Raw genomic sequence first — 230686 nt, forward strand, 5'->3', positions numbered from 1 at the left:
GCCTCGTAGTACACGTGCACGGTTCCCTCGGGAAGCACCTGCGGCAGAAACGTCGCCACGACCGAGTAGCCGTACGCCGCCGAGGTCCCAATCATGACGAGCGTATTCATGTCCGGACTTCCGTTCTTGAGCGCGGGCCAGCCGTGCCGGTAGAAGTATCGGCCCGGCCCGAACATGACAACCGACGTCAGGGCAAACAGCACGTAGTACAGCGTCTGGGTGGACACCTGATCGGTGATCCAGGCCTCCATCGTCGGGATGTGCATGAAGCCCATCTCCAACACGAATACCGGAAGCGCGAAGGCCAGCGCCCGGAGGAACCGCTGCCTCATCGACCGCTGCTCGTCTTCTCGGGCCTGGTTCTCCACGTCGGCACGGTCGCCCCCGTCTTCCGTCCCGCCCCCCTCGTAGCCGGCGTCGCGAATGGCCTGCGTGAGGTCCGTGCGCTCGGTTGCCCCCGGCACGTAGCGCACCGTGGCACGGTCGGTGGCGAGATTCACGGTCGCCTCCAGCACCCCCTCCACCGCGTTGAGGGCGTCTTCGACGCGGGAGACGCACGAGGCGCAGGTCATCCCCTGCACCGTGAGGGCCGTTTCGGCGGTGCGCACCTCGTAGCCACTGTCGGCGACGGCCTGCGCCAAGTTCTCAACCGGCACCCGTCGCCCCTTCTGAAGCCCCACTTGAGCCCGCTCGGTGGCAAAGTTGACACGGGCCTCCGCCACCCCATCAACACCCGCGAGCCCCCCCTCCACGCTCTTCGCGCAGGAGGCGCACGACATGCCCTTTATGGGCAGGGTCAGGCGCTCTTCTCGCTCCCCGGAGGAATGGCCCTCCTGATGTTCGGAAGGGACCGGCTCGGCCGCACAGGCGTCCCCCTCGGCGGATGGGGCGTGGGGGGGAGCGTCTGGTGGCGACGTCTCGGTCTCGGGAGAAGGATGGCTCATGGATTAAACTGGGGCCCGTTTGTCAGCGTGTGAGGCGCTTCTTTATAGGGTACCCCCCTATACCACAAGCAGACCAGTCAGGTTTCAATTGCACCCGAGTTCCGCGGGCCGCGTCCTCGGGGCGTGCCAAGAACCCGTACAGTCCGGAACCCCGGCGCAGGAGCGCCAATAGAGCATCCCGTCGTCGCGCCTGGGCCCTCCGGCGCCCATGGTCGACGTCTCCCCCCGATCGGTTTCTTTTCGCCCATCTGTCCGTCGTCATGATTGAAGTCACAATTCTCAACGCCCAAGAGCTCGCTCGCCGCCAGATGGGGGCCCGTGCCGCTCAAGCCTCCGGGGCCGGGGTCGACATCGAATCGGCCGTCCGGAACCAGATGGCCGATCACCTGGAGGAGGGATTTCAGAGCCGCGGCATCGAGGCCTACGTCGACACGAAGGGGGCCCGGAAATTGGAGATCACCGTTGAGGACGCCACGGAAGCCGCGTGGCAGCAGGGATACCTTGCCTGGCTGGTCGCCAAGTTCGTCCCGAGCACCGTCGAGCAGAACCTTGCCCCGGAGGTTCGCGATCGCCTCAACGACCAGGGCATCGAGGCGGAGGTCGAGGTAGAATAGTCCGCCGCTTCCCAACTGTGCCGCGAGATCCCGTCGATAGACCAGGCGATCCCCTTTCGGTGGCCGTTCCGCTCCGTCCGGACCTCTCATCTCGCCTGGAGACCGAGGAGTGGATGGATGATTTTTCGATCGCGGACGCTCGTCTCACGCGGGCCCTCCGCGACCTCCGACGCATCAACCGGCTGCTCGGAGGGTACCGGGCCACGGATCACGTCCTCGACCCGGCGCTCAGGCACCACGAACGCCTCCGTCTGCTGGACGTGGGGTGCGGGAGCGGAGACCACTTGGTCCACCTGGCCCGGCGAGGCGAGCGCTTCGGGTGCACCCTGGACCTCATCGGCGTTGACGCCAACCCCGTCACGGTGGGCCATGCCCGGGCCCATCTGGACCAACACCTGCCCCCCCGTCTTCGGGACCGGGTCCGTGTCGAGATCGGGGACGCCCAGGCCCTTTCCCACGATGCCGGGGCCGTCGACATCGCCCACGCGGCCCTGTTTCTGCATCACTTTCACGGCCCCTCGGCGGTCCGGGTGCTCTCGGAGATGCAGCGGGTGGCCCGGTACGGCCTTCTCGTAAACGACCTCCACCGGCACCTCCTCGCCTATGTGGGAATCTGGGGCCTCAGCCGCGCCCTCGGGCTCGCCCCGATGGTGCAGCACGACGGGCCCGTGTCCGTCCGGCGTGGGTTTCGTCGGGCGGACCTCCACACCCTCGCCCGGGACGCCCGGCTGCCCGCCCCAACCGTCCGGTGGCATTGGGCCTTCCGGTGGACCCTGTCGACGCTCGACCTCGACGCATGACGGCCCCGCGCCGAAAGACGTTTCCATTCTGTGACGGACGGGTCCGCGGCCGTCGGGAGCCAACCGGCCGGTTGCCAGTTGCTTCAATCCATTGCCATTCGCAACCAACATCCTTTCATGCCCTACGATGCGCTCGTAATTGGCGGCGGCCTATCGGGGTGCAGCACCGCACTCCAACTGGCCCGCGAGGGCCACGACGTGCTTCTGGCCGAGCAGTCAACCTACCCGCGCCAGAAACTGTGTGGGGAGTTCTTGTCGCCGGAAGCGCAGTCCTCGTTCCGACGCCTCGGCGTGCTCGACGACGTTCGCGCCGCGGGGGCGAAACCCATCGGACGGACGTGCCTGACCACCTCCAGCGGCGCCTCAACGTCCCACTCTCTTCCCAATGCGGCCCTTGGCTTTAGCCGCTACCGGCTCGATCAACTGCTCTTCCAAAAGGCCTGCACGACGGGGGTCGAAGGCCGCCCCGGGACCCGGGTTACAAACATCCGTGGCAGTCTCCGGGACGGGTTCGTAGCAAGCGTCGGTGGAGACCCTGTAGAGGCCCGTCTCGTGCTGGGGGCGCACGGCCGCCGGAGTCGACTGGACCGGTCGTTGGAACGGCCCTTTCTGTCGGAAACCACGCCGTACGTGGCCTTCAAGGCCCACTACGCCGGCCCCGCCGCGGCGGACCTGGAGAACACGATTGAGCTTCATAGCTCCTCGGGCGCGTACTGCGGACTGTCTCCGGTTGAGGGGGACCGCATCAACGTCTGTTGGATCGGGCGCACCGACGCCCTCAAGGACGCCGGCGGATCGCCCGAGGGCATGCTCAACACCACCCTCCGCCAGAACCCGGCCTTCGACGAGCGGCTCAGCGGACTGACGCGTGTCAGCGACCGCTTCGAGGCGGTGAGCCAGGTCCCCCTCATGCCGAAATCCCGGTTCGCAGATGACGTGTGCATGATCGGAGACGCCGCGGGCATGATTGCCCCGCTCTGCGGCGACGGGATGGCGATGGCGCTCCGGACCGCGGATCTCGTGAGTCCGCTGGCATCCGACTTTCTCAACGGACGGCATCCGGCCCGCGCGTTCCGGTCGAGCTACAAGACCGCCTGGACCGACACGTTCGGCCAACGCATGCGGTTGGGGCGGTGGATCCACGCGGCGGCGTTTCGTCCAGGGGCCGCCTGGGCCCTGGTCCAGAGCTGTCGGCTGCTTCCGCCGCTCGCGCAGTGGATCATCCGTAGCACCCGGGGGCGGCAGGGGGCCCTCGCCGGTGCGGGGGCGCCGTGATGAACCCGGTGCTCCGAGCGAAATGAATGTCGCGCACAGGCCCGACCGTTCTACCGGGCCGCCGCACGACGAAGGCGGTCGTTGAGCGCCCGCCCCAGTCCGCTGGGCGGTACGGTCTGGGCGTAGATGACCTCAACCTCGTTCTCGTCACAGGTCCGAAAGATATGGAAGAGGTCGTGGGCGTAGGCCCTCACGCTCTCCTCGACATACACGGTCCCGAGGGCGTCCGGATGGGGAGGCCCATCGAGCCCGACGTACGCGTGGCGCTCCCCGGAGACGGCCTCCGAGGGATCCTCGACGAGCCGCACCTGGGCGGACGGCGCGTAGTGCCGGTGGCGCGTGCCCGGGCTCCGCGCGCTTCCCTCCGCGTCCGAGGAGGGCACCTGCACGGCCCCCAGGGCGCGACGGAGGGACTCGACCGTCACGGCCCCGGGGCGAAGCACCGTGGCGGGGGCTGTGGTGCAGTCCACGACCGTCGACTCAACCCCGGCGTCCGTGCGCCCGCCCTGCAGGATGCAGTCGATGCGCCCCGCCAGGTCGTGCTCTACGGCCTCCCAGCTCGTCGGGCTCGGCCGGCCCGACCGGTTGGCCGACGGCGCCGGCACCGGCGTGTCGCACGCCTCCAGAAAAGACTGCGTCAGCGGCAGCCGCGGGATGCGGACCCCCACTGTCTCGAGCCCCGCCGTGACGACCGAGGGGAGGTCCTCATGCTTGGGCAGAACGAGGGTCAGGGGGCCCGGGGCGAAGGCATCCAGGAGGTGCTGCGCGACAGAGGGGACGCGGGCCGCCACCTGCCCAATCTGGTCCCGGCGTCGGAGATGGACGATCAGCGGATTGTCGGCCGGACGGCCCTTGGCCTCAAAGATGCGCCGCACGGCGTCCGGCTGGAAGACGTCCGCCCCGAGCCCGTAGACCGTTTCGGTGGGAAAGGCGACCAGCTCGCCGCGGCGAAGGCGAGCGGCTGCCTCCGTGGGAGAAGTCGTGCGTGTGGTTGCCACAGGAAAAACCAACAGCGAGTTCGAGACGACTGCCCGGGCGGGCACTACCGATGCGGTTGACTTTCCTCCCCATCTTCTCTTAGCATCGAAGAGACGCATCTTTCCGACCCGGCCCTCGTTCCCATGCCCTCCGACCCGACCTCTCGTGGTGAGCAAACGTCTACGCCAGAGCTTGCCTTGGGCCCAGCGCCGAGCCGTTCGGAGGTGACAAGCACCCTCACCGAGGCCGCCCGTCGGGTTTTGCGGCGCCGGTTTCGGGTGGTGCTGCTCATCCGGGATGCCTATGCCCACCTAGAGGCCAACACCGACGCCCTCACGGCCGTGTGGACGGATCTGCAGGCGGCCCTCCGCCTTCTGGTGGCCTGGACGCGCCGGTCGTACCGAAAGGTTTCCACGACGTCTCTGGTGCTTCTGGTGGCCGCCCTCCTGTACTTCGTCGCCCCAATCGACGCCATTCCCGACCCCCTTGGGGCCCTCGGGTTCGTCGACGACCTTGCCGTCGTTCAGACGGCCGTGGAGACGGTGCGCGACGAGCTGGATCAGTTCCGCAACTGGGAGGCGAGACAGCGCCTTCCGGCATCGTCGTAGCCCCCGCGCCCTTCTCCATCCGAGCCCACGGCCGTTTATGTTTACCTACATCCTCCTCGCCCTGATCGCCGGGCTTCTCACCGGGGTGCTGATCGCCTGGTACCGTCGCAACAACTAGCCTCCCCGTGCTAGGGGACGATCCGCTCCCCATCCTCGTCCTCCACGATCAGTGCATCCACCGGACACAGGGCCGCTGCTTCCTCCAAGCGTCCCTGTTCAATGTCAGGCGTTTCGTCCTGAAAGTCGACGATGTTGTCTTCCCGGATCACGTAAATCTCGGGCGCGATGTTCGTGCAGTTGCCCGATCCAATGCAGAGGGTACGATCGATGCGAACCGTCTGGCCGCTGATTTCTCGTTCGCGGGTGTCAGCCATGCTTCTGAGGGTGGGTATCAAGATGCTAGAACAGAGTGGATTTCCCGTTCCAGTGCCACGGGCGGCGCCCCCGCACGTTCCCCTTTTGCCGCGTTTCGTCGCGCGTCGTTTCGTCGCGCGTCTCACGAGGAGCGAGGGGCTTTGCGGAGGAATCCGTCCGCCCCTCACGGGTTAGGAGCTCGCGTCAACGCCCCCCGAGTCCGACGAGGCGCCGCTGGCCTCTGCGTCCCCGTCCAGGCCGAGCGTCTCGTCGAGGATATTGCCCGCAATCTGAATGAAGTCATGCTCGGTAATGATGCCGACCAGTCGGTTCTCGCGCACCACGGGCAGGGCCCCGATTTCGTGCTCACGCATGAGCTCCACGGCCTCCAGGGTCGGGCGGTCCGGGGACACCGAGATGGGATCCTCGACCATAATCTCTCCCACCGGCACGCCGCCCTCCGGCTGCTCGGTCCGTTCGGCCATGTGGCGGAGAAGGGTGCGGTGGCTCACGAGTCCCACGAGCCGGTGCTCTTCGTCCTCCACGAGGACATGGCGGATCTTTTGCCAGTCCATCAGCCGTGCCACAAACTCGATCGATTCCTTCTCGTGCACGGTGAAGGGATCCGTGGTCATGTAGGCCTCTACGTTCGTTTCCTGCATGCCGGTCGGGGTGTACCCCTCCTCGAGGGTCGCCAGGGACCACTCGTGGACCGGGTGCCCCTCCTTCTGACGCTCCACCATCCCCCGCGTGAGCGCCCCGAGGCGCTCGGCCCGCGACCCGACCTCCTCCATGCGGGCCAGGGAGTCGAGCTGCCACTGCGCTCCGGTCTGCTGGGTTTCTACGCGTTTCTGGATGACCCCGAGGTACCGATCAATGTCCGACGACGCAATGTCGGAGGTTCGGAGGCCCTCCTCCGCCAGCGGGATGAGGGTGTCGAGAATCAGCTCGTGGGCCGGGCGGTTGCTGCCGTCCAGCCACGTAAACTGGGAGGCCAGGCCGCTCCGGGCGGCCGCGTTGAAGTTGTATCGGGCCTCATAGAAGTCGATGTGCTCGGACACGTCGCGGTACTCGTGGGCCAGCCCCGCCACGAGCCCGTACCAGAAGACCGCGTTTGCGATCTCGTCGATGACGGTTGGGCCGGACGGCAACACCCGATTCTCGATCCGCAGGTGGGGCTTCCCGTCGGTGATGCCGTAGCAGGCGCGGTTCCAGCGATACACGGTGCCGTTGTGGAGCTGCAGGGCCTTGAGATTGGGCACCCTCCCTGCCTCCAGCGCCTCCAGCGAGTCCTCACCCAGCTCCGTCGTCAGGAGCACCCGGAAGCGGGAGATGTCCTGCTTGAAGATTTCCATCACCGACTCGTCCACCCAGTCCGTGCCGAAGTGCACGCGGGGGCTCATCTCTCGCAGGTATAGGTTGGTCGACCGCGTATCGACGGCCTGCTGGAAGAGCGCAATCCGGGTCTCGCGCCAGAGCCGCTTGCCGAAGAGGAGCGGCGAGTTGGTGGCCGCGGCGAGGCATGGGGCCGCCACCACCTGGGCAATGTTGTAGTAGCGCGGAAACTCCTCCGGCGACACCTGGAAGTGCGTCTGGAAGCTCGTGTTGCACCCCTCCAGCATGATGGAGTCGTGCTTCACGAACAGCTCGTCGATGCCGCGGATCTGATACTGCCCCGCCCCGCCCCGCAACCGGGAGATGGCGTCGTTAAGGGCGTAGTAGCGCGGCCGAGGGGTCATGTAGTCCATTGCGAAGTCCGACAGGTGGGCCGTGGGCAGGATGCCCGTGAGGGCAATCTCACTGTCCACCTGTTGCGTGAGGCCCCGCACTGTCTCGACCAGCTCGGACGTCGACGCCTCCATCTGCTGGAAGCAGTCTCCCCCAAACCGAAGCGGGTCCATGTTGAACTCCACGTTGTACCGCGTCAGCTCCGTGACGATGCGCTCGTCGGTGTTTCGCTCGAGGACCTCTTCGATGACGGGCGCCGGGTCGCCCCGCTCGTCCACCATGAAGAGCTCCTGCTCGGCCCCGATGCGGCGCGTTCCGCTCTCAAACATGTCCTCGTGGAGCATGAGCTCCAGCGCCCGGACATCCCGCATCAGGTGATTTGTAAACTTGCGGAGCTTGGAGGGCTCAGCGTCCCGGCGTACGTTGTGTTCACCCATGAGTGAGTATGAGGTCTTGTTGGCTACAAAACGACGCACCCCACCGGACTCGTCGGCCGGAAGGAGTTCCCAAATTTGGCGCAGGGCGTTCGGACACTGGCTGCAAGGTAGAAACGGTTCCTTGTCATTATCAAATCAAAATGAACCACGTCCGTGCCGCGCCCGTCGAAATGCAGGGTCTCATGGCCCCCAGGTCTGTATCCCGTTCGCATTGTCCCTCCCTCCACGCGTGGACGTTCGTTTGCCCTCCCGGTTGGCCCCGCCCCTGGGCGCAGTGCTCCTGTGTACACTCTTGATGGGCGGGCCGCCGCCCACCGTTGCGTCTCCGGCTGTGCTCCCCCCGTCCGCCGACACCACGTCCCCCCGGGCTCGCCGGCTGCTCCTTCAGGGCACCACCGAGGCGCAGTTGGGGGACTATGAGGAGGCCATTTCGCACTTTGAGGCGGCGCTGGAGCAGGTGCCAAAAGCCCCGGTCCTTCTCCAGGCCCTCGCCGACGCGCATGAGGCCCAGGGCGCCCTCTCCACCGCCCTCTTCTATGCGCAGCGGGCCCAGACGCAAGGATCGCCTCGCCCGTCGCCCTACCGGCGCCTCGCCGAAATGCAGCGGGCTGCTGGGGACCCGGCCGCAGCCCTCCGCACCTACCAGCAGCTTCTCGACCATTTCCCCCACGCCAACGACGCGCACCGGGCCCGGGCGTCAATTCAGGCGGACCTGGGGCGGACGAAGGGCGCAATTCAATCCTACAAAATGTACCTCCAGCACACCGATTCGCCCCCGATCGACGTGTATCGTCGGCTGCTTTCCCTCTACCGCAAAACGGGCGACAAAGACGGAGTTAAGACCACCCTTCGAACCCTGGTAGACCGGCGGCCCAATGATCGTTCGTACCGGCGTCGCCTCGGGGAATACTACGCAGACGAGGGGCAGCCCCGAGAGGCGCTCGCCCTACTGGCTCCGCTGGGGCGGCAGTTCCCCAACGACGAAGCCCTTCGGCGGCAGGTCCGACGGCTCGCCCGCCAGACCGGGCAATCAATTGCCTCCCCCACTCAGCGGGGGCAGTCGGACTCGACCCGCTCTCAGAGCGCATCCCCGGATGCGCCCCTGCGCCGTGCCCGGTCGATGTACAACGCAGCGACCGCCTCGTCCCCGCCCGACACCGCACAGCTGCGCGCCGCGGCGGGGGTGTTGCGGGATGTCTTGCATCAATCCCCCGACCCTGAAGCGGCCCTCTCCCTCCAGGCCGAGCTCTACCAGGCATGGGGCCGCCCCGAGGAGGCAGGGCGGGCGATGGAGCGGCTTTTGGATCTTACCCCCCGGGCCGCAGGCCGATGGGTGCGGACCGCACAGACGTACCAGCGGGCGCACCTGTACGCTCGTGCCGCCGAGGTGGCCGAAGAAGGATTCCGGCTCTTCCCCGGACACATGCCCCTGGCCCGCACCGCCGCGTTCGCACGACTTCGCGCAGGCGACCCCGCCAAGGCCCGACGCCACTTCCAGGATGCCCTGTCTCTCCTCGGCGACTCCACCGGCGCCGCGGCAGAAGCCGTCTTGCACGCTGGCCTCGGGCTCGCCAAGAGCCGGCTCGGGCGGCCCCGGGAGGCCGACGACGCCCTGAAGAACGCTCGCGCCCTCGCCCCCCAGCATCCACGGGTGGTTCGCCTGTATGCCCGAAGCCTGGCCCGGCAGGACGACCGGCTGGACCAGGCCCTCGACCTCGCAGAGCGGGCCGTGGAGAATGCCCCGGATTCGCCGTCGGCCCACCGCGCGCTGGGACAGGTGCAGTTCCGGCGCGACGAGTTGGAGGCCGCGCGGCGTCACCTGCGCATCGCCCTGGACGCCGGCGGCCCCGCTGCCACGCTCTTGGAGCGGCTGGGCGACGTGGAGGCGGCGCTGGGCAACGACAGGGCGGCCCGAACGTACTGGCAACGGGCGCTCGACCGCACTCCCGATCGCTCCTCCCTGCGCGAGAAGCTTGCCGCACCCGCGAACTCATAGCCGTCTTCCTGTTCTCTCCTAAGCGGCACTCGCTGTCTCTTGATCTCAAGGTCCCTCCTCGATCTTGACGTCCTCCCCGGTCCCTTCCGCCTCCCGTGCGCTCCTGCTCACGCTGACCTGTGCTCTTTTTCTCATCGGCTGCGGCAGTTCGTCGCCGAACACCGCCCCGCGCCTCCCCGACGCCTTTCCCGACCATTCGGTCGATCAGATCCGGACCCAGATTACGAGGGGCACCGACACGATTCGGGGCTACACCGCGAAAGCGCGGGTCCGCGTCCAGACCCCCAACCAGACCCAATCGTTCAACGCCGTCATTCATCACCGGCGGGCCGACTCCCTGTTCATGCGCCTCAGCCTGTTCGGGATCGAAGGGGGACGCCTCCTCCTGACGCCCGACAGCGTGTTTTTCTACGACACGCGCAACACGGTCCTGCGCGTGGGGCCGGTGGAGGCCGTCCAGGAGCTCTTTCCCGCCCCGGTGTCGTCGGACCAGTTCTTCGACAACATGCTCGGGGTGCTCGCCCCGGCCGCCCGCCCCGCATGGTCGCTACAGTCCGACAGCACCCTGTACTACCTGTCGGACGCCACGGACCGGGAGCGCTACACGGTCGACCCGGCCCACTGGCGCGTCGTCCGGTACGAAGAGCGCTCGGCCACCGGAACCGTCCGTCAGAAACGGCTGTTTTCGCAATTCCGACGGGTCGAGGACGTGTTGCTGCCCGCCCGTCTGATCTTTCAACAGCCGTCCGACGACCTCCGGGCCGTGGTGACCTACGAGGAGATGACCCTCAACCCGTCAGGACTTTCCTTCTCCCTCGACGTGCCCGACCAGGTGCCCCGCCGGAGATTTCAGTAGCGGGACAACGACCCGGGTTCGCTCCCGCCATCAACCGCCGACCGATCGCCATCTACGGATGCGTTCTCCCTGGCCGCCACGACAAATCGCCCAGTGGGCAGTGCGGGCCGGCCTCGTCGTGCTTCTCGCCCTCGCGGGGCCCGTCGCGCCTCCGGCCGCGCACGGACAGGACGCCTCGTCTCGTCGCGAGACCACGGAGCAACGCCTCGACCAACTTCAGCAGCAGATCCAGCAGGAGCAGCAGCGCCTCCAGAAAACAGAAAGGGAGGCGGAGTCTACCCAGGAGCAGCTCGAATCGCTCCAACGCGAGATTGCCCTCCGCGAAAAGCTGGTGTCAACCTACCAGGCCCGTCTCGACGAGCTGGGCCGGGAGCGCTCGCGCCTCCGCGACACGCTGTCGACCCTGCAGACGCGCCTCGAAACGCTTCGGAAGGACTACCGGGACCAGCTCGTCCACGCCTACAAGTACGGGCGCCTGCACGACCTGGCCCTGCTGCTCGCCTCCCGGTCCATCAACCAGATGCTCATCCGTGCGCGGTACCTGCGGCGGTTCGCCACCGACCGTCGCCGGCAGCGGAGTGCCATCCAGACGGCCGCGGGGGAGGTTCGCTCCTCGCGCAAACAGCTGGCCGCAAAGCGGGCCGAGACCCGGGACCTCCTCGCCGAGGCACGCACCGAGCGCACAAACCTGCGGGCCCTCGAACGGGAGCGGCGACAGGTCATTGACGAGCTGCGGGCCCGGCGCTCCGAGCTGGAACAGCAGATCGAGCAGAAGCAGCGGCAGGCCCAGCAACTCGAACAGCGCATCCAGACGCTCGTGGCCCGGGCCAGGCGCGAGCAGGCCGACTCGGGCATGGAGGCCGAGGTTGCCGCCACCCTCTCCGCCTCGTTTCAGGCAAACCGCGGGGCCCTGCCCTGGCCCGTAGAGGGGGCCGTCACGACCGACTTTGGCAATCAGGTGGACCCCGTCCACGAAACGACCACGTACCACCCCGGCATCCTCATCGCGACCTCTCCCCGCAGTCCGGTCCGGGCCATCTTCGACGGCACGGTGACCGGAATCGACTTCGTGCCCGGGTACGGCACGTACGTCGTCATCCAGCACGGCGAGTACCTCTCGGTGTACAGCAACTTCTCCACCCTGTCGATCGCCGAGGGCAACCAGATCGAGGCGGGGCAGGTCATCGGGCAGTCCGGCACCGAGAGCGAACCGCGGGGCGCCAGCCTCTTCTTCGGCCTCGTAAACCGATCGTCAAGCGAGTTTGTGGATCCGTCCGGATGGCTCTCGGTCCGTTAATTCCGCGAGTGCCCGCCCCATCGGATTCACGAAAACCTTTTCCCCCACGGGAAGCGGCCATTTGGGATTGCTGAAGGGCGGGGCGTATCTTGGCAAGCACCTTATTCGCCTACACATCCGACCAACTTTTTCTCGCCCCTATGGCTACGGACTACGATTGCGTGATTGTCGGCAGCGGCCCCGGCGGCTACGAAACGGCCATCCGGGCCACCCAGCTCGGCATGGAGACGGCCATCGTTGAGAAGGACAAGCTCGGCGGCGTCTGCCTGAACGTCGGCTGCATTCCGACGAAGGCCCTCCTCAAAAGCGCCGAGGTGATGGCCGAGACCAGCCACCTCGACGACTTCGGGCTGGAGCTGGACGGGTCGGTCTCCCCCGACTTCCCGAGCGTCATCGAGCGCAGCCGCGGGGCGGCCCACCAGATGAACCAGGGCGTCCGGTTCCTGATGCAGAAAAACGACATCGACGTCCTGCGCGGCCACGGGCGCCTGACCGCGCCGGACACCGTCGAGATTGAGCCGTCGGTCAACATGGACGGGGAGGAGGTCGGGGAGGCCCGCACCGTCACGGGCGAGCACATCATCCTGGCCACCGGCGCCCGGCCGAACGAGCTTCCCTTCCTCCCGATCGACGGGGAGAAGGTAATGAGCTCCAAGGAGGCGATGCTCCAGACCGAACGGCCCGACTCCCTGGTGATCGTCGGCGCCGGGGCCATCGGGGTCGAGTTTGGGTACTTCTACCACCACATGGGCACGGACGTCACCATCATTGAGGTGCAGGACCGCATGGTGCCCGCCGAGGACAAGGACGTGTCCAAAGAGCTGGAGAAGGCCTACACGAAAATGGGCATCGAGGTCATGACCGGGGCCAACGTCAAGGGCGTAGACAAGGACGCCGAGCCCCTCCGCGTGGAGGTCGAGACCGGCGGCAGCACCGAGCACATCGAGTGCGACCAGGTGCTCTCCGCCGTCGGCGTCGTGGGCAACGTCGAAAACATCGGCCTGGAGACGGTCGGCGTCGAGACGGAGAGCGGCGACATCGTGGTCGACGACTACTACCGGACCAACGTCGACGGGGTCTACGCCATCGGCGACGTCACCGGGGCGCCCTGGCTTGCCCACAAGGCCAGCCACGAGGGCATTCTCTGCATCGAGAAGATCGCGGGCCACGACGTGCGGCCGATGGACCCGAACGACATTCCGGCCTGCACCTACTGCCAGCCGCAGATCGCCTCGGTGGGCCACACCGAAGAGGAGGCTAGGGAGGCCGGCTACGACGTGAAGGTCGGCACCTTCCCGTTCAAGGCCAACGGGAAGGCCGCCGCGCTGGGCCACCAGGAGGGCTTCGTCAAGACCATCTACGACGAGAAGTACGGCGAGCTGCTGGGCTGCCACATCATCGGGGAGGACGCCACGGAGCTGATCTCGGAGGTCGTCGCGGCGCGGAAGCTGGAGACGACGGGCCTGGAGATCATGGAGTCGATGCACCCGCACCCGACCCTCTCGGAGACGGTCATGGAGGCGACCCGCGAGGCCTACGGCCAGCCGATCAACATCTAACTTCGGTTCCTTCTGTCCGGACCGGCGGCCCCGTTCTCCTCGGAGGACGGGGCTTTTTTGTTTGGTGGGGGCGCCGCTCCGTCGTCGCCGAACGACGTCGCCCCCGTCCGTGAATGGCCCGGAGGGGGCCCGCGTCGACGGCTACTGTCGGCGGAGCACCCAGCCCGCCGGGTCCACCGCCACGCCCGCGTCCGCCGGGACCGAAAGGCGCCCCTCCCCGCCGGTCATGGACACCCGTCGCGTTGAATCGGCGACGCGCACCGGCACGGGCACCTCGAACGTCGCCTCCCCCGTGTGTGTCCACCGCAGTTGCAGGCGCCCGTCGGCCCGGCTCGTCTCCAGAACCGGCAGTGTGTCCCGGTACAGATACACCTCGAAGAACGCGTCGAGGGATCGGCCCGAGACCGACTCGGCCAGCCGGATAAATTCCGCCGTCGTGACGTTGCGAAAGGGCGTTCCTCCGTCCCGTACGGGGCCGTCCGGATACGCAAACCGGCGTAGAATGGTGCGCAGGGCCTCCTCCCCCACGACGTGCCGGAGGGTGTGGAGGGCGAGGGCCCCACGGTTGTACACATCGCCGTGATAGATGTCTTCGGCCGATGTCGGATCGCGGCGGGCAATCGGCGTGCCGCCGGTCATCGCCTGCCGAAAGTCGTCGATGCGCCCGTGGTAGGCGCTCTCCCCTCGCCGGGCCTCCGCGTACAGGGCTTCTAGGTACGTGGCCGTCCCCTCGTGGAGCCAGAAATCCTTCCAGTCCCGCACCGTGACGAGGTTGCCGTACCACTCGTGGGCCAGTTCGTGAAAGTGAAGGGCGTCGAAGGAGGCGCCGTAGCCGAGCCCCCCGGGCGTAAAGTCGTGGCCGTACGCAATCAGGGACTGGTGCTCCATGCCGAGGAAGGGCGACTGGGCAAGCCCGTACTTGTCCGCCCGTGGGGGGTAGGGCCCGAGCGTCTCCTCCAGGAAGCGCACCTGATCGAGAAAGTCCGGCAGGGCCCGGGCGGCGCGGGCCGAGTCCGACGGCAGCACGTAGGCGGCCACCGGCACGGCATCGCCGCTGGTGCTGGTGTAGGTGGTGTCGAGGGACACGTACGGCGCCGCGTTGAGGGTCACGTTGTAGGTGTTAATCGGTGTGGACACGTGCCACCGGTAGGTCTCCGTCGAGTCTGAGGCCCGCTCCACCGAACGGAGGCGCCCGTTGGAGGCGGCGACGAGCGAGGTGGGCACCGTGAACGCGAGGTCCATCGAGTCCGGCTCGTCGGAGGGATGGTCCTTCACCGGCCACCACAGGTCGGCCCCTTCCGTCTGGCACGACGTCGCGATCCAGGGCGCGCCCGCCGGGGTCTCGTCCCACGTCAGGCCGCCGTCCCAGGGCGGGTTCGGGGCGACACGGGGGCGCCCTTCGTACGCCACCCGCGCGTGCAGGGTGTCGCCGGCGGCATACGACCGGCCCAGGTCGATCCAGAGCTCGTTCCGGCCGTCCTTCCGCTCTACAGAACGACGTGTGTCTTGGGCTCCGATCTCCCAGGCCTGCCGCACGGACAAACGGCGGTCGAGATTGAGAACCAGGACCTCCAAGGGGGCCTCGACGACCGCCCGCACGTCGACCGTCCCTTCAACTCGCTCGCGGGCCGGGTCCACCGCGACGTCCAGGTCGTAGTGAAATACATCGTAGGCCGCCTGCTCGGGCGGGAGCGGCCCGCCCGAATCTTGCGCCGAGGTAGAAGAGCACCCCCCAAGCCCGGCAAAGAGCAGGAGCAGCACGAGGATTCGGACGGGACGGCGGCAGACCATTGAGGACGTGGATCGAAATGACAAAGCTCGCCCGCTGTCGGTCGTCAGGGCACCGCTCATCGACCGGTCAAGAAGATTTCCGCGTACGCCCACACGCTGCCCAGGGCGAACCCGCAGGCGCTCCCCACGAGCCCGACGAGGAGAACATCGAAGAGAAAGAGGCCAGTCCCGTGCATCGTGAGCGGGTCGTACAGAAACACGGACACAGTGAGCACCGCGCAGGCCGGGATCGTAATTTTATTTTTTTCGCGGATGAGCCGATATTCGCCGGACAGCCCCGACACGCGATCGACGACCTCTTTGCGCACGCGCACCTTCTCCGCACTGCGCCACCGCTCCGCGAACGACCGCCGTCGGCCCCGCCCGCTCGCCCCCTCCTCATCCGAGGAGTCTCCGTTGCGGGCGCCCCGCGACCAACGCTCGTCCTCCGACTCGCTCAGGGTCTCGAAGGCCTCCCGGACCCGCAAAAACTCGCGCTGGGCCTCTTCTTTGTCCCCCTCGTCGGCCTGATCGGGGTGGCACTCCAGCGCGCGACGGCGGAACGCGTGCTTGATTTCCTCCTGGGACGCCCCCGGATTGATGCCCAAAATGTCGTGGTACGTGCTCATGGCGCCACGCAACCGGCTGCAACGGACAGGACTCGTGCCCCTTTGTGGTTCGTTGAACCTGTCCGCGGACCGTCTGTTGCGGCGCGGTCAGTCCGCCAGCGTCTCCTTCATCTCCGCCAGCTTCATGAGCGCCTCCACCGGCGTGATTCGGTTCGGGTCGATCTCGCCGAGCATCTCCTTGATCTCTTCCGCGGCCGGGTCGGGCTGCCCAAAGAGGTGCATCTGGTTGGCCTGGCTGTCCTCCAGGTCCGTCACCGCGCCGGCCTCGCCCTTCCGGGCACGCACACCGTCTCCCGAGGGCGGGTCCTCCGAGGGGGCCCCATCCGCCTCGTCGGCCCCCACCTCCAGGTGTTGGCTCTCCAGGTTCTGGAGGACCTCCCGGGCCCGGGCGATCACCGCGTCCGGCAGGCCGGCCATCTTCGCCACCTCAATGCCGTAGGAGTGATCCGCGCCCCCCGGAATGAGCTTGCGGAGGAAGACGATCTCGCCCTCGTGCTCGCTCACCTGGATGCGGTAGTTGTGCACCCGCTCCAGGCGGTCGGCCATGGCGTTGAGCTCGTGGTAGTGGGTGGCGAAGAGGGTCCGCGCCGCCACCTCGGGCCGTTCGTGCAGGTACTCCACGATGGCCCACGCGATGGACAGGCCGTCGAACGTGGACGTGCCGCGCCCCACCTCGTCGAACAGGATGAGGGACCGGGCCGTGGCGTTGTTGAGGATGTTGGCCGCCTCGTTCATCTCGACGAGGAACGTGCTCTCCCCCGCCGCGAGGTTGTCCGACGCCCCGACGCGGGTAAAGATGCGGTCCACCACCCCGATCTGGGCCGCCTCGGCGGGCACGAACGAGCCGACCTGCGCGAGCAGCACGATGAGGCCCACCTGCCGCAGGGCGACGCTCTTGCCGGCCATGTTGGGCCCCGTGATGATGAGGACCTGCTCGTCGTCCGGGTCGAGGGCCATGTCGTTGGGGATGAAGGGGTCGCCCGGCGGGAGCGTCTGCTCCACCACCGGGTGGCGCCCCTCCTCAATGTCGATGGTGAGCCCGTCGTCCACCGACGGCCGCATGTAGTCGTGCTGCTCGGCCACCTCGGCCAGGCCCGCAAAACAGTCGAGATGCGCCAGGAGCTCGGCGTTTTCCTGCAGAATGCCCGTCTGCTGGGCAATTTGGGCTCGGAGCTCGTTGAAGAGCTCCTGCTCCAGCGTCTCGATTTTTTCCTCCGCCGTCAGGATCTTCTCCTCCATCTCCTTCAGCTCCGGCGTCACGTACCGCTCCGAATCCACGAGCGTCTGCTTGCGGATGTAGTCCTCGGGCACCTTGTCGGCGTGGGTGTTGGTCACCTCGATGTAGTACCCAAACACCTTGTTGAAGCCGACCTTGAGGGACGGAATGTCGGTGCGCTCGCTCTCCTCTTTCTCCAGGTTGGCCACCCAGTCCTTGCCCTCCTGCGCGATGGTCCGCAGCTCGTCGAGCTCCTCGGAGTAGCCGTCGCGGATGAGGCCGCCCTCACTGATCTTCGCGGGCGGGTCGTCCACGAGGGCGCCCTGGATCCGATCGACCATCTCGGGACAGGGCCGTAGGTCGTCCTCGATGGCGCCCAGGGCGTCCGAGTCGGCGTTCGCCAGGAGCCCGAGCACGTTCGGGAGGCGGCGGAGCGTGTGCTTGATCGCGATCAGGTCGCCGGGGGCGGCGCGGCCCGTGGCCACCTTGCCCGCCAGCCGCTCCAGGTCGCCCATCTGGTTCAGCTCTTCGCGGAGGTCGTCCCGCAGGGGGCGAGCGTCGACGCAGGCCTCCACAGCGTCCAGGCGGTGCCGAATGCGGCCCACGTCGCGGAGGGGGCGCACCAGCCAGGCGCGGAGGCGGCGCCCACCCATCGGCGTCTCCGTCTCGTCGAGGATGCTCACGAGCGTGCCCTCGTGCCCGTCGTCCTGGATGGACTGCACGAGCTCGAGGTTGCGCTTCGTCTCCGGGTCGAGCGCGATGTGCTCGTCCTTCGAGTAGCGCTTGATCTTGCGGACGTGGGGCAGCGCCCCCTTTTGCGTCTCGCCCAGGTAGTGGAGCGCCGCGCCCGACGCCACCACGCCCAGGTCCATGTCGTCCACCCCGAAGCCCTTCAGCGAGTGGGTCTCGAAGTGCTCCAGGAGCGTCTGGTACGCGAAGTCGTACTTGAAGACCCAGTCCTCCTGCTCGGTCACGGTAAACGGCACCTCCCGGAGGTGCTGCTGGAGGCGCTCTGTCTTGCGCTTGTCCACGATCACCTCCGACGGGGCCACCGTCTGGATGAGGTCCTGCAGCTGGTTGAGGCCGGCCTCGGTGACGCTGAACTCGCCCGTGGTGGCGTCGATGAAGGAAAAGCCGATGCGGTCCTTGTCGCGGCCGGTGCCGAAGTGGAGGGCCGCCAGGAAGTTCGACTGCTTCGGGCTCAGCAGTTGGTCGTGGAACGACACGCCCGGCGTCACGACCTCCACCACGTCGCGGTCCACGACCTTCCCGCTCGAGTCGTCGGCGTCCTCCACCTGCTCGCAGATGGCCACACGAAGGCCAGACCGGATGAGCTTGGGCAGGTGGCTGTCGAGAGCGTGGTGCGGAAAGCCCGCCATCGGGACGTCGTCGGCGTCGCCGTTGTTGCGCTCGGTGAGCGTAATCCCGAGGAGCCGACTGACCGTCTTCGCGTCGTCGTCGAACGACTCGTAGAAGTCGCCCATGCGGAACAGAAGGATCGCCTTCGGGTGGCGCTCCTTAATTTTGTAGTACTGCCGCATGAGGGGCGTACGGCCGCGTTGCTGGGTGCTGGACTGAGCCATGAAGGTCCGGGATCAACAAAAACTGATTCGAGAGGACGCCCTCGGCCACGCGACGAGGGGCGGGGCCTGCAGAACGACAGGGAAAGTCTGACAAAGAGGCTGCCGGTCGCTTCCCCACTCGTCGCGCCCCGATGATCTGCATCGACACAACGTAGCCGTCCACGTCCCAAATCACAACGGGCCGGCCCGGGGCGCGCCGATCCTTCGCCGGTCTTTAGAGGCGGGCCGTGCGCCAGCGCTTGAGCCGCCGCAGGCGCTCGCGCAGCCTGCGCTTGCGGGCCCTGAGGGCCGACTCCGGATCGACGTCGCCGGTCTCCGTCACGGCATCGTACGTCTCCGACGCGCGGAGGCGCTCAATCGAGGCCTCAAGCGCCGACACCGCCTGCTCCAGGGACGCCTCCGCGTCGGGCAGGGACGACTCGGGAGAGGCGGTGGGCGCCCGGGGGAAGCCCCAGGTTTCCAGAGAGTCAGCGATGGCGCGCACCGCCGCCGAATGCTCGGCGTCGAACGCCGACTCGAGCGCCCGGAACGTGGCGGCCGCCTCGTCGCGGTAGGCGTCGGCGACCGCGTCCGGGTGGCACAGCTTCGTGGCCCGGCGGTAGGCCGCTTTCAGGTCCGGGGCCGAACGGGCCGTCTCCGTCGGCGCCTGCCTCCGTCGCTCCCGGAAGGCATCGTAGGCCTCCTGGGCGTCGTGGTAGGCATTGCGGAGGCGGGCGCTCCGCCTGCGGGCCTGTGCTGCCTCTTTCAGGCGTTCCATCTGCAGGCGCAGGACCTCCTCCCGAAGCGGCGCCACTTCTTCTTCGAACTGCGACTGCGCCGCACGAACCGTCTGTTCCAGCTCCGCCTTCTCCTGCAGCCGGCGCGCGAGAGACCGTCGCAAGGCGTGGAGATCAGAACGTGCCATGTCCACCGTTGAAGGGTTGTGCCACGACTTTTCTCTTCGGTAATTTAATGATACACTGCGAGTGGGAGATCCGCCGCGCGCGTCGACGACAGACGCTTCGGAATTCCGATCCCGCCAACTCGACCTGCCTTTTTCGCTTCCCCCCTCTGCTTCATGTACGACGTCCTCCTCATTCCGGTTGACCTCTCCAGCACCAACGAATCCGTCCTCGATGCGGCCCGAGACCTTGCCGCCCCGGACCATACCCGCGTGGTGCTCCACCACGCCATCGAAACGCTTCAGGACGAGGCGCCCGGCGAAATGGACGACTTTTACGCGGACCTCCAGCAGGAGGCCGAAAAAAAGCTGGGGGCGTGGACGAGCGACCTGGCCGAGGACGGGTTTGACGTCGACTTCATGATCACGTACGGGGAGCGCGGCCCCGAAATCACACGGGTCGCCGAGGAGCAGGACGCGGATCTTCTCGTGATGCGCTCCCACCGGGTGGACCGGGACGACCCGGACAGCCCGGTCGGAACGGTGAGCCACCAGGTGGCCGTCTTCGCCCCGTGCTCCGTCCACCTGGTACGTCCCTAAGCCCCCATCCCCGACGGTGGGAAGCCGCCGCCTCGCCGCGCTCCCGTTCGACCGAAACGGCCGTCGTGTCGTTCGCCCACCAGCGGGTTGACAGGGAGACGAGGGCACCCCTGTCGCGTCTCTGCCCGGTCGGAACGTTCTACTGACCGGAAGCTTTGAGACGGATGTTGGCGCTGGGGCAAACCGCGTTGTTCGTCGCCTCTTCGAACCACCTTGGGCTACATGGTCTACGGCATCACTGGCAACCCGACCAAGGACGCGCTCTGGGCCCCATTGGCAAAACTCATCGACCGGTTGACGGACGACGACCTTCCGTTTCGGATTCACGCGCCCATCGCCACCGGCCTCGTGGAGCAGGGCCTCGTCGACGAGGAGAGGTGCCGCGCCCACGCCGTGGACGACGTGGCGGCGGCCGGCGACATCGTACTGTCTTTTGGGGGGGACGGGACCCTCCTGCGCACCGCCCACCGCACGGGGCCGAACGGCACGCCGCTCCTGGGCGTCAACATCGGCCGCCTCGGCTTTCTCGCCGACATTGAGATCGGCCAAATTCACGACGCGATCGATGCCCTGGAGGCCGGGGACTACCGGACCGAGGAACGGCTCGCCCTCCAGGCCGACCTGGAATCCGGCTCGGGGCTCGACACGGAGTGGGCCCTCAACGAATTCGTGCTGGACCGCAGTGGGGCCGCCGGCCTCATCGAAATCGAGGTGGCCGTTGACGGGACGCCGCTCAACACCTACTGGGCCGATGGCCTTATCATCAGCACCCCGACCGGCTCCACGGCGTACTCGCTCTCCACCGGCGGCCCCATCATCACCCCCGGGGTGGACGCCATCATCCTAACCCCCATCGCCCCCCACACCCTCACGGTCCGCCCGATTGTCCTCCCGGCCGACGCCACCATCACCTGCCAGGTTCGTGAGAACGACCAGCCGTACGTCTTTGCCGCGGACGGGCAGAGCACGATGTTCGACGAGCACAACCTGGAATTCAGTGTGGAACGGGCCGACCACGCGGTCAACCTCGTCAAGCTCCCCGGCCAACACTTTTTCCACACCCTGCGCTCGAAACTGATGTGGGGCGCACGCCGTTCGGAGGAGCCGACTGACCGCGGGCAATCCATCTCTGCCCCGCGCGACCCATCCCCGTTGAAGGGGGAATGAAACAACCGGAACGGTCGTTGACAAGCGCAGCCGGGACCGGTACATTCGTGTGTGTTTTGAGGTCAGGTAGCTCAGGTGGTAGAGCAACGGCCTGAAAAGCCGTGTGTCGGCGGTTCGAATCCGCCCCTGACCACCCCCGCCCCCGCTTTTCGCCGTCCAGCGGCGCAGAGCGGGGATTTTATTTGGGACAAACGCTTCAATGCCAAGACGCGGCCGCCGTCGGTCGCGTTCGGCAGGCCGAGAGCGGCGCGCTTTCGATTCCGGATTGCCCGCCCGCAGGCCGCCGTCGGCCCCGGACGGCCGGCCCCGGACCGGCCCGGGCCCACATCGCGAACAGCGTGCCGTCCTCAGAGCACCCGCCTGTCCTGGAAAACGTCCGGTCTGTTGATCCTCCCCCGCTCGACGCCGAGGTTAACCAGTGCCCTTTCGCTCCCCACCTCACCCGCTTCCTACTCCGCAATGAGCTCCGACTACCGAACCGAAAGCGACTCCCTCGGGGACGTGCGCGTCCCCGCCGAGGCCCTCTACGGCGCCCAGACCCAGCGGGCCAAGGAGAACTTTCCGGTCAGCGACCTTCGGTTCTCCCGCCGCTTCATCGAGGCGCTCGGCCACGTCAAGCGCGCCGCCGCCCGGGCCAACCAGGACCTCGACCGCCTGGGGGACGAGACCGCCGAGGCGATCGTCGACGCCGCCGAGGAGGTGATCGATGGCCGGCACGACGAGGACTTCGTGCTCGACATTTTTCAAACCGGCAGCGGCACCTCCACGAACATGAACGCCAACGAGGTGATCGCCAACCGGGCGTCGGTGCTCTTGGGGGCCGGCCGCGGCAGCAAGGCGGTCCACCCCAACGACGACGTCAACATGTCGCAGTCGTCGAACGACACCATCCCGACCACCCTGCACGTCGCCGCCCGGATGGGCATTGAGCACGACCTGCTGCCGGCCCTGGAGGCCCTGCAGGGCGCGCTCGAGGAGAAGGCCGAAGCCTTCGACGACGTGCTCAAGAGCGGCCGGACGCACCTGATGGACGCCACCCCGGTGCGGCTGGGCCAGGAATTCGGCGGGTACGCGGCCCAGATCGAGCACGCCATCCAGCGGATTGAGCTGGCGTCAAACCGCCTCTCGGAAGTCACCCTCGGCGGCACCGCCACGGGCACGGGCCTCAATTGCCCGGAGGGCTTCCCCGAAACGGCCCTCCAGCACCTCACCGACGCCACCGAGCTCTCGTTCTACAAGACGGGGAACCACTTTGCCCAGCAGGCCGGCAAGGAGCTCTACGTGGACGCCCACGGCGCCCTGAACACCCTCGCGACGGCCCTGCTCAAAATCGCAAACGACCTGCGCCTCCTCTCCAGCGGCCCCACGAGCGGCATCGGCGAGATCACCCTTCCGGTCATCCAGCCCGGCTCCTCCATCATGCCCGGGAAGGTGAACCCGGTACAGAGCGAGCAGGTGATGATGGTCGCCACGCAGGTCACGGGCAACCACCAGACCCTCACCGTCGCCAACACGCACGGCAACTTTGAGCTGAACGTGATGATGCCGGTGATGGCCCACGCCATGCTGCAAAGCATCGACCTGCTCGCAAACAGCGTGGACGCCTTTCGCGGCAAGTGCGTGGAGGGCATCGAGGCAGACCGGGAGCGCTGCCGGGAGCTTCTGGAATTGAACCCCTCCGTCGCGACGGCCCTCAACACGGCCATCGGCTACGACAAGGCCAGCGAGGTCGCGAAGACGGCCGCGAAGAACCGCGAAAGCGTCCGGACGGTTGTAAAACAAATGGGACTTCTCGACGAGGACCAGCTCGACGAGTACCTGGACATCCGGCGCATGACGCAGCCGGGCGTGCCCGGCGGGGATGCGTCGTAGCTTCCCTCCGGTAGCGTGGGTGCTGCGGCCGGCCGGGGCACTTCCCCCGGCGGCCCCGCGTTGTTACAATTCCCACACAGGGGGCGGTACGAAATTCCGGCAGCCGTCCGTTTAGAAGAGGTAGGAGGCCGGGTCGCGACGATCTGAGAGGCTCGACGCCGAATCCTCGTCCCTTCATCGCGTTCTTTCCCTACGACTTTCCGCACGTTTGATGAGCACGCAAGGCAAAGTCTCTCTCGCCGTCGTTGTTGGTGGCGCCTTCTTGGCCGGCATTCTGTTCGCCACCGCGGGGGCCAACCTGTTTGGGGTGGGCGACGCCGTGGGCACCTCCAGTCAGGCCGCAAACCTCGATGGGTCTACGCAAATTGAGCAGCCTCCCCCCAACACGCCCAACGGGTTTGAGACCGCATTTTCGGACGTTGCCCAGTCCGTCAACCCCGCCGTCGTCCAGATCCGGGCGGCCAAGGTGGTGGACCGCCGGATGCGCAACCCGTTCGAGGGCACCCCGTTCGAGCGGTTCTTTGGGCAGCGCGGGCCGTCGGAGCCGGAGGTCCGGCAGGGGCTCGGCTCCGGCGTCGTCGTGCGCTCCGACGGACACATCGTCACCAACAACCACGTGATTCAGGACGCTGAGCGGCTGAGCGTTCAGACCCTGGACGGCGAGCAGTATCAGGCCGAGGTCGTGGGAACCGACCCGTACAAGGACCTGGCCGTGCTCAAGGTGGATGCGTCCGACATGACGGCCATCAGTTTCGGCAACTCGGAGCAGGTTAGCGTTGGGCAGTGGGTCATGGCGTTTGGCTCCCCCCTCGACCCTCAACTCAACAACAGCGTCACGGCCGGCATCATCAGCGCCCTTGGCCGCCTTCAGGCCAGCCCACAGCGGGGCCGGAGCTCCAGTCAGGGCGGTGGGGTGCAGAACTTTATCCAGACCGACGCGGCCATCAACCCCGGCAACTCCGGTGGGCCCCTCGTAAACCTGCAGGGGGAGCTCGTGGGCATTAACACGGCCATCGTGTCCCGGTCCGGCGGCAACCAGGGCATCGGGTTCGCCATTCCGTCCAGCACCGTCGAGCGCATCGCCACTCAGATCATTGAAGAAGGCGACGTGCGACGGGCCTACCTCGGCATCCGCTACGGCGGGGCCCCCGAGACCCTCGTCGACAACGAGAATCTTCCGAAGGGGTCGGCGGTCGTTTCACAGGTGGAAGAGGGCGCCCCCGCGGACGAGGCGGGCCTTGAGGCCGGCGACATCATCACGGGCATCAACGGGACGCCGCTGGAAGACTACCTCCAGCTGGGCAATCAGATCGCCAGCATGCGCCCCGGAGAGGAGGCGGAGCTTCAGATCAATCGTGACGGGGAAACCCGCACCCTTACGGTCACGCTCGGCGCCCGCGGCGAGAGCATGACGGCGTCGTCCGACGACCGCAGTGAAAGCAATGGCCCGTCGTCCGCCGAGGCGCTTCAGGAGGAGTTGGGCCTTCAGCTGCAAGACGTCACGCCCGACATGGCGCGGCGCCTCGGGCTCGATGAGGCCCAGGGCGTCGTCATCACGGGCGTGGACCAGTCCAACCGGATGATCCGCGAATCGGGCCTCCAGCCCCGACAGATTATCTTCAAGATGGCCGGGGAGCAGATCTCGGACATGGGCACCTTCATGGAGGTCTACCGGAGCGTCGAGCCCGGCGATGCGTTCCGGATGGCGGTCCGGAATCCCGACGGGTTCGTCTTCGTCACGAGCCTCCGTCGCCCGGCCGATACCGAATAACCCAGGGCCAATCCCGCCCCACAGGCGCCCCATCCTCCCCCGAGGGTGGGGCGTTCGTGTGGATTCTCCGTTTTGCGTCTCCTCTCATTCTCATCACCACTTGACTTCTTCTGCGATGGCCGACTCTACCCCCGCGCTCGATGCCCCTCCCGACGCCGCTCGCATTGCGGACCTGCGCGAGCAGGCCGCCGAGGAGGACCGCTCGGTTGAAGTCACCTTTCCGGACGCCGACGGCGACTCCAAACGGTTCGTCGTCTCCCCCCGCGGCACGTGTGTCGTGCTGACAAACCTGCGTGAGGACTCGTTCAACCCGTCGGAGGCGGCGGAAGACATCGCCTCTGCCCTTCGGAATTAGCCTCACGACGAGCAGGGCTGGGAGCCCCCTGGCTCTTACGATAAAAGAATATTTTCTTATCTTAAATTATAGAACCTGTCCGGGCCGTGGCCGGAAAAACACGGTGGTCTTCGGGGGCCGCCGACCGGCCGTCCCGCCGGCGAATGTGCGGTCAGCCCCCGGGCCGTCTGGCCCGGGGAGCAAACGTCCTCCGGGAGAGCAGGACGCATCGTCACTTCAACGAACAGTCACAGATGAGCTATGGCAGACGTTTTTCAGTCCCCCGCAGCATACGTGCAAGGACGGGGCGTTGTCGACGCGATTGGGACCCACGCGGCGCCCCTGGGCGAAAAGGCCCTGCTTCTGGCCGACGATACCGTTCTCGAGATCGTCGGGGATCGCGTGCGGGCTGGCTTGGCGGAGGCGGGGCTGGACGCGACGGCCGCTAAATTTGAAGGGGAAGCCTCCGAAGCAGAAACCGAGCGTCTGACGCGGATCGCCCGCAATCACGACATCGACGTTGTCGTCGGCGCGGGGGGCGGCAAGGCGTTGGACACGGCCAAGGCCGTTCGCGAAGGCCTGGACGGCGGCGCCATGGTCTCGATGCCCACCGTTGCCTCCACGGATGCCCCAACGAGTGCACTGTCGGTCATCTACTCGGACCGCGGCGAGTTTGAGGAATACTGGTTTTACGACGCGCACCCTGACCTCGTGCTGGTCGATACCGAAATCATTGCGGCCGCCCCGACGCGTCTCTTCCGATCGGGGATTGCCGACGGCCTCGCGACGTGGTTCGAGGCCGACGCCACCGTCCGCTCGGAGGGAGAAACCATCGTCGGGGGCACCCCCACTCGGGCGGGCCATCAACTCGCCCGGCTCTGTTACGAGACGCTGCGGGACCACGGGCTGTCGGCCATAGACGCGGTCGAGCGCGATGCCGTTACGGAGGCGGTGGAGGCCGTCACTGAGGCCAACACCCTCCTCAGCGGCCTCGGGTTCGAGAGCGGCGGGCTCGCCGCTGCGCACTCCATCCACAACGGGCTGACTCAGCTCGACGCCACCCACGACGCCACCCACGGAGAGAAGGTCAACATTGGGATCATCACCCAGCTCATTCTGGAAGGGCGAGAGGACAGCTTCGTCGGGGACTACATCACGTTTTCCCGGCGGCTTGGCCTGCCGGTCACGCTTGCCGACATCGGGATCGAAGATCCAACGGGCCGTCCCCTCGACACCGTCGCCGAAGCAGCCTGCGACGATGCAGAGACGATCCACAACCAGCCGTTCCGGGTGACCGTCCCCATGGTGCGGGACGCCCTGAAGACAGTCGACGGGATTGCCGATCGGGTCCGGTAGGCCGCCGACCACCGGCCACGGGCGTCCTGGTGGACTGCCGCTCCGGAACGGCCCCCTCCCTTTCTCATTCCTCGGCAGCGATCTGTCTCGCCTCCGGCAGGCCCGCTACGTTGTCACCACGCAGTTGGTCGTGCCGTAGCCGTTGGGCTCAAAGTCGTCGGCCTCCTCCTCATTGATCCACCCGTCCTCCTCACTGTAGTAGCGAAAGGCATAGCGTGCATCTTCGGGCAGCAGCACGTTCGTGCTGTAGGTCTGGTTGCTGCGGCGGACGAACTGGTGCGCGCCGGGCGTCCAGTCGTTGAAGTCGCCCACGACCGAGACCTCCCCCCCGTACGGATGGTCCTCCGGGAGGACGAACGTAACCTTGACGCGATCGCTGGACTGCTTATTTACTTTCTTGATCATCGAACTGGATGGGCTCGTGTCGTGATTGGATGAGCTGAAATTTCCGACCGGTCCCGCCAGCAGGGAGCAAGCCCTCCGCCGAACCAGCGGAAGATCAACCACCCGTACGCCCGGAGGCCCCCGTTGTGGCATTTCACAGGACCAAAAAGCGCTTCCTTCGCCCGTTCTTCGTCGGCCGATGCCACGAGCGGAGAGGCCTCCGGCGTCTCCTGGATCGCTGTTAATCCGCAATTCGGACCGCACCCGCCGTCCCCGCCGAACATCCATTGCGGCCCCGGCGTGCATTCTTGTCCCGTACCGGATCCGGTTGCACGGTCCGGCAGGGAGGTCTCGTCTTTTCGCCACGCCCCACCTCTGGCATGATCGAACGCCTTACCATCATCGGAACGGGTCTCATCGGCGGCTCTCTCGGGCTCGCCTGGGCCCAGCGCCAGCCCGAGACCACGATCGTCGGGCACGACCGGCCGGAGGTGTTGGAGCGGGCTGAGGAACGGGGCGCCATCGACGAGAAAGCGGCCGATCCCCTGTCGGCCGTCGCGGACACCGACCTCGTCGTCTTGGCCACCCCCCTCGCCACGACCGTCCGGCTGCTCGACACCATTGCCGACGCCCTTCCGGAGGGGTGCTTCGTAACCGACGTGGCCTCGGTGAAAGAGCCCGTGCTGGATCAGGCCGCGGACGTGCTCCCCGATCACGCCATATTTCTGGGGGGCCACCCGATGGCCGGCGCCGAGCACAGCGGCATCGACCACGCCGACCCGTTGCTCTTCGAGAACGCGGTCTACAGCCTCTGCCTGCCGGAGGAAACCGACGAGGCGGCCCTCGACGAGGGGCTGGCCCCCCTCGTCGAGCTGATCGAGGCCACCGGCAGCCGGCCGCTCGTGCTGGATTCCGCCCGCCACGACCGCCTCGTCGCCGCCACCAGCCACGTGCCGCAGCTCTTGTCCGTGGCCCTCGTCAACCTCGTGGCCACGACCGAGGACGACGCGGACCGCGATCTTGCCCTCCAGCTCGCCGGGGGCGGGTTCCGCGACATGACGCGCATCGCGTCTTCTCCCTTCGACGTGTGGCGGGACGTGTTGGTGGGCAACGAGCGGGCGATCCACGACGCCCTGAGCCGCCTGCGCCGGGGCCTGCGCACCCTCCGCAACCGCCTCATCGAGGAGGACCTGGACGCCCTCGAGGACGCCTTCGACGAGGCCCGCACGGCCCGTGACGCCATGCCCCGGGACAGCAAGGGCTTCCTTCACCCGCTGTTCGACGTCTACGTCCGGGCCCCGGACGAGGAGGGCGTCATCCACGAACTGTCGGGGCACCTCCTCGACGCGGACCTCAACATTAAGGACATCGAGCTTCAGACCATTCGGGACGGGACTGGGGGCACCTTTCGATTGGCGTTTGAGACGGGGGAAGACGCCGAACAGGCCGTCGCGGTGCTATCGGCGGCCGGCTACGAAGCGCGCCGCCCGTAGCAATCACCCGCAAAATCATTTCTCCTTCGTTGACTAAACTGACGCCGTCGGGTATCATAAGAGCCTGCAGGTTTTTTGCTCTGCCTGCGCCAATTCCTGCTCTCTCGTAGCTTCTCGTCTTTTCCGATGGCCGACTCCGCCCCATCCCTCCACACCACTCCCCTCCACGACGCCCACGAGGAGCGTGGCGCCCGCATGATGGCGTTTGGGGGATTCGAGATGCCCGTGCAGTACGACAGCATCATCGACGAGCACCTGGCCGTCCGTAACGACGCCGGGCTGTTCGACGTAAGTCACATGGGCGAGGTGCTGATTCAGGGGGACCAGGCCCTCGCCCTCGTCCAGCACCTCGTGACCAACGACGCCGAGACGCTCTACGACGGGCGGGCGATGTACACGGTCATGTGCACCCCCGACGGCGGCATCATCGACGACGGCATCGTGTATCGCCGCGCCGAGGACGAGTACCTGATGGTGCTCAACGCCGCCAATAGAGAGCGGGATCTGACGTGGATGCACGACCACAACCCCATGGGGGCCACGCTTCGGGACATTTCCGCCGACACCGCCCTTCTCGCCCTTCAGGGCCCGAAGGCCCTCGACATCGCCCAGCCGTTTCTCGACGACGACCTGGACGACCTGTCGTTCTACCACTTCTGGGAACGGACCGGCGGGGCCTTCCTCGACTGCGAGACCGCCCTCATCTCCCGTACCGGCTACACCGGCGAGCCGGGCCTTGAGCTCTACGTGCCCGCCGACCGGGCCCGAGACGTGTGGACCACCCTGTTGGAGGCGGGCGCGGACCGTGGCCTGACACCGGCGGGCCTCGGCGCCCGCGACACGCTCCGCCTCGAAGCGGGGCTCTGCCTGCACGGCAACGACATCACGGAGGACATCACCCCCTACGAGGCGCGCCTGGGGTGGCTGGTGAAGCTCGACAAGGGCGACTTCATCGGGCGGGAGGCCCTGCGGAAGATTCACGAGCACGGGCCGGCGCGAAAACTCGTGGGCTTCGTGGCCACCGAGCGGGGCATCCCGCGCCACGACGATGTTCTCCAGTCGGCGGGGGGCGACGCCATCGGCGTTGTTACCAGCGGCACGCAGTCGCCCCTCCTCGACGCGGGCATTGGCCTCGGCTACGTCCCCAACGAGCCGGCCTACACCGAACCGGGCCGGGCGCTACAGGTCGCAAGCCGGCGCCGCACGTTCGACGTGGAAGTGACGGAGCCTCCGTTCCACGAGGACGCATGAGTGCGCCTCCGTCCCTGTCCCCCCGTTTCCCTTCCACCTGACTCGCTGTTCCGATGGACGCTGAAGTTTTCTTGACGCACTCGAACGTTTCGGAAGGGGACGTCCAGGACCGGACGGTCATCGTCATCGATGTGCTTCGGGCCTGCTCCACCATCGTGACCGCCCTTGAGCGGGGCGCCCGCGCCGTGATGCCCGTAACCGACATGGCCCAGGCCGGCAAGATCGCCAGCAACCTCGACCCCGACATGTACCGACTCGGGGGCGAGCGCAACGGAGAAAAGATCGAAGGGTACCACCTCGGCAACTCGCCGGGCGAATACACGCACAATGTCGTTCAGGGACGGGACATCATCCTGAATACCTCCAACGGGACCCAGGCCCTGGAGCAGACAAAGGAAGCCGACACCCTCGTGGCGGCCTGCTTCCTGAACGCGGAGCGCGTCGTCGACTTCGTCCGTCGAACGGCCGACGCCGTGACCATCGTCTGCGCGGGCCGACAGAACCGCCTCGCCCTCGAGGACACCCTCTGTGCGGGCCTCCTTCTCGATCGCCTCTGGGACGGGGACGAGCCGTACCCGGTCACGGACTCCGCCCACACGGCCTACACGCTCTACCACACCGATCGGGACGACCTCGGCAATGCCCTCCGCGGGGCCAACCACGCCGAGTGGCTTGCCAATCAGGACCGCGGGGCCGACCTGGACTATTGCTTCCGGATTGATTCGGTACCGGTTCTGCCCTACTACACGGAAAACCGACTTCGTCTGTACGAGGACGTCGTGTCGGCGTAGTCCGTCCCCTCAACTGCGCACATGCGGGGGGGCTGCCTGCGCCGATCCGTTGCATTTGTGCCGCGTTGGGCTCACCTTACCACCATGTGTGTCCCGGCTAGACAATGGATACACATGTACACCCGCTCCCTGTCGCTGCGTCCCTTTTTCTCCGCCTCGCCAGCTCGGCTGTATGGCTGCCTCGGGTTCCGATACGAATACGGAGGAGGCCTTCCTGATCTCTCCGCGTCGGAAGGTGGAGATCTTCGGGCTCGTGCTGATGGTGTGCGCCCTGCTGGTGTCGCTCGCCTTTGCCAGCTACCACCCCGACGATGCCGTCGTCCTCCGGTCGGCGGACTGGTCCGCGGTCGTCCTCAACCCGCAGAGCGCCCAGGCCGACGGGCCCGTCCAGAACGTGCTCGGGCTGCTCGGCGCCCAGCTCGCAGAGGCCTTCGTGCCCGGCTTCATCGGCTACGGGGTGCTGCTGATAAGCGGCCTGCTGATGGTGTGGGGCTACGCCGTCTTTCGCCACGCCTCGCTGCGCCGCCTCCTCTACCCGTCGCTCCTGACGGCCTTCTCCGCCTTCATCCTGTCCTGCGTCGTCGGCTGGGTCCACCACACGGTGGACGCCTCCCTTCGGGCCTGGGCCGGCCTCGTGGGCATCGGGACCGCCGGCTGGATGCAGAATGTATTCGGGGAGGTCGGCTCTTTCATCCTACTCCTCCTGGCTGGGGCGGTCCTGCTCCTGCTGGTGGTCGACCATGACATTCAGCGCACGGTGGACCGCGTCATCAGGGCGGCCCGCAGGATCGGGGCGGGCGTCTCGGCCGCCGGGGCGTACATCCGCGACCAGTGGAGCCGGGCCCGGGCCCACGCCCCCGAACCGAAAGCACCCTCCCCTACATCCGGCCCGTCTTCGTCCGCGTCCGCCTCGGGGTCTCCGTCTGCATCTTCTCCGGAGCCGCCGTCTTCATCCCCCGCAGGGGAGCGCACGCCCCCTCCGGCCCGGACTCGCCCCAAGGACTCCGGAGCGCAAGCCCCGTCCGTTCGCCGAAACGACCTCTTTCGGCCCGGCCGTGACCCTGCCCCGTCCGCCACCGACGACGGCACGGCCTCCTCGGAGCCGGCCCCCGGTTCCTCTGCCCGCACGCCTGATGATATCTCCTCCGAGGAGGTCTCCGACGAGACGAGCGCGCCAACGCCTGCGGAAGAGGTTGAGTCAACGGATTCTCCTCCGGCCCCGGACCCGCCGCCCTCGTCCGCCGACGAGGCCCCCAACGCCGATGAACCAGCGGCACCAAGCCCCGGCGAAGCCCCTCCAGCCCCGGACGCCCCCGACGATCCGGACGACGATGTCTCGATGACGATCCAGGAGCAGGTTGAGGAGGAGACGACCGACGAAATCGAACGGACCGCGGAACTGCCCGACGACTTCGAATACGAGCCCCCCTCCCTCGACCTTCTCGACGAGTCGGTCGATACCGATCCGACCATCAACCGGGACGAGCTCGAGGAGAACAAACGGGTGCTCCTCGATAAGCTCGATATGTACAACATCGAGATCGAGGAGATCAACGCCGTGGTGGGCCCGACCGTCACGCGCTACGAGCTCACGCCCGCGCCCGGTGTGAAGGTCAGTCGCATCAAGTCGCTCGAAGACGACCTGGCCATGGCGATGGCGGCGCCCGGCATCCGCATGATCGCCCCCATTCCGGGCAAGTCGGCCGTAGGGGTCGAAATCCCCAATCGGAACCGGGAGCTCGTCCGCCTCCGCGACGTGATCGGGACTCGAAAATTCCAGGACACCGACCTCAAACTTCCCCTTCCCCTCGGCAAAAACATTGAGGGCGAGGTCCACGTGGGCGACCTGGCAACGATGCCCCACCTTCTCATCGCCGGCGCCACCGGGTCCGGCAAGTCCGTGGGCCTGAACGCCATCATCACGGGCCTCATCTACGCCTGTCATCCGGCCAACCTGCGGTTTGTCATTATCGACCCGAAGAAAATTGAGCTGCAGCAGTACACAGCGCTCGAAACGCAGTTCGTGGCGGTGCCAGAGGACATCGACCAGACGGTCATCACCGACATCGACGAGGCGTCCGGCGTTCTGAAGAGCGTGGAGCGGGAGATGGAGGCACGCTACGACCTCCTCTCGGACGCCGGTGCGCGCAACATCACCGGCTACAACGAGCGGTTTCAGGCCGGGGAGCTCGACCCCACGGAGGGGCACCGCCACATGCCCTACCTCGTGGTGGTGGTCGACGAGCTGGCCGACCTGATGATGGCGGCCGGCGACGACGTGGAGGGGCCGATCTCGCGCCTTGCCCAGATGGCCCGGGCCGTCGGCATTCACCTCATCCTCGCGACGCAACGCCCGTCGGTCGACGTGGTAACCGGCGTCATCAAGGCCAACTTTCCGTCCCGCATCGCCTTTGAGGTCGCCTCCCGGGTCGACTCGCGCACCATCCTGGACCAGGGCGGCGCCGAGGACCTCGTCGGAAACGGCGACATGCTCTTCCTAAGCGGCAGCGACCTGATGCGCCTGCAGGGCCCGTTCGTGAGCGTGGAGGAGGTGGAGGAGGTTGTGGACTACGTCGCCGACCAGCCCGGCGTCACCCCTTACACGCTGCCCTCCCTGCAGGACGCCGGCCACGGCCCGGACGAAACGCTCGGCGTGGAGGACACCGACGAGAAGTTTGAGGAGGCCGCCCGTGTCATCGTGCGTCGCCAGCAGGGCTCCGTGTCGCTCCTCCAGCGCAAGCTGGCGGTCGGCTACACCCGCGCCGCCCGCATCGTCGATCAGCTGGAGGAGGCCGGCATCGTGGGCCCGTTCAATGGCACCAAGGCCCGCGACGTGCTCGTCGACGACGAGCAGGCGCTCGACGACCTGCTGCACGGCGAGGACGCCGACAAGGCCGACCCGGACGAGGCATAGCGGCGCACGCCCCGCGCCTCGAGGTCTGATTCCCCAATCCATACGTAATTTCGCCCCGACCGAATTCTCACGCATGAGTTCAACGTTTCCGACGATCGGCATTCTTGGCGGTGGCCAGCTCGGCAAGATGATGGCGGCCGAGGCCGTTCGCATGGGCGTGGATGCCCGGCTGTTGTCCCCGAAGGAGGCCGGGCCGATGCGGCCTTACACCGGCGCCCGGGTCGGCGACTGGACCGACCCGGACGTGCTTCGCCCGTTCACGGCCGACTGTGACGTGGTAACGGTCGAGAGCGAGTGGGCCCCCGCCGACGCCGCCGCCGAGGTGTTGCCGGACGGCGCCGCCCTCTGGCCCTCCACCCAAACCCTTTCCCTCATTAAGGACAAGGGCGTCCAGAAGCAGCACCTCGCCGACGCCGGGTGCCCGGTGCCGGCGTTTGCCTGCTGCGAGACCCTCGACGACGCCCTCGACGCCGCGGAGGCGTTCGGCTATCCGGTGGTCCTGAAGCAGTATCGGGGGGCCTACGACGGCTACGGCAACGCCACGGCGGCCGCCGAGGACGAGCTCCGCGACGCCTGGCCCGACTTGGCCACCGAGGATGGGGCGATGGTCGAAACGTTCGCGGACTTTGCCCGCGAACTCGCCGTGCAGGTGGCCCGGCGGCCGGGCGGAAACCAGGTCGTGTATCCGGTCGCCTACACCGAGCAGCGCGACCACCGGTGCCACGCCGTGGAGGTGCCCGCGGACATCGACGATGCGATTGCCGACAAGGCCCGCCACATCGCACAAAAGTCCGTCGACGCGGTGGAGGGGGTGGGCCTGATCGCCGTCGAGCTTTTTGAAATGCCCGACGGGCGTGTGCTCGTCAACGAGCTCGCCCCTCGCCCCCACAACACCGGCCACTACTCGATTGAGGGCGCCGCCACGTCCCAGTTCGAAAACCACGTGCGGGCCGTTCTGGACTGGCCCCTGGGGGATCCCTCCCTGCGCACCCCGGTGGCCGTAATGGTAAATGTGCTGGGCCGCCGCGAGGGCACCCCCCCGCAGACGACCGGCCTCCCGCGTGCCCTCGACACCGAGGGCGTAACCCCTCACATCTACGGCAAGCCCGACGTGCGTCCCGGCCGCAAAATGGGGCACGTGACCGCCCTCGGCACCGACCGCGCCGACACGCGCAAGCGAGCCGAAATGGCCGCCAGCGCGATTGAACTGTAGTCGCTCGGGCATGCCTCCCCCAACGGCACGGTGGGCCGCATGCCCGACACAATCCGGGCCAACGTTTGGGCCCCGCCACGCCCCGACCAGTCCTCACGGATCTACGTCGTCTCTTTCCCAACCCACTTCCGACCAACCATGTCTACGTCCCCCGCACCGCCCATTGGCATCGCCATGGGCAGCGACTCCGATCTTCCCGTCATGGAGGAGGCCGCCGAGGTGCTCGACGAGTTCGGCGTGTCCTACGAGATGCGGGTTCTCTCCGCCCATCGCACCCCCGGCGTCATGCAAGAGTACGCCGAGACCGCCCAGGAGCGCGGCGTGGAGGTCATAATCGCCGGCGCCGGCGGGGCGGCCCACCTGCCCGGCATGCTCGCCGCCAGCACGCCCCTCCCCGTCATTGGCGTGCCGGTGAAAACCAGCACGATGAACGGCGTCGACTCCCTCCTCTCCATCGTGCAGATGCCGGGCGGCGTGCCCGTCGGGTCCGTTGCCATCAACGCCGCCGACAACGCCGCCCTGCTCGCCGTCCAAATTCTCGGCGTCGGGGCCCCCGATCTCCGTGCCAAGATGACCGCGTACAAGGACGACCTGACGGAGACGGTCGAGGAGATGGACGAGCGTGTGTCCGACCGTTCGAGCAGCAGCTAGCATCATTCTCCCCTGAGCAATGCCTCTCTGGAGATACACGCTTATTGTCATTTGCGCACTGGTAGCGTGGGGGGGCGGCCCGGCTTCCGCCCAGGAGCAGTCTATACCACCTTCCCAGCAGTACACCTCGACCGAGTCAATTGAGTCTGTCGCCACAGAGCAGCTTCCTTCAGTAGATGGTGCTGCTCTCCGCGCCGAGGCTGAAGCTCGAGCAAATGAGAGTGGCCCTTATCGTTTTGGCAAAGCCATTGAAACTGAGTACTCGCTGGATCGCCACGGTAGCTGGGAAAGACTTCCGTCGGGATCCTGGCTTTGGCGGCTTCGCATCCACTCCAAGGACGCCATGTCCCTGAATTTTAGATTCGAGCGCTTTCGGCTCCCCAGAGGGGCCAAGCTCTTTGTCCATGACCCAGGAGGAGAGGTTGTGCACGGTCCTTACCTTGGAGATGATGCCACGGAGGGGCAACTCTGGACGCCCATCATTCCAGGTGGCAAGGCAGTAATCCAGCTTGAGGTACCGGAGAAAAAACGATCAGGGGCCTATTTTCTAATCTCAAGAGTCAATCACGGCTTCCGCCCCATGGACCCCACTTCTTCGAAGAGCAAAAGTACGGGGGCACAGGCTTGTAATATTGATGTTGCATGTCCGGAGGCCGATCCATGGCGCAATCAGGTCCGCTCTGTCGGACTTTACTCTGTCAATGGGGTGGACCTCTGTTCGGGATCTCTCATCAACAATACCCGCAAGGATGGAACACCTTATTTCCTCACCGCCGAACATTGTCTGGAAGGGAGCGAGGAAGCAGCTGCGTCGATGGTCTTCTACTGGAATTACCAAAATCAGAGGTGCCGCTCACAAGGTGGTGAAGAGAGAATCTCACCCACTTCTGATGACAAAACCGACCAAACCTCTTCGGGAGCCATTCTTCGCATGAGTTACGGCAATTGCGAGAACACAAACGCTTATTGCCTTCCTTCCGATATAGCCGGCAAGTCGGATATCACTCTTGTAGAAATCGATGACCAAATCCCATCTAGCTATAATCTTTTTCTGAATGGCTGGGACAGAAGGGGAGAGCTTGCGCCGTCAGAAGCTGTAAGCATCCACCACCCGAGCACTGTCGGGAAGCGAATCACGTTCGAATACGACCAAACCAAGATTACAGGCCTCTCAAAATCGTCCAATGAGACCCACATTAAAGTGGACTGGGATGATGGGACTACCGAGCAAGGCTCATCGGGAGGGCCCCTTTTCGATTCTTCCCAACGAACCGTCGGTGTGCTCTCGACCGGGAAACAAGGATGTGAGATTCAAGACTGGTACGGACGGATACACGACGCTTGGGACACTGGAGGCCCTCCCGACACGCAACTCCGAGAGTGGTTAGATCCCGAGAACACGGGGAAGCAAGTCCTCAACGGGCGCCCTCTGAGCGAGGGAACAGACACCACGCCCCCCGCCCCGATCCGGGACCTCCGCGTCGACGGGGTGAATACGCGCGACCGGTCCGTGACGCTGCGGTGGACCGCCACCGGCGACGACGGCCGGGCCGGGACGGCCCAGCGGTATCTGCTCCGCTACGACACAACCCGCATCGAAACCGCGGCGGACTTCGAGCAGGCCCGTTCCGTGAGCGCGCCGCCACCTCCCGATACTGCGGGTGCGACGGAGACCGCCGTTGTCACGGCGTCGGACGGACTCGAGGCGGGTCGCACCTACTACTTTGCGCTCGTCGCCGAGGACGATGCCGGGAACCGGTCCCGCCGGACCTCTCCCGACCGCGAGGCCGTGCTGGTGCGGGAGATCCAAGTCGACAAGGGGAGTGTGGCCTCCGGGGCCGGTTCCTCCTCCAGAACCCAGTTCGTCCTCAACGAGACCCAAGAGGTGCGCGTCACGCTTTATGATTTGCTCGGGCGACGCGTCCGGGTCCTGCTCGACGAGGAGATTCCGGAGGGCTTTCGGCAGACCGTGCGCATTCCCACACGTTCTCTTTCCAGCGGGCCGTACTTTCTGCGTTTCGTCGGGGAGCGGTTCGCCATCACCCGCAAGGTCGTCGTCGTGAACTGAATCCGCTCGGGCGGGGTGCCGAGGGACGCACCTCACGCGTCCGCGCCATTTTTGGGCGGACGAATGCGGGCGAACCGGCGCTTGCCCACCTGGAGCACGAACGGCGCCGCCTCGGCCACGTCGATGTAGCGCCCGGTGTCGGTCACCTTCTCCTCGTCGATCGTGACGGCCCCCTGCTCAATCATGCGGCGGCCCTCGCTGTTGGAGTCCGTCAGGCCGGCGTGGCGCATCAGGTTCAGAAGGCCAACCTCTGCCCCCTCCTCCGGCGTCGGCGTGTACTCCGGCAGGTCGTCCGGCACGCCCCCCTCCACCACGGTCTGTTCGAAGTGCTCCTCGGCCCGATCCGCGGCCTCTTCACCGTGGTACATCTCCACGATGCGGCGGGCCAGTTGGGCCTTCGCCGCCCGCGGGTTGCTCTCGGCAAACTGCTTGACCTTCGGGAGCTGCTCGGTCGGGACGTCGGTAACGAGCTCCACGTAGCGGTAGATGAGGGCGTCGGGCACCGACATGGTCTTGCCGTACATGTCTTCGGGCGCCTCGGCGATGCCGATGGCGTTGTCGAGGGACTTCGACATCTTGTCGGAGCCGTCCGTGCCCTCCAGGAGCGGGAGCATCATGCAGACCTGCGCCGCCTGGTCGTTGGCCTCCTGCAGGCGCCGCGCCAGGAGCAGGTTGAAGCGCTGATCGGTGCCGCCCAGCTCCACGTCCGCCTCGATGTGGACGGAGTCGCGCGCCTGCGCCAGCGGGTACAGGAATTCGTGCAGGCTGATGGGCTGGCCCGCCTCGTAGCGCTCGTTGAAGTCATCGCGCTTCAGCATCTGCGCGACCGTCTGCCGGGCCGCCAGCTCGATGACGTCACTGAAGCGCATCTCGTCGAGCCACTCGGAGTTGTACCGGATCTCCGTCTTGTCCGGGTCGAGCACACGAGTCGCCTGCTCGTAGTAGCTCCGGCCGTGCTCGCGCGTCTCCTCGAGGGTGAGCTGGGGACGCGTCTTGGAGCGGCCGGACGGATCGCCGATCATGCCCGTGAAGTCGCCCACAATAAGGACGGCCCGGTGGCCGAAGTCCTGGAACTGTCGCAGCTTGCGGAGGACCACCGTGTGGCCGAGGTGAAGGTCCGGACGACTCGGGTCGCACCCGAGCTTCACGGTCAGGGGCGTGTCCGTCTCCCGCGACGTGCGAAGCTTCTCGGCAAGCTCGTCTTCCGGGACAATCTCTTCCGCCCCGCGGCGGAGAACCGTCATCTGCTCGTCGACCGGCGGAAATGCCATGCGTACGTCCTCGTCGTCAATGATACAGCTCGTGTCGATCTCCCCGTCCTGGCCCCCGACCTAAAAATTGTAGTCGCTCTGCTCCTGCTCCAGTCGGCGCTCCATCTCCCGCTCCTTAATGGCCTGGCGCTTGTCGTGCTTCTGGCGGCCCTTCGCGATTCCAATCTTTAGCTTCGCCCACCCGTCCCGGAAGTAGAGCGACAGCGGGACAATCGTGTAGCCCTCCTGCTCGGCCATCTGCCCCCACTTGCCAATCTGCTGGTCGTGGAGCAGGAGCTTCCGGCTGCGCCGCGGTTCGTGCCCGAACGGGCCGGCCTCCTCGTACGGCTTGATGTACATCCCGTGGATCTTCATCTCCCCCTCCCGATCGACCTGGCAGTACGCCCCGTCCAGGCTCGCCTTGCCCTGGCGCACCGATTTGACCTCGGACCCCTCCAGGACGAGCCCCGCCTCCAGGGTTTCCTCAATGTCGTACTCGAACTGCGCCTTCTTATTGCGCGCAACGACCTCGGTGCCTTCAGCCATAGCGGGTCATCGATGCAGTGAGGAATCCGGTGATTTATGCATTGGGGCCACGGCGCACACGGTCAGACAGGTGGAGCAGCGTGGGAGTCGGGGCTGCAGCGACCTGTACCTGACTGAAGTCGCCCAAACCCCGCACGCCGCTGACCGCAGTGCCCCGGGCCAATGAATCAGTGCTCTTCTTCCTCTTCCTCCTCGTCCTCTTCGTCGAGGTACACGAGCGGGAGGTCGGGGACGTCCTCCGTCACGTCGTAGTAGAAGAGGTACTTCCGAAACTCCGTCAGGCTCGCGATGGCGAGTTTGTCGAGCCCGGTGCGGAGGTCCTCGCGGTAGAACTCGTTCAGCGAGGCGGTGGTCTCCTGCGCCTGCACCCATACGTCGCGGTTGTCGTCGGCCGCCTCGCCCGAGGCGATCAACGCCTCGATCATCTCGTCCGTCGACTGGTCCCGCTTGGTGACGTACAGCCCCCACACCATCGGGTAGTTGGAGAGCTCGTACCACTCGCGCCCGATGTCCATCGTGAAGGGCTCGGGCTGAAGGGCGGGGACGTTGGGACCGACCAGCAGGGCCGCATCCTCCTCGGTGTCGAGCAGCGCCTGCGGGGAGCGGGCGTCGTACGGGACGAACGTGGGGTCGACCTGGTAGTGCTCGTGCAGAACAATCCGGGTGGCGATGCGCTCCTGCGCGACGCGCCGGTCGTAGGCAATCGTCTCCGGAAAGTCGTGCAGTCCCCCCTGCCACACGAGGCGGGCGTACGGGTACCGCCACGAAACCAGCCCCACACTCGGAAGCACGTCGATGGCGTTGCTCGCCTGCAGGGCCAGCATCGTGGGCATCAGCGCCACGTCCACCTCGTCCTCCACCAGCATCGCCGCACACTGCTCGGGGCGATGCCGCGTGATCCGAAACGGATTCTCGACGGCACCGGACGTAAAGCCCGAGGCCAGAAACTCAGCGGGCGGATAGTCCCAGATTGCAAGGTCCATGGGGACGCAAGACGAGTCCGAAGTCTACGAGCAGGGGCGTGCGTGCAGGCCCTCTCCGCTGCGCCCCTAGTTCCCCCGAATCTGCTCCTGAATCCGGGCGTCTTTGCCCGACAGGCCACGGAGGTACGAAAGCTTCGACCGGTTCACGGCCCCACGACGAACGACGTCGATCTGGGCCACACGGGGGGAGTGGACCGGGAAGATGCGCTCGACGCCCACGCCTTCGGACACCTTGCGAACCGTAAACGTCTCGTTCGGCCCGGAGCCACGACGCGAAAGGCACACCCCTTCGAACTGCTGGATGCGCTCCTTCTCGCCCTCAACCACCCGGAGGTGAACGTTTACCGTGTCCCCGGAGTCAAAGTCCGGTACGTCGTCGCGAAGCTGCGTCGCCTCGACGACGCTCATAAGATCAGTAGCCATGTCGCTGTTCTATTGTTGGGTGAAACAAACAATGGTCGGTCAACGCCGGAGGCGCGTGTGTCTACTGCGAAGACGCCTCGGTCGAATCGTTGTTGGTGTCGGGTAGGAGATCGGGCCGGCGGTCCCGGGTCTTTTCGAGTCGCTTTTCGTCCCGCCAGCGGGCAATGGCCTGATGGTCGCCCGAGCGGAGGACCGACGGCACCTCCTGCCCCCGAAACTCGGCCGGGCGTGTGTAGACCGGCGCGCCCAGAAGCCCGTCCTGAAACGCGTCCGTGAGGGCCGACGAGCTGTCGCCCAGCGCGCCCGGCACGAGGCGGACGACCGCGTCAACCAGCATCAGTGCCGGCAGCTCCCCGCCACTGAGAACCACGTCGCCAATCGACACTTCACGCGTGACGAGAAGGTCCCGCACCCGCTGGTCGATGCCCTTGTAGTGCCCCGCAATCAGAATGAGATGGCTCTCCATCGAGAGGCGGTTGGCCATCGACTGATCGAGCCGCTCACCGTCGGGCGTGAGGTAAATGATGTCGTCCGCCTCTCCGGCCGTCTCCTCGATCGCCTCCACGGCCCGAAACAGCGGCTCCGGCTTCAGCACCATCCCGGCGCCCCCGCCGAACGGGCGGTCGTCCACCTGTCGGTGCTTGTCGGTCGCGTACTCCCGAAGGTTGTGCACCTGGAGGGTGGCCACGTCCGATTCCTGTGCCCGCTGCAGGATGCTGTGCTGAAGGGGCCCCTCCACGAGGGCCGGGAGGGCCGTCACAATGTCGATGCGTATGCTCCCAGGCATGCCGGTGAACAGCGGTCTTCTGAGTGTGCCACGGGCTGCACTGCCCTACGCGTCCATCAACCCGTCGATGGGACGCACGACGATCCGTTCCGCGTCCTCGTCGATCTCGGTGATGAAGTCGTCGATGGCCGGGATCATCGCCTCCGTGTCCTCAGGGGTCCGGACCACGAAGAGGTCCTGTGCGGGCATCTCCATGAAGTTCGCGACGGTGCCCTGCACCGCCCCCTCCTCGGTGACGACGGTCCAGCCCACCAGGTCGTCGGCGAACAGCTCGTCGTCTTCCAGGCCCAGGGCCGCCTCGGTGGCAAACACGTCCATTTTGGCGACCGCCTCGGCGTCGTCCCGGTCCACGATGCCGTCGAGCCCCAGAATGACCGTGATGCCGCGCTTCGTCTTTTGGTAGCGGACCGATGCGACGTCGTGGCGAACGACACGACGCGGATGCGGCCCCACGAATACCGTGGGCAGCACCTCAAAGCGCGCCGGATCGTCGGTCGCGGACGGGTCGATTTTGAGCTCTCCGTCCAGCCCGTGGGGGCGGAAGATAAACCCCACCTTCACGAGGTCGGTCGGCGGGACGTCCGCGAAGTCCGGACCCGGATCCGCCGAATCGTCGGGCGTGGAGGCCGTCGGGGGAGGCATAGCACAGGGGCCGAAGGCCCCGCTCGGGACTACTCGTCTTTGGGCGCTTCGGTGTCGTCGGCCTCGTCGGCCTCGTCCGCGGCGGCCTCCGGCTCGTCCATATCGGACGCGGCGTCGGCGTCTTCGGCCTCCGTCTCTTCCTGAACGGCCGACAGCGGGGTGGCCTGGGCGCGCAGCTGGGCCTCCTCGTCGATCTCCTCGGCCCGCTCGCGCTCCCGCTCCAGCGGGTCCTGGCCGCGTGTGCCGACGGCGATCTTCACCTCCTCGCCCTGCTCGGCCATGCGCTCCCGAAACTCTTCGACGGCCGACTCGATCTCGCCCGGCGACTCGCCCTTCTTCTTCAGGTGGTGATGGAGCAGGAGGCCCCGGCGGCGCAGAATGGACCGCACCGTGTCGCTCGGCTGCGCCCCGTTTTCGAGCCAGTAGAGGGCCCGGTCTTCCTCCAGGCGCACCTCGGCGGGTTCGCGGAGCGGAAAGTAGCGGCCGATGTCCTCGATGTAACGGCCGTCCCGCGCGTTGCGCTGGTCGGCAGCGACGATCGAATAGACCGGAATCTTTTTGCGCCCAATGCGGCGCAGTCGAAGCTTAACAGACACGTGTTCGTTCGGGTGTGTTCAGTTCAACAATCGTGAAAGGTGCGCAAGCAGTTCTACCGGCGGCCCTCGTCCTAGCGTGGACTCCGACTCTGGCCCCCACCGCCCCCCGTAATCTTGTCCATGAGACTCGAGATGTCTACGTCCTGCCCCTTGCTCGTCATCTTCTGCATCGTCTTCATCATGTCTTTCATCTCCTCGAACTGGCTGACCAGCTGGTTCACGTCACGGACCTCATTCCCACTCCCCCGGGCGATGCGGCGCCGACGAGTGCCGTTTAGAATGTCCGGGTGGGCCCGCTCCTCCGGGGTCATCGACTGAATAATCGCCTCGATGTGTGTGAAGGCCTCCTCGTCGATGTCGAGGTCGCTAATCTTGTTGCCGACCCCCGGAATCATGCCCATGAGCTCCTTGATCGACCCCATCTTTTGGATGCGCTGGAGCTGGTCGTAGAAGTCCTGAAGGTCAAACTCCTCGGAGCGAATCTTCTCTTGAAGGCGCTCGGCCTCCTGCTCGTCGTACTGCTCCTGGGCGCGCTCCACAAACGAGACCACGTCGCCCATGCCCAGGATGCGCTGGGCCATGCGGTCCGGGTAGAACGGCGTGAGCGCGTCGAGCTTCTCACCGGTGGAGGCAAACTTGATCGGCTTGTTGACCACCGTCCGGATCGAGAGCGCCGCGCCACCGCGGGTGTCCCCATCCAGCTTGGACAGAACCACCCCGTCGTAATCGATGCGCTCGTTGAACTCTTTGGCGGTGTTCACCGCGTCCTGTCCCGTCATGCTGTCGACGACAAACAAGGTTTCGTTCGGCGCCACCGTCGTCTTGATGTCCTCCACCTCCTGCATCATCGCCTCGTCGATGTGCATGCGCCCCGCCGTGTCGATGATGACAATGTCGCGGGCCGTGTTCTGGGCCTCCGCAACGGCCTCGTTGGCCACACGGACCGCATCCTCGACGATCTCGCCGTCGTCCTCAATCGAATAGACGGGCGCATTGACCTGGTCGGCCAGCGTCTTGAGCTGGTCCACGGCGGCGGGCCGGTACACGTCCGAGGCCGCCAGCAGCGGCGCGTGTCCTTCCTTTCGGAAGTGGCGGGCGAGCTTGGCACAGAAGGTCGTCTTGCCGGACCCCTGCAGGCCAGCGACGAGAATCACTGTGGGCGGCGTCTCCGCCATCTCGATGCCCTCGTGTTCGCCGCCCAGCACCCGGGTCAGCTCGTCGTGCATGATCTTCGTCAACTGCTCGCCCGGCGTGACCGAGGTGAGGACATCCTCCCCCGTGGCCGCCTCCTTGACGTTCGCGGTAAACTCCTTCGCAACCTGGTAGTTGACGTCCGCGTTCAGCAACGCACGGCGGATCTCCCGCATCGTCTCGGCGACGTTCACCTCGTCGATGCGACCCTGGCCCGTGACGGACTGCAGGGCGCCCTCGAGCTTTTGGGACAATCCTTCAAACATGATGGTGTGCCTCGGCTCGTCTCGTCGATATTGGGACCTGCCTCCGCCGCAGGCAGCAGAACAGAGAGGCGGGCTGTCGCCACCTCTGGCGGCCAATTTGCATCAGAGACTACTTTCCTGAATTGCTGGCTCAACCGGTCCCTATACGCATTGGCCGCCACGATTCGATCCATTCCCGGAGGGGTGTTCATCCATAATTCGCCACCCCGCCTAATTCGCCACCCCGCCCTCGGGACGCGGAGGCCTCTGTAACAATCCCCCCACGGCGTTCGCTGTGACACCTCCCCGGCAGGGATCGTTTTTGGGCGACGGCGCGTATTTTCGTTGAACTTACCGCCCCAACCAGGCACCCGCCTTTTTCACTGTGAATGGGCCCAATGGGCTCTCAAGCCAAAACCTCGTGGCGCCGCCAGTTTCGGTCCTATCGTCGTTCGTTGTCGGCCCGATCCCATCGCGCCCGCAGCAGCCTGATCGTGCACCGGGCCCTGGCCGCCGCGCCCGTGGCCCCGGCCCAGGTCGTGCACGTGTACTGGCCGATCACGGCCCAGCGCGAGGTCGACACGCGTCCGCTCATCGCGCTGCTTCGGGCCCGGGACGTGGAGGTCGTCCTGCCGGTCGTTACGAGTTTTGAGGCGGAGACGCCCACGCTGGAGCATCGCCGGTACGACGGGCCGGGGTCGCTGACGGCCAATCGTTGGGACATTCGAGAGCCCAAGCACACAGAGCGGGTCCCGGCCGGCGCGATTGACGTGGTGTTCGTGCCGGCCCTGGGCGTCGGCCAAGACGGACACCGGATCGGCCACGGGTCGGGATACTACGACGCGTTCCTCCAGTCGGTCGCCTGTCCGCGCGTTGCGCTGACGTACGAGGCCTGCCTGGTTCCCTCCCTGCCGAATGCCTCCCACGACGTGCCGATGACCACGATCGTTACCGAACAACAGGTTCTTGCCCCGTAGACTCGCTCCCCCCGCGGTCTCTCCCTCACAACCGCCCCTCTGCGACATGTCTTCTCCGCGCTCCCGGTCTCAACGGTCCTCAGAGACAACCGACGAGTCCTTCGAGCAGCCCTCGGCCTTCGAGGTGGGCGAAACCACGCTCGACCTGGACGACATCTCCGAGGACGAGCTGGACACCTTGTACTTCAGCGACGACACGGACGCGTCCGGCCTCTTCAACCTGCCCACCGTGACCGGACTGACGCTAATCCTGGCCGGCACCATTTACCTCCTGAGCGAACTCGGGGCGTGGACCGGCCTGGCCTTTTCCGGTCTCATCCTTCCCTGGCTGGTGGGCGTCGGGGTCATCCTGCTCGGGTTCGGCCTTCTCACGTGGCGCTCGTCGGGCACAGACGACCCCGGGTCCACGACGACCAAGAAGGCCGTGGAGGCGGACACCGGCCGGACGAAGGTGGTGGAGGAGCCCCAAAAGTCAGACCAGAAGCAGCTAACCCGCTCCCGCACCGACAAAAAGCTGTTTGGCGTATGCGGTGGGATCGCAGAATACCTGAGCCTCGACCCCACCCTCGTCCGCATCGCGTTCGTCGTCGGGGTTATCGGGTCCGGGGGGCCGTTCGTGCTCGGCTACTTCGCCCTGGCCTTCATCATGCCGAAGGAGCCCCCCCTCACCCCCGAGGAACGGCTCTCGATCATCCGGGACGAGGCGGACGAGTCGTAGGCCCGGTCCGCTCACGCCCCCGCCGTTGCCTCGGCAGGGCGGGGCCGGGTTCCCGCAAGGGCCTCCTGCATCGAGGCCGGCTCGAGGTAGTCCTGAACCGCGGCGTTCACCTCGTCCAGCGTAAGCGCCCGAATTTCTTCGGGAAAATCGTCGAGGTAGGCGACGTCGAAGCCCCGCTCGGCGTTGGTCAAGATGGACTGGGCCAGGCGGTCGGTGGTGGCCAGGCCGACGGCGTACGAGCCGGTGATCGTCGTCTTCTTCGCGTCGAGCTCCTCCGCCGTGGCCCCCTCCGCCACGAACTCGCGGATGACGTCCGTTGTCGCCGCGATGCCCTCGTCCACGGCGTCGTGGCTGAGGGTGACGCTCGTCTGCCACGACCCGACGTACCGGGTGCTCACCCCGGATAGGCTCGACCGGATGCTGTAGGTGAGCCCCATCTCGTCGCGGACGGTGGACATGAGGCGCGCCGCAAAGTTGCCGCCGAGGATGTAGTTGCCAACGTAGAACGCAGGGTAGTCGTCGTGGTCCCGTCGGATGGGGACCGTGTGGCCCAGTCGCACATCCACGTTCGACTTGTCCGGCATCGGGACGGTGGTGCGGCCGGCCTCCGTAGAGACCGCGTCGGTGTCGTGGGTGGCCGGGGCGTCGTGCGGTGCCCACCCGGCGAACGTCTCGTCCACGACCGAGGCCACCGCGTCGTGCTGAAGGTCCCCGACCACGGCGAGGGTCCACTCGTTGGCCCCGAAGTGAGCCTCGTGGTAGTCCCGCACGTCCTGCACCGTGAGGCCCTGTAGCCACTCCAGCACCGTTTCCGGGGCGGGCGAATAGTTTGGGTGCCCCTCGGGAAAAAGGCGCTGCGACAGGGCCGTGGAGGCCTGCGCCGACGTCTTCTCCATACGGCGCTGCAGATCGGCGGCCACCTGCGCCCGGGCCTTCCGGAATTCTTCGGGGTCGAACGCCGGGGCCCGCAGCATCTCGGCCGCAACCTCCAGAACCCGCGGCAGGTCGTCTACCAGCGCCCGGCCGGACATCTCCACGAACAGGCCGTCGCTCGACAGGTCCAGCTTCGCGCCACACGCTTCCAGCACGCGGGCCAGCGCAAAGCGGTCGCGGTGCTCCGTGCCCTTGTCGAGCAGGGACACCGTGAGCTGCTGGCGGAGCGCATCCCCCGCGGCGAGGTCCGGATTCGTCACGAACGACCCCCGGAAGGAGACCACGTCGTCCACCGCCGTGCGGAGCGTCAGAAGGCGCCCGGGACCGGCCGTGCGGTCCTGAATGCGGGGGGCGAGAGCTGGATCGGAGTGGGGGCGCGTGGAGGCGGAATCGGACATGAACGGAGCGGTCGGTGGAAGGCAGTGGGCACGGAGACAGGACGGCGGCCCGGATGGAGGGCCGGAATGGGGAGAGCGGCCGTCAGGAGGTGGGGACGTACCGGCCGGTGGTGACGCCATCCCTGGTCAGGTACGTCCGGGCGACACGCTGGACATCCTCCGCGGTGACGTCGTCCAGGCGGTCGAGGTACTGGGTGTACAGCTTCCAGTCGCCCGCCGCGAGCGATTCGTTGAGCTGCGAGGCCACGCGCATCGGCCCGTCGCGGTCGAACGCAATTTGGGCACGGAGCTGGCTGCGTGCCCGGTCGAGCTCCTCCTGCGTGACGCCGTTCTCCTGCACGTCCGTGATCGTCTCGTGGATGGCGTCCTCGACCGTCTGGTGGTCCTGATCGGGGGCGAGGTACGCAAACACCGAGAAGAGCCCAGGGTCGCGGAGCCGGAAGTTGATGCCGAAGACGTCACTGGTGAGGCCCTGATCGGTGCACCGCCGAAACAGGCGACTGCCCTTCCCCGACGCCAGAATGCGCGCCAGCACGTCGAGCACGTCGGAGTCGGCCTCCAGCGCCGGGGGCGACTTGAACCCCATCAGGACCGCCCCGAGCTGGCCGTCCTGTCGGACCGTCACGCGGCGGGGGCCGGACTGCTTCGGCTCCTCGGTGGTGACCTGCGGAATGTCGCGCGGGGCCGGCCCAATGTCCCCGAAGTGCTCGGCCACCTCGGCCAGCGTCTCCCCCCGATCGAACTGCCCGACGATCGAGAGCGTCGCGTTGTTGGGCCAGTAGAACGTGTCGTAGTACTCGCGCAGCCCGTCCGGCGTGATGCGCTCGATGTCGCTCTTCCACCCGATTGTGGGGTGGTGGTAGGGGTGCGCCACGAACGCCGCCCCCCACACCTCGTCGAACAGGCGCGACACCGGGTCATTCTGGTTCCGGTCCCGCTCGTTTAGAATGACGGTGCGCTCGTCCTCCACGTCCTCGGCGTCGATCAGCGCCCCCCGCATCCGGTCGGCCTCAATGTCGAGGGCGAGCGGCAGGTGCTCGGTGGGGAGCATCTCGTAGTAGTTGGTGCGGTCGAGCCAGGTGGACGCGTTCACCTTCGCCCCCACGGACTGGAGCGTCTCGAAGATGGAGGTGCCCTTGCGCTTGTGGTACCGCTCGGTCCCCTTAAACATGAGGTGCTCCAGCATGTGGGTCGCGCCGGTGTGGCCCGTGCGCTCGTTGCGGCTCCCCACGTGGTAGGTCACCATCGAGGTCGCCACCGGCGCCCCGTCCTGGGGCAGCAGCAGAATGCGGAGGTCGTTGTCGACGAGGCGGTAGCACTCGATCCCGTCCGACGCCTCCTGAAAGTCGACGGCGGCGGGGAGGTCGCGGGGCGGAGCGGGGACGGTCTCGGTCATACGGGAATACTGAGATCGAAAAAGGAATGCCGTTGATTGGGGAGAAGAGTGATGCGTGAGGTCGTGATGCGTGAATTGCATACCTTGGCCTGTACTCACGTATCACCCTTCACGCATCACGCTCAGTGCGCTTCCAGCCAGTTGCCGCCGGTGTCCATGTCGACGGTTACGGGCACGTCGTCGAGCGGCAGGGCGTCGCGCATCTCGTCGTCGACCATGGTCTGTGCGGCGTCCAGCTCGTCCGGGGGCACCTCAAAGACGAGTTCATCGTGCACCTGCAGCAGCATCTGCGTCGCCCAGTCGTCGCCGGCGAGCCGGTCGTGGATGCGGTTCATCGCAATCTTGATCATGTCCGCCTGCGTGCCCTGGATGGGCATGTTGACGGCCACCCGCTCGGCGGCGCTGCGCGCGTTGCTGTTCGAGCTGTCGATGTTGGGGAGGTAGCGCCGGCGCCCCAGGAGCGTCTCCGCGTAGCCCTTGTCCTGGGCCTTCTCTACCAGCTCGTTCAGGAGCTGCGAGACCCCGGGGTACGACTTCCGGTACTGCTTGATGATGTCCTGCGCCTCGTCGACCGGCATCCGCATCCGCTGGGCGAGCCCCCACGGCGAGATGCCGTACGGAATGCCGTAGTTGACCTCCTTCGCCTTGCTGCGCTGCTCCGGCGTCACGTCCTCGGGATCGATGCCGTAGACCCGCGCGGCGGCGTCGGTGTGGATGTCGCCCCCCTCTCGAAAGGTCGACCGCATGGCGTCGTCCCCGCTCATGGCGGCGAGGATGCGCAGCTCGATCTGCGCGTAGTCGGCCGAGAGCAGGGCCCATCCGTCCTTCGGGACGAAGGCGCGCCGGATTTGCCGGCCCATCTCGGTGCGGATGGGGATGTTTTGGAGGTTCGGGTCGCTCGACGAGAGCCGCCCGGTGGCCGTGCGGGTCTGATTGAAGCTGGTGTGCAGGCGCCCCGTCTCGGGGTGGACGAGCTCGCCGAGGCTGTCGAGGTAGGTGCTCTTGAGCTTGTACGTCGACCGCCAGTCCAGGACGAGCCCCGGAATTTCGTGCTCGGTGGAGAGCTCCTGGAGCACACTCTCCTTGGTGGACGGCTTCCCGGTCGGCGTCTTGGAGACGACCGGAAGGTCGAGCTTCTCGAACAAAATTTCGCCGAGCTGCTGGGTCGAGTTGATGTTGAATTCTTCCCCGGCCAGTTCGAACACCTCCTTTTCGATGCCGCTGAGGCGCTCCTCCAGGCCGGCCAGGATTTCGTCGAGCACGTCCGTGTCGAGCCGAATCCCAGTGTGCTCCATCGTGGCCAGCACGTGCACGAGCGGAAACTCGATGTCGTGGGCCACGTCGAGCACGTTTCCGTTCTCCAGTTGCGCCTCCAGCTCGTCCGCCAGGCGGTACGAAATGTCGGCGTCCTCGCAGGCGTAGGGGGCGGCCGTCTCCACGTCCACCTCCCGCATCGAGTCCCGGTCGGTCTCGTCCCCAATCAGGTCCGCAATGGGGACCATCTTGTAGTTGAGCACCGACCGCGCCACGTCGTCCAGGTTGTGATTTTCCTCCGGGGCCACGAGGTAGTGGGCCACCATCGTATCGAACAGCGTCCCGCCCACTTCGACGCCGTGCTGCTTCAACAGGAGCAGGTCGTACTTCAAATTGTGCCCCAGCTTCTCAGTGTCCCGCGCCAGCACCGGCCGCAACACGTCGAGGACCGCGTCGGTCGGGGTGTCGTCGGGAAGCGGGGTCGGGACGTAGGTGGCCCTCTCCGCCTCTGAGCTGAACGACAGGCCCACGAGGTCTGCCGTCATCGGGTCTCGGGAGGTCGCCTCCGCGTCGAACGCGTAGCGGGCCGCCTCGCCGAGCCGGTCGGCAAAGGCGTGGAGCTCCTCCTCCGTCCGGACGACCTCGTAGTCGACGGCCTCCGGGTCGAGCTCCTGCACCTTCTCGTAGGGGCCGAAGTCGAACTGCAGGTCCGGATCGTCCTCGTCCGTCTCCGCTTCGGATCCGTCGTCCCCCTCGATGCCGAGGCGGTCGCCGAAGGAGTCGAATTCCAGCTCCCGGAAGACGGCCGTAAGCTTTTCCTCATCCAGCTCGCGGCGCTGGAGCTCGTGCCAGTCGAGGCCCACGTCCAGTTCGGTGCGGATGCGAACGAGCCGTTTGCTGAGACGCGCCTCCTCGGCGTGCTCCTGCATGCCCTCCCGCGCCCGCTTCCCGCTCAGGTCGTCGGCGTGGTCGATCAGGTTTTCCACGGAGTGGTACTCCCGCAGGAGCTTCTGGGCGGTCTTCTCCCCGATGCCGTAGACGCCGGGCACGTTGTCGCTGCTGTCGCCCATCAGGGCCAGCATGTCGACGAATTGGGCCGGGTCCAGGCCATATTCGTCCCGGAAGGTGTCCCCCGTCTTGATCTCAAAGTCCTGGTCCCCCTTGGCGGGCTTGTAAATCGAGACCTTGTCGCTGAGCAGCTGCTTGAAGTCCTTGTCGGGCGACACGATCACCACGTCGGCGTCGTCCGCCTCGGCCTGCTTCGCGAGCGCCCCAATGACGTCGTCGGCCTCCACGCCCGGCACCTCCAGCACCGGAATGTCGAGCCCCTCTACGATGTCTTTGATGTAGGGAATGTTTTCCAGCAGCTCCTCCGGCGGCGGGTCCCGGTTGGCCTTGTAGTCGTCGTACATCTCCTTCCGAAAGGTGTCCTCTTCGCCCTCGTCGAACACCACCGCGGCGTGGTCGATGTCGTGGTCCTCGATCAACTTGAGCAGGGAGTTGGTGAACCCGTACGCCGCGGAGGTATTCTGGCCCTTGGAGTTGATCAGGGGCCGACTGATGAAAATGTAGTGCGCCCGATAGGCCAACGACATCGCGTCGATGAGGTACAGGGCACTGTCATCGGGGGCGGCGTCGGGGGGGGACATGCGAGGCGGAGCGGGCTGGCGGGAGAAACGATGCAACAGGGCCGGGCCGTCACGCTGCGATGCGGCTAACGGCAACAACCGCTCCCTCTAATGCCCGACGAGAGGACGAGGTTCAAGTCTGTCCCCGTCACGACTGCGCGTTCCGCGTTGTTGCTGAATTCTTCCAAGCCAGTGCCCGGTGGGATCTCCCGACGGCCGAGGGTGGTACACTCGGTGATGCGCCCCGCGTCCTCTCCTCCCCCGGATTTCCCTGTATACGATGAGGCTTCTTCTCTTCGACATTGACGGCACCCTCGTTCGGGTGAACGGCCGCGGCCGCGAGGCCGTGAACGCCGCCTTGTCCTCGCTTATGGACCAGCCGATTTCTGCGGACGGCGTGACGTTTTCCGGCCGCACGGACCCGGCCATCGTGGAGGCGGTGCTGGCGCACAACAACCTGCCCGCGACCGACGCCCTGATTGAGGACGTGATTACGACGTATGTGGAGACCATGCGGGACGTGCTGACGCCGGCGGACGTAGAGGTCCTACCGGGGGTCTCGGACCTGCTGGCCCGGTTGGACGCCCACCCGGAGATCCACCTGGGCCTGGTGACGGGAAACGTTGAGCCCATCGCCTACGAGAAGCTCTCCACGCACGGCCTGGACGAGTACTTTCCCGTTGGGGCCTTCGGCAGCGACCACGCGGAGCGGAACCGATTGCCGGAGCTGGCCACCCGGCGGGCGGCCGACCACACGGGCCGTGCCTTCCGTCCCCACGAGCACGCCGTCATCGTCGGCGACACGGCCCACGACATCGAGTGTGCCCGCGCCGCCGGGGCGCAGGCCGTGGCCGTCTGCACCGGCCGCTACGGGCGGAACGACTTGTCACAGCACGATCCCGACCTGCTGTTTGATTCCCTCGAGGACCCCTCCGCGTTCGTGCAGCGCGCCCTGTAGACTCGGCGCAAAGGCCCCCCGCCTCCGACGCGTTCTTCGGTTCGACTCGTGCCCCCTCGCCGGCCGGCTGTTTCACTCATCGTCGTGGGCCCTGGGGAGCCAGACCGTGATCCGTGTTCCCTCTCCCTTCTCAGTCTCCACGTCAATGCTCCCCTCCATCTGCTTCGTGGTCTCCTTCGTTACCGCGAGCCCGATGCCCGTGCCCTGATACTCGCGCGAAAACCCCTCGGAGGCCTGCCGGAACGGCTCAAAAAGGCCCTCGGCGGTTTCGGGGTCCATGCCAATTCCCGTGTCTTCGACCTCGAAGCCAACGGTCTCCTCCTCGCGGTACGTTCGGATCCACACACGCCCGCCCGTCTCCGTATATTTGACGGCGTTGGAAAGTAGGTTCCGTGCAAGGATTTGAACGCCGCCCTCGTCGGCCTCGGCCCATGCCGCCTCCGTCTCCAGCTGGAGAGACACCCCCTTCTCCTCGGCCCGCGGCCGAAGCTCTTTGGCGACGGCCTCCGCCTCCCCTACCAAATCGACCGGACGGGCCTCCAGCTCCATCTCGCCGGCTTCCAGCTTCGACAGGTTCAGCACCCCCTCCAGCGTCTCGAGCAGGCGCCGCCCACTCTGCTCGATCAGTTCGGCGTACTTCGGCAGCGGACTGTCGTCCGGCAGGTCGAGCTCCTTCGCTTCGGCATTGGTCGCTTCCGCAAACCCGATGATCGAGGTGAGCGGCGTGCGGATCTCGTGGCTCATGTTCGCGAGCAGAGAAGATTTGAGCTGACTGGCCTCCTCCGCCTCCTGCTTCGCCTCACGGAGGGCGCGCTCACGCTCCTTCCGTTCCGTGATGTCTTGGATCGTCCCCCGAATCCGCACCACCTCGCCGCCCTCCCACTGGGGCTCGCCCCGGATGCGTGCCCACCGAACCTCGTCGCCGGCCGCGACGCGCACCTCCAGGTCGGAGGGCCTTCCCTCCTGAAGGGCGTCCCGCAGCGCCGTCCGCACCCGGCGCTGGTCCTCCGGGTGGTAGTACCCCACCGCCCTTCTCGGATTCGGGTCGGCGTCAGGCGGGTAGCCGAGAATCTCGTATGCCTTCTTTGTCCAGTTGCTGGCGTCGGTCCTGGCGTCGTACTCCCAGGCCCCAACGCTGGCAATCTCCTGCGCACGGTCGAAGAGGTCGTTCTGTCGCTCCAGGGCCTCCTGGCGCCGATGTTGTGCGGTCACGTCCCGGGTGATGCCTACGATCTGGCGCACACGCCCCTCCACGACGACGGGGGCGATGCGGGTTTTCCAGTACGTGTCCCTCCCCTCCAACGAGATGGTCTCCTCGTACAGACGGGCCTCTCGGTGTTGCACGCACCGCCGGCACTTCTCCATCATCAGCCGCCGTGCGTCGCCCCCAAACACCTCTCGTGGGGAGCGTCCCCGGACCTCCGCCTCGGCATACCCGAACTGCTCCTCGTAGACGGGATTGACACGCCGGTACCGGAACGTCCGCCCGTCCGCCTCGCCCTCCACATCAAGGAGGAAAAGGGCATCCTGGGCGTTTTGGAAGAGCGTCTCGGACTGTCGAAGGCGCCGTTCTCGCTCCTTCCGCTCGGTGATGTCTTGAGACACCGCGAGCCCGGAGATGACGTCGCCTGTCTTCCCCCGGATTGGAAGCGTCTGCACACGGTAGTGCTGCCCCCGGTATTCCTGTTCGTAGACGTGCTTTTCCCCGTCCAGGGCACGGCGAAAATACGTAACGTGTTCTCGCGCAATCTCGTCCGGAAACAAATCGTGCGGGGTCTTGCCCTCCACGTTCGACGGGGGGAGTCCGGCGCTCTCCAGCCGCTGCCCCCCCGCAAGCCGGAACCGCAGGGCCTCGTCGAACAGAAAGACCCCTCCGTCCGGGAAGTTATCAACCAGCGTCTGGTAGCGGCCCTTTACCCTCCGGAGCGTCTGCTCCCGCCGCACCCGGTCCGTGATGTCGCGCAGGTGAAACACAGCCCCTGGGCCTTTTCCCTCCGCCTGGAGGGGCGCCCCGCTCACCGAAAGCACCCGTTGGGTCCCGTCCGGCCACCGGACCGAGAGTTCCGCGTCACGCACCGACGCGCCCGTTTCCAACACGCGGTCGAAAGGAACCGCCTCCTCCGGCATGGTGTCCGTCCCGAATGGCGTCAGGGTCCATTCCAGTTCCGCGTACGTTCGACCGCAGATGTCGTCTTCACTGCTCCTGAGCACCTCCGCCACCCGCCCGTTCGCCTGGACAAAGGTGCCCTCCTGATCGAGGCGAACGATCGCCCCGGGGCTGGTTTCGACAAGGCGGTCGAGCAAATCGCGCTGCCGTCGAATCGTCATCCGGCCGCGGAGGGAAATACTGACCGTGAGTACCACGACGGCCATGATCGCGAGCACGACGGGGGGCTGCAGTTTCGGGGCAGGGGTCAAGAACAGCCCCCCAGCCGTCACCAGGCCCCCGAACCCAAAGAACCAAAGGACGGGCCGCAATGACTGGGCGCCGAGTTCGATGACCACCCCGATGGACGCGTATACGAGCAATAGAGCGAGCCCGTACTCACTTCTGAACTCATTTGCCGTAGCGACGGCCACAACCCAGATCATCTGGAGATACATAATCCCCCACATCAGCGGCACGTAGTGACGCCGGATCCACCTGGAGACGTAGGACAGCAGGAAGAGGCCCCCGAATAGGCCCGACAGGCCCAGGTACGCCCACCTGGGGCTCGCCAACTCAAGGCCGGACAGCCGATAGAGGATGCTGAGGGACGTAATCAAGAACGCCCCGAGGAGGCTCATCAGGCGATAGAGCTGGATGCGGTCCCCCTCATCGGACGAGAGCGCTTCGTCGTCGGGACGGAGCAGCGAGAAAACGGTCAGGACCATGCGAACCATGTCATTCTCGGCTGAGAGGATGACACTTCCAAAGGCGTGTGCCACACCTTTTGCCAATGGAATACAAAAAACACTACTCGTACGATTTACCTCCTCTTTTGGATGACACTTAAACGTAAGAGGAACTTGTTCACGAAATTGGGGGCTGCGTCGGATGCACTTCTCCGTTTGCTTGTTGCACCTCTCGTCCGATGAACGGAACCCATCTCCCTTTTTCTCGCCGAAAAGGACCGAACCAAACCAGTCGGCTGATGGCTGTTTTTTCTTTCGGGTCGCCTATGTGACACGGTAGTTGACCACGGCCGGGTGCCCCTCACTACCATTCTAACAATGAGTTCGGATATAACAATGAGTTCGGGGCTCATCCCCTTCCCATCGGGAATACGTTCGAGGCCCCTCGGATGCGTACAGTACGCTGTGTCTTTCGCAGTACGCTGTGTCTTTCGATTATCAGCACGTCAGGCCCCCAATGTGCTCGGGGTCAAAGCATTTTTCCCTGGCGGAGTGCATCGCCGAGGCGTTCCGGAACGATCCCCCCGTGAACGTCGAGGGGCCGTGTGTTGCCCCGCACTGCGCAGGAGAAGGGGGCGCCCGCACGTGTACGATCTCACAGCAAATTTGCCGGCGAGGTGCTAGCATTTACTGTTCCCCACCCGCATCTTGGGGAACGAGTAGCATACGTCCCGTCCTACTGCCCAACCGCCGGCCGGTCAATGCGTCTCGCCGTCTTTGCTTCCGGGGAAGGCACCAACTTCCAGGCCATTCTCGACGCGGTCGGCGGTGACCGCCTCCCGGCCGAGGTGGCGTGTTGCATTAGCAACACCACGGACGCCGGAGCGCTCAAGCGGGCGGATCAGCACGACGTGCCGACGGAGGTGATCCCGCCCGCGTCGTTCGAGAGCCCCGAGGCCTTCGGGCAAGCGCTCCTGGATGGCCTAGCCGCACACGACGTGACCTTCGTCGCGCTCGCAGGCTACATGCAGAAAATTCCGCCGAACGTGGTTGATGCCTACCGGGGCTCCATGACGAACATCCACCCCGCGCTCCTCCCGGCCTTCGGCGGGCAGGGCATGTACGGGATGCACGTCCACCGCGCCGTGATCGACTACGGCGTCCACTGGACCGGGGCCACCGTGCACCTGGTGGACGAGACGTACGACCACGGCCCCATCGTGCTGCAGGAACCAGTCCCCGTCTACGCCGACGACACCCCCGCGGCCCTCGCCGGCCGCGTCCGCGAGGTGGAACACCGCCTCTACCCGGAGGCCCTCCGCCTCTTCGCTGCGGGTCGGGTGCACCAGAACGGCCGCTGCATCCGGATCGACGCCCCCGCCCCCTCCCGTCGCTCCCCCACTGATTCAGAATAACTCCCTCTCCCCCTCCGCATGCCCTCCGACGCCCCCTCGCCCGTTCGCCGCGCCCTTCTCTCCGTCTACGACAAGACCGGGATCGCCGACTTCGCACGGCGGCTCCGATCGCTCGACGTAGAACTCATCTCCACCGGCGGAACCGCCGACACGCTCCGCGACGCCGGCATCGACGTCACCGACGTGGCCGACGTGACGGGCGTGCCCGAGGTGCTGTCGGGACGCGTCAAGACCCTCCACCCGGCCCTCCACGCCGGCATCCTCGCCCGCCGCTCGCGCAAGGACGACATGGCGGCACTGGACGAGCACGACTACGCCCCCATCGACCTCGTCGTCGGCAACCTCTACCCCTTCTCCGAAGCGGTCCAGGATCCGGACGCCGCCCCGGAGACGGTCATGGAGTACGTCGACATCGGCGGCCCGACGATGCTGCGCGCCGCCGCCAAGAACCACTTTGACGTCGGCGTGGTCTCGGCCCCCGCCCAGTACGCCGCCGTCGCCGATGAGCTGGAGCAGAACGACGGACACCTCTCCGCCCCCACCCGCCGGCGCCTCGCCGAGGCGGCCTTCGCCCACACGGCCGCCTACGACCGGGACATCGACGCGCACCTGTCCCGCTCCTCCGGGGCCGATGCGGACGGGGACGGCGACCTCCAGCCCACCTACGACGTCGCAGTGCCGCAGGCCCAGTCCCTTCGCTACGGCGAGAACCCGCACCAGGAGGGCGCCCTCTACGGCGATCCCTCCCCGTTCTACGACAAGCTGCACGGCAGGGCCCTCTCCTACAACAACCTGCTCGACACGAGCAGCGCCCTCGCGCTCATCGACGAGTTTCGCGACGCGGGGCCGACCTGTGCGATCCTCAAACACACCAACCCCAGCGGCGTCGCCACCGCCGACACCCTGGAGGAGGCGTGGCACCAGGCCTTTGCCACCGACACCCAGTCCCCCTACGGCGGCATCGTCGTCGTAAACCAGGCCCTCGACCGGGCCACCGCGGAGGCCATCGACGAGATCTTTACCGAGATCGTCATCGCGCCCGAGTTTGAACCCGGCGTGCTCGAGTTCCTCACGGAGCAGGACCGGCGCCGGGTCGTCCGTGCCAAACAACCGGCCCGGGGCACCGACCGGCTGGACGTCCGCTCCGTGCTGGGGGGGCTGCTGGTGCAGACGCGCGACCCGGCGCTGCCCCCCGCCGCCACCGCCCGGGACGGCTGGCAGGTCCCAACCGCCCGCGCCCCCTCCGACGACGAGCGCGCCGACCTCAACTTTGCCTGGCGCGTGGCCAAGCACGTGAAGAGCAACGCGATCGTCTACGCCCGCGATCAGGCCACCCTCGGCGTCGGGGCCGGGCAGATGAGCCGCATCGACGCCTCCGAGCTGGCGGTGTTCAAGGCCGAAAAGTCGGAACTTGACCTCACCGGCTCCGTGGTAGCGTCCGACGCGTTTTTCCCGTTTGCCGACGGTCTAGAAGCCGCCGCCAACGAGGGGGCTCGCGCGGCCATTCAGCCCGGCGGGTCCATCCGCGACGACGACGTCATCGAGGCCGCCGACGCCCACGACGTGGCCATGATCCTCACCGGTCAGCGGCATTTCCGGCACTGAGCGCACGCCGGAGAGCGCCCTCCACGCTCGGAAGGGCCGCCGTGCTCGCGTCCCCTTCCAGGCGCAGGCCATTTCTGAACCGCCGCCCCCCCGTCTCCGCCCCACCGGCCGGCTCAGCCCTCCCCCCGTTCTCCTCCTCCGGCCCTCATCCGTATAGAACAATCGATGTTTTTCAACCTCTCTCAGGACGTCGCCATTGACCTCGGGACGGCGAACACCCTCGTGTACATCCGCGGCGAGGGCATCGTCCTCAACGAGCCGAGCATCGTCGTGGTCGATTCCGACACGAACGAAGTGCGGGAGATTGGCCACGAGGCCCTCCAGATGCACGAGCGCACCCACCAGGACATCGAGACGATCTGGCCGCTGCGGGACGGCGTCATCGCCGATTTCAAGGTCGCCGAGGAGATGATCCAGGGCCTGCTCCGGAAGGTCAAGAACAACTGGCTCACCTCCATCCGGAGCATGGTCGTGTGCGTCCCGAGCGGCATCACGGAGGTGGAAAAGCGCGCCGTGCGGGACTCCGCCGAGCACGCCGGGGCCCGGAAGGTCAACCTCGTGTCCGAACCGATGGCGGCGGCCATCGGCATTGGGCTCGACATCCAGGAGGCCGTGGGCAACATGGTCGTGGACATTGGCGGCGGGACGACCGAAATTGCCGTGATTGCCCTCTCCGGCATCGTGCTGGACGAGTCGCTCCGGGTCGGGGGGGCTGAGCTCGACAAGGCAATCGTGCAGTATTTCAAGCGCAATCACAATCTGCTCATCGGCTCCCGGACTGCCGAGCGCATCAAGTGTGAGGTGGGCAGCGCAATCGAGCTCGACACGGAGCTGGACCTGTCCGTAAAGGGACGCGACCTTGTGAGCGGGATTCCCAAGGTGCGTACGATCTCGTCGGTCAATGTGCGCGAGGCCCTCCACGACAACCTCGAACAGATCAGCGCCGCCGTCCTGCGCACGCTCGAGCGCACCCCCCCGGAGCTGGGGGCGGACGTGCTGGAGCGGGGCATCATGATGACCGGGGGCGGGGCCCTCCTCGAGGGCATCGACCAAATGCTCCGCGACCGCGTGGAGCTCCCGGTGTACGTGGCCGAGGACCCCCTGAAGGCCGTCGTGCGCGGTACCGGCGAGGTCCTGGAGAACCTGGAAAACTACGAGCGCGTCCTTACCTGAAACGGCACGACGCGCCCCGTCGGTGCCCCTTCGGACCGGATGCCCCCCTCCACCCATGGCGTCTCAGACCCGCCCCACCGATTGGCTTCTTCTGGGCGCCACTCTCTTGGTGGCGGCGACCCTGATGCTGACCCAAAACCAGCCACTGGTGCGCTCCCTGCGGGCCCAGGCCCTGGGGTGGACCGCCCAGGTCGAAAGCACCTTCGCGTGGATGGGCCGCTACCTCCGCGTCCTCGAACGCAACGACGAGCTGCGGCGCGAAAACATTCAGCTCTCCAGCCAGGTCGCCCGCACCCGCGACATGCGCCAGCGCAACGACGAGCTGCGGCGCCTGCTCGGCCTCACGGACACGACCGACGCCCGCCTCCGTCCGGCCCGCATCGTCACAAAAGACATTTTCCAGAAGGACAACTTCCTCATCCTCGATGTCGGCACCGCCGACAGCGTGGCGGAGGGGATGCCGGTCGTGCATGAACGGGGCATTGTCGGCACCGTCGTCCTGACCAACGAGCACTACGCCCGGGTCATGCCCTTCCTCAACACGGACTTCCGGGTGCCGGGCACGGTCCTCCCGCTCCGGGCCGAAGGCATTGTCCGCTGGGACGGCGAGCGCCTCGACCGGCTCCAGCTCGACCACGTCGTGGAAACCGAACCCGTGGAGGCGGGCCAGCGCGTGGTGACCAGTGGCCACAGCAATGTCTTCCCCCCGGGGCGCCGCATTGGGACCATCGACTCCGTGGCCGCCCCCGCCGGACGAAGCGAGCTCGACATTTTCCTCCGGCCCGCCGTTCCGCTCTACGAGATTAGCCACGCGGTCGTTATTGTGCGGGAGCCCGCCCCGGCGCAACAGGCCCTCGAAGAACCGCCCTCCCGGTAGCCCGCCCCTGTGCGGCATCGCCATTCGTCGACGTGGGAGGGTCGACGCACGATCCGCCAGGCGCCCCGGCTAAAGTTTGGCAAAAAACGCGGCGTGTGACGGTCTGGCCGGTCAGTCTCGAACCGCCCCTCGCGTGAGTCGTACATACAAGGTGTAAGATTCCTGCTTGTGAAACGCCCCTGCAGGACGCGCGCGCTCTCCCACTGCGATGGTTCCTTCTTTCGTACATGACCGCCGACACCGACTCCCCCCACGCCACGACCGTCCTCGGCGTCCGCCACAACGGGCAGATTGCCCTTGGGTCGGACGGCCAGGCCACCATGAACGAGACGGTCGTCAAGCACAAGGCCGAGAAGGTTCGGTCGCTGTACGACGGGGACATTCTGGCCGGATTTGCCGGCTCCACCGCCGACGCCTTTACCCTGTTCGAACGCTTCGAAGAGAAGCTCCAGGAGTACGGCGGCAACGTGGCCCGGGCGGCCGTGGAACTGGCGAAGGAGTGGCGCACCGACAAGTACCTCCGCCGCCTGGAGGCCCTTTTGGCGGTGGCCTCCCCCGGGGAGCTGCTTCTGATTAGCGGGGCGGGCGACGTCATCGAGCCCGACGACGACATCATCGCGATTGGGTCCGGGGGCTCGTTCGCCCTCGCCGCAAGCCGCGCCCTCCTTCAAAACGCGCAGGGGCTTACCGCTCGTGACATCGTCGAAAACGGCCTCTCAATCGCCGCGGACATTTGCATCTACACGAATCATAACCGAACCATCCGCGACATTGAGGCCGAGTCGGACTAGCGGCGAACGTCAACTGCTGTGCGGCCTTCGGGGGCTCCATTCATAAGCGACCGGCCCCCAGGGCCTCGACATTATATTTTCTGAAACCAAGGACACACCTGTTTATGTCCTACGATGCTCCAACCGACGGCGGCCCGCCACGACAGGCCGCCATGTTTATCGACTACGACAATCTTTATTCCATCCTCGAGTCCCAAAGCGGGCGGGACCGATCGACCAGCGCGTACGCGGAAGAGATTTTTGAGGAGGTTCGCCGCTACCTTGAGGAGGGGGACGACACCCCCACCATTTACGGCCGCGCCTACGGGACCTTCGACACGCTGCTCGACGAGAACGACGCGCCGGTCCCCTCCGCCCTGCACCGGGAGGGCATCAACCCGATTCACGTGCCCGCGGGAATGCAGGACAATCCCTCCGAGGTCCGGCTCACGCTCGACGTGACCCAGGCCCTGACGCGCCGCTCGGACCTGCAGACGGTTGTCATTGTCACGGGGAATCGTCCCTATCTTCCGCTCGTCCGCTGGATTCGGGAGCAGGGCTGCCGCCCCCTGGTGGCCGCCGTCAATCCCCCACAGACGGCAGATACGCCCTCGTTCGCCGAGGACAGTCGGTACCTCGACGCCCGCAACCTCCTCAGCGAAGAGTCGCGGGAGGACCTGTTGGCGAACGCCCCCACCCGTGGGTCCGCGTACACCCGCGCCCAGTCGCCCGACGCCCCGCCCCCTCAGCAGTTTCAGTCGCTCGACAACCCCGCGGCACGACGGGCCATCAAAATTACGGAGGAGCACTTCGGGCAGTACGACGAGGTGTACCTGACGCCCCTGCTCCGCAAGCTCTCCGACCTCATGGGCCCGGACGAGGACCCCAAATCGCTCGTGAGCGAACTGGAGGCCGCCGGGGCCGCCCGCCTGGAAAAACGGAACGGCTACCCGTACAACTACACGGTCCTCATCGTTAACGACGAGCACCCCGACGTCCAGGACCTCCACGAGACGCTCGGCCACTCGTCGTCGACCACGGACGCGTCCTCGGGCGGCGACGCCGGCAGCACCCCCCCCGACTCCAGCCCCGATTCGGGCCGCCACGACGACGGAGAGGGGTCCGCCGACGCACACGACATGGACGGAGCCGTCCCGTCGCCGACCGCCCCGGCCTCTACCGTCACGAGCGAAACCGGGGGCGAAACGTCCCCCCGTACGGACGCCGAGGAGTAAAACGACCGGCGTCCCGTCCTTCCTCGCATCCTTCCGATCACCGCTGAGTCCGCCCCTGTATGCCTGACGTCACCCAGCACGTTGAAGACCTTACCCCCCGCCAGATCGTCGACGAGCTCGACAAGTACATCATCGGGCAGGAGGACGCCAAGAAGAACGTGGCGATTGCCCTCCGCAACCGATGGCGCCGCCAGAACGCGCCGAAGGACATGCGGGACGAGATCGTGCCGAACAACATCATCATGATCGGCCCCACCGGCGTGGGCAAGACCGAGATCGCCCGCCGCCTGGCCCGCCTCGCCCGGGCCCCCTTCATCAAGGTGGAGGCCTCCAAGTTTACGGAGGTCGGCTACGTGGGGCGCGACGTGGACAGCATGATCCGCGACCTCACGGACATCGCGGTCAACATGGTGGAGAAGGAGCACAGAGAGGAGGTGCAGGACCGGGCGCGGAAGCTGGCCGAGGAGCGCATCCTGGACATTCTCATTCCCCCCGACGACGACACGCAGTCCCGGGCCGGCGACGGGGCCTCCGACGAGCCGGGGGTGACGGTGAGCGACACGGACGAGGCCGAGTCGGAGGGCGAGCAGACGAGCCTCCGGGCCCGCACCCGCGAGAAGTTTCGGGACAAGCTGGAGCGGGGCGACCTCGACGACCGGGAGATTGAGATTGAGGTCACGTCCGACTCGCAGTCGATGATGCAGATGTTCGGCCCCATGGGCATGGAGGAGATGGGCGTCAACCTGGAGGAGCTCTTCGGCAACCTCGGGGGCGGTCAGAAGCGCAAGACGCGGCGCGTGACCGTGGAAGAGGCCCGCGAGATCCTTACGCAGGAGGAGGCGCAGAAGCTGATCGACATGGATCAGGTGAAGGAGGACGCGCTGGAGCGGGTTCAGCAGGCCGGCATCGTGTTCGTCGATGAGATCGACAAGGTTGCCTCCGGCACCCGCACCCGCGACGAGGGCGGGCAGGGCGCCGGCGTCTCCCGACAGGGCGTGCAGCGGGACCTCCTCCCCATCGTGGAGGGCTCCACCGTCACCACCAAGCACGGCATGGTGGAGACCGACCACATTCTCTTCGTCGCCAGCGGGGCCTTCCACGCCTCCAAGCCCAGCGACCTCATTCCCGAGCTGCAGGGCCGCTTTCCCATCCGGGTGGAGCTCAACAACCTCGACGAGGACGACTTCTACGAGATCCTCACGAAGCCCAAGAATGCGCTCGTCAAGCAGTACCGCGCCCTCTTCCGCTCCGAGGACGTCACGATTGAGTTCGAGAAGGAAGGGGTTAGCGAGCTCGCACGGATCGCCGCCGAGGTGAACGCCGACGTGGAGAACATCGGCGCGCGACGCCTCCACACGGTGCTGACGACGCTCCTGGAGGACCTTCTGTTCGACGTCCCCGAGGAAATCCCGCCCGGCTCCAAGATCACCATCGACGCCGACAGGGTGCGGGATCGCCTGAGCTCGATCGCGTCGAGCCGCGACCTCAGTCAGTACATCCTGTAACGTGCGGCCGGCGCCCCCACCATGTCGGACCCCGATCACTCTGCACTCCGTCTCCACCCCGCCAGCGGGGCGCTCATCCTGGGGCTCGACTGGCTCCTGTTTTCGGAGAACGCGGTTACGCTCGGGCTCTCGACGCCTTTCGTTGCGATCATTGGGCTCGTCGTGGCGGGCCTCGGCACCGGCATTGTTCAGCGCCGCTACGGGGGGGACGGGATGGGCATCGCTGTTGTGAAGGGCCTCCTGGCCGGACTCACGGTGGGCATTCCCCTTCCGGTGGCCGGCACGGCCGTAGGCGGCGGCATACTCGCCCTCAGCGGGCTCAACACGAGCTGGCGCTCCCCATCGGAGGGGCCGCCCCCGTCCTCGTCCCGCGACGGCGACTCCTAACGGGGCCGCACGGCCCTCGGCCGCGGCACGGTGGCCTACCGGGACGACTGGGCCGGGGCCTCCGTGGTGATCTCGTCGATCAGGGCGCGATACGCCGCCCGCACCTCCGGGTCTTCGTAGAGGTCATTGTGGCCCCCTCCGTCCACGATGATGAGCCGGCGGTTCTCGCTCGCCGCCTCCGCGTGCAGGCGCCGGGCCATGGCCGGGTTCGTGACCTGGTCCTCACTGCCCCCCACCACGAGTAGGGGGACCTTTAGGGACCGAACCCGCTCCAGGTTGTCGTCCTGCTGCAGGGCCGGATCCACCTCAACGCCGAGGAAGAGCCGGACGTACCACGGGAAGAGGTAGCTCTTCCAGGCGTCGACGTTCGTGGCCGGGTTTTCGAGCACGACCCCACCCACCGTGCGTTCGGACGCGACGTGCGTGGCCAGGAAGCTGCCCAGCGAGTGCCCCCAGACCAGAAGTTCGTCCGGCGAGACCCCCGGACGCGCGACCAGGGAGTCGTACACCGCGAGCGCGTCGTCGCGGACGTTCGCGGCGCTGGGCGCGCCGTCGCTCCGTCCGTACCCGCGGTAGTCCCAGAGAAACGCGTTCACCGGGGGGCGCGTCAGGGCGCGCAAGTACCCCTTCGACTGGACGAGATAAAACCCATTGCCCCCGAAGAAGAGGACGGTCGTCTCGGCGTCCGCCTGCGTGAGGTGCCAGCCGTTGACCGAGGCACTGTCCGCAACCGGAATGCTACGGACCGAAAGGTCGACGTCGTCAACGGAGAACGTCTCGGGCGTCACCGACGGCTTCGGCTGAAAGACTGTTTCCTCGTCGATCGTGATTGTGGAGCATCCGGCGAGTACGACCGACAGGGCCAGCAGGAGAACGGTGGTGCGCATAAACTGGAGGACGTGATGCGGAAGAACGGGCAGCGGTGCGGCGAATGGCAAGCCACCGACGTGGGTCCCCCACGATGCAACCCCGCCGTAACGCTTTCGCGGCTACACCGGATCGTACCACGGATTCTCGGCCGGCCTCTCCGTTCCGGCGTGCACGTCGCCGTAGCGCAGGTAGTTGTCCGCGCCCGCCTGAATTCCCGCCACCTCTTCGTCCGTCACCGTCCGCACCACGTCGGCGGGCTGGCCGAGGACGAGCGACCGGGGCGGCACCCGGGTGCCCTTCGTCACCAGCGCCTGCGCCCCCACGATGCTGTGGCGGCCAATCACGGCGTGGTCCAAGATCGTCGCCCCCATGCCCACCAGCACCTCATCCTCGACGGTGCACCCGTGCACAATGGCCCCGTGTCCAATTGTGACCCGCGCGCCGATGTCGGCCGGCGCCGTGCCGTGCGTGACGTGGACGACCGTGTGGTCCTGTACGTTGGTCTCGGGCCCCACCCGGATCCAGTTCACGTCCCCTCGGAGGGTGCAGTGGTGCCAGATGCTCGCGTCGCGCCCCAGAATGACGTCTCCGACGAGGGCGGCCGTCTCCGCGATGTAGTTCGTGTCGTCGTGCGTGGGCTCGACGCCCAGAAAAGGCTTGATCATGGTGCGGCTGAGGGGGATATTTGGCGATACGATTTGGCGACCCATCTCGATGTATTCTGCGCCCTTCCACGGTCTTTCGTCTATGGCTGCGTCGTCCCCCGACTCGTACATCTCACGCCGCCCCTACGTGACGATGGGGCTGGCCGTAGCGGGGGTACTCGTCCTCGTCGTCGCAACGCAGTTGGTCGAGGTACTGTTTACCGTTTTCGCCGGCATTCTGCTGGCCGTGTTTCTCGCGGGGGTGACCCAGGAGTTGACCGAGGACACCCGCCTGCCCCGCCCCCTCGCTGTCGCCCTCACGCTGATTGGACTGGGGGGCGTGCTCGTGGGCCTCTGGGCGTTGGCCGGGCCCGACATTTCCGAGCAGGCGAGTGCCCTGGCCACCTTGCTGCCGGACGCGGCCGAGCGCCTCGCCTCCCGCATCCGCACAACCGTTCAGCGGTACGGTTGGATGCAACGATACGTGACCCCCAGTCAGCTCTTGCCGCCGGTCTCCAGCGTCCTGGGCCGCGTGACCAACGTATTTCGGGACACCCTCAACCTCCTCGTCAACGGGTTCATCATCCTTTTCATTGGCATCTACGGCGGGGCGGCCCCGCAGTCGTACCTCGATGGTGTGGTTCAGCTGGTCCCGCCCCCCTCGCGCCCCCGGGCCCGGGACGTTCTCTCCGCGCTTGGGCGGGCCCTGCGCTGGTGGCTCACCGGCCGGCTGATTCTCATGCTGATCGTCGGGGTGCTGACGGCCGTCGGGTTGCGGGTGGTCGGCATTCCGTCCCCCATCGCCCTCGGGCTCCTCGCCGCTCTCTTTTCCTTCGTGCCGTACCTGGGGCCCGTCCTGTCCGTACTGCCGGCCCTGCTCGTGGCCTCCCTGATTGGGCCCACGGAGGTGCTCTACGTCATTCTGGTCTACGGGGCGGTGCAGTTGCTGGAAAGCTACCTCATTTCCCCGCTCGTGCAGCAGCAGGCCGTCCACATCCCGCCCGCCACCGTCATTACGGCCCAGTTCATCGGGGGCGTGAGCGCCGGGGCCGGGGGCGTGCTCCTGGCCACCCCCTTCGCCATCGTCGTGATCGTGCTCGTGCAGACGCTTTACGTGGAGGACGTGCTGGGCGATGAGGTCTCGCTTCTGGGCGAGCACTGAACGCGATCCGCCCCTGGCGCTACCGCCCGGCCGAGGCCCACGCCGGGACCGTCCCGAGTTCGACCCCGAAGGCCACCCCGAGCAGCCCGTACGCCATCAGGGTGACCAGGACGACAAATGCAAGGTTGAGCCAGACGCCGGCCCGGCTCATCTCGGGAATGGAGAGCAGTCCGCTCCCGTAGACGATGGCGTTCGGCGGGGTGGCCACCGGGAGCATAAACGCACTGCTCGCCCCCAGGGCGGCCGGCACCGCAAACAGGAACGGATTTTCCCCGAACCCCACGGCCACGGCCCCGAGGATGGGCAAAAACGCCGCCGTGGTGGCCGTGTTGCTCGTAATTTCGGTGAGCCCCACGATCAGGGCGACCGCCCCCAGCACCACGAGGAGCGTGGCCCCCCCACGGAGGGCGTTCACCCCCTCCCCAATCCAGGCGGCCAGGCCGGTGTCGCTAATGGCGGACGCCAGACTGAGCCCCCCACCGAACAGCAGGAGCACGCCCCACGGCAGCTCCTCGGCGTCCTCCCAGACGAGGAGCGCACGCGCTTCGGTCCCGGCCGGCAGGGCAAAGAGCAGGAGCCCGGCCCCGACCGCAATGCCCGCGTCGGAGAGTCCGGGAAGCAGGTCGGCGAACAGGGGGCGCGTCCCCCACAGGGTCGCGGTCAACACGAAGACGGCGGCCACCCGCCCCTCCGCCGTCGTCATGCGCCCCAGCCGCTCCCACTCGGCGTCGATCACCCGGGTGCCCCCCGGCAGCCGATCCAACTCGATGGGATAGACCCAGGTGAGCACGAGGTATACGAGGGGCAGTGCCACCGCCACGAGCGGCAGTCCAACGACCATCCACTGGGCGAAGCCCACCTCCACGCCGTAGGTCTCGGAGAAAAAGCCCGCGAGCAACGCGTTCGGGGGCGTGCCGATGAGGGTGCCCATGCCGCCCACATTGCAGGCGTACGCGATCCCGAGCAGAAGCACGAGGGGAAAGTGCGGCGGCATCGTCTCGCCCCGGGCCTCCAGTTGGTCCCGAACGAAGTCGATGATCGAGAGCCCGATCGGCAGCATCATGAGCGCCGTGGCCGTGTTGCTCACCCACATGCTCAACAGGGCCGACGCGAGGAGGAACCCGATGATAATCGACCGGGGCTCGGTCCCAATCCCCTGCACGATGCCGAGCGCCACGCGGCGGTGCAGCCGCCACCGCTGCATCGCTTGTGCCAGCAAGAAGCCCCCCAGAAAGAGAACGATCAGGGGATTGGCGTATGGGGCGGCGGCGCCCTCAATGTCGGTGATGCCCAGCAGGGGACACAGGACGAGGGGCACCAGGGCAGTCGCGGAAATCGGAAGGGCCTCCGTAACCCACCAGACGGCCATCAGCACCCCCACCGCGGCGGTGCGCCATCCCGCCGGGTCGAGTCCTTCCGGGCCCGGCACCAGCAACAACACCCCGCATAGGAGCGCGCCGCCTGCAAGACCCATCTGCTGACGGAGCGGGGTAGAGTCGGGGGCCATGGCCGAACGAAGCGCCAGCGCCGAGGGGCAGGAGGTGACGGCCGGGCCTCTCGACACGGGCACGGCTCGGGAGGGGAACACAAGAGCCCGCGGACGCACCTGGCGTCCGGCAGGCAATGGGCTATAGAGCTGACGGGCGGACTCGAACCGCCAGCCTGCGCATTACAAGTGCGCTGCTCTACCAGTTGAGCTACGTCAGCAAACGGGGCCGAGGCGACCAGCCATCCGGATCAACTATTCGCATCGTGCCGAGTTTCGACCGGTCAGCGGGGTTCAGAGGGGCCGCCGTCGCCGTCCCCCGTCGCCGTCCTCCGCCGACGCCGCCAGTACCACCGTGCCCCCAGCCCGACCGCACCCAGAACCAGTATCGTCAACACGATGCGGCCGTAGGCGCGGAGGTACGTCACGACGAGGTCCCAGTTTTCCCCCACGGCGTACCCCGCGTAGCTGATAAGCCCCGTCCAGACCAGCGCGCTCACCGTGCACCACCAGGCCGTACGGGCCGTCGCCATCCGAAACATGCCCGCCGTCAACGAAATCACCGACCGGGCCCCACTTAGAAAGCGATTGGCCGCGATGACGCCGTAGCCGTACTGGTGAATCCAGCGCTGCGCGCGGTCGAAGCCCTCACGGGGCAGCCACTGCAGGCGATCCGGGTTCAGGACCGAACGCCCCAGCGTGTACCCAACGGCATACATCGTCATGAAGCCAAGTGCGCCCCCGGCCGTGGAGAGCAAAATCACGACGCCGAGGTGCAATTGCCCGAGGCCCGCCATGTATCCCCCAAAGACCACGACCATGTCGCCCGGAATCGGGGGCAACACGTTCTCGCCGTACGCGATGACGAGCAGGGTGACGTACGCCCAGATCGGGGAAAGCGCCTCCATCCAGGCAAAGAAGTTGGAGAATCCGTCGAGCATACTCAAACGCTACGGCCAAGTCGGTGTCGGAGCCTTTCTCGCTACGCAGGCTGGATCGTACAGACCGCCTGTGCCGCCACCCCCTCCTCCCGTCCCACGAAGCCAATTCCCTCCGTCGTGGTCGCCTGTACGGACACTGCGTCGCGCGGAAACGAAAGCACACGTGCAATGTTGGTCCGCATCTCGTCGACGTGGGGGCGCAGCTTGGGGCGCTCCAGAAGCACGGTCGCGTCGACATTGTGGGGGGCATAACCGGCGTGCTGAACCCGCTCCACGACCCGTTGGAGCAGGGCCTGACTGTCGGCGTCCTTCCATTCGGCGTCGGTATCGGGAAAGTGGGCCCCGAGGTCTCCGAGCGCAGCGGCCCCGAGTAGGGCGTCGGCCACCGCGTGCAGGAGGACGTCCGCGTCCGAGTGGCCCGCGAGGCCCCGGTCGTGCGGCACCTGTACGCCGCCCAGGATCAGAGGCCGCTCCTCGACCAGGCGGTGCACGTCGTACCCAAAACCAATGCGCATGGGATGTTCTCAGCTACGGAAAGCAACACTACGACGACGCCGACGGTTACAGGTCAAACCGTTCGGGGGCGTCTCTCCATGTCGGCCACAGCGCCTGGGCGAGCGCCCAGTCGTCCGGCGTCGTGATTTTGAAGTTGCGCCGGCTCCCCGGCACCGGAACCACGTCGTGGTCCAGTTGCTGCACGAGGGCCACGTCGTCGGTCGCCGCCAGGTCTTCGGCCGATGCGCGACGATGCGCGTGCTCGAGCCATTCGCGGCGGAAGCCCTGGGGCGTCTGCATCCGGTAGAGGCCGTCCCGCGAGACCGTCTCCCCCAGCCCGTCGGCGTTGCCCCGGCGGAGCGTGTCGGCCACGGGGACGACCAGCGACGCCGCCCCGCCGGTGCGGACGGCCTGGACGACGGCCTGCACCTGCGCCGCCGCGACGAAGGGGCGGGCCGCATCGTGCACCAGCACCGTGTTCACGGGGTGGGGCACCGCCCGGAGGGCGTGTCGCACGGAGGACTGCCGATCGGCGCCGCCCCCCACGACGGCCGTCAGCACGCTGAGGCCTTCCGCCTGCAAACGGTCGGTGACCTCGGTCACGCGGGACTCGGGGGCCGCCACCACGGCGTGGCCCACGGCCGGGTGTCGTTCAAACGAGAGAAGGACCTGCACCAGCACCGCGTGCTCGCCGAGGGCCCGGAACTGCTTGGGCCGTCCCCCCAGCCGGCGCCCACGCCCGGCGGCCGGGATGAGGACGGCCACTTCGTCCGAACGGGCACGAGCATCAGCATCATCCATGCGAATCCGGGGCCGCGTGCAACGGGCAGTCGGCACTTCGGGCTTCCGGGCCGTTACTTGATGAAGATCGCGTCCCCGAACGCGAAGAGCCGGTACTCCTCCTCGAAGGCCTCCTCGTAGGCCTCAAACAGGAAGTCGTACCCCGCAAACGCCGCCCCCATCATCATGAGCATGCTCTCGGGGCGGTGGAAGTTCGTAATCATCCGCTCCACGATCTTAAACTCGTACTCCGGGTACACGAAGAGGTCCGTCCAGCTGTGGTCCGGCTTCACCGTCTCGTCGGCCGAGAGGCTCGACTCGAGGGCCCGCGCGACGGTCGTGCCGCAGGCCGTGACGGTATTCTCGTCGGACGCCAGGGCGCGGTTGACGGCCTCGGCGGTCTCCTCCGGGATGTCGTACTCCTCCGAGTCCGTCCGGTGCTTGGAGAGGTCCTCCACGTCCACCGGCTTGGACTTGCCCCGCCCGATGTGGAGGGTAATGGGGACCACGTGGACGCCCTTCTCCTTCAGGCGCTTCAGCACGTCTTCGGTAAAGTGAAGGGTCGACTTCGGAGCGGCCACGGCCCCGCGATTCTCGGCGAAGATGGTCTGGTACCGGTCTCGGTCCTCCTCTTCCACCTCGCGGTCGATGTAGGGCGGCAACGGGGTCTCCCCGATGTCCCGGATTTTCTGGTACAGCGCCTCGTTCACGTCGTCGAACGAAAAGCGGATGGTTCGGCCGCGGGAGGTGGTGTTGTCGATGACCTCCGCGATCAGGTCGTCGTCGAAGTAGAGCTTGTTGCCGATGCGAATTTTCCGGGCCGGGTCGACCACCACGTCCCAGAGCCGGCTTTCCGGGTTCAGCTCGCGAAGGAGGAAAACCTGGATGTCGGCGCCGGTCTTTTTCTTCTGGCCGTAGAGGCGCGCCGGATAGACTTTCGTGTCGTTCACAACGAGCACGTCCCCCTCCGAGAAGTACTCCGGAAGGTCGTGGAAGTGCTTGTCGTGGTTGATGTCGTGGGACTCCCGATCCAACACCATCATCCGGGAGGAGTCGGGGGGATCGGCCGGATATTCTGCGACGAGTTCTTCGGGGACGTCGTAGCTGAATTCCGAGCGTTTCATATACGGTCGTCGGTCGGGCAACGGGTGAGTTGAACAGGCGCGGGGCCCACGGGCGATGGTCGCAGGCGAGCCACGGCGGGTGTGATTTGAATGCCGATCCTACTACACTCTCCTTCGGGCCGAGTTGATCCCGCTCCACGCGGGCTTTCCATCTTTCTATGCGGGTGTGGGGTCGGACGCGTGCAGCCACTGACGCTCCCAGGCCGCAATGGGCGGCTCCGGGCGGAGGGCCTCGGGATGGAGCACCGAGGCGAGCACCTCAATGGCGCGGTAGAGGCGCGGGCCCGGGCGGTTGAAATACGCATTGCCGTCGAGCAGGGCAACACGCTGGTCCTCGACCGCAGACAGGGCGTCCCAGCCGGGCCGGTTGGTCAGGTAGTGCAGGTCGCGCCGCGTCTCGTCGATGGTGAAGCCGCAGGGCATCAGGGCCAGGGCGTCCGGGTCCGCCGCTCGGAGCTCGTCCCACTCGATCGGCGCGGTGGGTGTCCCGGCGGTGCCGATGAGGGGACGCCCCCCCGCCATCTCCACCACGTCGGGCATCCAGTGCCCCGCCACCATGAGCGGCTCCAGCCACTCGACACAGGCCACGGAGGGAAGCGATTGCGGGTTCGTGGAGCGGTCCACCCCAATCTGGTCGCGGAGGACCCGAAGGCCCGTTTCGAGGTTGGCGATCACCTCCATCGCCGCCTCCAGGGCCCCCATCGCCCGGGCGAGGCGGAGCGCCTCGTCGAGCACCTCCTTTAGCGTCTGCGGCTGCATCGAGACCACCTCGGGGCGTTTGCCGGCCCACTCCCCGAGCTGCACCTCCAGCTCCGGCAGGCTCACCGCACACACGTCGCACTGGTCCTGCGTCACGATCAGGTCGGGCTCCAGCGCCCGCAATCGCTCCAGGTCCACGTCGTAAAGGCTGAGCCCGTCCTGCAGTTGCCCCTGCACCGCGTCGTCGATGGCGGCGGAGTCGCCGTCCGACGCGTAGGTCGGGGCCGTCACGGCGGGCACGTCCTGCACCTGCTCCGGGTACTCGCATTCGTGGGAGCGCCCGACGAGCTGGTCCTCTCCCCCGAAGACACAGATCCACTCGGTTGCGGCCGGCAGTAGCGAGACGATGCGCATGGCGGGGCGGGGGACTGTGTGAGAAAGTGCGCGGCAACTGGGGCCTCGGAGCGCCCCCTGGTCGTCTACTGGATCGGCGGGCGGCGCCGGTGGATGTCGGTCGCCTGCTGCACGGCGTGGGCCAGCGTGAGCGCGTGCTGGTCCCTGTACAGGGGCGCCACGAAACTGATGCTGCCCGGCTGGCGGCGCGCATCCGGCCCTTCCTCCACGGGGCGCAGGGCGTTGGGAAGACACACGCACGGATGCCCCGTCAGGTTCGTGATGCCGAGGGTGCCCCCGCCAAAGCTGGGGCTCACCAGCACGTCGAGGTCTCGCATGACCGCATGGGCCTGCTCCATCAGGTCGACCCGCAGCCGGTCCATCTGGACGTGCTCCACCGCCGGGACGAAGCGGGCGGTGCGGAAGACATTCGGCCACGTGTTCTCGCCCTGCCGAACCAGCTCGTCGACGCCGTCCGTGCGGGTCAGCTCGTCGAACGCCGCGGCGGCCTCCACGTCGAGCGTGTTCAAGAGCGCCCCCACCGGGACGTCGACGTCCCACGACACCGGCTCCAGCTCCACGCCGAGCCCACGCAGGACGTCGAGCGTCTTCTGGTCGGCGGACTGGTTGTCGTAGTCCCCCTCGAATGCCTCTTGCAGGTATCCCACGCGCAACGAGGCGGCGGAGCGTTCCGCGTCGAACGGAAACGGCACGTCCACGGAGGCGGGATCTGTTGGGTCGGCCCCGCGGATCGCGTCGTAGACGTGTGCGCAGTCGAGCGCCGAACGGGCGATGGGGCCGAGCTTGTCCATGGTCCACGAGAGCGCCATGGCCCCGCCCCGCCCCACCGCTCCGAAGGTCGGGCGGTGGCCCGTTACGCCGCATCGGGTGGACGGCGAGACGATGGAGCCAAGCGTCTCGGACCCAATGGCGAAGGGCACGCAGCCCGCCGACACCGCCGCGGCCGGCCCCGCCGACGAGCCGCTGGAGCCCTGGTCGAGGTTCCAGGGGTTCTTGGTGGTGGCGTCGTACCAGACATCCCCCCAGGCCAGGGCGCCCAGCGACAGCTTGGCCACGAGGACGGCCCCGGCGTCGTCGAGCCGTTCGATGACAGTTGCGGTCTCGTCGATTGTCTGGGTCTTGTGCGGCTCTGCCCCCCATGTTGTCTTGGTCCCCTGCACGGCCAGCAGGTCCTTGGCCCCGTACGGCACGCCGTGTAGGGGACCGCGCCACGTGCCCGCGTCCAGCTCGTCGTCGGCCCGGCGGGCCGCCGCCAGGGCCCGCTCTTCGGTGTACGAAATGACGGCGTGCAGCCGGTCGTCGTACCGACGCAGGCGCTGCAGGGCCAGCTCGGTCAGCTCCACACTGGTCACCGTGCGGGCGCGAAGCAGGTGGGCCAGTTCTGAGATGGAGGCGAAGGCCAGCTCCTCGTCAGAAGAAGGTCGGCCGACCGGGGGAAGGGGGACCTCCGCCCCGTCGGCCGACGGCGGGACCTCCGGAAGTTCCGCCCCGCCGCGGCGCGGGTCGAAGGTAGTCGCCGGGGCTCGTGCGTTGGGCAGATCCTGCGCCCGCATCGCCTCGTACTGCTCAAGGTTCTCGTTCAGGTTCTCAACCAACAGCTCCCGCTCCTCGGCGGTGAGGGAGAGCCCGGCAATCGATTCCGCGGCCGCCACGTGTTCGGTCGTGATGGGGGCATCGTCCTCCTGCTCGGCCACCTGCGCGTACAGGGCACCGGGAAAAAGGCCGCTCAGCCCGACCGCCGAGCAGGCGTCCAAAAACTGGCGTCGATCGATAGACATGGCATGTCCGAAGCAGATGACAGATCGTGAACGGGATTCACCCAACCAGCCCCTTCCCTCAGCGGGCAGGCCACCCATACGGTAACCACCCGCAGGTCGAATCTCCATCCGCAGCGGGAACAAGATACAAGCCTTTCATCACTTTTCTCTCATCCACCCGTCCTATAAACAAACGGGAAAGCAGACAGACGACAGCACGAGCACCGGTGACGGGCCCCCTGATCCGGATCGAGGTGTACCGCGACGGTGCCCACGGCGAGATCGCCCTGGGCGTCCCGTCCCTACGCCCCGGACGAGGCGCCGTCGCCCCGCTCAGGCGCCGACGAAGTCTCCCCTGTGGCCGCGCCGTCCTTCTCGGACTCGGACGTTCGGTCGCCCCGGTTTTGCTTGACGTGCTCGGGCACGCGCTCCCCCACTTGCTGGAGGTGCTCCTCCATCTCCTCCCCCACTCGCTGCTTGATCTCATCGGTCATCTCTTCGGCCACCTGCTTCTCAACCTCCGCGGTAACCTCTTCGGGGACCGCGTCCTCGGCCTCCTCAGCCACGGCGCCCTCAACGGTCTCAGCCACCGCTTCTTCCACCTCGCCCGGCATGGTGTCCTTGATCTCTTCGGCCACGGCCTCCTCCACTTCGCCCGGCATCGTGTCTTCGATCTCGTCGGCCACCACCGCTTCGGCCTCGGCCGCCACCTCCTCGTGCAGGATGCGCTCGTAGACGCTCATGTTCTCCCACACGCGCAGGAAATAGCCCAGCACGAGGCCGCTCTGGAAGGCCGCCACCAGTGGATTCATCCCGACGAACAGCAGGTAGCCGAACCCCACGGCAAACCCGAGGCCGTAGATCAGGTCAATATAAAACTGCGTTTGGCGCCCACGTAGCTGCATGTGATGCTCGCGCGCTTGGTTGCAATTTTGCGGATGGGTGTCGAGGGCTCATCCCCCTACAGGGAGCAGCCAGAAGGTGAGGTACGACCCGCCCGTCGCCAGCAGGGGCACCACGTTCTGCATCAGCACGACCCGCACGCTCGTCCCGGGGTCGAAGAGGTCCGACCGGACCGGGGCGGGGCGCCGCGACGCCCCCTGCGGCGCGGACTGCGAGCGCACGGCCCCGACCGTCGCGTCGTCCCCGCGCGCCAAGGCCCCCACCGACACCTGGGGGGATACGTCTCCGCGCACGGCCTCGGCCACCGATACGGCCTGGGTGGAGCGCCCCCACCCGAGGCCGATGATGCAGAGGGTGGCGACCACGACGAAACTCGCCGGGATGCCGAGGGCCGACAGCGCGATGATGATGAGCGAGCTGAGGAGCGCCACCACGATCGCGGCCGTCAGCGGCAGGTCGGTGATGTCGTTGCCGAGCGTCTCCATGGTCCGGCGGGCAATCGTGAGGGCCCCCACCGCCACCGCCCCACACCCGATGAGGATGCCGGGGGTCATGGCCAGGGCGCCGCTTCCCACCAGCGGCGCGATGGCGTTGGCAATGTTGCTGGTGCCCGAGCTAAACGCCATCAAGAACCCGATGCTCACCAGCACGGCCGTGCCCACCGCCTCGCGCCACGACGTGTTGGGCCCGAGGGCCGGCCATAGCTGCGGGCTGATGCGCTCCATCCGCACGACGGGGGACTCGCGGAGACGGACCACAGGCCACCTTCCCAGCTCTACACGCTCGAACGCCAGCAGCGGGCCGTCACTCTGCTCGATGGCGACGCGCCGGTCGAGGGCCTCGTACCCGTAGCGCCCCACCATGACGGCGAGCCAAAAGCCAATGATGGGGGACAGAATCCACCAGGCGAGAATTTCTCCCACGACGGCAAAGTTGAGCTCCCCGCTCGCAAGGCCGAGGCCAATGATGGCCCCCACCGCCGTCATCGACGTGGATGCCGGGGCCCCCGAAAGGTTGCCCACGAGCAGCGCGCCGCCGATGAAGAACAGCACGATGATGCTCGCTTCGAGCGTGAAGACGGATGGGTCGTGGACCAGCTCCGTGCCCAGCGTGTCCACGACGCGACGCCCAATCGTGTAGGCCCCGCCGAAGAAGGCCACCGCCATGAGCACTCCCGCGGTGGGCTTCGATAGGACGTTCGCCCCCACCGCCGGCCCAAAGGCCGGCCCGGTCGTCGCGCCGCCGATGTTGAACGCGACGAAGCACGCAATGATGACGCCGCCGATGAGAAACGGATCGCCCACCGTCACGAGTCAGAACGTGGTGCTGCAGGGTTTCAGAGGCGTACTAAAACAAACTGGTTTTCCGGAAAGATCCCCCTTCCGAAGCCCCTCCGCGGGCGTAAAATGCCGTCTGTGCTGGATCTGGGGCAGTGGGCCGTCGCCACCAGATGAAGCTCGTTCCGGAGGAAGCCGTCTCCGGGGCACGCGCACCGGGCCACAACGCAAGGCGCTCGCGAGGACAATCCACCGGGGCCGGCATGTCCCCAATGGGACTAGCTGTGCTCCTCTTCCGCCGTATGCTGCTTCGTGGAGTTGAAACTGATGCGGGGCCAATTTTCCATCGTGCGCTCCAGCCGAAAGTCACTGAGCGCGAGGTACGCCAGGTCCCCGCCGGCGTCGCGGAAGAGACTGTCCATGTTTTCGGCCTCGAAGTCCTCCAGGTCCTCCGCCGGACCGTCGATCCAGCGGCAGCAGGCGTAGCGCACGCCCGTGAGGTGGGCGTCCACATTGTATTCGTCCTCCAGCCGGTCCAGGGTCACGTCGAACTGCAGCTCGCCGACGGCCCCGAGGATGTAGTCGTTGCCGCGGAGCGGACGGAACGCCTGGATGGTGCCCTCCTCGCTCAACTGCTGCAGGCCCTTGCTTAGGTGCTTCGACCGGAACGGGTCGTCGAGGCGCACCTTGCGGAAATGCTCCGGCGCAAAGCTGGGCACCCCGGTAAAGTGAAGGGGCTCGGCCGTCGAAAAGCTGTCCCCAATCTTGACGCGCCCGTGGCTCATGATGCCGATGATATCGCCCGGATAGGCCGTGTCCACCCCCTCCCGGTCCTGCGCCATGAACGTGGTGGCGTTATTGAGGCGCATCGTCTGCCCGGTGCGGTGGTGGATCACCTCCATGCCCTTCTCGAATTTTCCGGAGCAGACCCGCACGAAGGCCATGCGGTCGTGGTGCTTCGGGTCCATGTTCGCCTGAATCTTGAAGGCGACGCCCGTAAAGTCGTCTTCGTACGGCGAGACGTCCCGGGTCACCGTGGGACGGGGTTGGGGCGGCGGGGCGATCTCGACGAAGGTGTCGAACATGTCCCCCACCCCAAAGTTGCTGAGCGCACTGCCGAAGAAGACCGGCGTCTGTGTGCCGCCGAGGTAGGCCTGCAGGTCCAGCTCGTCGCCCGCCTCGCGGACCAGCTCCACGTCGAACCGAAGGTCGTCGGCCTGATCGCCGAGCACCTCGTCGAGCTGGGGGTCCTCCAGGTCGTCAATCGGCAGGCGCTCGTGCTCCCCGTCCATGTCGGCGTGGGAGAAGAGGTGCAGTTCGTCCCGGTACAGGTTGTAGGTGCCACGGAAGCGGTTGCCCATCCCGATGGGCCAGGAGAGCGGCACGGTCTCCAGATCGAGCGTGTCCTCGATGTCCTCCAGGATGTCGAGCGGCGGCAGGCCGTGCCGGTCCATCTTGTTGACGAAGGTGATGATGGGGGTGTCCTGCATCCGACACACCTCCATCAGCTTCTCCGTCTGCTGCTCCACGCCGCTCGCGTTGTCGAGCACCATGATCACGCTGTCGGCCGCAGTGAGGACGCGGTACGTATCCTCCGAAAAGTCGCGGTGGCCTGGGGTGTCGAGCAGATTCAGCTCGTAGCCCCGGTAGGGAAATTGCATCACCGAGGAGGTGACGCTGATGCCCCGCTCCTTCTCCATCGTCATCCAGTCGCTCATCGCAAAGCGGTCGGCCTTGCGGGCCTTGATCTCACCCGCCTCGTGGATGGCCCCCCCCTTCAGGAGGAGCTTCTCGGTAAGGGTCGTCTTGCCCGCGTCCGGGTGGCTGATAATGGCGAACGTCCGGCGCTTTTCGATCTCGTCCTTGAGGACTGGATCTACGTCATTCGTCGGGGCGGTGGCCTCCTCCGGCGACAGGGCATCGGTGGTGCTCACGGCAGGGGAACGGTGGGTTTTCAGAACGACAACGTATAAATCGCGGATGGAAAAGCATCCACTGTACCGTTACGAGGCGGACATCAGACGGTTTTGGACGCCTTCGGCCCCGAGACAGTCTCCAAGAAGCATTCACCCTGCCGGCCTCGCAGATGTAGATGATCAGTCCGGGGGGGACGGCCGGAGCGGAGCCACGGACAGGCCCCGGAGCCCAATCTCCCCCAGGCTCCGATCGTCCTCCCGGAACGGCACCCAGAAGAGGCCGGCGGCGTCCCCGGTCTTCATCGCGCCGGGATTCAGGCGGCCCCGGACCGCAGTCGTGGTGTCCGCCGCAGGCGCCCGAAAGACGAGCGTAAATCCGTACTGCACGGGCACCTCGTTTTCGTTGATGAGACGCAGCACGATCCCGTCGTGCTCGTTGTTGGCGTCCGGATAGTAGATGTAGGAAACCCGAAGCCCCTTTTTCTCGATGATTGGCGTCCAGGCGTCTGCGTGCCAGGCCGCGCTCGTGTCGCCGGCCACGCCCCCCTTCTGCGCCCACCCCACCGACACGGGCAGGAACCCCAGAACCAACACCCCGATGATGTAGCGCTGAGAGACCTGCATGGCCATTGACCCTCGGGTGTACCGCCATCGCACTGCGCACAGCCCCCGACCGTCGCGTCGCGTCTTCTCGGCTTCAAATGAAGAGCAGGGCCACGCCGGACGCCCCGACGATGAGGAGGAGGCCCGGCACCACCGCCCGCCGCAGGCCCGCCGTGCCAGTGAGCGCCACGATGCCGCCCTTGAGCACCGTATTGGCGGCCGCCGCAATCACAATGGCCCGGGTGGCGGGCACCGCCCCTACGTCCCCACTTTCGTGGAGACGAGCCATCGAGAGGGTGATGGCGTCCACGTCCGCCAGCCCCGCCACGACGCTCGACAGGTACACGCCGGCGTCGCCAAAGTAGGTTTGGGCCCCGTTCGACACAACGAGAATGACGGCGTACAGCACCCCAAATGTGACGGCCGGGCCAAGGCGAAACGGATTTTTGACGGTCTGGGGTTCGTCGTGCTTCTCGACCGGCTGCACGCCGTACAGGTACCCGCAATAGGCGAGGATTACGACGAAAACCCCCAAGATGGGCGCCCAGACGGTCAGGAGCAGAGGCGGGTTGATGACCGCCACCTCCACGATGACCCGCACAAACATGATGGCCCAGGCCAGCAGCACGGCCAGCGCGAAGGGCCGGTCCAGCCCTTCCGAGTCTCGGCTCCGTTCCGCGACGCTCAACGTGACGGCCGTGCTCGACGCGAGCCCCCCAAGAATGCCCGTCAGTCCCACGCCGCGACGCGGGCCCACGACCTTAATGAGCACGTACCCCAGGAAGCTGATCCCAGAAATCAGCACGACCATGAGCCAGACGTTGTACGGGACCAGCACGTCGAACGGCGACGGGCCGTAGCCCTGCCGCGGCAGCAGGGGCAGCACAATGACCGTGATGACCGCAAACTTGAGGGTCGCGATTACATCTTCCTGATCGAGCGTGCGGGCGAGGGCGTGGGTTTGCACCTTCAGCGACAGGAGCACCGCCGTCCCAACCCCGAGGGCCGCGCCCAAGCGGAGATTCCCCCAGTAGCAAAGCCCCCCGGTGAAGAAGGCCACGAGTGCCGCCATCTCGGTGGTGAGGCCGGTGTCTCGCGCTCGGGCCTGGAGGAAATGCCCGACGGCAAGCAAGATTCCTATTGCAATAACAGTCATTGCGAACGGCCACGCGCTCTCAAGTTCAGTGGCGCCCAGGGCCGACGCCGCCCCCAGGAGCGCAATGATGGGAAAGGTCCGTGCGCCGGCGATCAGCTCCCCCTCCCCGTCGGCCCGGTCGCGGTACGCATACTCGCGCTGTAGCCCCATGAAGAGCCCAAGGACGAGGGCCACCCCAAAGCGGTAGAACAGCGTCAGCGTGTCAGACGGCATGGTGCGGTGCCCAGTCGGAAGGAGGTGTCGTCGAGGAGGCCGCCCGCACGCCATCAACGGACGGGGGCCGAGGCAGAGGGTGAACAGCGGGCCGTCGCATCTCTCGCGCCCCGGGATCCGTCGGTGACAGGGGGCCGTCGATCCAGCCGCGCCCGTCGTACACGAGTTGCCCTACATATTCGCGGATGGCAGCGGTGGGTCCGGCCAGGGCCCCGGCGTCGGGGAGCACGTCGGGCACGGTGTGACGTCGGTCGCCCACCTGAACGTCCGTCGGCGCCGGCACGGCCTTGATGCCCGCACTCCGAAAGACCGCAAGGGCCCGGGGCATGTGCAGGGCGGAGGTCATCAGGAGCACACGGTGAAGTCCCCGCCGATCCCTGCGCCCACGAGCACCAGGCCGAGGAACAGGGGATGACCGAAGAGGCTCAGAAGGTTGGTGACGAGAAGCGACCCGGAGAGATGTCGTCTACGGGAGGGGCCGGTGTTCCTCTGCGCCCACCGGACGCGAACCGGTCGTGGGGGGCGGGCAGACCGCGAAGAAGTGTCCCCATGACTCGGCGCCCCACCGGTCGGGCAGCGGGCCATCCGCCGCGTCGATTCCGTTGCGTCCGGCCCCGCACGACCGGCGCCGGGAGGGGTTCGCTGTTGGAAAACGTGCCGTCGTCGGCAAACCAGTGGGCCTGCACAGTGGGGCCCGGAGTGCGGCGGCGAGAGCATCGGGAATGCTCACGCCCGAGGCGGCCCGTGTGGGCGTGGCAGCCGCCACCCGAGTGAGGCCCCTCATCCGGACGCCGTGCCGCCGAGGGTTCCGGATTTCGCCTGCTCGATGAAGGTGTTCAGGCACTTCTGGGTGCGAGACTCTACAAAGTGCCCATTGATCAGTACCGTCGGGGTGCTGTCGACCCCAACCTTCACGGCCCGCTTCCGCTGCTGAAGGACCTGATTCCGATACTCGTTCTGCTCCACCCGTTCGCTCAGCACACTGGGGTCGAGGTCAATCTCGTTCGCGATGGCCCGGAGGTCCTGCATTCCGATGCCGCCCGGTCCCTGGCGCGCGTACTGCGCCTCCAGCATCTCGTTAAACTTGTCGGACTGGGCCGCCACGTACAGGGCCTGGATCTCCGGCAGCGACGAGCGACGGAGCGGGAACGGCTTGTAGACAAACCGCACCTCGTCGCGGTGGGCCTCCACCACCTGCTTCATGACCTGGTGAAAGTCTTTGCAGTGGGGACAGTTTGGATCAAAGTACTCGATGACCGTCACCCCCGCTTCGTTGCTGCCCGCGGTGATGTCCTGAAAGCCGACGAGGGAGGCCCCCTGGTCCTGCAACGGCGTCTTCGAGTCGTCGAGGTCGCACTGGGCCGGGGCGGCCGACTCGGACGCGGAGCGGGGCTGCGGGGCCGCTGCACTCGTCTCGTCGAAGTAGACAAGATCCATCCCGACGAGGACGGCCGCGGCGGCGGCGCAGTAGACGAAAAGGGCGACCTGCCGTTTTACGAGTCGAGACGACATGGAATTAGGAGGGGCTGTTGGTGAGGAAGCAAGCAGGGCAACCTGTCCTGCAAACAGGAGGGTCGTGATCAGGGCCGATCCCAAACACAGAAGGCACAGGGCCTTCAGGGGCCCAAACTGGAGGTACGTGAGGTACGCCGAGTACGCAATCCCGCCCGTGAGCAGACCGATTCGGGCCCCGTGGATCCATGCTCGCACCCTCGGCACGACCCAGAAGACGGCGACGGTGAGCACGCCGACCATCCCATAAAACCCGAGCCCCCAGGTTGTGTTGGGCACCCCCAGGAGTTCGCTTCCCGCCCCGGCGGTTACCGCCGCGCAGTCGAAGATGGACGAACCGCCCCCGAGCGCGGAGCCCCCGAGGCATCCATTCTCGAAGGTCCTGGCCTGCTGGATCAAGAGGTGCACGACGTCGAGAACCCCCAACAGGGAAAGCCCAAACACCACAGCCTCCAGGCGCGGACGGTATCCCCGCAGCCGTTCGCGAAGAGTCTGCACCAGAGGCATGGCCGCTTGGATTGGGGTCGGGATTGGGGGTCCGTAGAACCAAAACTTGAGCCCACTGCAGGTTCCTCCCTCCCCGCGCAACGGATCCTGGCCGGGCAGGGCCCCTGCCGCCCGCCCGCCGATCCTCCAATTGAATTTCAAACCGTTCCCGTTGCGAATGGTGATTCTGGGTGGTACTCTGTGGCTGTATGATTGACAAAAGCGGCACCACATCCTTCGGCTGGTGGCTCTGGCGGCCTTCCCTACGGGTCGAGAGCCCCCTGCGTGCCTGACTGCTGTGCACTGCCCCTCGTACTGAATGGCTCTGGACCCGCTGCCAATTGGTGGCGGGTTTTTGTTTTGCCCCTTGTCTTCTCCACACATGACCTACGACGACTTTCGCACACGTGTCGACACTGCCCGGGCCAGCGGCCTGTCGCGTCTCGTGGTGCCCGTACACGCCCGTCGGAGTGCCGATCTCCTCACCCCGGTCTCGGCGTACCTCGCCCTCCGAGAGGACTCTCCATTCAGCTTTCTCTTCGAGAGCGTGGAAGGGGGGGAGAAGTTGGCCCGCTACTCCTTTCTGGGACGGGACCCGTACCGCATTCTAACGGGCCAGGCGTTTGGGGCCACGGTCGAGGTGGACGAGCGCCGCACGCCCTCGCCGGAGGCCGGCCTGCCCCCCCCTACCGGCTCCATCTTTGAGGTGCTGGATGCGTACCTGGACCGGTACGAGGAGGTCGAACTGCCGGACCTGCCCCGGCTGAGGGGCGGGGCCGTGGGCTACCTCGGATACGACGCCGTGCGTCTCGTGGAGGACCTCCCGGACGCGCCCCCGGACGACCTCGGCCTCCCCGACGCGGTGTGGTGCTTCTACGACACCGTCGCCGCCTTCGACCACGTCCGCCACCAGCTCGTGCTGATGGCGAACGTGTTCGTCGACGAGGAGACGGACCTGCGCGCCGCGTTCGAACACGCCCAGGCCCGCCTCGCCGACCTGGAGGCGGACCTTAAGCGCCCCTCCGATCCCCCAGCCCCCGTCGAGTGGACGCAGGCGGAGCTCACGTCTAACATCGAGCAGCCTGCCTTCGAGGACGCCGTCCGGACGGCCAAGGATCACATCCAGAAGGGCGACATCTTTCAGGTCGTCCTGTCGCAGCGCTTTGCGACCGCCTTCGAGGGGGACCGCTTCAACCTGTACCGCGCCCTGCGACAGGTCAATCCCTCGCCCTACCTCTTTTACCTCGACCTCGACGACCTCGCGCTCGTGGGCTCGTCGCCGGAGGTGCTGGTGCGGGCCGAGGACGGCACGGCCGAGGTGCTGCCGATCGCCGGCACGCGGCCGCGGGGCGAGGACGAGGAGGAAGACGAGGCCCTCGCCGAGGAGCTGCTCGACGACACCAAGGAGCGCGCCGAGCACCTGATGCTCGTCGACCTGGGCCGCAACGACCTGGGCCGCGTCTGCCAGTACGCCACCGTGGAGGTGGACCGGTACGCCTACGTCGAACGGTACTCCCACGTCATGCACATCGTGTCGTCGGTCAAGGGCGCGCTCGCCCCCGATCAGAGCTCCATGGACGCCCTGGCGGCCTGCTTCCCGGCCGGGACGGTCAGTGGCGCGCCCAAGGTGCGGGCGATGGAGATCATCGACGACCTGGAGCCCTCCCGGCGCGGGGTCTACGCCGGGGCCGTCGGCTATGTCGACTTCTCCGGAACCCTCGATACCTGCATCACCATCCGCACCATGGTCGTGGCCGACGAGACGGCGTACGTGCAGGCCGGGGCGGGCATCGTCGCGGACAGCGACCCTGCCCGCGAGTACGAGGAAACCCGGGACAAGGCCGCCGCCCTCCGGCAGGCCCTTCGGGTGGCCTCGGAGGGGCTGCTGTAACCGCTTGGCCACGCCCCGCCGGTCGCCCCTCGCACCGCCCCGCCCGCAAACTTCCCCCCCGGACGACGGTACCAACCACGCTCTGTCTTCCAATCCCTCTTCCCGGTTATGCCGAACCCAATCAAAGAGGCCCTTCTCAACCGCGGCTGGGCCGGCCAGACGCTCAGCCGGTCCGAGACGGTCGACCGCATCGACCCACTCATCCGGCAGCACATTGAGCTGAACCACCACTACGGCGCCGCCATCCGCCACTGCGACGACGAGCGTGTCGTGGACGTGCTGGAGCGCCTCCAGAAGACCGCCCGCACCGACGTGGGCAAACTGTCCGAGACCGTCCTGAGCTGCGGCGGCACGCCGTACAACGGCACGGACCTCTCCCCCGAGGACTTTACGCTGAAGGGGTCGCTGAGCAAGCTCTTCGAGGAGCTCCACGACCTCGAGACGGCGTTCAACGACGCCCTCGGGGCGGAGCTCGACCTCGAACACCAGATGCGGACCCGCGGGGTGCTCCAGGCAATCCGGAGCAACAGCCAGGACCGCCTCGACGCCCTCGACGCCCTCCAACGACGCATCGGCAACGCGGCGTAGCACGCCCCCGACGCCTTGTCCCTCCACGCCCTCACGCCCCCTGCCCCGATGGAAGCCCCCGACTCTGCCTCGCCCCCGGACACCGAACGCCCCGCCGACCCGGTCGTGGTCTCCGGCATCCAGCCGTCCGGCCGCCTGCACCTGGGCAACTACTTTGGGGCCCTTCGCCAACACATTGCTCTGCACCGGCAGCACGACGCCTACTACTTCATCGTGAACTACCACGCGATGACGACGGTGCAGGACGCGGAGCGGCTCCGCGAGCACACCTTCAACGTGGCGCTGGACTACCTCGCCCTCGGCTTCGACCCCAACGAGGCGGCCCTCTTCGTGCAGAGCGACGTGCCGGAGGTCACCGAGCTCATGTGGATCTTCTTCAACCTCCTCCCCACGAGCGCCCTCGAGAAAGGAGTGGCCTATAAGGACAAGGTGGAGGCCGGCCTTACGCCGAACGCGGGCCTCTTCAACTACCCGGTGCTGCAGGCCGCCGACATCCTCGCGTACGGCGGCTCGCTGGTGCCCGTCGGGGCGGACCAGAAGCAGAACCTGGAGATCGCCCGCGACCTGGCCCGTCGCTTTAACAACCGGTTCTGCCCGGAGGACGAGCCGCTCCTCCCCGTCCCTGAGCCCCAGATTCTCGACGACGTGGCCGTGGTCCCCGGCACAGACGGGCGCAAGATGTCGAAGAGCTACGACAACACCATCGGCATTTTCGACGAGGGCGATGCGCTGGAGGAGAAGGTGATGAACATCGTGACCGACTCCACCCCCCTCGACGCCCCGAAGGACCCCGCGTCCTGCAACGTCTTCGCCCTGATCACCCTGTTTGCCGACGCGGAGACCCAGCAGGAGATCGCGGATAAGTACCGGGCCGGCGGGTACGGCTACGGGCACGCCAAGCAGGCGCTCAAAGAACTGATCGAGGAGCACTTCGCCGACGCACGGGCCCGCCGCAACGACCTCGAACAGCGCCCGGACTACGTGCGCGACGTGCTCCGGCAGGGCGCGACGGAGGCCCGGGCCCAGGCCGAGCCCCTCCTGGAAAAGGTGCGCGACCGGGTCGGCCTGGTCCGTACCCACTGACGGGCGGTGACGGCCCGGCCGTCGTGACGGCTCCCGATGCGCGTCCCGCACGACGACGCGATGATCCCGGCCGTCCCCGCTCCAAAGACCCATCTGACTTCCCGCTCCCCATTCCGCCCCACCCATGATTCTGGTCATAGACAACTACGACTCGTTCACCTACAACCTCGTCCACCTTGCGGGCCGCGAGACGGATGATGTGGAGGTGGTCCGCAACGACGACCTTACGGTCGCGGACGTGGCGGCCCGGGACCCGGACGGCATTTTGATTTCGCCAGGCCCGGGCCATCCGTCGGAGGCCGGCATCACGGAGCCGGTCATCCGGAAGCTCGGCGCGACGACCCCGATCCTGGGCGTCTGCCTCGGGCACCAGGCCATCGGGGAGGTCTACGGCGGGTCCGTCACCCAGGCCGACGAGCTGATGCACGGCAAGACGAGCCCCGTCCTCCACGAGGGCACGCCGCTCTTCGAGGACGTCGACCCGTCGTTTGACGCGACCCGGTACCACTCCCTCGTCATCGACCCGGACACCTTCCCCCACGAGGACCTGGAGGTGACGGCCACGACGGAGGAGCACGACACGATCATGGCCCTCCGCCACCGCACCCATCCGCTGTACGGCATCCAGTTCCACCCGGAAAGCGTGATGACGCGGGCCGGGCCGACGATCATTGCCAACTGGCTCTCGATCGCGCTGGACGAGCGGTCCCCCGCCCCCACATCCTAATCCATCTCAGTCCTTCCACGTCTTTCTCGAAACCCCTTTCTGCCTGTGAACACCCTGCTTCAAACCATCGCCGACGGCGATCCGCTCTCCCGCCCGGAGGCCGAAGAGGCCATGGCCACGATGATGAGCGGTTCTGCGCGGGACGAGCACACCGCCGCCCTGTTGATGGGCCTGCGCACCCGGGGCGAGACGCTGGACGAGCTGGTCGGGTTCACGAAAACCATGCGGGAGTTTGCCGTCTCGGTGGAGACCGACGACCCCCAGACCATCGACCTTTGCGGCACCGGGGGCGACGGGGCCAGCACCTTCAACATCTCCACCACCGCCTCCTTCATTGCGGCGGGCGCCGGGGCGACCGTGGCCAAGCACGGCAACCGCTCGGTCTCGTCCCAGTCCGGCTCCGCCGACGTCCTGGAGGCCCTCGGCGTACAGATCGACCTCGAAAAGGAGGGCGTGGAGCACTGCCTCCACGAGGCCGGAATCGCGTTCCTGTTCGCCCCCTTCTTCCACCCCGCCATGCGGCACGTCATGCCGGTGCGCAAGGCGCTCGGGGTCCGGACCTTCTTCAACATCCTCGGCCCCCTCTGCAACCCGGCCGGCGTCACCCGACAGATCGTGGGCGCCTTCGACACGAGCACGGCCCAGACGATGGTGCGCATCCTCGCCGAGCTCGACGCCGACCACGTCGTCACGCTGCACGCCGATGATGGGCTGGACGAGGTCAGCATCTCCGCCTCCACCACGCTCTTCGAGTACGACGCCTCCGACCAGAACCCGGTCCCGCGGAGTCACGAGGTGGGGCCGGAGAGCCACGACCTGGATCGGGCCTCCATATCCACCCTCGAAGGCGGTACCGCTCAGCACAACGCCTCCATCCTCCGCAACATCCTGTCCGGGGAGGACCAAGGGCCCCGCCGCGACGTCGCGCTGTTGAACGCCGCCTATGCGCTCCACGTCAGCGGCCAGTACGCCGACCTCGACGCCTGCCTGGAGGCCGCCGCGGAGAGCATCGACTCGGGCGCCGCGCTCGACGCCCTCAACACCCTCGCAAGCGTGTCGAAGAAGGCCAAGTCCGAGTAAGGCGCCGGACGGCCCGCGACGGCACGCACCGCGTCCTTCCCCACACCGCCCCCACTCACCGTGAGCATCCTGGACGACATTATCGACGACACCCGCGAGCTCGTGGAGCAGCGGAAACAAGAAACCCCAGCCTCGGAGCTCAAGGAGCGTCCGTTCTACGACGAGCGGGAGCCCCTCTCCCTCGCGGAGGCCCTGAAAGAGCGGGGCCTCTCGTTCATCGCGGAGGTCAAAAAGGCCTCTCCCTCCAAGGGCGTCATCCGGGAGCCGTTCGATCCCGCCGCCATCGCTCAGCAGTACGCCGAGCACGACGCCGCCGCGATCAGTGTGCTTACGGAGCCGCTCCACTTTGAGGGGGGCCTGGAGCACATGGCCTGGATCCGTGCCCACGTGCCCGAGACGCCGCTGCTGCGAAAAGACTTTATCATCGACCCGTACCAGCTGGTGGAGGCGCGGGCCGTGGGGGCCGACGCGGTTTTGCTCATCGCGACGGCCCTCGACCCCGGCCTGCTCGCCGAGCTGCACGCCGCCGCCACCGAGCTCGGGCTCTCCTGCCTCGTGGAGGTGTACGAGGAGGAGGACCTCGACAAGATCGATTGGGAGCAGGTGAGCGTCCTGGGGGTGAACAACCGAGACCTCCACACCTTCGAGGTCGACCTCGACAACTCGCTCCGCATCTTCGACCAAACCCCGAAGGGGATCGGGCGCGTGGCCGAAAGCGGGCTGAGCGACCCCGAGACGCTCGTGCGCCTCCGCAAGGCCGGCGTCAACGGCGTCCTGATCGGCGAGCACCTGATGCGTGCGGAGCATCCCGGCGAGGCGCTCGCTCGGCTCCGCGCCGAGGGCAAGAAGATCGCCGCTCAGCAGGCCGGCTAACGACCACTGGGCGCCGGCCCCGAGACGGCCATCACTCCATCCGCTTTCCCCAGTCACAGAGCAATGCCCCATGGGAGTTGAGCTAAAAGTTTGCGGCATCACAGAACTCGAAGACGCACGCTACCTGGCAGGCGCCGGGGCCGACTACCTCGGCTTCGTCCAACACGAGGAGAGCGCCCGCTACGCCCCTCCGGCCCTCGCCAGCGATATTATCGAATGGGTGCACGGCCCGGCCCCGGTTGGGGTGTTCGTGAACGACGGCGCCGACACGATCAACGAGGCCGTGGACACCGCCGGCTTCGAGATTGCCCAGCTCCACGGGCAGGAGCCCGCCCACGTCGTGGAGCGCGTCGACTGCCCCGTGATCAAGGCGATTCACGTGCGGCACGACGCGGCCCCGAACCAGCTCCGGGCCCTCTTCGAACGCTACGAAGACGGGGTCGAGTATTTTCTGCTGGACACCCACGATTCGAGCGTGTGGGGCGGCACCGGCGAGTCGTTCAACTGGCGCCTTGCCCGCGAGCTGGCGGAGGACTATCCGGTCTTCCTGGCCGGTGGGCTCACCGCCGACAACGTGGCCCGGGCGCTCGAAACGATGCGCCCGTTCGCCGTCGACTTGTCCAGCAGCCTGGAGTCCGCCCCCGGACAGAAGAGCTTCGAGAAGATCGACACGTTCATGGATGCGTTCCAGGCCGCGGCGGCCGAGTTGGAAGAAGCCGAAACGCATGACCCCTGACCCGGACCGCAACGCGAGTGTCGCGTAAGAGAGTATTGGTATTCCCGACCGCTATTCACTCTGCAAGAGCTGCCCGCCATGTCCTCTCCCGCTACCACGTCTCGCGCGGACACCCTCCCTGATACCGACGGCCACTTCGGCTCGTACGGGGGAGCGTTCGTGCCGGAGACCCTAACCCCTGTACTGGAGGAGCTGAAGGCCGCCTACGAGACGTATAAGGACGACCCGGACTTCCAGGCCGACCTCCGTGCCCTCCTCCGTGAATACGCCGGGCGGCCCACCCCCCTCTCCTACTGCGACCGCCTGACCGAACGGATCGGCGGGGCCCGCATCTATGCGAAGCGGGAGGACCTCTGCCACACCGGGGCCCACAAAATTAACAACACGCTCGGCCAGATCCTGCTGGCGACGCGCATGGGTAAGGAGCGCATCATCGCCGAAACCGGGGCCGGGCAGCACGGGGTGGCCACCGCCACGGTCTGCGCCAAGTTCGGCGTCGACTGCGTGATTTATATGGGGGCGGAGGACATGGAACGCCAGCGCCTCAACGTGGAGCGCATGGAGCTGCTGGGCGCGGAGGTTCGGGCGGCGACCTCGGGCAGCCAAACCCTGAAGGAGGCCACCAACGAGGCCATCCGGGACTGGGTGTCCAACCCGGACGACACGTTCTACATCATCGGCTCCGTCGTGGGCCCGCACCCGTACCCCATGATGGTGCGCAACTTTCACCGGGTGATCGGCACCGAGACGCGCCGCCAGCTCCGTGAGGAGACCGGCCGGGAGACGCCGGACGCCATCGCGGCCTGCGTGGGGGGCGGCTCCAACGCCATCGGCATCTTCCATCCGTTCCTCGACGACCCCGAGGTGCAACTGCACGGGACAGAGGCGGCGGGCGGCGGCCTCGACGGCGACCACGCGGCCACCCTTGCCGAGGGGTCGCCGGGCGTCCTGCATGGGGCGATGAGCTACCTCCTGCAGGACGACACCGGTCAGGTGAGCCTCGCCCACTCGCTTTCCGCCGGCCTCGACTACCCCGGCGTGGGGCCCGAGCACGCCCACCTGCGCGACGAGGGGCGCGTCTCCTACCACCCGGTGACCGACGACGAGGCCCTGGACGGGGTGGAGCTTCTCTCCCAAACGGAAGGCATCATTCCGGCGCTCGAGACGGCGCACGCCGTCGCCCTCCTGCCCGAGCTGGCGCGCACCCTGGCCGAGGAGCGCGGGGAGGACGCCGTGCTCGTCTTTAACTGCTCCGGCCGGGGCGACAAGGACATGCAGACCATCGCCGCACACCGGTAGAAACGAGCATCTCGCCCCCTCGTCTCTCATCCCCCGATCCTCATGTCGCGACTCGACGAGACGTTCGATGCCCTCGGCCCCGACGAAAAGGCCATGGGGCTCTTCCTCACGGACGGGTTTCCGAATCCCGACGCGACCGTCCCCCTACTCCACGCGATTGATCGCGGGGGGGCCGACTTCATTGAGCTGGGCATGCCCTTCAGCGATCCGCTGGCCGAGGGGCGTCCCATTCAGCGAGCCAGCGCCCAGGCCCTCTCCCACGGAGTCACGCTGGCCGACACCCTCCAGACCGTCGAGGCATTCCGGGCGGACAGCGAGACGCCCCTCCTGCTGATGGGCTACGTCAACCCGGTCTTCAAGTACGGGATCGACGCTTTTTGTCGGGACGCGGCGGCGGCCGGCGTCGACGGCCTCATCCTGCCGGACCTGCCCCCGCAGGAGAGCGACGCGCTCTGCGACGCGGCCGCCGCCCACGGCCTGGAGCTGGTCTTCCTGATTGCCCCCAACACCTCCGACGAGCGGATTCGAGTCGTCGACGAGCGGGCCACGGGCTTCGTCTACGCCGTGAGCGTGACCGGCCTCACAGGCAGCGACCTGGCCGAGACGCCGAGCGTGGACGAGTATCTGATGCACGCCCGAGACGTTGTGGCTCGGAACCCCCTCCTCGTCGGCTTTGGCATCAAGACCCACGACGACGCAATGGAGCTGAGCCGGCACACCGACGGCTTCATTGTCGGCTCCGCCCTCATCAACCGCGTTGAGGCCCTTTGGGACGCCCCGGAGCGGCCGACGGCGGACCGCCTCGACAAGGTGGAGGGGTTTGCCCGCCACCTCAAGTCGGGGACGCCGGTCCCCATCCCTCAACCCAACCCGGCATGAGGCCGGGCGGCGCGCCCGGTCGTCGTCTCAAAACGCGCGTCGGGAATGGAACGGCCCCGGAGCAATCGTTGTGCTTGGTCGTGTGAGGGGGTGCGTTCCAGTTCACTTCTCCATCTTCCCTCCCATGCGCCGCACTCTTGTCGTTCCCGATGCCCTCCTGCTCGGGACGCTGCTCGCCGGTCTGCTCCTCTTGTCCGGATGTGAGGGCGACTACCGCCCCCGTGCCGTGGGGCCCATCGGCGAAATCACCGTCGTCATGGACAGCTCGCACTGGACGGGCCCCAGCGGCGAGGCGCTGCGCGCACACGTCACGCCCTGGGTCGAAACCCTCCCGGTGTCGGAGCGCTCTTTTCAGCTGCGCCACCTGGAGTTGACGGACGAACGCACGTACGAGCGCGTTCAGGACCTGAAAAACGTCATCATCGCGGCGCCCCTCAGCGACTCGACGAACGAGACGTCATTTCTGCGGCGGCGTCTTTCGGACGAGGCGGAGCAGGCCATCCTGGACGGCCAGACCGCCGTCGTCCCCAAGCCGAACTTGTGGCGCCGCAGCCAGCGCATCTACTACGTCGCAGCGGCCAGCCCGGACGCGCTCGCCGAGACGTTCCAGAGCCAGGGGACGCAGATCCGAGACACGTTCACGGAGGCGACGCTCCAACGCATGGACCGGAATATGTACGAGGACGATCGCCGGTCGGCGCTCGAGGACACCCTCATGCAGCGCCACGGCTTTGCCGTGAACATGCAGTCGGACTTTCAGATTGCCGTCGACACCACGACCGGATCGGAAGGGTTCGTCTGGCTGCGGCGTCTTCTCGCCCAGACGCGACGCGAGTTCTTCGTCTACTACGTTGAGGACGTCAGTCCCGACCAGATCACCCCCGAGTGGATCTACAACACCCGCGACTCGCTCACGCGTCGCCATCTACGGGGCAACGTCCGGGGGTTTGCAAAGATCGACTACCGGCGCCCCCTGGAGACCGAACAGCGCTCGTTTCTGGACCGGTACGCGTACGACTCGCGGGGCCTCTGGTACATGGTCGCCCCGTTCGGTGGGGGCAACGAGCTTCGCCCCGTCGGGGGTGGGGGGCCGTTCGTAAACTACACGTTCTACGACCAGGCCACGGATCGGGTGTACATGCTGGACGGGTCGATCTTTGCCCCCGACAACGACAAGATCGACCTCCTCCGGCAGATGGAGGTCATGGCCCGTACCTTCCGCACCGCGGAAGGAAGCCGCTCGCCGGATGCGTCGCCGACCGCCGCAAAGTAATGCCCACGGTCTCCTCTCTTCTCCGCTCGGTCCCTCCTCGTCGGTGGGGCATGGTCGGGGCCGCCATCGGTCTCGGATTAATGGTGGGATGCTCGGGGTTCTCGGCCGGCGACACGCCGCTTCCGGACACCACGTTCACGCGCGTGCTGACGGAGCTACACATGGCCTCCTCGCGCCAATCCCGGGACGTGGCGACGCCTCCGGGCCTTCGAGACTCGATTCTCGCGCGGTACGACGTGGAGCCGTCCGAATTCGAGGCCACCCTGCGGCACTACACCCGTCGCCCGGATCGCTTCGAGGCGATGTACCAGACCGTGATCGATACCCTCCAGGCCCTGCGGCGCCCGGACCGACGCAGGCCTGATTCGCGAAGCATCCCGGACTCTCTTAAGGACCGTTCCCGAAAGGCCTCCGACGCTCCGTAGCCCCGCGCCCCGCCTCAGAGCCAGTTTTCTGCCCGCTCCGTGAGGCGCACCGATCCGTCAAGGGGATCCCCCACGGCCAGGTAGTCCTCCTCGACGAGCCACTCCACGAGCTCGTCGATGCGCCGGGGCGGCACCGGCGGGTCGTCGAACCACTCCTCGCGCGGGGTCGACGCGGCCACCTGCTCCAGGATGCGGCGAAGGACCGGCTCGTCATCGGGGGTAATGGCCGCGGGCTGATGCCGGCCGAGACACACGTCGCACGCGTCACACTGCTCGTCGGCCTCCTCCCCGAAGTAGGTGAGCAGGGCCCACCGCCGACACGCTACCGACCGCGTGTACCGGAGCATGTATTGGAGCCGCGTTTCGGCCCGCCGCCGGGCACTCTGGACGGCCTGGTCGTCCACGGGCAATTTCGAGGCGCGGGGGTGGGCGAGCTCCACCTGAAGGGCCGCCCCCGGCGGTTTCCAACGGAGCACCCCCTGCTCCTCCAGGTAGCGCAGCCCGGCACGGAGGCGGTCTCGGGACAGGTCTGCCCGGCGCCCGACGGCCCGCAGGTCGAGGGGCCACCACCCCCGAAACGCGTCGGCGTGGACGGCCCGCAATAGGGTCCGCACAAACGCGGCCAGCGCCCGGTTGCCTGCCGTGTCGGCGTATTCGCGAACCTCTCGGGCCGACGCCGAGAACCGCAGGAGGCCGAAATGCTTGCGGCGCGGCAGAACCGTCCACGCCCCCTGCCGGTCGATCAGGTCGACGGCGGTTCGCACCTTCGTCCGCGAAAAGCCGGTCGTTTTCAGGACAGCGTCGAGACGGACGGCGAGCGGCCCGTCCGGCTCGCTCCCCACCGGGATCTGTCCCACGCTGCAGACCGCGTCGTAGACCGCCCGCACCTCTTCGGCCGTAGGGTGTGAGGATTCGATCAGGGCCGCCTGCGTGTCGGCGTCGGTGGGCTGGTACAAGAGCACCGCGTGGGCCCGCTTTCCGTCACGCCCGGCCCGGCCCGCCTCCTGGTAGTAGCTCTCCAGCGACGATGGGGGGGCCATGTGCACCACGAAGCGCACGTCGGGCTTGTCGATGCCCATCCCAAAGGCGTTGGTCGCCACCATGACCCGCAGGTCGTCGTCGACCCAGGCCTGCTGGCGGTGCTCGCGGGCCTCAGCATCCAGGCCGCCGTGGTACGCCGCCACGGAAACGCCGTGCGCGTCGAGCCGCTTTCGCCACCGGGCCGCGTCCCGGCGCGTGGGGACGTAGACGATGCCCGTCCCCGGCACCGCGTCGACGACCGCACGGAGGCGCTCCCACTTCTTGTCGGTGCGGAAGACGGACCACGTGATGTTGGGGCGGTCAAACCCCCGCACCACCTCGACGGCGTCCGGCAGCTCCAACAGATCGAGAATGTCTTGACGCACCGCCGGGGTGGCCGTGGCGGTGAGGGCCACGGTGGGGGGCGTTCCCAGTTGCGCCCGGGCGTCGGGGATCTGGAGATAGTCGGGCCGGAAGTGATGGCCCCATTCGCTCGCGCAGTGGGCCTCGTCAACCGCCATCAGCGACACGTCCAGGCGCTCCGCCCGGGCCTGAAAAACCTCCGTCGCGAAGCGCTCGGGGGCCATGTAGACAAGATCGTACTGCCCGTGCTCCGCATTCGTCCAGCGCTGCTCCACCTCGTAGCCGGGCAGGGTGCTGTTGATGAACGTGGCGGCGATGCCCTGGGCCTGAAGCGCCCCCACCTGGTCCTGCATCAGCGCGATGAGCGGCGAGACGACCAGTACGAACCCATCGCCAAGCACGGCGGGGAGCTGGTAGCACAGCGACTTCCCGCCCCCCGTCGGCATCACGCCCAGTACGTTGCGGCCTTCCAGGAGCGGCTCCAGCACCGCCCTCTGGCCGGGCCGGAACGACTCGTGCCCCCACCCGCGCTGCATCGCACGGCGCGCCTCCTCAACCGAATGCGACGTCAGGTCGGCCATCAACAAGGGGGGCTCAAGTCGAATTCCATTTTCCGCGATCAGCTATTATGTTTGCCCGCGCACAGCGTTCGTTCTCTTCCCCACGCGGTTCGGCCGCAGGCCGGTTCTCTCATGTCCGCCCCGCCGGTGTCCATCATCATCGTCACCTGGAACGCGAAGGAGCTGGTGCAGACGTGTCTCCCCTCCGTGGTGGCCACCGACTACCCGAACTTCGAGATTATCCTGGCCGACAATGCCTCCACGGACGGCACCGCGGCCTGGGTCGCCCGCGAACATCCGGAGGTGAAAATCGTCCGCCACCCCGGCAACTGGCTCTTCTGCCGCGGCAACAACGCCGCCCTGCCCCACGCCTCCGGCCGGTTTGTGGTGCTGCTGAACAATGACGTCGAGGTCCCCCCCGGCTGGCTGCACCCGCTCGTGGAAGCGGCCGCCGGGCGGCCCGATGTCGCCGCCGTGCAGCCCAAGCTGCTTCAGTACGACGACCGCGGCCGGTTCGAGTACGCCGGCGGCGCCGGCGGCTTCCTGGACCGCGCGGGCTACCCCTTCACCCGGGGGCGCCTCTTCGAGACCATGGAACGCGACCGGGGGCAGTACGACGATCCGCGCGACGTCTTCTGGGCCACCGGGGCGGCCCTCCTCCTCCGGCGCTCGGCCCTGGACGAGGTTGGCCCCCTCGACGAGCGGTTCGAGATGCACATGGAGGAGATCGACCTCTGCTGGCGGCTCTGGCGCCACGGCTACCGGGTCCGCGTGGCCCCGGAGAGCACGGTGTACCACATCGGGGGCGCGTCGCTTCCGCAGTCGTCCCCCCGGAAGACCTACTACAACTACCGAAACAGCCTGCTCATGCTCTACAAGAACCTCCCGCCGTCGTCCTGGCGCCAGACCCTGCCGCTCCGGCTGGCCTGTGACGTAGCGGCCCTCGGGCGCGTGCTCGCACAGGGACGAGGGCGGGAGGCCACGGCCATCCTCCGGGCCTACCGGGACGCCTTCCGCATGCGCCGGCACTGCCACGACACGCGGCCCGCCCCCGCCGACCCGGTGGTGGTGCCGTTCTACCGCGGCCTCGTGCCCGTCGACTATTTTCTCCGCGGCCGCCGCACCTTCGCTGACCTCCCGCGGTCACGCTTCGTCCTCCCGGACGACCGCCCCTGAGGGGGCCGGGTCGGCGGCCCCCTCGGGCCGCGCCTCGCGCCGCCAGACGACGGCCGCCACCGCGGCCAGGACCACCACCATCCCCACGATGGAGGCGGGCGGCGGCACCTCTCCGAACAGGCCGTACGCGAGGAGCGACGCCCCCACCGGCTCCAGGAGCGCCAGCATGCCCACGAGGGCGGCCGGCACGCGCTGAAGGGCGTAATTGAAGGACCCGTGCCCCAGCACCTGCGGCCCCAGGGCAAGCCCGACACAAACCGCGTAGAAGGACCAGGAGTAGCCCGTTAGCGGAACGCCCCGCAGGACGGCGGCCGCCAGGGCCGTCAGCGCCGCCACCGCGTAGAGGGGCGTCACGTACGCCAGCCAGGACACCTTCTGCCGGACGACCCGCCCAATGAGCAGGTACACGCTCACCAGAAGCGCCCCGCTCAACGCCAGCGCGTTCCCCAGGAGCGCCCCCTGGCCCAGGGCCACCGTCCCCGCGTCGGCCCACCCGATCAGCCCCGCCCCTCCGACCGCAACCCCAATGGCAAGGACGGTTCCGCGGCGCAGTCGCTCCCCCAGAACCAGGTAGCCCAGGGCGGCCAGGATGACCGGGCTCGTCGTCACCAGCACCGACGCGCTGGCCACCGTCGTGTGGTACAGCGACTCAATCCACGCAATGAAGTGCAGCCCCAGAAAGACGCCGGCCGCGCCCGTCAGCATGACGTCTCGACGCGTCAACCGCCGGAGCTCCGGTGCGGTGCGGGCCGCCGCGACCGGAATCAGCACGGCCGCCGCCGTCACGGTCCGCCACACCGCAATCGCGAGGCCCGGCACGTCCCCCGCCCAGCGCACCAGAATGGGCGCAAAGGCGAAGCTGAGGACGCCGAGGCTCAGGACGACGTAGATCCGGCGGGGCCAATCGGACATGGGAGAAGCGGGCCAGTGCCGTGGCTACCGGATCCGGTCCATCGACTCCACGAGCTCAATGTCGCTTTCGATGCCCCGGCGCGCCAGCCGAAACAGGACGTATGCAACGATGGGGAGCAGCAGCGCGATCGTGCGGCCCCACAAAATGCCCGTCGGATCGGTGAAGGTGAGGGTGCCGGTCGCATACAGCCCGCCATACATCACCCCCGCGAGCACGAGGGTGAGCACCTGAAGCCCGTACACGACCGTTCGCTGCGTCTTGCGCCGCTCGTAGAGAAAAATGGCGCCGAGTGCGGTGGCGGCGGTCCCCACGACGAGCCCGGCGACCGACGGGACGAACCAGGCGTACCGCTGCGCGGCGGGGTCGCTCCAGGGGACCTCGAAGAGACCCGTGGCCGCCAGTGCCAGGGCACCGAGGAGCAGGTAGACGGTTTGGATGCGTTGGATCATGGCGGTCAGGTCGGGCAATCAGTTACGCGTCAACGTTGCTCGCCACTCGGTCCGAGAGGGCGTCGGCGAACTCGGACGTCGAGGCGTCCCCGCCCACGTCCTGCGTCAGCGTGTCGCCGTCCCGGTACATGGCAAAGAGGGACTGTTCGATCGCCGCGGCCGCCTGGTCCTCGCCAATGTGTTGGAGCATCATCGCGGCCGTCCGGGTCATCGCCGTGGGGTTCGCCACGTTCTGGCCCGCAATGTCCGGCGCGCTGCCGTGGACCGCCTCAAAGACCGCCAGCTCGTCCCCGATGTTGGCCCCGGGCGTCACCCCCAGCCCCCCGACGAGCCCGGCCGTCAAGTCACTTAGGATGTCGCCGAAGAGGTTCGTCGACACGATGCAGTCGTAGTTCTCCGGGTTGGTGACGAGCTGCATGCACAGATTGTCGATGATGCTGTCCTCAAACTCGATGTCCGGATACTCCGCCGCCAAATCGCGACCGATGTCCAGGAAGAGCCCCGACGTTTTCTTGAGAATATTGGCCTTGTGGGCGAGCGTGACGTGCTCGCGGCCGTGGGCCTGCGCGTACTCGAAGCAGAAGCGGATGATGCGCTCGGCCCCCTGCTTGGTCACCCGGGCAATCGAGTCCGCAATGTCGAGCCGTTCATCGTAGTACTCGATGCCGGAGTAGAGCCCCTCCGTATTTTCGCGGAAGATGATCAGGTCGACGTCGTCGAAGGGCGTGTCCAGCCCCTCCAGGCTCGTGGCGGGCCGGACGTTTGAGTACAGGTCCAGGCGCTGACGGAGCTGCACGTTGACACTCGTAAACCCTTGTCCCACCGGTGTCGTCACGGGGCCCTTGAGGGCCGTCCCGCGTTCTTGGATGGAGTCGACAATGTCGGGCGGCAACGCGGGGCGCCCTCGTTCGACCGCATTCGCTCCAATCACGCGGTGCCGGTCCCAGTCGATGTCTACGCCGGCGGCCTCAATGACTTGGAGGGTCGCCTCGGTAACTTCGGGGCCGATGCCGTCGCCGGGAAGCAGGGTGAGTTGATGGGCCATAGATGGGGATGTGGTTCGGAATCAGTGAGAAAAGCGGAACTGCAATGTGCCGGCCCGCCGGTCCTCAACGCAGGGCCGCGAAAGACACGCCGGGCCAAACAAAAAAGCCCTGCCGGGAAGCAGAGCTTTTTGGGGCGAGGGCGCGACTCATCAGGACGGAGGAGGGCCCTCGCGGTTGGACGAGTAGTTGATGCGGAGCGCGTTCGCCTCTCGGAGCTCCTGCTGCACCTCGTTGACGATCTGCATCTCGGACTCCTGGTCCACCTTGAGGGACACAATCAGCTGCGGCTGTTCCTGCAACTTGTTGTACATGATCTGGCGGATGGTGCGTCGGTTTTCGATCAAGGCGTCATCGATCTGGATTGCGGTGTCGCCCTGGTTCTCGCCCCGCTTGAGAGGGCCAATGTGCACCTTCGAGATGAGCCGCTTCTGGTCGATTTTCGTCAAGGCCTCCGCCTGTGGAAGCTGGGTTCGGACCTTGATGTCCGTCTCTCGGAGCACCGTCGCCACCATGAAGAAGATCAGCAGCATGAAGACGATGTCCGGGAGCGAAGCGGTCGTAAACTCCGGCTCCGTGCTCGAGCTTCCCCGTTGAAACTTCTGCGACGCCATGAGAAGGAGGTATCAGTAAACAAAAACGGATTGGTCGGACGCTCCTGTGCGGCAGGCGAGTCCCCTACTCGCCGGTGTCGGGCTCGGCAATTGAGATCTGAGCGCCGAAGGTGTCCCGAATCTGGTTGTCCTCGTCCGGGCCGAGCTGGTTGTAGTACTCCCGGTAGCTCGAATAGGTCTGGTCGAGCCCCGCCGACCCGCCATCGGGGCCCGGAAGCCGGTTGGTCCGGGCAATCTGGTCCCAGATCTCGCGGTACGACATCCACACCTCGTCCAGGACCTCAATGTAGGTGTTGTAGGGCGTCGCGGCGTCGGTCTTGATGGAGATCACCGCGTCGTCCGGGCTGGCGGACAGGCTCGGGTCCTCTCCGTAGTTCAGCACGTGCTTCTTGACGCGGTCGCGGATCTCGGCCACGCGAGCCCGCTCCTCGTCGACCAGCACGTCTCCGGAGGCATTCACCAGAACGTTCATGAGGTTTCGCTCCTTCACCGGGGGGGGCTCCTGCTCCGGCTTTAGCTTCGGCGGCAGGGTCATGCCGATTCCGGTGTCGACGTTAATGGTCGTGGTCACCAGGAAGAAAATGAGGAGCAGAAAGGCAATGTCCGCCATTCCCGCGGTCGGGATGGACGCTTCTTCTCGGTCGCTGCGCCGCTTCTCCAGCAGTCCAGGCATAATTTTGAGATCACTACCGGTGGACAGTTCAGTGCGTTGTCGGGGGCCGGGCGGCTACATCATGAAAAGCTTGCGCAGGCCCGTTAACAAGAGGCTCAAGGCGGCCAGGCCAAACATGACGACGAGGGTGTATATGCCCGCCTGGACCCACGTTGCCATCGTGGCCCCGAGGACGGCAAGTAGCACCCCGGGGATGGCGATGATGGCGATGCTAAGGGGCTGCACCTTGCCGTACACGAGGCTGCGGAGGCCGAAGATGCCCATGCCCAACAGGCTGAGCCCGGCGAGGGCGATGGCGGCCCAGATGGCAATGGGGAGAATTGCATTTTGACTCATAAAAGGACTGTCGGTCTGTCGTTGGAAAAAGAGAGAAGGGGGCCGGGGAACCAGGCCCCTGCGCCCGCCGGCTCGGGGGCACGCAGGGGGCCGTCCGCGCCGCTACTCTTCTCGTTCGCCAACGCTCTCCGGAATCGACTTCTCGGCCGTGGCGGATTCGCCCCGCTCCAGGGCCACGAGCGCGTCGACCAGCTCGATGGACGCATCCTCCATCTCGGCCACCAACCGGTCAATCTTCGACACGGCGTAGTTGTAAAAGAATTGAAGGATGACCGCCACGATAAGCCCAAAGGCGGTCGTCAGCAGGGCAATCTTAATGCCGCCGGCCACGAGCCGCGGGGAAATGTCTCCGGCCTGCTCGATCGAGTCAAAGGCTTCGATCATGCCGATAACGGTTCCGAGGAAGCCGAGCATCGGGGCGACGCTAATGAAGAGCGAAAGCCAGACGAGTCCCCGCTCGAGGAAGCTCATCTCGATGGAGCCGTAGGAGACGACCGCCTCTTCTACGGCGTCGATGCCTTCGTCGGCCCGGAGCAGCCCGGCCTGAAAGACGGACGCAACGGGGCCACGCGTGCTGGCGCACTCCTCCTCGGCTGCCGGGATCCCCCCCTCGTCGAGGGCCTCCTTCACACGCTGCAGAAACGCCTGCGTGTTGATGTCGGCCCGGTTCAGCGAAATGATGCGCTCAAACGAGATTGCAAGCCCAATGATGAGGCAAATGAGAACGGGCCACATCCACTCGCCCCCCTCGTTGAAGCGTTCTACGAGGGCATTGATGGCACCGCTTCCGCCGGACTGTTGGGGCAGCAGAAGCAGAAGGTGAACCGACAATTTATCCAGGATGACCATAAGTGGCTAGTGCTCAGTCGAGTCTATTGGAGGATGAAAGTCAGGGGTGAGGGGTACGAGACTGGGACAAGCCCGGTTGATGGGACCGGCCGGAGCGGCCCTGAACGCTACACGCCAGCAGGGGGAAGGCCCGTAGAATCAGTCTCTCACAAGCGAATACAACAGCATACGTGCAAGCAGATCCGTAGGCTCTGCTTCACAATTACCTAGTATACACAGCCCGGCAGAGGTTGTCAAAGGACGAAATTGACGAATTTACGCGCACCCCGGGTTTTTGCGGCTGCTTTTCGTGAACGAAGTGGGAAGAACACGTTCAGGCAACGTTTACCGACCGTGCCCGACACGCCGAGGCGCGAGTATCGAGATTATCGAAACGCCCCCGTTCTCAAGGGACCCGCCCGTCCAGGGTTCCTCTCCGTTCCGCCCCTGACGGCCGTGAACACTCCTTCAACAATACCTCGGGGCCCCACGACTTTTGCCCAAATTCACCGGTTCGTGTAGCGTGACGCGTTCCGTCCCTCATTGGAATCAATTCGGCGGCCCGGTATGTTGCGGACGTGTCCCACTCGCCCCCATGATTCCCTGGACTCCCGTACGTTTATGCGCAACGACGAGGTTGCCCAGATTTTACAGGAAACGGCCGACCTGCTCGAACTCACGGGCGGAAACCCGCACCGGGCCCGGGCCTTCGCCCGGGCGGCCCGGTCCCTGCAGGACCTCGACGCCCCCGCCGCCGACCAGCTCCGTGAGGACACCCTCGTCGAGGTGTCGGGCATTGGGGACGGCATGGCGGATCACATCGGCGACATTGTTCACGGGGGCTCGTTCGCCCTTCGGGACGAGTTGCTCAGTGCCGTCCCGCCCGGCCTCCTGGATGTCTTGCAGGTGAACGGGCTCGGGACGAAACGAACCCGCCGCCTCTGGACGGAGCTCGACATTGCCTCGCTCGACGAGCTGGAGCACGCCGCGGAGGCCGACCGGATCACCGCCCTCGACGGCTTCGGCGCCAAGACGCAGCAGAACATTCTGGAGAACGTGCGCCAGCTCCGGCGCTACGAAGCACAGTGGCGCCTCGCCGACGCCTGGGCGGCAGCCTATTCCTTTCTCCAGTCGCTCCGGGGCCTCGACGCGGTCGACCGCGCCGTGCCCGCCGGGGCCCTCCGGCGCCACACCGAAACGATGGAGCGGGCCGACGTTCTCGTGTCTACGGCCACCGTCCCCTCAGTCGTGGACTGGCTCGACACGCACCTCGACGCCCCGACCCGAGAGGACTCGGTGGTGACGGGCCGCCTCGACGAGGGACTGCCGGTCGCGGTCCACCTCACGTCGCCGGACCGGTTCGGAACGGCCTGGTGGCGCACCACCGGCACCGCCGCCCACTGCACTGCGGTGACCGAACACGCCGACTCCCCCGCCGATCACGCTGACGAAGAGGCCCTCTACCGGGCCGCCGGATTGGCGGTCGTGCCGCCGGCCCTCCGCGAAGGGCAAGGGGAGGTGCAGGCGGCGGCCGACGATGCGCTGCCGGAGCTGCTCACGACGGAGGACCTCGACGGCTGCCTCCACAACCACTCCACCTACAGCGACGGGGCGCACACCCTGCGCGAGATGGCCCTAGCGGCGCGGGACCGCGGCTATTCGTACTTCGGCATCTGCGACCACAGCCAGTCGCTCCGCATTGCCGACGGCCTCTCGCCCGAGGAGGTCCGCGATCAACGCGACGCGGTGGACCGGCTCAACGACGAGCATGCGGACGACGAGCCCCCCTTCCGGATTTTCCACGGCATTGAGAGCGACATTCTCCGCGACGGATCCCTCGACTACGAGCAGGAGGTCCTCGAGACCTTCGATTTCGTGGTGGGGAGTGTCCACACCGGCTTTAGCATGACGGAGGAGGAAGCCACCGAGCGCCTCGTCCGCGCCGTCGAAACCCCGCACACCCGCATCCTCGGCCACCCGACGGGCCGCCTCCTCCTGGGCCGGGAGGGGTACCCGATCGACCACGAACGTGTGATTGCGGCGTGCGCCGAGCACGACGTGGCGTTGGAGTTGAACGCCAACCCGCACCGGCTCGACCTCGACTGGCGATGGGTTCGTCACGCCACCGACCAGGGGGTCCTGATCTCGATCAACCCGGACGCCCACGCAACCGCGGAACTCGACTACGTGAAGTGGGGCGTGGCCGTGGGCCGGAAGGGCTGGCTCACGCCCGACCAGTGCCTCAACGCGAAGTCCCTGGATGCCTTCGTGCAGTGGCTCGATGACACCCGGCCGTAGGGCCCGCTGCTCGTTTCCACGTCCCATTCCCCAAGCTCGTGTCTCGACGCCTCTACCTTGGGCTCGCGGGGGGGCTCATCGCTGTCGGCGGCGCCGTCCTGTGGTGGGCCCTCAGCGGCCCGGTCTCGCCCCCACCGGCCGCGCATCCGATCGCGGACCTCCGGGATACCACGACGATCGGCTGGACGGATCGCCATACCGTGACGATCGAAGCCCCCCACGCGACCGACGCGCTCACGGCATTGGGCTACGTGCACGGCATGAAGCGGGCCTGGACGCTGACGGTGTGGCATCACACGGCCCTTGGCACGCTCTCCACCGCGTTCGGCGACGGCCTCGTGCCCGTCGATCGACATGCGCGTCGGCTCGGCTTCGCGCACCACGCGCGCCGGGCCTACGAGCGGCTCGGCACCGCAACCCGGGAGCGCCTTCAGGCCTACGCCCGCGGCCTGAACGCGGCCCTCCGGTCTACCCGCGTGCAGCAGCGGGAGCCCTTTCTGCACTTCGACCGCGTCCCGAAGCGCTGGGCCCCCTGGCACTCGTTGGCCCTCGCACGGCTGGTGGCCTGGACGGGCACCGCCCCGACGGCCGCCCCCACGGCTGCCCCCGATTCCGGCCTGGCCGACTTTCGGGCCGCCGACCGTCGGCTCCGACGCTGGCTCCGCCTGCATGGGCGGTCGCGCAGCGTGGCGTGGGCCGCCGGTGCACCGGGCGACACGACCCGGACCGTTCTCTTCGCCAAGCACGTGCTGGGGGCCACGGCCGATCCGGTGGTGCAGGAGGTCGTCATTCGGCGCCCCGATGCCGCCCCCATGGTCGCGGCCTCCCTCCCGGGCGCTCCGCTCTTCCCGACCGGCCGCACGAACGGGCGTCGATGGACCTATCTGCTCCACAGCGACGCCACACTCGTCCCGATCGAGGTTGACTCCGCAGCGGCCCGCTCCCGCCACGAGCGCATCGCGCCGGCCCGGGGCGGCGAGCAGCTGGTTGAGATTCAGCGGCACGGGGCGCGGGTCCGCGTGGGCCCCATTTCCCCCGACTCGGCCTGGGTGTTGGAGTGGCCCGGCCTCCGCGCCCGCACGGATCTGCCGCGGTGGCTCGCCACGGCCAACCTGGACGCGCGGCACGACGCCGCCGCGCCGGACTTCCATCTCGTGGAGGGCGAGGGGCTCCAGGTGGACTCGACGGGAGCGTGGTCGGTCCAGGGCCAACCGCCCGTGGTCGACCGCGGGCCCGCCTCCATCCTCGTCGGTCGGTCCGGCTGGGCCGCCCACCAGGCCGACGTGCTCCGGGCGCAGGCCCGGTCCGGTCCCGCTGCTCCGGCCCAGTGGAGCGCGAGCGACTCGAGCACCTGGGCGGCCGCCCTCCTTCCGACCCTCGTGCCCGACCTGGCGTCGCTCAACGCCCCCGACTCCACGACCATCGACGCCCGCTCCTACCTGCGCAACTGGGACGCCGTCTACGATCCGGCCAGCATCGGGGCGGTCGTCTTTGCGGAGTGGATGCGCGCCTACCGACGCGAGATTGGCCGTCGCCCAACCCCAACCGATTCGGTCTTCTTTGCGGGGCCGCGCCGGCGCCGAACATTTCGCGCGGCCGTCGACTCGCTCACGCGTCGCTACGGCACCGACGTGCGACAGTGGCGGTGGGAGCGCGCTGCCTCCGAGCGCCGCTTCTTTCCCGTATGGGCGGTCGACAGTCTCGTCGCGGAGGACGTGTCCGCACTGAGCAGCACCCGATTCGCGCCGCTGGACCGTCCCGGCCGGGGCCACGCCTCCACCCTTTCCGGGGGGCCGTCTCGGATCAACCCGCTTCCCCTCGGGCCCGCCCCAACGCACTGGGACGGGTGGATGCAGGGCCCCCGCGGCGGCCTCACGGTGCGGCGCCTGCGGTTCGAGCCCTCACGGTTCTTTGCCCGCTCCCTCCTGTCCCGTGACCGTCCCCCGCCCGTCTCGGTCCAGCGGGCCCCGGTCAAGAACACGACCCGTCTCGTGCCCCCATCCCCGTAGCCCTCGTGGACCATCGGGGCCGCGAGGGACGGGGCTACGCCTCCTGAACCTGCCGCCGTATTTCTTCGGGGACGCTCGGGTCGCGGAGGGTGGTGGTGTCGCCGAGGTCCTTCCCGTTGGAGATGTTTTCGAGGAGGCGACGCATAATCTTGCCGGAGCGCGTCTTGGGGAGATCCCCGACGAAGATGACGTTTCCCGGGCGGGCAAAGGCCCCGATCTCTTTCTCAACGGCGGCGACGATGTCCTGCCGGAGCTCGTCGGACGCCGCCACCCCGTCGCGGGGCGTGACGTACACGTCGGGCACGTTTCCCTTCTGGTCGTCCTGCCGCGCGGCCACTGCGGCCTCGGCCACCTCGGACACCTGGGCCACGGCCGACTCCAGCTCCATGGTGCCGAGCCGGTGCCCGGCCACGTTCATCACGTCGTCGAGGCGTCCCAGGACGCGGAAGTAGCCGTCCTGGGCGTGCACGGCCCCGTCCCCGGCCTCGTAGACCCAGTCGCGCCAGTCGTCGGAGTCAACGTCCGAGAAGCGGCGCCAGTACTCGTTGATGAAGCGCTGGTCGTCGCCGTACACGGTCTGCAGCATGCCCGGCCAGGGGCGCTCGATCACCAAGTTGCCGGCCTGCCCGCTCGCGGCCTCCACAGGGGTGCCGTTGTTGTCGTAGATGGCCGGCTGGATGCCGGGGCACGGACGCCCGGCCGAGCCGGGCTTCATGTCCTGTAGGGCCGGCAGATTGGTGATGAGATGGCCCCCCGTCTCCGTCTGCCACCACGTGTCGACGATGACGGCGTCCTCGTTTCCGATGTGCGTGTAGTACCAGAGCCACGCCTCCGGCTGAATCGGCTCTCCGACCGTCGTCATGTGGCGGAAGTTGAAGTCGTAGGACGCCGGGTGCTCCTTCCCCCACTTCATGTACATCCGCACCGCCGTGGGGGAGGTGTGGAAGATGTCGACGTCGTGCCGCTCGGCAATTTCCCAGGTGACGCCCTTGTGCGGATGGTCGGGCGCGCCCTCCCGCATCACGCTCGTCGTGCCCAGGGCGAGCGGGCCGTAGACAATGTAGGAGTGGCCGGTAATCCATCCGATGTCGGCGGCACACCAGTAGGTGTCATTGGGCTTGATGTCGAGAACGTACTTCGACGTGCCCGCCACATAGCTGAGGTAGCCGCCGGTCCGGTGCTGGGCCCCCTTCGGCTTGCCGGTGGTGCCGGACGTGTACATCAGGAAGAGGATGTCTTCGGCGTCGCGCGACACCGGCTCCACCCGTGCCCGCTCGTTGTTGGCGAGGAGCTCGGACATGAGGATGTCGCGTCCCTCCTCCAGGTCGGCCTCGGGGTGAAGGGTTCCCTCGTGGCGCTCCCACACCAGCACCGTGTCGATGTCGGTGTCCGCCTCCTCCACGGCGGTGTCGGCCTTCTCCTTGTGGTGCAAGAACTCGCCCCGCCGGTAGTAGCCGTCGATCGTGACGATGACGTCGGAGTCGGCATCGGTGGCGCGCTGGGCGAGGGCGCTGGCCGAGAAGCCGCCAAAGACGACCGAGTGCGGCGCGCCGATGCGGGCACAGGCGAGCATGGTGATGGGCAGCGCGGGCACCATCGGAAGGTGGAGCGTGACCACATCGTCCTCCTGGACGCCCACGTCGCGGAGTGAGGCCGCCATCTTGTTGACTTCCCGGTAGAGATCCCGGTACGTCAGCGTGCGTCGGGTGCCGTCCTCGCCTTCCCAGATGAAGGCCGCCTGGTTGGGCCGTTCGTGGAGGTGACGGTCCACGCAGTTGTAGCAGGCGTTGAGCTCGCCGCCCGCAAACCACTCGAAGAAGGGCGGGTCGGACCCGTCGAAGGCCTCGTCCCACCGGGTGTCCCAGTCCAGAAGGTCGGCGTACTCCTCAAACCCTTCGGGAAAGTCGTCGAACCGATCGTAGATCGCCGGGTCCGACACGTTGGCCTGCCCCACGAACGCGGAGGAGGGCCGGAGATACTCTTGGTCGGAGAGTCGGGCTTCGAGGGCGGCGTCGGCCATGACAGGCAAATGGATGGTGTGCAGAGCGGCGAAGTGCGGGGGCGCCCCATCCGGAAGGGCTTTGATTTTTCGGAGGGTTGCCCACTTCCACTGGGGCTACCTTAGGAATTTGGGGGCCCAATTTCAACTCGGAGCGGGGACCTCGGCGGCCACCGCAAGCTCCGCCTCGCACCAGCCCCGCACTGCGTTGCAGCAGTACAGGGCGTCCGCCTCTCGAAGGTCCTGAAGGCGCAAGGGGCGCTCCGCAGCCTCCAGACGCGTCTCCAATACGTAGTCCCGATACACGCCCGCCAGGAGGCCGGCCTCCACCGGCGGGGTCCACAGTGCATCGCCCCGCTGAACGAACACGTTGCTGTAGGCGCCCTCGGTCACCTGCCCGTCCTGATTCAGGAGAATCGCCTCGTCGAACCCCTCGTCGCGGGCCCTGCGGAGGGCGCGCTCGTACAGGCCGCGCCGCGTGGTCTTGTGGAAGAACAGCGGGTCGGAGCGGTCCACCCGCTCCTCCGCAATGGTCAGCCGCCACGGCACGCCCGACGCCCCCTGGATCGGGGTGGTCTGAACCGCGATGCGGCCCCAGCGGTCGAGCGTCGCTCGAACCTTGGCGTGCGGTTCGTTCTCGTTTCCAGCCACCGCCCGCCGCACGCGGCGCCGAAGCCGCGCCTCGTCGAAAGGGAACGAGAAGTAGTCGGCCGAACGGGCGAGACGTGCCACGTGGCGGTCGAGAAATTCAATCTGCCCGTCGTCGGCACGCATCGTTTCGATGAGCTTCAGGTCCTCGTCGGGGGCCGTCGTCGATGTCGTCTGCACGGACCGGTCCTGCGTCAGAAAATCGCCCTTCAGCTTACACTCGTCGTATTCGGCCGCCGGGTCGGAGTCCCATACGATGCCGCTGCCAATGCCCATGGTGCCGTCGCCCCCGTCGAGGACGGCGGTGCGGATGGCCACGCTGAAGACGGCCTCGTCCGGGCCCGCCATGCCGACAGCCCCACAGTAGACGCCGCGGGGATCCGATTCCAGGGTTCGGATGGTCCGCATGGCGCGGCGCTTGGGGGCCCCGGTGATGGAGCCGCACGGAAACAGCGCGCGGAGCACCTCGGCGAGGCCCGTCTTGTCTCGGAGGCGCCCCTCGACGGTGGACGTCATCTGCGTGACCGTCCGGTACGGCTCCGTGTCGTAGAGGGACGGCACCGTGACCGTGCCCGGGCGGCAGCACACCGACAGGTCGTTGCGGAGCAGGTCGACAATCATCAGGTTCTCCGCCCGGTTTTTCGGGTCGGCGGCAAGCTCGTCCCGCAGGGCTTGGTCCTCTTCCAGGGTGCGGCCGCGCCGGATGGTGCCCTTCATGGGCCGGGTCACCAGCCGGTCGCACTCGCGCCGAAAAAACAGTTCGGGCGACAGGGACAGGATCTGTCGGTCGCCGCAGTGCAGGTACGCGGCGTACGGGACGGGCTGACGGGCCCGCAGGCGACGGTAGAGGCCCCGCGGGTCGCCCTCCAGGCGAAAGCGGAGCGGCGCCGTGTAGTTGATCTGATACACGTTCCCCTTTCCGATCTGGCGCCGGACCGCCCGAATGTCCTCGATGTAGTCCGACTCCGCGACGCCGAGCCGAAGGTCCTCCACGGCAGGACGCCCGTCGAGGGTTCGCAGGCCCGCCTCCACGTCCGCCGGCGCGAGGCGGCACGGCGCATCGTAGACGCCAAACCACGCCAGGGGGGAGTCGGCCCGGTCCGGTACGTCAAGGTCGACGAACGGATAGCCGGCCTCGTACGAGAGATACCCCGCAACGTAGTGGCCGCGGGCGGTTTCCCGCTGGAGCGTTTCGACCAGCCCCTTCACGGCCGCCGCGGTCGACGCGGTGTGGACGCGTTTCGGGGCCGTGAAGCCGTAGCTCCACTGGTTTTCGGCGTCGGGCCGGGCCGAGTCGAGCAGGACGGTTCCCGGGCGGGCGAGGGACTGAGGGTCAAACACGAGGTGCTGGAGGGATCCGTGGGGCAACGCCTGTCAACCTAAGGTACGTTCCCCCCAGTGCTTCGTTGCCCCACCGACGCCTTCGTCCGCAACGATCCTCAAACACCAGCTCGCCTCCGTTCTGTCCGCCATCGGGTCCTAAATCGAAATGACGACCTTTCCAAAGTGAGCCTGATCGGCCTGATACTGATACGCCTCCTGCGCCGCCTCCATCGCGAAGGTCCGGTCCACGACCGGCCGGATGTCGTTGGCCGCAATCGCGGCGTTCATGGCCGCAAACGAATCCCGCGGGTGGTCGATCGACCCAACGTAGATGCCGTGGAGGTGCCCCCGGCGCTGCATGAGCATTTGCGGGTTCGGGTTCTCGTCCGCATCGGTGAGCACCCCGATCAGTCCAATCTTGCCCTCCGGCGCAACGGCCTGGAAGGAGCGGCCCAGCGTGCCGGTGCCCCCCACCTCCACCACGCAGTCCGCCCCCTCCCCGTTGGTCCGCTCCAGAACGGGCTCGTGCCAGTCGGGCGTGCGCTCGTAGTTGATGGTCTCGTCGGCCCCGAGGGCGCGGGCACGCCCCAACTTGTCGTCGCTCGACGAGGTGATGAACGTACGGGCGCCGGCCGCCTTGGCAAACTGGAGGGCAAAGATGGACACCCCGCCCGTCCCCAGCATCAGAACCGTCTGACCGGGCTGAACGGGCGTGCCCGCCCCAAAGAGGGCGTGCCAGGCCGTGTGGGCCGCGCACGGCAACGTGGCGGCCTCCTCGAAGGAAAGGGAGGCGGGCACGGGCAAGAGGCCGCTTTCGTGGAAGACCTGGAACTCCGACAAGGTGCCGTCGAGCGGAGCGCCGAGGGCCTGCCGGGGGGCCGAGGACGGAGCCTCGGGCGGCACCTGCGAGAAGGTATTCACCACCCGGTCGCCCTCGTCGAAGCGCGTCACGCCCTCCCCTACGGCCTCCACGATTCCGGCCCCGTCTGAGAGCGGGATGACGGGCGCGTCCCGCTGGGCCGGATACGTCCCCCAGGCAATTGACAGGTCCCGGTAGTTGATGGACGCGGCCCGGAGTCGCACGCGCACCTGCCCCGGGCCGGGCGTCGGGCGCGGACGCTCCGTGGGCTCCAGGGCGTCGAAGGCGTCGCCGGTGGGATCGAGTTCAACGGCATTCATACGGGAAACTGTACCTAGAAGGAGAAAGCCGAGTGCGGGCGAAGCGGAAACCCATCGCGACACCGTCCGGCCCACACTGCTCGGCGCGGACACTGAACGGGGCACGATTGGAGTTTTGCTCAGCAATGACACACGCAATGAAGGGCTTCTGGAATGATCGTTCCAGATTGACTACATCTTTGTCCATGCGGAGACCCTGCGAAATCGCCCGCACGAACTGGAACGTGCGTTTCAAAATTGGAGTACAGGTCCTCGATATTACACTCACATGCACCAATCCTCTTTTCCTCGTGGCTTCTTCCCTCTTCGACGACGTGGACCTCGGCCCCCTTCCCCTCCCGCACCGCGTGGCGATGGCGCCGCTCACCCGCAACCGGGCGGCGGCGGGCAACGTGCCCACCGAGATGAACGCCACGTACTACCGGCAGCGCGCCGATGCCGCCTTCATCGTAAGTGAGGCCACCCAGGTGGCGCCGAAGGGCCAGGGCTACCCGCGCACGCCCGGCATCCATTCCGACGAACAGGTCGAGGGCTGGAAAAAAGTGACCGACGCGGTCCACGAGGCCGGCGGGCGCATCTTCCTGCAGCTCTGGCACGTGGGGCGCATCTCGCACTCCCTGTACCACGACGGCGAGAAGCCGGTGGCCCCGTCCCCCATTCCGGCCGAGGGGGAGGTCATCACGCCGGAGTTGGAGATGACATCATTCGAGACGCCGCGTGCCCTGGAGACGGAGGAGGTGACCGAAGTGGTGGAGCAGTACCGCCGGGGTGCCGAGAATGCTCAGCGGGCCGGGTTCGACGGCGTAGAAATTCACGGTGCGAATGGGTACCTCATCGATCAATTCCTTCGCTCCGGCACCAACGACCGCACTGATCGCTACGGCGGCTCGCTCGACAACCGCCTGCGCTTTCTGCGTGAGGTGATGGCCGCCGTGACGGACGTGTGGACGTCGGACCGGGTGGGCGTCCGCCTCTCGCCCCTCGCCCCCATTCACGGCATCTACGACGACACGCCGGAGGCCACCTTCCGCGGGGCGGCGGCGACCGCCAACGACCACGACCTCGCCTATGTCCACCTGGTGGAGCCGGACGCCCCCAAGCCGCCCGTGGCCGGCGACGGAGACGCGGCCGATGTCTTCGGCGCAATCCGGGAGGCCTTCGACGGGGCCCTCGTCGCCAACGGCAACTACGACACCGACACGGCCACCGACGCCATCGAGCGGGGGTACGCGGACCTCGTCGCATTCGGGCGCGCGTTCCTCGCCAACCCCGACCTGCCCCGGCGCCTGAAAGAAGGCCTGCCCATCAATGTCCCCGACGAGGACACCTTCTACAACGGCGACGAGCACGGGTACACGGACTACCCGACCTGGGAGGAGCTCCAGAACGGCGTCTCGTTCGACACCCTCGACGCCCTCGCCGAGCTCAAGCCGCGTGGATAAAGGGCATTTCCCCCGGCCCTTCGAACCCGCCCCCACTACGACCATGCCTACACGCTCTGGTCCCGACACGCCCACGATCCGCCTGCGCCGAAGCGACGAGCGCGGCTTCGAGGACATGGGCTGGACCGACAACTGGATGACCTTCTCGTTTGCAGACTACTACGATCCGGACTGGATGCACTTCGGGCCGCTCCGCGTGATGGTGGAGAATCACATCCAGCCCCACGAGGGGTTCTCCGCCCACCCGCACCGCGACGCGGAAATCGTGACGTACGTCGCGTCCGGCACGCTCACGCACGGCGACGATCAGGGCCACGAGGCCGGCATCTCGGCCGGCGAGATGCAACTCATCAGTGCGGGGAGCGAGGGCATGGTCCACTCCGAGGAGAACCACCACGACGTGGTGGAGCACAACTACCAGATGTGGCTCATCCCCGACCGGGCCGGGACCGACTTCGCCTACCACGAGCGCGGATTCTCGCCCGAGGAGCGCGAGGGCCAGTTCCGGTGCTACGTGGCCCCCTACACCGCCGAGGAGGCCGGCCCCGACGGCCCGATGCCCGTCAACACCGACGCTTACATCTACGCCGGGCTGTTCGGCGCGGGCGACCAGACGGAGCACGCGCTGGCCGACGGGCGGGGGGCGTGGGTCCAGGTCGTCGAGGGCGAGGTGGAGGTCGCCGGCGTCACTCTCCAGAGCGGCGACGGCGCCGGCATCGCCGAACCCGATGCGCTCCACTTTGCGTTCGGTGCGGAAACCGAGGCGCTCCTCTTCGACCTGGGCATGGACGTGCCCCTCCTCTGGACGTGAGCCGGGGGCCCTGGGCCGGCCTCTCGCCCGGCAATGAAGCCCTACATATTCCGCCGGTACTCGCCGCCGACCTCGAAGAGCGCCTCGGTGATCTGCCCGAGGGAGCAGTACTTGACCGCCTCCATCAGCACCTCGAACGTGTTTTCGTCTTCGCGGGCCGCCGCCTTGAGTGCCGCGAGGGCCGCCTCGTTCTTGTCGGCGTAGCGCTCCTGAAACGCCTTCAGGTTATGGAGCTGGTGCTGCTTCTCGTCGTCGGACGAGCGCATGAGGTCGACCTCTTCGGTCCCCGACGCGTCGTCGTCCTCGTCGCGCAGGAAGGTGTTGACGCCCACCACCGGGCGGTCGCCGGAGTGCTTCGACTCCTCCAGCTTCATCGACTCCTGCTGGATCTTGCCGCGCTGGTACATCGACTCCATTGCCCCGAGCACGCCGCCGCGGTTGTTCAGGCGCTCGAACTCGTGCAGCACCGCCTCCTCCACCAGGTCCGTCAGCTCCTCGATGATGTACGACCCCTGGAGCGGGTTTTCGTTTTTCGTCATGCCCAGCTCCTTGTTGATGATGAGCTGGATCGCGATGGCGCGCCGCACGCTCTCCTCCGTCGGCGTCGTGATGGCCTCGTCGTAGGCGTTGGTGTGGAGCGAGTTGCAGTTGTCGTAGACGGCCATGAGCGCCTGCAGCGTGGTGCGGATGTCGTTGAACTGAATCTCCTCCGCGTGCAGGCTGCGGCCGGAGGTCTGGATGTGGTACTTGAGCTTCTGGCTGCGCTCGTTGGCGCCGTAGAGCTCCTTCATCGCCACCGCCCAGATGCGCCGCGCCACCCGCCCGATGACGCTGTACTCCGGGTCCATCCCGTTCGAGAAGAAGAACGAGAGGTTTTGGGCAAAATCGTCGATGTCCATCCCGCGGCTCAGGTAGTACTCCACGTACGTGAAGCCGTTGGCCAGGGTAAAGGCCAGCTGCGTGATCGGGTTGGCGCCGGCCTCGGCGATGTGGTAGCCGGAGATGGAGACGGAGTAGTAGTTGCGGACGTCCCAGTCGATGAAGTACTGCTGGATGTCGCCCATCAGCCGGAGGGCGAAGTCCGTGGAGAAGATGCAGGTGTTCTGGGCCTGGTCCTCCTTCAGGATGTCGGCCTGCACCGTGCCCCGGACCGTGTGGAGGGTGTCGGCCTTGATCTCCTCGTACGTCTCGCGGTCGAGCACGCCCCACTCCACGAGCTCTTCGCCGCTGGTGCCGAGCAGGCCCAGCCCACTGCCGTCGTGGGTTTCCGGCAGCTCGTCCTCCCGGCCGTCCGGCCCGTACGGCACGTACTCGGGGCGGTCGTCGCCCAGGTGGTCGTCGATCGCCGCCTCTACTTCCTCCCACCGGCCCTCCTCGCGCAGGTGCTTCTCCACCTGCTGGTCGATGGCCGCGTTGAAGAACATGGCCATCAGCATCGGCGCCGGGCCGTTGATGGTCATCGACACGCTCGTCTTGCGGTCGCACAGGTCGAAGCCCGAGAAGAGCTTCTTCATGTCGTCGAGCGTGCAGATGGACACCCCGGCGTTGCCGACCTTGCCGTAGATGTCGGGGCGCTCGGCGGGGTCGCGGCCGTAGAGGGTCACGCTGTCGAAGGCCGTGGAGAGGCGGTTCGCCTCGTCCCCCTGCGAGACGAGGTGGAAGCGGCGGTTCGTGCGCTCGGGCGACCCTTCGCCCGCAAACTGACGGGTCGGCATCTCCCCCTCCCGCTTGAACGGAAAGACGCCCGCCGTGAAGGGGAAGTAGCCGGGCAGGTTCTCGGTGAGGGCAAACTCCAGCCGCTCCCCCGGGGCGTCGGTCTGCGGCAGGGCGACGCGCGGGATTTGGGTGCCGCTCAGGCTCTCGCGGTAGAGCGGCACCGTAAAGTCGCGGCCCCGCACCGTGTAGGTGAACTCGTCCTGCCGGTACTCGTCGGCCAGGTCGTCCCAGTTCTTCAGGATCTCCTTGCACCGCTTGTCGAGCTTGTCCCACCAGTGGGCCTCCATCTCGTCGAGCCGGCCGGCAATCTGGTCCTGGTCCTCCGGCGCCCAGTCGTCCACCTGCTGGCGCGCGCCCTTCGCCTCCCCCCACTTCCGGGCGTACGCCACCTGCCGCTCCACCCAGTCGTGGTACGCGTCGCAGGTTTCCGCAATCTCGCCGAGGTAGCGCTGCCGGTCCGGCGGGATGATGGCCACCTCGGACGGGTCCGGCTCGGGCACCTCGTCCGCGTCGTACGTGCCCGACTCGCGCTCGAAGTCGAAGCTTGCGTTCAGGCGGTCGAGCAGGCCGAGGTAGAGGCGCGTAACCCCGGGGTCCCCGAAGCGCGAGGCCATCGTCGGGTAGACCGGCATCGCCTCGGGGTCCTCATCGAACCGCATCCGGTTGCGCTGCACCTGCTTCCGCACGTCGCGCAGGGCGTCCTCCGACCCCCGCTTCTCAAACTTGTTGATCGCCACGAAGTCGGCGAGGTCCAGCATGCCGATCTTCTCCAGCTGCGTCGGCGCGCCGAAGTCGTGGGTCATCACGTAGAGCGTCAGGTTCGTGAGGTCCACGATCTCCGTGTCGCTCTGCCCAATTCCCGCCGTCTCCACGAGAATCAGGTCGAAGTCTGCCGCCTGGCACACCCCGATCGCCTCCTTCAGGGCCTCCGTGGTGGTGCGGTTCGCCGCCCGCGTCGCGAAGGACCGCATGTAGACCCGGTCCGCGTTCGTCCCGTAGATTGCGTTCATGCGGATGCGGTCGCCCAGCAGCGCCCCGCCGGTGCGTCGCCGCGTCGGGTCCACCGACAGGACGGCCAGCTCCAGGTCCTCGTGGTCGTTCAGAAACCGCCGCACGAGCTCGTCGGTCAGCGTCGACTTCCCAGCGCCCCCAGTCCCGGTAATGCCCAGCGTCGGCGCCTGCGCGCCCCCCACGCTCAGATCGTCCGCGCTCAGCGATTCCGTGTGGCCGTCTCCCCGAGGCTCCCCCTCCGCCGGGGACGCCTCCCTGTCGTCCTCCTCCCCCGACGCCCCTACGACCACCGCCGCCCGCTCCGGCTCCGGCGCCTCCACGCGGGTCAGGTTGCGGGCCACGGTTCGCGGGTCCCGCATCGGGACGTCGTCCGGCACGTGAAACTCGGCGTCCACGACCGGGAAGTCGCACGCCTCCACCATGTCGTTGATCATCCCCTGAAGCCCCATGTCCATCCCCTCGTCCGGCGAGTAGATGTGGGCGATGCCGTAGTCCTCCAGCTCTTCTTTCTCCTCGGCCACGATGACCCCTCCGCCGCCGCCGTACACGCGCACGTGCCCCGCGCCCCGCTCCTCAAGCAGGTCGTGCATGTACTTGAAGTACTCCATGTGCCCCCCCTGGTAGCTCGACACGGCAATGCCCTGCGCGTCTTCCTCGATGGCCGTGTCCACGATCTCCTGCACCGAGCGGTTGTGGCCGAGGTGGATCACCTCCGCGCCCGTCTGCTGCAGGATGCGGCGCATGATGTTGATCGCCGCGTCGTGCCCGTCGAACAGACTCGTGGCGGTGACGAACCGAACCGGATGGGTGGGCTGATAGCGGTCGACGTCCATGGGGACAAAGGCGTTGTGAGCGAAATCCGAGGAAGGGGATGAGGGGGCCAGGAAGCGCTTCCGTAAGGGACTACGGGCAAGGCAAAGACACGTTGCACACATCTTCCCCGTTCCGCGAAGCACCCGCATCCGTGCGCCGTCTCCCAATCACGAGTCGAATGCACAGGCGAGATCCGTGCCCCCTCGTTCTCAGCCGTGGATCCCCGTCTCCGGGAACCCCTTCGCCCCTGCGTCGTCCGTGCAACGAGACGTCGTCCGACGCGTCTCGCATCGCATCTCCTATCTCGACCAAGTCTCTCGTCGTCCCGTGGCCAAACTCGTCGTTCCCGGCGGCAATGGGTTCATCGGCACCGCAATCTGCCGCGTCGCCGTGCAAAACGGGCACGAGGTGGCCGCCTTCGGGCGCACCGGCCGGCCCGCCCTCACTCCCGCCCGGCACCCTTGGGTTCAGGACGTGGAGTGGCGCGCGGCCGACGTGTTCGCCCCGGACACCTGGCAGGACCTGCTCGACGGCGCCGACGCGGTGGTCCACACCATCGCCACCCTCCGCGAGCACCCCGATCGCAGCGTCACGTTCGACCGCGTGAACGCGGAGTCGGCGCTCCGTGCGGCCGAGGCGGCGGTCGCGGCCGACGTCGACGCCATTGTCTTTCTGTCGGTGCGCGACAAGCCGCCCCTCGTTCCCTACGCGTTCCTGTCGGCCAAGCGCCGGGCCGAGCGGGCCCTTCGCGAAGACCACCCTTCGCTCCGGACCGTGACGCTCCGCCCCAATCTCGTCTACGGAGCCCGCAAGACGGGCACGCCGACGCTCGCCGCCGTCCTCCATCAGGCCCAGGGCATGCGGCCCCACCCGTACGCCACGGCCGAGGGCCGGCCGCTGCCCGTTGAGTTCGTGGCGGCGGCCGCCGTCCAGGCCGCCGTGACCCCCACGGTGGAGGGCACCCTCACGGTGCCCCAGATCGACGACATCGGGCGCACGAGCGGGCTCGTCGACCCAAACGCCGCATCCACGCCCTCCCTCACGCCCCTGGTGGTGGGCCTGGGCGGCACCGCTCTGGGGGCCTGGCTCCTCCGCCGGTGGCGGGCCTCGTAGCGTCTTTAGTCGCCCCCCGGAATGGCGCCCCAGCACACAGTCCGATCCCCGCAGCCGCTACGGGGCGGGCGCTGCGTCGGAGATCGGCGGCGGCGTCTCCGTCGACTCCGCACCGAGCGCGAGAATGATGCGCCGCTCCAGCGTGCGCTTCAGGTGGAGGATGTCTTCCTCCTCCCCCTGGTCGATGTACATGGTGTGGATGTAGAGGTACTCCCGGTCCTCCGACACGTCGAGGCTCAGCGTGCCCGGCGTCAGCGAGATGAGGTTTGCGAAGAGCGTGATCCCCAGGTCCGACCGCACGGACAGCGGCACGGCGAGGATGCCCGCCCGCATGTGATAGCCCGGTGTGATCGTCTCCCAGGCCACCCGGACGCTCGAGTTGATGAGCTCCTTCACGAAGAAGCCCGCCAGGGACGCCTTGTGCCAGATGCGCTGGTCGTAGCTGGCCTCCCCGAGCAGGGGCCGCAACAGCCGAAGCACCCCGTAGGCGAGGACGAAGCCGAGCGCAAAGTTAGCGAGCGTGAACGCGCCCTGTACGGCCGTCCACACCAGGGCGAGGACCAGCGTCAGCAGCAGATTTTTCATGGTTGAGCACCGCTTCGACGTATTCAGAGGAATTGTAGAGCTCGTCCGCCGAGCGCTCGGCGAGGTCGTACACCGGCCCGGCAAAGACACTAATCATGATTGTGAGGGCCGCAAGCCCGGCAATCGGCACGTACATGACGCGCGTGCCCAAGCCCATCGACGACACCGCGTCCGCCAGGTCGCCCCCGCCCCCCGGAAGAAAGGCCTTCACCCAGATCTTCGTCATCGAGAACATCGTAAAGAGCCCCACGGCGACGGCCACCGCCACAATCCAGTAGGCCCCCGTCTCAATGCCCGCGATCGTCAGGATCAGTTTTGCCCAAAAGCCGGAGAGCGGCGGGAAGCCGGCCAGCGAGAACGCCGGGATGATGAAGAGGGCCGCCAGCCAGGGATGATACGCGTAGAGGCCGTCGAGCGACTTGAGGCTAAAGGAGCCCCGCAGGCGCTTCGCCACCCCACTGACGAGGAACAGGTTCGCCTTCACGATGATGTGGTGGACGATGTAGAACACCCCGCCGAGGATGGCCAGCGGCGTGTACAGCGCGAGCCCCATGATCATGTAGCCGATCTGGCTGACGATGTGGAAGGAGAGCACGCGCCGGAAGTCGTTTTGCACGGCGGCCCCGAGCACGCCCGTCACCATCGTGAGCCCCGCCCCCCACAGCAGAAGCGTATGGGTGTAGCCCACGTCCTGGGTGAAGAGCAGCGTGAAGACCCGAAAGAGCGCGTACACGCCCACCTTGGTCAGCAGGCCCGCGAAGAAGGCCGAGACCGACGCGGGCGGCGTGTGGTAGGAGGCCGGCAGCCAGAAGAAGAGCGGAAAGAGCGCCGCCTTGATGCCGAAGGAGATCAGGAACAGCATCGCCACCACCGTCACCAGCCCCGGCTGGCCGACCTCGGACAGGGCCAGCGAAAGCTCGGCCATGTTGAGCGTGCCCGTCATCCCGTACACCAGCCCCACGCCGGACAGGAAGAGGAGCGACGACACCAGGTTGATCACGACGTACTTGACCGCCCCGGCGAGCTGCTCGTCCGTGTTGCCCAGCACGATCAGCACGAACGAGGAGATCAGCATGACCTCGAACCACACGTAGAGGTTGAAGAGGTCCCCCGTTAGAAAGGCCCCGTTGATGCCGATCATGAGCAGGTTGAAGAACGGGTAGAACCCAAATCGCACCCGCGTCTCGTCGACGTCCGGCACCGCGTAGACGGCCACGGCCAGGCCAATGATGGCGGACACGATGAGCATGACCACGCTCAGGTGGTCCACCACAAACACGATCCCGAACGGCACGGGCCAGTCCCCAATCGTCGTGACCTGAATGCCCTGCTCCGTGATCCGGGACAGGAGCCCCAGCGACGCCGCCAGGATGCCCCCCATGCTGACGATGTTGATGCCCTTCTGCACCGTGGGCCATCGGGCAAACAAGAGCGCCGCCACCGCCGCCACGAACGGGATGATCAGCGGCAGGATGATCAGAAGATGGGCGGACATGAACCAGAGCGGTCAGTTCAACAGGCAGAAGGGGTCGCAGGCGCTATCGGTCGCCGAGGGTCGCCTCAATGATGGAGTCGGCGTCGGCCGACCCGCTGGACTCGTGCAGCCGGTAGACGAGCACGAGCGAAAAGGCCAGCAGCCCAAACCCGATCACGATGGCCGTCAGGATGAGGGCCTGGGAGAGCGGATTCGCAATGACCTCGGGCGGGTACTTCTCGCCGGCCGGAATGAGCGGCGACGCGGCCCGCGTCACCCGCCCCATCGCGAAGATCAGCAGGTGAATGCCGTTCGAGAGGACGACCACGCCGATAATCTTTCGCACCAGGTCGCGCTGCAGCAGCAGGTAGACGCTGATGGCGACCATCGCGCCGGTGACGAGGGCAAGGAGGGTTTCCATCGAAAGCCGCGTGTGGCTTGTGAGAGAACCAGTCGCTCGGCGCGCCTACTCGGAGGCGGCCGACTGCGGAAAGAGCCCCGGATTGTGCTCCTCCAGCTCGTAGACGATCATGAGGGTCAAGCCGATCACCAGTAGATAGACCCCCACGTCGAAGAGCACGGGGGTGCCGACCTTCAACGGCCACTTCACCCACAGCCCTTCGAGCAGGGCCCCGCCCATGAACAGCGGGAGCACCCCGCTCAGCACCGCAATGCCCAGCCCCACGGCCATCAGCCGCGGGGGCGTGGCCCGCAGGGACTTGCGGGAGGCCGCCGTCCCGTAGGCAATCGCATAGAGGGAAAACGAAATGCCAGCCACGAGCCCCCCGATGAAGCCCCCGCCGGTCTCGTTGTGCCCGCGAAGGAGCAGAAAGATCGAAAACAGAAGGATCAGCGGCACGAGGAGGCGCGCCGCGGTGCGCAAAATGACGGAAAACCTCACGGTACCTGTTGGGTCTGTTCAGCCTGTTCGATCGGCGCGGATGCGTCCTCGGGAGGGGGATTCTCCTCGGCGTTGGGGTCCGGCGCCGTTCCCATGCGCAGAAGGGCGTAGATGCCGAAGCCCGCGACCAGCAGCACCGTGATCTCCCCGAGCGTGTCCAGGGCCCGGAAGTCGACCAGGATGGTGTTGACGATGTTATGCCCCTCCCCCTCGACGTACGTGTTCTGCGCGTAGTAGTCCCCCATCGGGTTCTCGAAGGGCAGCTTGAGGACGGCCAGGATCAGCCCCGACACGACGACCCCCATCCCGGCCGCCACGGCGCCGTTCGTGACCTTCTGCCCCATCGTGAGCGTCTCCTTCACGTCCGAAACGGCGGTCAGGATGAGCACGACGAGGATGACCGTCAGCGTCTCGATGAGGAACTGGGTCTTGGCCAGGTCCGGCGCGCCGAAGGCCAGAAAGAGCAGGGCAATGCTGAAGCCGGAGACGCCGAGCGACGTGATGAGGCCGATGCGCGACCGGAAGAAGAGGGTCCCGAACGCCCCGACCACCGACAGGATCGCCAGCACCCACTCGTGGCCCGCCACCCCGGCCACCGAAATCGGCCCGCCGAAGAACCCGTAGTGGTAGAAAGCGCCCCCCACGAGCGCGATGGTCGTCCCCAAGACAATCGTGAGGTAGCGGCGCAGAACCCCGCTCTGCAGCACATTTGTCTGCCACCGCCCCACGCTCAGGAGCCCGTCGACGACATTGTCGTACCCGTGGTCGAGGCCCGTCCCGAGCCAGCGCTCAAACTGCTGGAACGCCACGTTGGTGCGGAGGCCGGTCCAGGCCAGGTACGTTCCCACGCCCGCCGCGACGGTCACGGCGCTAAGCCCCAGTTCGAGCGTGACGCCGTGCCAGAGGGCGAGGTGCGGCGCAATGGAGGCGCCCAGCACCGCCCCGGCCGACGGGCCGAGGACCGCAGCGTCGAGCAGCCACGGCGCCAGGCCGAGCCCCACACTGAAGACCGCCAGGACGACCGGCCCGAACCAGAGCCCGGCGGCGGGCCGGTGGGCATGCTCCGTCACGTCGTTCACCTCGCCGGAGAACGGCCGAATCACCAGCAGGCCGGCGGACGCAACCAGCGCCACGTTCGCCAGCACCGAGGCCACCGTAACCGCCACCGCGGCCGGGTCAAAGTGGGTCGCCGCTTTGTAGATCAACTCCTTCCCCACGAACCCGAAGAACGGCGGAATGCCGGCCATCGACAGGGCGGCCAGGGCGGCCGCCGCCCCGGTCACGGGCATCCGGGTCCACAGGCCGCGCAGTTTCGTAATGTCGCGGACGTGCACCTCGTGGTCGATTGCCCCCGCCACCATGAAGAGGGCCGCCTTGTAGAAGGCATGCACCAGAACAAAGACCATGCAGGCCTCCACGGCGACCTCGGTCCCCAGCCCCAGCAGCATCGTCAGGAGCCCGAGGGCCATGATGGTGGTGTAGGCCAGGATCGCCTTCATGTCGGTGTACTGCAGGGCGAGCCAGGCGCTGAGGACCATCGTCAGGGCCCCGATCCCGCCCACGACCCACATCCAGAGGTCGGTCCCCGACAGCACGGGGTGGAAGCGGGCCATCACGTAGATGCCGGCCTTCACCATCGTCGCGGAGTGGAGGTAGGCGCTTACCGGCGTGGGCGCCTCCATCGCGTTGGGGAGCCAGAAGTAGAAGGGAAACTGGGCCGACTTCGTGAACGCCCCGGCCAGCACCAGCAGGACAATGGGCAGGTAGAAGCTGTGCTGGCGAATCACGTCGCCGGACTCTAGGATGGCGGAGATCTGAAAGGTGCCCGTCGCCTGCTGCATGAGGATGAACCCGACGAGCAGCGCGAGCCCGCCGGCCTTGGTGACCAGCAGCGCCTGCCAGGCCGCCCGCCGCGAGGGCGCCTCGTCGTGGTTGAAGCCGATCAGGACGAACGAGGCGAAGCTCGTCAGCTCGAAGAAAATGTAGAACGTGATCAGGTTGTCCGCCAACACCAGCCCCACCATGGCGGCCATAAACATCGACAGGTAGCTAAAGAAGCGGCCCAGATGGTGGTGCCCCTTCAGGTAGCCCCCGGCATAGACAAAGATCAGGGTCCCGATGCCGGTGATGAGGAGCGCGAAAAAGAGGCTCAGCCCATCGACGTAAAACGACAGGTTGACGTTCAGTCCCGGCACCCAGGCGTAGGACACCCGGAGCGTCTCCCCCGCCGCCACGCGCCCCACGAGGGTCGCCAGCGTCCCCGTGATGGCGGCCGGCAGCAGCCCGTAGACCCACCCCGTGGCCCGCCCTGTAAGCGGTGTCAGCCAGGGAGAGGCGAGGGCGAGCACAAAGCCCGAGAAGACGGCAAACAGAATTGCCATGATGCGTGGCGGTCGACCGAAAAAACGAGGCGATCAGAGCCCCTCTGAGGCGCGGTTCCCAGCGCTCAAGACGGGGAGCCCGAGGCGTCAGCCCCGTCCTCCGGGGCACCGGTTGAGAACAGCGCCTCCCCCCGGTGGTCCAGCATGCGGTCCACGACTGTTCCGTCCCAGATGGAAACCCCCAGTTCCTCCCGGGCAAAATAGGAGGCCCGCCCGATCATGTGGGCGGCCACCGGGGCCGTGAGGAGCAAGAACAGCACCAGGGCGAAAGCGCGCGTGAAGATGCCGAGGTCCGGATGAAAGACCACGAGGCCGGCCGCGTTCAGCGCTACGCCCAAGGTCCCGGCCTTGGTGGAGGCATGGAGCCGCATGTAGACGTCCGGCAGCCGCAGCACCCCGAGCCCGGCGACAAACACGAACAGGGTGCCCGTGGTCATCAGAAAAATGCCAACAATCTGCTGGGCGAGCATGGCAGAATTTGAATATTGGGGGGCGGGACCGGCCCGACGTGTTATTCTGACTTCTGAGCCGGCGTGTCCTCCGCAACCGAGAAGTACTCAATATACCGGGCAAACGCGACCGTCCCGAGGAAGGCCACCAGGGCCAGTACCAGCGACACGTCCAGAAAGGCAGGTTGCCCCTCGAGAACAGCGTACACGAGCATGAACGCGACGGCCTGGTAGGCGATGAGGTCCAACGAGACCACCCGGTCTGGCAGGGCCGGGCCTCGCAGCAGACGAACCACCGTCATCACGAGCGAGAGGGCAATCGCGATTAGACAGGCGGACGCAAACCAGGCCGGAGCGCCGCTAAGCTCTACCATAACACCGGGCCCAACTCTTGCAGATGACGACGACGCCGCGCCCCATTGCGCTCATGCGCGGTGGCGATAGGAGCGCCCCTGTAATTTTACAGTTTTCAGAGTAAGTGCTGGCTCGTGAAGTCTCATCTCATTCACCGAGACCTCATGGTTCCGCGGGCCCGGCGCCACCGCGAGCCCCCACTCGACCGCCCCAATTTTTCATCCATGAAGGATGAACGGACGCCCCGGGCTCGTGTACGTACGGTGGCATCCGCATCACAGTCTTTCCCGAACACCTCGCCCAACAATGCCCGACGATACGCTTTACGAATTCGAGCGAAACCTGTCGCGTGCGGACGTGGCCACCTACCTCCGCACCATTGCCGACGAGCTGGACGACTCCGGAGAGCTCGACTTTTCGTCCGACGAGCAGTCCACGACCGTCCGGGTTCCCGACCACGTGGAATTCGAAGTGGAACTCGAACGCGAATCGAACGACCGGGATTCCTCCGAGATCAGCCTCGAGCTGGAGATTGAATGGTACGAGACCCGGGACGGAAGCATCGCGGGCCCCGGGTCCCTGGACACGGAGTAGCCGTCTAATTGCGAGTAGGGCCGGCGAGGCCGCTCCGGTCCCTCAACGTCCGACATTCTCTTAACGACGCCCCACGCACCCCGTGTCCCTCCCGTTCTCTCGCCTGCTCCCCCTTCTCTTCTCTGTCGGCCTTCTCGGCCTCACGGCAACCGCCCCGGCGACCGCCCAGGAACGGGGCAACGAGGAGCCCCGCACCAGCCCCAACGCGGCAGTCTCTCAGACCATCGGCACCACCGAAGTCCGCCTCACATACGGCCGGCCACAGGCAAACGACCGGACCATTTTCGGCGAACTGGTGCCGTACGGTGAGGTCTGGCGCACCGGCGCGAACGAGGCCACGACGATCGCTGTCTCGTCGGATGTCACCGTCGAGGGCAAACCGCTGCCCGCCGGGACCTACTCGCTCTACACCATTCCGGGCCCCGACTCTTGGACAATCATCTTCAACAACGTGGCGAACCAGTGGGGCACGCAGTACAACCAGAACGAGGATGCCCTACGGGTGGACGTAACGTCCGGATCCGCCCCTCAGCACGAGATGATGACGTTCGTGTTCGAGGAGGTTACCAACACCTCCGGCACGTGTGTCCTCTACTGGGCCGAGGCACGCGTACCGTTCGAGATTCAGGTCGCCGAGAACTGACGCGCCCCGCCCCCTCATTCCGACCCCGCACGACTTGCTCCACCCGACCTGCTCCACCCGACCTGCTCCACCCGACCTGCTCCACCCGACCGGTTCGCCCCATGCCCGACGACGCTCACGACGAAATCACGTTCGTCTACGAAGACGCCGACACGGTCCCCACCATCGCCGCGACGGGGGCACACGGCGGCCCGGCCCCGGACGGCGCCTCCGTGGTGGCCAACCTGTACGTGGAGCGCAGCAGCATTCCCCACCACGTGAGTCACCAGATCGACGAGACCGGCCAGGTCGACCTCAGCGAGCGCAGCGAGCAGGTCACACGCGGGGAACTGACGCGCGAGGTGCAGGCGTCCCTCGTCATGACGCCCGAGCACGCCATGCAGCTCGGGCGGTGGCTCCAGAGAAATGCCCGCCAGGCCATGGAGCAGCGGGAGCAGACCTTCAGCTAACCGTGCAGTCCTGCCGGCAGGGCCGCCCTCCGTCAGGTCGCGTTTTACGAGTTGCCCCCATTGCCTCATGGAGCGCTGCCCTTCCTGTGGTGCCCGCCGTGAGCCGTCGGACGACTACTGCCCCGTCTGTGGCGAGACGCTCACGCAGGTTCACCTCTCCGAGGCCACGGGCCCGCCGTGGCACGAAAAGACCGGGTGGCTCGGCCTCCTCGTCCTCGTATGCTGGCCCGCGGCCCTCTACGGGGTGTACAAACGGGAGACGTGGACGCGCCCCGGAGACCTCCTGCTCCTTGGGGGCTGCGTGGGAATGGCCGTCGCGTGGGGGCTACTGCTCTGAGGCCGACGGCCCGTCGACCGCGTGGGGACGGATCATGTCCGTGCGTCATTTCGGGCCGGGCCCCGGCTTCGTCGCAATCGGGGCGCCCAGCAGGGCGTCCGGGATGCCGAACGCATTGACGAGGGCCTCCGCCTGGGGACGCACCTCATCGCAGAGGTCGTTCACGGCGCCCCGGATGGCCTTTGCCTTGGACCCGCTCACGTAACCGGCCTCCAGAAACCAGTCCAGATCAGCCTCGATGCGGGACAGTGCAAACAGGCGACGGAGCGTCGTGAGCGTACCGCGGAGGGCCGCGTCCTCGACGTCCTCGACCGCATCCGCGAAGCGCTCCAGGATCATCCGTTCGGCGTCCGCCCGGGCGCACTGCACGAGGTGATCCTGCACGTCCACGAACGCATCGAACGGCTCCATCCCATCGTCGATGCGGCGCTGGAGGCGCCGGCCGACGTTCTGAAGCTGTTTCTCGGCCCGGTACGTGAGCGCGCTCTGCTGAAAGGTGAGGGCCCGCAGGTGCTCATCGTCGGTCTTGCGCGTGACGACCGGGTTGAGCTCCTGCACCTGCGTGGCCACCTCGTCGGCCACGAAGCGCGCCATCCCCCACACGTTCATGTCCCGAAATTCCCGCTGGAAGTCCGAGAGCAGCCCCTTGGCCACCTGCAGCATGAGCACGGTATTATCGCCCTCGAATGTCGTGAAGACGTCCGTATCGGCCCGGAGGCGCCCGATGCGGGTGTCGGCCCGGTAGCCCTGGCCGCCGCACGCCTCGCGCGCTTCCTGGAGGGTGGCGCTGGTGTGCCACGTGGCGTACGCCTTCAGCGCGTTGGCCTCCGCCTCAATGGCCTCCAGCGACTCGCCGCGCCCGGTCCGCGCAAACCGCGCCGTAAGGTCGTCGAGCGCAACGTGGAGGGCGTAGGTCGTGGCCAGGCGCGGGAGAAGCCGCCGCTTGTGGGTGCGATAGTCGAGCAGAGGCACCTCCGGTTCGTCCTTCGGCCCAAACTGGCGGCGCCGGTTGCCGTAGCGGACGGCAATCGTAAGGCCCGACTTCGCCGCGCTCAGCCCCGCCCGCGCCACGCTGATGCGCCCCCCGATCAGGGTGCTCAGCATGGTGAAGAAGCGCTTCCCGGAACTGGGAATTGGACTGTCGTAGGTGCCGTCCGGGGCGACCTGGGCGTACCGGTCGAGCAGGTTCGCCCGCGGGATGCGCACCTGGTCGAACCAGAGGCGCCCGTTGTCGACGCCGTTGAGGCCGACCTTTTCGCCACAGTCCTCGATCCGGACGCGCGGCTTCGGGGTCCCGTCGTCGGCCCGTATGGGGACGAGGAAGGCGTGGACCCCGTGCTCTTCCCCGTCGGTCCGGAGCTGCGCGAAGACGGTCGCCACCTGCCCGTGCGCCGCGGCGTTGCCGATCCACTCCTTCCGGGCGCCGTCGTGCGGCGTGTTGATCACAAACTCTTCGGTCGTGGGGTCGTAGCGGGCCGTCGTCTCCAGCTCCCGTACGTTCGAGCCGTGCCCCCACTCCGACATGGCGAAGCAGCCGGGCAGGTCGAGGGTGCCCACCCGGTCCAGGTACTCCTCGTGATGCCGCTCCGTACCGAGGTGATGAATGCTGCCCCCGAACAGGCCAAACTGCACGCCAAACTTGACGACCAGGCTCAGGTCGTGGTAGGCGAGCGTCTCGAAGGCGACGATGAACTTTTCCATGTCGCCCCCCCCGCCGTACGCGTCGGGATAGGCCAGCGCCCCGAGCCCCTGGTCGGCCAGGTGCTCGCACCAGTGAAGGACCTGCTCCCGGTAGCCCTCCGTGCCCAGGCCGTCTTGGTACTCGAACACCGGATCCTGAAGCAGGGTGCGGATGTCCTCGCGCAGCTCCGCGTGGGGGCCGTCGAGGAGGCGCCGCATGGCGTCCGTGTCGAAGGGCGCCTCCGGCTCCACGGGCGACGGCTCGGGCCGCTCCCCGAGAAGGTCGCGCACGACCTCCTCCCCGTCAATGTCAAGGGCCGCCTCGATGTCTTCCAGGGCCCGTCGGGAGGCCTCCGGCAGCGCCGTGCCGTCCCCGCCCACGTTCGCGAGGGCCATTCCGAGCTCCGCGAGGGAGGACCGGGTCGTCACTGCCGCATCCCCGGCCCCGTCCCGCAGCGTGCGAATCCACCGGAAGTACTGTGTGGGCGTGGGGGGCGACTGGGGGTCGAGGTGGTCGCAAATCGCCTCACGGGTGGAGGCATCGAGCCACGCCTGCGTGCGAAGGTGGCTCCGGATCGTCTCCGCCTCCGACGGCGTGAGCACCCCGTCGGCCCAGGCCACGTACAGCAGTGGCAGGACGGCGCGGACCCGTGGTGAGTCGGTATCGAGCATGGCAGCAGAGTGGGTACGTGAAACGGAACGTGAGCGGCGCGATCCCGACCTCACCCCGCCCGTCGTCAAACGGTCCGCATGCGCCGGGAGTGTTCGTGGACGGCGTCGACGAAGGCGCGGGCGTGCTCGGGATCGTGGTCCGGCAGCATGCCGTGCCCCAGATTGCCAATGTGATGGTGCGGCCCGAAGCCCGCCAGCATGTGCTGCACCTCGCGCCGCAGAACGTCGGGCGGGGCATACAGCGCGCAGGGGTCGAGGTTGCCCTGCAGGACGGCCCGGTCCCCGACCGTATCGCGGGCGGCGTCTGGGTCCATCGTGGAGTCCAGGCTGATCACGTCGTAGTCCGTGTCCGCCAGCGCGTCGAGGGCGTAGTGGGCCCCCTTCGCAAAGATGACTAGCGGCACGTCGGGATGCGCCGCCTTCACCCGCGTGGCGATCTCGGCGAGGTACGGCAGGCAGAACGTGCGGAAATTCTCGGGGGTGTGGAGGCCCGCCCACGAGTCAAACACCTGAAGCACCTGCGCCCCGGCGTCCACCTGCCGAATCAGGTACTCGACGATCACATCCGTCGTGCGTTGGAGCAGGGCCTTGCTGGCGTCGGGGTGGCGGTAGAGCCAGCGCCGGGCGGCCCGGTAGGACTTGCTGCCGCCCCCCTCCACCATGTACGCCATGAGGGTCCACGGCGCCCCCGAGAAGCCAATCAGCGGCACCCGTCCGGCCAATTTGTGCCGCGTCACCGTCAGGGCCTCGAACACGTGACCGAGGGCCGACTCCACGTCCGGCTCCACGAGGCGCTCCATCTCGTCGGGCGTCGTGAGGGGCTTGGGGAAGGTCGGCCCTTGTCCCGACACCATCTTGACCGTGAGCCCCATCGCTTCCGGCACCACCATGATGTCGCAGAAGAGAATCGCCGCGTCGAGGGCAAAGCGCTCCACCGGCTGGATGGTCACCTCCGCCGCGAGTTCGGGCGTCTCCACCACCTCAAAAAAACTGTGCTCCTTCCGGACCGCCTGGTACTCGGGCAGGTACCGGCCGGCCTGCCGCATCATCCACACGGGCGTGCAGTCGGTGGGCTCCCCGCGGGCGGTGCGGAGAAGGCGGTCGTTGTCGAGGGGCGGAAAGGAGGCCATATACGCGACTGTGGGTCCAACGGAATGAACAGGTATTGAGCAGATCGGCCCGGTGCCGCTCCCGACGTGCCCGGCGGGCCCCGAGAACGCCTACCGGGTGAGGTGCGTCTGGAGAAAGTCGGTCGTGCGCGTCCAGGCCCGCTCGGCGGCCGCCCGCTCGTAGCTCTCCCCCGACGGGTTCGCGAAGGCGTGGCCGGCGTCGTACTCGTGGTACGCGAGCGATGTCCCGGCGCCTTCCATCCGGTCCCGAAATTTCCGGGCCGCGTCGATCGGGACGGCCTGGTCCTGCGTGCCGAAGTGGGCGAGGATCGGCGTCTCCAGCGCCTGCAGGGCCTCCCCGGAGAGGGGCTCCGGGGTGCCGTAGTAGGCCACGGCCGCGTCGAAGGCGGACGCCTCGTCCGCCAGGGTTCGGTATGTCATGCCCCCGCCGAAGCACCACCCCAGCAGGGCGGTCCGGGGCGCGTCGGCCTCCGAGGACAGGTGGGCCCGCCCGTCCCGTACGTTCTCGACAAGCCGCGACGGCTCCTTCATCGCTCGCCCCATCAATGCCTGTGCGGAGTCTGGCGTTTCGGCCACGGCGTCGCCGTACAGGTCCACCGCCAGGGCGCGGTACCCCTCGCCGGCCAGTCGTCGCGTCGCGGCCCGCACGTTGTCGTTCAGGCCCCACCACTCGTGAATCACCACGATGCCGGGGAGGGCGTCGCCCCCGCGCGCCGACCGCACCGAGTCCACGTCGGCGGGCGCGGCCAGATACCCGGTCCGGGCCGTCCCGTTCTGTTGCCCGTAGGTGACCGTACGCCCTTCCACCGGAATCTTGGGGGCCTGGGCGGCCTCGGTGGCCGTGGGCGTGTCGCCCTCGTGCTCCTCCGCCATGCGCTCGGCCTCGGAGCCGCTGTCGGAGCCACAGCCGGCGAGCAGGGGGAGCGTACACAGGATAAGGACGAAACCAGCGACGCGCATGGACAGAGGGGCGTTTTGGGGAAGGGGAGGAGGGCGGGCGGAGGCCCGCGGGCAGTCCAGGAGGTGCGTCGGCTTCGGGCCGGCCCCCCACCGCCACCGCGGGTCGTCTGCAGGGGCTCAAAACCAGGTGATGTCTGAACCATTGCCGACCCGGAAGGTTCGGGGGACGAACGGATTCCTACGCCTTACCTTCGCGGTCTCGTGTCCGCCTCCTCCCTCTCGTACACCGGCGAAGTTGGCCGGAAGGCCCTCCACCTTCTCGCCCTCTCCATTCCGTTTGGGGCGTGGGCGGTCGGAATGCCCACGGCACTATATCTCCTGGCTCCGGCCGCGCTCGTGGCCGGGGCCGCCGACGTGGCCCGGGCCTATTCGACGTCCCTCAACGCAATCATCCGGGGGATCTTCGGGGCCCTGATGCGGGCGGAGGAGCTGCCCGCACCGAGGACGGGGGTCCAGTTCAACGGGGCCACGTGCGTGCTGGTGGGCGCCGCCGCAATGGTGGCGCTGTTCCCCCTCCGGATCGCGGTGCCGGTGCTGGCGATGGCCATGCTGGCGGACGCCGCCGCCGCATTGGTGGGCCGCCGGTGGGGCCGCCACACGTGGGGGGCCCTCTCGGCGACCGTGGAGGGCACCACCGCGTTCGTCGTCACGGGCCTGGGCGTGATGGCCTTCTTCTCCTCCGTCGCCCTCGGCCCGGCCGCCGGCGGCGTGCTGGTGGGGGCCGGCATTGAGGCCCTCCCGCTGCCCGTCAACGACAACATCCGCGTGCCCGTGGCGGCGGCGGCGACGGTGGTCGTTGGCGAGGCGCTCGTCCTGGGCCGTTCCGTTTCGCTCCTCCCCGTGCTCTCGCTGTAGGCCCGTCGGGCCCATGAACCCGCCCGGTTCGGTTCGGGTACCATCCAGGCAGCGGCTTTTCCGAGCATCGCCCTCCCCCATGCCCGACGACCCGGACCCCACGATTCCGGCCTCCGCCCTGCGGCGCCTTACCGGCCTGGAGCCCTTTCCCCAGCCCGAGCTGATTCCGCTCCAGACCCCGGTCGTGCTCATGCACGGCTTCGGCGTGGGGGCCTCCTTCCGGCGGGGCGGGCACCTGCACAAGGAGGCCCTCCACCTGCGGTCGCGGGGCGTGCGGGCGGTGGCGCCCAACGTCTCCCCCTACAACACCGTCCGCGCCCGGACCGCCACCTGGAACGACCGCCTGCGGCGCGTCCTCGACGAGACCGACGCCGACCGCCTGCTGCTCATCGCCCACTCGATGGGCGGCCTCGATGCCCGCTACCTGATCTCGGCCCTGGGCTGGCACGAGGTGGTCGACGTCCTCGTGACGGTCGCCACCCCCCACCGCGGCTCCTCCGTGGCCTCCCTCGTGCTCGACCAGCCCGAGCTGGTGCGCGACTGGCTCGCGGACATGGCCGACTGGGTGGGGACCCACATTCTGGAGGACGGGTCGGCGAACCTCCGACAGGCCCTCACGGAGCTGACGCCCGAACACATGGAAAACACGTTCAATCCCGAGGTCCCCAATCACCCGGACGTCGACTACTGGTCCTACGGCTGCCGGGCCGGCAAAGGAACCGCCATTCCCATTGCCCCCATCTTCCGCTACCTCAACCGCTACCTGTACGAGGAAGAAGGGGAAAACGACGGCATCGTGAGCGTCGAGAGCGCCCGCTGGGGCGACTACCAGGGCACCGTCGACGCCGATCACGCCCGGCAGGTGGGCCTCTCGTCAGGCCTCGCCGCCGACTTCGACTCGAACGCCTTCTACACCGCCATCGTCCAGAATTTAGCCGACGACGGGTGGTAGAGGAGGGGCGCCCCCCCTCCCAGTGACGCTCTTCTGCACCTTTCTGCCCTCCCCTCGTGTCCTCCAACCAGCGCTTTAAGCTCTTCTCGGACCCGGTCCACGGGTTCATCTCTGTGCCAAAGAACGTGATCATGGACCTCGTCCAGACGCCGGAGGTCCAGCGGCTGCGCCGGATCCGTCAGCTCGGCGTCGGGCACCTCGTCTTTCCGGGCGCCGAGCACACCCGCTTCAACCATGCGCTGGGGGCGATGGCCCTCATGCAGGACGCCCTCGCCAACCTGACCGAGAAGGGCACGCCCGTGCGCCCGGAGGAGCAGACCGCCGCCCTGGCCGTAGCCCTGCTGCACGACGTGGGGCACGGCGCCTTCTCCCACACCCTCGAACACGAGCTCATCGAAGACTTTTCGCACGAAGACATGAGCCGGGTTCTCCTGACGGACCTCAACGAGCGCATGGACGGCGCGCTCGACCTGGCCCTCGCCATGTTCGACGACACCTACGACCGCCCCTTCTTCCACCAGCTGGTCTCGAGCCAGCTCGACATGGACCGGCTCGACTACCTCCGGCGCGACTCCTTCTACACCGGCGTGGCGGAGGGGGAGGTGGGGGTCCAGCGCCTGCTCAAGACCATGCGCGTGCATCCCCTCTCGGGCGGGGCCGACGCGGAGGTCATGATCGAGGCGAAGGGCATCTACGCCGTCGAAAACTTTCTCATCTCCCGCCGGCTCATGTACTGGCAGGCCTATCTCCACAAGACCGTGCTGGCCGGCGACGAGCTGCTCCGGGGCATCCTGCGCCGCGCACAGACCCACCTCGACGCCGGGCCCGCGCCCGACTGGCTGCAGCGGGGATCGCGCGCGCTGCTTTTCTTTCTCGACCACGACGTCCACGCCGACGCGATCGAGACCCCCGAGGTCCGCGACCACTACCTGCAGCTCGACGACACGGACGTCCTCTTCAGCCTCAAGCAGTGGATGCGAGGCCCCGACCCGGTGTTGGCCGACCTGTGCCACCGCTTCGTCAACCGGGTCTTCCTGCGCGTCCGCTTCCTTTCTGAACGTCCGGACGAGGCGCAGGTCGACGCCTGGCGCGCCGACGTGGCGGACTGGCTCGTGGACGAGGACCTCGTGCCCCGCTCCGAGGCCCGGGCGGCCGCCCGGCACTACCTCACCCTCAACGTGTCGCGCCACACCGCCTACGACAGCGACGAGGAGCTGATCGGCATCCTGGGGCGGGACGGCACCGCCCGCGAGCTCTCCGAGATGGCCGACACCACCACCATCTCGGACCTCACGGGCTTCGTGGAGAAGCCCTACGTGTGCTTCCCGAAGCCGGTCGACCTGGACCTGGACACAGCCTCTGAGGGGTGACCGTGGCTTCCGCGCCGGCGGACGGGCGGATCGCCTCTCCCGCACGGGCCTGAAGACCGGCCTGGGGGTTCTCAGGAGGGACCCGTGGTTTGTGAATGGCCCAGAGAAGCACGTCCGGGCGATTGATCGCACGAATCCGCCCACTCATCGCGCGCCCGGCATCTCGGACCCGAACTGCGCCGTAAAGCCCCCCGCAACCGAGGATGGACACGGCCTGTCCACCGCGGTTGTGCGACGGCCCATCGCCGCACTCGCTTGGTTCGTTTCATTCAGGGTTCCATCCATCGCGATGAATACCTTTCCCGCCTTCGAACGTCAGGTGTCCGCCCACGAGGATCAGGTCTACCGGTTCGCCCGCTCGATGCTCAACGACGACGCCACCGCCCAGGACGTGACGCAGGAGGTGCTGGTGACGCTCTGGGAGCACCAGGACGAGCTCGACGCGGACGGGGTCATCGCCTGGCTCATGCGCGTGACCCGGAACGCCTGCATCGACCGGCTTCGGGCCCGGCAGCGGCGGCGCAAGACCGTCCGGCACGACCCCGACGGCGTGGAGCGGGCCCCGAGCCCGGACCGGACGCCCGACCGCCACGCCGAGGCGGCCGACCTCCACGGCCACGTGCTCGACGCCCTGGACCGGGTCGATGATCCGTACCGGCGGGTGGTGGCCCTCCGTGAACTGCAGGGCCTCAAGTACAAGGAGATTGCCGAGGCCCTCGACATGCCGCTCAATACGGTCAAGGTCTACCTGCACCGGGGCCGCAAAAAGCTACGTGCTGAGCTCGACCGCGCCCTCGATCCGGTTCCCGCCTAGCGTTCGCCTCCTTGGTGTGCGTCCCGCATTGTCCTTGGGCGGCGGAGTTGATAATTTACGAGTCCGTTTCAACTCTAGAATCTCTCAGCCCGCCATGGAGATGGACACGATCATCGAGCCGTTCCGCATCAAGTCGGTCGAACCCATTCAGCTCACCTCTCGGGCCGAGCGGGAGCGAATGATCCGGGACGCGCACTACAACCTCTTCAACCTGCACGCCGACGACGTCATCATCGACCTGCTGACCGACTCGGGCACCTCTGCGATGAGTGCGGCGCAGTGGGCCGGCCTGATGCAGGGCGACGAGAGCTACGCGGGGTCGCCCTCCTACTTCCGGTTCGAGGAGGCGGTGAAGGACCTGATGCCGTTCGAGCACGTGATCCCGACCCACCAAGGCCGGGCCGCCGAGCGCATTCTGATGGGCATCGTGGCGGGCCCCGACGCCAAAATTCCCAGCAATACGCACTTCGACACCACCCGCGCCAACATCGAGGCCACGGGCGCCGAGGCGGTCGACCTCGTCGTCGACGCGGGGCACGTCCCGGACGCGGAGCATCCGTTCAAGGGCAACATTGATCTCGATCGGCTGGAGGCGCTGCTGGACGCGGACGCAGACCGGGTGCCCATCGTCATGCTCACGGTCACCAACAACACCGGCGGCGGCCAGCCGGTCTCGATCGCCAACATCCGCGGCGCGAAGGCCCTGTGTGACGCGCACGGCGTGCCGCTCGTCCTCGACGCCTGTCGCTTCGCGGAAAACGCCTACTTCATCAAGCAGCGCGAGGACGGGTACGGCGACCGTTCGGTCAAGGCGATCGTCCGGGAGATGTTTTCGCACGCGGACGGCATGACGATGAGCGCCAAGAAGGACGCGCTGGTCAACATTGGCGGCTGGCTGGCCCTCGACGACGACGCGTGGGCCCGGAAGGCCCGCAATCAACTAATCCTCACGGAGGGCTTTCCGACCTACGGGGGATTGGCGGGACGCGACCTGGAGGCCATTGCCGTGGGGCTGCAGGAGATCGTCGACGAGGACTACCTGGAGTACCGCATGGCCTCGACCCGCTACCTCGGCGAGGCCCTCACCGAGCTGGGCGTGCCAATCGTGAAGCCGGTCGGCGGGCACGCCGTCTACATCGACGCGAAGTCGCTTCTCCCCCACATCCCGCCGCTGGACTACCCGGCCCAGTCCCTCGCCGTGGCGCTGTACGTGACGGGCGGGATCCGCGGGGTCGAGATCGGCTCGGTCATGTTCGGCCGGCAGCCCGACGGCAGCGAGGAGCCGGCGGACCAGGAGCTCTTGCGCCTCGCCATCCCCCGCCGCGTCTACACCCAAAGCCACGTCGATTACGTAATCGAGTGCTTCGAGGCACTGGTGGGCCGCAAGGACGCCCTCTGCGGCTACGAGATCACCGAAGAGCCCCCTCAGCTCCGGCACTTCACGGCCCATCTCCGCCCGAAGGCGCCCGAAGCGGTCCACCACGAGACCGACGGTCCCGTGGAGGCCTCATAGCCCGCCGCTACCGGTACCCGGCCAGCCGCCGCCGCGTGCGGCCGAGGGCGGGCGGCACCTCCTCCGGCGGCGTCAACTCCCCTCGGAGGTTGTTCTGCACGAGGCGGCGCACCTCGTCGGGCGCGTGGTCCTGCTCGAAGAGGTAATACAGCTTGGCCAGCGCCGCCTCCGTCGTCATGTCGTAGCCGCTCACCACGCCCGCGTCCGCCAGGGCCTGGCCGGTGGCGTAGAGGTCGAGGTCCGCCGTGCCCCGGAGCGGCTGCGTCACCGCCACGATGACGACGCCCCGCGCCGTCGCCTCGCGCAGGGCTTCCAGAAACGCGTCGTTCTGGGCCGGCGCATTGCCCGCCCCGAAGCACTCCAGCACCACGCCCTGCACCGGCGGGGCCAGCACGTTTTCCAGGGACGCCACCCCGAGGCCCGGAAAGAGCCGGAACGCCGAGACGGTCGCCGCCCCGAGTTCCGTCACGGCGGGGGGACGGGGCGGCCGGTGCGGGGCCGGCACCCGCTCCCACTCCACGTCCAGGTCGATGCCCGCCGTGCCCACGGCCGGGAAGTTCGGGGAGTCGAAGGCCGCAAACGAGTCCGCGTTCACCTTCGTCACGCGGGTGCCCCGGTAGAGGCGGTTGTGGAAGAACACGTGCACCCCGCCCAGCCGGTCGGGGTAGGTGCCCAGGAGCAACAGGGACGTGAGCAGGTTGCCCTGCGCGTCGCTGCGTGTCTCGTCGAGGGGCAGCTGCGCGCCCGTGAGGAGCACCGGTTTGTCGAGCGGGTGCAGCATGAACGACAGCGCCGAGGCGGTAAACGCCATCGTGTCCGTGCCGTGGACGACCAGAAAGCCGTCGTACGCCTCGAAGCGATCCCGAATGGCCTCCGCGATGCGGAGCCAGTCGGCCGGCTCCATGTTTGCGCTGTCGAGCAGCGGATCGAACGCGTGCACGTCGTAGGCCGGGAGGTCTTCCGACTGAAACGAGAGGCGCTCCTCCATGAGGGCTTCGAGGGTGCCGGACCCCGGCACGTATCCCTCCTCGCTTTCCACCATGCCCAGGGTGCCCCCGGTGTACACCACCAGAATGCGGGGCGAAGACGCGGCCATCAAACCAATGTCGCAATTCAAGTAAAAACGCTCGGGCGAAAGGCCTCCGCCAAGACAGCCCGACGGATCAGCCTCCTCCCTCCCAGGCACGGTCGCGCCGCCCCCACATGCAGGCCTGTCGATCCGTGAACCGGAGCCGTGCCCCCATCATCCATCACCCTTCGTCGAGAATGTAAATGTCGGACAGGTTGCGCGCGAGCTGGCCGTAGTCGAGCCCGTAGCCGATGACGAAGAGGTCCGGAATGCGGAAGCCGACGTAGTCGAGCGTGAGGTCCGGCTCCGTCGCCGTGGGCTTGTGGAGCAGGGTCGACACGCGAAGGGAGGCCGGGTTGTACTCCGCAAGGCGGCGCTTCATGAACTCCATCGACAGCCCCGTGTCCACGATGTCCTCCACCACGAGCACGTCGCGGCCCTCCAGCTCCGCGTCGACGCTTTTGAGCTCCCGCACCTCCCCGCTCGACACCTTCTCGTCCCCGTACGAGGAGAGCTTGATGAAATCGATCTCGCAGTCGGTGTCGATGGCCCGCATCAGGTCCGCGGTGTACATGAACGCTCCGTTCAGGACGCTCACGAGGATGGGCGTGGTGGTGGCGTAGTCGCGGGCGATGGTTTGTCCCATCTCCGCAACCCGCTTCTTAATCCGCTCGGCCGACAGGTATCGGCGGAAGCGTTCTCCCTGTACGGTCACGGCGGCGTCGGTGGGCTGGACGGGGGTCTCCAAGAGGTCGCGCGTAGCGGGCATGTTTGAGGCCATCGGTGGAAAGAAAGTGAGGCGCGAGAACGACGATTGAAGCTAGGCGGCGGCTCCGAAGAGTGTCAATGGTCCGAGGGTTTTTCACGTGGTCGTAGGACGAGTCGGGCCACGCGGTCGGTGTCGGGCCGCACGCGGACCCGATGAGCGAGCCGGTGCCCCACCACCCAGGCAATGCGGTCGCCCCGGCACAGCACGGAGACGTGCGTTCGTCGGTGGGGCGGCACGCGGGCCTCGGTAAGCACGTCACTCACAAGTTTCGTGCCGTCCAGCCCCAGCGGCCGGAGGCGGTCGCCCTCCGCCCAGGGACGCACCGTGAGCGCCGTCCCCAGCCGGTCCGCATCCGCGTAGGCGACGTGCGGCGGGCCGGAGGCCAGCGACGCGGGCCGCCCGTCACACAGCTCCACCCGGAGGCGGCCCTGCGGAATCGCTACGGGCGTCCCCCAGTCGATGGGCGTAGGCGAGAGCGGATCGGGCATGGCGGCGTCGGGGACGAAGCGCAGCCGCCCGCGCTCCCGCCAGACAGTGCCTGCCCCCAGCTCCATGCGCCGGCCCACCTGCGCCTCGACGAGGGCCTCCAGTTCCTCGGCCACCGCCCGGGAGTAAGGGGCTGTGGGCAGCGCGCGACGCAGCGCCTCCAAGAGGAGGCGACGGCGCCAGACGGGCGGGGCCTCGCGCAGGGCCTCCACGGACAGGGCCCCGCCCGCCTCGTGATCGGTGTACGCCCGGCCCATCCGCCGCGTTAGGGCGGGCCGGAGGGCCTGGTCGACGTACTCCTGCATGAGGGCCGCCGACCGGGCCAGGGCGTCGGTCGCGCCCTCAAAGTGCGCTTCCAGCCGGGGAAGGATCTCGGTCCGGATCACCCCCCGGTCGTAGTCGTGGCGCTGGTTGGTCGGATCGGTCCGCCACGGGAGCCCCATCGACTCGGCGTAGGATTCGATCGCGTCCCGTCGGGCGTCCAGCAGGGGCCGAACGAGAGAGACGGACGGGTCGGCCTCCAGGGGACGGGCCGGCCGCATCCCGGCCCCCCCCTCCGGCCCGCTGCCCCGGACGAGATTGAGGAGGAGCGTTTCGGCCTGGTCGTCGCGGTGGTGGCCGGTCGCCACGACGGGCGCCCCGATCTCCGCGGCCTCCGCCGCCAGGGCGTCGTAGCGCAGTCGGCGCGCGGCCGCCTGGAGCGACTCGTCCTCGGATGCGGCGCGGGCCTTCGCGTCGAGGGCCACCACGGAGAGCGGCACCGGCGGCGACTGTTCGTGGCACCACCGGCGCACCAGGTCCTCGTCCCCGTCGGCCCCCGCCCGCAGCCCGTAGTTGACGTGCAGCGCGTGCACGTCGATGCCCAGGCGGCGCAGGACAGAGAGGCACGTCATCGAGTCCACACCGCCGCTTGCCGCCACCAGCACCGGGCCTTCGTCCAGCAGGGCGTGCCGATCACTGAACGCTGCGACCGTGTCGACGAGCGGGTGGGGCATCGGGGAAGCAGACGCGTGGGGGAGAAGCCGCCTAGCGCCCGAAGCGGTCGGCCAGCTCCTCCATCGAGAGCTTGACGATCGTGGGCGTGCCGGTGGGGTCGGCGTAGGGCATTTCGCAGTCGAACAAGTCGTCAAGGAGGGCCCGGCGCTCTTCTTCCGACAGCGGCTGTCCCCGGTCCACGGCACTCCGTTGGGCCATCGTCTTCGCGAGGTGCTCGCGGCGCTCGTCCTCGACCGCGTCCTGGGCGGACCGGTATTGCTCCAGGAGCTCTTCCAGGATCGTGTCCTCGTTGCCGTCCGGCACGTCGGCCGGCACCCCCCGCACCGAGACGGTACGCCCGCTGAGGCGCTCCAGCTCAAACCCGAGGGCGTCGAGGTCGTCCCGCAGTTCGTCCAGCAGCTCGATCTCGGCGGGGGACAGGTCGACGGTGTGCGGAAAGAGCAGGCGCTGCGACGCGCCCTGCTGGTCGCGGAGGTGGGCCCGGGCCCGCTCGTAGAGCACGCGGAGGTGGGCCGCCCGCTGGTCGACGAGCATCATACCGGTCTCGGTCGGCGTCACGACGTAGGTGTCGTGCAGCCCCCATACCGGACGCCGGCCCGACCGCTCCGCTCCGTCGGCGGCAGACGTTGAAGACGACTCCCCCTCCCGATGGGGGGGCGATGCCGGAGCGTCCCCCGATGAGGACTCGTCGCCCCCATCCGGCCGGCGGTAGAGAGCGTCGGACTGGTCCCCGGGCGACACCGACGGATTTTCGGGCCTGGGCGTCGGAGACTGGGGAGGCGGCCCGGACGACGAGCGCCCCGACGAGTCGGTCGCGTCCCCGGACGACCGTTGCGGCTGAAAGGAAGTCGGCGTGGGCCGGGGGGACGAGGTCCCGTCCCCCGACACCGACGACGCGGCGTGCTCTTCACCCTCCGGTCTGCCGGGCTCAGGGCCGGGGCTGTCTTCTCCATTGTCGGTCTCGTCGTCCCCGTCGTCCATCTGCGGCGACACGTGCACCCGGCCCAGCGCCCGCCGCACTGCGCTCCGCAGGAATCCGTAGATGCCGCTCTGGTCGTCGAACTTGACCTCTTCCTTCTGCGGGTGCACGTTGACGTCCACCCGCTCCGGGTTCATCGCCAGGAAGAGCGCAAAGAACGGGAACGCCCCGTCCGGGACCAGCTCGCCGTACGCCTTCTTGACCGCGTGGCTCAGGTACCGGTCCGTCACGGCCCGGCCGTTCACGAACAGAAACTGCTCGCCCCGCGTCTTGCGGCGGAACGACGGCGCCCCGACGAACCCGCGCAGCCGGAGGTCGCTCGATTCGTCCACGACCGCCACCAGCTCGTCCTCGTGGTCGCCGCCGAAGAGGCCGAGAATGCGGGCGCGGGTGGCGGCGTGCCAGTCGCTGTCCGGCGCCGCGGGCAGGTCGTAGTGCTCGTGGCCGTCGTGCTCCAGCCGGACCGCCGTGTCGGGGTTGGCGAGGGCCAGCGACTGGACGGTTTGCGTGAGGTGCTTCAGCTCGGTGGCCGGGGTCTTCAGAAAATTGCGCCGGGCCGGCACGTTGAAGAAGAGGTTGCGGACCGCCACCGAGGTTCCGTTCGGGATCGCGCAGGGGCGCTTCTCCACCTGCTCTCCCCCCTCCACCCGAACCAAGGTCCCCGCGTCGTCCTCCACCCGCTTCGTCTTGAGCGTCACCTGCGCGACGGCGGCGATCGACGCAAGGGCCTCCCCCCGAAAGCCGAGCGTTCGGATGCGCTCCAGGTCGTCCACCGAGCGGAGCTTACTGGTGGCGTGTCGCTCGAAGCAGCGCGCCGCGTCCCCCGGCCCCATGCCACACCCGTCGTCGAGGACCTGCACGAGGGTGCTGCCCGCGTCTTTCAGGAGCACCTCGATCGACGACGCCCCCGCGTCGAGGGCGTTTTCGATCAGCTCCTTCGCCACCGAGGCGGGCCGCTGCACCACCTCGCCCGCCGCAATCTGGTTGGCGAGGCGGTCGGACATCACCTCAATGAGGCCCCCGGACGGGGAGGACTCGTCGGACACGGCACGGACGGGCTGCGAAAATTTACAGCGAGTAGTAGAGGAGCAGCGTGAGAAACAGGAGGGCCAGGAAGAACAGCAGGCTGAGCGGGCTGCGCTGTGCCTCCTGGGCACGGCGGGACTGCATCCGCCGTCGGATGTCGCGGTCGTCGTCCTCCTCGGGATTGTGGTGGCGAGGTTGGTAGTCGAACGACCGGGGCCCGCGCCCGGCACTGAACAGACCCATGGTCGCGTCGGCTGGGTGTCGAAAGCCTGTGCACCGGACCGAACAGGGCGGTCGGAGCCGTCGTTCCCAACATGCGGCGTGCGGCGGCCCTCAGCAGCGGCCCTCAGAGGCCCTCAGCCCTTCTCGTCCCTCGACGCATCGTCCCTGTCTCCGGTGCCCCCCGCACGCTACACCAGGCCCGCAACCAGATGAAGGTAGAGCACGCTGAGCGGGGCCGCCACGGCCATCGCGTCGAACCGATCCAGCATGCCGCCGTGGCCCGGCAGGAGCCGGCTCGAATCGTCGACCGCCACCGAGCGCTTGAGCTTGCTCTCCAGCAGGTCGCCGAGCTGGCTCACCCCGCCCCCAATCCCGATCAGCGCGGCCACGTGGCCCCACGCAAGGAGGTCCACGGCGGTCAGCTTGAGCACGACGCCCACGACCAGGGCCGCCCCCAGGCCCCCAAGCGTGCCCTCCCACGTCTTGTTCGGGGAGATGGCGGGGGCGAGGGGGCGCCGGCCGACGCTCTTGCCGACGTAGTAGGCCGCCACGTCCGTCGCCCACACCACCACAAGGACAAACAGGACCAGCCAGAACGCCTCCCCGTCGCCGACGGCCGCACTCTGGGTCTCGCGGAGCCAGATTAAACTTCCGAGCAGGCCCGTCGGGTACACAGCGCCCGCAAGCGTCACCGCAAAGCTCACCAGGAACTGTTCCTGCGGCACCAGCAGCGGCGCGGCCACGACGAAGAGGAGCAGCACCGCCGTCCCGACGGGCCAGAGGGACGGGCGCAGGAACGTAGCCACGAGGAGGATGCCGACGAGAGCCCCCCAGGTCTGTTGCGGCCATGCGCCGCCCTGCTGGGCCATCCGGTACAGCTCCCGCTGGCCCAGCACCCCGATGCCTGCGACGAGGCCCGCAAACCACCAGCCCCCCAGATATGCCAGTCCCAGCACGACCGGTGCCGCCAGCAGGGCCGTGACGATCCGGCGGAGGTTATTGCTCACGAAGACGCGGTCTGGTCAATCCACTCCATGGCGTCGGTGCCCCTCTCTTACGCAGACGGATCGTCGGCAGCGTCCTCCGCGTCGTCTTCGGGCGGCCCCAGGTCCATGTGCTCGTGGCCGGAGTCGAGCTTCGAGTCCTGGTCGGGGGTGTTGGCCGGCGGGGCGTCGGGGTCGGCCCCGAGCGCTGCCGCCTCCAACTCCTCGTCCGTGAGTTGCTCCTCCAGCAGCGACACCGCCTTGTCGGCCTGCTCCGGCGGCACCATCACGTGCACCGACGCGAGGTCGCCCACGGTGAGGTTGAAGGCGTGGTCGCGCTGGGTCAGTACGACGGCGGGGATGCCGCTGTCGTCGAGCCGATCCCGAACGAGATCGGCCTCGTAGTCGGTGCTGGTCCGAAAAACACTCGCCCAGTCCTCGTGCGAACTCATGGGGGGTGGAACCGGTCAGTGAGAAGAGCGCTCCGTCCCGCCCTGGGCATCTCGAATGCGTGCAGCAAAGGGATGCATAACATAGAGAACACTCCCCACAATCACGAACCCAAGCCCCACCAGGGACCACGGCATGGAGGTCTGTTCGAGCGCGCGGACCGAGTAGTCGGGATGCGTCTCTGCGTACCGGGCCCCGACGACGGCCATGCCGTTGTGGGCGATGTGCACCAGCACGGCCGGCACGAGGCTGCCCGTGCGCCACACGAGGTAGGCCATGTACAGCCCGAGCACCGTGAGCGGAAGGGCCTGGGATGGGCGAAGGTGGTACAGCCCAAAAAGCCCCCCCGCCAGAAGAATCCCCCCGGCCGGCCCGGCGGCCCGCTCGAACTGCCGCTGGGCGTAGCCCCGAAACAGCAGCTCCTCGCACACCCCGGGGACGAGCGCCAGCATCGTGATGTTGAACACGAGCCCCAGGTCGCTCTGCAGCACACTCCGGATCATCTCCAGCTGCGACTGCTCCATCACCCGAACGGACTCCGGCAGCGGCAGCGCCCGGTTCACCTCGGCGAGCCACTGCGTCACAGGCTGCAACCCTACGATCCCGACCAGGGCCAGCGCCAGAAGCCGCCCGTCCACGCCCCGCAGGCGCAGGTACGCCGCCCACTCGGAGGAGTGCAGGCGCGCCGCCAGCAGCGCCGGCACCGCCAGCCCCAGCGCCTGCCCGATGCTGTTGCTGACCAGCAGCTCCTGCGTGTAGGACGCCATCAGGCGATCCGGATTCTGGAACGCCCCCATCGACACCCCGCCCTCCGCCATCGCGATCTGGGCGAGGAGCGCGATTGGGGTGAGGAGAAACTGAAACAGCAGAAACGCGGCCCCCAGCCCCAGCAGGCCCGTTACGAAGCTCAGGGTGGGTCGCCCCACCGATGCCCGCTCCAGCGGGCCATTCAGCGGAAGGCGCCCCCGTCGGGTCCACAGATCGATCAGGATACCGCCGGGAGCAGAGGAGGAAGACGCCACAGCGCGGAAGACCCAAGACGAGAAACAAGTGAGGCAGTTTGAAAGTGCGGCCTCCCCTCCTGTTTGCCCCTTTGCCGTTTCTTCGCAGGAACACTTTGGGGCGTCTCGCGAACACTGTAGTGGTGCTTTTGAACTTGCGCTCGTAGCTCAGTCGGACAGAGCATCGGTTTCCGGTACCGAAGGCCGGGGGTTCGAATCCTCCCGAGCGCACATCGTCATAGGCAGCTCCCCTCGCCGATTTTGGGCCCTGGCGCCCAAGATCGGCTTTCTGTTGTAGATGCATTTCTGGCCTGCGAAGCCCCAGAGGCGAAGACCTGAGCCCCGAGAAAAGACTCGCGTTGTCCGCTCCCCCATCGCTCGCGACCGGGGCCTACGATCGACCTTCGCCGTCCGCCCCGATTGACTCCAGGGCCCGGAGCGCCTCGGTGGGCACGGCAAAGATAACGGTGTTCGAATCGTCGCTGCTAAGGCTGTTGAGGGTTTGCAGGGTGCGGAGGTGGAGCGCCCCCTCTTCGTCGTTGAGCGTGTTCGCCGCGTCGGCCATGTTTTGGGCCGCCTCCAGCTCCCCCTCTGCCTGGATCGTCACGGCGCGGCGCTCGCGCTCGGCCTCGGCCTGCCGGGCAATCACCCGTTTCATGTTCTCCGCCAGGATGATGTCCTTCAGCTCAACGGACTGCACCTCGATGCCCCACGGGTCGGTGGCCTCGTCAATGATCTCGCGGATCTGCTGGGAGATGCGCTCCCGCTCGGCCAAGAGGGCATCGAGGTCCACCTCCCCGACGATATTGCGCATGGTGGTCTGCGCCAGCTGCTGCGTGGCGTACATGTACTCTTCGACCTCTAGGATCGCCTTCTCCGCGTCGCGCACCTGGTAGTAGATGACGGCGTCGATCTCGACAGTCACGTTGTCGCGGGTGATGCTCTCCTGCCGCGGCACGTCGACCGCCTTCACGCGCATGTCGACCCGTTCCCACGACTGGATCAGCGGGATGACCGTCCCGAGGCCCGGCTCCATCACCTTCACAAACTGGCCGAGCATGAACTTGACGCCCCGCTCGTACTCCTTCACGACCTTGAAGGTGCGCACGACGAGGACGACCGCCACCAGAGCGACGGCGGCCAGCAGATAAAACGAGAGCATGAAATTCGGGGCATTGGGGAAAGGCAAGTTGGCATGCAAGACACTAACGCCTCCCTCGCCCGATTGATGACGGGAATTTCATTCCCCTCACATTCTCAATCGGCGCTCCGGAGCGGACTGGGGCACGCGCCTGCCCGCAGGTCAAGAGCAGGTGAGGGGAATGGCAGAAATCAGTTATTCCTGGGAATGCATTCCTGCTCCGGCGGGCTCGCCCGAACAAGCCCTCGGCTCGGTGAGTGCCTACGTTCACGACACTCCAGGCAAATGGGTGTCGGTCCCGTCCACGCTGTTGTTCTGCTCCACTTCGCCTCTGTGCCAAATCCCATCCGCGCCACCGTCGAGGGCATCGGGCGCCTCCTCGTGCATCTGCACCTCATCACGGCGTCGCGGGCGCAGCGCATTGCGGACCTGGCCTGGCCCCGCATCCTGACGGGCCTGGCGCGCATGTCGAAGGCGACCGCCGACGTGGCGATGGTGGGCGTGGCCGTGGGGCCGGCCGCCATTGCGGGCGTCGGCTACGGGGTGCCGTACTGGACCATGACGTACATGCTCGGCGGGGGCATCGCGGGCGGCACGATTAGCCTCGTCTCGCAGCGGTACGGGGCGGGGCGCGAAGGCGAGATCGATCGGGCGGTGAAGACGAGCATCGGGGCCGCGCTCCTGGTCACCCTCCCGCTGGTCGTCGTCTTCTGGACCCTGCCGGGGCCGCTCATCCGCCTCATCGGGACGGGCGAGGCGGCCATCCAGTACGGCACGCGGTACCTGCGCGTCGCGAGCCTGGCGATGCCGTTCGCGGCCCTCAACCTGATCGGCAGCCGCACCCTCATCGGGACCGACGACGCGTGGACGCCCATGATCGTGCGGGCCGGGGGCGCGGTGATCAACGTGGCCGTAAACGCGGTGCTCATCTTCATCTTCGACCTCGGCGTCGTGGGGGCGGCGCTCGGGACCGTGATCGGGAGCATCGGCAGTGTGGGCATCCTTGGGTGGGGGCTCACCGCCGGCCGCCTGCCCTTCGTGGGGGCCCTGCCGGTGCAGGTCGACTGGTCGGCGCCCTACTGGGATGCCGCCGACGCCCGTCACCTGGCCCGCATCTCGACGCCCCTGGCCCTGCGGAAGGTGGCGCAGAACGGCGGGCAGTTTCCCCTGCTCGCCATCGTGGGCCTCTACGGGCCCAACATGGTGGCCGCCTTTGTGGTTGCGCTTCGCGTGCGGGCCCTCATGAACACACCCGGCTGGGGCTTCGGGCTGGCCTCCAGCAGCCTCGTCGGCCAGTCGCTCGGCGCAGGCAACGAACAGGACGCCGACGGCTACGCCCGCGACACCCTCCGCTTCACCGTCGCGACCTACGCCCTGGTGGGGGCCGCCGTGTTCGTGGTGGCCGACCCGGTCAGTGCCCTCTTCGTGGACGACGGCGCCGTGCGGGCCACCACGACGGCCCTCATCCGGGCGGCCTGCGTGAGTGTGCTGCTCTGGGGGGTCATGAACGGCGCCCTGGGGCCGCTCCGCGCCAGCGGCGATACCACATGGCCCTTCTACGGCCAGCTGCTGGGGCTCTTCGTCTTCGCCCTCCCCCTCGCCTACCTCGGGGCCGTCACGTCGCTCGGCATCTGGGGGCTCTACGGCACCCTGTTCGCCGAGACGGCCGTGCCCGCCGCCGTCATTTACTACCGCTTCCGGACGCAGAAGTGGAAACGCATCAGCCGGCAAAACCGGGAGGCCGCGATGGGACAGGCGTCGTAACGCGCCACAAGCCAACCTCCGCCCTTCCTCAGAAACGGAGCGTGAAGACGGGCCCGTCACCCGCCGCGGAAGGACCGCCGGTCGCAACCTCCCCGATGGGATGTCGTCTACTCAGGCCCGTGCCCCCAAGCATTATCCACTACCTGATCATTTCCGACCGCCAGATCTGGCTTATCGCCGCCAGCCTCATCGCCGTCGACCTGCTCGTGTTCATGATCCCCATCGTTCCCGTACTGGCGGCGTACGTCCTCGTCGCACGCCCGTCCTGGTTTAAAGACTTTATCGACGAGGTGTACGACCAGCCGGGGCCTTAGCAAGGCCCATAGCTCGCCATTGGAAATTGCACTGCTGGATTTTTTATTGCAATAACAGAACCTCTTCGCCAGACCACGTTCCAATCTCTATACTCTCATGTCTCTGAACAACCACCGCGTCGCCGTTCTCCTCGATCGTTCATTTGAGGACCTCGAATTCTGGGTCCCCACGATGCGGCTCCGCGAAGAAGGCGCCGAGGTCGTGGTCGCCGGCCGGGAGGCCGACGCCTCGTTCACCGGCAAACACGGACTCACGGCCACGACGGACGTGGCCGCCGGCACGCTGGACCCCGACCGTCTGGACGGGGTCGTCGTCCCGGGCGGCTGGGCCCCCGACAAGCTCCGCCGCGACGACGGGGTGCAACACCTCATTCGCGAAATGGACGCCCGAGAAAAGATTGTGGCCCAAATCTGTCACGCCGGCCTCGTGGGCATCTCCGCCGGCATCGTGGACGGCCGCCGGGCCACCGGAAGCACGGGCATCAAGGACGACCTTGTAAACGCCGGGGCCGAGTGGGTGGACGAGGCGGCCTTCCAGGAGGACCACCTCGTCTGGGGACGCGTCGTGAAGGACATTCCGGCCTTCTGCCGGACCCTCGTGCAGGCCCTCCAAGACGCGTAGGCGGGCCGCTTCGGCGGCCTGCCGCCCCAATGCCTTCCCCCTGCCCCAACGACGAAAAGGGATGGCCGGGCCACCGGCCATCCCTTCAGAACCCCTTTAGGCAATTCGGATCGGCCTTCTTAGGCCCACCGAAAGCCAGGACTACGCCGCCACAATCTCGTCGTAGTTCTGGCCGACGGCGTCCCAGTCGACGACGTTCCACCACTCGTCGACGTAGGTGCCACGCTCGTTCTGGTAGTTGAGGTAGTAGGAGTGCTCCCACACGTCAATCCCGAGGATGGGCGTGTGTCCCTCCAACAGGGGGTTGTCCTGGTTGGGCGTGCTGGTCACGGTCACGTCGCCGTTGGGCTGCGCGACGAGCCATCCCCAGCCGCTGCCAAACTGCCCGGTCGCCGCGTCGGCAAAGGCGTCCTTGAAGTCCTCATAGGAGCCAAAGGCGTCGTGGATGGCGTCCGCCAGGTCTCCATCGGGCGTGCCGCCGCCGTCCGGGGACATGACGTTCCAGAAGAGGCGGTGGTTGTAAAAGCCGCCCCCGTTCTGGCGCACCGGCGTCTGAACGTCCGCCGGGAGCGTGTCGAGGCCAGCAAGGAGCTCTTCAATCGAGTGCTCCTGGAGGTCGTCGTGCCCCTCCAGCGCGTTGTTCAGCTTTCGCGTATAGCCGGCGTGGTGCTTGTCGTGGTGGATCCGCATCGTCTGCTCGTCGATGTGCGGCTCCAGGGCGTCGTAGTCGTACGGCAGGTCAGGAAGGTCAAAAGCCATAAGCCGTTGTCTAATTTGTTGGTGAATACGCCGAAGCTTTTCACTGTGCTATCGTTTGAACAAACGCCCTCATCTGGATCTTTGTTTTGGCTTCCCAGAGAGTTCGCCCGCCTCAACAATCTGGTCGTTTTCCGGAAAATCTCCTGTTGTCCGGGGCGTTCTCTTAGCCAAGAAGGGCCCGCAGGAGAACCGTTCCGGCCCACAGGAAAAAGACGGCGTAGAGGACCCCACTGGCCCGGTTCCACCACTTCGCAGCCCGTGCGCGGCCCCGCTGGGTCAGCACGCGGCCGTACGCCGTGCAGCCGCCGGCCCCCCCGAGCAGTCCCAGCCAGGCGGCGTTTCGGTACTGCCCGGCCAGAAGCATGACGCCAATCCCAAAGACGAGCCCGGCGTATAGCGCCGCGATGGCCGTCCAGTTGAGATTCGATTCCGAAGCGGGGGGCGAAGCAGACACAACGAGCAGCGTGCTACGGGAAAGAACGTGGGGCGGGGCCCCCGGAGGAGAGGCGTCCTACGCCCTCGATGGTTCCTCAACGATTTGTCGCGACGTTCCGTCCACGGCGAGTGCAAAGTCCGCCCCGAGGGCAGTGGCCGGCGTCTGGTACCCGGCGGGGGCGGTTCCGTCGAGGACCCGCTGGAGGGCCTCCACCGCGGACCGCGCCGTGAAGGTGTAGGCCTCCGGCCCGTGGAGCCGGGCGGTCGTGACGCCTCCCTCCCGCCCCCGTGCCGAGGCCCAGACCACGGTGCGGCCTTGCTGGCGCTCCTCGGCGGACGGGCCGGCACGGCCCTGCTCCACGAGCCGTTTTAGGAGTCGCTTCAGGGGGGGCCACGTCAAAATCCCCTGCACGTGCCGGCTGGCCCGGAGCAGCGACTGCACGAGGAGCGGCACGGCGATGTAGGCGGTGACGTTGGGCACGTCGGTCGAGACCCCGCTCGTCACGACGCTGCCCTCGGGGATGGACGTGACCCCGCGGCGCCGGTCCCCAAAGTCGACGTTCCGGCTCGTCCACCCCGGCGGCACGTCGTGCAGCCGCCCCTCCCGGCGCACCACTCCACCCCGCCCCATCTGCTCGATGAGCGTCTTGAGGGTGCCCTGCGACACCGTCCCTTCGGCGTACAGTGCCACCTCAAGGATGTCGGCGTCCGGGGTACGCTCCGCCACGAAGCGTGACAGACAGTCGCTCGGCACCACGTCGAACCCAATGCCGGGAAGCACCATGCAGCCCGCAGCCTCGGCGTCCGCGTCGCGGTCGGCCAGTTTTCGGAATACGTCCACCTCCCCAGTCAGGTCCAGGTAGTGCGTTCCGGTCTCCAGGCACGCAGCAACCATCGGCGGGGCCGTGCGGACGAAGGGCCCCGCACAGTGGAGGGCGACGGAGACATCGTCGAGGGCCGTCCGGAGCCGCTCCGGGTCCGACAGGGACACGGTTCGGGTCGGGAGATCCAGGGCCGTGCCCAGCTCCGTCAGACGGTCGGCGTTCCGGCCCGCCAGCACGGGCTGGAGCCCGCGTTCGACCGCCGCCCGGGCGATCAGCTGCCCCGTGTAGCCGTAGGCGCCGTAGATGAGTGCAGACATTTGTGGTCCTGGTCCGTGTTGAGAAGACAGTTCACGACATCGCGTCCGGTGCAACGGCCCGAAGCCCCAATTCCAAGGTCCGAAACTGCAGGTGCATCGCCGTCTTCAGCGGGACGGGACGGATGTCAAACGGCGCGAGCAGCTCGTCCACGTCTTCGCCCCGATCGAGCCGCGCCTTGATGTCCGGAAGGCGCTCCCGAAGGTTGAGGTACCGTGTGGGTTGGTGTCCGTCCCCCTCCTCACCGCGAACAAGAAACAGAGGGAGTTCCGTCACGAGCGAGAGCGGGTCGCCCCCCAGCGACGCGACAAACTCCATCGAGCTGTCGTGGAACCGCTCGGCCATCGCGGCATTGCTCTGGGCCTGGAAGTACGTCCGCATGGCGTCGCCGCGCGGGGTGGTCTGGAAGCCCGGCTCGACCCAGAAGAATCCCTTCTCCCCCTTCCGGTTGTGGTCGTGTAGGGGCAGACCTTTCGCCGCGGCGGCGCTCGCAAAGTCGTCCCGAAGCGACTGCGTGCGGAAGGTCCAGGGCCGGTTGATGAGCAGCATCGCCCCCTCCCCCGCCGACATGCCGTGCAGGCTGGCGTGAAGGTCGAACGGCCCGTGCTCCCGCAAAAAGGCCGAGACGTGCGCGTTCTCGGGGCGCATGTTCGGGAATCCGTACTCCAGGTCGCGCCCCGGGCTTTCCCGAACGGCCTCCGTCAGGTACGCCTCCAAATCCGGCCACGCCTCCATCCAGGCCCGGTTGCGCGCCTCCCCGTCCGGGTTCGTGTGCGGCACGACCACGAACTGGAAGCGCCGGAGCATCGATTCCATGTCGTCCCGCCGCGCCAGCCCGTTGATGAGAAAGGACCGAAGGGTTTCCGGCCCCACGGGCTCGTCCGCGTGGTTTCCGGCAATGAGGCTTACCGTGATCGGCCCGGTGCCCACCACCGCCCCGTATAGCATGGTGCCGCCCTCGCTTGGGCCCAGCTCAAGAACGGTCGCGACATCGGGGTGCTGTGCACAGGCTGACTCAATCGGAGAGCGGACCGTGCCGTGCGCCCGGAAGGTGGGGGCTTCGTCGACGAGGCTCGTTAACGCAAACGACATGCTGACGCGAACAAATCTATGAACGGCGGGACGATTTTGAGGCCGGGATGGGTTCTTGAACCAGCCGCCCTCACGTTCTTTTGCTGGAAAAATTGACTTCGAGTTTTGAAAATTATATAATGGATCTCAGATGGCAGACCATTCACATCTGGCGCCACGCCATCGTGGTGTGTGCATCGGACTGCGGATGCTCTGCCGCGCAGCATACGTTCTTTCGACTGACCTTTCAGCAGCACCATGGCAGAGCGCGAAACGGGAACCGTCAAGTGGTTCAGCAACGAGAAGGGCTACGGGTTCATCGTCGCTGAGGACCGAGACGAGGATCTGTTTGTCCACTACAGCGAGATTGATACGGAGGGCTTCAAGAGTCTCGACGAGGACGATCGGGTCGAATTTACGGTCGGGCACACCGACAAGGGGCCCAATGCCCAAGACGTGGTGGTCATCGGATAAGGGCTGTCTCCGCTCGTCCCATCCCGGAACGTGCGCCCCATTCCACGCGGGATGGGGCGTCTCTCTTGTGGGGTTAGGGCCGAAACCCGCCCACACGGAGTAGGCGATCGGTGTTGTACTTGGCATCTCGGTAGTAGACGAGCGCCGTGTAGGTACTGGCCCGTCGGGGTTGCGTTCGGCGCATCTCCTCCGCAAGGCTCGGGTCCGACGTTGAGTAGAAATACTGGTGGCGGCCCTGCTTGAGGAGGACGCGCCCCTCGTACCGCCTCTGCCGCGCGTTCCAGTCCATGGAGGTGCCCCGGGCCGGGTCCATCCCGCTAAAGCTTCCAGCCACTACCAGGGGGGCGCCGTAGGGCACCTCGCCGGCGGGCACGAAGGCGAAGGTGGTCTCCACGTACTCGGCAGTAATGCCCGGGTCCGCCTGGGCCGAGAAGGCGCCCCGGACGACCGTCTGTCCGTTAAGGGCCGGCCCCCTCGATGCCTCCGTGAAGCGGGCGTAGTCGGGATCCAAGAACACCCGGATGGGCGACGGGGTGCGTTCCACCCGGGCAATCTGGGCGGTCGACCGGAGTGTGCTGAGGTCGAGTCTGTACTCCGCCGTTGCGGGGGCGTAGGCCCGATCCCGCTCCAGTTCAAATTCCAGTTTGGGCTGGCGCACCAGTAGCGGACGGTCCTCGCACCGGGTGTCCGCGAGGCGGCCGTTCCGGACAAAGCAAACGGCGTGCCCGAACGGGTCGCCTCGGATCGCGGACGGCGGGGCGAAACGAGCACGCGGACGGACGGACGGCTGTTGCTGCCCCGGTACCGGAAGCCCCTCGGCGTCCAACTGAAGCCCCCCCTCCCCCTCCGTCACAAAGAACGGCTGTTCGAAGAGAACCGAGTCCCGGCGCCCCCGCTCGGTCACCCGCAGAACGTAATTGCCACTGATCCGGAACCGAATGTCGTCGTTGGGGAAGCGGTACCGGTAGTGCACGTACGGCACTTTCGTCCCCCGAGACGGGCGGTAGTCGACGAGGCGATCGTTCTGGAACGATTCCAGGGTCTGTCCCGGCGAGAGGTCTCGGCGCCACGTCCGGTCGGCATGCTGAAAATAGACGGAAAGCGGGCGCCCCTCCGCCGCCAGGAGATCGAACTCTAGGGTCAGGCCGTCCCCTCCCGTCATCGACGTGACCGGCAGGCTCTGCTCGTCGTCCCCCTGATACAACTGAACGGTACGGACCGAGGCGGACGGCGGGGCCAGTTCGGGCTGAACTGTTGCCGGGGCCGGAGCGGACGAGTCGGCCTGTTCCACCTCCTCCGTTGACTTGCACCCCATCGTTAAAGCGACCGCTAGGGCACAAACGAGGAGCCCGAACGCCCAACGGGAGACGACGCGCATGTTACCGATTGCGTGGCTCATTGTGGTTGGCGAAAGGGGCACTGTTACACCGAGACGTCTCCGTTGGGGATTTGCTTGACCCAACCAGCAGTCGAGAGGCATGGTTCGGAACCGGACGGCGAGGCCGACCGGCCCGGTTCGGGGTCCCCGAATCGACTGCCCGCCTCTCCCACCACGCAAAGACGGAGGCTCGTTCCTCATCTCCGAGCGCCCGGGCCCGGCGTGCCCCCCTGGCGGCCCATCGCCGCGCCGCCGCCATCGAGTCCGCCCGCAGGGCCGCCTTGGCCCCCCACGCCGCACGCTGCAGTTCCCATGCCCGGTGCCAGGCCCGCGGCCGGCCGGCGCGTACCGGCACACCCAGCCCCTCCCACAGGGGCAGTGCCCGGCGGTACCGCCGTGCGTCCATCCACCGGACCGCCCGCCAAGCCTGTACCTCGGCGTCCTGGGCCCTCGCCCCCGCCAGGCGGCGGGCCTGCGCGGCTGCGGAGCCTGCACTCGTGAGCCCCCGAACGGCGGCGGGACGGTCGGCGATCGCGTCCCGGAGGGCGAGGCGGGCCCGAAGGCCATGGGCGTAGTCCGGCGCCTGTGCCCGGGCTTGGGCGTACAGCGCCCGGGCCGTGTCCGGGGCCCGTCGCAGCACAGCCGCGTCGGCCCCTGCAACCTGGAGCGGGACCGTCCGGGCCGCCACCGAGAGCGTGTCGATCTGGCGCCACACGGCGTCCGGCCGTCCCTGGGCGAGCCGGTGGCGGGCCAACGCCGCGTGGGCCGCCGCGTACTGCGGCTGTGCGTCGAGGGCCTTTTTCAGGTGACGTACCATCTCGGTGGTGTCGCGGCGCCGCGCGGCCCGCTGCGCCGTCTGGTAGTCCCGCCGCGCCGGGGGCACATGGTGGGGACAGTCGGTCTCGAAGAGGGACGGGCGCGTAAACTGCCGGGCGACCACATCGTGGGCCGCCCGCGACACGGTGGACGCCCGACGAAGATGGGCCGCCCACTCGTTTGCAAGCGTGCCCAGCGACCGTCCGTACACGGTTTCAAAATTCCCCCAGGCGTAGACGCGCCTGAGCCGCGCCGCGCCGTACTGGTCGAGCAGGTACCGGACGAACGATCCCATCGTGGCGTACGAGACGGGTCCCCGGCTCGTCCAGAAGCCCCAGGGCGACAGCCGCTGTGCCACCGCCCCCGCCTCGGCGGCGAGCGTGGTGGTCGTGTCGGAATGGGCCGCGGTGCGGACGAGGTCATCGGGGGGCGGCCCCGGCGACGGCGGCTCCAGGGCCACCGCCCATCCTTCGATGAGTCCCGGTGCCCAGGAGGCCTGAAGCCCGGGCAAGCCGTAGGGACGACTGACGACGTGTGCCAGCTCGTGGCCCAGGCTCTGCGACACCCGATCGCGGAGCAGGTGCACCTGCGGGGTGTCGAGCCACACCGGCGTCACGCTCGTCGTGCGGGCGCCGGTGAGACGCCCTTTCGTGTCTGGGTTCGGGTAGATGTAGCTCTGGATTCGAGGGCGTTCCGCGTCGGCTTCCAGGCCCAGCCGGCGCCGCACCCAGTCGTACTCCGCCTCGTGGGCGGCGGCGAGGTCTGCGGCGGCGGCCGCGTCGACCTGCGTCGAATCGTAGTAGAGGTCAAAGTGGGGCGTCCGCGTGTGCCCGGCAAGGCGCTCTTGCAGGGAGGCCGCCGTCGTGTTGATCCCGAGGGCAGCGGAGAACGCATACCCTATCCCGAGGACAAGGACACACGCAAGAACGCCCCCCCAGGACCCGTGCCCCCGCACCCGATGCCCGAGGAGCACAGCCAGCAGGGCCCAGAGCAGCGTCAGGCCCCGAAAGGCAAAGAGCCCCGGGCGAACGGCCAGTTGCTCGTCGTAAATGGGGCCCAGCACGCCTCCGAAGACATGATTGTAGGTGTAGAACTGCGGATGCAGGCCCAGGTCGTAGAGCGGCCCGGCCACGACGAGAAGCGCTCCGAGGCCGCTCAGCACCCACCCCGGTCGCGACACCGGCAGTCCCCGAAGCAGATACGCCACCGCCACCGCGAACACGACCGTGATCCCCGGAAACAGGACGTAGAAAAGAAGTCCCTGTCCCAGGGTGCAATTCGGCGCCCAGGCCTGCGCAAGCAGGAGTACCGCGAGCGGGACGAGAAGGGCCGCCGCCTGGCGCCCCATCACCGGCCACACCGACATCGACGTGGCGTCGAACGCCCGAACGGCCGCCCCCCCGCTGATGAAATAGGCCGCCAGGGCCACCACCGCGGCGGACTCGGCCTGCAACACGTTGAGGAGAGGGATCGGGGCCAACAACAGGCCCAGCACAAGATACGCAGCGGCGGCGCGGCGCATTGACGCATCAACGACAGACAAAACGACAACGCTGGGAGCCTACAGGAGCGCAAACGACACCCCGACCGATATGGCCTCCCTGATCTGGATTGCGCTGGAGGTGTCCTCGTCGAAGAGCGCAACGAACTCCAGGTCCGTGGTAATCCAGTCGTTCACTTGGAGGTTGATGACATTGTCCCAGACGGCATCGGGGGGATTGTCGAGCTGGTTCACAGCAAAGAAAACGTCGAGTTGCGACCGGTACCGGATGCTTTCGGAAAGCTGCTGGTCCAGGTTTGCAGAAAACTGTCCTCCGGCCTCCGACCGCACCAGATTGTCCGGATCCACCCCGTAGAGGACCCGAAAGTCCGGTTCGGCCACGACCGTCTGCTTCGCGGCAACGCCCAACCGGAGCGAGAGCGGATCGAGTGGATCGTAGGTAAGACCGATCGACTCCGTGACGGTCCCCGGGGCAAAAAACGAGGAGGTCCGGACGGGAAGGTCCTCATCGCTCCGCGCCGCTTCATCGGGATACGGATTATCGGAGTACGCAAACCCAGGCGCAAATTGCGTCCGAAGGTCCCCGGCCAGGGTGGGACTGAACGTGTTGAAAAAGCCGTCCCCCTGATACTGCAAGTTGGCCTGCAGGCGGATCCGGTCCTCCGCCTTTCGGACCTCTTGGTCTTCCTGATTGATGTAGCCGAGGGCGAACCGTGCGCTGTACGCCTGTGCCCAGCGGTCCCCCTTCTGCTCGGTGGCCCCGTCCAGCGAGGTCGTAAACGACAGCGAGTTGACCCCTCCCTCCTGCCAGTTGCGATACGCGGCCTGCGAGACGGAAATCTTGCCGGTCAGTTCTGACTCCCACTCCGCATCGGCCGTATCGGAGGTCGGACTCTCTTGGGGATTGGGGAGCGAGGGCAGTCCCGGCTGGGCCGAAGCGGGGACTCCCACCAGGACGAGACAAAGGACTGCGAGGGCGCTAGAAATGAGATGATAGGGCATCGCGTCGGAAAGCTAGAAAAAAAATAAAACGAGACCAACCGGCAACACTACGACCAGCCGCCAGCAGTCAAGGCCACTCCGCAACGCAAAAAGCCCTTGCCGACAAAAAGCAAGGGCTTCTTCCGCGACGTGAAACGTCGGATCGGTGACCAATTCGCCCCACCTGTGCGCTCCAGAAGTGTGGCGGTCGGGGGGATCGGATTGGCCCCTGAGAAGCTAAAGCTCTTCGTTCTTAATGTCCTGGATTTCTTGCCGGATTTCGTGGGACAACTTCTTCAGCTTCATGAGGCTCTTCCGGGCGCGTGTGCCGGCGGCCTTGTTGCCCTTTTCGTAAAACTTCATCAGGTCCTCCTCGGCACCCTCAAGGGTTTCGGACAGCTCGCTGTAGCGTTCCTCAAATGTACTCATGCGATAACCTCAACAAATGTGAGCGTGAATGACTCGATTGTGCAGCAAGAACATAATGGCCCCCTCAGCCGCTGTCAAGCCGGATCTCGGCCGGAGTACGGTCCCGATTGCGTCCGCGTCTGATTTGTCAGAAGGTTCAATCGGTGGGCTCCTTCGGGGGGCGGCTACGGCCGGACCCGCGTCCCCGTGGGCGCACTGCCGCCAAACAACCCTTGCAGGTTCGTGACCCGGACCGGCACCTCCGTCTCCACCAGGCGGCGCACGGCGGCCGGCTCCGGAACCGGGTGGTCGCCCAGGGCCGTGCTCTCAATCTCCGACTGCACCCCGCCCGTCTCGTCGGGCACCCCCGCAACGTCGGCGGTCGTCAGCACGCAAATCTCCGGCTCAAACGCCTCCCCCAGCGCCCGCGCCAACGCCCGCACGGCCGCCTCCGTCCCCACTTCGTGCACGGTTCCGGTGTCCGAGGCCTCGACAAGGGCGGACACGACCGGAACGACGTGTTGCTTGAGAAGGGCCGATAGCCACCCCACATTGGCCGCCTGCAGGGAGGCATCGTCGCCCAGCCGAAACAGACCGCGATCCACGCCCTGAATTCCTACGGTGGAGACGACCTCGTCGGTGAGTGCCGCCACAATGTCCTGGTTGACCTCCCGCACGGCCCGCTCCACCAGCCGCCGCTGGTCTTCGGTCTCCACGTCAATTACTCCGCCGCTGCGCTCCGGGAAATAGCCCTGCGCCTCCAGGGTGCGTTCCACCTTCTCGCCGCTTCCGTGCACCAGAACGCAGGTCGGCGCGTCCGTCCCCGCATTGGACAAGTGCTGGGCCAACGATTTGAGGAAGAGCTCGTCCCCAAGGTGATGCCGATCAAGGTACACGAGATAGAGGGATTGCATGGGGCGAAGACCTGCAGTGGAGCGTCGAGAGAAGATGCGCGTCGGTACACTACCAATGCACGCGGCACCGGCACGATTCGTCCCCGCGGCGTCTGCCGGTCCGCGATGGGCGGGGGACTGGTGGGGGGAAGGCGCAGTCATTCCCCGTCGGGCCCTGCCACGCCCACAACAAAAAAGCACAGTGCCGGGCCGTCCCCGACACTGCGCAGTGTTGCTTCGTCCGTATGGCGACGCGCCGGTGCCTGGCGGTTAGTTGTCCTCCGGGTTGGGTGCCGCGGTGGACTCTTCGGGCGCCCCGTCGCCCCGGTCCACCGGCTCGGTCATGTCGTCGACCATCTCGTCGAGGTCGAGGTCATCGGTGTCGCCCGGTTCGCGGTCCACCGCGCGGGGGTCCTCGCCCTCTCCCTCAAACTGCGGGATGTGCTCCTGCGGGTGCGCTTTGCCCGCGTCGCGCCCCAGGGGGCTGCCCTCGTGGATGTAGAAGTCGTCGTTGGGCAGGGTGTCGCTGTGCGCACGGGCGGCCTCCGCGGCGTCTCGCATGCTCTCGTCCGCATTGTCGCGCATCCTGCCGAAGTTGCGGTGGATCTTGCGCCTGAACCACTCGAAGAGGTACTCGAACGCGGCACGGTCCCGCTCGAATTCCGGCCCGAACTCGCCGGAGCGAAGCTGGTCGTCCATCTTTGAGAGCGACGACGCGAGCGCGAAGAGGTAGATGGCATTGTCCGCCACACGGGCCTGCTGGGCCTGGTGCTTTACCACGTCCTCCCGTTCCCACTTGCTTACGAGCTTGAAGTAGTGGGAGTGCTTCTGGACCAGCGACGCAAGCGTGTCGGCCTGTTCCTGAAGGGCCGGGTGGACGCCGTTGATTTCGGGCGCACGCGGCTTCAGCCCGAGGAACAGTTGGGCCCCCATCGGCAGGGCCTTCTGGATCACCGCCGGCGTGGTTGCGGCCGTCAGGATGCGCGAGAGGTTGTCGCCGATCGACTCGTCCGAGTCCCACAGCAGCGCCTCTTGGATCGACACCATCTTCTCGGCGAGCTGCTTCCCGCCGTACGCGAAGATGAAGGACTGCATGACCTCATTGGAGCCCTCCACGATGCCGTGGATGCGGTTGTCGCGCCACGCCCGCTCCAGCTCGTGTTCGGTCATGTAGCCCTCCCCGCCCATGACCTGCAGCGCCTCGTCGATGACGTTCCACCCGAAGTCGGAGCAAAACACCTTGGTGATGGCCGTCTCTACCATAATGTCGTCCTCCCCCTGGTCGAGAAGCCCCGTCATCATGTAGAGCATGGCGTCCATCGCGTAGGTCACCGCCGACATGCGGGCGATCTTCTGCTTCACGAGCTCAAAATCCGCCAGGGGCCGCTCGAACTGGTAGCGCGTCTGGGCCCACTTGATGCCCTGATCCCGCGCCGCCTTGGCGGCGCCGGTGACGCCCGCACTGAGCGTGCACCGTCCGTAGTTGAGGCACGAGAGCGCGACCTTCAGGCCCGAGCCCTCCTCGTGGAGGACATTCTCCGCCGGCACGCGGACGTCGTTGAAGCGGAAACGGGCCTGCCACGTCCCGCGGATGCCGGTCTTCGCGCGGTTGTTCTCAAACACCTCCACCCCGTCCATGTCCGGCGTCACGATGAGCGCGTTCACGCCCTGCTGCTCCAGCTCGCCCGTCTCGGGGTTGGGCACCATGTTCTTGCACATAACGGTGCACAGCCCGCTCATGGCGCCCGAGGTGGACCACTTCTTCTCGCCATTCAGGATGTAGTCGCCGTCGTCCGTCTTCACGGAAAAGGACTCCTGCGCCGCCGCGTCGGACCCCACGTTCGGCTCCGACAAGCAGAAGGCACTCAGCTCCTCCCGGGCGACGAGGGGCAGGTATTTTTCCTTCTGCTCCTCCGTTCCGAACATCACGATCGCCTTGCAGCCGATCGACTGGTGCGCCGACACCATCACGGCCGTGGACGCGCAGTAGCGACCGATCATTTCCAGCACCCGGTTGTAGCTCGTGACCCCGAGCCCGAGCCCCCCGTATTCCTCCGGGATGATCATCCCCATTACACCCATGTCGAACAGCCGGTCGATCACCCACTCCGGAATGTACTGCTCCTGGTCGATCTCGACCCGCGGGTGTTCGTTCTCCAGGTACGCTTCGAGCTCCTCCAGCAGGGCATCACACCGCTCTCGCTCCTCGTCTCCTTCCTGGGGGTAGGGAAACAAGAGGTCGTCGCGGAGGCGCCCCCAGAAGGCGTTCTTGATAAACCCCATGTCCTCCGGCTCGGGGCCCATCATCGTCTCGATGTTCTCAATCATTTTCTGGTCCTCTTCGGAGACCCCTTTGATGTCACTGAGTCCTTGATCTGCCATGGTTGGTCGGAGTGGTTTGTGTGCGAGACGTGAAGGGCGTCGGCGGACGTCGGCCAACGATACCCAACGGGAGTCCGAAGCGACATTTCCCGGGCCCCATTGTGTCCGAGGGGCACTTTGAAAGGGCTTCCACTAAGGCTCAAAGCTAATAATTGTCTGTTTGCATTCGGTTCCTTCCACAGGCCCTCCCCAAATCGGAATTCTCAGGGCCTTTTTGGACCGGACGGGGGGGTTGCGTGCGCCCGACCAAACCGCTACGTTTGGACGGCACGTCCTCCCGATCAGTCTGGCAGATGCATGTCGACTTCCTTCTCCCGCCGCCTCCGCCGCCTTCAGTCCCAGAAAGAGACGGCCGTCTGCGTGGGGCTCGACCCCGTCCCCGCGCGGTTTCCGCCCTCTCTCCAAGACGGCCGGCTCCGCACGGACGCCGTACGCGCCTTCTGCACGACCATCGTGGAGGCGACCGCCCCCTACGCCTGCGCGTTCAAGCCCAACTTCGCGTTCTTCGAGGCCTTGGGCCCGGCGGGCCTGACCGTCCTGGACCAGGTGGTGACGACAATCCCCGACGACTGCTTGGTGCTGGGCGACGCCAAGCGCGGCGACATCGGCCACTCGGCCCGCCACTACGCCGCGTCGATCTACGAGGAGCTGGGGCTGGACGCCTGCACCGTCTCGCCGTACCTAGGCCGGGACAGTGCGATGCCCTTTCTGGAGCACGAGGGCACCTGCACGTTCGTCCTCGCCCGCACTTCCAACGACGGGGCCGCCGACCTGCAGGAGGCCTGCACCTGCGACGGCACCCCCCTCTACCGGCACGTGGCGCGGCGGGTGCAGGCGTGGAATGCGGACGCCCCCGGGGATGCCGGCCTCGTGGTCGGTGCGACGGCCCCAGCGGCGCTGCAGGACCTCCGGTCTCTGTGCCCGTCCCTTCCGTTCTTGGTCCCGGGCGTCGGGGCGCAGGGGGGCGATGCGGCGGCCGTCATGGACGCGGCGGCGACCGACGACGGACCTGTACTCGTCAATTCGAGCCGCAGCATCCTCTACGCCTCCGAGGGGCCCAACTATGCCGACGCCGCCGCCGATGCCGCGCGCGCGCTCCGCGACGCCCTCAACGGCGGAGCGTCCTCTAGTCGAGGTGCTGCGTCGCCGCCTGCGTGACCAGCATGCCCTTTGCCCCCGTCAGATCGAGGGGAAACGGCTGGTCCGCCCCCTCCACGTCCGTTCCCGGAATGCCGCAGCGCGCGTTGGAGGCATCGACCCCGTGGTTCGTCTTAAGGAGCAGCGCCGTAGTGGCGGGGTCGGAGGCGTCGGCGGCCTCCACCGCGGCCATGAACCGTGCCTGCGCGTCCCGCCAGTCGGCAAGCGCCTGGCCCACGGGCTTCAGGGCCGCCGGGTCGGCCGGGGCGTCGTCCGTCGCGTCGGCGTCGTCCAGGGCGCCCACGAGGGCCGCCCGGGCGTCGTCGCACGCCTGGACGGCCGCTTTGATTTCGTCGATAGACTCGTCGGGGAGCATGGGCAAAGGGTGTTGGGAGCAGTGACGATTAGGCGTTGGGGGCCCCGTCCACGGAGGCGGGGACGGCCAAAACCGGGCACGGGGCGGTGCGCAGAACACGTTCCGTATTGCCGCCCAGAACGAACCGGTCGATGCCGGTCAGCCCGCGCGTGGCCATCACGATCAGGTCTGCCTCGCGGGCGTCCGCAACGTCAACAATGGTTTGTGCAACCCCGCCCGCCTCCACGTGACAGGCGGTGGGCACCCCCGGTCCGCCCACGGACGCGTTCAATTCATCGAGGGCCTCCTCCGCGTTGGCCACAATCTCCGGATCCATCTCCACAACGCTTACCCCCGGAATGCCCGTGTCACTGAAGGTGGGCTGCACGCGCGTCTCGGCGACGAACAGAAGGTGCTGTGTCGCCCCGCACCGCGAGGCCACCTCTTTGGACCGGCGCAGCGCCGTCTTCGAGTGATCCGAAAAGTCAATGGGCGCCAGGACGTTGTCGTACGCTACCGGCGGCGTCGCTCCGTTTTCCCCCCGCCGGACCGTGAGGACCGGGACCACCTCGCGCCGCACGAGCCGGTTGGCGACACTGCCCAGCACGAGGCGCCCAAGCCCCCGGCGGCCGTGCGTGCCCATCACCACGAGGTCGATTTCGGAATCGAGCACGTATTCCTCGATCGCACCGGCCACGCTTCCGTCCGGGTCCTGGGCGACGGCCGTATGCACCTCCTGCGACGCCCTCTCGGGGGCGAGCTCCGCGAGTTGGGCTCGGGCACTCGCCTCCGCCTCTTCGCGCAGCCGATCGGTGTGCGCCTCCGCAGTGCCCAGCCCGTACAGGTCGGTGTTGGTCTGGTGCACGACGTGAAGCAGGTGAAGGGGGGCCCCGAACCGATCGGCCAGCGACACGGCGTGGGCCAGCGCGGCCTCGGCACTGGGCGAAAAGTCTGTCGGAACCAGGATGCGGTGGGCCATCACAACGCAAGGGGGATTAGGAGTCGTCGGACGCCGGGAGCAGTGATTTCCCGAAGGACGGGACGGTGAACACAGGAACAGGGGCGCGGCGCAACACCCGCTCCGCCACACTTCCCAGTAGCATCCGCTCGAGGCCCGTTCGGCCGTGGGTGGCAATTACCACGAGGTCTACCTCGTTCGTCTCGGCGTAATCCAGAATGGTGGACGGGGCGTATCCGACTTTGGCCTCGACGGTGGCGTGCTCGTACCCGACCTCGGCCTGGACGAGCTCGGCGAGGCTTCCTTCTACCCGTTCGATGACCTGCGGCCCCGGCAGATTGGCGGGCTCCACCCCGTAGGCGGACGGGTAGACCACTTCCTCCACCGCGTGAAGCAGCGTGATCTGTGCCCCGTAGGTCAGGGCCAGCTCCTTCGCGTGCCGGAGCGCCTCCAGCGAGGCGTCCGAGAAGTCCACGGGCACGAGGATGTTGCGCACGGCCCAGGCCGGGGCCCTGTCCGCCGCCCCCCGCACCGTGAGAACCGGACAGGGGGCCGTGCGGAGCACCTCCTCGGCCACGCTGCCAATAAGCAGGCGTTGGAGGCCGCGTCGCCCGCGCGTGCCCGCCACGACAAGGTCAATCTCCTGCTCCTCGACGTACCCTACGATCGCCTCGGGCGGCGACCGATGCTCCCGCTGCTCCTGCACGAGTGTGAGGGCGTCCAGGTCAACGTGCGGCGGAGGGTCCCCGTCCCCCGACAGAAGCGCGGACAGGGTGGACGTGGGAATCGGGATGTCGGCCTCCGACGCGTTTCCCGATCGGCCCTCCGTCACGTGGAGCACGTGTAGCTCCGCTTCGTGCCAGGACGCGAGGGCCGCGGCATGTGGGAACGCCCGGTCGGCCCCTTTCGAAAAGTCGGTTGGCCAGAGAATTCGGCGGATGGAGAGCATCACGGCCCGCTGTGTTTGGGAGGGTTGACTCTTTAGAATGTAAAGAAGCTCTTTCAGAATGTGAAGGCCACGTCTGGTAGCGGGCCGCCATTGACGGGGCACTCCGTGCAGCCGGCCGATGCCCTGCCGAGAAGAGAAACTTTTTATCGGACAATCAATTGATCTCCAAAACAAACGGTTCACCATGACGACCACCAACCCAGACCGCCTTCATGCGTGGAGTTAGCTTCAAGCCGCAGGACGCCGAAGACTTTTCGACGGGCGAGATCAAGTCGTACGGTGGCATTTACGCCGCCACGGCCGAGGACTTTGCCGGGGCCTTCGAGATGAAATCCGAGGACTTCATTGAGGTGGTCCAGTCCTCGGACGTGGAGCCGCTTACCGAAGTGGGGGAGGACAAGGAGCCCGGAAAGTACAGCCTCTCGTTTGAACGAGACGAGTTTGAAAAGCTGACGGATCTTCTTCTGGAGCGGACGGAGGAGTAACGCCTCCCCCGCTTGCGTCTGGATGGCCCCGCTCGGAGCCGCCCCCGGCTCAGGGCGGGCTTCTTTATTGGACTGGGTGCCCCTTGGCGCACCCAGAGCGGGCTGGTTACGCCGCAGACGGGGCCGGCTCGGCCTCGTCGACCTGCGTGCCCACCAACACCGCGGCCCCCACCGCGAGCAGGCTGCCAATCCCAAACGGCACGATGAACCCGAACGATACGAAGAAGCCCGCCATCAGCTGGCCGGATGAGATGCCCAGCCCAAACGCCACGGTCAGGACGGCCAGCTGTGCCCCGGACTGTCCCTGCTCGGTGTGGTCGCCCGCCAGGGCCAGCGCCGGGGCAAACACCAGTGCGCCCGCCCCGCCCTGTAGCATCCGCACCACGATCATCTGCCAGGGCGCTTCGACGACGCCCTGTAGCAGCGTGGTGGGGACGAGTCCCATCAGCCCGAGCACGATGAACCACTTGCGCCCCATCCGGTCGCTGGCCCGTCCCACCACGGGCTGCAGGGCCGCGAGGGCCGCGATGAGGGCCACGAACTCGACCGCAAACAGGAACGGCCCCTGCCCCAGCCGGGCATTCACCTCCGGCTCGATGGCGGACAGCAGCGCCATGCAGCTTGCCATGATGAGGGTCGCGACCCCCAACGCGAAGATGGTGTCGAGCCGCCATCCCGATCCCGACCGGTCCCAGACCCGGAGGGCCAGGCGCCGCTCCGTGGGGGCCGTGCCCTCGGGATCCTGCACGAGCACCCCCACGAGGCCGGTTCCCAGAAAGGCCGTGGCCGCGGCCACGGCGAACGTCGCCTCGAACCCCGTCACCTCCGCCCCGCCCGGCATCGCGAACGGCCCCATCTCAAGGAGCACGCTCGCCAAGAGGGGACCGGCCCCGAAGCCGATGAGGCGGAAGGAGTTGTACACGCCCATGTTGCCGCCCCGGCTGCCCGCGTCGCTCAGCTCGTTGACGATGGCCAGGCTCGCCGTGATCGTGAAGGCCGCCGCGAGGCCCTGGACCACCCGCAGCACGAAGAGGTGCCAGTAGGCCGTGGCCGCGGCGAACGCCAGGTTGATGGCCCCGAGGACCACGAGCCCACCGATCACGAAGACCTTTCGGCGGCCGGCCCGATCGGACAGGCGCCCGGCCAGCGGCTGTGCGATGCTGCTCGCGATGCCAAACAGTGCCAGCACGACGCCCGCGACCATCGAGGCGGGAACGCCAAAGATGCGCCCCCCGACCGCCTCGCTCGCCACGTAGAGCGGCAGCACGATGATGAGAAACGAGTTGCCCACGGCGTCCGCCATGCGGGCCAGGGCAAGCGCAAGCACGCGCCGATCAACCCCGAAAAGCTGCCCCCCAGAAGACGTACGGTCGTCCATGTTCGGCTCGAAGACGCGAGAGGAAGTGGCGGGGGCGGCCTGCTACGAGTGGACCCGCTTGAGGGCACGGCGCTGGGTTTCCAGGGTCGTCTCCAGCTCGTCCTCGCCGTGGCACGTGCCGTAGAACATCGCCTCGAACTGGGACGGGGGAAGATAAATCCCCTCCTCCAGCATGGCGTGGAAGTAGGCGGCATAGGCCTCCGTGTCCGCGGTCTGGGCCGTGTCCTGGTCTACCACCTCCGCGTCCGTGAAGAAGAGGCTCCCCATCGCCCCCACCTGATGCGTCGTGTAGTCCAGCCCCAGCGCGTCGAGGTTGTGCTTCGTGCCCGTCTGCAGGGCCTCCGCGTAGTCCTCTAGCTGGTCGTAGATGCGATCCTTCTCCGCGGCAATTTTTGAGAGGATGGCGTGCCCGGCCCGCATGGCCAGGGGGTTGCCGCTCAGGGTCCCGGCCTGGTAGACCGGCCCCGTCGGGGCCACGTAGTCCATGATCTCCTGCCTGCCGCCGTACGCCCCGACCGGCAGCCCGCCGCCGATGATCTTGCCCAGGCAGGTCAGGTCCGGAATCACGCCGTAGCGCTCCTGGGCGCCGCCCGGCGCCACCCGAAAGCCCGTCATGACCTCGTCGAAGACGAGCACGATGTCGTGGGCATCGCACAGCTCCCGCAGCCCCTCCAGGAATCCGGGCTCCGGCGGGATGCAGCCCATGTTGCCGGCGATCGGTTCCACGATGATGCAGGCCACTTCCCCCTGATTGGCCTCCACGAGCCGCTGGACGTGACGCAGGTCGTTGTACTGGGCCAGCAGCGTGTCTTTTGCGTTGCCGTCGGTCACGCCGGGCGAGTCGGGCTTGCCGAGGGTCATCGCCCCACTGCCGGCGGAAATCAGGAAGAAGTCGCCGTGGCCGTGGTAGTTGCCCTCAAACTTGATGATCTTATCGCGGCCCGTGTACCCTCGCGCCAGTCGGGCGGCACTCATGGTCGCCTCCGTGCCCGAGTTCACCATCCGCACCTTCTCGACGGACGGGACGAGGTCGCAGACCAGGTCGGCCACCTCGATCTCAATCTCGGTGGGGGCTCCGAAGGAGGTGGACGCCTCGGCCTGATCCTTGACCGCCTCCACCACGTCTGGGTGGGAGTGCCCAAAAATCATCGGGCCCCAGGAGCCGACGTAGTCGAGGTACTCATTCGCGTCGGCGTCCTCCAGGTACGCCCCCTCGGCGCGTTCGATGAAAAGCGGGGTGCCCCCCACGCTGTCGAAGGCACGGGCGGGGGAGTTCACGCCGCCCGGGATGGAGTGCTGAGCACGCTCGTAGAACCGGCGGCTGGTCCGCAGGTCAACGTCGGAGGGAGCAACTTCCATGGCATCGGTGGCGTGGTCGGTCAAACAGTGACGAGCAGGGGGGAGTCGTCGTGGGCCTGTGGCGCAGCGTCTCGGCCGCGCTCATTCGGGGGTCGGCCGCTTTACGTGTCGGTAGAGGGCGTGAACCCGAACCTCTCCGTTTTCTTCGACGCGAGATGGGGCTCGGGACTCCACCAGTGCTATATCCAAAGCCCCGGCGTCGAGGTCCGCCGGTGCAAAACGAGTTACAGTGTCGTCGTGGGACGCCCCGTCGGGGCCATCCGTCGTCGCCGGAACGGTGAGATACACCCATCCGCCGGGCGCCAGCAAATTCTGGCTCTTGTTCAGGAGCGTTGCGAGGTCGGCCGGCGAGTCGACCAGGGCCTCCGTCCGGTCGGCAATGACCCAGTCGAAGGTCGCCTCCAGCTCGTCGAGCCCCTGTAGGGAGAGCTGCTGGACGCACGTCTCTGCGGTCTCCGCATCGACCAGATCGCGAACGACGGCCTGCGTGTCCTGCACCGCGTCCGGCCGGGGGTCGCAGGCGTGGACGGGAAACCCGAGGCGCAGAAGGGCCTCGGTGTGGTCCCCCGCCCCACATCCCAGGTCCAGAATGGGACTGGAGACGGGAACGGGTGCCAGGGTGCGCAACAATTCGTCGGACGGCGAAAGGCTCATCGTCGGCGAGCAGGTGAGTGCGGAAAATATACTGGGCCGCCCCCAGACAAACCGCTACGGGTCTTCCTTCGACCGCGACTCTGCGAGGGGACTTGATCGTTCGTCGGGGGGCGAGGCGGGGCGGTCGGTGGCGGTTGCCGACTGGGTCGGGCGGTCGGGATGCGTCCATCGTCGCGCCCCCCACTGCCGTCCACAGGTCGGGCAGGCGCCGTCGCGGGTCACTTTGTGGCGCGGAAGCTGTTGAAGGGGCCGGAGTGGGTAGGTCTGGGCGTGGCCGTCCTCTCTGTGGTGGCGTTGGTTCGTGTCGATGGGCACGTCGAGCTGAGCCATGGTGGCCTCCCCGAGTGCCTCAATGAACAGCGGATGGGTGTTGAGGCCGGCCGTCACTTCGAAGTGGTCAACCCCGTGTGCCGACGCCGTCTCGCGCACGTCCACGTCGAGGTCGTAGCGGACGTTGACGTGGTCGGTCACGAAGGCAATGGGAACGACCAGCACTGCGCGGTGGCCCTGCTCGGCGAGGGCGGCAATTGTGTCCGGGGTCGAGGGCGTGACCCAGTGGTTCGGCCCAATTAGGCTTTGGAAGGCCGTGCGGAAGGGCCGGTCTCGCCCTCGGTGTTGCATCACCCGATCCACGGTCGAGTGCACGTGGCAGCAGTACGGGGGCTTGCGCGGCCCCTGCGCGTTGAACACCGAGCCGTGCGCACTGAAGACGAGTGCGACCTCCTCGCGCACATGTCGCGGGAACCGCTGCAGGGCCTCGTCGATCCGTTCCGAAACGGCCTGCACGTACTTCGGATGAGCGGCGTATTCGGGCACGACGGTCGTGGGCCAGGACGGACGCTCCCCCCTCGCCCCCAGCGCCTTCCAGTACGCAAGCGCCGAGCCCGTCGTGCCGGCGGCGTACTGTGGGTACGAGGGCACCAGCACAACCTTGTCCACCCCGTCGGCCGCCATGTCGGCCGCCACCTTTTCCGGGAACGGACGCCCGTACCGCATCGCCGAGTACACGCGAACCCCCACACCGGCCGGGTCTCCGTAGCGGGCGTGGAGGTGGTCCTGGAGCACCGTGGCCTGCTCCCGGGCCAGCCGCGGGACGGGCGAGCCCCCTCCGATGAGCTCGTAGTGCTCACGGAGCGTTCCGGCCCGAAGGTAGGCGACCGACCTGGCCAGCCATCGACGCATCCGCCCCCCCACCGGAACATCAAGGAGAAGCGGGTCCATCAGCAGGCGGTACAGAAACGGCTCGACCTCCCCCAGGGTCGACGGCCCGCCTAGGTTGAACAGCACGACGCCCACGCGGTCGCCCGCGTCAATCGGGAGGGGGGTTCGGGAGGCACAATCCTCGGGACGCGTCCACTGACCGGGCTCATGGGCACGAAGAATGTCGAGTGGAGTCATACGGGCCGAGCGTACACTCAAGGGCCGACGTTGGGGACATGATGACAGCGGTAAATTGAGCGCTGGGCCCTCCGTCCCGTTCCCGCGACGCGTTGAAATTCACCCTAAAACACCCTCTCAGCAGGGTCTTCACGTGGTACTATCCGGCGCCTCGGCCTCCGTCACCGAAAGCCAATCCCGAGCCGTGAAGTACCACTGCGCATCGGCCTCGGGCGTGCCCGGCTCTGGCGTATAGTCGTACGGCCACTGCACCTGCGGCGGCATGCTCATGAGAATGCTCTCCGTGCGGCCGTCGGACTCCAGCCCGAACTTGGTCCCTCGATCGTACACCAGGTTGAACTCCACGTACCGCCCCCGACGGATGCGTTGGTACGCCTTTTCCTGTTGCCCATAGGCCGTGTCCTTGCGTCGCTTCACGATGGGAAGATACGACTCCAGAAAGGCGCGGCCGGCCTCCCGCGTGAAGAAAAACAGCCCTTCCGGATCTTCGCGGAGGTAATCGTAAAAGATGCCGCCCACGCCCCGCGCCTCGTCTCGATGGTCCAGATAGAAGTAGTCGTCACACTTGGCCTTGAAGGCGGCGTAGTCGGCCCCCTCGTGGCGATCACACACCTCCTTCCACACCCCGTGAAAGTGTTTCGTATCGTCGAGGCGGGGGTAGTACGGCGTAAGGTCGGCCCCGCCGCCGAACCACTGGTCCAGCGGATTCATGAGGTCGTCGCCCAGCGCAAAATACCGGAAGTTGGCGTGGACGGTGGGGACGTACGGCGAGCGGGGGTGCATCACCAGGGAGAGGCCCGTGGCGTAGAAGGGGGCCTCCTCGACGTCAAACTCGCGCGCCATCCGCTCCGGCAGCGGGCCGTGGACCGCGGAGGTATTCACGCCCCCTTTCTCAAATACGTCGCCCCCCTCGATCACCGCCGTGATGCCGCCGCCGCCCTCGTCCCGGGACCAGCGATCCACCTCGAACGACGCCCCCGGGTCGAGGTCGTCGAAGGCCCGGGTCATTCGGAGCTGCAAGGCCTCCACGAACCGCTTCATGCGGTGTGCCATCGGAAGGTCGTCCCGCGGGTCCTCGCGGAGGGTCTCGAGACGGTCGAAATCATCGCCCATGATCGTAGACTGCAATTCGTTCGGAGAGATCGGAAGACGCGTGACGGACCGGGCCCCGGGACAGCCGACGCTTCTTGCCCCTCTTGCCCCTGGCTGTCAGGACGGCTGCTCGCGGTCGAGCATCCGGTGGAGCACCGTGTTCATGCCGTCGGTGAGCACCCCCGACCAGTGCGTCGGGGGCGGCGCCACGAAGGTCTCGCGGCGCGGGCGGGCAGGATGGTCGGCCCGCAGGAGAACATGGTGCAGTGCAACGGCACGGTCCGGCAGCGAATCCGACGCGCCGTACCGGTCGTCCCCCACCACCGGGTGGCCCCGGCTTGCGGCCTGAAGGCGGATCTGATGCGGGCGCCCGGTCTGAAGCGTCACCTGGAGGAGCGTACGGGCACGGCTCGATTCGAGCACCTGCCAGTCGAGGGCGGCCCGCTTGCCCTCGGGATGATCGGGATCGACGAGCCGGGGCTGCCGGTCGGGCTTCGCGATGTAGTCCGTCCACGCCCCGATGCCCTGAAGTGTGCCCTCCACGGCCACCACGTACCGCTTCTCGACCAGCCGCTCCCGAAACTGCCGGGACAGCTCTCGGGCGGCCTCCGGCGACCGTGCCAGAACCATCACCCCCGAGGCGGGCCGGTCGAGCCGGTGCACCAGCCCAAGAAACGGCGCCCCTTCCGTCTCGCCGGACAGCATCTCTTTGCCGCGCGAGACGACGTCCGGATCGCCGGTCTGGTCGGGCTGGGCAAGCAGTCCGGGCGGCTTGCTGACGACCAAAAGGTGCTCATCGCGGTGCAGAATGGTCACGAGACCAACCGGGGATTTGAACGTAGCGGCTCATGCGGGCGCCTCGTGGTTCTCAAGCATCCGCCGCAGGACCCGTCGCGAAGGCGCGGGGGACGGGCAGGTCGGCCATGGTGTGCAACCCGGGCGGGGCATCAGCGACCCGCGGGGCCATATTCACCAGCATGCCCACCGTGGCGGTGTCCCCAAAGATTCCCCCCTGGAACCGGAGGTCGATGGGCGGGTCCCCGTCCACCGTCACCGCGTCGTAGGACGCGTCCGCCCCGACGAACATCTTAAGGTCAAGAGTAAGCCGGGACTCGCCGTCGACCCGCCCCTCGGCGGTGTGGTGAATGCCCGCCACGGCCCCGGGCTCGACCCGCCGGTACCCCGTGTCCACCGGGGCGTCGGCCCGGACCGGCCGAAGTTCCTCCTCGACGCCCCCCAGCGACCACCCAAGCCCGTCCGCCATCATGTGTAAAGACTCCCGGAGGCCGATATGCCCAAAGCCTCCCCCGGCCTTCTTGTCCGCGAATGCCTGCGGGGAGAGCCCGGCCCCCACCTTGGCCTGGAGCGGGTCGCGGCGCTCCCCCGCGTCGACAACCCGTTCGACGTGTACGGCCCGCACGTCGGTGCAGCCCGCCGTCGCCATGAGGGGCACCACGTCCATGGCGTAGCCGGGGTTTACCCCCGTCCCCACGACAGTGACGCCCTCCTCTCGCGCCACCCGGTCGAGCCGCTCGGCCCGGTCGGGCGATCGGCGAAACGGAAACGAAAGCTCCTCGGTGGAGGACACGACGTGGGCCCCGGCCCGGGCGCACTGGACCAGCTGGTCCGTCACCCCCTCCAGGAACGAGGTGGTGGTGTGGAGCACGACGTCGGGCGCCCCGTCGGCCAGGGCTGATTCGGCCTCGTCGGATACGTGAACGCCGGTGGACGCGGCCTCACCGTCGATCAGATCAACAACGTCGCGCCCCGCCTTGGCCGGATCGATGTCCACCGCCCCGACGAGGGTCAGGGGCTCCTTTTCGAGCACCGTCCGGGCGGCCGCCTGCCCGATGGGGCCGAGGCCGTACTGGAGAACACGAAGGGAATCGGTCGGCACGAGACGAATGGCTGTTTGGAGAGGGGACTGTACAGGGGGCACGCTCGATGCCCCATGGAGCAGGGGCCCAGCGTGTTACGGCGCCGGCCAGAGCGCGTCGGCGGTGCCGTCGGCCGGCACAATCGGGGTGCCCGGCCGGTCCGGCGCGACGATGGACCGCACCTGCATGGGAATGCCTGCGTCAGCAAGCGGGCGTAGCGTTTTGGGGTGCATCCCGAGCCCGCCCGACGCACTGCGTGCGAGGGCCGCCTCCATCGACAGGTGGTCAACCCGCTCGGCCGCCTCGTTCGCGTCCGGATCGTCGGTGTAAATCCCATCGACGTCGGTGTACCGGGTAAGCCCCTGCGCCCCGAGCAGCGCTGCGACGAGGGCCGCCGAGTAGTCGCTCCCCTCAAATCCGAGGGTCGTGGGCCTGCCGTCCTCCGTGGCCCCGATGAACCCGGCCACCACCGGCACGGCCGCCGGGTCCAGCGACCGGTACCAGGCGCGCACCCGTTCGGACGTGGCGTCGTGCTGTACCTGGGCCGCCCCGAAGGTATCATCCGTCACGACCAGGTCGGTCGCGTCGCACCGCGGGGCGTGGAGGCCCGCGTCACGGAGCGCAAGGGTAACCATCGGCACCGAGAGCTGCTCCCCCACGGCGAGCACCGCGTCCCGGGCCGCGGGGACATCTGCGTCCTGCTCGACCCGATCGAACGCACGTCGGAGGGCGTCCAGCCGCTCGTCGAGGATCGCTTCGTAGGTGCGCTTCCGGCCTGCACACAACACCGCCTCCGCCTGCTCGGCGTGACGGGTCCGGAGCGTGTCGGTCAGGGCCTCCACTGCCGTCGCGCCGTCGGCCCGGGTCGACACCGCCTCAAGTGCACTCGCCAGCTGTCGCGACACCCCCGAGAGCGCCGACACGACGGCGACGACACGCCCCTCGGCGGCCGCCTCCCGGATCAGTTGCACGACCGTCCGGAATCGGTCCGGCCGGCCCACCGACGTTCCCCCAAACTTGAACACCACGAGGGGCGATTCCGGGACGTCTGGCGGCGGGGGTGACGAATCGGGCACAGATTCACAACGGGCTCCAGGCAACAAGACACCGCGCCCTGCAACCACCGATTTTCGGGCAGTGTTCCTGTGTTCTCGGCCGCACCCTGCCCCCCACCCCGCCGCCCCGTTCATTTCTCTTCCGGCCGGCAGTCCGTATGATGAGAAGCGATTCGTGCCTGCCCCACGACGCCACGTGCCCATGCTCAACTACATCTGGAGTGGGCTCATTATTGGGAGCCTGCTCTTCGCCCTGACCGTCGACACCCAGGAGCTGGTCGAGAACCGGTTCCGGAACGAGACCGCCCTTCCGGTCGCGCTCCACTTCCCCGACGGCTACGCGCCGGACGCGCGTCGTCAGCCGGTCGAGATTCGGATCGACTCGGCCACGTACCGGGACGTGTACGGCGTGAATGCGGCGCCGGACCCGGTCTATGCCGGCACGCTCGTGCAGACCCAGGAGGGCCGAAAGGTGGAGTTCGACCCGGACGCCGATCTTCCCGAGCCGCTCGCCACCATTCAGTCGTTCCACGCGACGGACGACAATCCAGCCCTCCGCGGCGCCCTCCAGGGGACGTCCCGGACGACCGCCGGGGTGGGCCGGACCGAGACCGCCCTTCAGTTCGAGCCGGTTCGCTTTCGCAAACTAAACGACATCGCGCAGGCGGCCCTCAACTTTGCGGAGACGGCCGCCTCGCTCGCCCTCAGCCTCATCGGCGTCCTCGGGCTCATGCTGGGCCTCGTAAAGATCGGTGAGGAGGCGGGGCTCATCGAATCCCTCACCGGCATTGTCCAGCCCATCCTGAGCCCCCTCTTTCCCAACGTGCCGGACGATCACCCGGCCCTCGCCAACATCAGCCTCAACCTACTGGCGAACGTGTTCGGGCTGGGCAACGCGGCGACCCCGCTGGGGATTAAGGCCATGGAGGACCTGCAGGAGCTGAACCCGTCGGACGAGAAGGCGAGCGACGACATGGTGATGCTGCTGGCGCTCAACACCTCGAGCGTACAACTCGTCCCGCCCTCGCTCCTGGTGGCCATCATGGGCCTGCAGATCAACCAACTCTTCTTCTCCATCACACTGGCGACCCTCTGCTCGACCGTCGCCGGCATTCTCGGCACCCTGGCCCTTCACCGGCTTCCGTACTTTCGGGCGACGGCCCCGCACCGCACCGCCGACGCCGAAGACCCGGACGAGTAATTCTCGACTCGCCCTTCTGCCCCTATACACGCCCCCCCCTCTGCCGCCATGCTTGAAACCATCCGCTCTGCCGTTGGCGTGCTGTCGGCCTTCGTGCTGCCGGCCCTGCTCGTCGGCTTTCCCCTCTACGGCCTCCTCAAAGGCGTCCGGGTCTACGAGGTGTTTGTCGAGGGCGCCAAGGAGGGCTTCGACGTCGCCGTGACCATCATTCCGTACCTGATCGCCATCCTCTTCGCCATCGGGATGTTTCGGGCCTCGGGCGCCATGGACTACCTGGTGAACGTGCTCGACCCCGTGCTGGGCGTCATCGGCGTGCCCGCCGAGGTCCTGCCGATGGGCATCGTGCGGCCCCTCACGGGCTCCGGCTCCGCGGGCCTCGTGGCCGACATGATCAACCAGTACGGCGAGGACTCCCTCGTGGTGAAGATGGCCGCGACCATGTTCGGCTCCACCGAGACCACCTTCTACGTCATCGCGGTCTACTTCGGCGCCGTCAACATCCGTGATACGCGCCACGCCGTCCCCGCCGGCCTCTTTGCCGATTTCGTCGGCTTCCTCGCGTCGGTGTACATGGTGCAGTTGCTATTCGGATAGCGCAGGAATCCGGTCTGCGTCCCGCCCCAGGACGAATGGGGGGAGTGTCAGAGGGGCCGTTCGGCCAGCGCGTTCACGATGGCATCCTGGGCGGCCCGCACGTCCTCGGCGTCGGCCAGGTGGTGATTGCAGAAGATCACGAAGGCGAGCGGCGTGCCGCGGGGGGTGCGTACGTATCCACTGAGCGCACTGGCCCCGGTCAACGTGCCGGTTTTGGCGCGCACCTCGTTCCGGGCCGCGGCGCCTCGGGGGAACCGGTATTCAAGGGTGCCCTCTCGCCCCCCCGTCGGCAGCGAGTCGTAGAACGCCGCGCGGCGGTCGGACGGCGCCTCGCTCCACATGTGCACGAGGAGCCGGGTCATGGCACGGGGCCGCACGTAGTTCTTGCGCGAGAGGCCCGAGCCGTCCACGACCCGCACCCGACTGGTGTCGATGCCCACCTCCGACAGCTCCGTGCGCACGGCCAGGGCACCAAGTGCCGCCGATCCCGCCGTGAGGTCGTCGGCGGTGGTGTCCGGCGGCCCCACCACTGCGAGCGTGCGGAGGAGCTGCTCGGCGTACAGGTTCTGGCTCTCGTGGTTCATCGTCTGCACGACCTCCCGCAGCGGGGGCGACCGGTACGTTCCAACCCGCCGCACCGAGTCGGCCTCGTAGCGCGGCGTGAGGGGCGAATCGTCCACGTCCCGCCCCTGCCCCCCTACCGAAATGCCTTCCCGGAGCAGCACGGACCGCAGCGTGTGGGTGAAGTATTTCGTCGGCTCCGTGATCGTGAGGGTCTCCTCCTGAAGTTCGTTCGGGTGGATTCGCGAGCGGACCGTGAAGGTGTTCTCCGAAAAGGGACGGTCGTAGTCCTCGTCGGACGTCGAGTCCCGCGGCACCGTTCGGCTCTGATTGCGGACCCGAACGTAATCGGTCTCGAAGGGCGACCAGGCAACGCGGCCGGGCGCCCCCACCTGGCGGCCCCGCACCTCCAGGTCAATCGTGTTGCCGTTGAAGACGAGCCCGTTGATCTCCGCGGCGTACGCGTAGGGCACGTCGTTCCAGCTCCACCCGTCCCCGAGCGGCACGTCGCTGAACGGATTGTCGTCCCCCAAAATGTCGCCTTCGATGCGCGTGATGCCGGCCGCCCGCAGCGAGTCCGCCCAGTCCCGAAAGACCGCCGTGGGGTCGTCCCGCTGCGCGTAGCCGCCCAGCGTCGGGTCCCCACTCCCCCGCACGATCAGGTTCCCGCGCAGGACGCCGTTCCGCACCGACCCGTCCACGTACAGCCCCGTCTCGTACCGGTACGAGGGGCCCAGCCGGCGGAGGGCGGCGGCCGCGGTCAAGAGCTTGGTGTTGGATGCGGGCGTGAACAGGTGCTCCGGATTGTGCTGAAACAGGCGCTCGCCCGTCTCCAGGTTGGTCACCTCAATGCCCCAGAGTGCGCCCGTGTACGGGGCGGCCTCGATCGTGTCGGTGACGACGGACCGGATGTACGCCCGGGTCGACTGCGGCTCGGTGGCCGGTTGGGCGACGGCCGCTTTCGCCGCCCCCACGACGAGCATCAAAAGCCCAAAAAGGAGCCCCGCACTTCTTCCGAACGGCAAACCGGATCGCGACATGGACGTGGTGTTGATGGGTCAGAGGAGATGGACGGGAGGCCGTCAGCCGTCCGGCTCGGCGCCGGACGTGCGCGTTACCGGGAGGCGATCGGCGTTGCGGATAAGCTGCGTGTAGAACTGGACGACCGTCCGGTAGTCGTCGACCGCAATGCGCTCATTGGCCCCGTGGATGCGGCTCCGGTCGTCCGGCCCGAGCTGGTACGGCACGAATCGGTACACGGCGTCACTGTCGTCGGCGTAGTAGCCGCTGTCCGTGCGCCCGGGCAGGAGGTAGGGGGCCACGACGACCGAATCCGCCGTGACCTGCCCGATGGTTCGCTGCATCATCCGGAACGCCGGCGTGTCGATCGCCGACACCGACGGGGGGGAGGTCGACCGGATCGGCTCCACCTGGACGGACAGCCCGTCCAGGACGCGCCGGACGTGGGCCACGACCTCGCCAACCGACTGGCTCGGCAGAATCCGGAAGTTGACCACGGCCCGGGCCTCCGTCGGAATGACGTTGTCCTTCACCCCGGCGTCAAGGCGCGTCGGCACGGTCGTCGTCCGGATTGCGGCCCGGGTCGCCGGGCGGCGGTTCAGTACGGCTCGCAGGATTGGGGTGGTGAGCCACCGATTTGCCAGCATCGTCCGCATCGGAAGCGTCACCTCCGGCGCGAGGTAGTCGAACATGGTGCCCGCCACGCCCGTGAGGCGGGACGGCAGCGGGTTGGCCCGCAACCGGGTCAGCGCCTCGTTGAGCCCCTCGATGCTGGTCCGAGACGGCGGCACGGACGAGTGTCCCCCCGGCCCGTCGGCCGTAAGCGCCACGCTCAAAAACCCTTTGCCCGCCACCCCTACGACCGCAAGGGGGTCCGTCAGGCCGGGGAGCGCGCCCCGCGCAATGGCCCCTCCTTCATCCACCACCAGTGCCGGGGAGGCGTTTCCGGCCGTAATTCGCTCGGACAGGGCGCGCCCGCCCCGCGCCCCGCCCACCTCTTCGTCGTGCCCCAGCGCCACGTGCACCGTCCGCCGCGGCGTTACGCCCCGATTCAGCAGGGCCTCGATGGCCTCCAGGATGCCGAGGGCGCTCGCCTTGTCGTCCAGGGCCCCGCGCCCCCACACGTATCCGTCGGCGATCCGCCCCCCGAACGGCGGGTGCGTCCAGGCCGAGGCGTCTTCGATCGGCACCACGTCGACGTGCGCCATGAGCACAATCGGCGCGAGGGATGGGTCGCTTCCCCTCCAGGTGTAGAGGCGACTCAGCCCGTTGACGTGCATCGTGTCGAGGGCGGTGTGGACGGTCGGGAAGGCCTGGGCCACATGCCGATAGAAGTCGCGGAACGCCGCCGAGTCGAGCTTCGCAGGATCCCGCTGGGTGATGGTTCGGATCTTGAGGGCCTCGGCAAGCCGCCGGGGGGCATCGGCGGCGACCGCCGGGTCCACCGGCTCCGTCTCTGTCTGGCGCGACTCGACTTGGCTGGTCCGGACCGCGACGACGGCGAGCACAGCCCCGAGCGCCAGTCCGGTGCCGATCAGGAGATACGGTCCGGGGAGCCAGTCGGGGAGCATGCGGGGCATGTCGGAACGACGGAGTCACAGTGCCGGCGTTCGCCACGACCCGCCTGGGCACAAGTTCCGAACGAGGCGATCCTCCTGTGCTCGGATCTCTGCACTGCGGGTGTCTCTCCTCCGCATCCCGTTGCGCCGTCGGACACGCGGCCGTACACGGCCAAGCCCCGTTCCCATCGTGTTCGGTCTGTTTGGAGAGTCGCCTTTCCTCCCCCCCGACGCTAGTTCAGACACAGCGACCCATACCGGGTCACGTGGACGGGCATGAACGGGGCGGGAGGCGGCGCGGGCCCGTCGGCTTCGGCGTCGGCCTCCGGGGCGGGATCGGGGGGCAGCGCCTCCCCACTCGGCTCAAAGAACGCCAGCGCCTCCGCAATCTCGTTCCCCTCTTCGCCAAACAGGGTGGCCCGGACGTGGTAGCGGGGCGGCTCCGCAAGCACCACCTCTGCGTTGGCCTGGACCGATCCCTGATAATCGGGCTGGCTGACACTCATGTTGAAGCGCTCCAACGAAAGTCGCCCCTCTTTCTCGACTGAGCCCGCTGCCAGGGACGCGACGTCAGCCAAGAGTTGCTGGTGGGGGACATGGGGGACCACGGCGCGGTCCGTCTCTCCGTCAATCGCACCCACCACCTCGGCGTATCCGTAGGAGATGTCCACGGGGCCGGTGGCCTGCTCCGAAGAGGCGGCCGAGTAGAGATGCTTCAGACGCTGGTAGTGCTGCTGGGCAACCATACCGGACTGTAGGTTGTGAGAGCAAACGGGGCGAAAATGTTCAAACATCTTCGGCGGCCGAGCAACGACCCGACGCACGCAGTGGTATTGCCTTCCAAAAGCAATGCCAGGCAGAGAACCCTGCCCGAATGGCAGGAGCCCGGCAAAGGACCTGTGAACCGACTCACGTTTCTTCGCCCACAGGCGCGTTCCTGAAAGCCTGTCACCTTTTCTCCCCCCTCCTCCTTCCCTCGATATGCCTCTGACCCTAGAACAGCAACGTGCAGTAGCCAGTCACCTCAAGTCCCGGGCCCAGCCGCCACAGTGCCCCATCTGCGGCGCCGCCAACATGACGGTGCAGGAAGAGGTGACCCTCCTCTCGACAGATGGGGACAGTTCTTCGACGGTCCCCCGCATCAATGTGGTGTGTGAGTACTGCGGGTACGTGCTACACTTTTCCCCCTCCGCGGTCGGCCTGTCTCTTCAGTAGATCGGACCAGGGGGGCAGGCGCGTAACGGTGCGGTGCAGTCTCCACCAAAGGCGGTAGCGACGCCCGCTAAACGCTCGTCCTCGTACTCACAGCCTGTCGCCCTTCCGTGAAGTGGCTCAAGTCGATTCTCGTCGGCGTCCTCGGAAGCCTCGTGATGTTTCTGCTCATGATGCTCGGCATTCACGGAACGGGCATCGCCCCCTTCAACCTTCCCCCGTCCGCTGCCTTCTTGGAGCAACTCGGGCTGAATACAGGCCCCCTCCCGCTTCTCGTTCACCTCGGCTACGGGGCCACCTGGTCCCTGGTGCTGGTGGGCCTGTACGGATCTGACGCAAACGTTCGACGAGGCATTTATCTCGCCACGGGCCTCTGGGCCTTCATGATGCTCATCTATTCCCCGCTCATCGGGTGGGGCGTCTTCGGAATTGGGGGCTCGGGCCACACGCTCGCCGCGAGCGATCCCCTCCATCTCGGCTCGGCGGCCAAGTACATCGTCGCGACGCTCCTGCTTCACCTCGTTTACGGCTCCATTATCGGCGGCCTCAATCCGGCCTGGATCCAGTCCGAGAAGTCGTCGACACGGTCCACGGCGTAGACACGGCCGAGCGGGGCCTGCCCTAGCTTGCCGAGTCTCCGTCCTGGAGCTCCAGGTGAAGCGCAAGGGCCATCACGGTGCTCGTCACCCCGAGAAACGCAGGAATGACCCCAAGAACGAGGTACCAGTCGCCGGTCAGGCCCCGATCAGGCCCCACCCAGAGGGAAATGATTGCCCACGCGTAGAAGAAGACCGCACTGGCGTAGGTGATCGGAAAGAGGGTTTCCTTCGTGTCGTTGGTCATGACGGTTGCAGCGGTGGCTACGCAGATTGCGCGACCGTCGCAAGACGGTCTACCTTCTCAACATAGGCGTCCGGATCGGCCTTCCGATCCAGGCCGCCCTGGCTCATGTACCGCACCTTTCCGTACACGGGCCGTTCCTTCCACCCGCGGTCGTGGAGCCCAAACACCCACGCCACGTTCGCGAAGGAATTGGGATCGCGTCCGTCGAGGAAGTACCGGTTGTTGAGCCGAAGCGTGCGGTCGTAGGCCGTCTTCGGATCGGGGGACCATTCCAAAATCTTCTTGCCCCAGTACATGCGCATGTAGTTGTGCATGTAGCCGGTCTCCCGCATTTCTTTCATTGCCGCGTTCCAGTACGGGTCGTGGGTGGTCCCGTCCTCCAGCTCGTCCAGGCTGTAGACGTACTCACGCTCGTCGTCGGCGTGTTCGGCCAGGCTTTCACGGGCCCACTCCGGCAGGCACGTGTACGAGTCGTAGGTGTCGGGCCGGAAGTGGACGTGGTTCATCGTCAGCTCGCGCCGAACCACGAGCTCTTCGATGTAGGAGTCGATGTCCGACTCCGGGCCCTCGGCCCGGCGCACCTGCTGGGCCAGCCACACGGGCGAGATTTGCCCGTAGTGGAGGTACTTGCTCATGTGCGAGACCGCGTGGGAGTGGATTTGGTTGCGGTTCTCGTCGTACCCGTCCAGATGCTCCGCGAGAAAATCGTCCAGGATGGCCTCGGCCTCGGAAACGCCGCCCGGATACAGGTCGGAAACCGCCCCCACGCGCCGGTCGAGATCCATCTGGTTCGTGACGGCCTCGATGTCGTCGAGCGAGCGTCCTGAATCGATGTCCAGGTCGAGGGAGGGGGTCTCCACGGGCACCGGTTCCGGCAGCTTCAGACACCGCTCTAGGTGCTCGTGGATCTTCGGCCGGATGGTCCGGGCGGCGTACTCCGCCTTGTCGGTGACCGTCTCGACGGGCACCACCACATCGCCTTCCACCTGCTCCACCCGACAGGGGGCCTCCTCCGCCACGCGGGCCCGCCACTGCTTTTGGTGACGGAGATACCCGCGGTCGGTGACCAGGACCGCGGCCGCCCCGGCGTACTCGAGGGCCACGTCGTCCGGTGCCCCTTCACGCACGACCAGCTTGAGCCCGCGGTCGGCGAGGCGTTGTTTGGTTTCCTGGAGGCCCTCCAGAAGGAAGGTGTGGTGCCGAAGGGTGGCCTCCGGAAAATCGTCCGTGACGCCGCACACAACCAGCAGCGGCAGGCCCGTCTCGCTGGCATGGTGGAGGGCCCGTTCCAGGGCTGGGTTGTGCTGGGCCCGCTGCGACTGCTCCATCCAGTACAGGACGTACCGGGCGCCCTCCTGAACGCCCGTGTCGTTTAGCGGCTGGATGCGGTCAGGAAGAAGGCTCATGTACGGGAGGGGTAGTGATCAACTTGTGCACGGGCATGCAACGGGACGGGCGACGGCCGTTTCCCGGACGCGCGCCCCGCCCCCCGAACGTGACCCGATTGTTTCGTCCCTACCTCGCCGTTTCCTCGCGGACGCCGCCCTGCACGTCGGTCGTCGCGACGCTCACGCCGTTGGTGGGGAAGTTGAGCTGGTTTTCCGTGGCCGCCACGACGGACGCGACCATGGTATCGCCCGTGACGTTGTTGGTGGTTCGAAGCATGTCGAGCGGACGGTCGACGCCGAGAATGAGGGCGAGGCCGGCACTCGGCACCCCGATCGACTCCAGAATCACGACGAGCATCACGATGCCCGCACTCGGCACCGCCGCGGTTCCGATGGAGGCCAGCACCGCGATCAGGACGATGTTGAGCTGCTGGGTGAACGCCAGGCTGATGCCGAGCACCTGTGCGATGAAGACCGCCGAGACGGCCTGGTAGAGGGCCGTCCCGTCCATGTTGACCGTGGCCCCCAGGGGCAGCACGAACGAGGAGACCTGCTCCGAAACGCCGAGGTTCTTCTCCGACACCTCCATTGTCACCGGCAGCGTGCCCCCGCTCGACGACGTGGAGAAGGCGACCAGCTGTGCCGGGGCGATGGCCCGGAAGTAGTCCGGGATTGAGATGGACGTAAAGAGCCGCATAAAGATGGGGTAGACCACAAACACCATGATCGCGAGCCCGATCACCACCGTCAGGCAGTAAAACCCGAGGGCACCGAGGAGGCTGGCAAGGTCCGCGGGACTCTCGGCGGCAATCGAGGTAATCGCATCGGCCAGCAGCCCAAACACCCCCACCGGCGCCGTGAGCATGATGATCTCCACCGCCTTGATGATCGCCTCGAATAAGCTGTCGAAAACCGCCAGCAACGGCTCCGACTTCTCACCGGGAAGCAGGAGGAGCACGACCCCGAGGAACAGGGCCACGAAGACGACCTGGAGCATATTTCCGTTGTCCGAGGCCGACTCGAAGAAGTTCGACGGCACGATGTCGACCAGCGGTTGCAGGGGGCCACGCCCTTCCGCCTGTTCGGCCACCTCCATGTTCTGCTCAATGTCGCCCTGATACGTCTGCTCCAGTTGTGTGCGCATCTCCTGCGGCACGGTTCGGCCCGGCTGAAGGGTATTAACCAGGACGAGCCCAATCACGAGCGCGACGGTGGTGGTCAAGATGTAAATCCCCAGCGTCTTTCCCCCAATCCGCGACAGCTGTTCGAGGTCGCCAAGCGACGCCACCCCCACAATCAACGACGCCAAGATAAGCGGCACCGCAATGAGTTGGAGGAGGTTTAGGAAAATCGTCCCGAACGGCGCGACCCAGTCGCTGGTGAATTGGCCCCATCCGGCGGACGCGGCGACGACCCCGTAGACGAGGCCAAGCACGAGCCCGATGATAATTTGCCAGTGAAGCTTCTTGTACCAGGGCATAAGCACACTCTACTTGACGCGGAGGAGACAGAAAGGGCGCTCTGCGTTTCTTGACACGCCTAAACTAAAGGCACATCGTCCTCCTCCACAACCCCGCCGGCTCGGGAGGAGCGCAGGTGCCTGCCTTCAAAACGGCCCCCCTCCCGGCCGCAACGCGGCTATCCCACCAGCAGGACGCCTGCGAGCGCGATTCCGCCCCCTACGGTCGTGCCCACAAAATTGACGGCATTGTTTCCCATTGGCGCCCATCCCCGCACGGGCACGGCCCCTTGGGCCGGAGGCGTTTCCCTCCACTCCCCCGCATCGGCCCGGTACTGCGCCTGGAGGAAGGCCCCCACGAGGCTGTCGGTGGCCATGCCCAGCAGCCCCGCCCCCACGAGCAGGACAACGTCCCCCCGCACGTCCCCCGTCACAGGGCCGTTCGTGAGCACCGCCGCCCCCGCCACGCTCGCCGCGCCGAGCATCGCCGCGACTGTTCCCATGGCCGACACCGCCCCGGAGGTGCCGGCGGCGACTCGCTGCCCGGTGCGCAGCGACCACGGGGCCGTGGAGAAACGCGTGCCCACTTCCGTCGCCCACGTATCCGCCGCGGCCGCGGCCAGGGCCCCGACGAAGACGGGGTAGCCGCCCGCGAGCATCGCCCCCCCAGACGGCACGACCGCCGATCCGGCCAGCGCCGCCCACGCCACCCCTCCGTTCGCCAGAACCTGGGCCTCCGTCCGCCGGGGGGCGCCGGCCGCAGCTGCCTCGTGGCGGTCGTCCTGCACGTAGGTCAGTGCGCTCGACAACCCGAAGAACACCACCCCCGGAACGGCCCAGGCCGTTCCGCCGAGCCCCACCAGCGACGCGGCAAACAGTCCCCCAACGGCGGCGCCTCGCAGGTCCAGCGCATCCGCCCCGTGGGCGAGCCCCCCGAACAGGATGCCCACGAGGAGCGCCCCGCCGAGAGCGCCGATGCGGAGGGTCCCCTCCTGCACCGGCACCCACACGAGAACCAGCGCGACCGGCACGAAAAGGTTGTCCCAGCCCCGTCCACTGACCGCCTCCACGGGCGTCGCGATCAGGGCCGCTCCGGTCGCCGCTCCAACCACCGTCCCCAGGCCCCACGAGGTGCCGCCTCCGAGCACGAGCACCGACAGCCCGAAGGCGACGCCCGCAAACGTGAGGCTGCCCGGCACAGTGGCGTCCAGGGGAACAGCCTCCGACCTCGTCGACCGTTCGCCCACCCACGACGCCGCCGGGTCCGCCAGGGCGAGCACGAGGTACGCCCCCTGGAACGCGAACAGACGGTCCGGAGCGATGGACCACGTCATGCCCAGCGCCGCGATCACGGACATCGGCAGCGCAACCGTGCCCCAGCTCTCCGGCCGGGCCGCATGAATGCCGGGCCACCAGTGCCGAGCCCGGGCGGTCGCGTTCGCCACCGTGAAGGCCCCCGCCAGCAGATAGACCGGCAGTGGCCGCCCGAACAGAACAGGGGTGGCGGCCACGAACAGACCGACGCCCGTGTGGACGAGGCGGCGTGTGGTCGAGGCGCGGAGGCCCCAGGCACGGAGGCTCTCCCCGAGCCCGACAAGCCCCCCGAGCCCGACCAATGCCCCCAGAACCATCAGGCTCTCCGTTCCAGAAAGGGGAAGACCAGGCATTCGAACAGAGGGTTCGCTGTTGAACAACGACACCGCCCCAAAACAAAACCGCCCCGGCACGCTTGGGGACGCGACCGGGGCGGAAAGACGCTATGCAAAGTAGTGGAGGCTAGTTTTCGGAGCCGGACGCCTCGATTTGCTCGACGTCCTCCTCGCTCGGCGCACCGTCGCCGGCAGCCCCGTCGCCGCCCGGGCTTTCGCCGTCGCCGCCGATGGCCGCCTGCAGCTCTTCGAGCTCGGACTTCGAGCCCACGACCAGGTCGCGGTACTCGCGCTGGCCCGTGCCCGCAGGGATGGAGTGGCCCGCGACGACGTTCTCCTTGAGCCCCTCCAAGGGGTCCGTCCGGGACCGAATGGCGGAGTTCGTGAGCACCTTCGTCGTCTCCTGGAACGAAGCCGCAGAGATCATCGAGTCGGTGGCGAGGGACGCCTTCGTGATGCCGAGGAGTAGCGGCTCCCCAACCGCGGGTCGAGCCTCGCGGACCTCAATCTCCGGCTTGTCCTCGCGCTTCAGCTCCGAGTTGAGCTCACGCAGGCGCCGGCGGCCGATGACTTCGCCAATCTCGACGTTCGCGTCGCTCGGGTCCTTGACGACGAATTTGTCGTACAGGTCGTCGTTGATGCTCGCCATCTTCTGGCGATCCACCTGATCCTCCTCGAGGAAGTTGGTGTCGCCCGGCTCGGTAATCTTCACCCGCTTCATCATCTGCCGGATCACGACCTCGAAGTGCTTGTCGTCGATGTCGACGCCCTGCAGGCGGTACACCTCCTGCACCTCGTTGAGAAGGTGCTCCTGCACCGCCCGTGGCCCCTTAATGGACAGGATGTCGTGCGGGGCAATCTGTCCGTCACAGAGCCGGTCCCCCGCCTCCACGTAGTCGCCTTCGTGGACCAGCATGTGCTTCGAGAGGGAGACCATGTAGCTCTTCTCCATGTCCCCGTCGCGGCTGGTCACGATGACCTCCTGGGAGCCACGCTTCTGATCGCCGAAGCTGACGATGCCGTCAATCTCACTGACGACGGCCGGCTCGTCCGGCGTGCGGGCCTCGAAGAGCTCCTCCACGCGCGGCAGACCACCGGTAATGTCGCTGGTCTGAGCGGCCTGGCGCGGCATCTTCGCGAGGGTCTGGCCGGCCTGTACCTCATCCCCTTCGTCGACCTGGATGCGCGCGTCGACGGGCATGTTGTACTCCCGCTGCTCTCCATCGTCGGTCTCGACGATGACGGCGGGCGTGAGGGTCCGCTCGCGGCTTTCGACGATGACCTTCTCTTTGTGCCCGGTCTGCTCGTCGGTCTCCTCGCGGTAGGTGGTGTCCTCGATAATGTCCTCGAACCGCACCGTGCCGTTGGCCTCCGTGAGGATCAGGCTGTTGTAGGGGTCCCAGCTCGCCAGCACGTCTCCGTCCTCGACGTCTTCGCCCTCGTCGACCAGCAACTCGGCGCCGTACGGCACGACGTAACTGGTCAGCTCGCGGCGGTCGCCGTCCGTGTCCATAATTCGGACCTCGCCCTGCCGGGAGAGCACGACCTCCTTCGGCCCGTCGGTGTCCTCGTACGTGACCGTACGGAGGTTCTCGAACTCAAGCGTGCCGGCAAACTTCGCCTGAATGGTCGACTCGCCGACCTCGCGCGTGGCGGTGCCGCCGGTGTGGAAGGTCCGGAGCGTAAGCTGCGTGCCCGGCTCCCCAATCGACTGGGCGGCGACCACGCCAACCGACTCGCCCACCTCGACCATGCGGCCGGTGGCGAGGTTTTGGCCGTAGCAGAGCGTGCACACGCCGCGCTCGGCCTCACAGGTAAGCACCGACCGGATCTCGATCTCCTCGATGGAGGTCTGCGCGATGTCGTCGGCAATCTCGTCGGTGATGAGCTCGTTCGCCTCCACGATGAGCTCGTCGGTGTGGGGATCGTACACGTCGCGGACCGACACCCGCCCCGTGATGCGGTCGGAAAGCGGCGCGACGACCTCCTCGTTGTCCTTCAGCGCGCCAACGTTGATGCCGCGCAGGGTGCCACAGTCGTGCTCGGTCACCGTCACGCTCTGGGACACGTCGACGAGGCGGCGCGTGAGGTAGCCGGCGTCGGCGGTCTTGAGCGCCGTGTCGGCCAGCCCCTTCCGCGACCCGTGGGTGCTGATGAAGTACTCCTGCACCGTCAGGCCCTCCTTGAAGTTGGAGAGGATCGGGTTCTCGAGAATCTCACCGCCCCCGCCGCCTTCGCCGATGTTCTTCTGCGGCTTCGCCATCAGGCCCCGCATGCCGCCGAGCTGGCGAATCTGCTCCTGCGAGCCGCGAGCCCCGGAGTCGGCCATCGTAAAGATGGGGTTGAAGCCCTCCTTGTGCTCCTTCAGGGCGTCGAAGAGCACCTCGGAGACCTTGTTGTTCGTCTTCGTCCAGACGTCGATGACCTGGTTGTAGCGCTCGTTGTCGGTGATGAAGCCCATCGAGTAGTTCTGTTCGGCCTCCTCCACCGTCTCGTTGGCCTCTTCGATGAGCTCCTCCTTCTCGTCCGGAATGATGATGTCGGAGAGGGAGAACGTCATGCCCGAGGTCGTGGAGCGGCGGAAGCCCATGTCCTTGATCGCGTCCAGGAAGTCCGCCGTCTCCTCGAAGCCGGTCTGCTTCAGGACGCGGGCAATGACCGGCCGCACGTTCTTCGTGCTCAGAACCTCGTTGACGTAGTCGAGCGTGTCGGGCAGCGTTTCGTTGAAGATGACGCGGCCCACGGTCGTGTCGATCATCTCTCCGGACCCGTCGGGGTCGCGGAGCTGGATCTTGGCGTGGAGGGCCACCTGATCCTGGTCGAAGGCCTGCCGCACCTCCTGAACATTGGCGAAGCGCATGCCCTCGCCCTTCTGGTTGGACTTCGCCTTGGTGATGTAGTAGAGGCCCAGAATCATGTCCTGGCTCGGCACGGCGAGCGGGCCGCCGTCGGCCGGGCTGCGGACGTTGTGGCTCGACAGCATGAGCACCATGCTCTCGAGGCAGGCCTCGTGCGAGAGGGGCACGTGGACGGCCATCTGGTCCCCGTCGAAGTCGGCGTTGTACGCCGGGCAGACGAGCGGGTGAATCTCGATGGCCTTGTTCTCGGTGAGGACGGGCTGAAAGGCCTGAATGCCGAGCCGGTGGAGCGTGGGGGCACGGTTGAGCAAGACCGGCCTGCCCTGAATCACCTTTTCCAGGATGTCCCACACGTCCTCGGTCTTCTTGTCGACGTATTTCTTCGCGCTCTTGACCGTCTTGACGATGCCGCGCTCGATAAGGCGGCGGATGATAAACGGCTTGAAGAGCTCGACGGCCATCTCCTTCGGCAGCCCACACTGGTGCAGCTCCAGGTGCGGCCCGGAGACAATGACCGAGCGGCCCGAGTAGTCGACGCGCTTGCCGAGGAGGTTCTGGCGGAAGCGCCCCTGCTTGCCCTTCAGCATGTCCGAGAGGCTCTTGAGGGGCCGGTTCGAGGAGCCGCGCACCGAGTTGGACTTGCGGCTGTTGTCGAAGAGGGAGTCGACCGCCTCCTGCAGCATCCGCTTCTCGTTCCGCAGGATGACCTCCGGCGCCTTGATGTCGATGAGGCGCTTGAGCCGGTTGTTGCGGATGATGACCCGGCGGTACAGGTCGTTCAGGTCACTGGTCGCAAACCGTCCGCCGTCGAGGGGGACGAGCGGGCGCAGCTCCGGCGGAATGACCGGAATCACGCGCATCACCATCCACTCTGGCTTGTTGGTGCCGTCCTCGTTGGCCTCGCGGAAGGCCTCCACCACGTCAAGCCGCTTCAGCGCCTTCGACTTGCGCTGCTGGCTCGTCTCGGTTCGCACCTGGTAGCGGAGCTCCTGGGCGAGCTTGTCGAGCTCGAGCCGTTCGAGCATCGTCTCGACCGCTTCGCCACCAATCTTGGCGATGAACTTCTCCTCGTTGTCGTCCTGGAGGCGGTTGTTGTCGTCCCGGATCTGGTAGAGGATCTCGTAGTACTCCTCCTCCGTCAGGAGCTGGTTCTCCTCCACCCCAAGCCGCTCGGCCGTGCCCGGCTGGATGACGATGTAGTTCTCGTAGTAGATGACCTTCTCCAGGTCCTTGGACTTGAGCCCAAGCAGGTGCCCAATCTTGTTGGGCAGCGTCTTGAAGTACCAGATGTGGACCACCGGCACGCTCAGGGAGATGTGGCCCATGCGCTCTCGGCGGACCGCCTTCCGGGTGACCTCCACGCCGCACCGGTCACAGATAATCCCCTTGTACCGGATGCGCTTGTACTTTCCGCAGTGGCACTCGTAGTCCTTAACCGGGCCGAAGATCTTCTCGCAGAAGAGCCCGCCCATCTCGGGCTTGAACGACCGGTAGTTGATCGTTTCGGGCTTCATTACCTCGCCGTAGGACCGTTCCAGGATGTCCTCCGGGGAGGCCAGGCTGATGGTGATGCTGTCGAAGTCAGTTTCGATCTCCTTGGAATTACCGTACGGCATATGCGGTATTTAAATCTAGAATGGATCGTGCGGAGTGGGAGGGGGGGAGCGAACGAAGTGACGAACACGGCCCGCAGACCGAGTCGCCGGTTCGCACTTCGCACTCCGCAATTAGTCGAGCGTCACCTCGAGCCCGAGCCCCTGAAGCTCCCGGACGAGCACGTTGAAGCTCTCGGGGACGCCGGGCGAGGGCAGGTTCTCGCCCTTCACAATCGACTCGTAGGCCTCGGAGCGGCCCTCGACGTCGTCGGACTTGAAGGTGAGCATCTCCTGCAACGTGTTGGAGGCCCCGTAGGCGTAAAGGGCCCAGACTTCCATCTCCCCAAGGCGCTGCCCACCGAACTGAGCCTTTCCGCCCAGCGGCTGCTGCGTGATGAGGCTGTAGGGGCCGATGGACCGGGCGTGCATCTTGTCCTCGACAAGGTGCTCCAGCTTCATCATGTAGATCTGGCCCACCGTCGTCTTCTCGTCGAACGGCTCGCCGGTGCGCCCGTCGTAAAGCTGCACCTTTCCGTCGCGGGGGAGGCCGGCCTTCTCCAGCTCGTCGCCCACGTCTTCGAGCGACGCGCCGTCGAAGATCGGGGTCGCGTACTTGACCCCAAGCCGGTCGCCCGCCCAGCCGAGAAGCGTCTCGTAGATCTGTCCCAGGTTCATCCGGGACGGCACCCCGAGCGGGTTTAGCACCAGGTCCACAGGCGTGCCGTCGTCGAGGAACGGCATGTCCTCGACCGGCGCAATCTTCGCGATCACGCCCTTGTTGCCGTGGCGGCCAGCCATCTTGTCGCCCACCTCAATCTTCTTCTTCCGCGCCACGTAGACCTTCGCCATCTGCACGACGCCGGAGGGCAGCTCGTCGCCCATCTCGACCTGGTGCTTCTGGCGCTTGGTGGTGCCCTCGATGTCGCGGCGGCGCGACTTGTAGTTCCGAAGGAGCGTGCTGATCTGGCCATTCAGCTCCTCGTCCTCGGTGAACTCGGCACGGGTGCTCAGGTCGGACGGGTCGACCTCGTCGAAGGCGTCTTCCTCAAAGGCCGCGCCTTCCGTGAGGAGGACCTCGCCCTCACGGTCTTCGAGGCCGGCGCTCGTCGCGTCCTCGACCAGGGCAAAGAATTTCTCCCAGAAGCGCTCGTTGAGGTCGTCCAGCTTGCGCTCGTGATCACTCTCGATGTTTTCGAGGCGCTTCTCCTCCATCTTCTTGGAGGCCGGGTCGAGCTCACGGCGGCTAAAGAGCCTGGTGTCGATCACGACGCCGCCCTCCATGCCCGGCTTGGCCTTGAGGGACGCGTCCTTCACGTCCCCGGCCTTGTCCCCGAAGATGGCGCGGAGCAGCTTCTCCTCCGGCGTGGGGTCGGTTTCGCCCTTCGGCGTAATCTTCCCGACGATGATGTCGCCCGGGGTGATTTCGGCCCCCACGCGGACAATGCCCCGCTCGTCGAGGTCCTTCGTCGCCTCCTCGCTCACGTTCGGAATCTCGCGGGTCAGTTCCTCCTCACCGCGCTTCGTGTCGCGCACCTCGTGCTCAAACTCCTCGATGTGGACCGAGGTGTACACGTCGTCGGCCACGAGGCGCTCGCTGATCACGATGGCGTCCTCGTAGTTGTACCCGTGCCAGGGCATGAAGGCACAGAGCACGTTCTTGCCGAGGGCAAGCTCGCCCTTCTCCATCGCGAAGCCGTCGGTGAGGACCTCGCCCTCCTCCACGCGGTCGCCCGCCTGGACGATGGGCTTCTGGTTCATGCACGTGCCCTGGTTGGTCCGGCGGAACTTGGTCAGCTCGTACTCCTGAACCGGCTCGCCGAAGGTCAGGTCGGTCTTGTCCTGCTCTTCGTCGTAGCGCACGACGAGGCGCTCCGCGTCTACGTACTCGACGACGCCCTCGCCCTCGGCCACCACGCAGGAGCGGGAGTCCTTCGCCACCCGTCCCTCGAGACCGGTCCCGACGATCGGGGAGTCGCTTCGGAGCAGCGGCACACCCTGCCGCTGCATGTTCGATCCCATCAGCGCGCGGTTCGCGTCGTTGTGGGAGAGGAACGGCACGAGGCTGGCCGACGGCGAGACGATCTGGTTCGGCGCCACGTCCATGTAGTCGACCTCCTCCGGCTCGACGATGGGGAAGTCTCCCTGGTGCCGGCAGCGCACCTCGTCGCGCTCGAAGTGCCCGTCGTCGTCGATTGGGGCGTTGGCCTGGGCCACCGTGGCCTGGTCCTCCTCTTCGGCCGAGAGGTATTCGACCCGGTCGGTCACCCGGCCGTCCTCCACCACGCGGTAGGGGGTTTCCAGGAAGCCAAAGTCGTTGATCGTGGAGTGGACGCAGAGGGACAGCATCAGCCCGATGTTCGGCCCCTCCGGTGTCTCGATGGGACAGAGCCGCCCGTAGTGCGTGTGGTGGACGTCTCGAACCTCGAACCCGGCCCGTTCGCGGGTCAGCCCGCCCGGCCCCAGCGCCGACATGCGGCGCTTGTGGGTCATCTCGGCCAGGGCGTTGGTCTGGTCCATGAACTGGCTGAGCTGGTTGGTCCCGAAGAACGTGTTGATCACGCTCTCAATGGTCCGGGCGTTCACCAGGTCCTTCGGCGTAAACTTGTCGGCGTCCCGCAGATTCATGCGCTCCTTGATGGTCCGCGCCATGCGGGCCAGGCCCAGGGAGAACTGGGACCCAAGCTGCTCGCCAACGGACTTCACGCGGCGGTTGCTGAGGTGGTCGATGTCGTCGGCCGTGCTCTCTCCATTCTGGAGCCGAATGAGCTCACGGACGATGCCGACCACGTCCTCCTTCGTGAGGACCTTCTCGTCGGTGTCCACGTCGACGTCCAGCCGGGCGTTCATGCGGTGACGCCCCACATCGCCCAGGTCATAACGGTCCTCGTTGAAGAAGAGTCGCTCAAGGGCCTCCCGGGCGGAGTCGAGATCGGGCGCTTCGCTCCCGCGCAGCTTCTCGTAGATGACCTCAAGGGCCTCCTCCTCTGTGTGGGAGGCGTCCTTCTGGAGGGTTTCCACGAGCGTACTCTTGTCGAGTGCCTCGTCCTCAACATCCTCTCGCACGAGATAGAGGCGGCTCACGTCGTACTCGTCGAGCTCCTCCCAATCCCCCTCCTCCAGCTCGTGCTCGGCGGGCAGCAGCACCTCGCGCTCCATCTCTTCGTCGACCACTTCTCCGGTGTCCTCGTCGACAATCTCGATCGTCTTCTCGATCGTGACGCTTGTTGCGAGCTCGCGGCCGAGGTGCTCTTCGAACTCGTCTTGGTCGCCGATGTCAACCGCGTCGGCCAGGTCGAACATCTTCACGATCTCCTCGTCGCTGGAGAAGCCCAGCGCACGAAGCAGCGTGGTGACGGGCACCTTCTTCTTGCGGTCGACATAGGCCCACAGCACGTCACGGACGTCCGTGGAGAACTCCATCCACGACCCGCGGAAGGGAATCACGCGGGCGCTGAACAGCTCCGTGCCGTTCGAGTGAATCTCCTTCTCGAAGAACGCACCGGGGCTGCGGTGGAGCTGGGAGACGATTACCCGTTCGGCTCCGTTCACGATGAACGTCCCGCGGTCGGTCATGAACGGAAGCGTCCCCAGGTATACCTCCTGCTCGATCGCCTCGATCGCCTCTTCGCCCCCTTCCTCCTCCTTGCTCGTGAGACGGAGGGTGGCCTTTAGGGGAATCGAGTACGTGAGGCCCTGCGCGATGCACTCCTCAACCGTGTGCTTCGGGGCGTCGAGCTCGTAGTTGACGAACTCAAGGGTGTAGCGGTCCCGGTTGTCCTTGATCGGGAAGTGCTCGTTGAAGACCGCCTGGAGGCCAACGTCCTCCCGGTCGGCGGGCGGCACGTCGTCCTGCACAAAGTCGTGGAACGTCTTCAGCTGGACGTCCAGGAAGTCCGGATAATCCCACACCTCCGGAATGTCCGCAAAGCTTTCGCGCGGATCCGGGTCCACAAGGTGACCGGGGGTGGTGATGTCTCCGTTTAAAAAGGTCGGCATAGGCTGTAGGTATCGCTCGCGTGAATATACTGCGTTCGCAAAACATCCGACACGCCGGACGGCACGGGTGCGAACACCGTGCGTGGGGCCTCGGAAGCAGGGGGAGTCATGTCTGTCGTCGGGGGGCGCAGGCACGTGAGCCACCGGTCAAACCACAAGCCGCCGTTCCGGTGCTCGGTACGTCAGGATGCGCAGCGCCGTTCTGCGACCGGCCTTGCAGGCTCATTCGCGACAGTCCACGAGTCGGGCTCAAAGATGGAGAAGACGACCGCCGGAACCACCGCTTCCGGCATGAGACACAGGCCCTGGCTGAGCAAGAGGCCCCGCGGGCAAGGCTCACCCGAGAAAGTACACTCAGACAGGACGGCATCTACGGTCGTCCGTGACGGTTTGTTTCAGGGCCGCCCTTCAGGTTTTCGGGGGATTCCCCCCAAAGAAGCCAAAGGCCAATCCCGAGCACGTTCGGGACGGGACCCGAATCGTCCAGGATCGGCCTTCGCGGGCAAGAAGCCTCTCACCGGCGCGACAGGGCTCGTCTCCGCCCGGTCTTGGCTTTGCTCATTCATGTGGAGGCAGGCGCCTACTGGAGCTCAACCTCGCCCCCGGCGTCTTCAATCTGCGCCTTGAGGTCGTCGGCCTCCTCCCGGGAAACGCCTTCGCTCACCGGATTCGGTGCCTCGTCCACGAGCGACTTGGCCTCCTTGAGGCCCATGCCCGTGATGGAGCGGACCTCTTTAATAACCTGAATCTTGTTGCCCCCAATGCCGGTGAGCACAACGTCGAATGCCGTCTGCTCTTCCTCCTCGGCATCTCCGTCGGCACCGCCTCCGCCATCGGCCGCCACGGCAACTCCCGCCGAGGCCGGCTGGATGTCGTATTCCTCTTCAAGATGATTCGCGAGCTCGTTGGCTTCCTGGATGGTAAGCCCAACAAGCTGTTCGGCGAGTTCTTCGATGTCAGCCATAGGTTTGATTGTGTAGTTGGTCCTGCGGCGGTCTTGGCGCCGACCACAATCGGCGCTGCGCCGCGAATTAAGGCGAGTGTGGATGGTCGGGACGCCGGTGGACTGAACCTCGTTTGTGAGGCCGGAACGCCACCTGCGCTACTCGTCTTCCTCTTCGTCCGCGAGGGACTGGAGCAGGCCGGACAGACGCTGCCCGGGCCCCTGGAGGCCGCCGACCAGGTTCTGGGCCGGTGCCAGCAGGCGACCAATGACCTCCCCGATCAGCTCCTCGCGCGACTTCAGCTCCGCAAGCGTGTCGAGCGCCTCCGGATCGTCGTACATGTCGCCCTCAATCCAGGCGACCTTCAATTCCGGGCGGCCCAGCTCTTCCTCCTCCAAAAAGTCCTGGAGAACCCGAGCGGGCTTGGCCGGGTCTTCGCTGAAGGCGATGGCCGTAGGCCCCGCAAAAAACTCTTCCAGGGCGTCCTTCCCCTCGATGCGATCAAGGGCGAGGCGGGCCAGGGTGTTCTTGGTAACCTGATACTCGACGCCCGCCTCCCGAAAGCGCCCCCGGAGGTCGTTCGACTGGGCGACGGTCAGGCCCTCAAAGTTGGTTAGGTAGATAATCGGGTACTCGTTGAGCTTCTCCCCGATCTCTTCGATGATTTCGGCTTTCTCGGCTCGGTTCTTCGACATGGAATGGGCAAGTTGGTCGGTGTGCAACGACGACGGCCAGGGGCGACGGGGCTACCGGGCTTCACTGAGCACGGAGCTCCGCTCCACACGCACCGGCGGCCCCATCGTGGCCGACAGCGTGATCGAGCGCAGGTAGAGCCCACCCGCCGAGGCCGGCCGGAGCCGAATGACCTCGCGGAGGAGCGCCTGGGCGTTCTCGTACAGCTCGTCGGGGGAAAAGGACGCCTTTCCGATGGGGGTGTGCAGGTTGCCACTCTGATCGACACGGAACTCAATCTTTCCGGCCTTGATCTCTTCGATCGCGTCGGCCACGTCCATCGTGACGGTTCCGCTTTTTGGGTTCGGCATGAGGCCGCGCGGGCCCAGAATGCGCCCGAGCTGCCCCACCTGCCCCATGACGTCCGGCGTGGCAATGGCCACGTCAAAGTCGAGCCAGTTTTCCTCCTCGATGCGCTCGATGTATTCGTCGAGCCCCACGTAGTCGGCGCCTGCCTCCTCGGCCTCCTGCTGCTTGCCCTCACTGGCCAATACCAGCACGGTGACTTCTCGGCCGGTGCCGTTGGGAAGGGTGATCGACCCTCGCACCATCTGGTCGGCGTGCTGCGGGTCGACGCCGAGACGAAGGTCGAGGTCAATCGACTCGTCGAAATTGGCGGTTGCGGTTTCTTTCGCCAACTCTGCGGCCTCTCGCAGCTTCACAGGATCGCCCTGCTCCTCCACGAGCTCGTTGGCGTCTTGGTATCGTTTGCCTTCAATGTTTGCCATAACAGATGCGGTTGTGTGGTACGGACGTCCCCCCGATCGGTACCGAGGCGACTCCCACGTGAACAACGAATGCGGCGACAATACGGATCGGAGCGGTCGTCCCCCAAGAGGTCGTCCCCTAAGAGGACGGGGGGCCTACTCGTGGGCCGGCCTGCCCTCGACGGTAATTCCCATGGACCGGGCCGTGCCCGCCACCATGCTCGCCCCCTTCTCCACGGTGTGGGCGTTCAGGTCCTGAAGCTTCTGGTCGGCAATGTCCAGGCAATCGTCCCAGGTGACCGTGCCGGCATCGTCCCGAAGCGGGTCGCCCGCGGCGGTTTCGATGTCGGCCTTCTGCTTCAGAAGAACGGATGCCGGCGGGCTCTTGACGATGAAGTCAAAGGAGCGGTCGGCGTACACCGTAATCTCGACCGGGAGGAGCGTCCCCATCCGGTCTTCGGTGCGGGAGTTGAATGCCTTGCAGAACTCCATGATGTTCACGCCGTGCTGCCCGAGGGCCGGGCCGATGGGCGGGGCGGGGTTGGCCTGTCCGCCCTTGATTTGAAGCTTGATGGTTTGTTCGACCGGTGCTGCCATGTGCGTATGGGCGGTACAAACGTCGCCCGATGGGAGTCGGGCCCACTTCCGCCGGTTTGTTCGAGAAACACGAGAAAGGGCGACGGCTCCAGTGGCGCCGTCATTGCGAAGTGTGCGTTTACTCTTCGTGCTCGACCTGCAGGTAGTCGAGCTCAACAGGGGTCTTCCGCCCGAAGATGGAGACCATCACCTTGACCTTCATCTGATCGGGGTAGACGTCTTCTACAATCCCGTTGAAGCTGTCGAAGGGCCCGTCCACCACCTTCACCGGATCGCCCACCTTGAACGGCATTTCGGGCTGCTCCCCCATCTCCTCCGCACGATCCATCTTGCCGAGGATGCGCTTGATCTCCTCCTCGCGGAGCTGGGTCGGTTCGTCTCCGGTTCCTGTCGTCAAGAACCCGATCACCGACGGAAGATCCTCGGCAAGGTCGCGAAGGTCGGATGTGAGGGTGCAGTTGAGGAGGATGTATCCGGGAAAGAATGTTTTCTCTTTTGTCTTCTTCTCTCCCCCTTTCATTTCGAAGACCGTCTCCGTGGGAATCAGGATTTCCTCCACCTGATCCTCAAGCCCAATCCGCTCGATCTCACTTTCCAGGTACCGACGCACCTTTTTCTCATGGTTCGAGAACGTGCGGAGCACGTACCAGGTGTCTGTCTCTGTGTCTTCAGCCATAGCGGATGTCAAATGCCTGCAGCAGTCGATGCGCGGCCCACCATTTTGGGTTATACCCGGTAGAGGATCTCCAGGATTCGCTGGATGACCTGGTCGGCCAGAAATATAAATCCGGAGACGATCAGTGTGGCGACGATCGTGATGAGCGTGCTACTGATCAGTTCGTCACGGCCGGGCCAGTTCACCTTCTCCATCTCCGCAACGACGTTTTTCAGGTACTCACGTATCCAGGTCATGGGCAAAGAGTCAGATGAGCAGACCGTGGCCTGCGACAGAACGCGCTCGTCGGAGCGGCTTGCCAACACGAGAAAGGCCGATTCGAATGGGCATTTACCCGACCCGTAGTGCGGCACGGACGGGAGGACTCGAACCCCCAACCGGCGGATTTGGAGTCCGCTGCTCTCCCAGTTGAGCTACGTCCGCGAATGCGGTGTGGGGAACGCCTCGTCGGTGCGGCCCGCCCAGGGTCGGTGGACGAAACGCATCGAGGACCGCCCCGACACCGAAAGTGCCCTAGTCCAGGATGTCGGTCACCACCCCGGCGCCGACCGTGTGCCCCCCCTCCCGAATCGCAAACCTCAACCCCTCCTCCAGCGCCACCGGCTCAATCAAACTCCCCTCAAACGTCGCGTTGTCCCCCGGCATCACCATCTCTACCCCCTCCGGCAGCTCAATCGACCCGGTCACATCGGTCGTCCGAAAGTAAAACTGCGGCTGGTACCCGTCGAAAAACGGCGTGTGACGACCCCCCTCCTCCTTGCTGAGCACGTACACCTCACACTCAAACTCCTTGTGCGGCGTCACCGTCCCCGGCTCCGCCAGCACCATCCCCCGCTTGATCTCCTCCTTCTCAATCCCACGGAGCAAAATCCCCGCGTTGTCCCCCGCCTCCCCCTCCTCCAGCGTCTTGTTGAACATCTCAATGCCGGTGACCACCGAGTCCATCTTCTCCTCCTGCATCCCGACAATCTCAATCTCATCCTGCAACTCAACCTTCCCCCGCTCAATCCGGCCGGTCACCACCGTCCCCCGGCCCGTGATCGAAAAAATATCCTCCACCGGCATCAAAAACGGCTTCTCCACGTCCCGCTCCGGCGTCGGAATGTACTCGTCAACCGCCGCCATCAGCTCCATGATCTTCTCCTCATGCTCCTCGCTGGACTCGAGGGCCTGCAGCGCCGACCCCCGCACCACCGGCACCTCATCGCCAGGAAACTCGTACTCGGTCAAAAGCTCCCGGACCTCCATCTCCACCAGCTCCAGCAGCTCCGCGTCGTCGACCAGGTCGGTCTTGTTCATGAACACCACCAGGTAGGGCACCCCCACCTGTCGCGCAAGCAAAATGTGCTCCCGGGTCTGCGGCATCGGGCCGTCGTCGGACCCCACCACAAGAATCGCCCCGTCCATCTGCGCCGCCCCCGTCACCATGTTCTTCACGTAGTCCGCGTGCCCCGGGCAGTCGACGTGGGCGTAGTGCCGGTTCTCCGTCTCGTACTCGACGTGGGACGTCGCAATCGTAATGCCGCGCTCCCGCTCCTCCGGCGCGTTGTCGATCGCCTCAAAGGTCTGCTCCGCCGCCCCGCCGACACGCTCGGCCAGTACCTTCGTGATCGCCGCCGTTAAGGTCGTCTTCCCGTGGTCGACGTGACCGATCGTTCCTACGTTCACATGCGGCTTCTCCCGCGCAAACTCTTCCTTGGCCATAACGTCTATGTGGTGGTCGTATTCAGGGTGAATCGGAGTGGATGCAGGACACCCGCCGGGATGCGGCGGAAGGGGCCTTCGCCTCAGGGGCGTCCGCAGCAGACGCCCCCATAGCATTTGCTGTGCAGTCTGAAAAAACCTTCCATGTCATGCAGGGTTCCGGCGCGACACTGACTTCACTGGCTTTCCAACTCTGACGTTTTCGTCTCCGAGGTCTGCTCTTGGGCGCGTATCGCCACGTAGGGAGACTTCGGGGCCCAACGTTTGGTTCCGGCTCCCGACAGACGCAGAGGCGACTCGTGCCGTGCAGCTCCTGTGTCCCGCCAGTATTCGCACACTTCTTCCCGTTTTCCGGCGCGCATTTAGACCAATGGCGTCGCGTACCGGTTGCAGCGAAGGCAGATCTGCGTATACTTTCTCTTCTCCTATAGTCCGCTTCCTCATCGTATGGACCCACAGTTGCTAATTGTATTTGCGATCCTAGGGCTCACTGTCGCCCTGATTGTGACCGAGGCATTTCGGATTGACGTGGTGGCAATCCTGGCCATGCTCTCGCTGGTCTGGGCCGGCAGCATCACACCGGAGCAGGCACGGTCGGGCTTCTCAAGCAATGCTGTCTTCGCCATCATTGCGGTCATGATTATGGGGCGGGGCCTTTACAAATCGGGCATCACCGAGCGGATCGCAAATTTCATTCTGCAGGTTGCAGGGGCGGGGCGGCGTCAAATCATCTCCACAGTATCGGTCACCGTCGGGCTGATGTCCGGCCTCATGCAAAACCTGGGGGCGGCCGCCCTCTTTCTTCCCGTTATGACCGGCATTTCGAAGCGGGAACAAATTTCCATCTCTAGCCTCCTGATGCCGATGGGCTTCGCCGCCCTGCTCGGGGGCACCCTGACAATGGTCGGAACGAGCTCACTGATCGTTCTCAACGACCTCCTTACGGCCCGGGGCCTCTCGACGTTTGGTCTCTTCAGCGTCTTCCCCATCGGGCTCGTCCTGCTGATCGTGGGCGTCGGGTACTTTTCTCTTCTCGGCCCGTACGTGCTTCCCTCCAAGCGCGAGGAGAGCGACACGACCTCCCCCGGCCAAAAGCTACTGAACGTATGGGGCCTCTCGGATAGCATCTATACCTTCCAAATCCCCAGTGGCAGCGCCCTCATCGGGAAATCCGCCGAGGAGTCCCGAATGGGCGCCAACTACAATATCAACCTGTTGGAGGTGTACGACGACGAGCAGTCGGACTACGACATTTGGCGGGAGATCCGGTTCCAGAAGCAGCAGAAGATCGTCGTCCAGGGCCAGGAGGGAGACGTCGAGGCCTTCAAAAACACCTACGGCCTTGAACTGACCGAAGAGGAAGACAAGTCGGATCTTGGATCGAGCGGCGGGTACATAGAGGTTGTCATTCCGGCCCGGTCCAGTCTCGTGGGGAAGACCCTGCGGGACGTGCCGCTCCGCGACACCTACAACGCGCAGGTGGTGCTCTTTTTCAGTGAAAGCGAGGTGGTGGAGAAGGGCTGGGCCGACCGGGTCATTCAGGCCGGGGACACGATGGTCCTGCACGCGAAGTGGGAGAGCCTGGAGTTCTTCAGGCAGAGCGAAAACTTTATCACCGTGACCCCACTGGAGTATGAGCCCAAACATCCCGAGAAGGCCTGGCTGTCGGTGGGCAGCTTCGCCGGAGCGATCGGGCTGGTCCTCGCCCTCGACCTTTCCATCTCCATCGGCTTTCTTACCGGGGCCATCGCCATGATTCTTGGCGGCGTGCTGACGATCGAAGAGGCCTATCGGTCGGTCGAATGGAAAGTCGTCTTTCTGATCGCGGGCCTCATCCCCATCGGCATCGCCATGGAGGAATCGGGGGCCGCCTCGGTCATTGCCCAAACCCTGGTGGCCCTGGTCCAGGGCGTCCATCCGTTCCTAATCTTGTTCTCCCTGGGCCTGTTGATGACCTTCTTCTCCCTGGTCATGTCCAACGTGGCGGCCACCGTTCTCATGGTGCCCCTCGTGCTTGAGATGGCCGGCACCATCGACCTCACGGCACAGGTGTTGGTCCTTCAGGTGGGGCTCTGTGCGGCAAACTCGTTCATTCTGCCCACCCACCACGTGAACGCCCTCCTCATGACGCCGGGTGGCTACCGCGTCCCGGACTACCTCCGTGCCGGGAGCGCTCTGTCGCTCATCTTCGTGCTCGTCACCACCACAATGCTTTATCTGTTCTACCTGTAAGCGCCCGTCCCGAAGGGGATCGTCTCGGCACGTGCGCCTGCTTCACACAATGCACACAGAGAAACCCGAGGGCTCTTCCACTGGTACCTTTTTGTCCATACTGCAGGGGTTTGCTTGCGCCCGCAGTATCAACTTGACCCGCCGTCTTTCTTTTGACGACTCCGTTCATCCATGAGGTCCCGTTCCGCTAGAAGTCAGAAGGTACAACCTCATACCCGAAGTGGAGAGCTTACCTCCCAGTCCGGCATCATCACTGGACGCCTGGCCGACTGGGCCGATGCCCTGGAGACGACGAGCTCCGAGCTGCTGGACGCCATGGACCGCGCCGGCATCGAGCCCCTCATCGATACGGGGGCGTCCAAGGACGGAGAAGGCCACGACCGCCCGACCAACCCTGAACTCCGCTGCATCGCGATGACGGAGGCGGACGTGGGTCGCGTAAGCGCCGAGCTGCTCGAAATTTCTCCTGTGGCGCGCGAGTAGGAAGCGCCTCCCCCCATGCCCGTGCCCACCGCCGCGTTCAGGGGACACGGCCAGCTCGGGCGGGCCTTGCTCCGAGCCCACACTCGTCTTCGGACTGGACGAAGGGCAGTGGCCCGGGCTGCCTATCTGGGGACCTTCTGCCCCACGAGATTTGCGGCCTCGTCCATCAGGCGTTTGAAGCGGTGGGCGGTCGGCACGCTCTCGAACGAGAGCTCCCACCGATTCATCTCCACGCGGGTCAGCGTAAAATCCGACGGATCGAATCCTGCCGGTACGGCAAGGTGAATGACCGCGTACATGCGCTTCTTGCTGTCGGTCGTCACGGTTACGACGGCCCCGTGACGCTCGACATCGATCGGTATCATTGCCTTAACTGCTTTTGGGGAAATCGCGGGGATGTCACCGCCCCAACAGGGCCCTCAGGCCTCCAGAGGCGACGTAGGGATGGGTGTTTTACTCTTGAGGCGCACGAACCACCGCCCCGCCCGACGCCGCCCGGTGCACGGTTGCCCCCTGGGTGGGCGTCAAGGACTGCAACGAGGAGTTGGTCTTCGGGCTGGACTGCGTAAGAACCGTCTCTAGACTTCCGTTGGGCCCGTCTACGCTAATCGTCACGGCCCGAACCTCGGGCGGTTCGGGGTTGTCTTTCCCCTCCACATCTTTGACGACTCGGAAGGTGAAGAGGGTAAGGTCCTCTCTATTCTGGATGTCTTCCTTGCCGTAGCCATCTCCGTTTTCGTCTTTGAGTGCTGTATCGCCGAGAGTGACTTCGGTGCTGCCCACTGCCTTCACGTTCGTTCCCTCGGCTGTTACCTGAATGGACGTGCCCGGAGCCAGCGGATTCTCATTCTGCACGTCTCGCACCGTCAATTCGTAGGTCTGGGGCAGATCCGTCGGGCTCGGCTCGATTTTCATGGGATCAACCTTTACCTCCGGCCGCCCCGAGAAGACAACGGGAATCGTCTCGACGATCCTGTTCTCGTTGCCCGTCTCCGCCGGGTCGGGGCAGTTGTCGGGGTTCACGATTGTATTGACGTCGTCGGTCCCCACCGTACTGGCCTGCACGGTGGCAACCCCACCGAGCGGCAACGGATTTGCGGACGTGAGCGTGACAGATCCTTGTCCCTGATCGTCGGTCTGGACAGAGCCCCCGATGAGCCCCGCGTTCGTACTGAAGGAAACGGAGGTGCCCGGCACCACGGGGTTCCCGTACTTGTCCCCCACGAACACCTGGACCGGGGTCGTTACACCCGGATTCTCGAAACCAGGGAAGTTTGTCCGTTCCGGGGCGAGGCTGAAGTGGCATTTGTTGGGAAGCCCCCCGTGAATAGAAAGCCCCACCGGCTTGGACCGGAAGGTCGTCCCGTCGGGCCGTTCGGTCCGGGCCACCACCTGTACCACGCCCGCCTCCTTTCCGCTCGATACATTCACGGTGGCCTGCCCCTGCCCGTTGGTCTCCACGGTGCTCGGGGTCAGGCTGGCCCCTTCGGGCCGCTGTCCGAATCGGAAGTCCACGTCCACGGCCTGGTCCGCCTGGATGGCCTTCCCGGTCGAGTCGACAACCTGGAACGTCAACCGCGCGATGCTTGTCCCCCCGCTCTCCTGCACGCGAATCGAACTGGCCGACTGGTCCTGCAACACAATGTCGGTGGGACGTCCGGGCTCTCGGTTTTCTTCCCCCCCAATCTCGAGCGTAAAGCTCAGGTCGGACGCCCCCGCATCGGGCGATGCCTGCCGCGTCTGCTGAACATCCACCCCCTTTTTCGACACCGTGATGACGATCTCCGTGGGCTCGTCCACGTCGATTCGCTCATTGAAGCGCCCCGTCGAATCCGTTGTGGTCGTCTCTTCGACCTGCTCGCCCGTCTCGTCCGTGAACTGAATGACGACCTGCGCACCCACCACGGGGTCAGAGGCGGCGTTGAGCACTTGGCCGGCCACGGTCGCGTCGCCGGAGCCGCCCCCGCCGAGGTCACAGCCAAGTCCAACAGTCAAAAGAAGAACGGCCGCTAGGACGAGGGACAGCGGTCGACCGGCGCGGAGAGAACAGAACATGGAACCGGAGCGGGAGTCGGAAGCCAGCGCATCATCATGATGCGGCAAGAAGCATTCCGGAATCTGCCTGCCCCGCGTGGGGCGCCACACAAACCGACTGGGGACCGGCGGTTTCTCGGGTCGTCTCTGAGTTCAGCACGGCCTAAAAACAACAAACAGAAGAGCAATGCGCCCGACGGAAAGCAGGGTTTGCCCCGTGTCGCCGTAGAGACGGGTCCTCGGCCCGATTTTCGTGTACTTTTGGAGGATTATTTTTGACTCTTGATCATCCAAAAGATGACACTGCGGCCGGGCCGAACCGGGAGGGTGCCTTTCGTAACGGCAGAGCTGGTGTTTTTACACTCCGGGCCTTTCACGGCCTCGGGGCCGTGCGCCATCGGCCGCTCTCTCCCGGTCAGGGGCCGCCCGTTGGGAGGAGTGATGAAAGGGATGAATCAGAAAGCAGTGTCGGGATCCAGACGGTGGGCTCCCGTGGTGGGCCCGGACTGGGTGGACCTGGCAACGGACCGCCCGGCGCACATTAGAGCCCCCGCTGTCTCCTCCTCAAGGGTCGTCGGAGGCCCCTGAGCCTCCCCCGACGGCCCCATCTCCTTGGGGCCGAGAGCGATTTTGCTGGGCCGGATCGTCGGCCCGAAGCGACGTGTCGCCTCGTGCCTCCACGGAGAAGTCCGAGGCCCGCTCCTCGATTCGAAGCCGGAGATGTTGCTGTCGCGTCAGTTCCAGAAGCGCCAGGAAGGTCGCAATGACGAAGCCGCGCGATTCTCCCTGAATCAGGGCCCGAAAGGAGACCCGGGGCTCGCGACGCAGGCGCTCGATCACGTACTGCTGCTGTTCCTCGACGGTGTATTCGAGCGGCTCGACCTCATGGATGGGCTCGTCGGCCTCGTCCTCCTCGTCGGCCTCGAGGACTCGCCCGAGCGCCTCGACCAACTCGTAGACGGACGCATCGACCTCTGCGTCGTGGGATTCTTCGATGCGCTCCCGGTCCGAGGACGCGTCCCCCCGCACGAAGTGCTCGCGACGTCGCTCCCGACGGGTGGACAGTTGGTCGGCCGCCTCTTTGAAGCGCACGTACTCCAGAAGGCGCTCCACCAACTCGCGGCGCGGATCGACGGATTCTCCGTCCTCGTCGGCCTCCTGTGAGGGCAGGAGCATGCGGGCCTTGATGTTGATGAGGAGGGCCGCCATGTAGATAAAGTCGCCCACGCCGTCGAGGTCGATTTCCTCCATTACACGGACGTACGCGAGGTACTCGTCCGCGATGCGGGCGATGGGGATGTCGTAGATGTCGATCTCGTCCCGCTTGATGAAAAACAGGAGGAGGTCCATCGGGCCCTCAAATTGCTCCAGCTCAACGCGGTACATGTCCGCTCGTGCCGTTGTGGAAAGGACGACGGCGCTTGTCTGGCCCTCAGTGACGGAGCCGTTCACTGCAGTTCATCATACCCGCTCGGGTGGCGTCGGTGCCATTCCCAAGCGGAGCCGATGATGTCGTCGAGGGCGCTGCGTTCCGGGGCCCATCCGAGCTCCTCCCGGATCTTGTCGCTGCTTGCGATGAGGACCGGTGGGTCTCCGGGGCGGGGAGCGCCCTCCTCGGCGGGAATCTCGTGGCCCGTAACGCGGCGGGCCGTCTCGATGACCTCCCGCACGCTGTATCCCTTCCCGTTGCCCAGGTTATACACGCGGCTTCCATCGTCCAGGGCGTTCAGGGCCAGGACGTGCGCCTGCGCGAGGTCGAGCACATGGACGTAGTCGCGCACGCACGTGCCATCGGGGGTATCGTAGTCGTCCCCGAAGATGACAATCTTGTCGCGCTGACCAAGCGCGACTTCCAGCACGATGGGGATGAGGTGCGTCTCGGGGTCGTGGTCCTCGCCCTGATGGGGCCCGGCGGCCCCGGCCGCGTTGAAGTAGCGGAGCGCGGCGTAGGAGAGGTCCTCGGTTTCGTCGAGCCAGTGGAGGGTCCGCTCCAGAATAAACTTTGACTCGCCGTAGGGGCTTCCCGGATCGACCGTCACGTCCTCGTCGATGGGAATGCGTTCCGGGGTGCCGAACAGGTTCGCGGTTGAGGACAGGATGAAACGATCCACGTCGTGCTCCACGGCGGACTTCATCAGGTTAATTCCGCACCGCACATTTTCGTCGAGATAGAGGAACGGCTCTTCCATCGACTCCCCGACCAGGGTATGCGACGCGAAATGCATGATCGCCTCGGGTCGATGCTCGGCGAGGGTGCGATCAATCCGTCCACGGTCGTTCAGGTCCCCGTGAACGAAGGCCGCATCGTCCGGCACCGCCGCCCGGTGCCCCTGCGACAGGTTGTCGAGCACGATCACGTCGTTTCCGGTCTCGACGAGTTGGCGGGCGACGGTGCTTCCGATGTACCCGGCCCCTCCAGTAACAAGAACGCGCATAAACGTCGGCTCGGGGGTGTGATTCATTGCAACGGCGAACGGCCCCGATATACTTCGGGCCTATACAAAAGGCGAGAGCCCAGGGGCCCTCGCCTTTTGTGCAATCGCATGTGCCGTCGGGCCCCGGGCAGGAGCCGGGGCCGTCTCGGCTACTCGTTCTGCTCTCCATTTTCTTCGGAGACGAACGGCTTTCGCGTAAGGCGCATCTTGCCGTCGTCGTGGACCTCGAGGAGATGCACCTTCACCTTGTCGCCCACCTCAAGGTAGTCCTCAACGTTCTCGACGTAGTCGTAGTCGATCTCGGAGACATGGAGCAGGCCCGTCTTCTCGGGCATGATCTCGACGAAGGCCCCGAAGTCGCGGATACCCTTGACGGTGCCGACGTAGTCCTCGCCCTCTTCCGGCACGGCCACGATTTGCTTGATCCGCTCGATGGCGGCCTCGGCGTCGTTCTGATTGGTGGCCGCGATCGTCACGATGCCCACGCCGTCTTCCTCCTCGACCGTGATCTCGGTGTTCGTCTCTTCCTGAACGCTCTTGACGACCTTCCCGCCCGGGCCAATGACGGCCCCAATCCGGTCGGGGTCGATCGTGAGCTTGGTGAGGCGCGGGGCGTGGCTGGACAGCTCTGCCCGCGGCTCCGCAATGGTCTCCTCCATGCTGTCGAGAATGTGGTGACGCGCGTCTCGAGACTGCTTCAGGGCCTTCAGCATGACGTCGCGGGACAGGCCCTCGATCTTCATGTCCATCTGACAGGCCGTGATGCCGTCCCGGGTCCCCGTGAGCTTGAAGTCCATGTCGCCCAGGTGGTCCTCCTGGCCGAGGATGTCGGTGAGGACGGTGGTCTCGTCCTCCTCCTGCACGAGCCCCATCGCGATGCCGGCCACTGGCTTCTCGATGGGCACCCCGGCATCCATGAGGGCCAGGCTGCCGGCGCAGACGCTGGCCATGGAGGAGGAGCCGTTCGACTCCATGACGTCGGCGTTGATGCGGATCGTATACGGGAACGCGTCCTGCTCCGGGATGACCGGCCGCAGGGCCCGCTCCGCGAGCATGCTGTGGCCGATTTCGCGGCGCTTGGGACCCCGCAGGTAGCTGGCCTCGCCCACCGAGAACGGCGGGAAGCGGTAGTGGAGGTAGAACGACTTGTCCGTGTCGGCGAAGACCTCGTCGACCGGCTGCACGTCGTCCGACGTGCCGAGCGTAATGGAGCCGAGCACCTGCGTCTCCCCTCGCGTGAAGATGGCGGACCCGTGGACACGCGGCAGATAACCGACCTCCATCCAAAGATCCCGAACGTCGGTCTGGTCGCGTCCGTCGATGCGCTTGCCCTCCTCAACGATCATGTTGCGCATCTCGTCCTTCTCCACCTCCCCAATGGCGTCGCGGATGTCCGAGGCGGTGTAGCCCTCCGGGGTTTCGGACGCATCGCCGAGCACGTTGTCGACGGCCTGGTCCTTGAGGGCCCCGATCCCGCCGTGAAACGTCTCTTTGCTGTACGGCCCGTGGATGTGGTCGGCCACCTTCGGTCCGTACTCCTCTCGCATGCGCTGCACCAGTTGCTCCGGCACGCGGTCGGCCTCCCACTCAAACGGCTCGGGCTCGCCCGCCTGCTCCACGAGACGGTGTTGTCCCTCACAGAGCCGACGAATCGACCGGTGGGCCACGTCGAGGGCCTCGATCATGCTCTCCTCGCTGATCTCTTCGGCCTCCCCCTCCACCATGACGAGAGCGTCTTCCTTCCCCGCCACCACGAGGTCGATGTCACTCTCTTCGGTCTGCGGCATCGTGGGGTTTACAATGTAGTCCCCATCCACACGGCCCACGCGAACCTCCGCGAAGGGCCCCGCGAAGGGCGCCCCCGACAGCATGAGGGCCGCGGACGACCCCACCCCGGCAATCACGTCGGCGTCGAAGTCCTGGCCGGCCGAGATGACGAAGTTCACGACGTGGACGTCGTGGTAGAAGCCGTCCGGGAAGAGCGGCCGGATCGCGCGATCAATTAGCCGTGAGGTGAGCGTCTCCTTGTCGGTGGGACGCCCCTCGCGCTTGATGAACCCGCCCGGCACCTTCCCCCCGGCCGCAAACTTTTCCCGGTAGTCAACGGTGAGCGGGAAGAAGTTCGACTCGTTAACGGAGTCGCTGAGTGTGGCGGTGGAGAGCACCATCGTGTCTCCCAGCCGGGCCACGACGGACCCGTCGGCCTGCTTGGCGATGCGGCCGGTCTCCAGCGACAGCGATCGGTCGGGGACGAACTCGATGTCTTCAATGTGGGCTTCAGGCTTCATACGTCTCAATCTGCTACTCTCATAAGTCAACAAAAGGCGAAAGGGGTTCCGACGCGGGGCCGTCGGTTAGGGCACTCCGTATGCCCCCCGTATAGCAAACGGCCCCCCGGCGAGGCCGGGACGCCGCATTGCGGAGCGGGCTACTTTCGGAGCTCCAGTTCATCTCGGATGGTACGGTACCGCTCGATCTCGTTTTCCTGAAGGTAATTCAGCAACCGTCGGCGCTTTCCGACGAGATCAAGGAGTCCCTGCCGGGTGGAATTGTCGTTGGGGTGGTCTTCGAGGTGCTCCGTGAGGTGTTCGATCCGCTTCGTGAAGATCGCAATTTGCACCTCCGGGGTCCCTGTGTCGTTCGGTCCGTTGCCGAACCGGTCTATAATTTTCTGTTGCTCTTCTTGTGTAATCATCGTGCGGTGAAATACCTCTTTAGATTATGCCATGCTAAAGAAGAAACCGCGACTCCAGCGTGGGTTCGCGGGCGAACGTGCCGAACACCATCTTCGTCCCGGGACACCGGAACAGCGAGCAGCCGTCAAGCCTGTGTTCGGATAACGGTTCTGCAACGCTCTTCGTCTTCAGAAAGTTGCGCCGCCAGTGCCTCCGCGGATTCAAACTTCTGTTCGGCCCGCAATCTTTGCAGGAACTCAACAGAGAGGGAGGCCCCGTACAGGTCGCCCTCATAGTCGAGGAGATGCACCTCGACGGTGACGTCCATTTCGTCGAACGTGGGCCTGCTTCCGATATTCATCATGCCCCCCCGACGGTCCCCATTCGGAAGCGTGACCGCAGTGGCGTAGACCCCTTGCTTCGGGACCAACGTGCGGGCGTCCCCGAGGGCAAGGTTCGCGGTGGGGTAGCCGAGCTTGCGTCCGCGCCCCTGGCCCCTCGAAACGACGCCCTGGAGCTGGTACGGGCGTCCGAGCCGGTCGGTCGCCTGTTCAACGCGCCCCTCCTCTACCAGCAGGGATCGGATGGTACGGGACGATACAACGTCGTGGTCGACTTCCTGCGGGGGGATGACGTCCACCGAAAACCCGTATTCCCCCCCGAACTCCCGAAGGGCCTCCACGTCGCCAGCCCGGTCTTTCCCGAATCGATGGTCGTACCCGACCGTGATCTCCTGGACGCCGATTCGGTCCACGAGCACCTCTTCAACGTAGGCCGTGGGGCTGAGCTGCGCAAAGTCGTCCGAGAACGGAACAACCACAAACCGATCGAGGCCAAGGCGTTCGAGCAGGTCCGCCCGCTCGGCCACGGTCGTCAGGAGCGGGACCTCTTCGTCGTGCACTACGGCTCGGGGGTGGGGATCAAACGACACGAGCGTGCTGGGTCCGTTCTGGGCCTCGGCCCGGTCCTGCAGGTACTCGATGATCGCTTGGTGGCCACGGTGCACGCCGTCAAAGGTCCCAACGGTGACAACCGATTGGGGGTCACAGCTGATGGCATCCCATCCAATCTCACGCTTCATAGGGAATCGGCTCGTCCTTGGTCAGCGGATCCGGCAGGGGCCAGAGGCGGCATGCAGACGGCCTCGAAGTGGACGTAGGCCCCAAAAGCAGAGAAGGACGGTTGGCGAGAGGGGAGCGCGCCGTTCCTTCTTTCCGGCCGGCATGCTCATTCACGAGCACCAGCGGAATCTTCTCCGTCCTCGAGCCGCCGCTCCCGCTCCTCGCGGATGCGGTCAAACAGATTCTCCATCCGCTTGGCTTCTTCCAGCGACTCGTCGTGGAAAAATTTGAGCTCCGGAATTTCTCGAACCTTGTGCCGGATGCGAGACGCCAGTTGGTTCCGAATTTCGTCCGCGAGGCTCTCCAGCTGCCGGAAGGTGGCCTCCCGTTCTTCGGCGGTGTCCCCCATCACACTCGCATACAGGTACGCGATGGAGAGGTCGCCGGTCACTCGGGCGCGGGTGATCGTCACCATCGGCTGGAGCCGGTCTGCGTACTCGCGCTGCAGAATGCGGGCAACCTCGCGCTGGACGAGCTCCGCGACGCGTTCGGTATATACACTCATGGTGGGCGGGAGGTAGGGGTGAAACCATCAGAGGACGGGGCCGAGCCAGAAGCGGCGTCGGCGTGGCGGAGCGAAGTTAGACCTCAAGCTCCCGTGCCTCCTCAACAATTACGTAGGTTTCGAGCTCGTCCCCAACCTTCAGGTCGTCGAAGTTTTCGATCGAGAGCCCACACTCGTACCCGCTCTGGACCTCATTGACGTCCTCCTCAAAGCGCTTGAGCGAGCTGATCTCTCCCTCGTACTGCACAACGCCGTCCCGCACAAGACGCACCTTTTGGTTTCGCCCCACGGTGCCCTCGTTGACGTAGCACCCCGCCACCATTCCTACGTCGGGGACGCTGAAGGTGTCTCGGACCTCGGCCCGCCCCTTTGTCTCTTCGCGGCGCTCGGGGGAGAGCAGTCCCTCCAGGGCATCGCGGACGTCCTCGATGGCCGCGTAGATGACCGAGTAGGTCCGAATGTCGACCTCTTCTCGCTGGGACGCCTCACGGGCCCCGGACGTGGGACGCACCTGGAAGCCAAGGATGATGGCGTCCGAGGCGCGGGCCAGCATCACGTCGCTCTCGGTGATGGCCCCCACGCCGCTGTGGATCACATTGACGGCCACCTCGTCGGTCTTCAGCTTCAGGAGGGCGTCGGAGAGGGCCTCGACAGAACCGCCCACGTCGGCCTTGATGATAAGGTTGAGCTCGTGGAACTCGCCCTCGGCCATCTGGCGGCTGACCTGATCGAGCGACACCTGGCTCTGTCGCCGGAGCTCCTGCTCGCGGTGGATCCGCTGGCGCTCCTGGGCCACGTCTCGGGCCTCGCCCTCGCTGTCCATGACGACGAATTGGTCGCCAACCTCCGGCGATCCGTCGCACCCGAGGACAAGGGCCGGTTGGGACGGCCCCACGGACTCAATGCGGTTGTCCCGCTCATTGAACATGGCACGGACGCTTCCGCTGTGAATCCCGGCCAGGAAGGGATCGCCCGTCTCGAGGGTGCCGTTTTGCACAAGAACGGTAATCACGTTCCCGCGGCCCTTTTCCAGCCGGCTCTCGATGATGACGCCGGAGGCTTCCCGGTTGGGGTTGGCCTTCAGCTCCATGATCTCGGACTGCAGAAGGACCTTGTCGAGCAGCTCATTGATGCCGTCTCCCGTCTTCGCGGACACCTCGGCGGACTGCACGTCCCCGCCGTACTCCTCCACGAGCACGTTTTGGTCGGCAAGCTCGGCCCGCACTTTTTCGGCGTCCGCCTCGCGCTTGTCCATCTTGTTGATGGCCACCACGATGGGCACGTCGGCGGCCTGAGCGTGGTTGATCGCCTCCTTCGTCCGCGGCATGACGGAATCGTCCGCGGCGACGACCAGGATCACGATGTCGGTGGCCTTGGCCCCACGGGCACGCATGGCGGTGAAGGCCTCGTGGCCCGGCGTGTCTAGAAAGGCAATCGCCTCGTTGTCGTGATCGGTGAGTTCTACGTAGTGGGCCCCCACGTGCTGCGTGATGCCCCCCTCCTCCCCGGCCACCACGTTGGCGTTTCGGACGTAGTCGAGCAGGGAGGTTTTGCCGTGGTCGACGTGTCCCATCACCGTCACGACCGGGGCGCGCGGTTCGAGGTCTTCCGGGTCGTCCTCCTCAACCTCGACGGCCTGCGTGTCCCGCTCCGCGACAAACTCAACCTCGTAGCCGTACTCGTCGGCGACGAACTCAATCGTCTCCGTGTCGAGACGCTGGTTGATGGACACCATCATGCCCGCGTCGAACAACGTGTCGATCACGTCGCTCACCGGCTCCCCGATCAGATTTGCGAGCTCGCCGGTCGTGACGAACTCGGTCACTTCGAGAATATTTTCCTGCTCGCGCTTGCGCTCTCGGCGGCGCTGCCGCTCCTCCTCGTGTCGCTTGCGCCGGCGGCGCCGGCGGCGCTGGCGTTCGCGGCTGGCGCCCTGTTCCAGCTCCTGGAGCGTCTCTTGAAGCGTCTGCTCAATGTCCTCCTCGTCGGGGCCCCCACCACCGCCGCCCTTCTGCTTCTTCCCTTTGCTCTTGCTCTTCTTTTTACTCTTGTCCTTCTTGTCCTTTTTGCTGCTCTTGTCTTTGTCCTTGTCTTTATCTTTCCGCTTGCGCTTGCGATCCGGACGCTGAAGTTGATCGCTGTCCATCTTGCCGACCACGCTGGGCCCCTTGAGACGGTAGCGCCCGGCCTTGAGCGTCTCCCCCTCTTCTTCCGACTCGTCGTCCGCCGCTTCGTCAGCCCCTTCGGCCGGGGTCTCTGCCTCCGTCGTGTCGTCGGCCTCCCCTTCGGCCTGCGTCGATTCTTCCGGCGCCTCCGCGTCTTCATCGGAAGCGTGTTCGTCGGAAGCGTGATCGCCCGCCCCCTCGGCCGACGCTGTCTCCTTGTCGGCAGCCGACACGTCTTCCGCCTCCATCTCGGCGGCGGGCGTCTCGGGCTCCGCCTCGGTCGGTTCGGGCGCGGTGGATTCGGCCTCGGCGTCGTCTGCAGCATCCGCCTCCGTGGCCACGTCCGTATCGGAGGCCTCCTCGCCCGTGTCTTGGTCCGAAGCGTCCGCCTCGGCGTCCGGTTCTTGCGCGGCCTGCTCCTGCTCGTCCGCGATCGTCGCGTCGTCCTCATCGGCCGCGTCGTCGGGGGCCGTCTCGGCTTCGTCCGTGGGCGCTTCGTCCGCCGGTGCATCGTCGGCGTCCGCCTCGGCCCCGGAAGGCTCTGCCTCTGCGTCCGCGGGGGCCGTTGCATCCGGGGTGTCCTCTTCCGCCGGGGCCGCTTCCGGCGCTGCGTCCCCTGAGGCACGTGGTTCCTCCTCGTCGTCCGCGACAGCGGGCTCTGCCGCCTCTTCTGCCGCCTCTTCTGCCGCCTCGGTGGCGGACTCCGGCTCGGCCGCCTGTTCCTCATCAAGGGTGGCCACCTCGTCCCGCTCCGGGCCGCCGTCGTCCTCCTCTGAGCGGAGCTCCCGAATGCGGGCCGCCACTTCTGCGTCGTCGGCGTACTCCTCCCGCAGGACGAGGTACGCCTCCTCGTCGACAATCTTCGCGTTGAGGCCAGAACCGGAGAGGGCCTCTTCGTAGCCCTCCTCTTCCAGAAACTCTACCACGCGGTCCTCGGAAACATTCAGCTCCCGAACGACCTGAAAGAGCTTCTTCTCTTGAAAGTCTTTCGTCTTGGTTGCCATATGGCAATCGGTTGTTGCTCAGACTCACTACAAAAGCGACCGCCGAAGTCGTTTTCGGCGGCATGCGCAGCTAGGATCGAACCTCGGGCTCTTCGGGGGTCGACTCCGCTTCCTGCTGCTCTTCGGAGGGGCTTTGGGGAATCTCGTCCTGTTCTTCGACCTCTTCGTCACTGCCTTCCTCTGTTGCCTCGCTGTCTCCGTCGGCCTGCTCCGGCTCATTCGGGGCCGGCCCGTCGACGACCGTCTCCTCCCCGTCCGCGTCGGGGGCCGGGGCGCCGGTCTCGGGCGGCTCCTCGTCCGCATCGCCCCGGCTCTTCGAGTCGGCGGACTCGGTCGCCGCCTCGCTGGGAGTGGTGCCGTCCGTGTCGGCCCCCTCCGCCGCCTGCACGGACTCCACCGTGAATCGCCCCTGTCGGATCGACTCGATGATGCCCGGCCCCTTCTCAAACTCGGTCTCAATGATTTCCAGCACCTGCTCGGCGGTGTCGCGGTCAAGGTCGGCGCGTCGGGCCAGGGCGTCCGCCGACAGTTCGAGCACGGCCTTTCCGGTGTCGCAGCCGATCCGCTTCAGCTTCCCGATGGTTTCTTCCGTAAGTTCATCGCCAAACTGCTCGATGTCAATGTCTTCCTCGTCCGCCGGGATTTCGCGGTAGACATCGATTTCGTATCCGGTTAACTGCGAGGCAAGCTTAATGTTGACGCCGCGCTTGCCGATGGCCTGGCTGACCTCGTCGGCCGGCACCTCCACGCGGGCCCGCGGCGGGTCCTCGTCCTGGTTCAACGAAACGTTCGTCGGCTCGGCCGGCGACAGCGCCCGAGCAATCAGCTCCTGGGGGTCGTCGGACCACTGCATCACGTCGATGTTCTCGTCGGAGAGCTCCCGGACGACGGCGTTGATCCGGACGCCCTTGACGCCCACGCACGCCCCGACCGGGTCCACCTTTTCGTCGTGGCTCTCGACCGCCACCTTGGCGCGGTCGCCAGGAATCCGGGCCACCTTCTTGATCTCGACGATGCCGTCGTGCACCTCCGGCACCTCGACTTCGAAGAGGCGCTCCATGAACACCGGGGAGGTGCGGCTGGCCACCACCTGTGGATCGCTTCCCGCATCGCGCCGCACTTCCTTGACGACGGCCCGAAGCATGTTGCCCTTCCGGTAGTGATCCCCCGGAATCTGTTCGTCGCGGGGCAGCACGAGTTCGGTGTCCTCGTGCATCAGGAGCGTCTCGTGGCGACGGACCTGGTAAATCTCCCCGACGACGATTTCCCCGATGAGCTCCGTGTACTCCTGGTAGACCTGCTCCTTCTCGATGTCACGGATCCGCTGGCGAAAGGTCTGCCGCGCAGTCATCACGGCCCGGCGCCCAAACTCGCTGACGTCCAGCCCCCCCGCCACCTCGTCGCCAACCGCAAAGCCGTCGTCAATCTTCTTGGCCTCGGACTCCTTAATCTCGGTCACCGGGTCTTCCACCTCCCAGTCCCCGACGACCTCCTGAATGTGGAGAATCTGGATGTCCCCCTGCTTCGGATTGAAGATGATCTCGAAGGCCTCGTCCGACCCGTACCGCTTGCGAAGCATCGCACGGAACACGTCCTCCACGATGATCTGGAGCGTGTCCCGGTCCATGTCTTTGGACCGGGCTATTTCCCCAAATGAGGAGATCAGGTCTTCGCTTCGCATAATCCGTCTCGTCCTGTGAAGAAGTACGTTCCGCGTGGCCCGCCGCGTGTGTGTCCCGCTTCCCCTTTGCCAGGGCAGCTCAATTACCAGGGCAGCTCAATCCGAGCCTGGGTGATTATCGTGTATGGCAGCTGAAGGCGCTCCGCAGAGGGCAGCTCCAGTTCAATCTCTTCGTCGTCCGCGTCGGTCAAGTCCCCCACCACGATTTCTTCGTCGCCGTCGCTTTCGAATCGTACACGCAAGGTGCGGCCAACGTTCTTCCGATACTGCGCCGGCATCGTCAAAGGACGCTTAATCCCGGGGGAGGAGAGCTCCAGCTTGTAGCTTCCATCGACCACGTCCTCCACGTCAAGCAGAAACCCGATCTCTTTGCTAATGAGGGCGAGGTCATCGTGGCCCACCTCCTCCTCGGAGTCAATGTACACCTCCACGACCCGTGTCCCCTTGTGCCCCCGCACCTCCACGTCCACCAGAAAGTAGTCGGTTCCGACGATCACCTCTTCGGTCAGTCCGGAAACCCGGTCGGCAAGGTGTTGTTGCGTGGGGTTCACAAATGCAGTCGTCAATCGTCCAGAAGCACCTAGTGCAAAAAAGCGCCCGGCCCGACAGGCGGGACGAACGCCATGCGCGGCCCGGGATCGCCGAACCGCCTCTCCAATTCTCGGATGCCCGCAGGCATCAGTACAAAAAGGTGGCGTCGGGGCCACCTTCCTGCGCTGTTTCCCCAGCGGACCACGAAATACGCGTGTCAAAACGCTGTAACGTTGGGCCCCGCCCGATGTTTCTACGCGTCCGCCCCCCAGCAGCTGCGCTGCGCACCCCTATACTGGAGACGTGTCTCGGTCTTTCTTGCCTTTGAGGAGATAGGCTTTCATGAACGGGTCCAGTTGCCCTTCCAGCACGGCCTCCGCGTCGTTCCGCTTGGTGTCCGTCCGGTGGTCGTTCACCATCTTGTAGGGGTGGAGCACGTACGAGCGGATCTGACTCCCCCATTCGATGCTTTTCTTCGAACTCTCAAGCCGCTCTTTTTCTTCTTCTTTGAGCTCCCGCTCCGCCTGGTAGATGCGGCTCTTGAGCATCTCTCGGGCACGACGGCGGTTTTGGTGCTGGCTCCGCTCCTGAGTACACGCGGCCCGGACGGTGGCCTCCTCGCCGTTGGACAGGGTGCCGGTCCAGATCAAACGGACGCCCGTTTCGACCTTGTTGACGTGCTGCCCCCCCTTGCCGCCGGACCGGAAGGTCTGGAGTTCTATTTCGCCCTCACTCAAGTCCACCCCGATGCTGTCGTCAACCTCGGGGTAGACGAAGACACTCGCAAACGAGGTGTGGCGGCGGCTGTCGGCGTCGAACGGGGAGATGCGGACCAGTCGGTGCACACCGGTTTCGCTTTTCAGGCGGCCGTAGGCGTGCCGTCCCTGCACATTCAGGGTTGCGCTCTTGATGCCGGCCTCCTCCCCAGGCTGCTGATGGACGAGTTCCACGTCGTACTCTTCGTCCTCGGCCCACCGCATGTACATGCGGAGCAGCATTTCTGCCCAGTCTTGGCTTTCGGTGCCCCCGGCGCCGGGGTTGATTTCGACAATGGCGTCCCGCTCGTCGTCAGGGTCGTCGAGAAGGCTCTCCAACTCCAATCGATCGAGCTTCCGTTCGAGCCTTCGCGCCTCCGCGTCGATCTCGTCCGACATGTCTTCCCCTTCCTCTTCGGAGAGAAGCTGAAGGGTCTCAATGTCCTCGGCCTGCTCCTTGACGTCCTCCCACGCCTCGATCCATTCTTCTTCGCGGGCAATTCGCTTTTCGATCTCGCGGGCCCGGTCCGGGTCGTCCCAGAAGTCGGGGTCCATCCGCTCCTGGTTGAGCTCTTCGACGGTCATGCGGCGACCGTCTACGTCAAAGATAGCCCCCGAGCGCCTCCACGCGCTCAGCTAGCTGTTCGAGGTCTTCGTCCGAGTACGACTTCATGGTGGAAGAGAGAGTTTTGGTGAGGGGAAGCGGAGCCAACACTTTGTGGCGGCAGAAACTACGGTCCGAAGCGGGATGTTTCTCCAGACCGACTGGGAGCGGGCCTTCAGGACTGGTGCCGCGACACAAACCGGTCAATGCGGGTGAGCGCCTCCGTGATGTCGTCCAGGCCGGTGGCGTAGGAGCACCGCACGTACCCTTCCCCACTTGGGCCGAAGGCGGTTCCAGGCACGCACGCCACCTTTTCTTCTTCCAGGAGCCGCTGGGCAAATGCCTCGGACGTCATCCCCGTAGAGGTCACGTCGGGGAAGCAGTAAAAGGCGCCCTCCGGCTCGAAGGTGGGGAGGCCCGCGTCGTTCAACCCCGACACGATGGTGCGGCGGCGCTCGTCGTAGCTCTGCCGCATCTTCTCCACGTCGCTCCTGGCCTCACGCAGCGCGGCGATGGCCCCTTCCTGGGCCATCGTCGGCGCGCTCATGATCATGTACTGGTGCACCTTGAGCATCGCCTGCGCGAGCGGTTTCGGCGCGCAGGCAAACCCGATGCGCCATCCCGTCATCGCGTAGTTCTTCGAGAAGCCGCCCAGCAGCACCGTCCGTTCGCGCAACCCCTCAACGGTGGGGACGCACACGTGCCCCCGGTCGTGGGCGGTGCCGTAGATCAACTGGTCGTAGATCTCGTCAGAGACGACCAGCAGGTCGTTGTCGACCACGAGCTGGGCGATCTCTTGAAGCGTGTCGCGCCGCAGCACCGCCCCGGTCGGGTTGTTCGGATATCCGAGGAAGAGCACCTTGGTCCGGTCACTAAGGTGCGGCTCAATGTCGGCGGCCGTCACCTGAAAGTCGTTCTCGACGTGGGTCGGAACGTGCACGACCTCGCCCCCTGCAAATCGGGCGGACGGGCCGTAGGACACGAAGCAGGGCTCGGGGATCAGCACTTCGTCCCCCGGCTCGAGAAAAGCCTGCATGGCCAGCTGCATCGCCTCGCTGCACCCCACCGTGGCGACGATTTCGCTCTCCGGGTCGTACGAGAGGCCGTATCGCGCCTCGTAATCCGCCGCGATGAGCTCGCGGAGCTCCTCCATGCCGGCATTGGAGGTATAGCTCGTGCGCCCGTTCTCCAGCGCGTCGACGCCGGCCTCCAGCGCCGCGTCCGGCGAGTCAAAGTCCGGCTCCCCGATGCCGAGCGAGATTACATTGTCCATCGTGGCGGCAATGTCGAAGAACCGGCGGATGCCGCTCGGGGGCGTCTCACGCACGCGATCGGAGACGTACGTATCGAGATCGGGGGCAGTGGCGGGGGCAGCCATAGAACAGGTTTTGGGGCTGAGGTCAAACAAGCGGTTGGTGTAGGTGCGTACTCTGTCCCTCCCGTGAGGTTCAGTTCGTCCCCGGCGATGCCGACCGGGCGCCGGACAGCGGATTGTACTTTGAAGTTCTCGGCACCTAGGTTTGAAACGCACTGTTCCCCTCCAAATTGTCTCTCTTTGTGTCTGGTATGCCCGATACGTTCGAAAACTACATTGGCGGCCGCTGGACCGGCGCTGCCTCGCAGGCCACCTTCGACAATCGAAACCCCGCCGACCCCGACGACCGCATCGGCGAATTCCCGGAGTCGGCCCCCGCCGACGTCGACGCCGCCGTGCAGGCGGCCCAAGACGCCTTCTCGGACTGGGGCAGCACCCCCGCCCCGGACCGCGGGAAGATTCTGAAAGCCTCCGGCGACCTGCTCGCGGAGCGAAAAGACGAAATCGCCCGCTCGATGACCCGCGAGATGGGCAAGCCCTTCTTCGAGACGAAGGGCGATGTGCAGGAGGCCATCGACACGGCCTACTACGCGGCCAGCGAAACGCGACGGCTGTTCGGCACCACGGTCCCGAGTGAGCTGCCCGACAAGATGAACATGGCCATCCGTCGCCCGCTCGGGGTGTGCGGCATCATCACGGCCTGGAATTTTCCCGTCGCCGTGCCGTCCTGGAAGATCTTCCCGGCCCTTGCCGCCGGCAATACGATCGTCTTTAAGCCGAGCGAGGACGCCCCGCACAGCGGCCTGCGCTTCGTGCAGACGCTGATCGACGCGGGCATTCCGGATGGGGTCATCAACGTGGTCCATGGCGCGGACGAGGCGGGGCAGGCGCTCGTGGAGCACCCGGAGGTCGACGCCATCGGCTTCACCGGATCCTACGAGGTCGGCACCGCGATTGCCGAGACCTGCGGCCGCCTCAATACGCCGGTGTCCCTGGAGATGGGCGGCAAGAACCCGATGATCGTGATGGACGACGCCGACCTCGACCTCGCGCTGGAGGGCGCCATCTGGGGCGCCTACGGCACCACGGGCCAGCGGTGCACGGCCACCAGCCGCCTCATCTGTCACGAATCGGTGCACGACGAGCTCGTGGCGATGATTCGGGACGAGGCGGAGGCGCTCGTCCTCGGTGATGGAAACGACGCGGACACCGACGTGGGGCCCCTCATCAATCGGGCCGCCGCGGAAACGGTGCACCGGTACGTCGAGATTGGGCAGGACGAAGGGGCCACCCTGGAGATGGGCGGCGCGCCTGCGTCGGTTGACGGCCTCGACGGCCACTTCTACGAGCCGACCCTCTTCACGGACGTGACGCCCGACATGACGATTGCCCAAGAAGAAATCTTCGGGCCGGTGCTCGCGACGTTTGAGGTCGGGTCCTACGACGAGGCCGTGACGGTGGCCAACGATACCCAGTACGGGCTCTCTTCTTCCATCTACACCCAGGACGTGAACAAGAGCTTCCGGGCGATGCGGGACCTGGAGGCCGGCATCACCTACGTCAACGGCCCCACGATCGGTGCCGAGGCCCACATGCCCTTCGGGGGGGTAAAGGACACCGGCAACGGCCAGCGGGACGGGGGCTATGCGGCCTTCGAGTTCTGGACGGAGCACAAAACCCTCTATGTTGACTACTCCGGCCAGCTACAAAAAGCCCAGATGGACTCGGTGGAAGACTAAGTGGAGGGGGGCTTCTCTTTTGCGCATCTCGCTCTGCAATGCGGGTGGTGATGGAGTGCATCACCACCCGTTTTGTATTGCAGAAACGAGGATCCCTGGTGGAAGGACCTCCCGCGTGCACGGGACGCCGCTCTCAGTTACTCGTCATTTCGGAGGTACTCATCGTCTTCTCGGGCCCGAACGACGGCTTTGTAACTTTCGTCCTCCTGCTGGGCCGAACGCACGATCACGTTCTCCTTGCCGAAGCGGCGATACAGAAGGTTGCGAAGGTTTTGAATGTCGTTCTGCTCAAGGTCCGAGAGCACAATTGCCTCGTCGTCGCCAACGTCACTCCACTTCTGGGCAATCGGCTCGTACTTGGACGTACGGCCGCGTCCCCCACTCGCCCCGAGTTCACGTTCGGCGTCTTGCTGATCCATGACTTCCATTTGAAAATCTGCGTTCATAATTCAAAATATAATCGTTACTGAGATCCGCGTAGACACCGAATTTGAAATCAGGGGTATGGTTCCCTCCCTCTTTCGGCTTCATTTAATGTCTACACCTATCATTTCGAATCCAAACGTACTTCATCGTACGCATCCGCGGGATTGAGAACAGGCTCGTCAATACCCAAGGTGAGACTCATGTACCGACATTAAACACATATCCATGCTCGATATGTCCTGCCCGTTTCCCACCGATAAAGACGACGGATCGGAGGTGTTCAACGTGATCGAATCGTTCTTCCACTTCACAGTACGTGACCGTTGCCTCCGGGAACGCCTTTGAGAGTTGTCGGCAGGGGGGTTCCAGGTCGGCACGGTCTTCCAGGGCGCGCGTCGCCGCAAATTTAAGGGCCGGGCGCGTTTCTTCGGTCTCGTCTTCCTCAATCGGTCGCTCTTCGAGCTCGTGTTCGTCGATAAGCGCGTGGGAGCGGACGGCCTCGGGGTCTTCCGGGTTGGAGACGAGGAGGTACGTGACGGCAGTCGCCATCGGGACACTCTGAAGAATTTATTTTCAAGTCACTACGGAATTCAGGGGCGGCGCCGTTCCCCATCTGGGGGCCCACTTCCTACCAAGCCTCCCGAGAGCGCTCCCCATCGGGTCGGAGATCAACGACGTGCGCATCGGGGACGTGGCGGGCATGAACGAGCCCCTCCAACGGCAGCCACGCGTCGCGTGCATCGAGAACCGCGCTGTCGCTGGTCACAACTGGGGCGGATGCCCCCTTCAATGTGGCGTCTACCCCCGCGTGCGCAGTGAGGGTCCAGGGGCGCTCCGCCTCGGCGGAGAGGTCCGCAATCCGATCCGCCACGCGCCCGACGTTTGAGACCGAGCGATCGAGGTGCCACGTGACCCGCGCCGGGCGCAAGGCCTGCAGGGTGTCCGCAAGGTGCCGCAGGGCAGGCGCGGTCTGGTGGGCAATGCGGTAGGTGCCCTCCACGGGATCTACGTCGCGGTAGGCGGCATCGCGCCCCACAAACGTGTACGCCCCGCCGAGCATCGCCTCGATGGTAATGAGCACGTTGAAGCCGTCGAGGTGAAGCTCCTGCCCCGCGATGGCGTCCGGGGGCAGGCGCCCCTGAAGCCGGTGCGCTCGGTCGGCGTCGCTGCAGGACGACCGCGCGACCGCGTCGCGCTGGCGGCGCTTCAGTTGGTACCGGTTTCCCACCAGCTCCGGGGCACTGTCCCCGCTGTAGCCCCGGGTGCGAAGCCACGACAGATCCCGCACGGCGGCCCGGAGCCGACCACGCTGGTCGTCCCCGAACAGTCCGGGGTCCTCCGGATGGGCCCCACGATTCACAGGCATGCGGACGAAGCAGATCTCAATGCGGGGGACGCACGGGCGGGGTGGGCCCTGCCGGGCTCTACGTGCGCTTCCGGGCCAGCCCCTGCTTCTGGGCCGTCCGGGACACGGCGCTTGACACCTGAGCCACCACGTTCTCGTCAAACACACTGGGAATGATGTAGTCCGGCGTCAGGCTCTGATCATCGATTGCATCGGCAATCGCCTCGGCCGCCGCAATTTTCATGTCACTGGTAATGCCCTTCGCACGGCAGTCGAGCGCCCCCTTAAAGAGGCCCGGGAAGCACAGCACGTTGTTAATCTGGTTCGGGTAGTCGCTCCGGCCGGTGGCCATTACGGCCACGTGCGGGTAGGCCACCTCCGGCATGATCTCCGGACGGGGATTGGCCATCGCGAAGACGATGGGGTCGCGGGCCATGCGGTTCAGGTCCTCCACGTCGAGGATGTCCGGGACGCTCAACCCGATAAACACATCGGCGCCCTCCATAACCGCCGACAGCGTATCCCCGGTCACGGACGGGTCCGTCATTTCCGCGTACTGCCGCTTTGCGTCGTTCAGGTCATCGCGCTCCGTCGTCACCGGCCCGTGGCTGTCCACCCCAACGATGTTCTCAACCCCCATCTCCATGAACATCTCCGTCACTGCGGTGCCCGCCGCCCCGATGCCGACCGTCACGACCTTGATCTCGTCGAGGTCCTTCTCCACAATCTTCAGTGCGTTGAGGAGGGCGGCGGCCGTCACGACCGCCGTGCCGTGCTGGTCGTCGTGAAAAACCGGGATGTCGAGCTCGTCCTTGAGGCGCTCCTCCACGGCAAAGCAGCGCGGGGCCGCAATGTCCTCCAGGTTGATGCCCCCGAAGACCGGCGCGATGCGGCGGACCGTGTTGACGATCTCGTCGACGTCGGTCGTGTCGAGGCAGATGGGAAATCCGTTTACGTTCGCAAACTCCTTGAGGAGCTGCGCCTTGCCCTCCATCACCGGAAGCGCGGCGCCCGACCCAATGTCGCCCAGTCCCAGGACGGCCGTGCCGTCAGAGACGACCGCAACCGTGTTGCTCTTGATCGTGAGTCGGTGCGTGTCCTCGGGCGTCTCGTGGATCGCCTCACACACGCGGGCCACCCCGGGCGTGTACGCCATGGAGAGCTGATCGCGCGTGCGGAGCGGGGACTTGCTCTCCACCTCCACCTTCCCCCCAAGGTGCAACAGGAAGGTGCGGTCCGAGATGTTGACCACCTCGACGCCGTCGAGGTCGCGCAGCGCCTGAACGATCGATTCGGCGTGGTCGTCGCTCCGGGTGTTGATGGTAATGTCGCGGGTCAGCTCGTCCTTCTCGGCCCGGACAATGTCGATGGCCCCGATGTTGCCGCCGTGCTCCCCAATCACGGACGTGACTTTTGCGAGCATGCCGGGGCGGTTGGAAATGACCACCCGGACGGTGATGGAGTTGCTGGCACTTGGCAGGTACTCTTCGGTCTCTTCCATGGGATGGCGCGTCGTGGTGGGAGTCGTGGTGCAAACAAAAGGGAATCGTGGGAACGACGATTACGGACATTCCGCTCCCGAACCCCAAAGAAAAAGGACGGCTTCCGACCGGGAAGCCGCCCTTTGTGCGTCAGGAATACGTCGTCGTAGCCCGAGCGGACTAGCTGCTCACGGAGCCCGTCTCGTCTAACTCGTCGAGGGCGTCGGAGATCTCCTCCGCGTAGGCAGACCCGATGCCGTCGAGGTCGGTGAGATCGTCCACCTCACGGGCGTCCGCCAGGGAGGTCACGCCCGCGTTCTCGAGTCGCGAGACGCGTGGGAAGTTCTCCGGAAAGCCGGCCGTCTCGTCGAAGGTGGACGCATCATCGTCCTCCGACGGCGCCTCGGCGTCGGGCTCCTCACCCTCCGACACAGCCGCCTCGTCGTCGGGGGATTCGGCCTGAGCATCGTCGGCTTCAGCGTCGTCGCCCTCCGCAGCGGCCTCTTCCTCGGCTTCTTCTTCCTCCATCTCGCGGCGCAGGTCGGCCAGGCCGGAAAGCTCGCCGAGCGTGGTGGGGCCGGTCGTCGGCTCGTCCGGCTCGGGCTCCGGCTCGTCCTTGTAGTCGCGCACGGCCTCTTCCCGCTCGCGCTCTTCTCGGCGGGACTCGCGCTCTTGCTCGTCCTGCTCCTCTTGGCGTTCGGCCTCTTCCTTCGCCGTCTCGCTGAGGACGATGTCCTTCTGGTCCTTGTCGAACCGGATGACCTGCAGTTCAAGCTCGTCGCCTTCGTGGTAGTGGTTCTTGAAGGCCTTCGGGCCGTTCTTTAGCTCGCTGCCCGGGACGAAGGCCTCCACGTCCAGCGGCAACTGGACGACAAGGCCCTTGTCCTCCACGCGGACGACCTCGCCGGTCGTGTCGTTGCCCTCCTCGTAGGCGTCGGCAAACTGGTCCCACGGGTTGGTCTTCACCTGCTTGTGGCCCAGCGAGATCCGACGCCGTTCCTCGTCGATGTTGAGGATCACGACATCGAGCTCCTGTTCCTCATCGACCATGTCGCCCGGGTGGCGAATCTTCTTGGTCCAGGAGAGGTCCGAGACGTGCACCAGCCCGTCGATGCCGGGCTCGATTTCGACGAAGACGCCGAAGTTGGTAATGTTGCGCACCGTGCCGGTGAGCACCGTGCCCGCCGGGTAGCGGTCGCTAATGCCCTCCCAGGGATCGGGCTCCAGTTGCTTCATCCCGAGCGAGATCTTCCGCTCCTCCTGGTCGATGTTGAGAATCTTGACGTCGACCACCTGGCCGAGCGACACCATTTGGCTGGGGTGCTCGATGTGGCGCGTCCACGACATCTCACTGATGTGGACGAGCCCCTCGATGCCCTTCTCAATTTCGACGAAGGCCCCGTAGTTCGTGATCGAGACGACCTTCCCCTCAACCACGTCGTCCTCGTCGTACTTGTTGCCAATCTGATCCCAGGGATGGTCCCGAAGCTGCTTCAGGCCCAGGGAAATGCGCTGGCGCTCCTCCTCGTAGTCGAGGACCACAACTTCGAGCTCCTGGTCGAGCTCCACAACCTCGCTCGGGTGCGAGACGCGGCCCCAGGACAGGTCCGTGATGTGCAGAAGCCCGTCGACGCCCCCCAGGTCGATGAAGACCCCAAAGTCGACGATGTTCTTGACGGTGCCCTCAAGCACCTGACCAACCTCGAGCTGCTCAAGAATTTCTTGTCGCTGCTCCTCAAGCTCGTGCTCGATGAGCTCGCGGTGCGAGACGACGATGTTCTCGTTCTCGGGGTTGAGCTTGACGATCTTGAATTCCATCCGCGTCTCCAGGTAGGACTCGAAGTCCCGAACCGGGCGGACGTCGATCTGCGAGCCGGGCAGGAAGGCCTCCATGCCGTCGAAGAGCTCCACGATCATTCCGCCCTTGATGCGGCGGATGATCGTGCCTTCGATGACCTCCTCGTTCTCGTAGATCTCTTCAACACGCTGCCAGCGTCGGACCTTGTCGGCCTGCTCCTTCGAGAGCACGAGCTGCCCGTCGCGATCTTCTTTCCGCTCCAGGTACACCTCCACGGTGTCTCCGGGGTGAATCTCCTCCTCCCCAAACTCGTCGCGGGAGACAATCCCGTCGCTCTTGTAGCCGATGTCGATCACCACGTAGTCCTCGTTGACCCGCAGCACGCGGCCTTCTACAATGTCCTGCTCGCGGACATCGATGGAGGTCTCGTCGACGACATCGCGGAACTGGTCGTACACCGAGGTGTCGGCCGGGGCCTGCTCCTCGGTCTCCAGCTCGTCGAGCGAAACCGTTTGTCCGTAGGTTTCGCCCGTGAAGCCCTGCGCCTCTTCCGTCCGTTCGAGCTCGTCGGGCGAGACGGTGCCCGTTGGCTCGTCAAACTCGGACACGTCGACCGAAGCCTCGTCGCCCGACGGCATCGGGAGGTCCTGGGAGGCTTCCTCGACGGCCTCCTCGAGAATGCGGCTCACGAAGCCGGGCTCCGGCGGGGGGTCCGCAGGGGCCCCGTCGCCGCTCTCGTCCGCAGCATCCGCCGGAGCGTCCTCGGCGGGCGCCGGCTCTTCGGCGGCGGGCTCGTCGACATCTTCGCCCCCCGCGTCCGGAGTGGACGGGGCCTCGGGGTCCGCCGCGCCCACGTCGTCCCCCGAATCCGCAGCGTCGGCGGGCGGCGCTTCGGCCTCGTCCGCCTCTTCTGTCTCGGCGGGAGCGGGCTGAGCGTCAGCAGTATCTTGAGTGTCGTCCTTGGAAGCTACTTGTTCTTGTTCTGCCATATACGGTGTGGTAGGTTTGCGCGGCGCTGGCCCTCTCGCCGGCCAGCGACAAGTGCAATTTGTACCTGCCTGGTCCTGACAGTCCAGGAGGGAAGGTGAAGAGGGTGAAGGAAGCCTGCGGACGGATCCGTCCGCCTCAAAGCACAGGTTTGAATGTCAGGCGGGCCCGTGGCGAGCACGAGTGACTCGCTGGTAGGCGACAGTTGTATCATGCCCGGACCTCTACGTTCCACGGCCGTCTTGAGCTTTAACGCGATCTACGACAAAGTCAACCTGCTCCGCAATGGTACAGTCGGTCGTGTCGAAGATGATGGCGTCGTCGGCACGCCGAAGGGGGGCAATGTCCCGGGTCCGGTCCTGCTGGTCCCGCTTTTCGATCTCGGCGCGGACCTCTTCGAAGGTGACCTCCTCCCCTGCCGCCTCGTATTCCTGAAGCCGGCGCCGGGCCCGCTCGTCGATGTCGGCCACCATGAAAATCTTGACTGGGGCCTTCGGGAAGACGACCGTGCCGGTGTCGCGTCCGTCCAGCACCACGCCGCCGTGTCGGTCGGCCTGGGCGCGCCCAATCCGACGCTGCTGCTCCACCATGTACTCACGAACCGGCGCCAGGGTCGAAATGTCGCTCACAATGCGTCCCACTTCCGCGCTGCGGATGCGGTCGGTCACGGCGTCGTCGCCGAGGAAGACCTGCATCGTGTCGCCCCGGTACTCCACATCGACCGTCAGGGACGGGAGCACGGCCTCCGCCCCCGAGGGGGTAGCGGGCGCCTCGGCCCGCAGAAAGCCGAGGGCCACGGCCCGGTACATGGCCCCCGTGTCCAGATATACGTATTCGAGCCGGGCGGCGGCGCGGTGGGCCGTGGTGCTCTTGCCGGAGCCGGCAGGACCGTCAATGGTGACAATCACGTCGAAAGACTCTCAATGAACATAGCGGGCGCAACGAAGAAGAAGTGTGGCTAGCGCGTCTGGGCACCGCCCCCAACGTTTTTGCTCACGACCGTAATGGGAGACGGGTATTGGAGCGGCCCGAGCCTCGTGTCCACAGTCGGCTGCACGCGCAGCTTGAGGGTTTGCGGGGGCGCGTCGCCGTCAATGGCCGCGGCCAAGTCCACGAGGCCCTGTAGGTTGTCGTCAAAAAACCGGACGAGGTCGACCTCCACGTCGACCGGCACATCCGTGGGCTCCCCGGGCGGCAGAACCAGCTCCCGCTCAAACCGACCCGACACCGTCTCCTTGTCCTCAAGCAGGAGGGTCCAGTCCATCTGGGTGAGCCGTGCATCAACGCTGTTCGACGACGGGTTCTCGGCGTCCAGGTGAAGGGTGATGGACAGTGGAAGGGACCCGTTGGAGAGGGCCGAGCCCAGCCGAAGCACGTCGGTCGACCGGAGATCGTCGTAGGACTGCACCCTCGCCAGGTCTACCCCCGCCAGGCGGGGCTGCGCCACCCGATCGATTGCAAACTGGACCTTGCGCAGGTTGGCAACCTCCCGGAACGCCGTACACCCGGTGGCGGCCAGGAGGAGAAGGCCGAGGACACACGGCAAGACCCATTGGGACCGGAGAACGAACATGGTGCAGCGCCTACACGAGGAGCGCCCGGCAGGAAACAGGGCTTCGGAAAGTGAATTCAGGGGACGGATTAAGAACCCATCACCGTTTACAAATCTCTCTACCAGTTGCCTCATGCGCAAGCTTAGTTGGGATGAAATTGAGCGGCCGGCCCCCGAAGAGATCCCAACACTGCCAAAGCACCCCGTGCGGCTCGTCGTGCACAACGTGCGCTCGATCCACAACGTCGGATCGATGTTTCGCACGTCCGACGCGGCCCGCATCGAGCACATTCACCTCACCGGCTTTACCGGCACCCCGGAGCACAAAGACCTTCACAAAACCGCCCTCGGCGCACAGGACGCCGTGGAGTGGAGCCAGCACGACGAGCCACGCCCCCTCCTCCGCACCCTGAAAGACGCCGGGTACACGATCGCGGCCCTTGAGCAGACAGACCACACGCAGCGTCCCGACGCGGCCCCGGCCGATGCCTTTCCGATCGCGCTCGTGGTGGGCAACGAGGTGCGGGGAATCGAGCCGGATGTGCTGGACGCGGTCGACCTCGCCCTCGAAATTCCTCAGTATGGCGCCAAGATTTCGCTGAACGTGGGCGTCGCCTACGGCATCGCGGTCTACGACCTGATCCGTCGCTCGCGGACCCTCCTCGGACCGCCTGGAGACGAAGATCGTACGGGGTAAATCAGGGCGTATTCATCGCCCCCCTTCCCGCTTTCGGCAACCATCTCTCCTTCTCGCATGTCTGAATCGGAAGCGTTTCCACCGCTCTTCGACGAGTTCGACGCGGTCGCCCCTGCGGAGTGGCGCGAGCACGTGCGATCAGACCTCGGCGGCACGTCCCCGAAGGCGTTTCTGAGATGGTCGTCCCTCGAAGGGGTGTCGCTCCCGGCGTACCTCGGCCCCGAAGCCCTGCGGGAGGCCCTACACACCGACCCGGACGGGGGCCATCCGCCGCTGGCCCGCTCCGGGGACGGGCCGGCCAACGCGTGGACCGTGTGCCAGCCCATCGGACACCCCAACCCCGAGGTGGCGGGAGAACACGCCCGGGCTGCCGTCGGCGGAGGGGCCGATGCTCTTCAACTTGGCCCCCCGTTCCTGCACGCCGGCGCCCCCGGCACCGCGCCCCGCCCTGCGGACAATCTCGCTCCGATCCTTGACGGAATCGATCTGGCAGACATCCCCCTGCACCTCGGCGGGGGCTCGGCCGCCCCCCCGCTGTACACACTGCTCCGTGAACACCTCTCGGCCACGCCGGCCGATCCCAGTGCCCTCAGGGGATCGCTTCTGTTTGATCCCGTGGCGGCGGTGGCGTCGGGCGCCAACCCGGCCCAGGTGTTCTCGCTCGCCGACGACCTTGCGGCGGACGCGGCGGAGCTGCCCCACTTCCGCACGGTGACCGTCGACACCGGTCCGTACCACGACGCGGGGGCGTCGGCCGTTCAGGAATTGGCCTGCGCGCTCGGGGCCCTCGCCGAACGCCTCGCCCGAAGCACGGAACGAGGCCTCTCGCTTCCCGCCCTTCTCGACACCCTGCAGCTCCGCGTGCCCGTCTCGACCTCCTACTTCGTCGAGATGGCCAAGCTCCGCGCCCTCCGCCTTCTCGTGCCCCAGGTCGTCGACGCATTCGCTTCTGAGACTGGGGCGTCCCTCCACGTGGCCCCCGCCGACGTTTTTGTCCACGCCGCGACCTCCCGGCGTGTAGAGACGATCTACGACCCGTACGTGAACATGCTTCGGGCCACCACCGAGGCCATGGCTGCGGCGCTCGGGGGCTGCGATGCACTCACCATCCGGCCCTACGACGGCGCCGTGCGTCCTCCCGATGAGTTTGGCCTCCGCATTGCCCGCAACACACAACTCATCCTGCGCCACGAGGCGCATTTCGACCAGGTGGCCGATCCGGCCGCCGGGTCGTACTACATCGAGACCCTGACCGACCGGCTCGCCCAACGGGCCTGGGCTCAGTTTCAGGACCTCGAGGCGGAGGGGGGGATTGTACAGGCCCTCCGAACCGGCACCCTGCAGGCACAAATTGCCGAGACGCGGACGGAACGGCGACGGGCCCTCAACGACCGGGACCAGGTGCTCGTGGGCACCACGCACTATCCCGCCCTCGATGAACGGCGGCGGGACGACCTCGTGGCACGCGCCCCCTCGTCGGCGCACGGAGACTCCCCCGCCTCCCTCGACGCCTCGTCCACCGATGCGCTCCGAACGGCCCTCCGCGACGGCCACGCGCCCCAGGACGTGGCCTCGGCCCTCCAGTCGGACTCCTCCGGAATCGACCCGCTGCCCCAGGTCCGGCTTGCCGAGGAGCTCGAAGCCATCCGCCTCCGGACCGAGGCGTATGCCGAGTCCCACGACGGGCCGCCGCAGGTTCTGCTCGCCCCACTTGGCCCGCCCGCCGTCCGCAGCGCCCGTTCGAACTTCTGTCGCAACTTCCTCGGCGTGGCAGGGTTTGCAATTACGGAGCCCTTGACGTTCGAGTCCGTCGACGCGGTGGCCGACGCCGCGGTCGAGAAGGACGCCGACACCGTGGTCCTCTGCAGCTCGAACGACAGCTACACCGACCTGGCCCCTGCTCTCGCCGCGGCGCTTGCCGACCGCGACCGGGAGCCCCCCCTCGGGATCGCGGGTGCGCCCGACGACATCGACGTTGACGACGCCGCTGATTTCTTCGTCCACCAGGGCAGCCCCCTGGAAGAAACGCTCGAGATGCTCCAGGACCGCCTTGGCATCGATGTGATGAGTGGTCCGTGAGACGTGAGGGCCCAGTCTCTCACGCATCACGCGTCACGCCTCACTCACTCAACCCCACGAGCCTATGCGTCCCGACTTCTCCGACGTCCAGTACGACCCGCCCTCCGAGGCCGACGCCACGCCGACGGGGGACGCGACGTGGTCGACGCCCGAGCAGATTGACGTCGAACCGGTGTACGGGCCCGACGCGCTCGAGGACCTGGATCACCTTGACTTCGACGCGGGCCTTCCCCCCTACCTCCGCGGGCCGTACACGACCATGTACAAGTTTCGGCCGTGGACCATCCGGCAGTACGCGGGCTTTTCGACCGCGGAGGAGTCCAACAAATTCTACCGTGAGGCCCTCGCATCCGGCCAGAAGGGGCTCTCCGTGGCCTTCGACCTGGCCACGCATCGGGGCTACGACTCCGACCACGATCGGGTGCGGGGCGACGTGGGCAAGGCCGGCGTGGCCATCGACACGGTCGAGGACATGAAGCGCCTGTTCGAGGGCATCCCGCTCGGCGACGTGTCGGTCTCGATGACGATGAACGGGGCGGTGCTTCCCGTGATGGCCTTCTACATCGCCGCCGCGGAGGAGCAGGGCGTCGCCCACGAAGAGCTGGCGGGCACCATCCAGAACGACGTCTTGAAGGAGTTCATGGTGCGCAACACGTACATCTACCCGCCGCAGCCGTCGATGCGGATCGTAGGGGAGATTTTCGCCTACTGCGCCGCCGAGATGCCAAAGTTCAACGCCATCTCGGTAAGCGGCTACCACATGCACGAGGCGGGGGCCCCGGCGGACCTCGAACTGGCCTACACCCTGGCCGACGGCCTGGAGTACCTGCGTACCGGGCTCGACGCTGGGCTCGGCATCGACGACTTTGCACCGCGGGTCTCCTTCTTCTGGGCGATCGGCATGAACCACTTCATGGAGATCGCCAAGATGCGGGCCGGGCGGATGCTGTGGGCCAAGCTCGTAAAACAGTTCGACCCGGAGGCCCCGAAGTCGATGGCCCTGCGAACCCACTGCCAGACTTCCGGCTACAGCCTTGCCGAGCAGGATCCCTTCAACAACGTGGCGCGCACGACCATCGAGGCGATGGCCGCGGCGTTCGGCGGCACGCAGTCGCTCCACACGAACGCGCTGG

The 230686-nt window shown here is 66.6% G+C and carries 200 protein-coding genes, 4 tRNA genes and 1 pseudogene (2 of these 205 only partly in view); 78 read left to right on the plus strand and 127 right to left on the minus strand.

The features are described from left to right. A protein-coding gene (locus OJA40_RS01255; protein ID WP_263808081.1) for a heavy metal translocating P-type ATPase crosses the window boundary here: on the minus strand, nt 1-944 show its beginning. 1693 nt of this gene lie to the left of the window's left edge; only the first 944 of its 2637 coding nucleotides appear in the window; it begins with the start codon at nt 942-944; the stop codon falls past the left edge of the window. 260 nt (nt 945-1204) lie between these two features. On the opposite strand from OJA40_RS01255, the gene OJA40_RS01260 reads away from it, so the two are divergent. From OJA40_RS01260 to OJA40_RS01270, 3 genes are all read left to right on the plus strand, one after another. Beyond that, nucleotides 1205-1558 carry a hypothetical protein gene (locus OJA40_RS01260; protein WP_103016893.1) on the plus strand — a complete coding sequence of 118 codons (354 nt, stop codon included), beginning with the start codon at nt 1205-1207 and terminating at the stop codon, nt 1556-1558. Nucleotides 1559-1617: 59 nt separating this feature from the next. Further along, nucleotides 1618-2358, plus strand: a complete 741-nt coding sequence (locus OJA40_RS01265) for a methyltransferase domain-containing protein (RefSeq protein WP_208425517.1) — start codon at nt 1618-1620, stop codon at nt 2356-2358. A gap of 117 nt (nt 2359-2475) precedes the next feature. Then, nucleotides 2476-3633, plus strand: coding sequence for an NAD(P)/FAD-dependent oxidoreductase (locus OJA40_RS01270; protein WP_208425518.1), 1158 nt, complete (start codon nt 2476-2478; stop codon nt 3631-3633). A 50-nt stretch (nt 3634-3683) separates the two neighbouring features. Here OJA40_RS01270 and OJA40_RS01275 read toward each other — a convergent pair whose 3' ends face one another. After that, a complete protein-coding gene (locus OJA40_RS01275; RefSeq protein ID WP_263808082.1) occupies nt 3684-4631 on the minus strand; it encodes an L-threonylcarbamoyladenylate synthase in 948 nt (315 codons plus the stop codon). A 204-nt stretch (nt 4632-4835) separates the two neighbouring features. Between OJA40_RS01275 and OJA40_RS01280 the strand changes: the two genes are divergently transcribed. After that, complete coding sequence (locus OJA40_RS01280; protein ID WP_263808084.1) at nt 4836-5219, plus strand: YkvA family protein; 384 nt, start codon at nt 4836-4838, stop codon at nt 5217-5219. Nucleotides 5220-5347: 128 nt separating this feature from the next. On the opposite strand, the gene OJA40_RS01285 is transcribed toward OJA40_RS01280, so the two are convergent. Together OJA40_RS01285 and OJA40_RS01290 are read right to left on the minus strand one after the other, a co-directional pair. Next, a complete protein-coding gene (locus OJA40_RS01285) occupies nt 5348-5593 on the minus strand; it encodes a ferredoxin (protein ID WP_103016888.1) in 246 nt (81 codons plus the stop codon). Nucleotides 5594-5764: 171 nt separating this feature from the next. Next, nucleotides 5765-7738, minus strand: coding sequence for a CBS domain-containing protein (locus OJA40_RS01290; RefSeq protein ID WP_208425522.1), 1974 nt, complete (start codon nt 7736-7738; stop codon nt 5765-5767). Between the two features lie 331 nt (nt 7739-8069). On the opposite strand from OJA40_RS01290, the gene OJA40_RS01295 reads away from it, so the two are divergent. The 4 genes from OJA40_RS01295 to lpdA all read left to right on the plus strand — a co-directional run bounded on the left by OJA40_RS01295 (nt 8070) and on the right by lpdA (nt 13446). Beyond that, the gene (locus tag OJA40_RS01295) at nt 8070-9734 is read left to right on the plus strand and encodes a tetratricopeptide repeat protein (RefSeq protein ID WP_263808085.1); all 1665 of its coding nucleotides are present in this window, start codon (nt 8070-8072) and stop codon (nt 9732-9734) included. Nucleotides 9735-9798: 64 nt separating this feature from the next. Beyond that, complete coding sequence (locus OJA40_RS01300) at nt 9799-10590, plus strand: DUF4292 domain-containing protein (protein WP_208425524.1); 792 nt, start codon at nt 9799-9801, stop codon at nt 10588-10590. 58 nt (nt 10591-10648) lie between these two features. Further along, on the plus strand, nt 10649-11887 hold the full coding sequence (locus OJA40_RS01305) for a murein hydrolase activator EnvC family protein (protein ID WP_208425525.1): 1239 nt from the start codon (nt 10649-10651) through the stop codon (nt 11885-11887). 140 nt (nt 11888-12027) lie between these two features. Next, complete coding sequence (gene lpdA, locus OJA40_RS01310) at nt 12028-13446, plus strand: dihydrolipoyl dehydrogenase (protein ID WP_263808086.1); 1419 nt, start codon at nt 12028-12030, stop codon at nt 13444-13446. 141 nt (nt 13447-13587) lie between these two features. Here the strand turns inward: lpdA and OJA40_RS01315 are convergent, their stop codons facing one another. From OJA40_RS01315 to OJA40_RS01330, 4 genes are all read right to left on the minus strand, one after another. Further along, nucleotides 13588-15237, minus strand: coding sequence for a M1 family metallopeptidase (locus tag OJA40_RS01315; RefSeq protein WP_263808087.1), 1650 nt, complete (start codon nt 15235-15237; stop codon nt 13588-13590). 56 nt (nt 15238-15293) lie between these two features. Further along, the gene (locus OJA40_RS01320; protein WP_208425528.1) at nt 15294-15845 is read right to left on the minus strand and encodes a J domain-containing protein; all 552 of its coding nucleotides are present in this window, start codon (nt 15843-15845) and stop codon (nt 15294-15296) included. A gap of 87 nt (nt 15846-15932) precedes the next feature. Next, a complete protein-coding gene (gene mutS / locus OJA40_RS01325; protein ID WP_208425529.1) occupies nt 15933-18644 on the minus strand; it encodes a DNA mismatch repair protein MutS in 2712 nt (903 codons plus the stop codon). Nucleotides 18645-18858: 214 nt separating this feature from the next. Next, on the minus strand, nt 18859-19548 hold the full coding sequence (locus tag OJA40_RS01330) for a hypothetical protein (protein ID WP_208425530.1): 690 nt from the start codon (nt 19546-19548) through the stop codon (nt 18859-18861). Between the two features lie 153 nt (nt 19549-19701). Between OJA40_RS01330 and OJA40_RS01335 the strand changes: the two genes are divergently transcribed. From OJA40_RS01335 to OJA40_RS01365, 7 genes are all read left to right on the plus strand, one after another. Next, nucleotides 19702-20124 (plus strand): universal stress protein, encoded by a 423-nt coding sequence (locus OJA40_RS01335; protein ID WP_208425531.1) that lies wholly within the window; start codon nt 19702-19704, stop codon nt 20122-20124. Between the two features lie 222 nt (nt 20125-20346). Continuing rightward, entirely contained in the window at nt 20347-21291 is a 945-nt protein-coding gene (locus tag OJA40_RS01340; RefSeq protein ID WP_208425532.1) for an NAD(+)/NADH kinase, read from the plus strand. A 60-nt stretch (nt 21292-21351) separates the two neighbouring features. After that, nucleotides 21352-21424, plus strand: a tRNA-Phe gene (locus tag OJA40_RS01345). 326 nt (nt 21425-21750) lie between these two features. Then, nucleotides 21751-23163, plus strand: coding sequence for a class II fumarate hydratase (locus OJA40_RS01350; RefSeq protein ID WP_208425533.1), 1413 nt, complete (start codon nt 21751-21753; stop codon nt 23161-23163). 211 nt (nt 23164-23374) lie between these two features. Continuing rightward, complete coding sequence (locus tag OJA40_RS01355; RefSeq protein WP_263808093.1) at nt 23375-24934, plus strand: trypsin-like peptidase domain-containing protein; 1560 nt, start codon at nt 23375-23377, stop codon at nt 24932-24934. Between the two features lie 115 nt (nt 24935-25049). Next, a complete protein-coding gene (locus OJA40_RS01360) occupies nt 25050-25289 on the plus strand; it encodes a hypothetical protein (protein ID WP_208425535.1) in 240 nt (79 codons plus the stop codon). A gap of 240 nt (nt 25290-25529) precedes the next feature. After that, nucleotides 25530-26624, plus strand: a complete 1095-nt coding sequence (locus OJA40_RS01365) for a glycerol dehydrogenase (protein WP_208425536.1) — start codon at nt 25530-25532, stop codon at nt 26622-26624. A gap of 105 nt (nt 26625-26729) precedes the next feature. Here OJA40_RS01365 and OJA40_RS01370 read toward each other — a convergent pair whose 3' ends face one another. Then, on the minus strand, nt 26730-27029 hold the full coding sequence (locus OJA40_RS01370) for an isoamylase early set domain-containing protein (RefSeq protein WP_208425537.1): 300 nt from the start codon (nt 27027-27029) through the stop codon (nt 26730-26732). A 359-nt stretch (nt 27030-27388) separates the two neighbouring features. Here OJA40_RS01370 and OJA40_RS01375 point away from each other — a divergent pair, with 359 nt between their 5' ends. The 8 genes and pseudogenes from OJA40_RS01375 to OJA40_RS01410 all read left to right on the plus strand — a co-directional run bounded on the left by OJA40_RS01375 (nt 27389) and on the right by OJA40_RS01410 (nt 37389). Then, nucleotides 27389-28501, plus strand: coding sequence for a prephenate dehydrogenase (locus tag OJA40_RS01375; RefSeq protein WP_208425538.1), 1113 nt, complete (start codon nt 27389-27391; stop codon nt 28499-28501). A gap of 126 nt (nt 28502-28627) precedes the next feature. After that, nucleotides 28628-29752, plus strand: a complete 1125-nt coding sequence (gene gcvT, locus OJA40_RS01380; protein ID WP_208425539.1) for a glycine cleavage system aminomethyltransferase GcvT — start codon at nt 28628-28630, stop codon at nt 29750-29752. Between the two features lie 53 nt (nt 29753-29805). Continuing rightward, nucleotides 29806-30543, plus strand: coding sequence for a 2-phosphosulfolactate phosphatase (locus OJA40_RS01385; protein ID WP_208425540.1), 738 nt, complete (start codon nt 29806-29808; stop codon nt 30541-30543). A gap of 172 nt (nt 30544-30715) precedes the next feature. After that, nucleotides 30716-33457, plus strand: a complete 2742-nt coding sequence (locus OJA40_RS01390; protein ID WP_263808098.1) for a DNA translocase FtsK — start codon at nt 30716-30718, stop codon at nt 33455-33457. A gap of 73 nt (nt 33458-33530) precedes the next feature. Next, a complete protein-coding gene (locus OJA40_RS01395; RefSeq protein ID WP_208425541.1) occupies nt 33531-34670 on the plus strand; it encodes a 5-(carboxyamino)imidazole ribonucleotide synthase in 1140 nt (379 codons plus the stop codon). A 138-nt stretch (nt 34671-34808) separates the two neighbouring features. Beyond that, nucleotides 34809-35321: a 5-(carboxyamino)imidazole ribonucleotide mutase gene (gene purE, locus OJA40_RS01400; RefSeq protein ID WP_208425542.1), complete on the plus strand. Its 513-nt coding sequence runs from the start codon at nt 34809-34811 to the stop codon at nt 35319-35321. Between the two features lie 580 nt (nt 35322-35901). After that, nucleotides 35902-36627 (plus strand): annotated as a pseudogene (locus OJA40_RS15445) (trypsin-like serine peptidase); the annotation flags it as partial. Between the two features lie 183 nt (nt 36628-36810). Beyond that, the gene (locus tag OJA40_RS01410; protein ID WP_263808187.1) at nt 36811-37389 is read left to right on the plus strand and encodes a T9SS type A sorting domain-containing protein; all 579 of its coding nucleotides are present in this window, start codon (nt 36811-36813) and stop codon (nt 37387-37389) included. Nucleotides 37390-37421: 32 nt separating this feature from the next. Here OJA40_RS01410 and tyrS read toward each other — a convergent pair whose 3' ends face one another. The 8 genes from tyrS to ffh all read right to left on the minus strand — a co-directional run bounded on the left by tyrS (nt 37422) and on the right by ffh (nt 44073). Then, nucleotides 37422-38660, minus strand: a complete 1239-nt coding sequence (gene tyrS / locus OJA40_RS01415; RefSeq protein ID WP_208425544.1) for a tyrosine--tRNA ligase — start codon at nt 38658-38660, stop codon at nt 37422-37424. Between the two features lie 60 nt (nt 38661-38720). Continuing rightward, nucleotides 38721-39185, minus strand: a complete 465-nt coding sequence (gene smpB, locus OJA40_RS01420) for an SsrA-binding protein SmpB (RefSeq protein WP_208425545.1) — start codon at nt 39183-39185, stop codon at nt 38721-38723. Between the two features lie 167 nt (nt 39186-39352). Beyond that, complete coding sequence (locus OJA40_RS01425) at nt 39353-40168, minus strand: MqnA/MqnD/SBP family protein (protein WP_208425546.1); 816 nt, start codon at nt 40166-40168, stop codon at nt 39353-39355. 66 nt (nt 40169-40234) lie between these two features. Further along, nucleotides 40235-40591, minus strand: a complete 357-nt coding sequence (gene rplS, locus OJA40_RS01430; RefSeq protein WP_118841225.1) for a 50S ribosomal protein L19 — start codon at nt 40589-40591, stop codon at nt 40235-40237. A gap of 61 nt (nt 40592-40652) precedes the next feature. Next, complete coding sequence (trmD, locus tag OJA40_RS01435) at nt 40653-41378, minus strand: tRNA (guanosine(37)-N1)-methyltransferase TrmD (protein WP_208425547.1); 726 nt, start codon at nt 41376-41378, stop codon at nt 40653-40655. Nucleotides 41379-41423: 45 nt separating this feature from the next. Further along, nucleotides 41424-42020 (minus strand): ribosome maturation factor RimM, encoded by a 597-nt coding sequence (gene rimM / locus OJA40_RS01440; RefSeq protein WP_208425548.1) that lies wholly within the window; start codon nt 42018-42020, stop codon nt 41424-41426. A gap of 29 nt (nt 42021-42049) precedes the next feature. Then, nucleotides 42050-42616, minus strand: coding sequence for a 30S ribosomal protein S16 (gene rpsP, locus OJA40_RS15450; protein WP_208425549.1), 567 nt, complete (start codon nt 42614-42616; stop codon nt 42050-42052). Between the two features lie 71 nt (nt 42617-42687). Next, complete coding sequence (gene ffh, locus OJA40_RS01450) at nt 42688-44073, minus strand: signal recognition particle protein (protein WP_013062104.1); 1386 nt, start codon at nt 44071-44073, stop codon at nt 42688-42690. Between the two features lie 377 nt (nt 44074-44450). Here ffh and OJA40_RS01455 point away from each other — a divergent pair, with 377 nt between their 5' ends. Further along, entirely contained in the window at nt 44451-45029 is a 579-nt protein-coding gene (locus OJA40_RS01455; RefSeq protein WP_263809842.1) for a 5-formyltetrahydrofolate cyclo-ligase, read from the plus strand. A 46-nt stretch (nt 45030-45075) separates the two neighbouring features. Next, on the plus strand, nt 45076-45747 hold the full coding sequence (locus OJA40_RS01460; RefSeq protein WP_208425551.1) for a PspC domain-containing protein: 672 nt from the start codon (nt 45076-45078) through the stop codon (nt 45745-45747). An 11-nt stretch (nt 45748-45758) separates the two neighbouring features. Here OJA40_RS01460 and OJA40_RS01465 read toward each other — a convergent pair whose 3' ends face one another. The 3 genes from OJA40_RS01465 to polA form a co-directional block, all read right to left on the minus strand. Next, a complete protein-coding gene (locus OJA40_RS01465; protein ID WP_208425552.1) occupies nt 45759-47078 on the minus strand; it encodes a M16 family metallopeptidase in 1320 nt (439 codons plus the stop codon). 82 nt (nt 47079-47160) lie between these two features. Continuing rightward, nucleotides 47161-48474 (minus strand): M16 family metallopeptidase, encoded by a 1314-nt coding sequence (locus OJA40_RS01470; RefSeq protein ID WP_263808103.1) that lies wholly within the window; start codon nt 48472-48474, stop codon nt 47161-47163. A 122-nt stretch (nt 48475-48596) separates the two neighbouring features. After that, on the minus strand, nt 48597-51377 hold the full coding sequence (gene polA / locus OJA40_RS01475; RefSeq protein ID WP_208425553.1) for a DNA polymerase I: 2781 nt from the start codon (nt 51375-51377) through the stop codon (nt 48597-48599). A 259-nt stretch (nt 51378-51636) separates the two neighbouring features. Here polA and OJA40_RS01480 point away from each other — a divergent pair, with 259 nt between their 5' ends. Next, nucleotides 51637-52314: an HAD hydrolase-like protein gene (locus tag OJA40_RS01480; RefSeq protein ID WP_208425554.1), complete on the plus strand. Its 678-nt coding sequence runs from the start codon at nt 51637-51639 to the stop codon at nt 52312-52314. Nucleotides 52315-52386: 72 nt separating this feature from the next. On the opposite strand, the gene OJA40_RS01485 is transcribed toward OJA40_RS01480, so the two are convergent. Beyond that, a complete protein-coding gene (locus OJA40_RS01485; protein WP_208425555.1) occupies nt 52387-55197 on the minus strand; it encodes a PAS domain-containing sensor histidine kinase in 2811 nt (936 codons plus the stop codon). Nucleotides 55198-55910: 713 nt separating this feature from the next. Here OJA40_RS01485 and purN point away from each other — a divergent pair. From purN to OJA40_RS01525, 8 genes are all read left to right on the plus strand, one after another. Next, a complete protein-coding gene (purN, locus tag OJA40_RS01490) occupies nt 55911-56564 on the plus strand; it encodes a phosphoribosylglycinamide formyltransferase (RefSeq protein ID WP_263808106.1) in 654 nt (217 codons plus the stop codon). Between the two features lie 18 nt (nt 56565-56582). After that, nucleotides 56583-58169, plus strand: a complete 1587-nt coding sequence (gene purH, locus OJA40_RS01495; RefSeq protein WP_208427727.1) for a bifunctional phosphoribosylaminoimidazolecarboxamide formyltransferase/IMP cyclohydrolase — start codon at nt 56583-56585, stop codon at nt 58167-58169. Between the two features lie 165 nt (nt 58170-58334). Beyond that, nucleotides 58335-59342: a rod shape-determining protein gene (locus OJA40_RS01500; RefSeq protein WP_011404386.1), complete on the plus strand. Its 1008-nt coding sequence runs from the start codon at nt 58335-58337 to the stop codon at nt 59340-59342. A gap of 55 nt (nt 59343-59397) precedes the next feature. After that, nucleotides 59398-60219, plus strand: coding sequence for a rod shape-determining protein MreC (gene mreC, locus OJA40_RS01505; protein WP_263809843.1), 822 nt, complete (start codon nt 59398-59400; stop codon nt 60217-60219). 227 nt (nt 60220-60446) lie between these two features. Beyond that, complete coding sequence (gene hslV / locus OJA40_RS01510) at nt 60447-61010, plus strand: ATP-dependent protease subunit HslV (RefSeq protein ID WP_013062117.1); 564 nt, start codon at nt 60447-60449, stop codon at nt 61008-61010. 104 nt (nt 61011-61114) lie between these two features. Beyond that, the gene (locus OJA40_RS01515; RefSeq protein ID WP_263808108.1) at nt 61115-62224 is read left to right on the plus strand and encodes an NYN domain-containing protein; all 1110 of its coding nucleotides are present in this window, start codon (nt 61115-61117) and stop codon (nt 62222-62224) included. 59 nt (nt 62225-62283) lie between these two features. Then, the gene (gene hslU, locus OJA40_RS01520; RefSeq protein WP_263809844.1) at nt 62284-63729 is read left to right on the plus strand and encodes an ATP-dependent protease ATPase subunit HslU; all 1446 of its coding nucleotides are present in this window, start codon (nt 62284-62286) and stop codon (nt 63727-63729) included. Between the two features lie 21 nt (nt 63730-63750). Then, entirely contained in the window at nt 63751-64116 is a 366-nt protein-coding gene (locus OJA40_RS01525; RefSeq protein WP_263791682.1) for a phosphoribosylaminoimidazole carboxylase, read from the plus strand. A gap of 35 nt (nt 64117-64151) precedes the next feature. Here OJA40_RS01525 and OJA40_RS01530 read toward each other — a convergent pair whose 3' ends face one another. Both OJA40_RS01530 and OJA40_RS01535 read right to left on the minus strand, forming a co-directional pair. Continuing rightward, nucleotides 64152-65003: an alpha/beta hydrolase gene (locus tag OJA40_RS01530; protein ID WP_208425971.1), complete on the minus strand. Its 852-nt coding sequence runs from the start codon at nt 65001-65003 to the stop codon at nt 64152-64154. Between the two features lie 102 nt (nt 65004-65105). Next, nucleotides 65106-65651, minus strand: coding sequence for a gamma carbonic anhydrase family protein (locus tag OJA40_RS01535; RefSeq protein WP_263808111.1), 546 nt, complete (start codon nt 65649-65651; stop codon nt 65106-65108). Nucleotides 65652-65733: 82 nt separating this feature from the next. On the opposite strand from OJA40_RS01535, the gene OJA40_RS01540 reads away from it, so the two are divergent. Then, on the plus strand, nt 65734-66792 hold the full coding sequence (locus OJA40_RS01540; protein WP_263808112.1) for an AI-2E family transporter: 1059 nt from the start codon (nt 65734-65736) through the stop codon (nt 66790-66792). A gap of 19 nt (nt 66793-66811) precedes the next feature. On the opposite strand, the gene OJA40_RS01545 is transcribed toward OJA40_RS01540, so the two are convergent. The 15 genes from OJA40_RS01545 to OJA40_RS01615 form a co-directional block, all read right to left on the minus strand. Beyond that, entirely contained in the window at nt 66812-68299 is a 1488-nt protein-coding gene (locus tag OJA40_RS01545; RefSeq protein ID WP_263808113.1) for an SLC13 family permease, read from the minus strand. A 127-nt stretch (nt 68300-68426) separates the two neighbouring features. Next, a tRNA-Thr gene (locus OJA40_RS01550) sits at nt 68427-68499 on the minus strand. Nucleotides 68500-68562: 63 nt separating this feature from the next. Then, nucleotides 68563-69219 (minus strand): DedA family protein, encoded by a 657-nt coding sequence (locus tag OJA40_RS01555; protein ID WP_208425974.1) that lies wholly within the window; start codon nt 69217-69219, stop codon nt 68563-68565. 41 nt (nt 69220-69260) lie between these two features. After that, on the minus strand, nt 69261-69734 hold the full coding sequence (ispF, locus tag OJA40_RS01560; protein ID WP_208425975.1) for a 2-C-methyl-D-erythritol 2,4-cyclodiphosphate synthase: 474 nt from the start codon (nt 69732-69734) through the stop codon (nt 69261-69263). Between the two features lie 46 nt (nt 69735-69780). Continuing rightward, nucleotides 69781-70515: a 2-C-methyl-D-erythritol 4-phosphate cytidylyltransferase gene (gene ispD / locus OJA40_RS01565; protein WP_263809845.1), complete on the minus strand. Its 735-nt coding sequence runs from the start codon at nt 70513-70515 to the stop codon at nt 69781-69783. A 53-nt stretch (nt 70516-70568) separates the two neighbouring features. Beyond that, nucleotides 70569-71618, minus strand: a complete 1050-nt coding sequence (gene queA, locus OJA40_RS01570; RefSeq protein WP_208425976.1) for a tRNA preQ1(34) S-adenosylmethionine ribosyltransferase-isomerase QueA — start codon at nt 71616-71618, stop codon at nt 70569-70571. A gap of 156 nt (nt 71619-71774) precedes the next feature. Next, complete coding sequence (locus OJA40_RS01575) at nt 71775-72731, minus strand: cobalamin-binding protein (RefSeq protein WP_208425977.1); 957 nt, start codon at nt 72729-72731, stop codon at nt 71775-71777. A gap of 65 nt (nt 72732-72796) precedes the next feature. Then, complete coding sequence (locus OJA40_RS01580; protein ID WP_263809846.1) at nt 72797-74509, minus strand: amidase; 1713 nt, start codon at nt 74507-74509, stop codon at nt 72797-72799. A gap of 281 nt (nt 74510-74790) precedes the next feature. Then, a complete protein-coding gene (locus OJA40_RS01585; RefSeq protein ID WP_208425979.1) occupies nt 74791-75393 on the minus strand; it encodes a hypothetical protein in 603 nt (200 codons plus the stop codon). A 48-nt stretch (nt 75394-75441) separates the two neighbouring features. Further along, complete coding sequence (locus tag OJA40_RS01590) at nt 75442-76695, minus strand: inorganic phosphate transporter (RefSeq protein WP_208425980.1); 1254 nt, start codon at nt 76693-76695, stop codon at nt 75442-75444. A gap of 251 nt (nt 76696-76946) precedes the next feature. After that, complete coding sequence (locus tag OJA40_RS01595) at nt 76947-78584, minus strand: peptide chain release factor 3 (RefSeq protein ID WP_208426002.1); 1638 nt, start codon at nt 78582-78584, stop codon at nt 76947-76949. A gap of 180 nt (nt 78585-78764) precedes the next feature. Next, nucleotides 78765-79208, minus strand: coding sequence for a hypothetical protein (locus tag OJA40_RS01600; protein WP_208425981.1), 444 nt, complete (start codon nt 79206-79208; stop codon nt 78765-78767). 73 nt (nt 79209-79281) lie between these two features. Then, a complete protein-coding gene (locus OJA40_RS01605) occupies nt 79282-80556 on the minus strand; it encodes an MgtC/SapB family protein (protein ID WP_208425982.1) in 1275 nt (424 codons plus the stop codon). Then, nucleotides 80546-80911: a YdcF family protein gene (locus OJA40_RS01610; RefSeq protein ID WP_480918965.1), complete on the minus strand. Its 366-nt coding sequence runs from the start codon at nt 80909-80911 to the stop codon at nt 80546-80548. The genes OJA40_RS01605 and OJA40_RS01610 overlap by 11 nt, the downstream gene beginning before the upstream one ends. A 425-nt stretch (nt 80912-81336) precedes the next feature. Next, the gene (locus tag OJA40_RS01615; RefSeq protein ID WP_208425984.1) at nt 81337-82575 is read right to left on the minus strand and encodes a vitamin K epoxide reductase family protein; all 1239 of its coding nucleotides are present in this window, start codon (nt 82573-82575) and stop codon (nt 81337-81339) included. Nucleotides 82576-82936: 361 nt separating this feature from the next. Between OJA40_RS01615 and trpE the strand changes: the two genes are divergently transcribed. From trpE to OJA40_RS01670, 11 genes are all read left to right on the plus strand, one after another. Continuing rightward, entirely contained in the window at nt 82937-84445 is a 1509-nt protein-coding gene (trpE, locus tag OJA40_RS01620) for an anthranilate synthase component I (RefSeq protein WP_263791658.1), read from the plus strand. Between the two features lie 108 nt (nt 84446-84553). Beyond that, entirely contained in the window at nt 84554-85033 is a 480-nt protein-coding gene (locus OJA40_RS01625) for a hypothetical protein (RefSeq protein ID WP_208425986.1), read from the plus strand. A gap of 48 nt (nt 85034-85081) precedes the next feature. Continuing rightward, nucleotides 85082-86116, plus strand: a complete 1035-nt coding sequence (trpS, locus tag OJA40_RS01630; protein ID WP_263809848.1) for a tryptophan--tRNA ligase — start codon at nt 85082-85084, stop codon at nt 86114-86116. 124 nt (nt 86117-86240) lie between these two features. Next, nucleotides 86241-86843, plus strand: coding sequence for an anthranilate synthase component II (locus tag OJA40_RS01635; RefSeq protein ID WP_208425988.1), 603 nt, complete (start codon nt 86241-86243; stop codon nt 86841-86843). Between the two features lie 45 nt (nt 86844-86888). After that, nucleotides 86889-87923, plus strand: coding sequence for an anthranilate phosphoribosyltransferase (gene trpD / locus OJA40_RS01640; RefSeq protein ID WP_208425989.1), 1035 nt, complete (start codon nt 86889-86891; stop codon nt 87921-87923). Nucleotides 87924-87983: 60 nt separating this feature from the next. Beyond that, nucleotides 87984-88796: an indole-3-glycerol phosphate synthase TrpC gene (gene trpC / locus OJA40_RS01645; RefSeq protein ID WP_208425990.1), complete on the plus strand. Its 813-nt coding sequence runs from the start codon at nt 87984-87986 to the stop codon at nt 88794-88796. A 70-nt stretch (nt 88797-88866) separates the two neighbouring features. Next, nucleotides 88867-89532, plus strand: a complete 666-nt coding sequence (locus OJA40_RS01650; protein WP_208425991.1) for a phosphoribosylanthranilate isomerase — start codon at nt 88867-88869, stop codon at nt 89530-89532. A 78-nt stretch (nt 89533-89610) separates the two neighbouring features. Further along, nucleotides 89611-90831 carry a tryptophan synthase subunit beta gene (gene trpB, locus OJA40_RS01655; protein ID WP_263791652.1) on the plus strand — a complete coding sequence of 407 codons (1221 nt, stop codon included), beginning with the start codon at nt 89611-89613 and terminating at the stop codon, nt 90829-90831. 42 nt (nt 90832-90873) lie between these two features. Continuing rightward, complete coding sequence (gene trpA / locus OJA40_RS01660; protein ID WP_208425993.1) at nt 90874-91710, plus strand: tryptophan synthase subunit alpha; 837 nt, start codon at nt 90874-90876, stop codon at nt 91708-91710. Nucleotides 91711-91834: 124 nt separating this feature from the next. Next, nucleotides 91835-92983 carry a DUF4837 family protein gene (locus OJA40_RS01665; RefSeq protein ID WP_208425994.1) on the plus strand — a complete coding sequence of 383 codons (1149 nt, stop codon included), beginning with the start codon at nt 91835-91837 and terminating at the stop codon, nt 92981-92983. Continuing rightward, nucleotides 92983-93408 carry a DUF4296 domain-containing protein gene (locus OJA40_RS01670; protein WP_208425995.1) on the plus strand — a complete coding sequence of 142 codons (426 nt, stop codon included), beginning with the start codon at nt 92983-92985 and terminating at the stop codon, nt 93406-93408. The genes OJA40_RS01665 and OJA40_RS01670 overlap by 1 nt, the downstream gene beginning before the upstream one ends. Before the next feature lie 14 nt (nt 93409-93422). Here OJA40_RS01670 and OJA40_RS01675 read toward each other — a convergent pair whose 3' ends face one another. Next, nucleotides 93423-95372 (minus strand): RecQ family ATP-dependent DNA helicase, encoded by a 1950-nt coding sequence (locus OJA40_RS01675; protein WP_208425996.1) that lies wholly within the window; start codon nt 95370-95372, stop codon nt 93423-93425. 111 nt (nt 95373-95483) lie between these two features. On the opposite strand from OJA40_RS01675, the gene OJA40_RS01680 reads away from it, so the two are divergent. Continuing rightward, nucleotides 95484-96527, plus strand: a complete 1044-nt coding sequence (locus tag OJA40_RS01680) for a glycosyltransferase family 2 protein (RefSeq protein ID WP_263809849.1) — start codon at nt 95484-95486, stop codon at nt 96525-96527. Here the strand turns inward: OJA40_RS01680 and OJA40_RS01685 are convergent. From OJA40_RS01685 to OJA40_RS01715, 7 genes are all read right to left on the minus strand, one after another. Next, a complete protein-coding gene (locus tag OJA40_RS01685) occupies nt 96495-97439 on the minus strand; it encodes a DMT family transporter (RefSeq protein ID WP_263791644.1) in 945 nt (314 codons plus the stop codon). The genes OJA40_RS01680 and OJA40_RS01685 overlap by 33 nt on opposite strands. A gap of 24 nt (nt 97440-97463) precedes the next feature. After that, nucleotides 97464-97889: a DUF4293 domain-containing protein gene (locus tag OJA40_RS01690; protein WP_263791643.1), complete on the minus strand. Its 426-nt coding sequence runs from the start codon at nt 97887-97889 to the stop codon at nt 97464-97466. Between the two features lie 22 nt (nt 97890-97911). Beyond that, nucleotides 97912-98934, minus strand: a complete 1023-nt coding sequence (locus OJA40_RS01695) for an isocitrate/isopropylmalate dehydrogenase family protein (RefSeq protein WP_208425129.1) — start codon at nt 98932-98934, stop codon at nt 97912-97914. A 150-nt stretch (nt 98935-99084) separates the two neighbouring features. Further along, complete coding sequence (locus tag OJA40_RS01700) at nt 99085-99546, minus strand: ExbD/TolR family protein (RefSeq protein ID WP_011404423.1); 462 nt, start codon at nt 99544-99546, stop codon at nt 99085-99087. 64 nt (nt 99547-99610) lie between these two features. Continuing rightward, the gene (locus OJA40_RS01705) at nt 99611-100219 is read right to left on the minus strand and encodes an ExbD/TolR family protein (protein WP_011404424.1); all 609 of its coding nucleotides are present in this window, start codon (nt 100217-100219) and stop codon (nt 99611-99613) included. A 54-nt stretch (nt 100220-100273) separates the two neighbouring features. Continuing rightward, entirely contained in the window at nt 100274-100555 is a 282-nt protein-coding gene (locus OJA40_RS01710) for a hypothetical protein (RefSeq protein WP_208425130.1), read from the minus strand. A 102-nt stretch (nt 100556-100657) separates the two neighbouring features. Continuing rightward, nucleotides 100658-101404 (minus strand): MotA/TolQ/ExbB proton channel family protein, encoded by a 747-nt coding sequence (locus OJA40_RS01715; RefSeq protein WP_013062145.1) that lies wholly within the window; start codon nt 101402-101404, stop codon nt 100658-100660. A 600-nt stretch (nt 101405-102004) separates the two neighbouring features. On the opposite strand from OJA40_RS01715, the gene OJA40_RS01720 reads away from it, so the two are divergent. After that, on the plus strand, nt 102005-103681 hold the full coding sequence (locus tag OJA40_RS01720; protein WP_263808140.1) for a helix-hairpin-helix domain-containing protein: 1677 nt from the start codon (nt 102005-102007) through the stop codon (nt 103679-103681). A gap of 38 nt (nt 103682-103719) precedes the next feature. After that, complete coding sequence (locus tag OJA40_RS01725; protein ID WP_208425132.1) at nt 103720-105690, plus strand: penicillin acylase family protein; 1971 nt, start codon at nt 103720-103722, stop codon at nt 105688-105690. 34 nt (nt 105691-105724) lie between these two features. On the opposite strand, the gene acs is transcribed toward OJA40_RS01725, so the two are convergent. From acs to OJA40_RS01740, 3 genes are all read right to left on the minus strand, one after another. Next, nucleotides 105725-107710 (minus strand): acetate--CoA ligase, encoded by a 1986-nt coding sequence (gene acs / locus OJA40_RS01730; RefSeq protein ID WP_263808142.1) that lies wholly within the window; start codon nt 107708-107710, stop codon nt 105725-105727. A 123-nt stretch (nt 107711-107833) separates the two neighbouring features. Continuing rightward, entirely contained in the window at nt 107834-109678 is a 1845-nt protein-coding gene (pabB, locus tag OJA40_RS01735) for an aminodeoxychorismate synthase component I (protein ID WP_208425134.1), read from the minus strand. 138 nt (nt 109679-109816) lie between these two features. Then, on the minus strand, nt 109817-110839 hold the full coding sequence (locus OJA40_RS01740) for a zinc-dependent alcohol dehydrogenase family protein (RefSeq protein ID WP_263809850.1): 1023 nt from the start codon (nt 110837-110839) through the stop codon (nt 109817-109819). Nucleotides 110840-111129: 290 nt separating this feature from the next. On the opposite strand from OJA40_RS01740, the gene OJA40_RS01745 reads away from it, so the two are divergent. Together OJA40_RS01745 and OJA40_RS01750 are read left to right on the plus strand one after the other, a co-directional pair. Then, the gene (locus tag OJA40_RS01745; protein WP_208425136.1) at nt 111130-112281 is read left to right on the plus strand and encodes an alkene reductase; all 1152 of its coding nucleotides are present in this window, start codon (nt 111130-111132) and stop codon (nt 112279-112281) included. Nucleotides 112282-112324: 43 nt separating this feature from the next. Beyond that, entirely contained in the window at nt 112325-113092 is a 768-nt protein-coding gene (locus tag OJA40_RS01750) for a pirin family protein (RefSeq protein ID WP_208425137.1), read from the plus strand. Nucleotides 113093-113133: 41 nt separating this feature from the next. On the opposite strand, the gene OJA40_RS01755 is transcribed toward OJA40_RS01750, so the two are convergent. Continuing rightward, on the minus strand, nt 113134-116652 hold the full coding sequence (locus tag OJA40_RS01755; protein WP_208425138.1) for a methylmalonyl-CoA mutase family protein: 3519 nt from the start codon (nt 116650-116652) through the stop codon (nt 113134-113136). 307 nt (nt 116653-116959) lie between these two features. Here OJA40_RS01755 and OJA40_RS01760 point away from each other — a divergent pair, with 307 nt between their 5' ends. After that, on the plus strand, nt 116960-117745 hold the full coding sequence (locus OJA40_RS01760) for an NAD-dependent epimerase/dehydratase family protein (protein WP_263809851.1): 786 nt from the start codon (nt 116960-116962) through the stop codon (nt 117743-117745). 57 nt (nt 117746-117802) lie between these two features. On the opposite strand, the gene OJA40_RS01765 is transcribed toward OJA40_RS01760, so the two are convergent. The 7 genes from OJA40_RS01765 to OJA40_RS01795 all read right to left on the minus strand — a co-directional run bounded on the left by OJA40_RS01765 (nt 117803) and on the right by OJA40_RS01795 (nt 123909). Further along, on the minus strand, nt 117803-118330 hold the full coding sequence (locus OJA40_RS01765; RefSeq protein ID WP_208425140.1) for a Na+/H+ antiporter subunit E: 528 nt from the start codon (nt 118328-118330) through the stop codon (nt 117803-117805). Beyond that, nucleotides 118257-119825 carry a Na+/H+ antiporter subunit D gene (locus OJA40_RS01770; RefSeq protein WP_208425141.1) on the minus strand — a complete coding sequence of 523 codons (1569 nt, stop codon included), beginning with the start codon at nt 119823-119825 and terminating at the stop codon, nt 118257-118259. Before OJA40_RS01770 ends, OJA40_RS01765 begins: the two co-directional genes overlap by 74 nt. A gap of 43 nt (nt 119826-119868) precedes the next feature. Continuing rightward, on the minus strand, nt 119869-120225 hold the full coding sequence (locus OJA40_RS01775) for an NADH-quinone oxidoreductase subunit K (protein WP_208425142.1): 357 nt from the start codon (nt 120223-120225) through the stop codon (nt 119869-119871). Between the two features lie 45 nt (nt 120226-120270). Beyond that, the gene (locus OJA40_RS01780; RefSeq protein ID WP_208425143.1) at nt 120271-120705 is read right to left on the minus strand and encodes a Na+/H+ antiporter subunit B; all 435 of its coding nucleotides are present in this window, start codon (nt 120703-120705) and stop codon (nt 120271-120273) included. Next, the gene (locus tag OJA40_RS01785) at nt 120702-123086 is read right to left on the minus strand and encodes a putative monovalent cation/H+ antiporter subunit A (RefSeq protein ID WP_208425144.1); all 2385 of its coding nucleotides are present in this window, start codon (nt 123084-123086) and stop codon (nt 120702-120704) included. Before OJA40_RS01785 ends, OJA40_RS01780 begins: the two co-directional genes overlap by 4 nt. A gap of 65 nt (nt 123087-123151) precedes the next feature. Continuing rightward, nucleotides 123152-123556, minus strand: a complete 405-nt coding sequence (gene mnhG, locus OJA40_RS01790) for a monovalent cation/H(+) antiporter subunit G (RefSeq protein WP_208425145.1) — start codon at nt 123554-123556, stop codon at nt 123152-123154. A 41-nt stretch (nt 123557-123597) separates the two neighbouring features. After that, nucleotides 123598-123909: an MrpF/PhaF family protein gene (locus OJA40_RS01795; RefSeq protein ID WP_208425146.1), complete on the minus strand. Its 312-nt coding sequence runs from the start codon at nt 123907-123909 to the stop codon at nt 123598-123600. Between the two features lie 286 nt (nt 123910-124195). On the opposite strand from OJA40_RS01795, the gene OJA40_RS01800 reads away from it, so the two are divergent. From OJA40_RS01800 to OJA40_RS01815, 4 genes are all read left to right on the plus strand, one after another. Next, the gene (locus OJA40_RS01800; protein WP_231847077.1) at nt 124196-124483 is read left to right on the plus strand and encodes an amphi-Trp domain-containing protein; all 288 of its coding nucleotides are present in this window, start codon (nt 124196-124198) and stop codon (nt 124481-124483) included. A gap of 82 nt (nt 124484-124565) precedes the next feature. After that, a complete protein-coding gene (locus OJA40_RS01805) occupies nt 124566-125126 on the plus strand; it encodes a DUF2911 domain-containing protein (RefSeq protein ID WP_208425148.1) in 561 nt (186 codons plus the stop codon). A 101-nt stretch (nt 125127-125227) separates the two neighbouring features. After that, nucleotides 125228-125575: a hypothetical protein gene (locus OJA40_RS01810; RefSeq protein WP_208425149.1), complete on the plus strand. Its 348-nt coding sequence runs from the start codon at nt 125228-125230 to the stop codon at nt 125573-125575. Nucleotides 125576-125642: 67 nt separating this feature from the next. Continuing rightward, nucleotides 125643-125912 (plus strand): hypothetical protein, encoded by a 270-nt coding sequence (locus tag OJA40_RS01815; protein ID WP_208425150.1) that lies wholly within the window; start codon nt 125643-125645, stop codon nt 125910-125912. Between the two features lie 45 nt (nt 125913-125957). On the opposite strand, the gene OJA40_RS01820 is transcribed toward OJA40_RS01815, so the two are convergent. The 3 genes from OJA40_RS01820 to OJA40_RS01830 form a co-directional block, all read right to left on the minus strand. Continuing rightward, nucleotides 125958-128264, minus strand: coding sequence for an acyl-CoA dehydrogenase family protein (locus OJA40_RS01820; protein ID WP_208425151.1), 2307 nt, complete (start codon nt 128262-128264; stop codon nt 125958-125960). A 65-nt stretch (nt 128265-128329) separates the two neighbouring features. Then, nucleotides 128330-129394, minus strand: coding sequence for a uroporphyrinogen decarboxylase (gene hemE / locus OJA40_RS01825; RefSeq protein ID WP_208425152.1), 1065 nt, complete (start codon nt 129392-129394; stop codon nt 128330-128332). A 90-nt stretch (nt 129395-129484) separates the two neighbouring features. After that, nucleotides 129485-130354, minus strand: a complete 870-nt coding sequence (locus OJA40_RS01830) for a dienelactone hydrolase family protein (RefSeq protein ID WP_208425153.1) — start codon at nt 130352-130354, stop codon at nt 129485-129487. A 201-nt stretch (nt 130355-130555) separates the two neighbouring features. On the opposite strand from OJA40_RS01830, the gene OJA40_RS01835 reads away from it, so the two are divergent. From OJA40_RS01835 to OJA40_RS01855, 5 genes are all read left to right on the plus strand, one after another. Further along, nucleotides 130556-131209, plus strand: coding sequence for a phosphatidate cytidylyltransferase (locus OJA40_RS01835; RefSeq protein WP_263809852.1), 654 nt, complete (start codon nt 130556-130558; stop codon nt 131207-131209). 79 nt (nt 131210-131288) lie between these two features. Continuing rightward, nucleotides 131289-132161, plus strand: coding sequence for an esterase/lipase family protein (locus OJA40_RS01840; protein WP_263808156.1), 873 nt, complete (start codon nt 131289-131291; stop codon nt 132159-132161). Nucleotides 132162-132217: 56 nt separating this feature from the next. Beyond that, on the plus strand, nt 132218-133531 hold the full coding sequence (locus tag OJA40_RS01845) for an HD domain-containing protein (RefSeq protein WP_263809853.1): 1314 nt from the start codon (nt 132218-132220) through the stop codon (nt 133529-133531). A 289-nt stretch (nt 133532-133820) separates the two neighbouring features. Further along, nucleotides 133821-134345: an RNA polymerase sigma factor gene (locus tag OJA40_RS01850; protein WP_208425157.1), complete on the plus strand. Its 525-nt coding sequence runs from the start codon at nt 133821-133823 to the stop codon at nt 134343-134345. A gap of 100 nt (nt 134346-134445) precedes the next feature. Then, nucleotides 134446-135858, plus strand: coding sequence for a tryptophanase (locus tag OJA40_RS01855; RefSeq protein ID WP_208425187.1), 1413 nt, complete (start codon nt 134446-134448; stop codon nt 135856-135858). Nucleotides 135859-135865: 7 nt separating this feature from the next. Here OJA40_RS01855 and ansA read toward each other — a convergent pair whose 3' ends face one another. The 8 genes from ansA to OJA40_RS01895 all read right to left on the minus strand — a co-directional run bounded on the left by ansA (nt 135866) and on the right by OJA40_RS01895 (nt 143860). Continuing rightward, complete coding sequence (gene ansA / locus OJA40_RS01860; protein WP_208425158.1) at nt 135866-136954, minus strand: asparaginase; 1089 nt, start codon at nt 136952-136954, stop codon at nt 135866-135868. Between the two features lie 154 nt (nt 136955-137108). Continuing rightward, complete coding sequence (hpt, locus tag OJA40_RS01865) at nt 137109-137708, minus strand: hypoxanthine phosphoribosyltransferase (protein ID WP_013062168.1); 600 nt, start codon at nt 137706-137708, stop codon at nt 137109-137111. A gap of 62 nt (nt 137709-137770) precedes the next feature. After that, nucleotides 137771-139177, minus strand: coding sequence for a tRNA lysidine(34) synthetase TilS (tilS, locus tag OJA40_RS01870; protein ID WP_208425159.1), 1407 nt, complete (start codon nt 139175-139177; stop codon nt 137771-137773). A 31-nt stretch (nt 139178-139208) separates the two neighbouring features. After that, a complete protein-coding gene (mutL, locus tag OJA40_RS01875; RefSeq protein WP_263809854.1) occupies nt 139209-141203 on the minus strand; it encodes a DNA mismatch repair endonuclease MutL in 1995 nt (664 codons plus the stop codon). Nucleotides 141204-141225: 22 nt separating this feature from the next. Next, a complete protein-coding gene (locus tag OJA40_RS01880; protein WP_011404458.1) occupies nt 141226-141426 on the minus strand; it encodes a hypothetical protein in 201 nt (66 codons plus the stop codon). A 167-nt stretch (nt 141427-141593) separates the two neighbouring features. After that, a complete protein-coding gene (locus OJA40_RS01885) occupies nt 141594-142412 on the minus strand; it encodes a phosphatidate cytidylyltransferase (RefSeq protein ID WP_208425160.1) in 819 nt (272 codons plus the stop codon). Nucleotides 142413-142459: 47 nt separating this feature from the next. Then, entirely contained in the window at nt 142460-142840 is a 381-nt protein-coding gene (locus tag OJA40_RS01890; protein WP_208425161.1) for a putative signal transducing protein, read from the minus strand. 15 nt (nt 142841-142855) lie between these two features. Next, the gene (locus OJA40_RS01895; RefSeq protein ID WP_263791574.1) at nt 142856-143860 is read right to left on the minus strand and encodes a CPBP family intramembrane glutamic endopeptidase; all 1005 of its coding nucleotides are present in this window, start codon (nt 143858-143860) and stop codon (nt 142856-142858) included. Nucleotides 143861-143996: 136 nt separating this feature from the next. On the opposite strand from OJA40_RS01895, the gene OJA40_RS01900 reads away from it, so the two are divergent. Then, a tRNA-Arg gene (locus OJA40_RS01900) sits at nt 143997-144070 on the plus strand. Nucleotides 144071-144230: 160 nt separating this feature from the next. Here the strand turns inward: OJA40_RS01900 and OJA40_RS01905 are convergent. Then, a complete protein-coding gene (locus OJA40_RS01905; protein ID WP_208425162.1) occupies nt 144231-145001 on the minus strand; it encodes a slipin family protein in 771 nt (256 codons plus the stop codon). A 264-nt stretch (nt 145002-145265) separates the two neighbouring features. On the opposite strand from OJA40_RS01905, the gene OJA40_RS01910 reads away from it, so the two are divergent. The 3 genes from OJA40_RS01910 to OJA40_RS01920 all read left to right on the plus strand — a co-directional run bounded on the left by OJA40_RS01910 (nt 145266) and on the right by OJA40_RS01920 (nt 147680). After that, nucleotides 145266-146744 carry an MATE family efflux transporter gene (locus OJA40_RS01910; protein WP_263809855.1) on the plus strand — a complete coding sequence of 493 codons (1479 nt, stop codon included), beginning with the start codon at nt 145266-145268 and terminating at the stop codon, nt 146742-146744. A 119-nt stretch (nt 146745-146863) separates the two neighbouring features. Continuing rightward, nucleotides 146864-147058: a hypothetical protein gene (locus OJA40_RS01915; RefSeq protein WP_208425164.1), complete on the plus strand. Its 195-nt coding sequence runs from the start codon at nt 146864-146866 to the stop codon at nt 147056-147058. A gap of 97 nt (nt 147059-147155) precedes the next feature. Beyond that, the gene (locus tag OJA40_RS01920) at nt 147156-147680 is read left to right on the plus strand and encodes a type 1 glutamine amidotransferase domain-containing protein (RefSeq protein ID WP_208425165.1); all 525 of its coding nucleotides are present in this window, start codon (nt 147156-147158) and stop codon (nt 147678-147680) included. 141 nt (nt 147681-147821) lie between these two features. Here OJA40_RS01920 and OJA40_RS01925 read toward each other — a convergent pair whose 3' ends face one another. The 4 genes from OJA40_RS01925 to OJA40_RS01940 form a co-directional block, all read right to left on the minus strand. Next, on the minus strand, nt 147822-148439 hold the full coding sequence (locus tag OJA40_RS01925; RefSeq protein WP_208425166.1) for a superoxide dismutase: 618 nt from the start codon (nt 148437-148439) through the stop codon (nt 147822-147824). Between the two features lie 163 nt (nt 148440-148602). Next, nucleotides 148603-148893 (minus strand): hypothetical protein, encoded by a 291-nt coding sequence (locus tag OJA40_RS01930; RefSeq protein WP_208425167.1) that lies wholly within the window; start codon nt 148891-148893, stop codon nt 148603-148605. A gap of 57 nt (nt 148894-148950) precedes the next feature. After that, a complete protein-coding gene (locus OJA40_RS01935; protein ID WP_208425168.1) occupies nt 148951-150015 on the minus strand; it encodes a saccharopine dehydrogenase family protein in 1065 nt (354 codons plus the stop codon). Between the two features lie 31 nt (nt 150016-150046). Next, a complete protein-coding gene (locus tag OJA40_RS01940; RefSeq protein ID WP_208425169.1) occupies nt 150047-151105 on the minus strand; it encodes a M14 family zinc carboxypeptidase in 1059 nt (352 codons plus the stop codon). A 237-nt stretch (nt 151106-151342) separates the two neighbouring features. On the opposite strand from OJA40_RS01940, the gene OJA40_RS01945 reads away from it, so the two are divergent. Continuing rightward, on the plus strand, nt 151343-151558 hold the full coding sequence (locus OJA40_RS01945) for a cold-shock protein (RefSeq protein ID WP_011404471.1): 216 nt from the start codon (nt 151343-151345) through the stop codon (nt 151556-151558). 73 nt (nt 151559-151631) lie between these two features. Here OJA40_RS01945 and OJA40_RS01950 read toward each other — a convergent pair whose 3' ends face one another. From OJA40_RS01950 to OJA40_RS01975, 6 genes are all read right to left on the minus strand, one after another. After that, the gene (locus tag OJA40_RS01950) at nt 151632-152936 is read right to left on the minus strand and encodes a type IX secretion system plug protein (protein ID WP_263809856.1); all 1305 of its coding nucleotides are present in this window, start codon (nt 152934-152936) and stop codon (nt 151632-151634) included. A gap of 1 nt (nt 152937) precedes the next feature. Further along, nucleotides 152938-155274: a serine/threonine-protein kinase gene (locus OJA40_RS01955; RefSeq protein ID WP_208425170.1), complete on the minus strand. Its 2337-nt coding sequence runs from the start codon at nt 155272-155274 to the stop codon at nt 152938-152940. A gap of 39 nt (nt 155275-155313) precedes the next feature. Further along, on the minus strand, nt 155314-156204 hold the full coding sequence (locus OJA40_RS01960; RefSeq protein ID WP_263809857.1) for a DUF3078 domain-containing protein: 891 nt from the start codon (nt 156202-156204) through the stop codon (nt 155314-155316). 267 nt (nt 156205-156471) lie between these two features. After that, the gene (locus OJA40_RS01965; RefSeq protein ID WP_011404475.1) at nt 156472-156663 is read right to left on the minus strand and encodes a histone H1; all 192 of its coding nucleotides are present in this window, start codon (nt 156661-156663) and stop codon (nt 156472-156474) included. A 164-nt stretch (nt 156664-156827) separates the two neighbouring features. Then, complete coding sequence (locus OJA40_RS01970; RefSeq protein ID WP_208425172.1) at nt 156828-157556, minus strand: amino acid kinase family protein; 729 nt, start codon at nt 157554-157556, stop codon at nt 156828-156830. Nucleotides 157557-157805: 249 nt separating this feature from the next. Then, on the minus strand, nt 157806-159917 hold the full coding sequence (locus OJA40_RS01975; RefSeq protein WP_208425173.1) for an acyl-CoA dehydrogenase family protein: 2112 nt from the start codon (nt 159915-159917) through the stop codon (nt 157806-157808). Between the two features lie 297 nt (nt 159918-160214). Between OJA40_RS01975 and pyrF the strand changes: the two genes are divergently transcribed. Continuing rightward, nucleotides 160215-161075, plus strand: a complete 861-nt coding sequence (gene pyrF / locus OJA40_RS01980; protein WP_208425174.1) for an orotidine-5'-phosphate decarboxylase — start codon at nt 160215-160217, stop codon at nt 161073-161075. Here pyrF and OJA40_RS01985 read toward each other — a convergent pair. From OJA40_RS01985 to OJA40_RS01995, 3 genes are read right to left on the minus strand one after another with little or no spacing between them, the layout of a single operon-like run. Beyond that, nucleotides 161044-161430, minus strand: a complete 387-nt coding sequence (locus OJA40_RS01985; RefSeq protein WP_208425175.1) for a hypothetical protein — start codon at nt 161428-161430, stop codon at nt 161044-161046. The two genes, pyrF and OJA40_RS01985, sit on opposite strands and share 32 nt — an antisense overlap. A gap of 28 nt (nt 161431-161458) precedes the next feature. Beyond that, nucleotides 161459-162388 (minus strand): universal stress protein, encoded by a 930-nt coding sequence (locus OJA40_RS01990; RefSeq protein WP_208425176.1) that lies wholly within the window; start codon nt 162386-162388, stop codon nt 161459-161461. 16 nt (nt 162389-162404) lie between these two features. Further along, complete coding sequence (locus tag OJA40_RS01995; RefSeq protein ID WP_208425191.1) at nt 162405-163316, minus strand: universal stress protein; 912 nt, start codon at nt 163314-163316, stop codon at nt 162405-162407. A gap of 212 nt (nt 163317-163528) precedes the next feature. Between OJA40_RS01995 and OJA40_RS02000 the strand changes: the two genes are divergently transcribed. Continuing rightward, complete coding sequence (locus OJA40_RS02000) at nt 163529-163801, plus strand: hypothetical protein (RefSeq protein WP_208425177.1); 273 nt, start codon at nt 163529-163531, stop codon at nt 163799-163801. Nucleotides 163802-163907: 106 nt separating this feature from the next. Here OJA40_RS02000 and OJA40_RS02005 read toward each other — a convergent pair whose 3' ends face one another. The 8 genes from OJA40_RS02005 to OJA40_RS02040 all read right to left on the minus strand — a co-directional run bounded on the left by OJA40_RS02005 (nt 163908) and on the right by OJA40_RS02040 (nt 172635). Continuing rightward, the gene (locus tag OJA40_RS02005) at nt 163908-165179 is read right to left on the minus strand and encodes an MFS transporter (RefSeq protein WP_208425178.1); all 1272 of its coding nucleotides are present in this window, start codon (nt 165177-165179) and stop codon (nt 163908-163910) included. A gap of 42 nt (nt 165180-165221) precedes the next feature. After that, nucleotides 165222-166538 (minus strand): glutamate-1-semialdehyde 2,1-aminomutase, encoded by a 1317-nt coding sequence (hemL, locus tag OJA40_RS02010; protein WP_208425179.1) that lies wholly within the window; start codon nt 166536-166538, stop codon nt 165222-165224. Nucleotides 166539-166619: 81 nt separating this feature from the next. After that, nucleotides 166620-167192, minus strand: coding sequence for a class I SAM-dependent methyltransferase (locus tag OJA40_RS02015; protein ID WP_208425180.1), 573 nt, complete (start codon nt 167190-167192; stop codon nt 166620-166622). A 54-nt stretch (nt 167193-167246) separates the two neighbouring features. Continuing rightward, entirely contained in the window at nt 167247-168590 is a 1344-nt protein-coding gene (hemH, locus tag OJA40_RS02020) for a ferrochelatase (protein ID WP_208425181.1), read from the minus strand. Between the two features lie 129 nt (nt 168591-168719). Next, nucleotides 168720-169703 (minus strand): oxygen-dependent coproporphyrinogen oxidase, encoded by a 984-nt coding sequence (hemF, locus tag OJA40_RS02025; RefSeq protein ID WP_263808171.1) that lies wholly within the window; start codon nt 169701-169703, stop codon nt 168720-168722. A gap of 96 nt (nt 169704-169799) precedes the next feature. Beyond that, nucleotides 169800-170498: an RluA family pseudouridine synthase gene (locus tag OJA40_RS02030; protein ID WP_208425182.1), complete on the minus strand. Its 699-nt coding sequence runs from the start codon at nt 170496-170498 to the stop codon at nt 169800-169802. 52 nt (nt 170499-170550) lie between these two features. After that, complete coding sequence (locus tag OJA40_RS02035; protein WP_263809858.1) at nt 170551-171579, minus strand: NAD(P)H-dependent amine dehydrogenase family protein; 1029 nt, start codon at nt 171577-171579, stop codon at nt 170551-170553. Between the two features lie 75 nt (nt 171580-171654). Continuing rightward, nucleotides 171655-172635: an aspartate kinase gene (locus OJA40_RS02040; RefSeq protein WP_263791533.1), complete on the minus strand. Its 981-nt coding sequence runs from the start codon at nt 172633-172635 to the stop codon at nt 171655-171657. Between the two features lie 181 nt (nt 172636-172816). Here OJA40_RS02040 and OJA40_RS02045 point away from each other — a divergent pair, with 181 nt between their 5' ends. Further along, nucleotides 172817-173815 (plus strand): nucleoside recognition domain-containing protein, encoded by a 999-nt coding sequence (locus OJA40_RS02045; protein WP_263809859.1) that lies wholly within the window; start codon nt 172817-172819, stop codon nt 173813-173815. A gap of 48 nt (nt 173816-173863) precedes the next feature. Beyond that, nucleotides 173864-174409: a spore maturation protein gene (locus OJA40_RS02050; RefSeq protein ID WP_208425184.1), complete on the plus strand. Its 546-nt coding sequence runs from the start codon at nt 173864-173866 to the stop codon at nt 174407-174409. Between the two features lie 47 nt (nt 174410-174456). Here OJA40_RS02050 and dacB read toward each other — a convergent pair whose 3' ends face one another. The 3 genes from dacB to OJA40_RS02065 form a co-directional block, all read right to left on the minus strand. Continuing rightward, nucleotides 174457-176010, minus strand: a complete 1554-nt coding sequence (dacB, locus tag OJA40_RS02055) for a D-alanyl-D-alanine carboxypeptidase/D-alanyl-D-alanine endopeptidase (RefSeq protein WP_263809860.1) — start codon at nt 176008-176010, stop codon at nt 174457-174459. A gap of 42 nt (nt 176011-176052) precedes the next feature. Next, entirely contained in the window at nt 176053-177570 is a 1518-nt protein-coding gene (locus tag OJA40_RS02060) for a M20 family peptidase (protein WP_263809861.1), read from the minus strand. A 212-nt stretch (nt 177571-177782) separates the two neighbouring features. After that, a complete protein-coding gene (locus tag OJA40_RS02065; RefSeq protein ID WP_263809862.1) occupies nt 177783-178295 on the minus strand; it encodes a hypothetical protein in 513 nt (170 codons plus the stop codon). Between the two features lie 235 nt (nt 178296-178530). Here OJA40_RS02065 and OJA40_RS02070 point away from each other — a divergent pair, with 235 nt between their 5' ends. Together OJA40_RS02070 and OJA40_RS02075 are read left to right on the plus strand one after the other, a co-directional pair. Next, complete coding sequence (locus OJA40_RS02070; RefSeq protein WP_208427521.1) at nt 178531-178764, plus strand: hypothetical protein; 234 nt, start codon at nt 178531-178533, stop codon at nt 178762-178764. A 107-nt stretch (nt 178765-178871) separates the two neighbouring features. Then, the gene (locus OJA40_RS02075; RefSeq protein ID WP_208427520.1) at nt 178872-179360 is read left to right on the plus strand and encodes a hypothetical protein; all 489 of its coding nucleotides are present in this window, start codon (nt 178872-178874) and stop codon (nt 179358-179360) included. Nucleotides 179361-179382: 22 nt separating this feature from the next. On the opposite strand, the gene OJA40_RS02080 is transcribed toward OJA40_RS02075, so the two are convergent. The 14 genes from OJA40_RS02080 to tuf all read right to left on the minus strand — a co-directional run bounded on the left by OJA40_RS02080 (nt 179383) and on the right by tuf (nt 197909). Then, nucleotides 179383-179604, minus strand: a complete 222-nt coding sequence (locus tag OJA40_RS02080; RefSeq protein ID WP_011404497.1) for a hypothetical protein — start codon at nt 179602-179604, stop codon at nt 179383-179385. A 17-nt stretch (nt 179605-179621) separates the two neighbouring features. Further along, nucleotides 179622-181010 (minus strand): deoxyribodipyrimidine photo-lyase, encoded by a 1389-nt coding sequence (locus OJA40_RS02085; protein WP_208427519.1) that lies wholly within the window; start codon nt 181008-181010, stop codon nt 179622-179624. Between the two features lie 109 nt (nt 181011-181119). Beyond that, entirely contained in the window at nt 181120-182472 is a 1353-nt protein-coding gene (locus OJA40_RS02090; protein ID WP_208427518.1) for a dicarboxylate/amino acid:cation symporter, read from the minus strand. Between the two features lie 158 nt (nt 182473-182630). Beyond that, nucleotides 182631-184118, minus strand: a complete 1488-nt coding sequence (locus tag OJA40_RS02095; RefSeq protein WP_263809863.1) for a DUF92 domain-containing protein — start codon at nt 184116-184118, stop codon at nt 182631-182633. Nucleotides 184119-184227: 109 nt separating this feature from the next. After that, nucleotides 184228-188574 (minus strand): DNA-directed RNA polymerase subunit beta', encoded by a 4347-nt coding sequence (rpoC, locus tag OJA40_RS02100; RefSeq protein ID WP_208426654.1) that lies wholly within the window; start codon nt 188572-188574, stop codon nt 184228-184230. A 111-nt stretch (nt 188575-188685) separates the two neighbouring features. Then, nucleotides 188686-192549, minus strand: coding sequence for a DNA-directed RNA polymerase subunit beta (gene rpoB, locus OJA40_RS02105; RefSeq protein ID WP_263791512.1), 3864 nt, complete (start codon nt 192547-192549; stop codon nt 188686-188688). Between the two features lie 580 nt (nt 192550-193129). Continuing rightward, nucleotides 193130-193513: a 50S ribosomal protein L7/L12 gene (gene rplL / locus OJA40_RS02110; RefSeq protein WP_011404503.1), complete on the minus strand. Its 384-nt coding sequence runs from the start codon at nt 193511-193513 to the stop codon at nt 193130-193132. Nucleotides 193514-193651: 138 nt separating this feature from the next. Next, the gene (gene rplJ / locus OJA40_RS02115) at nt 193652-194188 is read right to left on the minus strand and encodes a 50S ribosomal protein L10 (RefSeq protein WP_011404504.1); all 537 of its coding nucleotides are present in this window, start codon (nt 194186-194188) and stop codon (nt 193652-193654) included. Between the two features lie 51 nt (nt 194189-194239). After that, nucleotides 194240-194953, minus strand: a complete 714-nt coding sequence (rplA, locus tag OJA40_RS02120) for a 50S ribosomal protein L1 (RefSeq protein ID WP_208426652.1) — start codon at nt 194951-194953, stop codon at nt 194240-194242. Nucleotides 194954-195088: 135 nt separating this feature from the next. Next, nucleotides 195089-195529: a 50S ribosomal protein L11 gene (rplK, locus tag OJA40_RS02125; RefSeq protein WP_208426651.1), complete on the minus strand. Its 441-nt coding sequence runs from the start codon at nt 195527-195529 to the stop codon at nt 195089-195091. Between the two features lie 118 nt (nt 195530-195647). Continuing rightward, on the minus strand, nt 195648-196205 hold the full coding sequence (nusG, locus tag OJA40_RS02130) for a transcription termination/antitermination protein NusG (RefSeq protein ID WP_011404507.1): 558 nt from the start codon (nt 196203-196205) through the stop codon (nt 195648-195650). 50 nt (nt 196206-196255) lie between these two features. Further along, complete coding sequence (gene secE / locus OJA40_RS02135) at nt 196256-196441, minus strand: preprotein translocase subunit SecE (protein WP_208426650.1); 186 nt, start codon at nt 196439-196441, stop codon at nt 196256-196258. A 114-nt stretch (nt 196442-196555) separates the two neighbouring features. After that, nucleotides 196556-196628: transfer RNA gene (locus OJA40_RS02140), tRNA-Trp, on the minus strand. A 90-nt stretch (nt 196629-196718) separates the two neighbouring features. Beyond that, nucleotides 196719-197909 (minus strand): elongation factor Tu, encoded by a 1191-nt coding sequence (tuf, locus tag OJA40_RS02145; protein WP_208426649.1) that lies wholly within the window; start codon nt 197907-197909, stop codon nt 196719-196721. Nucleotides 197910-198296: 387 nt separating this feature from the next. Between tuf and OJA40_RS02150 the strand changes: the two genes are divergently transcribed. After that, nucleotides 198297-200141 carry an SLC13 family permease gene (locus OJA40_RS02150; RefSeq protein WP_263809864.1) on the plus strand — a complete coding sequence of 615 codons (1845 nt, stop codon included), beginning with the start codon at nt 198297-198299 and terminating at the stop codon, nt 200139-200141. 171 nt (nt 200142-200312) lie between these two features. Then, nucleotides 200313-200624, plus strand: a complete 312-nt coding sequence (locus OJA40_RS02155) for a hypothetical protein (RefSeq protein ID WP_011404510.1) — start codon at nt 200313-200315, stop codon at nt 200622-200624. Nucleotides 200625-200746: 122 nt separating this feature from the next. On the opposite strand, the gene OJA40_RS02160 is transcribed toward OJA40_RS02155, so the two are convergent. The 13 genes from OJA40_RS02160 to OJA40_RS02220 form a co-directional block, all read right to left on the minus strand. Continuing rightward, nucleotides 200747-200989 carry a hypothetical protein gene (locus tag OJA40_RS02160; protein ID WP_208425304.1) on the minus strand — a complete coding sequence of 81 codons (243 nt, stop codon included), beginning with the start codon at nt 200987-200989 and terminating at the stop codon, nt 200747-200749. 88 nt (nt 200990-201077) lie between these two features. Continuing rightward, nucleotides 201078-202679 carry a carboxypeptidase regulatory-like domain-containing protein gene (locus tag OJA40_RS02165; protein WP_208425303.1) on the minus strand — a complete coding sequence of 534 codons (1602 nt, stop codon included), beginning with the start codon at nt 202677-202679 and terminating at the stop codon, nt 201078-201080. A 543-nt stretch (nt 202680-203222) separates the two neighbouring features. Further along, nucleotides 203223-204044 carry a segregation and condensation protein A gene (locus tag OJA40_RS02170; RefSeq protein ID WP_208425302.1) on the minus strand — a complete coding sequence of 274 codons (822 nt, stop codon included), beginning with the start codon at nt 204042-204044 and terminating at the stop codon, nt 203223-203225. A 62-nt stretch (nt 204045-204106) separates the two neighbouring features. Next, the gene (galE, locus tag OJA40_RS02175; protein WP_263809010.1) at nt 204107-205093 is read right to left on the minus strand and encodes a UDP-glucose 4-epimerase GalE; all 987 of its coding nucleotides are present in this window, start codon (nt 205091-205093) and stop codon (nt 204107-204109) included. 149 nt (nt 205094-205242) lie between these two features. Then, nucleotides 205243-207381 (minus strand): polyribonucleotide nucleotidyltransferase, encoded by a 2139-nt coding sequence (gene pnp, locus OJA40_RS02180; protein WP_263809009.1) that lies wholly within the window; start codon nt 207379-207381, stop codon nt 205243-205245. A 140-nt stretch (nt 207382-207521) separates the two neighbouring features. Further along, nucleotides 207522-207788: a 30S ribosomal protein S15 gene (gene rpsO / locus OJA40_RS02185; RefSeq protein ID WP_011404516.1), complete on the minus strand. Its 267-nt coding sequence runs from the start codon at nt 207786-207788 to the stop codon at nt 207522-207524. 125 nt (nt 207789-207913) lie between these two features. Further along, entirely contained in the window at nt 207914-208849 is a 936-nt protein-coding gene (locus OJA40_RS02190; protein ID WP_208425300.1) for a bifunctional riboflavin kinase/FAD synthetase, read from the minus strand. 146 nt (nt 208850-208995) lie between these two features. Further along, complete coding sequence (gene rbfA / locus OJA40_RS02195) at nt 208996-209394, minus strand: 30S ribosome-binding factor RbfA (RefSeq protein ID WP_208425299.1); 399 nt, start codon at nt 209392-209394, stop codon at nt 208996-208998. Between the two features lie 76 nt (nt 209395-209470). Further along, the gene (gene infB / locus OJA40_RS02200) at nt 209471-212563 is read right to left on the minus strand and encodes a translation initiation factor IF-2 (RefSeq protein ID WP_208425298.1); all 3093 of its coding nucleotides are present in this window, start codon (nt 212561-212563) and stop codon (nt 209471-209473) included. Nucleotides 212564-212633: 70 nt separating this feature from the next. Next, entirely contained in the window at nt 212634-214244 is a 1611-nt protein-coding gene (gene nusA / locus OJA40_RS02205) for a transcription termination factor NusA (protein ID WP_208425297.1), read from the minus strand. A gap of 83 nt (nt 214245-214327) precedes the next feature. Further along, the gene (locus OJA40_RS02210; RefSeq protein WP_263809865.1) at nt 214328-214795 is read right to left on the minus strand and encodes a ribosome maturation factor RimP; all 468 of its coding nucleotides are present in this window, start codon (nt 214793-214795) and stop codon (nt 214328-214330) included. Between the two features lie 270 nt (nt 214796-215065). After that, nucleotides 215066-216203 (minus strand): peptide chain release factor 2 gene (prfB, locus tag OJA40_RS02215; RefSeq protein WP_208425295.1). Its coding sequence is split into 2 segments (ribosomal slippage): nt 215066-216133 and nt 216135-216203, totalling 1137 coding nucleotides; the frame shifts between segments, so codons are not numbered across the junction. Between the two features lie 106 nt (nt 216204-216309). Next, nucleotides 216310-217512 (minus strand): pyridoxal phosphate-dependent aminotransferase, encoded by a 1203-nt coding sequence (locus OJA40_RS02220; protein WP_263809866.1) that lies wholly within the window; start codon nt 217510-217512, stop codon nt 216310-216312. Between the two features lie 188 nt (nt 217513-217700). Between OJA40_RS02220 and OJA40_RS02225 the strand changes: the two genes are divergently transcribed. Beyond that, on the plus strand, nt 217701-219188 hold the full coding sequence (locus OJA40_RS02225; RefSeq protein ID WP_208425293.1) for an aldehyde dehydrogenase family protein: 1488 nt from the start codon (nt 217701-217703) through the stop codon (nt 219186-219188). Between the two features lie 137 nt (nt 219189-219325). On the opposite strand, the gene OJA40_RS02230 is transcribed toward OJA40_RS02225, so the two are convergent. The 7 genes from OJA40_RS02230 to OJA40_RS02260 form a co-directional block, all read right to left on the minus strand. Beyond that, a complete protein-coding gene (locus OJA40_RS02230; protein ID WP_240331537.1) occupies nt 219326-219607 on the minus strand; it encodes a hypothetical protein in 282 nt (93 codons plus the stop codon). 205 nt (nt 219608-219812) lie between these two features. Further along, nucleotides 219813-220163, minus strand: coding sequence for a hypothetical protein (locus OJA40_RS02235; RefSeq protein ID WP_263809006.1), 351 nt, complete (start codon nt 220161-220163; stop codon nt 219813-219815). 79 nt (nt 220164-220242) lie between these two features. Then, nucleotides 220243-220980, minus strand: coding sequence for a DUF434 domain-containing protein (locus OJA40_RS02240; protein WP_263809867.1), 738 nt, complete (start codon nt 220978-220980; stop codon nt 220243-220245). A gap of 58 nt (nt 220981-221038) precedes the next feature. After that, entirely contained in the window at nt 221039-222460 is a 1422-nt protein-coding gene (locus OJA40_RS02245) for a malic enzyme-like NAD(P)-binding protein (RefSeq protein ID WP_263809004.1), read from the minus strand. Between the two features lie 160 nt (nt 222461-222620). After that, nucleotides 222621-225227 (minus strand): 30S ribosomal protein S1, encoded by a 2607-nt coding sequence (locus tag OJA40_RS02250; RefSeq protein WP_263809868.1) that lies wholly within the window; start codon nt 225225-225227, stop codon nt 222621-222623. A 222-nt stretch (nt 225228-225449) separates the two neighbouring features. Continuing rightward, nucleotides 225450-226133, minus strand: coding sequence for a (d)CMP kinase (gene cmk / locus OJA40_RS02255; protein WP_263791147.1), 684 nt, complete (start codon nt 226131-226133; stop codon nt 225450-225452). Between the two features lie 50 nt (nt 226134-226183). Beyond that, entirely contained in the window at nt 226184-226798 is a 615-nt protein-coding gene (locus OJA40_RS02260) for an LEA/WHy family protein (protein ID WP_263809869.1), read from the minus strand. A gap of 112 nt (nt 226799-226910) precedes the next feature. Between OJA40_RS02260 and OJA40_RS02265 the strand changes: the two genes are divergently transcribed. The 3 genes from OJA40_RS02265 to scpA all read left to right on the plus strand — a co-directional run. Then, complete coding sequence (locus OJA40_RS02265; RefSeq protein ID WP_263791153.1) at nt 226911-227474, plus strand: TrmH family RNA methyltransferase; 564 nt, start codon at nt 226911-226913, stop codon at nt 227472-227474. Between the two features lie 57 nt (nt 227475-227531). Further along, nucleotides 227532-229553, plus strand: coding sequence for a methylmalonyl-CoA mutase subunit beta (locus OJA40_RS02270; RefSeq protein WP_263809870.1), 2022 nt, complete (start codon nt 227532-227534; stop codon nt 229551-229553). 64 nt (nt 229554-229617) lie between these two features. Continuing rightward, nucleotides 229618-230686: the 5' portion of a methylmalonyl-CoA mutase gene (scpA, locus tag OJA40_RS02275; protein WP_263809871.1), read on the plus strand. 1085 nt of this gene lie beyond the right edge of the window; the window shows 1069 of its 2154 coding nt (coding positions 1-1069); the start codon lies at nt 229618-229620; its stop codon lies beyond the right edge, outside the window.

Origin of the sequence: Salinibacter pepae, assembly GCF_947077775.1 — a bacterium.
In the GTDB taxonomy this organism is placed as follows: Bacteria; Bacteroidota; Rhodothermia; order Rhodothermales; family Salinibacteraceae; genus Salinibacter; species Salinibacter pepae.

Excerpts from the sequence above, each read along its gene's own strand:
- OJA40_RS01810 (WP_208425149.1), top strand. The coding sequence starts at position 125,228 with ATGCCCGACGACGCTCACGACGAAATCACGTTCGTCTACGAAGACGCC.
- rpoB (WP_263791512.1), bottom strand. The coding sequence starts at position 192,549 with ATGCCGACCTTTTTAAACGGAGACATCACCACCCCCGGTCACCTTGTG.
- hemL (WP_208425179.1), bottom strand. The coding sequence starts at position 166,538 with ATGGAAGTTGCTCCCTCCGACGTTGACCTGCGGACCAGCCGCCGGTTC.
- OJA40_RS01675 (WP_208425996.1), bottom strand. The coding sequence starts at position 95,372 with ATGGCCGACCTGACGTCGCATTCGGTTGAGGAGGCGCGCCGTGCGATG.
- OJA40_RS01425 (WP_208425546.1), bottom strand. The coding sequence starts at position 40,168 with ATGGACCTTGCAATCTGGGACTATCCGCCCGCTGAGTTTCTGGCCTCG.
- OJA40_RS02220 (WP_263809866.1), bottom strand. The coding sequence starts at position 217,512 with ATGGCTGCCCCCGCCACTGCCCCCGATCTCGATACGTACGTCTCCGAT.
- OJA40_RS01685 (WP_263791644.1), bottom strand. The coding sequence starts at position 97,439 with ATGTCCGATTGGCCCCGCCGGATCTACGTCGTCCTGAGCCTCGGCGTC.
- smpB (WP_208425545.1), bottom strand. The coding sequence starts at position 39,185 with ATGGCTGAAGGCACCGAGGTCGTTGCGCGCAATAAGAAGGCGCAGTTC.
- OJA40_RS02155 (WP_011404510.1), top strand. The coding sequence starts at position 200,313 with ATGAGGTCCCGTTCCGCTAGAAGTCAGAAGGTACAACCTCATACCCGA.
- hslV (WP_013062117.1), top strand. The coding sequence starts at position 60,447 with ATGACCGCCGACACCGACTCCCCCCACGCCACGACCGTCCTCGGCGTC.
- OJA40_RS01715 (WP_013062145.1), bottom strand. The coding sequence starts at position 101,404 with ATGGTCATCCTGGATAAATTGTCGGTTCACCTTCTGCTTCTGCTGCCC.
- trpB (WP_263791652.1), top strand. The coding sequence starts at position 89,611 with ATGTCCTCTCCCGCTACCACGTCTCGCGCGGACACCCTCCCTGATACC.
- OJA40_RS01370 (WP_208425537.1), bottom strand. The coding sequence starts at position 27,029 with ATGATCAAGAAAGTAAATAAGCAGTCCAGCGATCGCGTCAAGGTTACG.
- hpt (WP_013062168.1), bottom strand. The coding sequence starts at position 137,708 with ATGGCCTCAAACATGCCCGCTACGCGCGACCTCTTGGAGACCCCCGTC.
- queA (WP_208425976.1), bottom strand. The coding sequence starts at position 71,618 with ATGAAACGCTCGGAATTCAGCTACGACGTCCCCGAAGAACTCGTCGCA.
- rpsO (WP_011404516.1), bottom strand. The coding sequence starts at position 207,788 with ATGATTACACAAGAAGAGCAACAGAAAATTATAGACCGGTTCGGCAAC.
- OJA40_RS02005 (WP_208425178.1), bottom strand. The coding sequence starts at position 165,179 with ATGGACGACCGTACGTCTTCTGGGGGGCAGCTTTTCGGGGTTGATCGG.
- hemH (WP_208425181.1), bottom strand. The coding sequence starts at position 168,590 with ATGACTCCACTCGACATTCTTCGTGCCCATGAGCCCGGTCAGTGGACG.
- rplS (WP_118841225.1), bottom strand. The coding sequence starts at position 40,591 with ATGGCTACTGATCTTATGAGCGTCGTCGAGGCGACGCAGCTTCGCGAC.
- OJA40_RS01770 (WP_208425141.1), bottom strand. The coding sequence starts at position 119,825 with ATGTCCGCCCATCTTCTGATCATCCTGCCGCTGATCATCCCGTTCGTG.
- OJA40_RS02000 (WP_208425177.1), top strand. The coding sequence starts at position 163,529 with ATGCGTGGAGTTAGCTTCAAGCCGCAGGACGCCGAAGACTTTTCGACG.
- OJA40_RS01500 (WP_011404386.1), top strand. The coding sequence starts at position 58,335 with ATGTTTTTCAACCTCTCTCAGGACGTCGCCATTGACCTCGGGACGGCG.
- gcvT (WP_208425539.1), top strand. The coding sequence starts at position 28,628 with ATGGCCGACTCCGCCCCATCCCTCCACACCACTCCCCTCCACGACGCC.
- purN (WP_263808106.1), top strand. The coding sequence starts at position 55,911 with ATGCGTCTCGCCGTCTTTGCTTCCGGGGAAGGCACCAACTTCCAGGCC.
- ispF (WP_208425975.1), bottom strand. The coding sequence starts at position 69,734 with ATGCGCATTGGTTTTGGGTACGACGTGCACCGCCTGGTCGAGGAGCGG.
- tilS (WP_208425159.1), bottom strand. The coding sequence starts at position 139,177 with ATGCCCCACCCGCTCGTCGACACGGTCGCAGCGTTCAGTGATCGGCAC.
- OJA40_RS01260 (WP_103016893.1), top strand. The coding sequence starts at position 1,205 with ATGATTGAAGTCACAATTCTCAACGCCCAAGAGCTCGCTCGCCGCCAG.
- OJA40_RS01315 (WP_263808087.1), bottom strand. The coding sequence starts at position 15,237 with ATGGTCTGCCGCCGTCCCGTCCGAATCCTCGTGCTGCTCCTGCTCTTT.
- ispD (WP_263809845.1), bottom strand. The coding sequence starts at position 70,515 with ATGGATGATGCTGATGCTCGTGCCCGTTCGGACGAAGTGGCCGTCCTC.
- pnp (WP_263809009.1), bottom strand. The coding sequence starts at position 207,381 with ATGAAGCCTGAAGCCCACATTGAAGACATCGAGTTCGTCCCCGACCGA.
- nusA (WP_208425297.1), bottom strand. The coding sequence starts at position 214,244 with ATGCGAAGCGAAGACCTGATCTCCTCATTTGGGGAAATAGCCCGGTCC.
- OJA40_RS01720 (WP_263808140.1), top strand. The coding sequence starts at position 102,005 with ATGCGCAACGACGAGGTTGCCCAGATTTTACAGGAAACGGCCGACCTG.
- OJA40_RS01840 (WP_263808156.1), top strand. The coding sequence starts at position 131,289 with ATGCCCGACGACCCGGACCCCACGATTCCGGCCTCCGCCCTGCGGCGC.
- tyrS (WP_208425544.1), bottom strand. The coding sequence starts at position 38,660 with ATGGCATTTCCGCCGGTCGACGAGCAGATGACGGTTCTCCGCCGCGGG.
- OJA40_RS01600 (WP_208425981.1), bottom strand. The coding sequence starts at position 79,208 with ATGCAGGTCTCTCAGCGCTACATCATCGGGGTGTTGGTTCTGGGGTTC.
- galE (WP_263809010.1), bottom strand. The coding sequence starts at position 205,093 with ATGCGCGTTCTTGTTACTGGAGGGGCCGGGTACATCGGAAGCACCGTC.
- OJA40_RS02080 (WP_011404497.1), bottom strand. The coding sequence starts at position 179,604 with ATGACCAACGACACGAAGGAAACCCTCTTTCCGATCACCTACGCCAGT.
- OJA40_RS01605 (WP_208425982.1), bottom strand. The coding sequence starts at position 80,556 with ATGCCGTCTGACACGCTGACGCTGTTCTACCGCTTTGGGGTGGCCCTC.
- purE (WP_208425542.1), top strand. The coding sequence starts at position 34,809 with ATGTCTACGTCCCCCGCACCGCCCATTGGCATCGCCATGGGCAGCGAC.
- OJA40_RS01935 (WP_208425168.1), bottom strand. The coding sequence starts at position 150,015 with ATGTCTGCACTCATCTACGGCGCCTACGGCTACACGGGGCAGCTGATC.
- OJA40_RS01580 (WP_263809846.1), bottom strand. The coding sequence starts at position 74,509 with ATGTCTATCGATCGACGCCAGTTTTTGGACGCCTGCTCGGCGGTCGGG.
- OJA40_RS02165 (WP_208425303.1), bottom strand. The coding sequence starts at position 202,679 with ATGTTCTGTTCTCTCCGCGCCGGTCGACCGCTGTCCCTCGTCCTAGCG.
- hemF (WP_263808171.1), bottom strand. The coding sequence starts at position 169,703 with ATGGGCGATGATTTCGACCGTCTCGAGACCCTCCGCGAGGACCCGCGG.
- mnhG (WP_208425145.1), bottom strand. The coding sequence starts at position 123,556 with ATGCTCGCCCAGCAGATTGTTGGCATTTTTCTGATGACCACGGGCACC.
- rbfA (WP_208425299.1), bottom strand. The coding sequence starts at position 209,394 with ATGAGTGTATATACCGAACGCGTCGCGGAGCTCGTCCAGCGCGAGGTT.
- OJA40_RS02060 (WP_263809861.1), bottom strand. The coding sequence starts at position 177,570 with ATGCCCCGCATGCTCCCCGACTGGCTCCCCGGACCGTATCTCCTGATC.
- OJA40_RS01305 (WP_208425525.1), top strand. The coding sequence starts at position 10,649 with ATGCGTTCTCCCTGGCCGCCACGACAAATCGCCCAGTGGGCAGTGCGG.
- OJA40_RS01340 (WP_208425532.1), top strand. The coding sequence starts at position 20,347 with ATGGTCTACGGCATCACTGGCAACCCGACCAAGGACGCGCTCTGGGCC.
- trpA (WP_208425993.1), top strand. The coding sequence starts at position 90,874 with ATGTCGCGACTCGACGAGACGTTCGATGCCCTCGGCCCCGACGAAAAG.
- infB (WP_208425298.1), bottom strand. The coding sequence starts at position 212,563 with ATGGCAACCAAGACGAAAGACTTTCAAGAGAAGAAGCTCTTTCAGGTC.
- lpdA (WP_263808086.1), top strand. The coding sequence starts at position 12,028 with ATGGCTACGGACTACGATTGCGTGATTGTCGGCAGCGGCCCCGGCGGC.
- OJA40_RS01970 (WP_208425172.1), bottom strand. The coding sequence starts at position 157,556 with ATGCAATCCCTCTATCTCGTGTACCTTGATCGGCATCACCTTGGGGAC.
- OJA40_RS01530 (WP_208425971.1), bottom strand. The coding sequence starts at position 65,003 with ATGCGCACCACCGTTCTCCTGCTGGCCCTGTCGGTCGTACTCGCCGGA.
- OJA40_RS01615 (WP_208425984.1), bottom strand. The coding sequence starts at position 82,575 with ATGCCTCTGGTGCAGACTCTTCGCGAACGGCTGCGGGGATACCGTCCG.
- OJA40_RS01855 (WP_208425187.1), top strand. The coding sequence starts at position 134,446 with ATGGACACGATCATCGAGCCGTTCCGCATCAAGTCGGTCGAACCCATT.
- OJA40_RS02045 (WP_263809859.1), top strand. The coding sequence starts at position 172,817 with ATGCTCAACTACATCTGGAGTGGGCTCATTATTGGGAGCCTGCTCTTC.
- OJA40_RS01910 (WP_263809855.1), top strand. The coding sequence starts at position 145,266 with ATGGGTGTCGGTCCCGTCCACGCTGTTGTTCTGCTCCACTTCGCCTCT.
- OJA40_RS01535 (WP_263808111.1), bottom strand. The coding sequence starts at position 65,651 with ATGATCAAGCCTTTTCTGGGCGTCGAGCCCACGCACGACGACACGAAC.
- OJA40_RS01355 (WP_263808093.1), top strand. The coding sequence starts at position 23,375 with ATGAGCACGCAAGGCAAAGTCTCTCTCGCCGTCGTTGTTGGTGGCGCC.
- OJA40_RS01800 (WP_231847077.1), top strand. The coding sequence starts at position 124,196 with ATGCCCGACGATACGCTTTACGAATTCGAGCGAAACCTGTCGCGTGCG.
- OJA40_RS01690 (WP_263791643.1), bottom strand. The coding sequence starts at position 97,889 with ATGATCCAACGCATCCAAACCGTCTACCTGCTCCTCGGTGCCCTGGCA.
- OJA40_RS01395 (WP_208425541.1), top strand. The coding sequence starts at position 33,531 with ATGAGTTCAACGTTTCCGACGATCGGCATTCTTGGCGGTGGCCAGCTC.
- OJA40_RS02230 (WP_240331537.1), bottom strand. The coding sequence starts at position 219,607 with ATGGATCAGCAAGACGCCGAACGTGAACTCGGGGCGAGTGGGGGACGC.
- OJA40_RS01700 (WP_011404423.1), bottom strand. The coding sequence starts at position 99,546 with ATGGCGTCGCAGAAGTTTCAACGGGGAAGCTCGAGCACGGAGCCGGAG.
- rplL (WP_011404503.1), bottom strand. The coding sequence starts at position 193,513 with ATGGCTGACATCGAAGAACTCGCCGAACAGCTTGTTGGGCTTACCATC.
- OJA40_RS01705 (WP_011404424.1), bottom strand. The coding sequence starts at position 100,219 with ATGCCTGGACTGCTGGAGAAGCGGCGCAGCGACCGAGAAGAAGCGTCC.
- OJA40_RS01795 (WP_208425146.1), bottom strand. The coding sequence starts at position 123,909 with ATGGTAGAGCTTAGCGGCGCTCCGGCCTGGTTTGCGTCCGCCTGTCTA.
- OJA40_RS01955 (WP_208425170.1), bottom strand. The coding sequence starts at position 155,274 with ATGCGCCGCGCCGCCGCTGCGTATCTTGTGCTGGGCCTGTTGTTGGCC.
- OJA40_RS01540 (WP_263808112.1), top strand. The coding sequence starts at position 65,734 with ATGGCTGCGTCGTCCCCCGACTCGTACATCTCACGCCGCCCCTACGTG.
- OJA40_RS01890 (WP_208425161.1), bottom strand. The coding sequence starts at position 142,840 with ATGAGTTCGCACGAGGACTGGGCGAGTGTTTTTCGGACCAGCACCGAC.
- OJA40_RS01995 (WP_208425191.1), bottom strand. The coding sequence starts at position 163,316 with ATGCTCTCCATCCGCCGAATTCTCTGGCCAACCGACTTTTCGAAAGGG.
- OJA40_RS01350 (WP_208425533.1), top strand. The coding sequence starts at position 21,751 with ATGAGCTCCGACTACCGAACCGAAAGCGACTCCCTCGGGGACGTGCGC.
- hslU (WP_263809844.1), top strand. The coding sequence starts at position 62,284 with ATGCCTGACGTCACCCAGCACGTTGAAGACCTTACCCCCCGCCAGATC.
- OJA40_RS01765 (WP_208425140.1), bottom strand. The coding sequence starts at position 118,330 with ATGAAAAATCTGCTGCTGACGCTGGTCCTCGCCCTGGTGTGGACGGCC.
- OJA40_RS01985 (WP_208425175.1), bottom strand. The coding sequence starts at position 161,430 with ATGCTCCCCGACGAGTCTATCGACGAAATCAAAGCGGCCGTCCAGGCG.
- OJA40_RS01665 (WP_208425994.1), top strand. The coding sequence starts at position 91,835 with ATGCGCCGCACTCTTGTCGTTCCCGATGCCCTCCTGCTCGGGACGCTG.
- nusG (WP_011404507.1), bottom strand. The coding sequence starts at position 196,205 with ATGGCTGAAGACACAGAGACAGACACCTGGTACGTGCTCCGCACGTTC.
- OJA40_RS02050 (WP_208425184.1), top strand. The coding sequence starts at position 173,864 with ATGCTTGAAACCATCCGCTCTGCCGTTGGCGTGCTGTCGGCCTTCGTG.
- OJA40_RS01945 (WP_011404471.1), top strand. The coding sequence starts at position 151,343 with ATGGCAGAGCGCGAAACGGGAACCGTCAAGTGGTTCAGCAACGAGAAG.
- OJA40_RS02090 (WP_208427518.1), bottom strand. The coding sequence starts at position 182,472 with ATGCCCTGGTACAAGAAGCTTCACTGGCAAATTATCATCGGGCTCGTG.
- OJA40_RS02225 (WP_208425293.1), top strand. The coding sequence starts at position 217,701 with ATGCCCGATACGTTCGAAAACTACATTGGCGGCCGCTGGACCGGCGCT.
- OJA40_RS01365 (WP_208425536.1), top strand. The coding sequence starts at position 25,530 with ATGGCAGACGTTTTTCAGTCCCCCGCAGCATACGTGCAAGGACGGGGC.
- trpS (WP_263809848.1), top strand. The coding sequence starts at position 85,082 with ATGGAAGCCCCCGACTCTGCCTCGCCCCCGGACACCGAACGCCCCGCC.
- OJA40_RS01850 (WP_208425157.1), top strand. The coding sequence starts at position 133,821 with ATGAATACCTTTCCCGCCTTCGAACGTCAGGTGTCCGCCCACGAGGAT.
- OJA40_RS01775 (WP_208425142.1), bottom strand. The coding sequence starts at position 120,225 with ATGGAAACCCTCCTTGCCCTCGTCACCGGCGCGATGGTCGCCATCAGC.
- OJA40_RS01480 (WP_208425554.1), top strand. The coding sequence starts at position 51,637 with ATGAGGCTTCTTCTCTTCGACATTGACGGCACCCTCGTTCGGGTGAAC.
- dacB (WP_263809860.1), bottom strand. The coding sequence starts at position 176,010 with ATGTCGCGATCCGGTTTGCCGTTCGGAAGAAGTGCGGGGCTCCTTTTT.
- OJA40_RS02070 (WP_208427521.1), top strand. The coding sequence starts at position 178,531 with ATGCCTCTGACCCTAGAACAGCAACGTGCAGTAGCCAGTCACCTCAAG.
- OJA40_RS01515 (WP_263808108.1), top strand. The coding sequence starts at position 61,115 with ATGTCCTACGATGCTCCAACCGACGGCGGCCCGCCACGACAGGCCGCC.
- OJA40_RS01905 (WP_208425162.1), bottom strand. The coding sequence starts at position 145,001 with ATGCTCTCGTTTTATCTGCTGGCCGCCGTCGCTCTGGTGGCGGTCGTC.
- OJA40_RS02170 (WP_208425302.1), bottom strand. The coding sequence starts at position 204,044 with ATGTACCGCGTTGAGCTGGAGCAATTTGAGGGCCCGATGGACCTCCTC.
- OJA40_RS01470 (WP_263808103.1), bottom strand. The coding sequence starts at position 48,474 with ATGACCGAGACCGTCCCCGCTCCGCCCCGCGACCTCCCCGCCGCCGTC.
- tuf (WP_208426649.1), bottom strand. The coding sequence starts at position 197,909 with ATGGCCAAGGAAGAGTTTGCGCGGGAGAAGCCGCATGTGAACGTAGGA.
- OJA40_RS01815 (WP_208425150.1), top strand. The coding sequence starts at position 125,643 with ATGGAGCGCTGCCCTTCCTGTGGTGCCCGCCGTGAGCCGTCGGACGAC.
- OJA40_RS01710 (WP_208425130.1), bottom strand. The coding sequence starts at position 100,555 with ATGAGTCAAAATGCAATTCTCCCCATTGCCATCTGGGCCGCCATCGCC.
- OJA40_RS02245 (WP_263809004.1), bottom strand. The coding sequence starts at position 222,460 with ATGGAAGAGACCGAAGAGTACCTGCCAAGTGCCAGCAACTCCATCACC.
- OJA40_RS01335 (WP_208425531.1), top strand. The coding sequence starts at position 19,702 with ATGTACGACGTCCTCCTCATTCCGGTTGACCTCTCCAGCACCAACGAA.
- OJA40_RS01455 (WP_263809842.1), top strand. The coding sequence starts at position 44,451 with ATGGGCTCTCAAGCCAAAACCTCGTGGCGCCGCCAGTTTCGGTCCTAT.
- OJA40_RS01920 (WP_208425165.1), top strand. The coding sequence starts at position 147,156 with ATGTCTCTGAACAACCACCGCGTCGCCGTTCTCCTCGATCGTTCATTT.
- OJA40_RS01545 (WP_263808113.1), bottom strand. The coding sequence starts at position 68,299 with ATGGCCCCCGACTCTACCCCGCTCCGTCAGCAGATGGGTCTTGCAGGC.
- OJA40_RS01375 (WP_208425538.1), top strand. The coding sequence starts at position 27,389 with ATGATCGAACGCCTTACCATCATCGGAACGGGTCTCATCGGCGGCTCT.
- trpE (WP_263791658.1), top strand. The coding sequence starts at position 82,937 with ATGACCTACGACGACTTTCGCACACGTGTCGACACTGCCCGGGCCAGC.
- purH (WP_208427727.1), top strand. The coding sequence starts at position 56,583 with ATGCCCTCCGACGCCCCCTCGCCCGTTCGCCGCGCCCTTCTCTCCGTC.
- OJA40_RS01965 (WP_011404475.1), bottom strand. The coding sequence starts at position 156,663 with ATGAGTACATTTGAGGAACGCTACAGCGAGCTGTCCGAAACCCTTGAG.
- OJA40_RS01750 (WP_208425137.1), top strand. The coding sequence starts at position 112,325 with ATGCCTACACGCTCTGGTCCCGACACGCCCACGATCCGCCTGCGCCGA.
- OJA40_RS01625 (WP_208425986.1), top strand. The coding sequence starts at position 84,554 with ATGCCGAACCCAATCAAAGAGGCCCTTCTCAACCGCGGCTGGGCCGGC.
- OJA40_RS01990 (WP_208425176.1), bottom strand. The coding sequence starts at position 162,388 with ATGGCCCACCGCATCCTGGTTCCGACAGACTTTTCGCCCAGTGCCGAG.
- ansA (WP_208425158.1), bottom strand. The coding sequence starts at position 136,954 with ATGGCCGCGTCTTCGCCCCGCATTCTGGTGGTGTACACCGGGGGCACC.
- OJA40_RS01290 (WP_208425522.1), bottom strand. The coding sequence starts at position 7,738 with ATGGGTGAACACAACGTACGCCGGGACGCTGAGCCCTCCAAGCTCCGC.
- pyrF (WP_208425174.1), top strand. The coding sequence starts at position 160,215 with ATGTCGACTTCCTTCTCCCGCCGCCTCCGCCGCCTTCAGTCCCAGAAA.
- OJA40_RS02160 (WP_208425304.1), bottom strand. The coding sequence starts at position 200,989 with ATGATACCGATCGATGTCGAGCGTCACGGGGCCGTCGTAACCGTGACG.
- OJA40_RS02095 (WP_263809863.1), bottom strand. The coding sequence starts at position 184,118 with ATGCCTGGTCTTCCCCTTTCTGGAACGGAGAGCCTGATGGTTCTGGGG.
- OJA40_RS01385 (WP_208425540.1), top strand. The coding sequence starts at position 29,806 with ATGGACGCTGAAGTTTTCTTGACGCACTCGAACGTTTCGGAAGGGGAC.
- OJA40_RS02085 (WP_208427519.1), bottom strand. The coding sequence starts at position 181,010 with ATGAGCCTTCTTCCTGACCGCATCCAGCCGCTAAACGACACGGGCGTT.
- OJA40_RS02190 (WP_208425300.1), bottom strand. The coding sequence starts at position 208,849 with ATGAAGCGTGAGATTGGATGGGATGCCATCAGCTGTGACCCCCAATCG.
- OJA40_RS01940 (WP_208425169.1), bottom strand. The coding sequence starts at position 151,105 with ATGTCGTTTGCGTTAACGAGCCTCGTCGACGAAGCCCCCACCTTCCGG.
- rpoC (WP_208426654.1), bottom strand. The coding sequence starts at position 188,574 with ATGCCGTACGGTAATTCCAAGGAGATCGAAACTGACTTCGACAGCATC.
- OJA40_RS01485 (WP_208425555.1), bottom strand. The coding sequence starts at position 55,197 with ATGGTTCGCATGGTCCTGACCGTTTTCTCGCTGCTCCGTCCCGACGAC.
- OJA40_RS01555 (WP_208425974.1), bottom strand. The coding sequence starts at position 69,219 with ATGCTCGACGGATTCTCCAACTTCTTTGCCTGGATGGAGGCGCTTTCC.
- OJA40_RS02260 (WP_263809869.1), bottom strand. The coding sequence starts at position 226,798 with ATGTTCGTTCTCCGGTCCCAATGGGTCTTGCCGTGTGTCCTCGGCCTT.
- OJA40_RS02240 (WP_263809867.1), bottom strand. The coding sequence starts at position 220,980 with ATGCCTGTGAATCGTGGGGCCCATCCGGAGGACCCCGGACTGTTCGGG.
- OJA40_RS01270 (WP_208425518.1), top strand. The coding sequence starts at position 2,476 with ATGCCCTACGATGCGCTCGTAATTGGCGGCGGCCTATCGGGGTGCAGC.
- OJA40_RS01670 (WP_208425995.1), top strand. The coding sequence starts at position 92,983 with ATGCCCACGGTCTCCTCTCTTCTCCGCTCGGTCCCTCCTCGTCGGTGG.
- OJA40_RS02065 (WP_263809862.1), bottom strand. The coding sequence starts at position 178,295 with ATGGTTGCCCAGCAGCACTACCAGCGTCTGAAGCATCTCTACTCGGCC.
- rplA (WP_208426652.1), bottom strand. The coding sequence starts at position 194,953 with ATGGCAAACATTGAAGGCAAACGATACCAAGACGCCAACGAGCTCGTG.
- OJA40_RS01755 (WP_208425138.1), bottom strand. The coding sequence starts at position 116,652 with ATGGACGTCGACCGCTATCAGCCCACCCATCCGGTTCGGTTCGTCACC.
- hemE (WP_208425152.1), bottom strand. The coding sequence starts at position 129,394 with ATGGCCTCCTTTCCGCCCCTCGACAACGACCGCCTTCTCCGCACCGCC.
- OJA40_RS01925 (WP_208425166.1), bottom strand. The coding sequence starts at position 148,439 with ATGGCTTTTGACCTTCCTGACCTGCCGTACGACTACGACGCCCTGGAG.
- OJA40_RS01820 (WP_208425151.1), bottom strand. The coding sequence starts at position 128,264 with ATGCTCGATACCGACTCACCACGGGTCCGCGCCGTCCTGCCACTGCTG.
- mreC (WP_263809843.1), top strand. The coding sequence starts at position 59,398 with ATGGCGTCTCAGACCCGCCCCACCGATTGGCTTCTTCTGGGCGCCACT.
- OJA40_RS01680 (WP_263809849.1), top strand. The coding sequence starts at position 95,484 with ATGTCCGCCCCGCCGGTGTCCATCATCATCGTCACCTGGAACGCGAAG.
- OJA40_RS01390 (WP_263808098.1), top strand. The coding sequence starts at position 30,716 with ATGGCTGCCTCGGGTTCCGATACGAATACGGAGGAGGCCTTCCTGATC.
- OJA40_RS01650 (WP_208425991.1), top strand. The coding sequence starts at position 88,867 with ATGGGAGTTGAGCTAAAAGTTTGCGGCATCACAGAACTCGAAGACGCA.
- OJA40_RS01330 (WP_208425530.1), bottom strand. The coding sequence starts at position 19,548 with ATGGCACGTTCTGATCTCCACGCCTTGCGACGGTCTCTCGCGCGCCGG.
- OJA40_RS01460 (WP_208425551.1), top strand. The coding sequence starts at position 45,076 with ATGTCTTCTCCGCGCTCCCGGTCTCAACGGTCCTCAGAGACAACCGAC.
- OJA40_RS01575 (WP_208425977.1), bottom strand. The coding sequence starts at position 72,731 with ATGCGCATCGTCTCGCTACTGCCGGCCGCAACCGAGTGGATCTGTGTC.
- OJA40_RS01880 (WP_011404458.1), bottom strand. The coding sequence starts at position 141,426 with ATGGGTCTGTTCAGTGCCGGGCGCGGGCCCCGGTCGTTCGACTACCAA.
- OJA40_RS01695 (WP_208425129.1), bottom strand. The coding sequence starts at position 98,934 with ATGGCCCATCAACTCACCCTGCTTCCCGGCGACGGCATCGGCCCCGAA.
- OJA40_RS01585 (WP_208425979.1), bottom strand. The coding sequence starts at position 75,393 with ATGCAGCTACGTGGGCGCCAAACGCAGTTTTATATTGACCTGATCTAC.
- secE (WP_208426650.1), bottom strand. The coding sequence starts at position 196,441 with ATGACCTGGATACGTGAGTACCTGAAAAACGTCGTTGCGGAGATGGAG.
- OJA40_RS02250 (WP_263809868.1), bottom strand. The coding sequence starts at position 225,227 with ATGGCAGAACAAGAACAAGTAGCTTCCAAGGACGACACTCAAGATACT.
- rplJ (WP_011404504.1), bottom strand. The coding sequence starts at position 194,188 with ATGTCGAAGAACCGAGCCGAGAAAGCCGAAATCATCGAAGAGATCGGG.
- rplK (WP_208426651.1), bottom strand. The coding sequence starts at position 195,529 with ATGGCAGCACCGGTCGAACAAACCATCAAGCTTCAAATCAAGGGCGGA.
- OJA40_RS01320 (WP_208425528.1), bottom strand. The coding sequence starts at position 15,845 with ATGAGCACGTACCACGACATTTTGGGCATCAATCCGGGGGCGTCCCAG.
- OJA40_RS01525 (WP_263791682.1), top strand. The coding sequence starts at position 63,751 with ATGTCGGACCCCGATCACTCTGCACTCCGTCTCCACCCCGCCAGCGGG.
- mutS (WP_208425529.1), bottom strand. The coding sequence starts at position 18,644 with ATGGCTCAGTCCAGCACCCAGCAACGCGGCCGTACGCCCCTCATGCGG.
- OJA40_RS01785 (WP_208425144.1), bottom strand. The coding sequence starts at position 123,086 with ATGGCAATTCTGTTTGCCGTCTTCTCGGGCTTTGTGCTCGCCCTCGCC.
- OJA40_RS02265 (WP_263791153.1), top strand. The coding sequence starts at position 226,911 with ATGCGCAAGCTTAGTTGGGATGAAATTGAGCGGCCGGCCCCCGAAGAG.
- trmD (WP_208425547.1), bottom strand. The coding sequence starts at position 41,378 with ATGCCTGGGAGCATACGCATCGACATTGTGACGGCCCTCCCGGCCCTC.
- OJA40_RS01635 (WP_208425988.1), top strand. The coding sequence starts at position 86,241 with ATGATTCTGGTCATAGACAACTACGACTCGTTCACCTACAACCTCGTC.
- OJA40_RS02235 (WP_263809006.1), bottom strand. The coding sequence starts at position 220,163 with ATGGCGACTGCCGTCACGTACCTCCTCGTCTCCAACCCGGAAGACCCC.
- OJA40_RS01830 (WP_208425153.1), bottom strand. The coding sequence starts at position 130,354 with ATGCGCGTCGCTGGTTTCGTCCTTATCCTGTGTACGCTCCCCCTGCTC.
- OJA40_RS02015 (WP_208425180.1), bottom strand. The coding sequence starts at position 167,192 with ATGAGCCTTTCGCCGTCCGACGAATTGTTGCGCACCCTGGCACCCGTT.
- OJA40_RS01740 (WP_263809850.1), bottom strand. The coding sequence starts at position 110,839 with ATGAATGCCGTTGAACTCGATCCCACCGGCGACGCCTTCGACGCCCTG.
- acs (WP_263808142.1), bottom strand. The coding sequence starts at position 107,710 with ATGGCCGACGCCGCCCTCGAAGCCCGACTCTCCGACCAAGAGTATCTC.
- OJA40_RS01285 (WP_103016888.1), bottom strand. The coding sequence starts at position 5,593 with ATGGCTGACACCCGCGAACGAGAAATCAGCGGCCAGACGGTTCGCATC.
- OJA40_RS02270 (WP_263809870.1), top strand. The coding sequence starts at position 227,532 with ATGTCTGAATCGGAAGCGTTTCCACCGCTCTTCGACGAGTTCGACGCG.
- ffh (WP_013062104.1), bottom strand. The coding sequence starts at position 44,073 with ATGTTTGAAGGATTGTCCCAAAAGCTCGAGGGCGCCCTGCAGTCCGTC.
- OJA40_RS01950 (WP_263809856.1), bottom strand. The coding sequence starts at position 152,936 with ATGCGCGTCGTCTCCCGTTGGGCGTTCGGGCTCCTCGTTTGTGCCCTA.
- polA (WP_208425553.1), bottom strand. The coding sequence starts at position 51,377 with ATGTCCCCCCCCGACGCCGCCCCCGATGACAGTGCCCTGTACCTCATC.
- OJA40_RS01465 (WP_208425552.1), bottom strand. The coding sequence starts at position 47,078 with ATGTCCGATTCCGCCTCCACGCGCCCCCACTCCGATCCAGCTCTCGCC.
- OJA40_RS01975 (WP_208425173.1), bottom strand. The coding sequence starts at position 159,917 with ATGGCAGATCAAGGACTCAGTGACATCAAAGGGGTCTCCGAAGAGGAC.
- rimM (WP_208425548.1), bottom strand. The coding sequence starts at position 42,020 with ATGCCTCCCCCGACGGCCTCCACGCCCGACGATTCGGCGGATCCGGGT.
- OJA40_RS01360 (WP_208425535.1), top strand. The coding sequence starts at position 25,050 with ATGGCCGACTCTACCCCCGCGCTCGATGCCCCTCCCGACGCCGCTCGC.